Genomic DNA, 230686 nt, shown 5'->3' with positions numbered 1-230686 from the left:
CCTTTGAATGTCCTGCCAACATAAGGCGACTGTTGATGGCGGTAGAACAAATCTTCCTTTTTCAGCTCGAAGCTTTTGTTCAGATTAACTATCGCCAGATCAGCGTCGCTATCAACGGCTATTATCCCTTTATGGGGATAAAGGCCAAATAACTTAGCTGGATTCGTTGATGTTAATTCAACAATTTTCCCCAGAGGAAGATTACGGTTGAAATGCCCCTCTGTCAACATAATATTGAGCGTAGATTGGGCACCGGAAATCCCACCCCAGGCACTGAAAAAGTCATCATTTATTACTTCTTTCATAGAGGCAGGTGCTGGTGAATGGTCGGATGCTATTACGTCAATTTCACCGTTTGCTACAGCTTCCCATAATTGTTCCACTTCTTCATCATCACGCAGTGGAGGGCAGCATTTTGCCAAACCGCCTTTTTCCTCTAAATCTTTTAATGTCAAAGATAAATAATGAGGGCATGTTTCTACCGTAATATCCAGGCCTCTTTGCTTTGCCTGATTGATGACTTCCACTACTTTGCGGCTGCTCGCATGAACAATATGCAGCTTACACCCTGTAGCTTCTGCATATGAAATTATTCTTCTTACCGCTTCAATTTCGGAAATTATCGGTCTTGATTCGACGAAGTCTTTTGCAGTCGTCTTATTTTGTCTTTGTTTTTCTTGTGCAAGCTGATCACAAATGACTGTACTTTCAGCATGAACGGCTAAAAGTGAACCTACAGAGGCAATTTCTCTCATCCCTTTAAAAATCGTAATATCATCGACATGATTGAAATCGACAATTCCGCTCGGTGACATAAAAGCTTTAAATCCAATTACTCCATTTTCATCAAGTTCCTTAATATTCTCAATATTTTCTGGTATAAGTCCACCCCAAAAGCGGCAATTGACTACCGACTTTTCTTCGGAGCAAGCTCTCTTTAATGCCAAATATTCTTTATTGATTGTTGGCGGTGTACTGTTCAATGGCATATCAAAATAGGTTGTCACCCCACCTGCCGCTAAACTTCTGCTACCAGTTTGAACACCTTCCCACTCCGTTCTGCCTGGCTCGTTGAAATGAACATGAGAATCAATTAATCCTGGGAGGATGTGCTGCCCCTCAGCATTAATTTCTCTTGTTGCTATAGCATCAATATTTTTTCCGATAGTCACTTCTTTAATTTTCCCTTCCTTAATTGCAATATCTCCTTGAACAATCGAATCAAACATTACAAGATTTCCATTTCTAATGAGTAAATCATATGTAGCCATAGGTTCATTCCTTTCTATGGGAAATCAAATTTTATAAAAACTACAAGGCCAATCCACTTTTACAGTTGAATAATGAAGAAACGAACATCTTGCTTTGGGATGTTGGAACGTTAATATTCGGAATGAAATACAACTATTACATTCTGAACATCGTTTTGAGATATAGTAGATTCCACTTTCTATCAAGCAATTTTGGAAAGAATCGCATCCACCTATATGCGCAGCCTTGGCTGTTATCTTGTTTTGTACGGCATTTCCTCGCCAAGGCAAAAAATGATTTTAAATATTCAAACTCTTCCACTGACTATTTCACGTTTCCATCAATTAAGCCCCTTTAACCACATCCTCTCGTTTCTGTTGCACTTTTTAAACAAAAACAATATAGATGAACGAATGCGAGCATCGTACCTGAGAAAAATGATAGCAGGCAAAAACTGGCGAATTGTATGCGCCCAAAATATAAATATAGTTTCTAAATATAATAAAAAACTTGGGATTTATGGAATGTAAAAAAAATCTTGAAAACAGTATCATTAACCTTCAATCCTCTATACAATTGATTATAAGCGGATTCATCCACAAAATCATTATGCGATGTAAACAATTTCCATTTAAATTTTTGTCCAAATTTAACAAGATTCGTTTGCTTCCCTTTCTAGTAATAAAAACTGACAAAATGTAGAATTAGAAGGTGTATGATGAAAAAGGTAGAAGATTTATTTATCGTTGATGTGTTTCAAGAAGCCAAAATTATTGCTGGACATGCCGGACTTAAAAGGAAAGTAGAATCAATTGAGATTTCAGAAACACCAGATGCCATCAATTTTTTAGCTAAGAACTCCCTATTATTGACAACAGGATACGCTTTTAAAAACGACCCTCATGCATTATGCAATCTCATTTCCCAAATTAATGAACTTCCATGTGCAGGGATTGCCATTAAACTTAAAAGATTCATTGATAAGATTCCGCAGGATGTAATCGAATTGGCTGACTCATTAGAATTTCCAATTATTCAAATTCCAGAGACATTAACATTAGGTGCGGTTGCTCATCAATTATTAAGCTTTATATGGGATAATCAAATTGAAGAGTTATTCTATGCGATGCATATTCACAAGGAATTTACCAATATGATGATAAAAGGCTACAGTCTGAATTCTTTAATTGAAAATCTTGGCTCCCTATTAAAATGTCCTGTTCTCCTACTTGATCCTATTGGTGATGTGACATCCTTTTCTCATCATTTTCGTACAGGAAATATGAAAATCGTTATGAAAAATGTTCAAGAACACATTAAACGTGATATAGAAACATACCTAGAGAAAAACCAGCTCACAATCGACATCCAAAATACGGACATTTCCATAAAAATGTTTCGGGTGAAAACAATGCGTCCCTATCCCTATTTTCTATTAATTCTTCACCCTGAGAAGCTTTCATACCCATCTTCACAATTAGCTATAGAACAAGCATCAACAGTCATTTCATTCACGCTGCTTAAAAACGAGGCTATTAGAGAAAACAGCCGTTTGTTAGAAAATAACTTTTTTGCTTCCCTTGTTGATGGAAAGATTTCTAACAAACAAGAAATTATTCATAGGGGAAAACAGCATGGCTTAATCGACAATATGAAATACGTATGCATTGTATGTAAGATTGATGATGATAAACAAAACGCTTTACAAAAAAGTGCAGACATAATGAATAGATTATACGACTATTTATATAAATTTTTACATAAATCATTTTTAAAAATAGATACTAACAACATCGTTTTTATGAAAGATGGATATTTTGTTATTTTGATGCAAGCTCCTCTGAATATTAATGATTCGATTAAAAGCATAATAGAAGAAAGGCTGAAGGAATTCCAGAATGAGGCTTATTCAAATCTAAAAATTTCGTTGTCGTTTGGAGTTGGTAACTTTTCTAATGACCTTACCTATATCCACCTTACATACGAAGAGGCAGTGGAAGCATGGACAAATGGGGCTGAACTGTTTCAAAATAAATTTATCAACTTTTACGAAACCAAGCAATTAATCGAACTGATTCGGTTAATTCCCGAAAAAGATCTAAAAAAATTTTATGAAAATACTTTACGTTCTCTATCCTACCCGAAAAATAAAGATGAAAAAGACTTAGTTAATACCTTATTGGTATATTTGGATAATAATTGTGAACTTGCTATTACATCCAGGAAACTGTTTGTTCACCGTAATACCGTTAAATACCGAATTGCCAAATGTGAGGACATATTGAATTATTCCGTTCATGATGCAAAAAACTCACTTCATTTACGTATAGCTTTACTCATGAGTTCAATTTTCAGGGGTAATAGTGATTAATAAGTTATTGTAATCACTACTAAAGCAGATATTGACTGAAGGTAACTGCCCACGCAGACAGAGATCAATATAAAGAGTAAATCTCGACTTTATTTTCTGGAGTGTCTTGGATTATGGAGGAATCCAGGAATTTCAGTGGCTTTTTTATGAACATACAGAACTCCTTTTATTACATTGGACCATTGTCGATACGCATGACTGTTTCATCGAATGAAGGATCTCTGTCCTAAAATTGAAATGTATTCATTTTGAAAAAACTCGTGATCCGATACAGTCGGATCACGAGTTTTTTGTAAGTTCTCTTTTAGTTGATAGCCAAAACTTATTAGTTCCTCAATATTGGTTTGTGGCTATCTTAATCACTGTAGAGTAAAGGACTCTAGCTCCTGCACCCATATCTTCTACAGTAACGAATTCATCAGGATGATGACTAAGACCATCTTTACAACGAACGAAAATCATTGCAACATTCGTTACATCCGCCATAGCCATTGCATCGTGACCAGCACCGCTTACAAGACTGATAGCACTGCCATCCAATTCCCTAATGGACTCCTCGATTACTTTAATCAATTGTTCATCACAGTATACAGGATCGGCTTCCATGACCTGTTCAAAATGAATTTGGAGTCCTCTAGCTTTTGCTACTCTTTCACTTTCAGTTAATATGGCATCAATGGCTTTTTTCTTACGATCCACATTTAAATCACGGATATCCAGCGTTCCTGTTACGAGGCCAGGTATTACATTACTAGCACCCGGACTTACAGTAAGCTTTCCGATGGTCGCCACTAATGGTTCATTTTGGATAGCGATGTTCTCAATGTAGGAAATGAGATCACTGGCTCCTAAAAGCGCATCTTGTCTAAGGGCAACAGGAACTGTTCCTGCATGTCCAGGTTTCCCGATAATTTCAAAATAAAATCTTGTCGCACCAGCAATCCCACGAACTATGCCGACAGGTTCATTCTCCTTCTCAAGCACAGGCCCCTGTTCGATATGGAGTTCCAAATAAGCGAGAAGTTCTTCTGGAGTACGACTAGCGTCTTTATAAGCATATGGGTCTGCAATACCAATTCCTTTTAACGCTTCAGCAATTGTTATTCCTTGTTCATCTGCCCTTTCTAAATCTTCAGCAGTAAAAGTTCCTGCAATTGCTTTACTACCAAGGAAAGTTGAGTGAAACCTTACTCCTTCCTCATCACAAAAACCTACCACTTCGATTGGATTGTATAATATAATGCCATTATCCTTAAGAGTTTGAACAACTTCGATTCCAGTTATAACTCCTAAAATACCATCATATTTACCTGCTTCAATCACGCTATCTAAATGTGAACCAATCATTAAAACTGGTGCTGTAGGATCTTTCCCTTCATAACGTCCGATTATATTGTTAAGAGCATCTTTTCTTACCGTCATCCCAGCTGCTTTCATCCACTCTTCAACTAGACTTTCTGCTTTTAAACTTTCCACTGTGAAAGGTAGTCTAGTGACACCAATAGATGTTGATGAACAAGTAGCAAGTTCTTCGGTTCTAGTGTTGATTCTTATAGCATCAACATCCTTCTGAAGTTTAACCAATCGATCACTTCCCTGCCAATTTAATCTCTAAGAAAAATTTTTGTTATTTAAATCCAGTTACTTAGTGCAAAGTCATATTAACACCTTATTTAGTCGTTGCTCAATAGGAATTCTGCATGATAAGCTAATTAAAAGTTAGATTAAACGGTGACAAGCAAAAGCACTTGTCACCGTTTAATACATATCGTACATATATAGGCTAACTAACTAAACTCCCTTTTTTTGAATGTAATAATGACCATGCATCAACGAGAGTACGTTTTGACTGTGCAATTACAATATCAGATGATTCTGTACCGACAGGTTTTACTTCAAAAGCGACTATATTCTTTATACCTTCACCGATGTAACCAATTTCTAATAGAGATCGTAAATACTCCGCTAATTCAGGAACATCAACTTCACTTCCTGGATATCCGAAACGCGGATGCTGATCGCCGTAAGCAGGATCAGAAGTATCTTTAATATAGCAATTTCCGATATGGGCATGGTTAATATAATCACGAGCAACCGTTAATGCATCATGAGACGTTTCACGTTGCATTGGTAAATGACTTAAATCAAGCATTAAACCGAAAGTGGGATCTACCTTACGAACTTCTTTTGCAACTTCAACAGCAAGTTTATTCGAACCGATTAGACATTTCTTATCAGTCTCATCATCAAATGTTTCAAGTGAGAGTACTAAATCACCTTTAGATTTTGCATAATCGCATAATTCTTTGATAGAATTCGTTAGTAATTGTAAGGCAACATCTTCTTGCGTATCTGGTTTAGCCCCACTTAAGAAACCAAGTTTAGCAGCATTTACTTCGTAAGCCTGATCAATTCCGCCTTTTACTAAATCGATAGCCCTTCTACGCTCAGCTTCATCAAAAGAATTAAGGTTTCCTTTGTTTCTTAATAGAATCGGTTGTGCACCAAATCCTACATTCATTCCACCGGATTGTAAAATTTGAGCAGCCTCTTTACGTTCTTCAGGATTGTTAATGGATGTAATTTCAATTCCAGAGAAAAAATCATCTTGTACAATTTTCTTAATTGTTTCAACAGCTGGGCCATCTCCACCCATTGTTTCCGGATAAGCCATAAAGTGAACAATTCCGACTTTCATAGAATTATGAAGATTTGCTGACATCGTTTCGCCGATTTTTCGGCTTCCCTCCTTTTATAAACCCATTATTTAAGTACAGTCAAGACTGCTTTTCATTACTAATTTGTTTTTTGAAGCAATAGGTTATATCCTATTGCTTCAAAAAAATCACTTCCATCAATATGGCGATTATTTAGAATAATCAATTTTTTCGGAGTATTTGAAGCCGTTAAGTGCACCGTTATTAGAGAATTCGCATGCGTTCTTAGGATCTGGATCAACTATAACTTCGATTAAATATGGTTTACCTGAGTCAACTGCACGTTGTAGAGCTGGTTTGATATCATCATAATGTGTAACAAGCTCACCACGAACCCCCATACCTTCAGCCGTTTTAACAAAGTCGATTCCTCGCTCTTCATTATCACATAATTCATTTTTGTAAATTAAGTCCGTAGAAATTTGACGTTCATTATAGAACCAGTTTTGTTGTTGACGAATTAATCCCATTAATGAGTTATTCATACAGAAAATAATGACCGGAATATCATGCTTTGCAGCTGTAGCGATATCTTGTAATGACATCCCTAAGCTTCCATCACCAAGGATGTTTACACTTTGTCTTTCAGGAAATGCAAGTTTCGCTGCCATTGCTGCACCAAGGCCCCAACCCATTGTCCCCGCACCACCAGTTAATAAGTATGTTCTTGGTACATACGTTTCAAATAATTGAGAGGACCAGATTTGGCTGATACCGCAGTCATGTGATACGAAGGCATCGCGATCTAAGAATTCACGAAGTTCTCGCAATGCACGCTCTTGTCTGATTGGAAGTGTTGTGTAATCCGTTTTACGTGCCCATTTCTTACGCTCTTCAGTTAAGTTAACTCTAGTACCTACTTCGGCAGTTGCAGCTACATGAGCACCAAGTGCTTTATGGGCTTCTGCAAGTTTAACCATGAAGGTTTTAACATCAGAAACGATACCTAAAATCGTTGGTACAACTTTACCAATTTCCTTATTGTCAAGATTTACGTGGATGATTTTCTTACCGTTTTGTGTGAATACCGAAACATTACCAGTTGAACGATCAGCGAAACGTCCGGCAAGGTTGATTACTAAGTCGGCTTCAACAATTGTTTTGTTACCGAATGGAGTATCAAGCATCGTTCCCATACGTCCAGCGAATAAAGGGTGATCGTTAGGGAAAGTATCCATCCCCATGCCAGAAGTTACTACAGGGATTTGCAGTTCTTCAGCTAGCGCTTTCAATTCAATGGTAGCGTTTGCAATGTTGACCCCTCCACCAGAAAGTAAGACCGGTCTTTTAGCATCTTTTAATAATTCCAATGTTTTCTCTATATCAGCGTCAGAAGCTTGTGGTAAGTTATCGACTGGAGTAGAACCGATAAGCACATCTAAGTCGACTTCTATTTCAACTTTTTGTTGATCAACTGGTAAATCAAGAAGGACTGGACCTTTTCTGCCAGTAGTAGCTGTTACCCATGCTTCATGGATAAATTCAGCAGCTTTCGAACCGTCAGTTAAACGGTATGCAGCTTTCGTTACAGGCTTTGCCATTTCAACGATAGGCGCTTCTTGGAATTGCATGGTTCCAATTAAACTATTTTTTTGTTGACCGGTAATGGCTATCATTGGAATGGAATCCATCCATGCACCGTAAAGGCCGGTTAAGAAGTTAGTTCCGCCAGGACCTGAAGTGGCAGCACATACGCCCACTTCACCAGTTGCTCTTGAATAACCATCAGCCATGAAAGCCCCCGTTTGCTCGTGACGAACAATATATGATTCAATTTTAGTTAATTCTTTAATTGCATCATAGAATGGTAAAATTGCAGCTCCCGGTACACCGTAAACATGTTTCACCCCTCTTTTTTCTAAATACAAGGCAATTAACTCAGCAGCTGTCATTTTTTGTTTAGCCATTTATATCTCTCCCTTTTGATCCTTTTTTATATTTTCAAAGATTTGAGCAATTGAATCTTTATCCCCAACGTTGCCTGGAAATACGATATAAGGTGTATCTTTGAACTTAGCTTCACTTCCGGTTAACCATACTGGAACACCGGCGATCGCTTGCCCTAGAATTTTTGCATATTTAATATCTAAGCCGTCAGTTGCCACATCACTCGAAGTTATACCGCCTTTTGCCATGATGAATTTCGGCTTTACTTTTAGTGAGCGAATAACTTTAACTAAACAACTTGAAACAGTTTGACTAATCTTCAAGTTTTCTTCCTTATCTTTCGCACTAATTAAATCTCTACTCGTATATACAAGCGTATCGCGATTAGAAGAAATATTTTGATCTACTAATTGACATACTCGTGTTAGCTCTTCAATTCTTGTTTCTTTATTTAGAACTTTCACAACATCCATTTCGATTTGTTCAATCGGGTATTTATTCATTAGTTCCTTAATTTGTTCCGTAGTTTTATTCGTGTGAGAACCTACTATAATAAAGCCACCATTATTTTGGCTTTCATCATTTGAAACAATCTCATTAGCTGATAAATATGGACGATCCTGAATTCCCGCAATCGATTTTACAATAGATGCTGCAGTTCTAAACAAGAATTGCTTGCCAGAATCAATTGCTTTAAGGACAGCTAATGATACGATGTCTAAATCATAGTAAGATTTAGCATTTACTATAATAGGAGTATTATTGTTAGCAGATAGTAAAATCTCATAAACTCTATCAATGCCGCCATTATGAATATTTTCCAGTGATATGATCAATGCTGACTCTGAAGCTACGCTTCCATTTGTCTTTTCTTCAATCCATTTTGGCAAATTAGCGGTTTTGAAACCGAAAACGGAATCATTCGCAAATTCTGTTTCATTTACTGGGACAAGCTGGCCGTCCATACCTAAATAATGAATATTATCTATGGTGTAACGATGTGCTTCAAAAAAAGCCGGAATGATTAAATGACCTGAAATTTGTACATCAGCAGTTTTTAATAATTCATCTTGGAGCACATTAATTTCAAGTGGATAATGCCCTCTTAATGTTGAGTCACTTCTACTGATAATTGAATAATTGATTCCCATTTCCTTAGTAACGTCAACAATGTTTTGGACAATCTCCCTATTGATGTTTTCCGTCTTTTCTGCATTATAACTTCTTGTGTTTGTTAAAATATAAAGTACACTTCTCTCATCAGATAATCCTTTTTTAATCCAGTCTTTTCCCCAGTCCGTGATGACAAAAATATCATGTACCGTTTGGACACCGGTTGGATCATCATCTAAAACGATAAACTTATGTTTTGTTTGATTTAAATGAGCTTTGATTTCAGCACGAAGGCTGTCATCCGATTTAGAGAAGAGGTCTAAAGTATCCTTTAAACTTAGATATTGGGTTGCGTTTGACAAAAACCCTCCCCCTTTCATTATCTAAAAATGTGATTAGCTAGTTACTCTATGCCCTAATAATTCATTTGCAGTAGAAATAATACGGTGTGCTCTTAATTCAAATAGATCAAGTAATTCATCCATTTTTCCAGAAACCCCAAAACGGTCATTTGTACCGATTCTTCTTAATATAGCTGGTTGGCTTTCCGACAATACTTCAGCAACAGCACTACCTAATCCACCTATAATTGAATGCTCTTCAACTGTGATGACATGTTTTGTTTTCGCAGCAGATGCAATAATGGCTTCTTTATCAATAGGTTTAATTGTATGGATGTGTAAAAGTTCGGCGCTTACACCTTGCTTTTCCAATTCACCTGCCGCTTTTAGTGATTCATCAAGCATTATCCCAGTACTGATGATTGTAATATCAGATCCTTCACGGTATTTAATTGCTTTACCTATTTTGAATGGTTCTTCTTTTTTGGTAACGATCGGTACTGGTAATTTGCCAACACGGAGGTAAATTGGTCCTTCATGGTAATAAGCAGCTTCTACTGCTTTTTCCATTTCAACCGCATCAGCTGGAACAATTACAGTCATACGTGGAAGTGATCGCATTAAAGAAATATCTTCAAGCGGTAAATGTGTTGCACCTTCTTGAGCAGCTGATGTACCAGCGTTATGACCGACAATTTTCACATTGTTATTTGAATAACAAACTGAAATTCTCATTTGATCAAATGCGCGCCCAGTAAGGAAGTTTGCATAAGCATTGGCAAATGGTACTTTACCCGCCACTGCCATACCGGCTGCGGTACCTACTAAATCACATTCAGAAATACCGATGTTGAAAAAGCGTTCTGGAAATCTATTTTTATATAGATTTGTCATATTCGATTTTGCGCAGTCCGCGTCAAGTACCACTAAATTGTCATGTTTTTCTCCAAGTCTAATTAGTGCATCAGCAAAACCTTTACGTGGTGCTTCTTGATTTGCCATCTTAAGCCAACTCCTTTAAAGCGATTTCTAATTGCTCATCATTCGGAGCCATTCCATGCCAATCATGTGTATCTTCCATAAATGAAACTCCCTTGCCTTTAACCGTATGAGCTAGAATTGCAGTAGGTCTGCCTTTAGTGCGTTTAGCTTCTTTATACGCTTCATTAACTGCATGAATATCATGACCATCAATTTCAACAACGTGCCAACCGAAAGCTCTAAATTTATCACCAAGATTTTTTACACCTTTTACATTTTCAACAAAATCATCAAGTTGAATTTTGTTCCAGTCGATAATCGCACAAACGTTATCAAGATTGTAATGTGCAGTTGTCATTGCCGCTTCCCATACTTGACCTTCTTGTAATTCTCCATCACCTATCATGCAATATGATCTTCTATTGCTGCCATCCAGTTTTGCAATTAATCCAACACCATTAGCTACCGATAATCCTTGACCAAGTGATCCTGAAGATATGTCTACACCTGGAATATGCTCTCCACATGGATGTCCATGTAACCTACCGTCAACATCCCTGAAGGTCATTAACTCTTCAACCGGGAAGAAACCTTTTTCAGCTAATACTGAATAAAATACAGGTGTACAATGCCCCTTAGATAAGAAGAAACAATCTCGGTCTTGCCAATCTGGGTTGTCAGGATCAACATTCATGTGTTCAAAAAATAGGACGGACATTAATTCAGTTGCCGATAAAGAACCACCGGGATGACCACTTCCTGCATGGTTCGTCATTTTAACTATGTGTCGACGAATTGTTTTCGTTAGATTATTATAAAATTCGCCTTTCTCTTTAGAAAAATCCACTATTTACTCCTCCTTTTAGTCGCGCAATAAGCAACGCAGTTTCATTAATTGATTAAAAAAATAAAAATAAGTAATTCGTTGCTTATTAACTAACCTTGTTTCTTATTTTGATATTATCACCGTTTTTTGAATATTTCAAGTATTTTACCATTAAATTTTTTATAAAATTTTCGTAGGACAAAACACCAATGTTCCTATTCGAAGATAAACTTGATTCAATAAATTTCCACAAAAAAAGAATTGGTCTTATACCAATTCTTTCAGTTTGTAGACAAAAGGGGTTCGGAATTAAAAAATTTCTAACCCCTTTTAAACTTCCCTTTGAAATTTTGACCAAAGGTTAAGAGAAATACTTGGGCCTCCTACCTGAATACATATCTTTCAACAAGTCTAAATGAAAGTGAAGTCAATGGAAGCCTCAATTTTACGAAACAAATGGTTTGCCGGCACCAGTTGATCTAAAGTAATCATTTCAAGTTGATCTCGTTGAATAGAAGGATGTTTCTAAAGCATCCTCATCACCTCAAGTATTAATAGATCTATTCTAAAACAAAAGAGACTGTAGGCAAAAGGAGTTCTATCCAAATTTTTATACATAGTTGATTGGAACGGAAGGCGCGAGACTCCTGCGGGAATAGCGAGTCCAAGGGAGACCCCACAGGCGCAAGTGCGCCGAGGAGGCTCCCGGACCGCCCGCGGAAAGCGAGTGCCCTACGTTCCAATCAACGTCCAAATTTGTACAAGCAAAAAAATGTAGACAAACTCGATTTTCATCGAGTTTGTCTACATTCCGAAAGAATTGGCATTATACCAATTCTTTTTCACATTATTTAATTATCTGTGTAACCAAGCCTTTTGGAAATCTTTTTACCAATATCCATTATAATTGGTTTAATTTCAGTTAATCTTTCTTCAGTCATTCGTATGCTTGGTCCTGATATACTAACAGCAGCGGTAATTTTCTTCCGATTATCAAAAATTGGCGCTGCAATACAGGTGATTCCTTGTTCATTTTCCTCAATTTCCCTACCAATACCTTCGTTCCTTATTTTTCCCAATTCTTTAAAAAAGGATTCTTTATCGGTAATCGTTTGTTCAGTATGTTTTGGTAAACCATGCTTGTCAATTATATCTACGATCTCATTTAATGGCAGATGGGCCAAGATTACCTTCCCAACTGCCGTACAATGCATTGGGGCACGTCTCCCTACTTGTGAATGTGTTCTAAGGGTTTCACTTCCCTCAAGCTTTTCAATATAGATTACCTCTCCTTGATCATATACGGTCAAGTGGATCACTTCATTAATATGTGATTCTAACTCTTCCAGAAATGGTTTAGCTTGAGTTCTCAAGTCAATAGATTCAAGCAGCATCGAACTTAATTCTAAATATTTATAGCCTAATCTATATTTTTTAGTTTCAGGATTTTGTTCGATGAATCCATGATCTACAAGAGTACTTAATAATCTGAATATAGAGCTTTTATTTAAATCTAGGTTGGAGGCCAGCTCAGTAACCCCAATCCCTTCTTTACGCTTGCTCACTAATGAAATTATTGTTAACGCCCTATCTACTGACTTAACCATTTATATTAACCTCCGATTAAATCCTATATTACTGATCTGTTTCTTTATCTTACCACAAGAGCAATCCACAGACATAATACCAGTCAAAAATAAACCAAAAAAGAAGGTATGACGCCATTAAGGACAACTTAAGTGCCCTTTTGGGTCAACCTTCTTTACATAACTTTATGCTTGTACGAAACTACTTTTTGCCGAAATGAACTTCCCAATTGGATGACTTACAATCCCTTTTTCAAAATCAAATACTAGTTGTCCTCTTACGAACGTTTTCGTCACTCGACAGTTAATCTTTCTCCCAACATAAGGGCTTTGTTGATGACGGTAATACAAATCTTCTGGCTGAATGGTGTATGATTTATTTGGATCAAGAAGAATGATATCAGCGTCATAGGAAACTTTAATGCTTCCTTTATTTCTTAAGTTAAATATTTCTGCAGGTTTTGTCGCAATCATCTTTGAAAAATCACTTACAGAAACCCCACGTTTCTTAACAGCCTCGTCAAACATTAAATCAACATTATTTTGGCAGCCACTAATCCCTCCCCACACTTCAAACATATTATTGGTGTTGCTCTGCTTCATTTCTGGAGGACATGGGGAATGGTCTGAGGCCAGGATATCAATTTTCCCTTCCTTAAGAGCTTCCCATAATTTATCTTGTTCTGTTTTAGTACGAAGCGGTGGGGCGCATTTCGCAACAGGTCCTATCCTTTCAAAGGTTTCCATATCCAACGTGAAATAGTGAGGACACGATTCTATCGTAACCTCTTGGCCTAGTTTACGTGCTTTAAGGATTTCTTCAACAGCCTCTTCACTGCTAATATGAACAAAATGTAATTTGCATCCAGTCTCTTTACCCAATAACAAAGCACGTTTTACAGCATCAACCTCAGTAAAAATGGGGCGGGACTCTACATAATCTCTTGCTGTTGTCTTCCCTTGTTTTTTCTTTTCAATTGCCAGTTTATCAGTAAGCTCTGCATTCTCAGCATGTATAGATAAAATATGCCCCAATTCCGATAGTTTTTTCATACCTTGATATAGAGTAAAATCATCAACATTTTTAAAATCTCCAATTTCCTCACTGCCACATGTTGCCATAAAACATTTGAAGGCCACAACACCTTCGTTAGAAAGGTCCTCTAAATCTTGGAGATTATCAGGAACTAATCCACCATACAAAGCATAATCAACATACGCCTTATTTTCAGCAGATCTTAATTTTAAATGCAGTGAACTCTTTGTAGTCGTTGCCGGCAAAGCGTTTAATGGCATATCTACAAATGATGTTGTCCCTCCTGCAGCTAGTGCTTGAGTTCCTGTTTCAAACCCTTCCCACTCCGTTCTGCCTGGCTCGCAAATATGGACATGGGCATCTATCATCCCAGGCATGACATATTGATGAGCAGCATCTATGATTTCAGCAGATTCTCCGGCTATTTCTTTTGAAATTTCTGCAATTTTACCATGAAGTATACCGATATCTAGTTGTTCCACTGTATTTTCAATTACTACATTTCCGTTCTTTATAACTAAATCAAACTTCATTCCCCCAACCCCTTTTTGCAATTTTCAGTATATTTACATTGTTCAATTGCCTTGTTTATTTCATCCTCAGATTGCATCAATCCATTATAAATAGACAGAGAGAATAACCCCCGGAAACATAGAAATACAGGTTTACTTTTCAAAAATAGTACCCTTTTTGAATTTTGAATCTTTAAATGCAAATTTCATCAAAAGCAAATATGCACTGCCTCCCACAACAACGCCGATAATCCATGCCAGCTCCACTTTCAAACAGGCTGCACCGGCGCCGATTAGCAATGCAAGCACCGCTGCTGGATTATAACCGGCAAATGGACCGTCTTCCTTATACAAATCTGCAACATTTACCTTTTGCTTTCTTAATATATAGTATTCGACTAATAATATAGAAACAATCGGTCCTAAAAATGCGGAGTATATAAGAATGAAGATTCCAAGACCCTTTGCCGAAGAATCCTGCACAAGAACCCAAGGGAATGAACAAAATGCAAGCAGTCCGGTTATGGTAACTGCAGGTTTATATTTCATTTTTGTAAGCAATGTAATAACATAGGTTGGCGGAATAATATTGGCAACCATGTTTACTGCCACCGCACCCAAAACAATAAATGCGGATACAAAGAGGGTAATATACGAGTTATCCACCACGACCGCAAACGCTTTCACAGGATTGTTGATGCCGGTTGCGGAAGCAAGCATTCCACCGATTGTAAGTGTCAAGCCGTACGCTGTTAAAATAGGAAGAAAGTACAAAAACCCGCGTTTTTTGTCGCTAATACCGGTTTTTAGCTCTCTTGAATAGTCCGCTGCACTTAAAAAGATAGCCGCATAATTCCCCATAAACATCATGATCAATGCAAAGAAAGGTAAGCCCCATGATCCTTCTGCATGAACCCATTTTTCTGCAATAACATCGCTATAGGAGGTTAGTAGAACGCCAAATACATAGAGAAGCGCAAGTACAATAACAATAGACGCAAGCGTTTCCACCCATTTAATGGCATGGAATCCATACAGCGAAAGCCCAATTTGCACCAACTGCAGCACGACAAAGCAAATGGCAACATTATCAAAGGCGCCGCCCGTCATAATCTTCGCAATTTCATTTAAGGCAGTACCGCCAATCCAACTTTGAAAACCGTACCAAACGATGGCGGGAATACCGCGCATCAGTGATGATATTACGGAACCTTTCAGGCCAAAGGACATTCTAAGCTGTACAACATATGGGATACCCGTTCTGTATCCGAGCCTATCATTTAAAGCAAAAACAGTTGAAATGATACCAATTGCCATGATAGCTGCGGCAAATGTCTGAAAGATGTTTAACGTAGCGATTCCCGCTACAATCATACTGGCTCCAAGCGTCATATTACCTAGATTAACACCGTCACCAACCCACATGAAAATATAGTCTACCGGACTTACCGTCCTACCTTCCTCGGTTTTCGGATTAAGTGATTCATCCACACCCGTATCATGTTGGATCTGCGTTTCTTGTGGAACGTAACTTTCTAAATTTGTAGACATGATACATCCAACCCCTTTTTTATTGTTTGCCGCATTTTAATGCATTGGTTAACAAGTTAGGTCTTAGATGTTTGCCAAGGCTATGATATGATACAAACTTCCTTCTAAGTGGTCTTTTCTGTTCATCATTCACAGGAATTAAAATGCGAATTTATTTTGTTAAAAGTACTATTTCCCATCAATCACCCGATGTCTCGTCGCGCATTAAGCAACAACGTTTCATTTAATTTGCAAAAAAAACCACATGACAACACTTTAAATTTGAAAATGCTTTCGAAGGACTGTATCACCTCCTTAAAAACCCTGACGGTAAGCGCTTTCAATAACAGTTATCAAATTATTAAAGAAATATATCTGACAAGGAAGAAGAGATCTGTAATTCCTCATTAAAATGCAGATTCGACTCAATTTCACTAAGATGAATGAGAGATAAGCGTTCTGCAAGATCACCATCCCTTTGCTTAATCGCATTAAAAATTTGCAAATGATCGTGAGAACCACATGTTTCCATTTTACCTCTTCCATAGATTGCTATAATCACATAAGTTAGGGAAATTAAGTCTTCCAGATATTGATAAAAATACGAATTCCCTGCGATTTCAGCTATTTTCAAATGAAAATCCCCAGATATTTTTAAAGATTCATAAAAATCCAGACTACCATAAATATGTCGTTCTTCTTCTACCAGAGTCTCTAGTTCTTTTAATTGTTGCTCGTTATAGAGGCAGCATGCTCTTCGCACTGCTTCCCCTTCTAAGATTCTCCTCATTTCAAATACTTCTTTTGCTTCTTCAATTGTTGAACAGGAGACAAAGGTACCTTTATGCTCTTTAATTTTCACTAATTTTTCATATTCCAATCTGCGCAGAACATTTCGAACAGGGGTACGGCTTACGCCAAACGATTCAGCAAGATCCTTTTCTATGAGTTGCATATTTGGCCGAAGCTTTTGCTGGATAATAGCTTGCTTGATTTTTTTATAGATATCTATTTCTAAACTATTCAACACTTTATACCTCCCCTCAATGAAGAATTCAAAATTGAATGCAGTATTGTATACAATACTGGGTAAAAAAATTTGAACTGGATGATTGTACTAAATTTTATAAACCTGATCATTTAAATTAAGTTGTTTAAAATGCTCCAATCTGTCTGTTTTCAAAGAACATACCCAAAACTCAAAAGATCTAGTCACCCTTCTTGTCCCTCAGTAGGCAACACCGTTTCAATCAGTGAGTAAAATATAACATTTTATTCTATATTTCACTTTTTTATACTATCACCACTAATTTAGTTTTTCAACAAAAAAATTTAAAATTCAGAATATTGTCATATGCTTATTAACATAAAATAAATACTATTATAATGCAATTTTTTAACTTAAACCTATTCCTTTAAGGTAATAACAACTTTTGCACCTCACCTCCCCATTATTACATATAGGAGAAGAGGCTGACCTTGTGTATGTGTAAGGCAGCCTTTCTACTGAGAAAAAAAGATTTTAATGCAGTAACATTTTAAGGATTAATGAAAAACAATATGCGTTCTTTAAATCATGAGTATATTGTTTACTTATATCACTTTTTAACTTTTATAAATGACTTAATTGCTTTTATAGCTGCTTCATAGTTCGGATGTTCCGTAATTTCCGGAACGTATTCAACATACTGTACGACATCATTTTCATCTACAACGAATACTGCACGGCATTCTAAACGATGTTCCTTTATATATGTGCCATAAGCTGTTCCAAATGACATCTTAATATGATCTGAAAGGGTTTGGGCTTGTTCTATTCCTGCTGCTCCACACCATCTTTTTTGTGCAAATGGAAGATCTACACTAATTGTTAACACTTCTACATCATTTCCAAGATTGCTAGCTAATTGGTTAAATTGCCGTGTTTGTGCGTCACATACACCTGTATCAAGAGAGGGAACACATGAGATAAGGCGGACTTTCCCTTTTGAATCTTCAAGTGTAACTTTTGAGAGATCGTTTGCTAACAATTCAAAATTTGGCGCTTTATCCCCAACACGAATTTCACTCCCAATCAACGTAACTGGATTTCCAGCAAATGTTACTATACTTGATCTTTCTATAGACATATTATTTTTCCTCCTATTACCTTAGCAATTCTTCTAAAAAAGGTTATCTTCAACGATAAGTAGTATAGCCATAAATTATGTGGTTAAAGGGTTTATCTACGTATCTAAAATATGGGGTACTGTTCAAAAGTTAGTATCATATTACTTCCTAAACATAGTAAGAAGCGCTATCACTACTTATTAAAAAGTTTTCAATTTTTTCTTTTACTACGTTCTGAACTGCGTTTTGGACTAAAGTCAATGTTTCATTCGGTAGTTCCGACCACTCTTTTTCTGTAACATGAATTTCTCGATTAAGAGTTTTTATCATCATATGTTCTAAATCTGTTGCAATATTCACTTTACTGATTCCACCATTAGGAATTTGAATTGCATTCTTTATCATCTCTGAAGGAGTGCCTGAACCGCCATGTAACACTAAAGGTACAGATGTTAATGCACGAATTTCCATTAAACGTTCAATATCAATTTTTGGATCTTTAACGAGATAAACCCCATGTGAAGTTCCGACAGAAACCGCTAATGCATCAATACAGGTCTCTTCAACAAACTGTTTTGCTTCTTCAGGCTCTGTAAATAGCTCTTCATCAACGTCGGTTTCAATAAAGTCGGTTGTCCCTATCTTGCCTAATTCAGCTTCTACAGTTACGCCTTTTGAATGTGCATACTCAACAACCTTTTTTGTTATCTCGATATTTTTCTTGAATGGTTGCTCTGATGCATCAATCATAACGGATGTAAAACCAACTTCGATGGCTTCTGCAATAACATCGAAATCCTTCGTATGATCTAAATGCAACACAGCAGGGATCGTAATATTCTCCTCTTGGATCACACGATAAAACTCTCGGCTAAATTCCGCTAAATTAATTCCATATCGTTCCTGCTCCCTCTCAGAAGTTTGAACAATAACCGCAGATTTCTTTTCTTGGGCCGCTCTAAGTATAGGAGCTACCATCTTTGTAGCTCTAGGGGTAAACGAACCGACAGCAAATTGATTTTGCGTAGCTACTGCAAGTACCTTTGTTAATGAACTAACATTGTTTGGTTTTAAATTTACTTTCATTCATTCAAACTCCCTTAAAGATGATTTAATTTATTTCGTTCATTCACGCCCTTTATGTTACCTAATAAGCAACGGTGTCTCTCTTAATTTTAAATACTTTTCTGAAAATTCCAACAACCCCCCCCCTCTTTCTTACTATCTGAAAAAATGTACGAGGATTCGGCATCTGACAGCCTCTTATCAACAAGGGTTTTCTAAATATAATGCTATAACCATGTAAAAAAACATTCTCAACAAAGATAAATGAATCCATTTACTTACTGATAAATTGGCAATTCAAATTAGGCTTCCACTATTGTTTCTGAATTTAATGAATCTTCTTTTTCGGTATCATTGCCAATCGTAAGGGCGATGATTGCTGCTACAATTATGGCTGCAATCATTAATATGAAAGATGAATTGTAAGAACCACCGCTGCTTTCAATCATATATCCCATTAAAAACGGGGCGATAAATCCTGCAATTGATCCGAAACAGTTAACAGTGGATGAGCCTGCAGCCATTATTTTCGCAGGCAGTGTGTCAACTACCAGACCCCAGAATGCTCCTTGAGCCAAGAACATGAAGAAGGCTGCAACACATTGATACGTAATGACCATTGCAGTGGAAGAAGCTTGAAGCATTAATAATAATGCCAACCCACCAATTACAGCATTAGGGATGAACACCCATTTTCTTTTTCCTTTTACTTTATCTGACAAGTACCCACCAAGAACAATGGAGACTGTACCTACTAGATACGGTAAGGCACTGAAAATGCCAGTATTCATTAAAGAAAGTCCTCTAACATTTATCAGATAAGATGGAAGCCAAGAAGTGAAGCCCCAGAAAGTAATATCAAAGAAGAACCAAATAAGCGCCATTTGCCATAAAATTGGTTTTCTTAAAAGTTCCTTAAAGGAAACTCCTGATTTCTTTTCTTCTTTTGATTTTTCAGTATTAATGTCTTCTTCTAATTCTGCTAGCTCTTCTTTCGTCATTTTAGGATGATCTTTCGGATTATCTTTGAATCTAAACCAGATATACAGGCCGAGTATAATGCCCGGAATACCCATTACGATAAACACTGTACGCCATCCAAATGCCCCAATAATTGCTGCAGCAGCAATAACAGCAATAGCTGGTCCCAACGTATTAACTGTTGACTGAATTCCTGTAGCTGTCCCGCGTTGCTTACTAGGAAAGTAATTAGCTATTCCTTTGTAAGCAGCACCTGGTAAACATGCCTCACCTAAACCGAAAACGAATCGAATAAGTAACATAAGTGGATAAGAAAAAATAAAACCAGTCAATGATGTGAAAATTGACCACCAAACAATCGCAATGCTCATCACTCGACGAAAGCCAAATTTATCTGATAACATCCCGCCCGGAATTTGGAACAGCGCATACCCCGCAAAGAAAATACTTAACAGTAACCCTTGAGCTGTTGCCGTTAAATTAAGATCTTCACCAATATAAGGCAATGCAATAGTGATAACCATTCGATCCAGGAAAGAAAACAGCCAACATAACCATAATACGAATAAGACAGTATAACGAACTTTCCATTTAGATTTCTTTTTCATCTGCAGTTGTTTGTTCATTAAACAAAAACCTCCTGAATGATTTCATTTCCATCATGTAAAGTTGTGCCTTTTCTAAACTAGTTACGGTGTTACAGTCTAAAACACGGGACATTACCAACTGATAACCTTTATACAAGCGCTTACATTTCTTCTTCCATTCCACAAAATAAATCATTAGCATATTTACATCGCCATACCTTTTATTGGTGCTGTAAACTAATTTTATTACATATTATTTCCCGTCCAATGAAGCACTTCAAATCATCTTTCTCACCCCCCTTTTAAATAGATTTGAAGAATATTAAAACTGAAGATGTTTAATCAACACTCTCAGTTTCTTAATAAGCAACGCCGTTTCTTTCTATAACCAAAAAAATTTTATATAAACAGAATGATTAGTTGTGTCGATCAGTAAAACAATCATTGTACTGATTTTTGTTGTTTTAAGGTAATAGGCAATAAGGCGTCGCCATAGACTTTATTTCCTAGATAGATTCTTTAGTCCCTTCATTATTGGTTTTCGTTGCTTATTAAGAAACTTAGTTTTACCAAAAAATCAATATCATCTTATTTATAATATTCTTACCTGAAATGAATTCTAACATGTGCATGAACCACTTTCAAGAAAATTCTGAACTTTGCACCCTTCCCCCTCAACTTTATGACACAGCCTTTCTCTTTTACTAGTAATGTAATAGTAATTGATATTTTATTACTTTGATTTTATAAGATCAGATGAACTTATAAAACACCAGCAATTACAAGCTGCCTATTAATCATACCGGCTTAGCCTATACACGTCCTCGAACAAAAGAAAGGTTCTTTCGCAAACATGACCATTAATACGATGAACATTTTGATAGTTACCTTTGTCTTCGGGCGAGCTATTAAAATGCTCAACAACAAATAAAAAGGGTCATCGCGAGTATAAATCGCCAACAACTTCTGTGCAACATGCCGATTTATCCTATTAAAAATAAGCGCTAAAAACACATGACAAAACCCCACCTGTTCCCATAGCAACTGGTGGGGTTTCTAACTGGCTTCTACATCTACATCAACCGGGAGGTCCATCTTTGCAGTCACGTCCTTTCGTTTAAACGGCTAATTTACTGTATTCATCCAACTGATCTTTAGTTAAATTTTTGATGAAATGGTCAATGTTTATCGACTCGATTTCATACCTTTCACAAATCTTTAAATAACTTTCATAAGCTTTATCATAAATGTTCATCATATAGATTCCTCCTTCTGTTATATAACAACAAATTTAACTTATTAATACTATATAACAACCTTAATTTCCCGTCAATGCATTTTTCTGAAAATTCGGTAAGAATTTCATTCTCTTAGTATTTCCCATATTGATCTTAGCTAACCGTCTCACTTAAAAAAAAAGTAGTACGCTAAGTGTTAAATCCCTCATCTTTTTAAATACTGCTTTTTTTCTCCAAAAGAAAAGAAGCTGCTGATCAGCTTCCGGTAATGAACTTCATTATGGATTTACCTAAACATTAAGGGCTATAAATGTTTCCATTTTTTGATAAATAATGTTAGGTTGAGCAAATATTAAGAGTGTGTAAATTAATTGTTGGAATTAGAAACTAAATATTTATAAATAGTATACTTCATTATAGATAATCGACTTTGGTCTTTGGATGTTCTAAGAACTAAAATGACATGGATAAACCGTCAATTCAAGTACTTTATACACAATTGAATCTGATGGACTTTTAATAAATGAGGAACGAAACGTCGATGGGAAAATAAGAAAATTATTTATTCGACCACTGAAAAAGGAAATATTTATGGAAGCCGGAAAGAAAGCTTATGAACTTAAATAATAGGAGGACTATTTTAGTGGATCAAAACAAAACAAACAGAAGTTTAAAGTCACTAATTGAAATACTATTAATTTCAACAAGGCTTGGTTTAACATCATTTGGTGGGCCAATAGCACATTTAGGTTACTTTCATGATGAGTATGTTAGACGACGAAAATGGATGGATGAAAAAAGCTATGCTGATTTAGTTGCTTTGTGTCAATTCTTGCCTGGTCCAGCTAGCAGTCAGGTTGGAATTGGAGTCGGAGTTATGCGGGGAGGTTTCTTCGGTGGAATTTTAGCTTTCCTTGGTTTTACACTGCCTTCGGTGATAGCGTTAGTAATATTAGCATCATTTTTCAAAGGAATGGATGTTTCAAATGCAGGCTGGATCCACGGATTAAAAATAGTAGCTGTAGCAGTAGTTGCACACGCCATTTTGGGGATGTCAAAAAATTTAACTCCAGATATAAAGAGAAAGACAATTGCATTAATAGCCTTGGTTGGGACCTTGCTTTGGCAGACTGCCTATGTGCAAGTTGGTATTATTATACTGGCCGCATTTATTGGTTTTCTAATTTATAAACAACACGACGAAAGTTATGAATCTAACGTTCATTTTCCGATTTCGCGTGGTGTCGGTTTTGTTAGTTTAGTTTTATTTTTCGGATTACTGTTTCTACTTCCAATTTTACGAGAGGTTACTTCATCAAATTGGATTGCTCTGTTTGATGGCTTTTATCGATCTGGTTCTTTAGTGTTTGGTGGTGGACATGTAGTCTTGCCATTGCTTGAACGTGAATTTGTCCCTACTGGCTGGCTAGACAAAGAGGCATTTCTTGCTGGATATGGTGCAACACAAGCGGTACCAGGACCATTATTTACGTTTGCAGCGTACATAGGTGCCGTGATAAATGGATGGCAAGGTGGCTTATTAGCAACAATTGCTATTTTCTTACCTGCATTTCTTCTTATTTTAGGGACATTGCCATTTTGGGACACATTACGCCGTAATCCTAAAGTAAAAGGGGCATTAATGGGAGTAAATGCAGCAGTTGTAGGCATCTTGATTGCGGCTTTTTATAATCCCATTTGGACTAGCTCCATCTCAGCTCCTATAGACTTTGCTTTTGCTGCCATCTTATTTAGTATGCTTGTGTACTGGAAATTGCCTGCTTGGTTTATAGTGATAACCGGTGCTACTGGAGGCTCACTTATGACGCTGATATGAATCTTTATTCATTTATCGTTTCACCTTTTATTGGCACATTTTTATTTCATTCATTATATTTTATTTTAAACTTTGAAAAAACTGCTTGTAAAAACAATTACGCTATATCTTTTAAGGCATAGCTCTCCGTTGGCAAAAAAGAAATAACAGGTAGTCCCACCTGCTATTTCTTTTAAATATATTCCGCTATAATCGACTGAACCCCATTATCACAATTGCATAATTTGTTACGCAGTTAGCAGAAACGGTTATTATTTTACTAATGTCCTCGCCTGAACATAAACAACGTATCCACCAACAATCGTTCGTTTAAATTTCAGGCGAAGTATACCAAATTTTGAGAAGAAGGATTGCACAGCCTTAATTACGATGTGGTAAGCGTAAAATAAGACAGCAATCCCTACTTTTAAAAAACAGAATTAGCTTGATGGGTACGGACCTCCCAAGAGAAAACACATGCATTATTTTTTAATGACTATCTAAGCAGCGCTTTGTTTGTTCCCTTTTTTGAAGGGGATGGGGTCGGGAGTATTTCTTTTTGTAATATAGGCCCGTATGTATCGACACGACGGTCTCTAAAGAATTGCAGAATTTTTCTAGTCTCTTCTATTTCTTTTAAATCAATTTCTTGGACAATAATTCCTTCTTCCTCATCAAGTGAAGCTAAAATATTCCCAAATGTATCGCTAATGAATGAACCGCCGTAAAAATTCATATCCTTTTCCTGGCCCACCCGATTTGTCGCAGCAACAAATACACCATTAGAAATGCCATGAGCGGAAATTGCCTTTTCCCAGGATGATCTTGTTGATATCTCGGGATGATCTGGCTCTGAACCAATAGCAGAAGGATAGAATAATATTTCTGCACCTTGTAAGCTCAAAATTCGGGCAACTTCTGGATACCACTCATCCCAGCAAATCCCAACTCCTATTTTTCCATAAGCCGTTTCATAGACAGGATATCCAGTATTGCCTGGAACGAAATAAAATTTTTCATGATACTGGGGACCATCCGGAATATGATTTTTTCTTGTAATCCCTAAACATTCCCCATCAGCATCAAATACAGCTGCACTATTAAAATAAATACCAGCACCTGCTCTTTCGTAAAAAGGGACAATCAAGACAATGGCCAATTCCTTAGCTAATTCACCCATTGCGGCCAATGTACCACTATCTACATCTTCTGCTAAATCATAATTTTTCACGCTAACCGTTTGCGGAAAGTATTGCGAAGAAAATAATTCCTGTAAGCAAACGATTTGTGCACCTTTATTTACTGTTTCTTTTATTTTCTCTATCGTTTTTTGAATATTTTCCGCAATGAATTCTCCGCAATGAATTTGAATAAGCCCAACTTTCACTTTTGACATTTTCTCACTACCTTCCTTTTTATCATTTTTTATCTTATACAGTTGTGACGACCTGGTTTTCATATACGATCTTACCATCCATGATCGTCATCTTTACTTCTGTTTCAAGAATTTCCTCTGTTGATATGCTAAATAAATTTTTATTTAATACTGCGATATCCGCTATCTTCCCTGCTTCCAATGTGCCTAATTCCTTTTCTCTGAAAGACCCGAATGCCGGTGTAGCGGTGTAATACTTTAACGCTTCTGCTAATGTTACTCCTTCCGACTCTTGCCACGCCTTCCCGGTTAAATCTTTTCTCGTGATTGCCTGATAAATGCCCATCATGGGATTTAAGGGCACTACAGGAAAATCTGTACCAAAGGCAATTTTTGCACCAGTATCCACGAGTGTTTTGATAGGATAATAGAGTGGTTGTTGTTTTTCACTGATTCTGGCCGTATATGCCTCACTTTCCATTAATTCAATATGTTTAGGTTGAAATGAGGCGATTACATTTAATTCCTTAAAGCGATGAACATCGTCTGGATGCAATACCTCCACATGTTCAATGACATGTCTGGCATCTCTTTCCCCATTTACGTTTCTCGCTTCTTCAAATGCATCCAGTGCTAAGCGGACAGCACCGTTACCAATAGCATGGAAACGAATTTGAAATTTTTCCTTATCTGCCTTTTTTACTAATTGTTTAATTGTTTCAGCTGGATAGGTGGTCCCGCCTTTTGTTTCAGGACGGTCTTTGTAATGATCCAATAAAAAAGCAGTATGACTAGTCACGACACCATCTATAAATTGTTTTAATCCAGAAAAGGTAAGCTTGTCTGACTGATAATTTTTTTGTAATTCCTTGGCGGCAGCTACATCCATTTTTAACTCCGGCGAAAAGTGAATTCTGGTTGTTAGTAACCCTTCTCTCTCAAATTCCTTAAAAATTTCAAGGTCGTCTAATGGATTCGGAGCAATTTTAGCTCCGTATAAATCATTAACGGATGTGATTCCCAACCTTTTTGTTTCATTAAGAAAATCTTGGAATAGGTTTACACGTTTTTCTTTCGGTAATTTGTATGCATGTTCTGATGCATACCCAATTGCCTGTTCAAATAGAAGGCCTGTCAGTTCCCCATTTTCATCTTTTCCAATTTCTCCATATTCCGGATTTGGGGTATCCTTCGTTAATTGGATCATTTCCATCGCTTTACTATTGATCCATGCGTAATGCACTTCTGCATTGAATAATAAAACGGGACGATCACAAATATATTTATCCAGTGTTGTTCTATGTGGCAGCACTTTATTCTTCCAATTGGTATGATCCCAGCCAACACCGAATATCCACTCATCATTTGGTCTCGTTTCTGCAAATTCGGCTACTATTTTGGCTGCATCTTCTTCTGAAGCTGCATCAAATAATTTGGCACTATCCTTCTGTAAAATGCTTCCCATCATAATGTGCATATGAAAATCATGAAATCCCGGAATGATCAGCCCCTCTTCGAAGTCATACACCTTTGTTTGATCTCCAAGGAATGACATTATATCTTCTTTAGAACCGATTTTAATCATTTTATTATCCTTAATAGCGATAGCTGCCTGTGTAGGCTCATCCTGTAATCCAGTAAAAACATGTTGACCAGAAAGAATGATGTCTGCATTTACCATTATTATCCTCCTTGATGCATAAAGCTTTTATGCTTTAATTTCTTTTTCAATCGCACTATCAATGGAAAGCTCTGGCGGCCGCTTACTAAACATTTTCGTATTTGCAAGCAGCATGATAACACCTATTCCGAACCATCCTAGTCCGAGTAAGAGTGCCTTTGAATCAAGACTGGTCCATAACCAAATTGTGAAGCTCGTACCAATCAGCGGCAATATTAGGTATTTCAGTGCATTAATTCCGTTTCGCTGTTTTTCTCTAATAAAATAATGGGAAATAACCGAGAGATTTACAAATGTAAAGGCAACAAGCGCCCCAAAGTTAATAAAGGATGATGCTGTCACTAAATCAACAAATAAAGCAGATAAAGCAAAAATACCAACTAAGATGATGTTGTGTGTTGGAGTTTGAAATTTTGGATGAATTTGACCAAATATTTTCTTTGGAAGAACTCCATCTCTCCCCATCGCATACAAAAGCCGCGAAACACTTGCATGAGCTGATAAACCGGAAGCCAGCCCACCGGTAATGTATCCTGCTAGAAAAATAGATTGAAATAAATGACCCCCGATGTACATGGCAATTTCCAAGGATGCGGAATCTGGGTCTTTAAAGGCTTGGAAATTTGGGTAAACAAGGTGACTGATGTATGAGATGGTGACAAACAGACCTCCTCCTATTAATGCGACGAGGAAAATGGCCTTTGGTATCATTTTTTTCGGATTAATGGTCTCCTCCGAAAATGTGGTAACAGCGTCAAATCCTAAAAAAGATAAACATAAAATGGAGGATCCTGCCAATACTAAAGATAGCGGTATATCGCCATTCACGAATGGAGAACTCATGAATAATGTTCCTGAACCCATTCCGTCAAGTACCCCTTTAATCGAGAGGAATGTAAATATAACGATTATTAAAAATTGAAAGGCAACTAATAATAGATTTATTTTTGTTGCTATTTTCACTCCAATTATATTTACAGCGGTGATTAAAATGACAAAGGCAATTAACCAGACGGAAAAAGGAACGGATGGAAAATACGCGTTTAAGTAAATGGCGATCAATAATCCATTGATCATTGGCAAAAATAAATAGTCCAATAGGATGACCCATCCCACTAAGAATCCAAGGTGAGGATTAAGGGCCTTTTGAGTAAATGTATAAGCAGAACCGGCAACAGGGTAGGCCTTGACCATTTGACCATAACTATAGGCTGTAAACAACATACCAACCAAAGCTATGATATAAGCAGCCGGCACCATCCCTTTCGTTATTTCCGCAACAACTCCATAAGTAGAAAAAACTGTTGTAGGTGCCATATAGGCCAATCCAAATAGCACTAAAGGAAATACTGTTAACGAACGTTTTAACTTTGCATTCTCCATGTATCACTCCACCCTTATTCGTGATTAATTAACTTATATGCAAATACCATACCAAGTGGGGATTAATGGTATTTTTCCAACAATTGAAATATACAGATTATTCGATGAATTAAAAGGTTTATGCAATTCTACATCAATTATTTAATATTGCATAATCAGTCGTCCAGTGACGGGATATGGCAACCCATTATTCAATACTTTTCTTCTTCAGCTAGCCGTCCTCGGCGCTCACTATCGGATATGTAAGAAATATCTATTCATTAGGTCATATATTAAGGAAAAAAATTAGCTGGGCCGTTTATTATTTTTACTAATGCCCTCGCCGAACAGAGTCTACGTGTTCATAGCACATTAATGGTACCTTCTGCCGCAAACACTTCAAGGGACTTCAATCAAAGAGAGCGATATCTGAAGGCTTTCCTACCTCAGCCGCTCTCCAATAACTGTGAAAACGTCACCATTTTTAAAGATCAATCTATTTCCCTCTTAGTAAGACAATCCATTACCCGCTTATTTGATTATCTGTATCCTTATCATCTAGTGTCCTTTTCTCAGAGAAAGGATTACTTTCACTTTGAATATTTCGGACAAATAATACTGAGATAAGAGATGCGATACAAAGAAATACTAAAAATGAAGCAAGCGGAATCCAAGAATTATTGTAGGCGCCCACTAATATAGTCGCAATCATTGGGGCCGTTCCACCAAATAATGCAGAGCCTGTTTGATAACCAAGCGTTATTCCTGTATAACCAACATTCGTACTAAACATTTCAGTAAACATTGTCCCGATAGTCGCCGCAATTGGAGGCCAAAGTATTCCTAAGCCCACTATTGAAATAACGTATAACCAGGGAGTGGATTGTAAGGAAAATAAATAAAAGTATGGAAAAGCAAAAAGAGTTATTCCGATGGTACCAATAAGAAAAACACGTTTACGACCAATTTTATCAGATAACATTCCCATAAATGGCATGCAAATCGCTGTAACGACTGTTGCAACAGTAACTACATTTAAAGCTGTAGTCCTTGAAAAACCTTGTGTTTCTGTAGCATAGGATATGAAAAATGTAGAAAATAAGTAGAATGGTCCCACTTCAACACATTTTGCACCTAAAGAAATTAAGACAGCTTTCCAATGATATCGCAGTGTCTCAAAGAGTGGGATTTTTACGACGTTTCCTTTTTCTTTCTCTTCTTTGAAGGCCGATGTTTCCTCAATCCCTTTTCTTATCCAAATACCAATAACAACCAAAATCGCACTTAGGACAAATGGCACTCTCCATCCCCATGAAAGGAATTGTGATTCCGGAAGTAAACTCATTAATGAAATAGAAAATGTCCCAAGTAACATCCCAAGAGGGATACCCATTGCAGGAAAGCTTCCAAAAAAGCCACGTCTTTCTTTAGGCGCAGATTCAACCGCCAGGAGTATCGCTCCCCCCCATTCTCCGCCAAGTCCAATCCCTTGAACTAGACGAAAGAAAACTAAAAGGATTGGTGCCCAAAGCCCTATCATGCTATATGTTGGAAGAAGTCCAATACATACAGTAGAAACTCCCATTAATAAAAGTGAAAGCACAAGAGTATTTTTCCTGCCAAACTTGTCTCCCAAATGACTAAATACAAGCCCTCCAAGAGGCCGTATAAAAAATGTAATGCCAAATGATGCATAAGCAAGCAATAAACTTACAAACGGATCATCATTAGGAAAATACAGTTTATTAAATACAAGTGCAGCAACGGTTCCATAAAGAAAGAAATCAAAAAATTCAATGGTACTGCCAAGTAAACTAGCAAATAATATCTTTTGTGATTTCTTGTCCAGTTTCTTTTTCCCACTCAATTTAACACACCTCCGGATTAGTTACTTTCCTGGATGTGGATTCTTGGATGTGGATGGCTTGCTGATTATTAATAGAAGGTTAAAGGTGCACCATCATTAATGAAGAACTAGGTTACTTCCCGATATAGAGAGTCTGACCTCCTGCCATTCGCTTACTTTGCTTCTTATATGCGGGGTTAAATTCTACCCCCTTTCCCCTTCTTTAGTTTTTCCTGTAAGATTCATCGTCATCAGCTGGCATCCAGTTAATGAGCGCCCAAATCCATAAGTATTTTGTATAATGTATCGTGTATACATAATACATTATACAAAGCCTTCAATAAGGACAATAATCGTTCTTGTGAAAAAGCACAAAGACTATCGGAATTGATCTCTCAACCGTGGACATATTCAGCTTCATTACCGGCATATCCAAATTCCCGTGAAATCTCGAGCGCTGCACTCTTCACTTTTTCAACCAATGGAGGCAACAACTCGTTTCGGTAACCCACCTCAAGACCAGTAACACTGATCCCCGCGATGATATAACCTTTGTCATTAAAAATAGGAGCGGCTACTGCAGATATATAATTTTCAAGTTCCGAGTTACTGACCGTATATCCCGTTTTTTGAGATTCTTCTAGAAGAATCCGAAGTCTCTCTTTATCAGTGATTGTTCCAGAAGCAATCGACTTCAGTTCGATTTGCTCTAAATATTGTTCGCGCTCATACTGCGGCTGAAAAGCGAGAATGACACGAGAACACGCTCCGGCATAAAGCGGAGTTCTCCGGCCAATTGCCGTATTAAGCCTAACACGCTGTTTTGTATCCAGTCTTTCGATATAGATGGCCTCTTTGCCATCTTGTACGACGAGATTAACAGCTTCCCCTACCTTGTCATGCAGTTTTTGCATTATCGGCAAAGCTACCTGCCGAATATCAAGCCGTTCGGCTACCAAATGGCCGAACTGAAGAAATAACAGGCCAAGTGAATATTTTCCATCTCTCCCCTTATCGAGAAAACCCATCTCTTCAAGTGACATGACCATTCGATAAACAGATGTTTTCGGTATCCTTGAAATATTTGCGATTTCATTTAAACTTAACATTGAATGCGTAAAAAAAAGATTAAGGATTTCCATTGATCTGACGGCCGTCTTATTTTTGCTTTGCATGAGTTTCCCCTCCTAAACAAAACAAGACCCTCTTAAGAAAGCTTTACAGTCTATTAAGGAACCAGTAAGCTCCACGTTTGGATTCGTAACTTTTCAACATAACTTTAATGATCAAACTTAAATAATAATTTTCCGCCTTAAACAGCTTAGCTGAGTATTTTGCCGTATTTCCCTTCATAAAAGGCCAGTGGTGCCCCTTCGCTAATGACGAGTTCAGTTACTTCTCCAATAAAGAGTGTGTGGTCCCCAGCTATTTGTTTACTATGGACCTTACATACGATGTTTGCTAAAGCATTTTTTATTACTGGAAGTTCATTTATCCAGCCAAATTCAATCTGACGGTTTTCTTTAATCTGCCCCGCAAAGTGCATGGATAACTCTTTTTGAGCTTCTGACAATATATTTACAGCAAACTTTCCAGATTCATTAATTTTATCTAGCATTCTGGCTTTTTCGCCTATGGATATTAAAACCAATCTTGGATTAAGGGAAACCGACATAAATGCATTCGCCGTCATACCGTGTACTTCATCTTCTAAATATGTTGTAAGTACTGTTACGCCTGTTGCAAATTTCCCCATCGCGTTTCTAAAATTTCTATCATCCATCATTTTATAACCTCCTTAAAATTTGAACTATACTCAGGCATTGACCCAAAGGGTATCTTGTTTAAGAATTTAACTGTCAACTCTTCGGCAACACCTCCCTTCAGCATTTCTATAATTGGACCGCTTATTTCATCATTTCTATTGCTGGATCCATATCTTATAAATAACCCCTGACAAGCTTTGTTCCCGTTTTTGATTTCTACACTATATACACCTGGTGCTGGCAGGATATACTTATTTTCAATATGAATTTCCATTTTTTTCTTTTTCTCATGTTTATGTCTATTTGAAATATAAACAAAGCCTTTAACTTCAAATTGATGTCCCATATAGTAAGGTACAAGGTGGACATCTCCGTCCCTTACTATTTTTCTAATTAAAGTTGAACTTATTTTTTCGCCATTATGTGCCTGTTTTGAAATGACGGTTACATCAAAGGCGTTGTTTTTACTCACTTTTTGCAAATAATCAACATTACCCTGAGCTTTATTTCCAAAGGTAAAGTCGAATCCTACCACTATATGTTTAGCTTGAAGACCTAAAACATATTGTTTAATAAAATCGGATGGCTGTAGGGAAGCCAATGATAAATTAAACTTTATGACAAAAAGCTTGTCCACTCCAAAAGCAGCCATTCTTTCAATCTTTAAAGCTAGGGGAGTTAAATACCGCAAATCTTTCTCCCATTTGATTACTTCATTTGGATGTGGATCGAAGGTCATTGCCGTGAATTTAAGATTGTTCTTTTCGGCTATTCTCTTGGTTTGCTTTAACAAGGATTGATGACCTAAATGAACACCGTCAAAAAAACCTAATGCCATTACGTGGGGCTCCCTTGGATATAGGGATTCCTTTAGTGGATGTGCTAAATGGAAAACTTCCAACTTGCTTCACCTTCTCTGTCATCAAAATAATGACTTTTAAAATGTTTAGTCGATATTATTTAGTGCAATACTACTTCAAAAACCTTGTTTCCGTTTGGTACTAAGGACCATGTTCCGTCCCCAGTCGATAATCAACCATTAATGGAGTGCATTTTAAGTCAATTTGAACTTTTCATGAATGTGCACTCATTGTTTACCGATTAGAGTTTATGTGTAATGAACTTTGTATACATAATTCATTACACATAAACTTAAAATAGCCACTTTCTGAAATCATCGAATTATCAATTTGAGCATTAGCATTTGGTTCCTGCGTATAAATGTATCAGAAATAAAAGGCTCCTCGTTGTTTGATGTCACGAGAAGCCATTTGATGGATTGCCATATTGCTATAGGAATGCAGAATCCCGGTACATACCTCTTTATTGTTCCGTGGAGTAATAGCGGACCTCGAAAATCTTACAGCCATCTGGTGATTTCCACGGTCCATGTTCCATACCGGGTGGGCGGCAAGCAACCATTCCTGCTGTAAATTCCTCATTTAGACGCAAATCGATTAAAGATCCTTCAATAATATATAATTCTTCCCAAAAATCATGGACTTGCACGCCATTAGGAGATGTATCTGTCCCTGGACCGTTATGAAGAATTCTTGTAGCAACCCCTGTAGTAGGGTCAGAAGCAATGATTCTTTCAGAAAGGCTTTTAACTTTACTAAAAGGCTGCGCTTCAAAAGTGGTATGATCGACAAATTCATGTTCTTCTTTTTTCTGATCTGCATAATAGCGAACTTCGAAAATCCTGCAGCCATTAGGTGATTTCCATGGACCATGCTCCATCCCTGGAGGACGGCATGCAACCATTCCTGCTGTAAATTCCTCATTTAGACGTAAATCGATTAAGGATCCTTCAATAATATATAATTCTTCCCAAAAGTCATGGACTTGCACGCCATCAGGGGATGTATCAGTACCTGCCTCCAGTTCAAGGATACGAGTTGCTACATTAGTATCTGGAATCTGCGCAATGATTCGTTGAGATGCACCTTCTACAGTTTTTGAAGGAACGGCCTCAAAGGTTTTATACTCAACAAATTCCAACTCTGGTTTTCTATCAATTTTCATTTTTGATTTTTCCATTTCAAACTACCTCCGCATCCACTAAATAATGAACCTGATAATTCAATTGAATTTTGTTATCTGTTAAACGATCATATAATTCTGCTGAAAATGCTTCCCCATAAATGAATTCACCATTTATAATCGGTAATGTTCCGCAAAACACAATCATATCCTCACTATCATAGCCACGTTCCTCGATAATTTTGAGCAATTCTTCAGGATGCAAGAATTCTCCTAGCTTGCCTTCTTGGTACTCGTTTTTCACCCCATCAACGATCATCCAGCTTCTCATTTCAATGTCATCCCATCGATCTTTTACGTCATCCAAGGCCCAAAATTGTGTTGAAATAGGTTTGCTGCATACTTGTTTGGATTTCTGAATAGACACTTTTTCAAGCCCGCGGTCCGTGTGGTCACTGCCAAGTCCTAAATACCATTCCCCTTCAATTTTCATGATGACCACTTCTGCTTCTCCGCTGCTGCTTTCTTGAATAACTGAAATTGAGTTATTTGTCGTAATGAGATTTGTTGAAAGATCGTAAATCATCGGAACTTGTGGAGGAGCCGGAACGCCGATCTCCTTCAATTCATCAATATGTTTTTTTACAGATTCCTGGTCTTTTCCCGTATAGCCGGCAATAAGCAATCGTTTAGGGTCTGCGACAATATTTCTTCCACAAACATTAATATTTATCAACTGAATTCCTCCTGCCTATCTAAAACCCGGTGCTTCAAATTAGGAAATACATCACGAATTTTAGCAACCTGAGCTGGATCAATCTCTGTTTTAATAATAGTTTCTTCATCTCCTCCAGCAGCCACAACAATCCCCCAAGGGTCAACCACTTGACTATGACCAGCTAAAAGGACGTCATTAGTATTTCCTACACAATTACTCGAAATCAAGAAACACTGGTTTTCCAATGCCCGAACTGAATTGAATAATTTCCAATGCTCCAGTCTTCTATGCGGCCAAGCAGATGTAACAAGAAGTAACTCTGCTCCTAAATCCACTTCTGCACGGTACAATTCAGGAAATCGCAAATCATAACAAGTTGATAAGCCCACTTTCCCGAATTCTGTATCGACTACAGTTGTTTCATTTCCTCTCGTCAATATTTGACCTTCTTTTGAACCATAACGAAATAAATGCATTTTGCGATAGGTTCCTATTAGTGTCCCATCCGGAGAAAATAGAACACTTGTGTTGTAGTATTTTCCATTATTTTTTTCTATAAAACTACCTGCAAATATATATGACTTAACTTCTTTGGCCTTTGCGGAGAAACGTTGGACAAAATCGCCATTCAATTCTTCTGATTCGTCCATATAACGATCAAAAGAAAAGTACCCCGTTGCCCACGTTTCTGGTAAAACTATTAAATCTTGTCCTTTTAATCCATCAATCATTGACTCCACACGATCTATGCGAGCAGATTTAGATTCACTATCTTTAATCTCCAATTGTATTGATGCAATTTTCATTTCTGCAACACCCTTTTCTATATATTTTTTATATTAGTTCTTCCACTTTAGTGGGAAGTGAATAGCTTCCTAAAAATCTATCCACCATTTGAACCGGCTCATCATAACCGTAATTTCTAAATGAAAAGCCTTTCGTGACGAAAGGTGCACCATTATAGAACATTTCATACTGTTGATGCCTGCCACCGAATTCTGAACCAATGATATCCCATACTAACTTAAATAGTTTAATTTTCTCCTCAGCCCCAACTCCCGTAGAACGTATATATTGATACATATCATCTTTCGTTTCAGGATTGATGAGCTCTTTATATGAGGATGGTAATTGTAAAACGCCTCCACCGCATAACTCCCGTAAAATTTTAATAGTGGAAGCATAGATAGTTTCCTGTTGACCGACTACACCGTAGAGAAAACGTGGATTCGGTCGTGCCACACCGTTTTTGTCGATGATACAATTATATTCAGAAGCTAAAAGATTACCTTCTACAGAAGCCGCAATAGAAGCGAGTTCCCCTAACTTCTCTTGGACTGATGGGATTTTATCAATTCCATTCATAGCAGCAACTTTTCGGGCAGCACCAATCAAGAATTTCAATTTATTGCTAAATCTTATTTGCGCTTGATTATTGCCTAATACGTGAGCTGGTGTTTCATGGAACTGAGCACTCACGATGTCAATATTTTTGTAAACAAAAATATCTTGCCAAGGAATAAATACATCGTCAAAAACGACTAATGAATCACTTTCATCAAAACGCGAGGACAATGGGTAATCAAATGTGCTTGGTGATTTTTCAGCATAACCAGGCCTCGCATAAAATTTTAATCCTTTTGCATGAATCGGCAGGACAAAAGACAAAGCATAATCTTCATCACCAGGTCTGAGTGGTGTAAGGCAACTTACGAATAAGTAATCGGATACGGCTGATGCAGTACCGAGCATTTGAGAACCTCGAACAATAATTCCATCCTCCCTTTCTTCGTACACTCCAACTGGGAGAAACTTATCTTCCTGCTCATGAGCTGCTTTACTTCGATCAATTTGTGGCGGAATAATAACGTATGTTACATATAGATCTTGATCTCGTACATGTTTATAGAAATTCAAAACATTATTTCCATAACCTTCTCCTCCACGATCAAACACTTCGGGTGAACTGGCAAAAGCAGCCAAAAAGCTGGCAACGTGATCAGGGCTTCTTCCGACAAATCCACAAGTTGCTTCAGACCATTTAGAAATCGCCAATCTTCTCTCTTTAAGTTCTTCCCGACTCCTTGGAATCATATAAATTTTATTTGCTAGTGTACCGTCCTCAGTTTTGTATGTCATATTCTGAGATTCATCCCATGCTAGGTCGTATAAGCCTGCAATGGTTTGGGTAATCCCTGTAAAAGCTGGGTGGGTCGTCACATCCTGTACTCGTTCCCCATTTATGTAGATTGCCCTATCATCTTTCAATGTCTGTAAATATTCTTTACCTGTTCTAACCATACCTGATTCCTCCTATATGTTTGAATAAGTACATGTTTTAAAAACAAGAAACGATTTAACAGCTTAACGGCGAACCTTAATTGTATTTTGTATGATGTATTATGTATTGTGTATACATTAAAAGCTTTGCCAATTCCTCTCATGTATTTATGGTTGGTAAAGTCAAAGTGAATTTTATGTTTATCCCTTAAATATTCTCTACTCTTTACCTATGAACATCAACGACAGGTAAACGCTTTCATTTGCAATGAACTATAGACGGTTCTTTCAACACCATGGCTTACTATCTAAGCAAAAACCCAGGAAAAAGAATTGGAAGAATTTCTCCAAGGTTTTTGCTCTAAACGTGAGAATTGGTTTGACCCTGCTGTAAATCTTCCATCTCATAGGCAAGTTTATTCAAAACCGTTAATTTTTGTCCCTACAAATATAGTAAACTACCTTTTACTAGGAGCAATCCCTCCCTTCAAGCATTTGATGGAAAATCAGGAATTATCAACCATAATCAATGTTTCTTTTGTTTTTTCCAAATGGTTTAAAATCGCCTGTGAAGCCAGTTCGGGATTTTTCTCCTCTAAAGCCTGGATAATCTGAGTATGTTCCATTAAAACATTTTTCATTCTCCCAAGTTTACTGACTGCTTTTAACCCCATTAGCTGAGTAAGGTTATGAAGATTGTTCAAAACTTGCTCTATTATGGTGAAGTTTGCCAGTCTTGTCAACGAGAGATGAAACTCATGGTCTAGCTTAATAAAACTAATAGCATCATCATTTTGCAATGCTTCTTCTTGCTGCTTCAGAATTAATTTAAGCAGCCTCAGTTGTTCAGGTGATGTAATTTCTTTTGTTAGTTTTTTCACTGATTCAACTTCAATAGCACTTCTTAGTAAAAAGATTTCATCCTGTTCCTCCGATGTAATCTTTCTAACCGTTAAACCCTTCCTTGGAATGGAAACAAGTAATCCTTCCTTCACCAAATCTTGAATAGCTGCCCTTACCGGAGTTCTTGAAGTATCTAACCTTTCCGCTAATTGAACTTCTGTAAATATTTCATCACTGGTAATACCACCAAATAAAATGGCTTTTTTTATTTGATTATAAACTTTATCTTGTGTTGTTCTTTCCTTTTCGATTGGTTTTAAATGAATTCCTGCCATATTAATCCGTCCTTTTTGATAAGTCTTTACAATATGAACAACTTGGATCTATATCATTGGCTAAATCCTCATATGTGTTATGTATACATAATACATAATACTCCAGACATAAGTCAATAATGTATTTTCCATTTTTTCTGAATTTTACAAAATGGTCATTGTCTTTGTAATTTTCTTAAAACGCAACTTCATTTAAAAATCATTCTTTTGGAAGTCAAAAACATGTAACAAAAGGATAAAAAATCCAAATAAAAACCCCCAGATAATGGGGGATGGATCGATATTCATTTATACAAAATATCATCTTTTAGTGAAGCAACTTTAGTCAAAGCTGTATCTATGTCAGCTTCATTCACTCCAAAGTGAGCAAGTGCATCATTAAGATGTTTGACAATGGCATTAAAATGGGCAGGTTGCAGATTCAATCCTTGGTGAGCTTTTGCCATGGATTGTCCAGAATATTGTTTTGGGCCGCCTAATGCAAAACTAATAAATTTTGTCTGATGACTTCGTTGCTTTTCCATATCCGTTTTTTCAAAAAAATGATTAACTGTCTCATCTTTAAGGACCAATTCCGAGTAAAAATAGTCCACAACTTTTGCTATCGCTTCTTCTCCGCCAACTTTTTCATAAAGTGTTTGTTCCATATCCACACTCCTAATTTGTAATTAATAGAAGTATTCTTTGTAGAAAACTTGATTTTATTCCTTATCTTTCAATAATATCTCCTTCTGCTCTAGCACCCTTGCAACTAACCTGTCCCCTTAAATTCCGAAAGTGAAATAGAGAACCAGTTAGTTCATTAGAAAAAGATCGTAATCCCTTTAACCCCCATTATTTCAACTTGTTGCCACTAAGTTGCTGAAAATGCATAATTGATATAGATAATTTCATTTATTACATTCACTGTTCAAGATGTTATTTTCATTTTCAAATTGTAATGTGACAAAATTGTAATCTTACTTCCTGTTACATCTATGGTGGGGAAAGGGATGAATTTTATAGTATGTAACATGAGGAGGAGATTTACGTTGAAAAAAGTATTACAAACTAAAAACTTATCTAAATCCTATGGAAAGGCACAGGTTTTAAAAAATATTAACCTGACCATAACTTCGGGTGAATTTACAGCTATTATGGGGCCTTCCGGTTAAGGAAAAACAACACTGATGAATGTGTTATCGACAATTGATAAATTTTCTGGCGGGGAAGTCTGGCTTGAAGAGCAGGCCCTGTTGGATTTGAACAAAAAAGCATTGCGCACATTTCGCCAAGAACGAATGGGGTTCATCTTTCAAGATTACAACTTGCTTGATACTTTAACGATTAAGGAGAACATTCTTCTGCCTCTTTCATTAAGGAAATTCTCATCGGATGAGATGGAAAGAAGGCTGAGACCAGTCATTCAGGCATTGAATATTGAAGAAATTCAGGATAAATACCCTACAGAAGTTTCTGGCGGCCAGAAACAACGGGCCTCATCGGCGCGCGCCATTATTACAAACCCTGCGATAGTTTTTGCAGATGAACCTACAGGCGCTCTGATTCGAGATCGGCCACACAATTATTGGAACAGTTATCGGGCTTGAATGAAACGTTTCAAACGACGATCCTTATGATTACACACGATTCCTATGCAGCAAGCTTCTGTAAACGTGTCATCTTCCTGCGTGATGGGGGAATCGTAAACGAGCTTTATAAAGGTGACCAAAGTCAAAGTGACTTCTTTGATCGGATCCTTCACATCCAGAGTGCCATGGGAGGGAATCAAAGGTGAACTTACTGAATATGACGTTCCGGAACGTTCAGCGCAATTTCCGTGTTTATACGATTTATCTGTTTGCCATGATTACAGGTGTGATGGTCCATTTCACCTTCTCATCACTGATGTATAACCAGGATATATTGGATGTACTCAATAATAAGGAGAGTTTTCAAACGGGGGTGTCGATTGCCTCGGTGGTCATCTTCCTCTTTATCATTTTCTTTATTCTTTATGCTAACTCTTTCTTTATGAAGCAAAGAAAAAAGGAATTTGGACTCTATTTGCTGCTAGGTATGAAAGAAAGCCAGATTACTCGAATGGTATTCGTTGAAAATCTGCTCCTTGGATCATTCTCACTTGTAATTGGAATAATCCTTGGCGGTCTGCTGTCCAAGTTTTTCGGTATGGCATTAATGAATTTAATGCAATACGATAATGTCATTACGCTGAATTTTCCTTATCAAGCGATCGGGTCGACAATCTTCCTGTTTCTCTTGTTAGCCATCATTGCAAGTATCCAAAGTTTCTTCATGATCAGTCGCGTACAACTCGTGGAGTTGTTTCATGCAAAAGAGAAATTATCCCAAACTCCTGTCATTTGTACAATACATCACTCAAGAATATGACTCAATTAAAGTAACTATAGAGAAGGAATGAGATAGTGATACCCTGCCCCCCTTTTAGGGAATGTACAATTTGAACGTTGAATCCAGGCACTCGCTTTCCGCGGGCGGTCCGTCATCCGTTCCAATCAACTTTGTTTGAAGCGAATAGTGTTAGTCGACAATATTTTTTCAACAATTAAATAACCACTAATGGGTAATGACATCTCCTATTTTTCGATTTTGCACTCAAACAGAAGGATACCCAAAAAAAAATGAAGACATTAATTTTAAGATAAAAAAGTTACCAGTTTGGCAAAAAAATAAGTATAAGAATGTAATAGATTGGATAAACTAATAAAAAAGGAGTGGGAGATTATGGAGACTAAACTTAAAGAAGGAACGAAAGAAATGTGGAGCGAAATTAATGAATGTATAACTCGGAAAATCAATGAAAAGCATGATTTATCTTTTCAAAAGAAGAGCAATGATAATTATATGAATCTATATATTCAAACAGCCGTCTTACACACGTTATTTGAACTATCGGATGAGTTCAGGAAAATCGAAAGAAAATATAACGGATAGTGATGCTCCCGGAAAGGACATGCACTGAATTCACCATAACGGTGGATTAGGATTAAACTCTTTAAGGGAGCCTATTAATCCTAATCCACCTTTTCTTTCCAGCATTATTACTGTACCATCTGTTTCCCTTCCCTATAAATCCCTCTTTCTATTCCAACTAGAATCCATGAACCAAATAGAAACCCCACCAGTTTTTAAGGTTGGGGTTTTTCCTGTATTTTACGTTTTAGTATAATGCTAATGATTTTAATGGTACGCTAAGTTTAATACTATAATTTGTTGTTTTATTAATCTGAAATCTTGTATATTTAAATGAGTATGGTAATAACTTACTGACGTTTGAAACGAATGATCGGTAGCAGCTGCGAATAGCTTTTTAATTAGCTAACATCATTGAAAATTAATATTTTTTGAAAGTGAGCTGAAAGCTGATGTTGTGGTCACCACTATTCGAAATTGATGTACCTGCAGTTTTTCTTCCTTAACGGCAGAAAAACAGCATCTCCGTTAAGGACTGGAAATGTTTAGTTAAAACGGAGGGTACAAAAATGAAAAACACGATAATAGGTTCTTTATATTTATCACTCGCTGCCAGCATTTGGGGCGGGATGTATGTTGTGGTAAAAGTTGTGATAGAGGTTGTTCCGCCGCTTGAATTAGTATTATTACGATATGTAATTGCGATTTTAGCATTGCTGACAATTGGTTTAATAACAAAACAATCTTGGCGGATTGACAAACGGGACTGGCTTTTGGTTTTCATTATAGGACTTGTTGGGAACACCATTTCCATCGTAACCCAGGAAGTCGGTACGCTGCTATCCACCGCACAAATGGGGGCCATCATCACTTCAACAACACCTGCATTCATGGTGATATTTGCACGTATCGTTTTAAAAGAAAAGATCACTTTAAAAAAATCAATTTCTGTTATTTTAGCGACACTCGGTGTCGGTATCATTGTCGGAAATGCCCATATTGGCTCATCTCACCAACTTGGGGGCGTATCACTGCTTATTGCTGCGTTAACTTGGGCCCTTATGTCTGTTCTAATCAAACGTGTACCAGGGCAATATTCACAAATTGTTATTACGACCTATGCCGTGCTTGTGGCAATTGTCTTTTTAACACCTGTTACGATTAGTCGATTGGATGAGCTAGACTTTCAAGCCATCATGCATCCATCCATATGGTGCGGCATTCTATACTTGGGCGTTATTTCAACAGCATGTGCCTTTTTACTGTGGAATCGCGGACTGCAAATGCTTACTGCTTCAAGTGGCGGACTATTTTTCTTTTTACAGCCTATAGTCGGTACTTTTTTAGGTTGGTTAATACTAGGTGAACAAATCGGCTTGTCTTTTTGGATCGGTACGATCTTAATTTTTACCGGTGTGCTATTAGTCATAAGGGAAGAATGACCCACATTAAGTTTATTAGAATTATATATTAAAAAATGTACCTTATAGAGCAGTCACTCTGTAACAGGCTGCCCATAGGGTACTTTTTTAGGTTTAAAAAGGGGGCTTGTAGAAAAGTTGTTTTTTTGTTTATAATTTCTCCTTCTTATCCCCCTTAAATAAGGCGGAATCCAATAACCCATCGCACTAATGGGAATAGCATTATACTTGCTTGTTTGTCTAATGTAATCCAGACTTCCTTCCTCAAGGCAAAAAGATACTTTCTTTTGTTTATTTCAACCCATTATATCAAAAATCCCCAAAAATACATTCATTACGTAATTATTATCATAATTTTTTGTACATTTCGAAAGAATTTTTGTTATCATTAATTCATAATCTTGGAAATGAATGCTGAATTTTATAACAAAGGAGGAATCGTTTTTGAAAAATCCATATACGGAATTGACGATTGGAATGATGAGAACGGGGATATTAGGATTCGGCGGCGGGCCATCTGTCATCCCGCTCATCCGCCACGAAGCAGTTTCCCGTTATCACTGGCTTGACGATGATGAATTCGGGGACACATTGGCAATTGCCAATACGCTCCCAGGACCGATTGCCACGAAGATGGCAGCATATCTTGGTTATAAATTAAAAGGCTGGCCGGGAGCCATCGTAAGTGTGGCGGCTCACGTATTACCTTCATGCATTGCAATGGTTTTCTTGATTGCGTTCATTAATGTTCTAAGTAATTCGGCAATGATCAGTAATATGATCGCTGCTGTCATGCCGGTTGTAGCTGTCATGCTTGGTCAAATGGCTTATGAGTTTGGCGAAAAGGCGGTAAAAGGGTTAGGAAAGGTGCTCGGAATCACCTTTTTTGCGATTTCCTTTTTGCTTCTGCAGGTCATTTCCCTGCATCCGGGTATCGTCATTATGATGTTTCTTTTATATGGGGCGTTTCATTATAAATTAAAGGATAGATTGAAAAATAAAAAGACTGATAGGAAGGAGGAATCCGCTTAATGGGTATTATTATCCCAATAGGAGTTGCTGTTTTTCTAGCGTTTTTCATTGCCAATATTCTTGGTTACGGCGGAGGTCCAGCTTCGATTCCGCTTATGTATGATCAAATCGTCACCCGTTATGGCTGGCTTGATAATACCGAGTTCTCACAAATGCTCGCGTTAGGAAATTCACTCCCTGGACCCATCGCCACGAAAATAGCCGCATATGTCGGATATGATGTATATGGCTGGCCAGGATTTCTAGCTGCATTGGCAGGCACGATCATCCCTTCAGCCGTGGCTTTGATATATCTATTAAAAATCCTGCGAAAATACAAACAATCGCCTATCGTAAAAGGCATGTCACTACTTGTACAGCCCGTGATCGCGATCATGATGTTATTGCTCACCTGGAATATGGCCGCGGACGCGGTCGGGTCCATCGGCTACATCCATTCAGTCTTCATCGCTGGATTGGCCTTCTTGGCTTTAGGTAAATTCAAGATCCACCCTGCATTCGTAATCATTCTTGCCTTTGCGTATGGCGGCTTTATCATCCCGCTCACATAAATAAAAAAATCCGCCTGTATAGGGGGATTTTTTTATTAAAGCTTCATGCCCATCCGGCTTTTATAACGTTTAATGAGAATTTGGCAATCAACGCTGACAACACCGACGACCGCATACAGTTTCTCATTAAGAAAGCGTTCCATCTCTTGATTATCAGTAAAGATTCCGTGCATATGGAGTTTACTCGGACCGGTCATATGATATAAACTCGTAACAGCCGGTTCACTTTCTAATTGCTGCGCGACCGATTCCAGATATTTTGGCTCAACCTCCACGTTAAAGAATGCCGAAACATGGATGCCGACCTTAGCTGGATTTATGACCGCAGTGAACCTCTCGATCACACCGTTTTCAACTAGATGATTAATTCTCATCTGAACCGCAACTCTGGAAAGCTCCACTTTCTTCGCTAAGTCGGTATATGAAATTCGTGCATCTTCATGTAAAACCGATATGATTTTCTTATCGATCTCATCAACTTTCAAGCTGGGAATCTTAAAGTCCTCCGCCATCTTACGTAACTCCTTTTCAATTTCTTTACTCCATTATCGCAGAGAACACCATCGGATCACAACAATCTTCCTTTTCACTTCTCATAACGCAAGAAATTTTTTCGTATCCCTTTTCAATGAACTCCCTCCTACTTGCCAAGAAATGTCCATCGTTTATGTAATTTTCAAACTTAAGGTGCATCAATTCAACCAGCTGGGTGCAGCCGCCAAAAAGATGAAATTCGATAGACTTAGAGCCCGACAAATTGACAACATCGCCCACACTTCCTTGATATCCTAATAGTCTGCAGTCCCCCTCCTTTTCTAAGATTGAAAGGCGGGGGTTTACAGACCGTATACTGCAGGATAAAAGTTTATGAATATCCAAGGGACACTTCCTCAACCCTTTGATTGAAAGGTCTTTGCGATATTTTTGTATTCCTCATCATTGAGAATGCCCATTTTTTTGAATAATGCGGAATATGCCATTATTTTTTTCTGCGTACGGTTTGTACAATTCATATGGATCAGCTCCTTTTTTACATAGTATTCATTCACGACAAAATGTTTCCTTAATACAAAACATTTTGTATAAACTAAATAAAGAAACGGTCCATTTTCACGGCAGTTTCCATTCGTTAGAGGTGTAATTAAAATAAGTTCTATATGAATAATTAGTAACAACTTCGAAAAGTGTTATGTTTAATCGTTTCGCGTGGAAAATTATGTTTTTCCACGGTTGCCGCATAGCAATCCTACGTATATGTTTTGGGAGGAGTGGCTAAATACAACCTGATTCCCCCCTGCACAGGACTTAAAAAAGTGACAGTTTTGGCCCATTAAACCTATTGTCTCTCTTGCAACAAGTCATCATTCGGATTATCGTTGTTTAATAGATGCGAAGAAATTGAAATAAACTGCATACTTTCTTCATACTTTTTCGCTAAACTGACTTTATTCTATAAGAAGGTGAATAATCCTGAAAATCTCCTTTAAACTCGGACTATCTATATTTATTTGCATTTTTTTGATGGAAACCGTCTCCATGATTTACTTGCATAATAAAGTGATCCATTCCCGTATCAATCAAGAATTGGAATCACTGAAGGCCCGTGGCAATAGTCATCGTGATGTGTTGGAAATCACGTATTCCGACTCTACCCTTAAGCATATCGGACTGATGGAATACCATACCGATACAGATGTCGTGATTACGAACACAAGAGGAGATATTCTGATATCTTCCGCAAAGGTAAATGGGGGAATGAACAAAATCTTGGCAAAAAAGATCCCGCAAGTACCCCGAAAAGGTATGGTCCTCCAATCAAGTTGGAAGGATGAAAGATATATAGCCACCGTTACGCCATTTATCAGTGATAAAGAAAAAAAAGGCTATGTTTATATGTTCAAAGATACTAGAGATGTTGAGGATTTAATCGCACAATTGAATAGGCATTTCCTTTTTGCGACTGCATTGCTCCTTTTATTCATGCTTATCACCATCTATTTTCTATCAAAAGCTTTGACTAGACCGCTAATTTCGATGAAGGAAGCGACAACCAAACTCAGTAAAGGGAATTTTTCAGTGGCTGTGCCGGTACGATCTCATGATGAGCTCGGGGAGCTTGCCCAATCCATTCAAAGCTTGGCTAATGAATTGAACTATTTAAAGAAGGAACGCAATGAATTTTTGGCAAGTATCTCCCATGAACTGCGCACGCCGCTAACTTATATCAAGGGATATGCTGATATAACCCGCCGGAAAGATTTGGATGCATCCGAACGAACAAGATACTTAGAGATCATCCATGATGAATCCGAACGATTAAACAGATTATTGGACGAACTATTCAATATGGCTAGAATGGATGTAAATACATTCACCATATCAAAAGAAATCGTCCAGCTCTCTTCATTCCTGCAAAACATTCATGAAAAAGTGTTACCGGCTTTTGCAAATGAAAGAATTCAATTGAATCTGGAATGCAAGGATGACTTATTTATAGATATAGATCCCTCACGGTTTGAGCAAGTCATTCTTAACCTGTTGGATAATGCGCTGAAGTACTCGAACGAATATACAGTCACCACCATAAAAGCCACTGAATGCAATGGCTGGATTTCCATCTCCATAATCGATCAAGGGGTTGGCATTCCACCTGAAGATGTCCCCCATATCTTTGATCGTTTATATCGTGTCGAGAAATCACGTGCCAGAGATACCGGCGGATTCGGATTGGGACTCTCCATTGTCAAGCAATTAGTGGAGATACAAGGTGGAACCATTTCGGTTAAAAGCAACTTGGATCAAGGAACGTGCTTCACTATCACATTTAAGGAGATAACAAATGAAAACAGTAGTTCTGGTTGATGATGAACAGAGAATGCTTGATCTATTAGAGCTATACATTAAACCTCACGGATATACATGCCTGAAGATGAAATCTGGACTTGAAGCCTTACAGTTCTTAGCGCGTGAACATGCGGACATAGTACTTCTTGATGTAATGATGCCTGAGATGGATGGGTGGGAAACGTGCGAAAGGATCCGTGCGTTTTCCAGCATTCCCATAATCATGCTCACCGCCCGGGATGCTGCACAAGAAATGGTGAAAGGGTTGAAAAAGGGTGCAGATGATTATATTACGAAACCCTTTCATGAAGATGTTTTACTCGCCAGAATCGAAGCAGTGACGCGGCGGGTGCATAATCAGGATGATTCTTTGACCTTTAGGGGGCTAAAATTAAATGAATCTGCTTATGAAGCACATTATGATACCAAAACAATCCCATTAACACCGAAAGAGTTCTCACTGCTGTGCTTGTTTTTAAAATCCCCAGACCAAGTGTATTCAAGAGACCACCTGCTTTCGACCATATGGGGATTTAAAACGGATACCGAAGATCGGACAATCGATTCCCATATTCGAAATATTAGAGAGAAATTGCGTCATGCCGGTTTTCCAGCAGATCAACATTTGAAAACGGTCTGGGGCATCGGGTATAAATGGAGTTCTGTGGGTTGATATGAATTTCATTTCAGAAGCATTACTATCCAGCGGCCCTTTCTCCATTGCTGTAAGTTTAGTATTCAATATATTGATCAGCGTGCTTGGTTTTATTCCAAGTGTATTCATCACGGCCGCCAATATCAGCGTATTTGGATTTGAAAAGGGATTGATCCTTTCTTACATGGGGGAAATTGCCGGTGCAGCGGTCAGCTTTTGGTTATATCGAAAGGGCTTTCAAACATTCAAACCCAAGTTCATGAAGAACCGGTGGGTCATGAAGCTGCAAAAGTCACAAGGATTTCACGCATTTTGGATGATCCTGATGCTTAGGCTCCTTCCCTTTATACCATCCGGCGCAATCAACCTTACAGCAGCATTAAGCAGGACGGGAATGATGATTTTCTTCCTCGCGACATCCATTGGAAAACTGCCTGCCCTCCTTGTCGAGGCGTATTCGGTGACACAAGTATTGAAGGCATCGGACGATGTAAGGATTGTTTTGGTACTGTTGATTCTCGTAATCGCAGTCGTTTATTATCTTAATAGAAATAAGAAAAAAGGAAGGGAGTAAAAATCTTCATTATTTTTTTTGTAAATTGAAGCGATCCATTTACCATTTTACAAACTCCTTAATTTTTTCAAGAATCGTTACCCCTTTATCTCCAAGGATTCAGAAGGTGACGAGTTCGCTGTTTACTATATCCCTGTGCTGCGAACGGTATCGCAGCCTTTTTTCTGCTCCGCCTTTTCATCAAAATAGCAAAAGAAAGACAGCACGATGGATGGGTCCAAATGCTTTCCTTTTTGTTCGTTTATGAAAGATAATGCCCGCTCCACTGACCAGGAATCTTTATACGGCCTTCTGCTGGTCAATGCATCAAACACATCCACAATGGCTACGATTCGAGCTTCCAATGGGATTTCCTCCCTTTCAAACGGTGGGGATATCCCGTTCCATCCCATTTTTCATGATGATGGAGGATGATGTTTTCAGCCACTTCCAGGCTGCTGATCACATCATTGTTTATTTCCCTTGAAATCTTATTCAAAATATCGGATCCCATTAACGGATGCATCTCCATGATTTTTCGTTAATATGGGGATAACGGGCCAGGTTTGTATAAAATCCCTTCAGGAATCTCCGCTTTCCCGATATCATGCAGAATACTTGAATGGACAATATGATTCATATAGCTTTTAGATAGTTCCAGCTGGCATCTTCGATTATGAACGATAACAAGCTGCTCGGTCAGGTTTTGAACTCTCAATAAATGCGCTTCAATGCCAGGATCACGGATTTCGCATGAAATGGCGAGCACCTTTAACAATTCCCTTTGAGTCTCTGCCCTTTTCATTTCCGAAAGGTAGATCCCTTCTTTCAATTGTTCGAGTTCACGGAAAATCCCTACGAAATACCACTGTTCCCCAAGATGAATGGGGGTAATCGTAATCGAGGAATGCCAAATCTCACCCGATTTTTTTCGATTGGTGAAAACCCCTGACCAAGGTTTCCCCATCCTTAACTCGTTTTTCAAGGATGTGTATGTACATAAAGGTGTTAACCCTGACTTCAAGAATCCAGCTTTGAACCCCATGATGCTGTTCCGAATACCCTGTCGTCAGTTCATAATATGCATTAATATCAAGTATGCGATGATTTTGATCCGTAATGATGACGGCATCCCCCAACTTTAAATACCCTGCCAATTCGCATGGCAGCCTTGATTTCCCTTTCAAAATCTATACCTCCAATAATCTGCTGGATTTCCAACTCTGTCTCTTAGTCACTATTCTCATTGTCACGGCTCACTCCGTTCATGATTTGGAAGATAGGTTAAATGAACTATATCCGGATGATAAGGTATATAATGCCATACAAGTTTTATATACAATAGTTACTAAGCATCGTTTTGTGAGTAAGAGATAGATGACAAGTTTCTGTCTGCACCAGGTCCTTTTAAGCATATTGCATGACGAAGGGTAAATGGGTTCATTTCCGCGAATGTTACACTTATATAATGAGATGATGCCTATACTATCTTCCTGTTTTCTGGAAAAAAGAATGAATTTATTGTGTTTTAATGGGAAATTCCTTTATAATGCGCATTAGATGATTTTTTAGCATTGAATACGAGAGGAGACTGAAATATGAAGAAACTATTGTACCCAATCATCATTGGATTATTGGCAGTTGTTCTAACGGCTTGTGGTTCGAACGATGAAGCTGATAAGAAAAATGACGAGAAAGAGACTAAAACAACTGAGAAAGAAACGGCTAAAGCAACTGAGGAACAGCAAAAACAGATGGAAGAAATGCAGAAGAAACTAGACAAGCAAAAGGTGGATGAAAAGAAAACGGTAGCCATCGTCAATGACGAAAAAATTTCAGGTGCGGAATATAATACCGTGTTATCCACCACACAAATGCAGATGCAGCAATTCGGACAAGACCCAACATCCAAGGAGGGCGCCAAACAAATTAAAGAGCAAACGCTCAACTCTTTAGTGGGGCAAACATTGCTGCTTCAAGCAGCTGATAAAAAGGGCTACACAGCTTCCAAGGCCGAAATTGAAAAGCAACTTGCCGAAATCAAGAAGCAATATGAGAGTGAAGAAAAATTCAAGGCGGCATTGAAGCAAGCAGGTCTGAACTCGGAAATGCTGAATGCCCAGATCGCAGAGAACATCCCATATACGAAGTACGTTGAAAAAGAGATTAAAGTGGAAGAAGCAACTGATGAAGAAATCCAAAAGTATTACGACCAGGTTGCGGAGCAAGCTAAAACAAGCGGACAGAAGGTACAGAAACTCGAAGAAATGAAGCCGCAAATCAAGGAACAACTAGAGCAGCAAAAGAAACAAGAAAAGCTTGTGAAGCATGTCGAAGAACTTCAGAAAAATGCTAAGGTCGATATTAAGATTTAATGATGAAAAGAGCTGCCGAATTTGGCAGCTCTTTCTTTATGGTCTTTGGTCCGCCTGCTAACATCCACGGCTTTTCAATTTCATTTATTCACCGGTTCTAGAGAAACGTGCAATTCTTTCACCTATTTCATCTCGAACACGTTGGAAGGTTGCCCATTTCTCTTCATCAGTTCCTTCCGCTTTTGCCGGGTCATCAAAGCCCCAATGTTCACGTTTAACATGCGGTGGTGTCATAGGACATTTGTCAGCCGCATCCCCACATAATGTAACGACAAAATCAGCATTATTCAATATATCTGGGTCAATGATATCCGATGTTTGATTGGAGATATCCAACCCAACCTCATTCATTGCTTTTACTGCTTTGGGATTTAACCCATGGGCCTCGATTCCTGCACTAAGCACTTGCCATTCGTCACCTAAATATTTCTTCCCCCATGCTTCTGCCATTTGGCTTCTGCAAGAATTACCAGTACATAAGAAGTAAAGTGTTTTTTTAGCCATGTTGTTTATCTCCTTTATGAGTAAAATGATGTATTTAGTGAATAATGAGCAACCATATATATAAGCCAACTAATGTGATGAACAAGGTTGGGATGGTTAAGATGATTCCTGTTTTAAAGTAGGTTCCCCATGAGATTTTCACGCCTTTTAATGAAAGGACATGAAGCCACAATAACGTAGCCAAAGAACCGATCGGTGTAATTTTCGGGCCCAAGTCCGAACCGATGACATTTGCATAAATAAGTGCCTCCCTGATTGCTCCCGTTGTATGGGTGTCGGAAATGGCAAGGGCATCAATCATAACGGTTGGCATGTTATTCATAAGTGATGAAAGAATGGCTGCTATGAAGCCCATCCCGACAGTGGCAGCGAATAATCCTTGATCGGCGGTAACTTGGATAAGATCAGCTAAAATGTTCGTCAATCCAACGTTTCTCAATCCATACACCACGACATACATTCCAATGGAGAAAAACACAATCGCCCATGGTGCGCCTTTTACAACGATCTTGGTATTTACAGCTGGACTTCGTCTTGCCATAAACAAGAAGAATATGGCGATAACACCTGCAATGATGGATACAGGAATGTTCAAAAATTCACTGATAAAATAGCCTACCAACAGAACACCTAAAACAATCCCAGACACGCGAAACATTTTCACATCCCGAATGGCATCGACTGGCTTCTTCAATTGAGCCATATCATAATTCTTCGGAATGCTCTTTTTAAAGTACAAATATAATACCAGGATGCTTGCTGCTAATGAAAATAGGTTGGGAACGATCATTCTAGAGGCGAATTCAATAAACCCGATATCAAAAAAGTCAGCAGAAACAATGTTGACCAGATTACTTACCACAAGCGGTAAGGATGTAGTGTCCGCAATAAACCCACTCGCGATGATAAATGGGAAGATCATTCTCTCTTCCAACTTCAGGTTCCGAACCATTGCCAATACAATCGGTGTAAGGATAAGAGCGGCTCCGTCGTTTGCGAAGAAAGCAGCGACTAAGGCTCCGAGAATGCTCACATACACAAACATCCTTACTCCATTTCCCTTGGCCGCTCTAGCCATATGCAAGGCTGCCCATTCAAAAAATCCAATCTCATCTAAAATAAGGGAGATAATAATAATAGCAATGAACGCCAACGTCGCGTTCCATACAATACCCGTAACGGTTATAACATCCTTGAAGTCAACGACCCCAACGAGTAAGGCAAGTACCGCCCCCCCACATGCTGACCAGCCGATTGACAATCCCTTTGGTTGCCAGATGACGAATGTCAATGTCAGCAAAAAGATGATACTAGCTAATATAACTGTACCCAATTATGTTCTCCTCCTCGTTATTCACAACAAATTCGTTTTCCTTGTGCAGTTAATTCTTCTACTTTAAATGCTTGACTTGGCAAATCCTTGATAACCGTTTGAATAAATGAGTAATACGAGGATGTTTGATTTAACGAGTAAAATATCCATTGTCCCCTTCTCGCTTCATTCACGATCCCGCCATCTTTCAACTTTCGTAAATGCTGGCTTATAGCTGGCTGGCTCATCTCGAATAGATCCACAAATTCACAGACACAACATTCATGCTCAGACATGATCTTAATCATGGTCAAACGGGTTTTATCACCTAGTAATTTAAGAATGTTTGCCGTGGTTTCTATATCCAACGCCTCATTCATTGCATTTCATCCCTCCTAGCCCAAATTAAATAAGTATATGCTTATGTGATTATTCAACATTATTGTATAAGCATATTCTTATTTATTCAAGCATTAAATATTCAACCATATAATTTCCTTCTTTAATATTCAGCACTTCAAAGAAATTATAAAAGACCAGCCTTGTTTCAGACTGGTCTTTCTATTTCATTCACAACAGGAATTATTTTTCATTTCCAATCTCGCTAGAACGGGGCTGCCACAGCAAGAACCATCCTTCGTTTCATTTGCAGGAAGATCAGAATCACAGGAATTAGATGCAAGATTCACACTGCAAACTCCTGTTTCAGGCAGTTGCAAGCGCACTTCTTTTGCCCCCTCTACATCCCCTGTGAGATAAGCCACTACGGAACGGACTTGTTCGTAGCCTGTTGCCAGTAAGAATGTAGGTGCTCTTCCATAACTCTTCATCCCAACAATGTAAAAATTCTTTTCAGGGTGCCGTAATTCTTGTTCACCATGTGGTCTCACCGTTCCACAACTATGAATATTGGGATCAATTAACGGAGCAAGCGCATCTATGCTTTCCACAGCTGAATCAAGGTTTATCCTTATTTCATTTAAAAAGGATGTATCGGGCCTGAAACCCGTACTCACAACCATTTCATCGATGTCACCGATTGTGAATTCTTCTCCGTTTAGTTCTCCGACTACCGTGATTTTACTGTTTGTTGGATACACTCCGTCAATATGAAAGGGAGTAAGAATATGGATTCGTCCAGATTCCACTAATTGCTGAATTCTTATGCCCAACTCTCCACGAGCGGCCAAGCCGTCGTTTTCTTGTCCACCGTACACTTCATGGATTTGTTTTTTACGAAGAACCCAGTAGATCTCGGTATCCGTAATTTTTTGCTGTAAAGTGGCCAGATCCAATAAGGCATTTATAGCAGAATGACCGCTCCCAATTACCATGATCGATTTATTTTGATATCTGTTTTCTAATTGTTCGAAATTTGGAATGCCATAGTGGATTTGATTGTGTAATTTTCTCTCGGCATTCGTCCAGATACCATTGGAAAGGATCGGGTTCGGATTGGTCCAAGTACCTGATGAATCAATCACTGCTTTCGCTTCAATGACTTGTGTGTCACCATTCACTTCTACATACAGTTGAAAGGGAACCGTGTCTCGTTTTCCTGTTTTTAATTTATCATGAGCCTTTTTGGCAACACCGACTACTTTTGCTTGTAAGATGATCTGTTCTTTTATTTCTGGAAGGTTACTTAGAGGCAGTAGATACTCTACTACCAGTTCGTGACCTGTTGGCAAAGCATTTTCGTCAGGTGACGTCCATCCAGCGTTCTCCAGTAATTCCTTTGCTGTTTGATCGATGTTATACTGCCATGGGGAAAACATTCGAACGTGTCCCCACTCCAGCACGCTGGAGCCCACTGAGTCCCCCGCTTCCAATACGATAAACTTCTCTCCTTTTTTTATTAAGTGGGCGGCAGCTGCCAGCCCCACAGGACCTCCGCCTATAATTGCTACGGGTAATGCATTTTTATCGAATTGAACCATGATTATTCCCTCCTAAATCCCCTTAAAAAAGTTGTAATTTGCAAGTATTATTGAAAATTATACTACCCCCAAGGAGTAGTACAGCATACGGAAGACTTCAGCATTTTATCATTAAGCAATTTCAGGGAACGCACGACGGATTCCTTTTCAAACTCATTCATCGTCTTGAAGATCTCATTCAAGTAATCATTTATTTGCTGATCGATGGTTTGATTGATTTTCACGCCTTCATCGGTCAAAGAAAGGATGGAAATTCTCCGATCTTCAGCATCTTGCGTTTTTGTGACCAAATTCAATTTTATCAGGGATTGGATTTGTCGGCTGAACGTCGTAATATCCGTTCCCAAGGTTTCTGCAATTTGCTGGATGGAAGCCTTGTTTTGTCGATGTATTTCATATAGGATATGACTTTGAACAAGTGAAATTTCAATTCCATCAGCGCTGCAGCAATTTTTATTCAATAACCCAAACCGTCTTGTCAAGAGTTGGAAGAGACCTCTAAGGTTTTCATTTTCCATTACTTTCACCTCACACTATTTATACGCTAACTATTTGCATTTTGCAACTATTTGATTCAACTAATTTTTTGTTGATCTTTTTAGCTTATAGAAAGCCGTTATGAAATTCCGGTGTGTCTGCTCGCCATAATAACACTCTTTGTCTTTGAAAAAGTTCTTTTCGATGTATTTCTTTGCATTATCCGCCACAGGTTCACGCGAGGTTAAAACAAGCTTGAAATAAGCATCGAAATATTCAACAGACAATACGCTGGAATGGTTAACCGTCATAACCTCCACCCCCTATTTGCTTTACAGTAATTTCTCCATGGCCATGACATCGACATATTCCCCATCCATAATTCCCTGGTTTTTAAACACTCCCACTTCTCTATACCCCCGTTTTCTGTACAATCCTTGCCCAATCTGGTTAAAGGGAAAAGTGAATAACACAATCTTATTGAAGTCATTTTCTTTTGCGTGCTTTTCGATTGATTGCAGCAATAAACCGCCAATCCCTTTTCCTCGATGATCTCTCGAGATATATACGGATAAATCGGCAACCCCTTTATAAGCATTACGGCTGTTATATTGGTTCAAGGAAGCCCAACCGACAATTCCCCCATCTTGCTCGGCGACAATCAGCTTATATCGCCCGATATGCTTGGCAAACCATTCCTCCATGTAGGCTTGATCCTTCGTTTCCGTTTCCAACGTGGCAATTTTATCCTCAATCCCCTGATTGTATATATCTTTGACCGATTCCAAGTCTGTTTCAATCGCTTCACGAATGATCATTACATACCTTTCTCCTTTGGTTGCCAAATGATTTTTTTAATATTCTTAGTCGATTTATAACATCAATAGTTGCAAATTACAAATATTTTGGTTTTTTATAGAAAGGATCACAATACGAATAAACGTGCTTGAAACAAGAAAACTGCCGAGTGACCGGCAGTTTTATCAACTTTATAAATATTTCCGGTGAATGCCTTTTCCATCATAAGAAAACAGGACTTCTTTTCCTTCTATGACTGATTCCATATGCACGGAGCGGCCCCAAAGCTGATGGATATATGGCATGACTTTTTCGAGATATTTCAGATCCAGCTCAATATCTTCATACCAATGTTTTAGATAAAGTTCCCCATTACGCATGAAGTCCCCATCATTAACTGTGATATAAGGGAAACCTCCGTTAACCCTCATGCTCACGAGTTGATCACGAACATGTTCCCATGCCTTATCTACGATTTTATAATCCTTGCCCTGCTTTTGGAAAAGGTACATATCCTCCCGCATGACCAGATCCTTCGTCAAATAATTGCGGAGAAAGGAAATATCCGATTCGATTTCCCTGACTTCGAACATCTTTTCCCGGCCAGATCCTGGCTTGACTCCGAGCCTGATCATTTCTTCGGTCGGATTATCATAGCGTTCTTCAATATCTTCAAGCACTTTTAATCCAAGATAATAAGGATTGATGCTGGTCCGTGAAGGCTGCACGACACCTGCGTTCAGTTTCGCGAATTCAATCGCTTCCCCTGAGGATAGATCCAATTCACGGATAATGCGCTGATGCCAGTAGGATGCCCAGCCTTCGTTCATGATTTTCGTTTCCAGCTGCGGCCAGAAATACAGCATCTCTTCCCTGATCATCGTCATGATATCCCGCTGCCAATCGGTTAAATCCCTGCTGTACTGTTCTATGAAAAGCATAATATCCTTTTCTGGCCTTGGCGGGAATTTTTTTCTTTTTTTAATGTTGGATTTCTGCGGTTTATCCTTATTATCAAGATTCCATAAATCATCGTATTGTGTGGCTGTCGGTTTTATTTCCTCTTCTTCTTCCTCATCTTCCATCGTCCAGGCAAGCTTCGGTCTCATCAGCGACGGATCGATATGTTCCTCAATGGCTAAAAGTGCATCGAGGAAGGTTTCCACTTCCTTTTTGCCATGCAGGATTTCATATTCACGGATTCTTTCTGCCGTTGCCGACATACTTTCTACCATATCCCTCTTGGTATTATTGAAACGTATATTATTCTTAAAGAAGTCACAATGCGCCAAAACGTGGGCAACAATCAATTTATTTTGTACAAGTGAATTGGAGTCCAGCAGAAAAGCGTAACAAGGATCAGAGTTAATGACCAGTTCATAGATTTTACTTAACCCAAAGTCGTACTGCAGCTTCATTTTATGAAATTGCTTTCCAAAGCTCCAATGAGAAAAACGGGTCGGCATCCCATAGGCACCAAATGTATAAATGATTTCTGAAGGGCAAATTTCATAGCGCATCGGGTAAAAATCCAACCCGAACCCCGTTGCTATTTCTGTTATTTCACTAATGGCATATTCCAGAGCCTTTTGCTCCGCTTCATTCATCCGATATCCCCCTTGTCTTCCGCCTTTAAACTAATGTATGAAAAAAAGGAGGAAAAATGCCGTGATCATGAGTAAAGGTCCTCGATAACAGAAAAAAAACACCTCCATGAAGAAGATGTCAGGCCAAATGTTTCATGCAGTTCTGCACTCAATGCCTTTGATATTAAAATTTTGCTAATTCCGGATTCACAGCCTCTTTTTTCATTTTTGAACGGATCCAGGAAATGATGAGCGCTGCAATGATGACAAAACCTAAGTATCCTGTGATTGGGTATACCGTCCCAACCAATTTAATAAAGCCAACGAAACTTGCAAGGAAGGCGAGAATCCCGACTATAATCACGGATAATTTAAATCGTTTCGTTTCCGCAGGCACCAGCCTGGCGGTGAATGCATACAGCATCCCGACAGCTGTATTATAAATCATTCCTAAAAGGATGATTGATAGGACATATCCCAACCATGGAGAAATCTGATTCGCTAAATGAAGGGTAGGCATACCAGAGCCTTCTATGCCCTTCAAGTCGGACATCATCCCCATATTGATCAAAAATAACAGGATCCCCAATCCAATCCCTCCCAGAATTCCTCCCATTCCAGCCTGTTTCTTATTCTTGAAGGTCCCGCCCATTACGGCCAGCATGGCAATTCCGGCAGTCATATTATATGAAACATAAAGTAATGAACCCATCAACCAATTTCCGGTAGCAGCCGTTCCTTTACTTGAAGATGAAATGATTTGATTGAAACTTAGATTGGATGTGAAAAATGAATAACCTGAAATAATGATCATGATAACGAATAAAAACGGTGTGACGGCACTAATGATGGACATTATTTTATTAACATTAAGTAAAAGCGTACCGATCGTGAGCACCGTCATGACGATTGCACCGACCATGCTTGGAATCCCGAATTGTTCCTCCAAAATCGTTCCGGAGCCGGCAATCATGATGACTGTAACGCCAAACAAGAAAAATGTGATGATAATATCGACCACCCTGCCTATATAGCGACCGCAAATATGATCGATGATGCTTTTATGGGAACGTGTCTGGAGAGTGCTCCCCAACTGGGTAACTTGCATGCCCAAAAACGCGAATAAAACTGTCGCCACCACAATTCCCAATACACTGTAGATTCCAAAACTCGTGAAGAATTGTAACACTTCTTGTCCTGAAGCGAAACCTGCTCCAATGATGATTCCAATATATGCTCCTGCAAGATTTATACTGTTTTTCATATCTAATACCACCTTAATTATATGATTATTCTGACAATTTATGTTATGAGAATATCTTTCCTTTCATCATTATCCTCCCAGCTTCAAGTTAACGGGCAATTGCTCATGAAGCCGGGAGGTCCTTTAATTCAACTCTTATTTATTTGTATATCTTTTACTATAGGAAGTGAATTCATCGACCGCAGTGTAATCTACTTCATAGCCAATGCCTGCCGCTTTTGGAACGGTTATGACCCCATCATTCACTGTAACCTCCGGTTGGATGATGTCTTTATGCCAATAATTCGAGGATGCTGCCGTATCACCAGGCATCGTGAAGTTATCAAGTGTTGTCAATGCGATATTATGGGCACGCCCCACACCAGATTCCAACATGCCTCCGCACCAAACCGGTACATTCCTTTCTTTACATAATTCATGTATTTTCATAGCTTCCGTTAAACCGCCAACCCTGCCAACCTTAATATTAATGATTTTACAGCTTCCCAATTCAAGGGCTTTTCTCGCATCTTCGACGGAATGTATACTTTCATCCAAGCAAATCGGTGTTTTGATTTCCGCTTGTAATGTGGCATGATCGACAATATCATCCGATGACAAAGGCTGCTCGATCATCATTAAATCAAATTGATCAAGTTGTTTGAGTAATTCAATGTCTTTCAGCCGGTAAGCGGAGTTTGCATCTGCCATTATCGGGATATCGGGATATCGATTGCGCACTTCCCTGATTACGTCAACATCCCAACCTGGTTGAATTTTCATTTTGATTCTTTTATACCCTTCCTTCAATCCAGCTTCTATCTTTGCCAGTAATTCAGGTACCGTTTTTTGGATGCCGATACTGATCCCAACATCGATCTTTTCCAGCTCCCCGCCTAAAGCCATACTTAAAGGGATATTCTTTTCTTTTGCGTATAAATCCCAGATGGCTCCCTCGATTGCCGATTTTGCCATATTATTTTTACGAATATGCGAGAACATATCCGATACATCACGAGGATGCTCTATTTCTTTATCCAATACAAGCGGAATCAGGAAATCCTCCAGCATGGTCCAATTTGTTTTTATCGTTTCTTCGTTATACCAAGGTGCTGAAAATGCCACAGATTCAGCCCAGCCTGAAAGTCCCTCTCCATTTTTCACTTCCACAAGAATGAACTCCTTATCCACAAACGTTCCAAAGCTTGTTGTAAAGGGAGCTACCAAATCCATATTTAAATGACGTAAACGCACTTCCGTTATTTTCATCCCGATTCCCCTCTTATTCTTGTTTTTTTAATAAATAGTTTTGAATGTTTTCACCTTGTTCCCGTTCGATCCCGGCTGCAACATATCCTTTGGCAAAAAGAGCTTTGAATAATTCACCGGTTTTTAACCGCCAATCAATCGCAAGGCGAAGATCAGATTTTTTGATTTGTTGAATATCCGTCGGAATGGGAATGGCGATCACCTCGGCATTGGTTTCGAAATGATAATCCTTGATATAAGGAAAGCCTTGGTCATTCATTCCTGTCGTTACGATGTGTATGGCTTTATCAGGAAGCGGAGTCTCGTCCTTTGCTTCCTGCCGTATATTCCATTCCACCATGAATCGATCAGTGGAAAGTCCTTCATTGAGGGTATCCTTCATATTTCCATAACAATCTTCCATATATGTAGAGCATACAGCTTTTAGCTTACCGATATTCAAGTTTGCATTCACACTTTCCAATGGATCATATGTCCATGTGATCAAGTCGTAGCCCTTTTTGAGTGCTTCTTCTTTTTGTGCAAGTTTAAGTAATCTGCCGTAGCCCTTCTTTTGATGGGCCGGATGGATGGCTAACATATGTGAACAAAGATATCCCCTTCCGTCCTTGAATCCCGGGAAACTGTATTGAAACCCGACTAACTGGCCATTGATATAGCCGCCTAATACAAGCCCGCCGTTTTTGACTGCTGTAATCGTCTGATGGATGGGAACGCAATCCATGCCCCATACAAGGGCTTCCAGCCGCTGCACTTCTTGTAAATTCTCTAGTGCGGATAGGGATTTAATGATGAATTCATCAGTCATGTAAGGGGCCCTCCCCTCCATACTTCTCGAAAGTGAGTATGATGGCTTTGGCTAAGATTTCAATTCCAGATAACAAAGCTTCTTTGTTGAATGTCATGTTCGGATGATGGAGCCCTGGTGCCAAATCACAGCCCAATCCAAGCATCGTCGCTTTGAGTTCAGGTCTTTTCAACGTATAAAAATGAAAATCCTCTCCTCCTGTTGTAATGACAGGCGCTACCAAATTTTCTTCCCCAAGTGTATCGGCTATCGCTTCAGACATTATTTCCTGTGCTTGATCGTTCACGGTTGCTGCAGCAACACAGGTTCCCGGTTCGAGTTTCACTTCGACTCCATGGACAATGGCCAAAGATTCTGCAACCTTTTCCACCTTTTTGGTGAGCTCTTTCATCACTGCATTATCCTGTGCCCGTAAATCCAATGAAAAAGTGGCTCTCCCCGGGATGATATTGGAACTTTCGCCGCCAGCAAAAAACTGCGTCATTTTTACGGAATAAGGGATGGACGGATTGAGATGGATTCCATTTAACAAGGTGATGAATGCCGCTCCTATCTCGATGGCATTCTGCCCTTGATGCGGTCTGGCTCCATGCGCATCAGTTCCCGCTATTTCACCTTTAATGAACTGAGCGGCTCCATGCACAATGGCTGGCGCCGCTTGCCCATCTTTCACTTCCTCAACCGGTCTTAAGTGCACTCCATAAAGGAAATCGACATTATCCAATACTTTTTCTTCAATCATCTTCAAGGCGCCCGTGCCTTTTTCTTCAGCAGGTTGGAAAATGAATTTCAGCTTGCCTCTTGGACGAAAGCACATTTCCTTCAATACAAGAAATACTCCTAGTGCCAAGGTCATATGACCATCGTGTCCACAGGAATGATTGGCTTGAAACGTCCCTTGCACCTCCTGCCAAAGCGCATCGATATCCGATCGTAATCCGACCGTGAAATCCCCATCCCCGATTTCGCCAACCACACCTGTACAGTCCTCGAATGTTTTTACCTTACACTGATTCCCCGTTAAAATATTTGAAATGAAAGCTGTCGTATTCACCTCATTCCAACTCGTTTCTGGATTTGCGTGTAAATAGTCAAAAATATCGAGTATACGCGGCCTTAATTTTTCGATAGTTTGTGTGATATCCATTTCTGTCTCCCCCTTATATACCGGTTTAATCGGCATGTTCACAAACTGATGGATGTTTTATCTCAAAAGAAATAATCGTCTTGATTGAACGCATCATATATAGCTTTTCTTTCTTTGAATCCTTGTTCATCCTTAATCGATACACCAGCTACTAAACTATTCAATAATGAGAATAACACTGGTGCCGTATCGATCGTGGAAGTCCTTGGTGTTGAAATGGGCAATAAAATGTCAGTGTATTCCGCAATCGGAGCCAGTTCGGAATCCGTAACCCCAATTACAAATGCACCCGCTTTTTTGGCCATTTCCGTTATTTTCACAGTCTCTTTAACATAGCGGTGAAATGAAATGGCTACGAAAACGGAATTTTCAGTCATTTTATTCAACATTAAAAATATATCATCAGTATCAGGCCGATATAAATGAACCTCTTCCCTAACAAGCCTAAGTGTAAAGGTTAACCAATGTGCTGCCGAAAATGATAAACGGTGTCCGGAAATCAAAACATTGTCAGCTGCCGCCAATTTATCGACTGTTTTGGCGAAATCTTCGTTTGATAAATTTTTCATGGTCTTTTCGATGCTGATGATATCCTGCCCCATCACTTGAGCCATGAAGTTTGGCTGACTCGCGGCTTCAAGTTTTGAAGAATGATATTCATTCAAACTGCTGCTCTCGTATATCAACTGATTTCGAATAAGGTTTTGAAGCTCTGCATATCCGCTTAACCCCAATGAATAGCAAAAGCGGATGATGGTCGTTTCACTCACCCCAATGTCTTTTCCGAGCTTTTGAGCTGAAGTGACTGCAAATGTATGTGAATGCACCAACAAGTATTTTGCTACCTTTTTTTGACCAGTAGATAAACCAGGGAATACTTCTTTAACTTTTTGCTGTAAATCCATAAAACATCCCCTCTGAAGCAAGATATGAATCCAATACTTTTTATATGACAATATGAAGTATTAACTTCATTAATAATAGTGAGTATTTTATCACGGTCCTTTTAATAAAACAATAATATTCTGAATTTTTAATAATAAGATGGTGGCAATGTCCTTCAAGCACAAAAAAACCAGAGATGGACTCCATGGTTTCAGTTTGGCGAAATAAGATGGGGTTCGGAGTACGAGGATGGTTTTCAGTCTGCTAAAAGGGAGCTGATTTCTGAAAGAGGGTATGTGTAATGATTTCCACTCCAGGCACTAGCTTTCCGCGGGCGGTCCGCCCTTGGCGCTCCTTGCGACTGTGGGGCCTCCCTCGACACGCTTTTCCCGCAGGAGTCTCGTACCTTCCGTTCCAATCAACTGTAACTTTTTTTAAAAGAAATATTGTAGGGAAACTGGCTCTTCTCCAATTCGTCTACAGTCTGGGGGTTCCATCAATTTTTCGACAAAAGGAGTTTCGGATTGTCTCGCCCTGAACCAAGATAAAAATAAACTTGATTATCTTTCATGTTTTTTACTGCCTAATCTCGTTGGATTGAAGAAATTTGCGACGCTCCTGCCGAATTTACCTGCTAGCCGAGACCCCACAGACGCTTGCTTTGATGCGGCTTGGCAGACAATCGGCGGAAAGGGAGCGGATTTCTGCAATCACCTGAAATTTTCCAATAAAAAAACTGCAGGCAAACTGATTTTTCATCGAGTTTGTCTACAGTCTGAAACCACGAAATGAACTCCGTAATTTTCCTTCATTTATTTTTTATGACGCTTTGCGTAGCCACACCGTTTACATAATTCTTCAACTGCACATCTTCTTGAGAAACCATCATACATATTTTTAGCCCGTTCACCATTTAAAATGTCTTCAAGTGATGTTTCGAATATATTTCCAAGCGGTATTTTCCCTTCACTATCCAAGCAACAAGGTACGACTGTACCATCCACCAAGATACCTAACTGATCTCTAAGAGCATAGCAGAAAATATTTTCATCGATAATGTCACGGTCCAATTCCGGCCACTCGAATTTTTCGGCCATGTTTATATAAACCCGGTCCCTTAACTTAATATTATTCTTTTGCTGAAGAGCTTCACTTAAGCGAATGTCCAATGAAAGCTTCTCCTCCAGCATGCTCAGAATATCATCGTTCAGGCCATTACTCGCTTTTAATTCAGCCGTATCCATATTCCATAAACGAATGGCACAAATCACTTCACTTTTTTCATTTGCTTCATTTATGAAATCGGCAATATTACTGACATAAGAGTCAAGACTATTGGTCGTATCGTTTGCCTCAAAGCTATGAAGTGAAATATTCACCTGCCGGAGGGCTTTTTTGGAGAGCAGCTTGTCTTTGACCTTTTGAATCAAAGTACCGTTCGTTGTAATATTAACCTTCAGGTCATTTTCAGCACTGATATCAAGGAATGTACCCAAATTTTTATTTAAAAACGGTTCACCCATCAGATGAAAATAAATATGATCGGTGTGTGGTTTGATTTTCTTGATAACATCCGTAAACCCTTCGGGATCCATGAATTTCAGGGTCCTTTGCAAGCTGGAACTTGGGCAAAAATTACACTTCAAATTACATATATTCGTAATTTCCACATAAACTTTCTTAAACTTTCTCATTTTCTACTTCCCCTACAATCAAGCTTATTGTTTCAATCTGATACTAACTATACTGGTTAGCTGCTCATAAATGCAATGAAAACTTCATGGCAGCTGACCGTATTGGAATCAATTCCCTTTAACAACGAATCCGATATCCCCCTTTTCCGGACAACTTTTAAAAGGAAATCAGAAAAAAACATCTTCTCGAGGTGAAGATGTTCGGTAAGATGCCTACCTGGAATTTCGGTTTGTCCTGATCTCACTTTCCTTTTTGCTCCGTGACCTTCAAACTAAGTAATTTTTCATTTTTCAAATCATGTTGTACGGTCACGATGACATTGAACTCCTGACCTTTATCCTCGACCAAAAATCTGAAATCGTCTTCGACGAGATTTTTCGCTACAGTTTTTCTGCCCTTATATTCGTAGTCGGTAATCTCAACTTCAGGATAATCTGCCTGCACTACCGTAATCGCAATCTTTCCGTATTTTTCGTAATCGGGTTTTTGGGCCTGTGCTGATATGGATCCTGCTTGTATGATTAAAAAAATCCCCATTAGCATCACGATGACTTTTTTCAAAATCTTTTCCTCCTCATACTTTCCGCTTAGTATTATTATGTAAAAATGTTCAGTTGTTATGCAGCTGCTTCGCTTCTTTTACAAGCATGATTCCAACTAATCGATTCCTCTTCCACTCCTCAGGAAACACAGTCAACGGCGGATTGGTTTCATCCACTAAATAACTTAGTTCAATCGTCATTCCCGGGCGGCTGAATTCAGTTATGAACCAATCAGTAAATCCGCTTCCTACCGCTTCTTTCTCCGGAAAGGTCAGTTCATACCCAGTCATTTCGGCAGTTTTTTTGGCAATCCCATAATCTCTCGCCATATTTTTCCGTTTATTTTTGTAATGCCAAAAGATTTCCCTTCCTGAGGTATGATAGGAAACAGCAATAAGGGGATCGATCTCCTTCGTGAAATTCGTAAGCGCTTTCACTTCAGCTGCTTCCAGTGGTTGTCCGCCTTTATAAAATTGATACGTCGGTTTTGTTTCATGACTCATGACTTCTTTCCATCCAGCCGGATATTGCCTATTCAAATCAATGCCTTTAGCGTTGGCTTTCCATCGTGACCAATTCCTGCTATATCGGTTCATTTTCCATACTGCAGCCTTTTCAAGAACATTTAAATTGGATAAATCTCCTTGCTGGATGCTCACGCCATCTGGATTCAGCATCGGGATGAACCAGATGCTCACTTCATCCAATGATTCCGACGGAAATTCTCCAACAGGTTTGCCCGCTCGATAGGCGGCTGCATACTCTTCAAGCATGCGCATTAAAAGTATGGAACTGAGCCATTCCCGTCCATGATGTGATCCCACCAGCAAAATCGATTTTTTTCCTTTCCCTAACCTGATTGCCTTTATATTTTTCCCCTTTTCAGTTTGTCCGATTATTTGAACATCCAATCCATACTGCTTTTGAATTCCTTGCAAATCCAATTCCAGCTGTTCAGGGGAATACACTTCTGCCGCCAGCGATGATTCAGGGTAAAAAAGAAGCACTAATATTCCAATTACCATTATTTTTCTCATGTACTCACCTTTTATTTTTATTCAGGTAAAAAGCAACAACCGCGGTCCAAATACATCGCCACTTATTGTAAGGAAATGTTCTGTCAGATCTGAACAAAATACAAATAGCTCCTTATTAAGGGGGAGAAGAACATGAGGATTGCGGATTATGATCAGGCATTGTTTCACACACACCGTTCTGATTGGGACAGCTTGTTAGTATTGATGGTTCGAACGAAAGATCACTTTCTTTCGAAAAAAATAGAACATTTTTTGCACGCTTACAGGTTTGAGCATGATTATCAAATCGTTCAATCCCAGCTGTATGCACTGCTTCGTTATCTGGATCATGCGGCAGAAAAAACAAGTGATTATTTAAGTGAACTTCCAAGCTAAAATCAACTATAGTTTTTGCAAATCGTGAAAATTTATACAAGAGGATAATTATCGGGGATATAACTTTGGCTGGTGAAACCCTATAAAAACAAGGAAGGGTCAGGTATTGAATACCTGACCCTCATTTCATCATTTTTTCATTGTAGCATATGCAGTTGCATACATTTTAAGCTCTTCGATCATACCTTCAACAAGTACCGCAGACTCTTCAAATAAACCATCATTTTCGTAATCGAAGCAATGCGGATCCAGAACCAATTGTTTTGCGATCACATTTGCATAAAGGCTTCGACCCACTGTCCTCATTGAATTCAAGGCATTGATCCCGCCTTTTCCTCCGCCGGAGACAGCCAATAGAGCGACAGGTTTATGCGTGAATTGTTCACTGCTTAAAAAATCCAAGGCATTTTTCAAGGCTCCGCTCATGGAACCATGATATTCCGGAGTGGTCAGAATTACGCCATCAGCTTCCTCGATGCTTTTCCGGAGACCTTGAATCACTTCCAATTGATATTGCTCACCTTCACCTGAATATAAAGGGATTTCGCTATTGCTTAAATCAATTAGTTCCGCTCCGTATTTCTTAGATATGTAGCGTGAGGCAATCCCCGTACGCCCTTGTTTACGTGGTGAACCATTAATGATTACTAATTTCATGAATTAAACCTCCATTATTCCCGTGTTTTCCGAGATCAGTCGCCAATACAGTATACCAAAACCGAAACGGAATTTCCTAGAATTTCGATTTTTCATTCAACTAAAAATCATAAAAAAAACGAAAGACCGAAGAAGTCTTTCGTTTAGCTTACATTTAAACCAATGCTTCAATCTTGCTCATGAAATCTTCCATGACTCCCGATAACTTGGACTCTGCTTCTTGCATTGATTTACCTTGGACACCGAAATAGAATTTAATTTTCGGTTCGGTGCCTGAAGGACGCAGGCAAACCCATGTACCATCCTCAAGGAAATACTTCAATACATTGGATTTCGGAAGCTCGATCAATTCTTCATTATTTGAAAGTAATGTACTCTTCTTGCTGCTTTGGTAATCTTCTTCAATGACTACCGGAATGCCAGCTATTCGGGAAGGAGGATTTTGACGGAATTGATTCAATATTCCTTGAATCTGTTTTGCTCCCTCAATGCCCTTTAAAGTCAATGAACGCAAACCTTCCAAGTAAAAGCCATACTTTTCAAACACATTCAGCAACCCTTCATATAGTGTCAATCCCTGCTTTTTATAATGGGCACAAACCTCGACAGCAAGCACTGCAGCTTGAATGGCATCCTTATCACGTGCAAAGTCTTTAATCAGATAACCGTAGCTTTCTTCATATCCGAACAAGAAGCTACTTTCCCCGCTTTCATGATACTGATTTATTTTCTCGGCGATGAACTTAAACCCGGTAAGTACATCAACCGTCTTCAAGCCATATGACTCGGAAATCGTCCGACCGATTTCCGAAGTGACGATGGTTTTTAAGATGACTCCATTTTGGGGAATCTTTCCTTTCTCTTTTTTCTGGGACAGTAAATAGTCCAGGAAAAGTGCACCTGTTTGATTTCCAGTCAGGACAACATATTGACCCATCTCGTTTTTAACGGCAATTCCAAGCCGATCGGCATCTGGGTCCGTTGCTATCAATAAGTCCGCCTCGACCTTGTTTCCAAGCTCGATGGCCATTTCAAATGCAGCTGGTTCCTCTGGATTCGGAGACTGAACTGTCGAAAAATCCGGATCCGGCAATTCCTGCTCCTTAACGATATGCAAATTTTGATACCCTAAGCTTTGCAGTGCCCGCCTGACGGATTTATTTGCCGTTCCATGAAGCGGCGTAAAGACGATTGACACATCTATTTCCTCAGCAAGCTGCGGGTTCTCGGGAACCGTCAGCAGCTCACGATTATAGGCAGCGTCCAATTCCTCACCAATCATTTCGATGAGGCCCTGCCCTTTAAGGACTTCAGCTTCTTCAACCTGAATTTCAAGCTCACTTTCAATGGCATTCACATAGCTGATCACCTGGTCCGCTGCTTCCGGTGGCAATTGTGCCCCATCTGACCCATAAACCTTGTAACCATTATATTCAGGCGGATTGTGGCTTGCCGTGATGACGATTCCAGCAAAAGCATTCAGCTCGCGAACCGCAAATGACAATTCTGGAGTTGGACGCAATTCATCGAATAAATAAGCCTTCACCCCAAATGTAGCCAAGGTCTTAGCTGCTTCGAGTGCAAATTCCGGGGACTTATGTCTCGAATCATAAGCGATCACAGCCCCTCTTCCTTTTGCTTCTACCCCAAACGAAGAGATATATTGAGCCAACCCAACCGTTGCCTTCCTTACAGTATAAAGATTCATCCGGTTCGTTCCCGCGCCGATTTCTCCACGCATTCCGCCTGTTCCAAACTCTAAATTTTTATAAAAGGCATCTTCGAGTTGTGCTTCATCCCGCTGCATTTCCTCAAGGAGGACACGTAATTCCCCATTTAAATTCTGGTACCCTGCCCAAGTAGTGTATAAAGATTTCCAATCCATCTCCAACATCTCCTCCCAAACGCCTTATTTGTAATTATTATGTATCTGCCTTACATATACAAAATTATCATATTTATTCCAATAAATGAAGTAAAGGCTCGTAATGAAAAGAACCTAATCCAGTGTTCTTCACATCACGAGCTGTTTTCTTCCTATTTTTCGCCATCTTTGTAATGCAGATGGTAAATATCATGGCGGCGATCTTTCAATTGCTTTACAGTACCGGACTGACGCTCCCGCCTTAAGATCTCCAAATCGACATCGCCAATCAGGACCATCTCAAGGTTCGGGCTGGTTTCCCCGACTATGCCGTCACGTGCAAATTCGAAATCCGAAGGAGAGAAGATTCCCGATTGGGCATATTGGATATCCATATTTTCCGTTTGCGGGAGATTTCCGACCGTTCCGGAAATGACGGTATAAATTTGGTTTTCCACGGCACGGGCCTGGGCACAATAACGGACTCGCAGGTAGCCTTGCCTGTCTTCTGTACAAAATGGGGTGAATATGATTTTGGCTCCCATGTCGGTTGCAATCCGGGCGAGTTCCGGGAACTCAATATCATAACAAATTTGTATGGCGATTTTTCCACAATCCGTATCAAAGACACGAACGCGGTCACCTGCGTTAATACCCCACCATTTTCTTTCATTCGGTGTAATATGAATTTTATATTGCTTCTCAATCGTCCCATCGCGACGGAATAAATAAGCGATATTATAGATATTATCATCATCTTCTTTAACGAAATGGGAACCGCCGATGATATTGACGTTATACCTTACAGCTAAAGTGGTAAACAATTCAATGTACTGCTCCGTGAAATCCGACAGTTTCCTGACAGCCAAGCTTGGTGATCTTTCATTCAAGAAAGACATCAGCTGGGTTGTGAACAATTCCGGGAACACGGCGAAATCCGCATTGGCATCCGAAGCAACGTCGGTGAAATACTCGACTTGGTTAGCGAAGTCATCGAATGAATCGATTTTACGCAGCATGTATTGCACAACGCAAATCCGTACCGGTTCCGATGTTTTATAATATCGTTTTGTTTTCGGCTGATAATCAACGTTATTCCACTCCATGAGCGTAGCATACTTATTGGATTGCAAATCGTCCGGCAAATAATTCGGATTGATCCTCATAAGCGTAAACCCATTTAAAAGCTGGAACGAAAGAACCGGATCATATATTTTGTGCAATTGAACTTCTTTTACATACTCCCTTGGTAACAGTTCCTCCGCATGTTTATGGTAATTGGGGATTCTGCCCCCGATAATGATGCTTTTTAAATTCAAGTGGGCAACAAGTTCTTTCCGTGAATCATATAGTCTTTGACCAATTTTCATCCTGCGGAACTCAGGATGGACCATGACCTCGATTCCATATAAATTATAACCGTCCGGATTATGATTCGTGATGTACCCATTATCGGTTACATCATCCCATGTATGGCGGTCATCATATTCGTCAAAATTAATAATGAGGCTGGAACATGAGCCAATTACTTTTCCATCATATTCAGCCACAAACTGCCCTTCTGGAAAAATTGCCAGATGGCTCTCAAGCTGATCTCGCTTCCAGGGAACCATTCCCGGAAAGCAACTCGACTGCAAAGCAATTATTTCATCTATGTCTCCTAGCCTCATATTACGTATTTCCATTATTTTTTCATATTTATGCAGGTCCAAATTAGGCATTTTCCTCAGACTCCTTTAATCTCTTCCATAAGAATTATACCCCTTATTCAAAAATTAAAACAACTGAACCTACCCCTTGATTTCAAATAAAAACATTCTGAATGTCCTTTAAAAGAATATATATTTTACAGACGCGGTCCTAACATACTATACTTTTCATGAGAGTATAAAGAGATGGGGAAGAGGAACCATGAACAATACAAAACGCAGTGTGGAAAACTTATTATTTGCAGCCTGGGCTGCTTCCATCATTGCGATGTTTGGAAGCTTATATTTTTCTGAAATAAAGCAATACGAACCTTGTGCGCTCTGTTGGTATCAGCGGATCATCATGTATCCTTTTACGATCATATTAGGAATTGCAATCATTCGAAAAGATTATTGGATCAGCTTTTATACCATGATATTATCCGCTATCGGTGCATTCATTTCCACGTACCATTACTTGATACAAAAGGTTCCATTCTTTTCTGACCACACCCTTGCATGTGGAAGGGTTCCATGTACAGGACAATATATAAACGTATTTGGTTTCATCACCATCCCGTTCCTAGCCTTGACTGCATTCATCATTATTTTCATATGCAGTTACATCATATGGACAAGATCCAAGGAGGTTGCAGCTTAATGAAAAAAATGGCTATATTTTTAGTGATAATCGTCGCACTATTTGTCCTGCTGGGCGTTTTTACAAACTTGAAAAAAGAAGAAAAATCAAAAGGGAATCCATACGGGAAGGATAAGCTTAAACCCGCTACTGTCGATCAGCTGGATGACCCCAATTATCAAAACCTGATCCTGCCGGAAGAATTGGAGCAGGACCTCCAGGATAATGAAGATGCGACCGTTTATTTCTATAGTCCTGAGTGCCCGCATTGTCAAAAAACCACCCCAATCGTGGCTCCTTTGGCAGAAAAGTTAGGGATCGATCTAGTACAATTCAATCTTTTGGAGTTTGAACAAGGATGGAGCGATTATGGAATCAAAAGTACACCGACAATCGTTCACTATAAAAATGGTAAAGAACAAGAACGGATCGTTGGCTATAATGATGAGAAAACGTTCGAGAAATGGTTCAAGGACCACGATATTAATTAAGGATCGAAAAAATGAGCCGGCCCTAACGGAAATGCTTCTCCCGTTATAGCCGGCTCATTTTTTTTACCTTATACTAAATATTGATTCGCCACCTGGATGTCCATCATCTGCATATCATTATTCGCTTCATGGTTTATACTTAAAAAATGGTCATAATAAAAGGGGAAGAATATTCCGCATTCATTCAATAGAGTGATGTTATGTTGGAACATTTCTTCAGATTTAGGTTCCATCACCCTCTTTTGTTTGTCTAATATCGACATAAGGACTTGAAGACATGTCATTACTTGAAATGCGTCTCTTAATGTTGCCAAGTAAGTAACAGAACTTCGATTGGGCTCTAAAACGCCAATCTCACGAAAATGAAGGATTTCACTTTCCGTAAAGTATTTTGGAAATACAGATTCGTAGAAACGAGACACGAGACTCGCTATTTCTTGCTCTTGTTCTTCCGTTGAAGAAAAGACCGTCTTCACTAAAAAAACCACCTTTTTTCAGATCCGTTAGACCTATCTATTATATGTATATTCTAGGACAAGGGATTTCTTTCCCCATAGAATAACATAAAAATTGTAAAAAATATGTGGTAATTTCCACCACTAAAAATCTTAGCAATAGGCCCAAGGTTACTTTTTTATACCTTATCCATAATTATTATAGATTTTTTTCATTCAAGCACAACCAAACGAGTCGAAAGTAGGAGTTAAATTGGAAAATTTCAAAATAACTAACCAACATTTAATAATTGATGTTCTCCAAAGTTGGAATGGATTAACATTGGAAAAGCTTTTCAGGGAGCGTTGGAAGGCCCCGAAAAAATTAGTGCATGAATGGAGGATGAGTAAAGAAGTGACAATGAACGGGAATTACGTCACCTGGTCAACTATCCTTAATGAAGGAGATACGATCAGCATCCCCTTATTGGATCACGCTGAAAATGAAACAGTTCAAGCTGCAGACTTAGGAATTACCATCTTATATGAAGATGATGTGCTGTTGATAGCCAATAAGCCGGCTGGAATGGAAACCCACCCTTCTCAACCGGGTGATGCACACTCCCTCCTCAATGGAGTCGCGCACCATCTTCAAAAAACCAGCCAGACCTGTATGATCAAGCATATTCATAGGCTTGATAAAGATACCACCGGTGCCGTCCTTTTTGCCAAAAACCGCCTCATTGGGTCCATGCTGGATAGAATGTTGGAAGAAAGGGAAATCAAGCGGACTTACCTAGCTTTAGTCGAAGGAAACATTAAAAAGGATGAAGGCGAAATCAAAGAAAAAATTGGACGTGACCGCCACCATGCCACTAGACGAAGGGTTTCCCCTACTGGCCAGACGGCAGTCACCCATTATCGGGTGCTCAACCGTGATTCCAAGAAAAACTTGACCCTCGTCAGCTGCACCCTGGAAAGCGGACGAACCCACCAAATCAGGGTGCATTTCAGTCATTTGAACCATCCCTTGGCCGGAGATACATTGTATGGCGGAAAAAAGACATTTCCACGCCAAGCCCTGCATGCAAGGAAAATCGAATTCATCCATCCCATTTCAGAAGAAAAAATGATCATTGAAGCTCCTTTCATTGATAGACCTGAAATATTCGATCTCAACATTTAAACAAAAGGAGTACAACAAAGTTGATTGGAGCGTAAGGTACGAGACTCCTGCGGGAATACGTGTCCAGGGGAGACCCCGCAGGCGCAAAGCGTCGAGGAGGCTTCCCGACCGCCCGCGAAAAGCAAGTGCCTGGAGAGGTAATCAACATTTCAATTCTATAAACACTCAAAAATACTGTAGGAAAAATCAATTATTATCGAGTTTGTAGTCCAATGGAACTCTATCTAAAAGGTAAAACAAAGTTGATTGGAGCGTAAGGTACGAGACTCCTGCGGGAATACGTGTCCAGGGGAGACCCCGCAGGCGCAAAGCGCCGAGGAGACTTCCCGGACCGCCCTCGGAAAGCGAGTGCCTGGAGTGGAAATCAACACCTTTTTTGCAAACTCAATTAATTTCGAATTTGAAAGTCTGAAACACCGTTCCATTTCAGATATTGTTATTCCTTCATTAATATTAATCCGAAATTGTCGCCTTTCGGATTTTCTGCATGTTGGTCAGATTTTTCTCCTCTACGGACTGATTATACGAAAGTCAAGACGGTTCATTTTGCGCATAAAAAAATAGCTGGCCACTTGGGCCAGCTTTATTTTTGTGCTTATGAAGCTTTTCTCATGCCTTTTAAGATAAGGCTTAAGATGAAGACAAATACGATTGCACCAATCAATGCTGGAATTATAGCGAAATCTGCTACTGAAGGTCCCCAGTTCCCAAGAATTAATGAACCTAACCATGCACCAACAAAACCAGCGATAATGTTACCGATAATTCCAAATGGAACGTCACGTCCAACAATCATACCTGCTAACCAACCGATGATACCTCCGATAATTAATGACCATAAAAATCCCATAATATATTTCCTCCTTCAAATTAGTTATTTTTTCATTTTCTGCAGCAGACTCCAAGAAATTAAATCACTTCCATATTGTCATGCTTTTTTTCAGTACTTTTAACCTTTACATTCAAATGGTATGATGCCGATTCGCACAATATCTAATGAATGTGAATGTTTTAGTTATTGGGTAGTGTTAGCTAGCTATAGCCCTTGAGTAACTGATTGGACAATCCTCTTGTTAGTGAATTTTTTCTTTTTGTTTGCTGCTGTACTCATTATTTTCCCCGTTTAATTAATCTAAAACCTAATTTTTTTTAAAAATATTTGGCAACAAAAACAGGATTATCAGACATGTTAAACGGGTATACCATAGGCTTAACTTTGTCACATAGTTAGTATAAGCAGCAATCGTCTTGATTATGTTCATAAAGGAAAAAGAAAAAGGGTGCCCCATTATCGGGACACCCTCCTTTCATTTGCTGTATTCTTTTTAGAACAAAAGTTCATCGGGATTGCTGCCGAAACGTTCATTTTTGTTCAAGGCATCTATTTGATTCATTTCATTTAAACTCAATGAAAAATCAAATACCTGCCCATTTTCCTTGATACGGGATGGCGTAATCGATTTAGGTATTACAACTAGATCATGTTGCAGATGCCATCTAATCAACACTTGTGCTGAACTTTTCCCGTGCTTCTTTGCTATATGATTAATTGTCGGCTCTTCCAAAAGGTTTCCTCTGCCTAGCGGGCTCCATGATTCTACCTTTATTTCATGTTTTGCACAGTAATCACGAATTTCGACTTGAGTTAAAAGTGGATGCAATTCAATTTGATTGACGACCGGCTTCACTTCACTGTTTGCAAGTAAATTTTCCAAATGATGAACATGGAAATTACTTACACCGATTGATTTCACCTTTCCATCCTTATAAAGCTTCTCCAATGCCCTCCAGGTTTCCAGATATTTATCTTTTCCCGGCCAGTGGATCAGGTATAAATCCAAGTATTCCAATCCAAGGCGATTTAAACTATCCTCAAATGCCTTGAGCGTCGTTTCATATCCTTGCTCGGTATTCCACACTTTGGAGGTTATGAACAATTCTTCACGTGGCACTCCGCATTCCCGAATCGCTTGGCCTACACCTTCTTCATTTTCATAAACGGCCGCTGTATCAATCGCACGATAACCGACTTCGATCGCTTTTTTGACGGACTCAACCGTTTCATTGCCGTTTTTCACTTTAAATACACCGAAACCCAACTGTGGCATTTTAACTCCATTATGTAAGGTGATCGTTTCCCCAATATTCGAAATCATTCCATCATTCCCCCTTACTTTTATTTACCAATTATACATCCCTCCACCTTCTATTTCTAACCATAAGCATCGGGATTTATAGAGTCCCTTGAGTGAAAGCCCATCCCTAAAGGCCATTTATATATATCAATGTAACATTTTATCTTTTTAATCATTCACTAAGTTAAATATTTTGTAAAAAAATGACGAAACATCTATCCTTAAAGGTATGTAATTCGTTACAATAGTATAGTTCGATTTTAAACCATGTAAAAAAGAAGGTGCCATCTTTAAAGAATAATCAAAACTAAAACTCCCATTCTAAATATTGAGGAGTGCAAACTGTCCTGCGCCCAATCATTGGCCACAAACTATATTCACTTTATATACTTGAAATCAAGGGAGTCCTCCATGTATGAATACCATACTCATCTTAACCGCGCTAATAATAATTTTTGCTTTGGTCTTTGACTTTATCAATGGCTTCCATGATACGGCTAACGCCATCGCTACAGCCGTATCAACCAAAGCACTTAAACCACGTCATGCAATCATCATGGCTGCGGTCATGAATTTATTCGGAGCATTGACCTTTACCGGTGTAGCGCATACCATTACGAAGGATATCGTCGATCCTTTCACATTGAATAATGGTTCTTATGTTATCCTTGCTGCACTAATTTCGGCAATAATATGGAATTTAATCACTTGGTATTTTGGCATTCCAAGCAGTTCCTCCCATGCGATCATTGGTTCAATAGCTGGAGCGGCCATCGTGGCCAGTGGATTCGATGCGATTAAATGGAGTGGATTCACTAAAATTGTACAAGCATTGATCCTATCTCCCATCCTTGCCTTTACGCTTGGATTCATTGTTTACAGTATCTTCAAGGTAGTATTCAAAAATAATAATTTAGGAAAAACCAATACACGATTCAGGAGAATACAAATTGTCACGGCGGCCATCCAGTCTTATACACATGGGACGAATGATGCTCAAAAATCCATGGGTATCATCACGATGGCTTTGATCGCTAACGGATATGCCTCTACCTCTGAAGTTCCTTTCTGGGTACAATTATCTTGCGCTATAGCCATGGCGCTTGGTACATCGATCGGAGGTTGGAAGATCATCAAAACCGTTGGCGGTAAAATCATGAAAATCCGCCCGGTTAATGGTGTGGCTGCCGATATGACTGGAGCAGCGATCATTTTCGGTGCAACCTTCCTGCATATGCCGGTCAGCACGACACATGTCATTTCTTCTTCAATACTTGGGGTCGGTTCTGCACACCGCATCAAAGGGGTAAAATGGGGAACCGCAAAAAACATGCTGGTCACTTGGTTCATTACATTGCCAATTTCTGCTTCCTTAGCTGGAATCATTTACTATTTGATTGCTTTATTTTTATAGAACCTTTTGCCTTTCCATATCGGAAAGGCTTTTTTTTTACAAATCCCCCTTATAAATGCAGGGTTTTTCCCTTTTTTTAATTTTCCTTGTTTTTTTATGTAAAGTTTTATTAAGATTTTGTAAATTTTCGTCGAAAAACCTTCCCGGATACTACATGAATTCGTTACAATCAATTTGTTAATACTAAGCGTACGACTAAAGTGCGTAAATTTGCATGACTAATTGGGAGGCTTTAACATGGCTTTTAAATCAAAAAAAGACAAATTCGCGGTAATGCTTTTTAACATCGCTCAAAACCTTAAAGAAGGTGCTGACTATTTCGCGGATTATAAACTCAAGAACATCTCCGATCTCAAAGTATTTTCAGATACCATGAAAGACTATGAGCATAAAGGCGATTCAATGGTTCATAATGTGATCAAAGAGCTGAACAATGCTTTCATCACTCCTATCGAACGGGAGGATATCCTTGAATTAACCATGAGAATGGATGATGTCATAGACGGTTTGGAACACTGTGCGGCATTATTCGAAATGTACTCTATTGTCAATGCAGATGAGTATATGCTTAAGTTTGTGGATGCAATCAAACAGTGTACGTATGAGATTGAAAATGCTGTCGATACACTATCGACTAAAAAATTACCAATGATTCGTGAACATGCAATCAAAATTAAAGATCTTGAATCCGTTTGTGACGGAATCCAACGTCAATCAATCAAAAACTTGTTTACAGTTGAAAAAGATCCAATCAGGATCATTCAATATAAAGAAATTTACGAAAGCCTTGAAGAGATTGCCGATCACTGTCAAGCGGTGGCCAATACACTTGAAACAATCATAATGAAAAACGCCTAAGGAGTACCCCAAATAAATGGATACTTTATTAATTATAACAATATTAATCGTTTTCTTTGCTTTAGCATTTGACTTCATCAATGGTTTTCATGATACAGCCAATGCAATAGCGACTGCCGTTTCAACAAAGGCCTTGAAGCCTAGGCATGCCATCATCATGGCAGCCGTCATGAATTTCGTCGGTGCCATGACATTTACTGGAGTGGCGAAGACCATAACGAAGGATATCGTGGATCCGTTCACGCTTCCGAATGGTTCATATGTAATTATGGCTGCCCTGCTTGCCGCTATCATATGGAACCTTCTAACGTGGTATTACGGAATACCAAGCAGTTCCTCCCATGCATTGATTGGTTCGATTGCTGGTGCAGCCATTGCTGCAGCAGGATTCGCTGGAATTAACTGGGGAGGATTCATGAAAATTCTTCAAGCTTTGATTTTCTCCCCGCTAATTGCTTTTGCAATCGGGTTTATCGTATACAGCATCTTTAAAGTTGTCTTTAAAAACAATAACCTGACAAAAACAAACCAAAGATTCCGGACTATACAGATTGCTACTGCAGCACTTCAATCGTATACCCACGGAACGAACGACGCACAAAAAGCGATGGGTATCATCACGATGGCCCTTATTGCAAATGGTTATGCATCAAGTACCGATATCGCCTTCTGGGTTCAGTTCTCCTGTGCGCTCGCAATGGGACTTGGAACTTCCGTCGGCGGATGGAAAATCATTAAGACCGTTGGCGGCAAAATCATGAAAATTCGCCCGGTCAATGGTGTTGCAGCCGATTTAACCGGAGCCTTTATCATTTTTGGCGCGACTGTAATACACATGCCAGTCAGTACAACCCATGTTATTTCGTCTTCAATCCTTGGTGTTGGATCTGCGCATCGTGTCAAAGGCGTAAAATGGGGAACGGCAAAAAGAATGATCATCACTTGGTTCATTACCATTCCCATCTCGGCAACATTAGCTGGTTTGATTTATCTTTTAATTAACTTCTTATTCTGAAATAAAATCCCTTCCGGTTTCCATCGGTAGGGATTTTCTGTTTTACAAAGGATTTATCTATGCTTATCGATAGGAAATCGTTTAAAATTCAAGGAGAAGGAATTTTTTTAGCGAGGGGCAAAATAAAAATGAAGGAACTCGAAAAAAATAGAGATATTTTTAAAGACCTTTATGGAGATATGATGGAGTTTGCCGATAGAATCAGTTCTGTTTTAGGTTGCCCCATTACAATCGAGGACGGTAACCACCGCTTACTTGCTTATAGCACTCACGATGATACTACGGATCAGGCCCGTATCATGACCATAATCGGAAGACGTGTCCCTGAAAAGGTTATCAACAGTTTATGGAAAGATGGCTTCATCCCTGCGTTATTGAAGGAAGATGCTCCCATTAAAATCGGGGCCATCAATGATGTCGGTCTTGGTAACAGGGTTGCGGTTTCCATCCGGAAAAATAATGAAGTACTTGGATTCATTTGGGCCTTGGAAGTAAATGAACCTTTCACCGAAGAAGATATGAAATTTCTGCAATTCGCTGCCAAAGAGGCAAAGAACCAGTTACAGCAATTGCAATTGAAAAAGAAAAGGAAAGAAGCAGGTCATCAAGAGTTTCTTTGGCGCATGTTGACCGGGCACTACCAAGAAGAATCGGAAATAATTGAAAATTACAAGAAATTCTCAATACATGTTCCAGTGGTTTTTTCCATATTGGTATTCGAATTTCCTAAAGAGATCAATCGCGAAGTGGAGCGCTACATTTCATACATGTTAACGACCACTCAAAAGATAAACAGTTCCTTATTTGCCATTGATCATAACAAGCTCATTCTTTTCGCGGGGGCCAACCAGGAAAACAGCCCTTCTTTCACTTCATCGATTTATGAGTTCATCCCTTTTTTCATTCTGGAGATGAAACGGCGATTCGGTGTTGAGCATATCCTTGGAACGGCTGGCAATATGTATAAAAACTTAATGGATGTTAAATCAAGTTACGAAGAAGCTCTATACACCCTAAAAATGAAGAATATATACCCTGATGACATGGCACTCATTTTACATTATGAAGAACTTGGCATGTTTCAAATGATTGAATCACTCGCAAGCAACAAACAGCGTTGTGTTCATCCTTCCATCCTTAAACTTAAAGCATACGATATGAAAAACCAGACGGAATTACTGCAAACACTCACCGTCTATCTAGAGAAAGACTGCAACCCAAATGAAGCTTCAAAAAATCTTCATATCCATGTAAATACATTGAATTACCGATTAAAAAGAATCTCTGAAGTGGGAAATATTCGATTAAAAGACCCAATTCAAAAAATGTCCCTCTTTCTTAACATTAAACTTAATCAATATGATGAATTTTTCAAAAAAAATTAATGATATATTTCCAGATATGGAATACTAAAAGAAGTGTGGAAAGGTTGATCATATGAAATTAGAAACAAAAGAAGAACTTGAAAAAGAATTAACAATCATTGAAAAATGGGAGAAAGATCAGAAAGGACTATGGTTTTGGGAACGGATTGGGCGCATCCCCTTCAAGCTATTGGATAAGTTGACACCGGATTTCATTCAGAAAAAATTGGGTGTCATGCTTGATGAAATCGGCAGCTACATTCAGAATGGCGGAAAATATTTAACGAAAGAAGCCCATATTCTAAGTCAGCTGCAAGCCGAGGTTCCCGATTTGAATATTAATGGCCTGGAAGATGTTTCAAGCATCCCCCTCCATATCATGGATAGCGTGAGTCAGGATATTAAAACTTCAGGCAGCAAATTGGCAACGGTTCAAGGTGCCACTACCGGGATTGGCGGAATCTTCACCTTGGCCATCGACATCCCGCTTCTTCTCGGGATGTCCATCAAAACCCTTCAGGATATCGCCATTACATATGGCTTCAATCCTAGAGACCGCCAAGAACGTATTTTCATCGTCAAATGTCTGCAATTTACAACATCGGATGTTGTCGGAAAAAAGGCTCTATTAAATGAATTGTCGAAAATGAACCAGACGGATTCCCAATCAAAAAGGGAAATAGCATCCGAACTCCAGGGATGGCGAGAAGTCGTTTATACATACCGCGATCAGTTTGGCTGGAAAAAGCTTTTGCAAATGGTTCCTGTTGCCGGAATAATATTTGGCGCCATTACAAATCGTTCGATGATTGCCGATATCGCCGATACGGGAATCATGCTTTACAAGAAAAGAAGGATTCTAGAGCGCATTCAAGAACCTATTGCAAAGTATTGATTTCATTTTAAAAGGGTCTTGATCCTGGCAAGTCCATGTTTTTTGAAACTGCGTTTGTGGAATTCCACAAATACACCTTTTTCATTTTTCTGATTTCCACATACTAACTGTTTCTTTTTCCAACTATACTTGTGATACAAATAGTAAAACATATTATTGGAGGGATTAAGATGAGAATAGGAATTCCAAAAGAGATTAAAAACAATGAAAATCGTGTAGCTATCACTCCAGCTGGGGTCGTGGCATTAGTCAATGCAGGACATGAAGTATTAATCGAAATGAACGCAGGTCTTGGAAGCAGTTTCACAAATGAAGCATATCAAGAAGCTGGTGCTGTTATAGTCGAGGACGCTGCTAGCGTTTGGGCAAGTACAGAAATGATCATGAAAGTAAAAGAACCTATCTCATCTGAATATAAATATTTCAGAAAAGATTTAATCCTTTTCACATATTTACATCTTGCGGCAGAACCGGCACTAGCTCAGGCACTAAAAGAAAGCGGTGTCTTGGCCATTGCTTATGAAACGGTTGCAGTAAACCGCACACTTCCATTATTGACACCAATGAGTGAAGTTGCAGGACGCATGGCTGCACAAATCGGTGCTCAGTTCCTTGAAAAAAATAACGGCGGTAAAGGAATACTCTTAAGTGGAGTTCCTGGAGTTAAACGCGGTAAAGTCGCTGTAATCGGCGGTGGAATGGTTGGAACGAATGCTGCTAAAATCGCTATTGGTTTAGGCGCAGATGTTACGATTCTTGACTTAAGCCCTGACCGCCTGCGTCAGCTTGATGATATTTTCGGAAATGAACTGACTACACTCATCTCCAACCCTTATAACATTGCAGAAGCAGTCAAAGATGCCGATTTAGTAATCGGTGCTGTATTGATTCCAGGTGCTAAAGCTCCTAAGCTCGTTACTGAAGAAATGGTTAAAACGATGTCTGCAGGTTCAGTCATTGTCGATGTTGCAATCGACCAAGGCGGTATCTTTGAAACGGTCGACCACATAACAACACATGATAACCCTACTTATGTTAAACATGGAGTAGTTCATTATGCAGTGGCGAATATGCCAGGAGCAGTGCCTCAAACTTCTACAGTAGCTTTAACTAACGTAACAGTACCATTTGCTCTTCAAATTGCAAATAAAGGTGCCATCAAAGCGATCCTTGAAAATGATGCTCTTGCAAAAGGCGTCAATGTGGCGAACGGTGAAATCACGTTTGAAGCAGTTGCCACAGACCTTGGCTACAATTACGTAAGTGTTGAAAACGCCTTAAACCCGAATAACATTAACGCTTAATATAAATAAGACTCCAGAATCTTGTCTGGAGTCTTATTTTTTTTGGACGAGGGCCTCGATGAAGCTGAGCTTCTTCGTATGATATCCGGATCAGGCCGGGATATTCCGCACAAGGGTCGAATTATCCTCATATGGGTTGGATTATCTGCTCGGACGGGCGATTTTTCCGGAGATATAAGATATGCCACTTCTTGATCAAGTCTGCCCTTTCCCCGGTTGATGTTCTTACTAATCATACAAAATAGAATATTCCTCTTAATCTATGAAAATCTTTCCAGGATTCATTATTCCTTTCGGATCCAAAGCCTGTTTGATCGTTTTCATCACTTCATAAGCAGCTCCATGCTCCCTTCGCTGATACTTCGATTTTCCAAGTCCTACCCCATGTTCACCCGTACATGTACCGCCTTTTGTTAATGCATATTCGACGATTTCTTCATTTAACCTCTTCGCTTCTTTAACTTCTTCAGGATTTTTCAAATCAATCATGAACAATACGTGATAATTCCCGTCACCTACATGTCCTACAATCGCACCCTCCACTTTGGATTGTTCGACTTTCTTCCTTGTATCCAGTATGGCATTCGATAATTCATGTAGGGGCACACTTACGTCGGTCACCATCAGCTTTTTTCCGGGTGCACTATGAATGAAAGCGTACGCGAGATTATGGCGCGCTTCCCATAAGGCGTTCCGTGCTTTTGAATCGGTTTCAAACTGGATATCTCCACAGCCAAAATCACTTACGATTTCCTTGGCAAATTTGACGTCCTGTTCCAGTCCGGCAAAATTCCCATGAAACTCGAGGAATAGAGTTGGTTGGACATCATAGGATTTGTCCATGAATTGATTAACTTTTTTTATGGACTCGGCATCCACCAATTCAATTCGTGCAATCGGGATTCCAGCAAGCATGATCCCATTAACCGCAGATACTGCCTGTTCGACGGTTGGAAATGAGGCTCTTCCGGCCATTGTGACTTCAGGGATGCCATATACCTTCAATGTCAGTTCAGTAAATACACCCAGCGTACCTTCAGAGCCGACAAACAAGCCATTCAAATGAATGCCTGAAGATGATTTTGTCGCTAAGCTTCCGGAATGAATCACTTCACCGTTTGCTAAAACCACTTCCAAATCCCTGACTTGATCGCGCATTATCCCATATTTGACCGAGGTCGTCCCACTTGCATTCGTAGCTGCCATCCCACCCAATGTAGCATCGGCGCCAGGATCGACGGAAAAGAACAAACCGTATTTTTTTAATTCTTTATTAAGTTGCGTCCTTGTCACACCCGGTTGGACCTTAACAAGGAAATCATTTTCCCTGATTTCCAATATTTGATTCATCAAGGACAAATCCAGGGAAATACCCCCTTTGACTGGAACGACATGCCCCTCCAAACTTGATCCTAACCCAAAAGGAATGACTGGTATTTCATGCTCATTCGCATAACGCATGACTGCGCTTACTTCTGCAGTATCCCTTGGATATATGACCATATCCGGTAAATGCGGGGTGTGATATGATTCATCATGGCTGTGCTGTTCCAATAAAGTTTCATTCACCGTTACTTGTTCTTCCGAAAGTATCTTCCTTAAATCTTCTATATAACCTTTCATTATTGCAGCCCCCTCTTTTCTCCAAATATTCTGAAAATATTACACGAATGAGATTGCCCGCTAATAGGCAATCCATCTTTCTTCATTTACTGAAACCTTTCGTTTTATCCGTGCAGGCCTTCATTGCTTGCAGAATGCTGGACCTTAGCTGATTCTCTTCTAAAGCCGCTACCGCAGATATCGTTGATCCGCCCGGCGTGCAGACATCATCCTTTAAAGCAGCAGGATGCCTTTCCGTTTCCAGTACCATTTTAGCAGCTCCCATTACAGCTTGTGCTGCCATTCGGTATGCTTGTTTTCGTGGAATGCCATCACGGACCCCTCCATCAGCCAGCGCCTCGATGAACATATAAACATAAGCAGGCGACGAACCGCTGATGGCCGGAACTGCGTCCATCAAATCTTCATGCAGGATTTCCGTTTTACCGAAACTATTCAGCAGTGCAGTCACATCCTCTATATCAGCATCGGTAATTTCATCATTGATGCACATGGCAGTCATGCCTTCACCGACAAGCGAAGGAGTGTTTGGCATCGTCCGGACAACCTTCACTCTTTTTTCGAAGCTGTTCTCAACTAGAGATACAGTGATTCCTGCTGCCATAGTAATGATAACGGTGTCTTCTTTAACATGATTCTTCACTTCTTCAAGTACTTGCTTATGCATGGCAGGTTGGATCCCCAGAAAGAGAAAATCGGCAAAACCGGCAACCTCTTTATTATCCAAAGTACCTCTAACGTTATATTTCGTGGTGATTTTAGTTTTGGTCTCCGCACTCGAAGTACTGACCATGATTCCTTCAGGTGAAATGACCTCTGCATGCAGCATGCCCTCAAGCATTGCCTCACCCATTTTGCCGCATCCAATAAACCCGATTTTTTTATTCATATCTTACACTTCCAATCATAAGTTCATCTATGTTCCACTTTATTATATCGAATATGATAAATGGAAACACGTTGGAGATATTAATCAGGAAGGATTTGGTGGTTTCTGGTCGAATTACCTAAAGTGATATGGATGAATCTTTATATTCACCTTTACGCAATATAGTCAAGTAATTGAATTCTTTTGCAAAAAAAAACGTTGACTAATTGGTCATTATAGATTTATAATTTTGACCTATTAGTCACAAACGAATAAGAAATACAGTTATAGAAATGGAGAAATGCTATGCAAATGGAAAAAAAAGCGGTCAATACCAAGCTTGTCTTAACAGGATTGATCATAGGAATGTTTTTCAGTTCATTGGAACAGACGATCGTCGGTACGGCCATGCCGACAATTATCGGGGAATTGAATGGTTTCACCATCTTTGCATGGGTAACGACTGCCTATTTAATAGCCTCAACGACTGTTGTACCCATTGTTGGAAAGCTATCTGATTTATATGGCAGGCGTTCCCTTTATCTGCTTGGCACAATCATATTTACGATCGGTTCGTTTTTATGTGCCACAGCCACTTCGATGGAGCAATTGATCATCTACAGAGGTCTGCAGGGAATCGGTGGCGGAATGATCATGCCTTTATCCCAAACAATCATCGGCGATATATTCTCTGCGGAACAAAGAGCCAAATGGCAGGGTGTATTCGGAGCCCTTTTTGGATTAAGTTCTGTCATCGGTCCTTTTCTGGGCGGCCTGATCGTTGACCATATCAGCTGGCATTGGATCTTTTTGATCAATGTACCGACGGGCTTACTATCGGCCATTTTGATTTATGTAGGATTGAAACATGAAGCGATAAGGAAAACCGAGAAAGTGAATATCGATTATCTAGGGATCTTCACCTTGATTCCTGGTATTGTCCTGTTATTGCTTGGCTTGACCTTCGGTGGTGATAAATTCGAATGGTTATCACTGGAATCTATCTTGATTTTCGGCAGCACCATTGTCTTCATTGTCCTATTCATCATTTTTGAAAGAAGAGCGGTCGAACCGATCCTTGATTTATCCCTCTTTAAAAATAGAGTTTTTTCCACCACGAATATTTTAGGATTTCTGCTTGGCCTTGGCATGTTTGGGGCAATCATGTTCGTCCCGCTGTTCATGCAAGGCGTTTTGGGAGTTTCACCAACAAAAGCGGGATCGACCATGACTCCAATGATGATCGGTATGATTCTTTCCAGCATCATTGGCGGGCGGTTACTTTTGAAATTCCGTTTTCGTACCGTGCTTACCTTTGGAATGGCCTTTGCGACGCTTGGCTTTTTCCTAATGAGTACGATGGACGGCAGTACGACTATATTCACTGCGTACTCATTCATGGCCATCCTTGGGATAGGTATGGGGCTTGTCATGCCGACATTGATGATTGCCGTTCAAAACGAATTTCCAAAATCGCAGCTCGGGTCGGTTACAGCGGCTTCAACTTTCTTCCGATCAATAGGTGGAACGATGGGCATCACGATTTTGAATGCTGTCATGAATCACAATCTCCAGCAAAATATGGATGATGCGGTCGTAAGTCAAAAGGACCCTATATTGCATGAAGCACTGAAAGCATTAGCCGATAAAACGGATACGTTATTCAACATCATGCTTTATCCTGAAAACCTTAAAATGCCTGCAGAAGTCAGCAATGTCCTTGTAAAAACGATAGAAAATGCTTGGATCGATGCATTCTCCAGTGTTTTCATCACCGGTATCTTTTTTGTTTCCGCAGGGATATTAGTGGCACTTGCCGTGGGTTCGGGCCGTATCAAAAGAGATCAAGAAACGGAAAAAGAATTAGGCTAAAATATGCTCGGGACCGGCTGATATAATCAGCCGGCCTTTTTCATCCCTTCAATCCTATGTTTCTTTTTCATTGATAAGGGAATTTTACCTATATGAGACTAAATGGGGTGATACTATGAACAAGATAAACGATTCAATTTTGCCTGCAGATTTTTATCAGCAGCCCACGCTTGAACTGGCAAAATCCCTTCTTGGCTGCCTGATCGTAAAAGAAACAGCGGATGGAACCGCTTCTGGATTCATTGTTGAAACAGAGGCCTATATTGGACCTGGGGACAGGGCCGCACATAGTTTTGGAAATAGACGGACAAAACGGACGGAAGTGATGTTCGGAAATTCCGGTTTGATCTATACATACGTCATGCACACCCATACACTGGTTAATGTCGTAAGCGGCGGACCTGAAAATCCGGAAGCCATTTTAATTCGCGCGATTGAACCGTATTCAGGTCTCGAGTTAATGCAGGAAAGACGCGGAATTGCCGATATTCGTAAATGGACCGATGGACCAGGGAAGCTAACAAAGGCACTAGGCATCACCATGGATGATTATGGTCGATCTTTTACGGCCCCCCCGCTTTATCTGGCTGCAGGAAAAAAGCCTGGCCACATATCCAGCGGTCCCCGCGTCGGAATCGACAACTCCGGGGAAGCAAAAGATTACCCTTGGCGTTTCTGGGTTACCGACAATCCATATATATCCCGTAAGAACTTAATTAAAAACAGGGGACCAAAATAGTCTCCGTGATATTACCCCCTCTAAGTGAACTGTATAAACTCTGTGGATGTTACACAACTTTGAGGGGATTTAACTATGTCCGTAAGCATTCCGATATATCAAAAAGTAGTGAATGAAAGCTTTAGGTTTCCAGCCAATTACCCCGGTAATAATATCTAAATGTTTGTATGAAATCCATATTTAATCAGCCATTCAAGAAAACCATTCCCCTACTCAAAGTATCATCACATAGTAAAATCGTGAGCCTGATGCCCCCTACGTTAATCGACATTATTAAAAAATTAATCACGGAAAGGTACGGATTTTTTATTCTTACCTTTCTTTTAATTACCGTAACTCAAACTTCCATTATACGAAATGCTCTTTTGAGTTTACTAGCTATCCATTTATGCGAAATTCCAAGATTTGGTCCTCTTATACTCCAATGAATCCACCCGATGTACCGGAATCCCATTTTCCTGTAACAGAATAACCCGAAAAATGATGAAAAAGTTGAATTTTATTGATATGGGCCATGTTTTTTATATTCCATACCTTTATAATATAAATGCTAGATATTTTTTTACCACATCAGGAGGAACTTTCCTAAATGAACAATTCTAAAAACTCTTTCATTCTTGCGGGGACCATTATAGGTACCCTAATCGCCGGCACTTCTGCTTATGCTGGTTCTTATCAAGTTAAATCAGGGGACACCCTAGATAAAATCTCTAAAGCCAATAATACAACTGTCCAGCACTTAAAATCTCAAAACCATTTGACTAGTAACCTTATTTTTCCCGGCCAAGTCTTGAAATTTAATACTCTTAACAACCGTACAGATAAAAATAAAGATAAAACCGAAAAATATGTGGTTAAACTTGGGGATTCTTTATCTAAAATTGCCAATAAATATAATGTATCCGTTAGTGCCCTGCTTAAATTAAACCCTAATATTTCTAATTCGGACCGGATATATATTGGCCAAACCATCCGGGTTTCCGGACAAGCCCCTGGATCCAGCTCTACGGCTAAAAACAGTTCAAATGCTACATATAAAGTCAAATCCGGGGATACACTGGGCAAAATTGCCAGAGTCAATAATATGACTGTCCAACAATTAAAGTCTATAAACCATTTGACTAGCACTCTCATTTTTCCAGGCCAGGTCTTGAAGGTTAATGCCATTACCAGCAATCCGGATAAAAGTAAAAATACAACAGACGTTTATGTCGTTAAATTAGGGGATTCCTTATCAACAATCGCTAAAAGATATAACCTTTCCCTTAGTGCCTTACTTAAAATAAACCCTAATATTTCTAATTCAGATCGTATTCGTATCGGCCAAACCATCCGTGTTTCAGGGAAGGCCTCGGCATCTGCATCTGCAAGTAATAAACCGTCCAAATCCACCAAAGCAGATCAAGTTTTGGCAGCTGGCGCCAAATACATGGGAGCCAAGTATGTTTACGGTGCGAGCACTTCACGCACTGACGTATTTGATTGCTCTTCTTTCACATTAAGGGCATTCCAAAGTGCAGGTATTTCCTTGCCTCGAAATTCAGTGGCCCAATCACACGTTGGTACAGCTGTATCCTCGAAAGCCCTGCAAAAAGGGGATTTAGTATTTTTCGATACCAATAATGATGGAGTAATCAATCATGTAGGAATTTATGCCGGTAACGGCCAAATGCTGAATGCTTCGACATCTAAAGGTGTTTCCTACGCTAACATTAACAATTCCTACTGGGGACCTAGCTTTGTGAAGGCGGTCCGAGTTCTTAACTAAATGATGATGACAGTAAACGATAAAGAGCAAAAAAGCGTGGTTTGATAAAATATCATACACGCTTTTTTGCGTATCATAATGTAAAATAGCCGCCAACTGGTGGTAGGGCTTATTACCCTTCCCCCTTCCTTTGGATAAAAATCGGTCATATATTCATTAGTATGACTGTTCTTTCTTTCCAAAAAACATAAGAAAAAGGCCTGCTTTTGAATACTCCACCCCATTTGTTATTTTACCTGTTCCCGTCTGTTTAAAGTTTTGAAACAGGGTGAAAGTCATATCCGTTAGAGGTGCAACCTTTTAATATGGGAATGGCTTTTTTATTTGTCTGTATCATTTATTAATGTACTGGAATTAAAAACTTGTCAGACTAGTAAAATCCAGAAATTGCTAGCCGGAAAAAGAATGGTTTTCTCTGCTAAGGAAATATTTTTCCTATTACTTCATGATATTTTCATAATACTCTTAGTTTAAAAATTCTTGGTTTCAATTTTGAAATGACAGTTACCAATATTGGTATTGTCTTTCTGGATATATCCTGTTTACTTTTTCAACTTGCATTCTTGTCCTTGATCGGGCAGTGCAGATATAAGTAAGTACATTATCTACATTTCCAACAAAAAAAGGCCTTCATCACAGAAGACCTTTTCAGAAAGTATACTAATAAGAAGAGTAAGTTTGCCTGAGCTTTTTTCTTCAAAAACGTTCCAGTCGATTCCAGAAATCCGTTCCCTTTCCGCCGACTGTCTGCCAAGCCTCCTCGACGTATACGTCTCCGGGGTCTCGGCTAGCCAGTTACTCGGCAGGAGTGTCGCAAATTTCTTCCATCCTTTAAGGGTTACTGTAAAAAAAACTCTAGGATCACCTCGTCTTAAACTTTGTTCGGGATGAGCCTAGACTACGGTTTTTTCTTAAATTTGATTTCAGTCGATTCCAGAAATTCGCTCCCTTTCCGCCGGCTGTCTGCCAAGCCACCTCAAAGCAAGCGTCTGTGGTGTCTCGGCTACCAGTTATTCGGCAGGAGTGTCGCAAATTTCTTCCATCCTTTAAGGATTAATGTAAAAACACCTCAAGAATCACCTCGTCTTAAACTTTGTTAGGGATGAGCCTAGACTACGGTTTTTTCTTAAATTAGATTTCAGTCGATTTCAGAAATCCGCTCCCATTCCGCCTGCTTTCTGCCAAGCCACCTCAAAGCAAGCGCCTGTGGTGACTCGGCTAGCCAGTTATTCGGCAGGAGTGTCGCAAATTTCTTCAATCTAGTGAGGTTTCATAAACAATACATTTAAGTATATACTAGTGTTTTAATCAGGGTTGAGGGCATTCGAACATGGAATTACTTTAGTTTCTCTTGCTCTTCAAGGTACTGCCGTATTTTTTTCAAATAATCCGGTGCATCCATTTGATCTTTCACGACCAGTTCTATAAGGCAAAGTTTATCGGCGTTCATATCTTGGGCATTTGTAATGGCTTCATCCAGTTCACCATTCGTCTCGACTCTTGCTGTGAATGCCTCTTGACCAAATGCTTCAGCCAGTTTTGTATAATTCCACTCTGGTATCTCGTTGTATTTCTGTTTTTCTATATCGACTTTTACGTTTAAGAATTTTTCTATCGTATAGCCGTTATTGTTGAGGATAAACACGATGGGCTTACAGCCGTTCTCCAGCATCGAGCTTATTTCCTGTGCTGTCAGCTGTATCGATCCGTCCCCGGTAAACAAAAGAACACGCCGGTTTCTATCCGCTATACAAGCACCGAAAGCTGCGGGCGTCGCATAACCAATGCTTTGCCAGCCTCCCTGGGCTATGTAGGTCGCCCCTTTCGGCAATCTGACCTGTGACATGCCATAAGAGAATGTTCCTGTTTCCGTGACCACAATGTCATTTTCCTTCAACATTTGCTGAATTCGAGGATAATAGGAAGTCGCTTTCAGTGGTGCTGAAGGGTCTTCTACCATTGTGTCATATGGAAAAGAGATGTTTCCGACAGATTCGTTCTGACGGTAGCCAATGTCCTGGATCGCATTTAGTATTTCCTCCGCCTTGACATTCATATAACTGGCTTCCCCCACTTTTAATGTGTCAGGTTGTATTTCCACCATTTTCAACGGGTTAAGCTTTGCTGTACCTTTGGAAGTATTGACGTCTGACCAAACAGCACCAACGGCTATGATAAAATCCGCTTCTTCAACAGTCTCAGTTACATCCTTACTTCCGAAAGCTCCGCCGTATACACCAATATACTGGGGATGACTCTCATCAAACCCGCTTTTCCCCTGCATCAATGAAGCAACCGGAACATTTAACCTCTCAGCGAGCTGCAGTACGGGTTTCTGCAAGTTATAACGAAGTGTTTTCACGTCGACAAGCAGAACGGCTTTATTTACATGTTCTAACATGCCTTTTATATGCTTCACTGCTGACTGCAAAGCATCGACATTCGTTTTGGTCATGTTTTCTGATGTCTTACCGTGAGAAAGCAATGGTTTCTCAACGAGATCAATAGCCACTACCAAATAAACGGGCTTTTTCTTTTCTTTCGCGATTTTGATTGCAGCCGGTATCTCCCTAGCTGCGTTTTCTGGTGTAAGTATTGCTGTATAACCGGTAATATGCTCATAAACCTTACGGAAAACATCAAAATCTCCATCCATTAACGTATGGTGGGCAAGCTCCTTTTCCTGCTGCATCATGGTCTTTGGCGAGCCGACAATATGGATGAGCGGCACATTTTCACTGTACGCTCCAGCGATTGCATTACATGCGCTCATTTCACCGACACCAAAGGTGGTTATCAGTGCCGACATGCCCTTCACCCGGGCATATGCGTCCGCTGCGTATCCAGCATTGAGTTCATTTCGTCCATTAATAAACTCAATCCCATCGTAATCTTCCAAAGTATCTAGCAATGAGAAATTATAGTCTCCGGGCACACCAAAAATCTCTGTAATGCCTTCTGCTTTTAAGCAGTCGTATAAATATTGTCCCAAGGTTGTGTTTTCAGCCAAGTCAATCACTCCTTCAATCGATTACTCTCTACTTTATTTATACCCAAACATAAGTAGGTTAACCGTATAAGTATCCATCTACATTTAATGTGGGTGGCGTCTCTATTACTCTAGTTTTAGCTTTGATGAATGAAGTGAGTGAGACTATCCCAGGCATGATTCTTATAAAAAATGATTCAATTCCAAATCAAAATATCTGAAAATTCTTGATTTCGCTTCTGTTTTTGATTTATATTTGAATCACCGGCACAGTGGATAAGGGGGAAAATGATGAGTGATAACAACGTCAAAAGAGTTTTGGAATGCATTATCAACACATCCAATAATAATATTACCGTGACCGATGAAAAAGGATTCATTTTATTCACGAATCCTAACCATTGGTGGATATATGGAATCGAACCGGAACATTACCTTGGAAAATCCGTTTACCAGCTCGAAACGGAAGGAATCCTTTCACCTTCGATTTCCGCCATGGTATTGAAAGAGAAAACGCCTATCCAGATCATGCAGCAAACGAAGACGGGAAAAATCGTCATGTCGACTGCCTATCCCATCTTTGATGATGATGGTGAATTGATTCGTGTCGTCAGCTATGCCCAAGATCAAACTGAAATCAGGAACCTCCAGGATCAGTACGGTCAATTGGAGAAAAAGATTCAAGAATACCAATCGGAGGTCGAGGAACTTAGGGAACAGGAGGAGTTGTTCTATCGCAGCAAGGAAATGCGGCAAATCGCCAAAACGATACACCGTGTTTCCAAAACGGATGCGACAGTCATGCTTCTTGGGGAATCCGGTGTGGGAAAGAGCGTATTCGCCCGCCGGCTGCACAATCAGAGTTACCGCAGCAAAGAGCCATTCATCGAAGTCAACTGCAGTACCATCCCAGAAAGTCTCTTTGAATCAGAAATGTTTGGATATGAAGCGGGATCCTTCACCGGAGCGCAGAAGCAGGGGAAGCAAGGGCTGATCGAACAAGCAGATAACGGAACCTTATTTCTGGATGAAATCGGGGAGCTTCCCCTCGATATGCAAGTAAAGTTATTAAATGTCCTGCAAGAGAAGACCTTTAAAAGAGTGGGAGGGAAAAAAGAGCATAAGATTGATTTCCGGCTAGTGACGGCAACCAATCAAAACCTTGAGGAAATGGTGGAGAAGGGAACATTCAGGCTCGATTTGTATTATCGCTTAAATGTGATTCCCATCCAAATACCGCCGTTACGCGAAAGAAAAGAAGACATTGCCATCTTAATCAATCATAATCTCGAAATCATCAATAAGAAATACAAGTCAGATAAGAAATTGCACCCTTCCACTTACGAAATACTGATTCAGCATAAATGGTCAGGAAACGTGCGTGAATTGGAAAACCTGATTGAACGGCTCATTTTGACCTCGGAAGACTCCATCATTTTCCCTGGCTTTCTCCCCTCCCATTTCCATGGACAAGAATCTTTGGAGAAAATAGATGATACCCTAATGATCGACAATATGATGGTTGATGATAGTGATCTCAATACCGCCCTCGAACAAGTCGAAAAATGGATGATGATGAAAGCGAGTAAACAATGCAAGTCCACATATGAAATGGCTAAATTCTTAGGTATCAGCCAGCCTTCCGTCGTCAGGAAAATGAAGAAATATAAAGATCATCTGCCCATTAAATAACAGGGGGATGGAAGAATGTTTCAATGCAGTATCCACTTTTTTTACCTGTATAAAAAGGAGACCAGCGTATCGAGGTCTCCTTTTCCTTACTTATTTGACACGCCAGCAGATTCAAATGTTGCCATTTCTTTAATGACCAATGTCGCTGCCTTGAGAATGGGGTATGACAGGGCAGCCCCTGTTCCTTCCCCGATTCTCATTCCCAGGTCGAGGATCGGTTCCTTGCCAAGCAGTTCTATGGCCACTCTATGACCAGGTTCTGCAGATCGATGTCCAACAAACATATAATCGGCTGCACGTCCGGAAATCAGGTTTGCCAATACAGCAGCCGTTGTTGTAATGAAACCATCAACCAGAATGGGTATACGGTTATTCGCTGCAGCAAGCATGGCCCCTGCCATACCTGCAATTTCGAATCCACCGATATTCATCAAAATGTTGATTGGATCATCAGGATTAGGATTTCTTAATGAAATCGCTTCTTCAATTATTCTTCTCTTATGTAAAATTCCTTCTGACTTCAATCCTGTTCCCTGCCCCACTAGTGAGTCGACGCTTTTCCCGCTTATGATGGAGATGATGGCGGTACTGGATGTCGTATTTCCGATTCCCATTTCACCAAGAATCAGGCAGTTCACACCACGGGCAATCATTTTCTCTGCACGGTCATATCCAATGTCAAGCGCTTGATTTACTTCTTCCTTTGTCATAGCTTCTTCCTTATAAAAGTTTCTAGTTCCATTACGGACTTTTCTGGAAGTTAACCCCGGTGCTTCGATATCTGCATCGATCCCTATATCGACAATGTCCAAGTAAGCATCTATCGCACGGCTTAATACATTGATGGCAGCACCGTCATTCAGGAAATTAAGTGCCATTTGTTCCGTTACTTCTTTTGGATACGCAGAAACCCCTTCTTCCGTAATTCCATGGTCGGCTGCAAACACGATCACCCCCGGTTTCGAAATGTCCGGAAATGCCTCCCCTGTCATCTTGGCCAGTTCAATTATCCATTCTTCAAGCCGTCCTAAGCTTCCCTGAGGAATCGTCAGCGAATCGACATGTCCTTTAACCTGACGTCCCATTTCTTCATCCAGCATCGGGATGGAAATGGCAAAACCATTCTTCATATTAATCCCCCACAATCCAAAATAAAAACCTTACCTATAGGAAAAGGTTCTTATCCATCATCTACTATAAATACAACTTAGTCCATATCATTATCATCTAGGCTTTCACTTGAATTTACTGTAATCCTTTTACTTCGGCACTCCCATTTCATTTAAAGGGTAGATACGAAATTTCACTTTGCCCACAAGTGATTTTTCAGAAATAAAACCAAATCTTCTTCCATCCCAACTATTCCTTCGATTATCCCCCATGACAAATAAATGACCGACAGGTACCTTGGATTTCCCGAGTAAATCACTTAGGGTGAAATTCTCCGTCAGATTCTCTTCAGGTGGAATTTCTCCTTTTTTTGTATTCAAATATGGTTCTGTATACTTTTTCCCATTGATATATAAGACATCATCTTTCATTTCGACGCTGTCCCCTGGTAAACCGATCACCCTTTTTATATAATTCTCTTCCGCGTCCGGAGCATAAAATACGACCATATCGAAGCGCTCCGGCTTTCCGATTTTAGCTACCACGATCCGGTCATCATTTTCATAAGTCGGCTCCATTGATTCACCTTTTACCGTGACTGGCGTAAATAAAAACTGTTGGCAAATGAACACAATCATTAAAGCGAATAAGATAGCTTTCAACCACGAGAACACTTCACTTTTCATATTCTTCTTACGGACTCCCTCCCATCCATTGTCAACGGCTAAACCCACGATAATTGCTGTATTTTGGCTAGCAGCACCAAAAGGAATTCATTAGCTTAATTTGCCGGTCGGTGATTTTTAGAGGAGACATTTCAAAGAAATATCTGGAAAAATTGTAACACATTCATTTATCGCTCGCGAGAATAAATGATTTTTCAGAGCCAACCTCAACCCATGAGAAAAAGGATAGCGATTTTAGCTATCCTTTTTCTTAGTTTGTTCCTCAGAATTTATTCCAAGTCAATATAGTATCGAGTGGCAAACGGACTTTTTCAAAGCCTGCTTTAGTTCCTTTTCCAAGGGAAATCAACATGACAGGTTTGAAGTTTTCCGGTACATTGAACGCATCCACAAATTTGGCTTCATCGAACCCTCCCATTGGGACTGTATCGTATCCTTTTGCTTTTGCAGCCAACATGATCTGCATGGAAACCAAGCCACCGTCAATCATGGCTACGCTTAAAGCCTTCTCAGCGGAAAAGTTGCCGTAATTATGCAGAATAGAGGCTACATATGGCTCTTTGATTTCATTCTTCATGATCCCTTTATTGACTAATTCACCATAAATCCGTTCTGCATTTTTGTAACCTTCTATATCAGCTAAAACGGCAATGACAGCAGATGCATCGACGATTTGTTGTTGGTTATTTGCGATGGGTAGCAATTCTTGTTGGGTTTGCTTATCTTGAATCACAAGGAATCTCCATGGCTGTAAGTTGGAAGAAGAAGGCGCTTGAATCGCAATCTCCAGGATTTCACGAATTTCCTCTTCAGTCATCACGTATTCAGCATCGTACTGGCGAACAGATCTCCGTTCTTTTGCTACCGTAATGAAATCCGTATCATTAAGGACTTTCGGCTTTTCAAGCGGTACATTCAATTCTTTTGCTTTATTCAGGTACTCTTCTTTACTCATTATATTTTTTGTCATTGATAATGACCTCCATTTAACTGTAATTATTACAGGAACAGTATATAACGCATACTGTTCTTTTGTCAAATACAGTTTAAGAAAAACGAAACCTTGTCAGTTTCGTTTTTCACATTAAGATTTTGATAGTAAATCAGCAATCGTCTTTTGTTCCAAGCCTTGTATAATCCAGCTCTCCATCTCGTTTTTCAAGCCGCATAAAGCTTCGCGGGAAGATGGTTGAAAGCATTTTTTAGCATTCACATCAAGAAAGCCTTTTGAAAAAGGTTCGGATTTAATTGCAGAGTATATATCTGCAAGAATGATTTGGTCGGGATTTTTGGCAAGTGAATATCCCCCATCTCTTCCTTCCTTCGCTTGAATCAGCCCTGCCTTCACTAAATTACTTAATATTTTTCTAAGAAAACCTGACTCCGAATCAAGCTTAACGGCCAATTTATTACTATTACATAATCCATCATGATCAGCAAGAACAAGCAGGGCTTGTACTGCAAGACTAAACCACATTATACTGGAAACCTTTTCTGACATTTCTTTCACCTCTCTCCTCTACTTTAAACTATTTTTCATTGAATATACAACGCTGCATCGAACAATCCTGCCTAAAAACCTCCTTATAAAACCATCCATCAAGGAAAGCTTGCAACCCTTTTGGTTTCATAGCAGTGAAAGTAATAGAGAACACAAAAAGAATGGATATATTAGCATCCACTTGGCCTATTTTATATAGTCTTACATTAATTGCATTTCACCATTTCCAAAAAATAAATTGACAAAATTCTTGTCTTACAAATTATATGTTTTGGAATATGGTAAACTTACTTAATAGAATGGATGAGGAAGTGGATGAATGATGCTGAAAACAATAAATGAACAACTCGATAAAGTCATGCCTCTCATCACGCCGATAAGCGTGATTATTGGGGTATTATTGTCCGAACATCTAATGGATTATACCTTTCTTGTTCCATGGATATTTGCCTTCATTACATTTTCCGGGAGTTTAGGCTCTAACTTTAAATCCCTGCAACAGGCAGTCACCCACCCTTTACCCGTTTTCATCGTATTGATCATCCTTCATATGCTTATGCCAATTTGGGCTTTTGGCCTCGGTCATTTAGTGTTTCATGGTGATGCTTTCACAATTACCGGCCTAGTCCTCGCTGTAGTGATTCCAACCGGTGTCACCAGTATGATCTGGGTATCCATTTATAAGGGTAATGCCATACTTGCCCTAACCATCATCTTAATCGACACCCTACTCTCGCCATTCATCGTCCCATACAGCATTTCCCTTTTCGGAGGCGGTTCGATCGAAATGGATTTGGGGTCGATAGTGAAAGGATTAATCGGAATGGTCGTTCTTCCCTCCATGCTTGCCATGTTCTTGAATCAGGCTACAAAAGGAAAGATACAAAATACACTATCTCCCCGATTAGCTCCATTCTCCAAGATAAGCGTTGGAATCGTAGTCATATTGAACAGTTCAAAAATTGCGCCTTACTTAACCCATTTCGATAAGAAAATAATGATCATGGCCTTCTTGGTTTTGTTCATAGCCGCTTCAGGTTATGCCCTTTCTTGGATGGTCGGTGCATGTTTAAGATGGGAAAAGGCGGATATCATCACCTTGACATTTACTGGCGGTATGCGAAACATCAGTGCTGGAGCCGTTCTTGCAACCACCTATTTCCCTGCTGCCGTTGCGGTACCCGTTGTACTTGGCATGCTGTTTCAACAAATGCTTGCCTCCTTTTTTGGCTATGTCATGGAAAAGCATTTTCATCGTGGTGTGATTGAAGGGCCATCCGCCGAATGATTACTTTCCAAGCATCCTTTTTCCCTTTCAATTACATTCCTATTATAATAGGTAAGTAGAACATTTACATGATTATCCATTATAAAATCATTGGAGGTATTGGAGATGAAAGTTGTTGCCATAGTGGGAAGTATCCGTAAAGAGTCATACAACCTTAAGCTTGCCAAATATATTCAAACTAGATATCAAGATCGATTTGATCTCGAAATCTTGAACATTCGGGATTTACCTTTTTATGATCAAGATATTGAAAATGATCCTCCATTGGTTGTAAAAGAATTTAAAAGCAAAGTGGCCGAAGCAGATGCAGTCTTGTGGGTAACACCTGAATACAACGGGACGATTCCAGGTGTATTGGGCAATGCAATTGATTGGTTATCACGTGTCGATAAAGTCTTGATCGGCAAACCATCATGGATCATGGGTGCGTCAATGGGGCAATTAGGGACGGTAAAGGCTCAATTGCATTTGCGTGAAATCTTATTCGCAATAGGCATCTCCTCCCCACTCCTTCCTGGGAATGAAGTATATGTTGGTGCAGTGCATGACAAAATCGATAACGAAGGCAGCCTTATACATGAGTCGACTGTCCAGTTTATCGATACGGTCGTCGATAATTTCATTACCTGGTATAATCATCATACTCGTTAATGCTTTACACAAGAATCCCAGCAGGCTTGATCCTGCTGGGATTCTTGTTGCATCATATAAGAGGAATTAATCAAAACTCATCCTCTACCCGCTTGGAATGAAGGGTATTTTGTCATTCCTCCGTCAGCGAATAGAGTGATGCCCGTTACATAGCTGGACTCTGAAGATGCCAGCCATGCAGCAACCGCGGCAATTTCTTCAGGCTTTCCGATATACCCCATCGGAATCATGCTTTCAAGGTCCTTTTTCTTTTCGGGATCTTCAAGCTTGTCGGCATTTATTGGCGTGGCGATGGCTCCGGGACCAATGCTGTTCACGCGGATCCCTTTTGGTGCATATTCAAGAGCCAGGGTTTCCGTAAGCAGCTTCACCCCGCCCTTGCTAGCTGCATAGTGAACGAATAAAGGCCAGGGAATCATCTCATGTACACTGGACATGTTAATTACATTCCCTTTAATATCGTTCTCGACAAAATACTTGATAGCTTCGCGGCAGCCTAAGAAATTCCCCGTTAAGTTAGTATCGATTACCCTATTCCAGTCGCTTAACGGCATCTCGTGAGATGGAACCGGATTTTCAATCCCTGCATTATTGATGAATATATCGAGTTTCCCGAAATTCTTTATCGCTGATTGAACAAGGTTAATAACATCTTCTTCAACGGTGACATCGCCTTTTACTGCAATGGCTTCCCCGCCATTTGTTTTGATTTCTTCCATTACACTATCCGCTTCCTCTGATTTAGTGCGATAATTAACCACGACCTTTGCCTTTTCCTTAGCAAAGCGAATGGCCATCGCTTTTCCTAAACCAGTGGATGATCCGGTTATGACCACGACCTTACCTTCTAAATCTGTATACATGTAATCACCCTCCAATTAACTTTTTGCCAATCCCAGCATAATCCCAGCTATGATGATCAAGATAATCCCAATTACGATTCCAATTAGTTGGCGCTTCGTTTTCTTTTCACGTAAAATGAAAATCCCGCCAAGAGTTGAGATGACTATGCCCATCTGCGAAAGTGAAAAACTAGTGGCCACTCCCACACGTGGCTGGGAAATGAATAAAAACATGTTCCCTGCAGCCCATATCAATCCCGGAATGATATTGCGAATCGTATATTTGTTAAATGGTTTATGCTTAAAAGTCAATAACAGACCGCCTATCACCATCCCGATCGCTTGAGGGAACAACGCTGACCATCCGTCAACATCAAAAAGACGGGCCACGACCACATAAACCAAATAACCGAATGTCGAGATGAGGAGAATAACAATTCCTTTCTTCAAGTTTCCCGACTTGCCCTCTTTCGATTCTTTATCTTCCAAGGAGGTCAAGATGATTCCTATAATAATGAAGATCAATGCCAAAACGCCTAAAATAATCGCTTTCATTGTAGACCATTCGTTAAAAACTATGACCCCGAATAAAGTGGTTGAAATGAGCTGCAATCCTGTTGATATCGGCATTGTTTTAGAAACTCCCATTAAATCAATGCTCTTAAGCTGATTAGCTTGTCCAACGGCCCAAAACAATCCAGATACGACTCCGACACCAAACACCAAAAGTGACAGCTTAATATCGGCAAAAATATAAACACCAATTGAAAAAATCAAGGCGCCAATCGTTGTACCTAGTGTTTGACTATAGGGTCCACCCCCGAGTTTCACATTAAATAAAACGATGCTTCCCCAGAATAATGCCGGCAAGAGAGCTAATAATATATCCATTTTCAACCCCCATATATGTAAGTACAAAACTAAGCAGGATATTTCATTTTGTATTCTTTTAATATGTTCTCATTATTTGAAATGACCCTTGGTAATTTTATGAAGTGATTCCCCAAAAAAGTGTTCAACACAAAAAGGGCTGCTGCTGCAGCCCTTTTTGTGTTGATATTCTTGCAACAGCTACCCGCCATGTTGATGATGTTGCATGTCCATTTCCGAATCTCCACCAACCTTGAAATAATCACGTTCCCAAACGGCAGACGTTCCGATTATGATGATGGAGAACAAGAGGGTCAGAAAGAAAGGAGTAAACCCCCTCCCACTTTTTGTCTCTTTTACACCCGCTCTTTTTATATAAAAAGTCACAATGAATATACTGCAAAGGTAAATCAGATCCATCGAAACGAGCATGAAAGTTTGTGAATCAAGGGGCAGCATGACCCCAAGCATGCCTCCCATCATTGCCCCCATCAGAGTTGTTGACAGAGACTCCATAACCGCTGTTAAACCGAATGGCCTTCCGATGATGAAACCTGCCACTGCACATATTGCGATGGCTAGAACGGTTAAAACCGCCAGCTTGCCGGGCATCAGGAATGACAGCATTAAACTTAAGGTTAAACTTGTCGTCATGCTTAACATCATGACCATGCATTTACCAAGGCCAACACCAATATGATCTTTTTTCAGATGGGCTTTTTTAGAAAAGTAAATTGTATAAGCCATGACTATCATAAAACTGGTCAGCATCAGCATTCGATTCGTTTCCCCCTTTTCGAGCAATAGTTAGTGAAACGACTGATTTTAATGACAGGAAGTATTACCGTCCACCTGGCAAGCTGAATTCTTTGCTTTTGATGGAGGCACGTCAAGAGCTGGATTCCGATTGAAAAAGCCCGTCGGTTTTAAAATGAAGCTAATATAAGCGGTCGGCATGACTGGCCAATCTTCAGGTCGTGTTATATGATGGTGTCCCATGTTATACCAGACCACAACATCTTCATTTTCAATGGAGCGATCGGCTTTAACCCAATCTTCCAACCCTTCTCCCCCTGCATGTTGGTTTGGGTATCGCCCTGATGCAAACTGTTCATCAGGATCGAATGGCGTCACCCAAAAATGGTGTTTTAAAAATCCAGCCCGTTTTAATAAAGGCGAATCATCATGGGCGAACGGAAAACAATTCTCCCCAGCAAACAATTTATAACCAACCGGTTCCCCCAATATATTCTTTTTTGAGGGATTGACGATCTTCCAGAAGCGCGCAGTACGCAAATCAAGGTCCCGGACAGCCTCGGATTCATTTTTAAGCAAAGTAGAAACCGGATAGAAACCATTTCCATATGGGTTGTCCGATCCCTTTTCCATGCTTTTTGTATTGACTTCATAAACTGAATTATTCATTCCATCAACCATCATATCAAGCCTCATATTAAAGAAATGCTGGTGATGTGCAGCAAATAATTGAGGTGCGACCAGATTGCCATGCGGGTGCTTCCGGTCAGGTTCGATGGCTTGTGTATGCAATATGCCTGTCAATTTCACTTCAAACTGTATCGTCCCATCCTGAAAGAAATACCAATAAAATCCGTATTCGTAATTTCCAACTGTTGAAATGCTCGATAAGACCAATCTTCTTGAACGGCGGACTTCAACATGACCTGTCCTCCAATCCGTATGTTTCCATCCAATTCCAAAATCCTCCTCATGCAGACAAATTGCATTTTTAATTTGAATTACATTCCCTTTACTATCCACCAGGTTCGCGTCAAAATACTTGATCTCACCTAGGCAGTCACACCCAAGTTCAAGTGAATTCGCCAACATGCCAATGCCGTATTCCCCTGCATCAAAAGCATTGTTCCTGTTAACCGGATCAGTCGGATCACCGTAAGGCACCACCATCTCGGATAAAGAAGCTCTATACAGGATTGGCCGCTGCACTCCATCATCATTGTAACTGACCGTATGAAGGACAAGACCCTCACGGGAGTTGAAACCAAAGCGGATATTCCATTTTTGCCAATCGATCACATGTCCTTCCGTCGTGAAACTTGGTCCTTTTGGCTGAACTATTTCCAAAGGCTTAACATCCAGCCTCATGTCACCTACTTGATCGGGTGTATAATTTCCATCAAGCGGCGGTAATGGTATGACACCTTTGTCCACAATCTTGATGACTTCCATCTTATTTAAATCGACAAGGACATATAATCCTGAAATGGGACGTGCATACCCATTATCATATAATGATGTACGGTAATAACATAAAGCCCTGACGATTCGTACATCCACTTCCTCTTCAATTCCAAAATTCCCTGCTGACCATGGATCGACCATGATATTGTCCATATTCGTAAGCCCCCTTTTGGCAAAGGCTTTTATCATCTCAGGGTGGCTTTTCACGACTTCCTGACACTCCATGAATTCATCAGCCATTATGGATGGCTGCACTCCAGGAATCAGTTTCCATGACGTTATGCTTCCTTCCGTTAAGGAAACAACAGCCTCATATGTTTTTCCCTCTTTATTATGAAGAATGATACAGAATGCTTCTCTCTTGATTTGTTCTTCATCACGATAATCCAGAACAATTGATTTTGCAGGTTCCAGTAAGCTGATGTTAGCGAAGCGGTAATGGTCATCCAATCCTTTATCACGTTTTAAAATCTGGACCGTAAGTTTAAGTTCTTCTGCCGTTAATGGATCAAGCGGGTGCTTTTCCCTCGTTACTTTCATGCTAGAAGTTTTCTCCATATTAACCTCTCCCTTTTAGGTAAAATATCATTCTATCCATTAAGTAAACTTCCCCTCGAAGTGCCTCGTGCATAAAGTTCAAAATTTTATTTGCCTACCGCCATCTTTCCAGAAACCTGATGTTGACTCTTTGACCCAACAATATTCAATATGATGAAGATAGCCAATATCAGTAAACACATCCCACTCATACCGATTTATCAAGCGGATAGCTGGAAATCCAACTCAATCAAGCTCCCATTAGGACGCGTCCCTGCCCTTAAACTCCATACCAGTTCAAGCCCTGCTCATTCAAATCGATCCACACATTTTTTGTTTCCGTGTACATATCCATCGCTTGGATACCCAGTTCCCTTCCGAAACCGCTTTGCTTCCTGCCGCCAAAAGGTGCTGCACTATCAAGCATGCTAAACGTGTTCACATACACCGTCCCCGCTTTTAACCCCCTTACCATCCGGTGCGCCCGTTTTAAATCATTGGTCCATAAACCTGAAGCCAATCCATACAAGCTGTCATTTGCCTTGTTCAATGCATCCTCCTCATCTTTGAACTTGATAACCGACAAAACCGGCCCAAAAATTTCTTCACGGGCAATTGTCATATCATTGGTAACGTTCTCAAAAACAGTGGGCGTGAAGAAATAGCCATTTCCTGCCTTAGTATTTCTTTCTCCTCCCATGACAAGATTAGCTCCCTGTTCCAGACCGGCCGCTACATATTGTTGAATTTTGTCAAGTTGCTGCAAGGAAACTTGCGGTCCCATTTGGGTCGTATGGTCTAAAGGATTCCCTACACGGATGGATCGTGCTTTCTTCACGAATGATTCCATGAATCGATCATATATGCTTTCCTGCACAAAAAGTCTTGTACCCGAGGCGCATACTTGACCTTGTGCGAAGAAGATACCAAACATGGATCCATTCACTGCATTATCAATTGAAGCATCATCAAAAACTATATTTGGTGATTTCCCCCCTAATTCAAGGCTAATTGGTTTTAAGTTCTTACTTGCTGCCTGCATGATTAGGCGGCCAGTATTCGTTGAACCCGTAAAAGCGATTTTATCGACGTCAGGATGGGAGGAGAGGGCATCACCCGCTATCTTCCCGTATCCCGGAATAACATTGATGACTCCATCTGGAATTCCGACTTCTTGAAAGATTTTAACCAATTCCAGAATGCTTACAGGAGTTTGCTCAGCTGGTTTTATCACAATCGTATTGCCTGCAGCTAAAGCAGGGGCAAGCTTCCACATCGTCAGCATAAGCGGAAAGTTCCAAGGAACTATGGCCCCTATGACACCGATTGGCTCCTTCAAGGTATAATTGAACCGGTTATTGGGAGAGGCAAGGGTACTTCCCTGGACTTTATTGGCTAATCCCGCATAAAATTCGAGTACATCTATCATGGCAGGCATCGCAATGAATTTTGTTTCATTGATTGGCAGCCCGTTATCTTGTGATTCGACTTCGGCGAGCATATCGGCTTTCTCCCACAGTGCCTGTACCACTTTATTCAGCAACCTCCCTCTATCCCCCGGTGCCATTTCAGCCCACGGGCCAGATTCAAACGCCCTTCGTGCAGCTTTTACCGCTAAATCAACATCTTCCGGACCTGCCTCGGCAACTACAGCATTCACTTCATCAGTTGCAGGATTAAGTGATTCAAATGTTCTTCCAGATATTGAATCAACCCATCTCCCATCAATGAACAATCGATAGTTTTTCCCCATCATCGTTTCCCCTTTCTAGTGGAAATCCCAAAACAACAAACAAAATATCTATTAATACAATAAGGCCGCGCATCATTTTTTTATTGTAAAAAACGGAACTTTCGTAATATTTTGTATGCATTAAAACCAAACAAAAAAGATCCTCGTCACCATGAACGGGATCCTTCAAATGTAATCACTATATAGCAAGAACGTTATATTGGGTTTGAAAATTTCTTTGAAACGGCATCGATGAATTTAGTAGGAGTCAGATAACCAAATTTTTTAAATTCATTAATTAAATGTGATTGATCAAAATACCCATTCTCATTAATCACATCCCAAACTGTAAAAGCCTGTTTATTCAATAACATATGCAGGGAGTTTTGGAACCTCACTATTTGGCTGAATAATTTGGGCGGCATCCCTACATGAACATCGAATTGCTTTCGCAAGTATCTTGTAGAGTATCCGGTCTCAGCAGCTAATTGATTCATATTTACATTTCCTTTAGAAGAATATATTTTGTTCAAGGAATATTCTATTATTGCCGGCAAACCGTTACACGTAAAAATATTAATCCCTATTTCTTCTTTGAACAGCTTTATTCTTCTATGAAAATCCCGTTCAGTTATTAACCTTTCCGTAATGGTAGGTTCAATTTTTAACATATCAGCTAAAGGGATTTGGCGATCGATTACCTCCTTCATGGAATATTTAAAATGCTGGGTTTCCTGCTTAGGCATAAACCTCACACCGAAATATTCACAATTAGCCTGAAAGTTTATCGTTTTGTACTTGAGGACAGTTCCGAACACATCTGCGGAGGGTCTTTCGGGATCGCAATAAAATAATATGTCGATGCACCCATCCGGAATGACGGACATTGGATTCATTAAATCCCGATTGATTTTAAATTGATAGAACAATGTAGTGGAATGGTCAGAATTTCTTTGTTTATATTCTATATAATAATCTGATAGAATCTCGAATTCCGGTTGGAATGGAAAATAGTCGAAGTTATTGAAACTCTGAATGATTCTCAGCTACCATCACGCTCCTTTTATATTACACTGTCACCAAAGCCTTTTTACCACTGCAATAAGCTTGCATTTGCCCCAATTACTACAAGTAATCGATTGGCTGAGTGGTCATCCGCATCACTACACGGGTCAGGAGAGCCGTTCATCATTCTTCCCACCCCTGGCCATTATCAATATGAGCGTTGTTTTTATAATTTTCGACAAGTATTTCCAAATCCCTTTTGACTGAAAGATTTAAAACAATACCCAACTTACAGAACACTTGGGTTCTCTTTTATCTTCGGTGAAAATAAAAGGCTCTGAGAAAAAACTCTTGTTTAAATATTGGTCAGGAACACTGAAATACATGGTAAAATATTCTAGTTAAATCCAGTTTTTAGCCTCTATGTTACGAAAGGAATGTATATATTGGTTTACTTATATGTAATTTTATTTTTCATTTTTGGCTATAGTTTTATATTTACCTTAATTAAAGCTATAAAAGATGAAGTATCCCCACATCTCACTGCAATCCTTTTTCTTGTATGGGCTTCATCAGCAATGATCGTGATGGCAAATTTAATGAGTTTTTAATTAATTCAGGGGACGCTTGTTGAAAGACCGATGGTAGGGGCAGTCTTTTTAATTCTAAGATTATCAGAAAGCAAACCTTATGTAGGCTTGCTCCTCCAGTTTGAGACAAAAGGGGTTCGGAAAACTTATCTTTTATCAAATGATGTTCCCAAACTCCTCAAGTATGGTTTCTAACTAAATGCTATAACAAAGCTGATTGTAGCGGAAGGTACGAGACTCCTGCGGGAAAAGCGCGTCTTGGGAGACCCCGCAGGCGTTAGACGAGGAGGCTCGCGGACCGCCCGCGGAAAGCGAGTGCCTGGAGTGGAAATCAACGTCCAATTGTATAATCCATTAATAATACGTAGGCCCAATCATGTATACCGGGACCCACATTTGTAGACGGAAAACTTATCTTTCATCAAATGATGTTCCCAAACCAACACAACTTCAACTCCTCAAGTATGGTTCCTTACTACATACTATAACAAGGTTGAGTGGAGCGGGTGTACGAGACTTCTGCGGGAAAGCGCGTCTTGGGAGACCCCGCAGGCGCAAGCCGAGGAGGCTCGCCCACCGCCCGCGGATAGCGAGTTTCTTGAGTGGAAATCCACGTCCAAATTGTATAAGCCATAAAAAAATGTAGACAAACTCGATGAAAATCGAATTTGTCTACATTCTGTTCTATAAGATATGGAACTTACTTCTTTAAATGATATGGCACTGTCGTAACAACCACATTTCTTTTATAAAGTAAGTAAGCGCGAATCAGTAAACTTGATTGGTTATGAAGTATATTGTGCCAGCCCTTCTTCGGAATGAATTGGGGGATGATCACCGTAACTTTATAATTGGATTCACTAGCCTTATGTTCTACTGTATCCACAAATTTAGTTAGTGGCTGAATGATACTTCTGTAATAAGAATTCAGTGTAACGAGCCTTACATCCGGCTGCCATTTATTCCATTTTTCTTCGAATTTCTTTTCATCATCTCTTTCAAAAGCGACATAAACGGCAATGACCTGATGTGCAGATAGAGATTTTGCATAATTTAAAGAGTTCTCAACCACATGAGTTATACCCGCAACAGGTACAATGATGATATTTCCTTCAATTGGTAAGGTCGGCTCACATGTTGTAATCCTTAGTTGGTCTCCAACTGCTTCATAATGATTTCTAATTCGATGAAAAATTAAAATGATGATAGGTAAAAAAATCAAAACAGGCCAAACCTGACTAAATTTGGTTAAAAAGAATATCATCGTGACGATAAAGCTAATTATGGCACCAATTGAATTAATGGTTAATTTCATCATCCAGCCTTTTGGCTTTTCGCGAATCCATTTAACAATCATCCCGGTCTGGGATAACGTAAATGGGATGAATACACCAACCGCATAAAGCGGAATGAGATTTTCCGTATGTCCTTCAAATGCGACTATCAAGATGATGGATGCAAGTCCAAGTATGATAATTCCATTGGAATACCCTAAACGGTCCCCTCTGATCGTAAACGCCCTTGGTATGAATTTATCCTTCGCCAGATTTACCGCAAGCAAAGGGAAAGCCGAATATCCAGTATTTGCCGCAAGTATCAAGATCAATGCAGTTGTACCTTGAATGAAGAAATACATGAAATTCCGTCCAAAAATCTCTTCAGCAATCTGGGAGACGACCGTTACCTCTGCGCTAGGAACAACGCTTAAATAATAGGCTAAGAATACGATTCCCGAAAACAAAACAGCTAGTAAGGAGCCCATCGCTATTAATGTTTTTGCAGCATTATTCGGTGCTGGATCTTTAAAGTTCGGGATTGCATTGGAAATCGCTTCGACTCCTGTCAATGCGGAGCTTCCTGATGCAAATGCTCTTAGCAGTATAAATAAACTGATGCCGGCTACCGGAGTCCCGATTGACGCATGCAATTCCGGTGAGATTCCTCCCGTCAGAATCTTGTAAATTCCAACCCCTATCAAGATGAACAAGGCTAAAACGAATAGGTACACCGGATAGGCCAAGACAGAGGCCGATTCCGTAACCCCCCTAAGGTTCAAGATAGTAAGTAGGATGACGAAAATAATGGCTATGAGGACATTATAGTCATGCAGGCCGGGAAAAGCGGACGTGATGGCATCCGTACCAGCAGAAACACTTACCGCGACAGTTAATATATAATCGACCAATAAGGATCCTCCAGCTATCAACCCTGGATTGACACCTAAATTGTTTTTTGAAACCACATAGGCTCCCCCACCATGTGGATAAGCGAAAATGATTTGTCTGTAGGACAAAATCAAAGCGGTTAACAGGATCAATACTCCAATCGCGATGGGGATTGAATACCAGAATGCCGCAGCACCGACCGTGATCAGGACAATCAATATTTGCTCCGGCCCATATGCAACCGAAGACAAAGCATCGGAAGATAATATCGCCAACGCCTTTGTTTTATTAAGCTTTTGTTCACCAAGTGCATTCGATTTTAAAGGTCTCCCAATCAAGAACCTCTTTATAGAAGATAACATAAAGAATTCACCACCAGTTTAATTTATAAGTTTATGTTTCCCAGCTGTAGCAAAAAACGAGACGGAACACAAAAATGCCTACAAGTCATAGCTAAATAGACCTGTAGACATCAATTTTTTTGTCTAACAAGCTCCACCTTCCTTCTCATATAACGCTTACGAGGTTAGCTGTCGGATTCGGACCTAAGAGTAGCCCTACCTTTTAAAGGATTCACCCCTTGGATTGTAAAAACAATCCCAATAACGGGTCCCCCGCACCATAAGGTTTAAGCGATTTAGAAATATGAAACTGTTGATTATCATACTCCCGTGAAATGGAAAAGTAAATGAAAATTTTGCACAGAAATAGAATTATTATTTATAAACGAGGCTTTATTCTTGACTTATATAACAAAAGTCATGCAAACACATGATTCGAAGGTAGGAAAGGAGGAAAGTAAACGTCTAAAAGGGATATTAAAGAGGACAATGAACAAAAAATACATTTCGAAAAAGGAAAAATGATCACCACATGGAACGTGATGGATCAAGTAAAACAGATCTGCCCCAGCTTGGATAGTCATTAAATCCGAATTTTCTCTTTCCGATTCCATTATTAATTCCCGTCCATTTGGGGGCATTATTCCACTGATCTACGCTAATCAGTTCCTTCCTTCTTGAATTGGCCTCAAATTGCTTTTTTTAAAGACAAAGTATTTCTGGCCAAGATAGTTAAGCACTGTATAAAAGATTGTTCCTATCAGAACAGCCAAATTTTGTTGTATGGATAAATGAACGGTTCCTTCCAGTGATTCTGCAATGGCTTGGCCTATAGAATAAGCGGCGGAATAACAAATCAGGATGACGCAAAAGAAACGGGCAACTCCTCGACGCCATTCTATATCGCTTTTAAAGGTAAAAGTCCTGTTCAAAAGAAAACTCGTTACAGCTCCCGTACCATTGCCGATAAAGGTGGAGATCCAGTAAGATAATTCAAGAACATTCATGAGAAAAAGCATGATGGAAAGTCCAACCGCTGTATTGACTATTCCAACCAATAAAAAGCGGATAAAGGAGTTAGTTTGTTTTAGATAGTTTTTCAATACTGTTCCGTTCATTGTCTAGTTGCTCCCGTTTTTTTAAATCGAGCGGATTAAATAGATCAAGATCAACAATATATTTTGGCCGGCGTTTGGATTCATTATAGATTTTACCTATATACTCCCCAATCAAGCCGACAGCAATCAACTGTAGTCCACCGATCAACCATATGGAGGTGATCAATGAGGTCCAGCCAGTTTCGGTCTGCCCATAAAATTTCAACCATAAAAAGTAAGACCCAAAGAGTAAGCTAATGAAAAAGGAAAGACATCCTAGCCATAATACAAGCCGGATTGGTGTAACTGAAAAGGAAGTAATGCCATCAAGTGCAAAAGCAACCATCTTCTTAAATGGATATTTCGTTTCCCCAGCCAATCTTTCTTTACGGTCATAGTAAACAGAATCCGTCTTAAACCCAATAAGCGGTACAATCCCCCGTAAAAAAAGATTCGTTTCATCAAAGCGTTCCAACTCCGTGATCGCCCTTTTGCTCATTAGTCGGAAATCGGCATGATTATAGACAAGGTTGACCCCCATCTTGTTCATCAATTTATAAAAACCTGCTGCAGATGTTCGTTTAAAGAATGAATCAAGGTCCCTTTTCTGGCGGACACCATATACGATTTCACATCCTTCATTGAATTTCCGAATGAATTCCGGGATGACCTGAATATCATCCTGTAAATCTGCATCAATGGAAATCACACAATCCGAGGCTTCCTTGGCTGTAAACAACCCTGCCAGAAGTGCATTTTGATGTCCAGCATTCCGGGAAAGCTTTAGCCCGCGAACATATTCATTATTAATCGTTTCTTTATAAATGATCTTCCACGTTTGATCCTTGCTCCCATCATCGACCAACAAAATTTTACTTTGACCGGAAACAACGTTTTCATCGACCAACCCACTCATCAATCCACAAAGCTGGGAAATGGTTTCCTGCAAAACGCTTTCTTCGTTATAACAAGGTACAACAATCGTTACAATCGGTGAATTCATTCTATTCCCCCCTTTTCACATGACTCTGTATAAATGAATTTTCCATACGCTTCCTTTTTTCGTGAAAACCCTATCCAGCACCAATCCGTTTTCCTTCGCGTTGTTGATTGGGATGGCAGAAAATATATACGTACCGCCTAATCCTTTAAACGCATCCATGTTGAGGTCCAAATTTTCCAGCTCTTTCTTCGAGCCTTTCTTGAACATATAATGCTTCTTAAGCTCATCGGTAAACAGGTAACAACGTCCTCCCCATTCATCAAAGTAGATTCTGATGTTTTTATTCTTAGCCAATTCGTTTTCAATTATTTGACGAAATTGATGTTTGTAAGAAAGCGGATAAAAATTGTTATAGCTATCGAGCGTGTAAAATCCATTATATTGAGCGATTGCGGGATGCAGCCCAATGCTGGCAACACGATACTCTTCTTGTGGACGGTCTATATGATCTTTTATTTCCTGAAAAAGGCTTTCTGAATAGAACTCTTTAAAAGAGGGTTTTTTATTGTGAGTGATCTCTTCATTGAAACCCATTAAAATCAGAATTTGAATGGCGATGAAAATAGAAAGGGTTTTCTTAGCATAGTCGCTGTGTTCCCAAATGATTTTTATCGCGAGGGCAAACCCTAAGTAAATTACCATCGGCCTTAAAAAGTGAAATCTGGCAAAATTAAAGGTATCCAGGGTATGGAACCTTTCCGTTAAAGGAAGCCAGCCTTTATAAAACCAAAATGCGTACCACGCTGAGAGCATAAAATTCAAGCCGAATAAAAAAACGTATACCTTCTCCTGTCTCCACAGTTTTTTGGTCAGAATAATATAAAGGGCAAAGACTGTAATCGGCAGGATGATAAGAGCATGTACAGTCATGACATGCGTATGTCCAAGAACGAAATTTTTGAAAGTAAGCTTAACGACCCAATCCAGCGGCAGCCTTGCGTGAAAATATTCATCTCTGCTGTTTGGCTCCGAATCAAAAATGAATGAAGCGACCAAACGATACTCCACCAAACCAAAAATGACAGTCATATAAACGATCGAAAGAAGAAACTTTATATTCCACCCTTTTCCCCTGATTACATCCGTTAGCCAAAGAAAACCCATTGCAAAAAGGAAAAAGAAAAAGCCAAGCACGATGCTTGAATAAAGCGGTAAAAGTGTAAGGACCAAATAATTCTTCCAAGAATGATCCTTGCTGCGGATATTCAAAAAAGCCCAAAGGGCTAAAGGCATCCCAAGTGTACTGAGCATTCCCGATGGCCAAAATGGGGTAAGGGCAAAGGCTAAGGATGTTCCAACCCTAATCCAACCTGATAGTCTTCCTGTAACCAAATGTTTCTTCAATAAGATATACATACCAAAGAATGCAATAAACCTTGTTAATCCCTGGCTTATTGCATAAGCAACCATTGTCGGAAAAAGAGCATGAAGCCAAACGATAATACTGAACTCACTGCCAAAAGCATTACGGGGCAGGCCATTCATAATCTGCGGAATTCTGGCGTCAATTGCACCGAATAACTCACCGCTTTCTGAAAGGACTTTATACCAGGCAAGGTTGGAATCCAAATTATCATGTACGCGAATATGCGCATTTTCTCCAAGGATGATTAGGGGGGAAAGATATAAAACAATGATGAGTAAGGCAAAAAGGATTTGTTTTCTCTCTTGATTTTCAATTGGCAAAATATCCACCTCTTGATTAAATTCATATATCCATAATATTTGGCTTCGAAGGTAAATCTATTCTTTTTAAGGGATTTATTTTAACCTATTTTGATATAGGTCAACCAATGACCACATAAAATGCAATAAGCATATAAAAGAACCTTAAAAAGGGGCTGGGTTATGATAAGGAAAGCGGTGATTCCAGCAGCCGGTTTAGGAACACGATTTTTGCCTGCTACGAAAGCTCAACCAAAGGAAATGCTGCCGATTGTCGATAAGCCGACCATTCAATATATTATCGAAGAAGCGGTACAATCAGGGATTACGGATATTATCATCGTTACGGGTAAAAACAAACGTGCCATCGAAGATCATTTCGATAAATCGATTGAGCTTGAAATACTTCTGCAAATGAAAGGTCAAAATGATCTGCTTAAGATCGTGGAGAACATTTCCAACATGGTCGATATCCACTATGTAAGACAAAAGGAACCTTTAGGTCTGGGTCATGCAGTTTTATGTGCCAAAACTTTTATCGGAGACGAACCTTTTGCCGTCCTGTTAGGGGACGATATCGTGGATAGCCAGGTTCCAGCTTTGAAGCAGTTAATGGAACGGTATAACAAGGTTCGAGCGAGCATTATCGGATGTAAGGAAGTGTCACCAGCCGATGTCTCCAAGTATGGGATCGTAAACTTCCAAGAACGATATGAGGATTTATTTCTGGTAAGAAACTTAGTGGAAAAGCCAAAAGTGGAGGATGCACCATCAACACAGGCGATTATTGGCCGATATATTTTATCACCTGCGATTTTTGAAATCCTTGAAAACGTAAAGCCTGATCGTAAGGGGGAAATCCAGCTTACCGAAGCTTTAGACCTTTTGTTAGAAAAAGAACCATTATATTCGTATATCATCGAGGGAAATCGTTATGACGTAGGCGATAAATTCGGCTTCCTTCAAGCATCAATAGATTTCGCCATGAAACGACCTGAACTTCGTGATCAGCTAATAAAATATTTAAGGCAGTTGTTTCCTTAATGAAGTTAATATGACCATGCCCAATTACCAAAAAGAGGTGATTGGGCTATTTCCACATCGGATTAACACCCCTTTGGTTGTAAAACGATCCACTTACCATAATCCTCCAAGTAAAATGTTACAGCAGAAAAAGTTGAACAGAGAAAGAATAGTTTTCTATAAGTGAGGTTATGTTGATAACGTATCCTTCATGAATGTTCCAAAACACGATATCCAGAAAGGGTTGTAGAAAAACACATGCACAATAAACCTAATAATCCAATAATATCTGATGAATTTTTAGATCAAGTGGTTAAGGAAATCAATGCACAATTTGGCGGGCCCATCAATGAAAAAAATGATCGTTTCCAACATGGGGGCGATGATGAAAGAAGTTGAATTGAATCCCCCTTCATTAATCTAAAGCTCTCATGAAAAACTCTGGCTATATTCATCCAGAGTCTTTTCTCTGTAACTTTAGTTCTTCAATAGAATTATCCGCCCTTTCTTTAACGACTTGTCCAAACCAATTTAGCTTATCCTCATAGAATGATTACATGTAAGTATTTTAAAGAAAGGGGAAAAACTTCATTGAGCCACGCTGATGATGTCTTCCGCACTTCTCAAATGGTTCCAAAAGGAAGGCTGGTTTCCGGACATACAAAAGAGTTTCAAACAGATCCGATTGGGTTTCTGACCCGATTGTCCAAGGAATATGGGGAAGTCGCTAAATTCCGTTTAGGCCCATTCCAAAATGTTTATCACGTTTTAAATCCTGATCTAATCAAACAAATACTTGTAACAAAACAACAATCTTTCGCCAAATCCAAGGACTTCAATCTTTTAAAACCGCTTATCGGTGAAGGTCTGCTTACAAGCGAAAAAGACTTTCATATGCGACAGAGAAGGCTTATCCAACCCTCTTTCAAAAAGACTCATATTAGCCAATACGCCAAGGATATGATTGATATCACAATGGATTATATATCAACTTGGCAACATGATGATGAACGGATTATAACGAAGGATATGATGAACATCACTCTCGGGATAATCAGCAAGACCATGTTCAGCATGGAATTCAAGGATGGATATGAAATCGTTGGGAAACCTCTGGAAACTGCATTGAGAATAACAGTCAAAAGGATGAGAAAGATTTTCCGTATGCCATTATGGGTACCGACTAAAATCAACCGTGAATATAAAAAGGCGATACAAAGGCTTGATAAAGTGATTTACGGCATTATTGAAAAACGGAAGAACGACACAGTAAAACATGAAGACATGCTAGGGATCTTGATGGACGCCCGTGATGCCGTCGACGGGTTAGGCATGACAAGCCATCAGGTCCGTGATGAATTAATGACTATTTTTCTTGCCGGTCATGAAACGACAGCAAATGCTCTTTCCTGGGCACTGTATGCAATTTCGAAGCACCCGGAAATTCAAGCCAAGCTTTTCAATGAAGTCAATAGCATAATCGGTCAACGGACACCTAAGCCTGAAGATTTCATGAAATTACAATACACTCAAAATATCATTCATGAAACACTTCGCTTTTACCCGCCACTGTATATCTTATCCCGTGATGTGACGGAGGATGTCACAATAGGAGGATATCGCTTTAAAAAAGGCGATATGATACTAATAAGTTCTTATGTGATGCAGCATAACCCAGAGCATTTTGATCAACCGGAATCATTTATCCCTGAGCGATTTGAAAATAACTTTATGAAAAGCCTGCCTGCGTTCGCTTACTTTCCATTTGGCGGAGGGCCGCGGGTTTGTATTGGCAATCACTTTGCCGTGATGGAAGCGGTGTTTGTCCTGGCCTGCATTGTAAAGCGATATAGGATAAAGCTTGCACCTGACCATCATGAAGTAACTCCCCTTCCCTCCCTTACACTCAGACCCAAGAATGGACTGCGCATGGTGTTAGAAGAAAGAGCTGCAGAAGCCTTTGAACCTGATGCATCCAATTTTTAGTAATAGGGGTTTTTTCCTAATAAATATCGTTGTAATAACTGGCCTATCCTTTTAGAAAGGAGGGATGAAAAAATGTATTTGCTCCATTCACCACGAAAGGGAATCATCCACACTGAATTGCACTATTTAGGAATGGCATCGCAGGTATATACCGGTTATCTGCAATTTTTAAGCGAAATTGAACCGAAACAAGAAACCGAATACCTACAGGCGCCGCTCCCCTTTTCATATGGGAACGGATAGTTTCCCGCTTCGTACCTTATATTAAAGAAAAACCGACCTTGAAAGGTCGGTTTTTTGTTATTCTGCAGTATGTTCCATACCCCTGACCCCCGTAGCCGCAAATGCTGGCTGCAACAATCCTGATAGGATAAACTAAGCGGCTACGACTATTAAGGACTGAAACTGATTCCATCAACTTATTTACTACGAAACAAATGCCAGTAATAATGACATTAAACAGAATTATATTTCTCTCTTTTCAATAGGTATTTTAAAGAATGAAGAATTGCCAATTCATCCCTAAAAAATCACCTAGCAGTTTTTTTCTTTGATTCATTTCATAAAATCCAATATTTTTAGATAACCTTCTTCGCCGGTTGGAAATCCATTCCCGTTCACCGGCCTAAATTGACTTTTTTCCGATTCATGATATATTAATATAGTACTTTAGTACGTGAAAGCGTTCAATAATAGAAGAAACTTTTAAGTTTTACTGATAGACTATTTTATTAAAATTATGAAAGAAAGGCATGAATATAATGGAGAAGACTCATCAAGATCTAAAAAAGGGCCTATTGCCGAGGCATGTCCAGTTCATTGCTTTGGCCGGAATGATAGGAACAGGGATTTTTAAGGGGAGTTCCGATACATTAAATATGGCAGGCCCAAGTGTTGTAATAGCCTATTTAATAGGGGGGCTATTGTTATTCATTGTAATGGCCGCATTAGGGGAGATGGCAACCGCTTTTCCTAATATGAACGTCCAGCATCTCATTAATAAAGCTTTTGGGTTTCAACTATCCTTCATTGTCGGATGGCTCTATTGGTTCAATTGGATTATCGTAATCATTGTAGAAATAGTCGCAGCCGGCAGTTTTCTACAATATTGGTTTCCTACAGTACCATTATGGCTGTTAAGCATACTTTGCGCTTCAGTAATAATAGGAATTAATTTGTTTCAAGTAAAATACTATGGAGAACTCGAATTTTGGTTCGCAGGAATTAAAATAATAACCTTAATTGCTTTTATCATTTTAGGAGCTTTGATCATGCTAGGACTCTTTCCTAGTTCGGCTTCATTTTCTAATTACACGGAACATGGTGGTTTTTTCCCCCAAGGAATTGACGGAATGTTAAGTGCACTTTTAGTGGTAATGTTTTCATATGGGGGTGCAGAATTAATTGGTGTAGCCGTCACGGAAACAAAAGATAGTCAGCGAGTCATACCAAAAATCATAAAAGGAACAGTATGGCGGGTGATTCTTTTCTATGTCTTGCCGATACTTATCATTTGCGGAGTAATACCTTGGAACCAAGTAAGCACTGAAGTAAGTCCTTTCGTTCAGGTTTTCAGCTTATCTGGTCTTCCCGGAGCAGCCGATATCATGAATTTCGTTCTTTTAACCGCTGTCTTATCAGCTGCAAATTCAGGTATATACGCTACCTCAAGGACACTGTTCACTCTTTCCCAGAACGGGGAAGCGCCCAAGGCATTTTTAAAAACAACGAAAAAGGGTATCCCGCTAAATGGTATATTTTTAACTACATTATGCATATTGGCTGGTGTGTTTTTATCCTATTTGTATCCCGACCTGATTTTAAGTTACCTTATGGCCATTCCTGGATTCACGGTTTTATTATTGTGGATCAGTATTTGTTCCGCGCAATTGAAACTACGTAAGCAATACACTGGCAAACCAGGATTCCGGGTAAAATGGTACCCATATACAACTATATTAGCCATCACGGCTTTAAGCATTATCTTTTTGGCATTTCTCTTTAATAAGCAAAACATCATCGGGACTACAGTATGTCTTGTCACGTTAGTGATATTCATCCTTCTCTCATTTATTGTCAAACAAAAAAAATAGAAATAATATCCCCCCTGAAATTTATTGGGGATTTCAGACTGAAGGCAAACTCGATGAAAGTCGGGTTTGCCTTCAGTCTTTTTAGTGCCAGTACAGATTGGACGTCGATTTCCACTGACCGTGGGCGGTCCGGAAGCACCCTCGGCACCTTTTCCCGCAGAAGTCTCGAACACCCGCTCCAATCAACTGGAATGTTGTTTTAAAACTATAGACCAACTGGCGTTTAGTTTAAATTTGTCTATAGTCTGGCGGTTGCATCGATATAATTTCACCCCTAACCATGATTTCAAAACAAACTTGGATTACGCTTTTGGATTGAAGAAATTTGCGACACTCCTGCCGAATAACTCGCTAGCCGAGACCCCGCAGGCGCTTGCTTTGATGACGCTTGGCAGACAGTCGGCGGAAAGGGAGCGGATTTCAGAAATCAACTGCAATTTTTTCTGAAGAATAAAAGGGAAACAAATTTGGATTTAAAATACTCCTTATACCCATTTTCAACATACATATGTTAAGATAACCAATGAACCAATCATCCTACAAATTCGAGGTGTGTATCTTGACCATATCTAAAACAAATCGCTTATCACTTGTAGAGCAAGTGGTTTCCCAAATCGAATCGTTAATCGAATCAGGTGAATGGAAAATAGGAAATCAAATTCCCCCTGAAATGGATTTGATCCAACAGTTCGATGTAAGCAGAAATACATTAAGGGAAGCTGTACGATCACTTGTTTATGCAGGGCTTTTAGTAACGAAACAAGGAAAGGGGACATTCGTAAGGTCATCAAGTGCCTTGGGGGCTGCAATTGAAAGAAGGATCCAGCAGTCAAGTATATTAGAAACGTTAGAGGTCCGTCATGCCCTTGAAAGAGAAGGAGCTCAGTTAGCGGCATTAAGACGTAATCAAGAAGATATAGAACAATTGCGGTTTCATATATCAGCATGCAGTAGAGCTGCCGAAGCAAAGGATATCAAGGCCTACGAAGAAGCGGATATACAGTTACATAAATCTATTATGGTTTCATCACATAATGATTTATTGATTGATTTGTACGAACATATGGAACACTCCCTGCATGAATCCATCCATCAGATAGTGGAGATGAGTTCTGATGTGAACTTTCATTTGAACATTCATTGCAAACTTATAGATGCCATCATCGAACAAGATGTGAACCGGGCAATCGAAACAGTGAATGAATACATTGCACAATTCAAAAAATCTTTAGAGTAGTAAGGAGGAGATTATGGGCATTCATCAAGCGGCAAATCAACTAGAACAAAGAAAAATGGATATTAAACCCAGAGTAGGACTGCTCATCATCGGAATCATTCTTCTTGGGGCAAATCTGAGGGCTCCCTTAACATCGGTTGGACCCCTTGTCACTTCGATCCGTGATAACTTGGGGATTTCCAATACATTATCAGGATCATTAACGACATTGCCTTTGCTTTCCTTCGCTTTATTATCACCGTTTGCACCTAGGATAGCACGGCGTTTTGGAATGGAGCTTACACTTTTCCTTTCCTTGGTATTATTAACGATCGGAATTGGGATACGCTCAGTTGGCGGAGTGCCGACATTGTTCATAGGGACCATTTTAATCGGGTTAGCCATTGCAATAGGCAATGTTTTGTTACCCAGTCTGATTAAACATAACTTTGCCAGGAACATCGGTTTGATGACAGGAACCTATGCTGTTTCCATGAATTTATGCGGCGCAATAGGTTCTGGGATCAGCATTCCCCTTGCTTCTTCATCCGGATTGGGATGGGCTGGTGCCCTTGGATGTTGGGGGATTTTATCACTTATTACAGTTTTCTTATGGATGCCGCAATTAAGACGGCCATTCAACTCAGGTAAGGATGTACAAACGGCGCAAAAGGATAAAAAGATTAACTTATGGCGTTCTGGTTTAGCCTGGCAGATTACATTCTTCATGGGTTTGCAATCGTTTATTTTCTATACAGTAATTACCTGGATGCCTGAAATCCTGGAGCAAAAAGGCATGAATGCTGATGAAGCTGGCTGGATGCTATCCATCATGCAGCTTGCAGTCATTCCCATAACATTCCTTGTGCCAATTTTAGCTGGACGCTTACAAAGTCAGCGTCTGTTAGTGGTCCCGCCTGTCATCTTCCTTATATCAGGGATATTCGGCATATTATCCGGAAGCACTCTGTTCATCCCAGTATGCATGATATTGATTGGGATTGGAGTCGGAACCATATTCAGTTTATCGATGATGTTCTTTAGTCTTCGAACACAAAGCACCCATGAAGCGACGGAATTATCAGGAATGGCACAATCATTCGGGTACCTCTTAGCTGCCATTGGACCGGTATTATTCGGATTGCTTCATGACATTACACACAGCTGGACTCTTCCCTTACTGATGTTGGCCGCTATATCGGCACTTATTTTCATTGTTGGAATGCGTGCAGGAAATAATGAATATGTAACATAATGCCCTTCATGAAATTTTGTAAAACAACCATACTTCCTTATAAGGGTATGGTTGTTTTTTTATCTTTCTTTTGATTTGTTCAACTTATAAATTGTGAATTTATACATTATAAAATTTCAATCGAATGATATAAATATAGTGGATATGAAAAGGCCGTTGCTTCTGTTGAGCAACGGCCCATCATATGTAATTCGACTTTATGCATATTATCCGTTACCCTGACATTGCAAAAAAGAAGATTTGAAAAAAGACGTACAATGTGAATCGCACGCCTTTTTTAACCTACAATTATTTTGAACTTTCCACTTTTCCTTTTTTATGCATACTTCTTACTTTCCTCATCTTTAAAAAAGCTCTTCATTGCATGGAAAACATCAGCCTTTTGCTTAAGGATATAGTACCTGAATTTTTCATTATCGATGTTCTTATAAGCTGTCATCAATGTCGAATGGCGATTGTATTGATTGACTTCCCCATAACCGAACATATTGGAAACCTTCATGAGTTCTTCAACTAGCTTAACGCATCGGACGTTATCGGATGTTAGGTTATCACCATCGGAAAAGTGAAACGGATAGATATTAAACTTCGCGGGGTCATATTTATGATCAATAAGTTCTAATGCTTTTCGGTATACGGACGAACAAATCGTACCGCCGCTTTCCCCTTTTGAAAAGAAATCCTCTTCCGGAACTACTTTCGCTTCTGTATGATGGGCAATGAACTCGATTTCCACGGTTTCATATTTTGTCCGCAAGAAACGGTTCATCCAAAAGAAAAAGCTTCGAGCCATATATTTTTCCCATAACCCCATACTTCCGGAAGTATCCATCATTGCCAGTACAACTGCTTTGGAATCAGGTTTTTGAACCTCATTCCAGGTTTTGAATTTAAAGTCTTCCTTATAAATAGGATGAAAACCTGGGTCCCCCCTTAAGGCGTTCCGTTTGAATGCGGATATCATCGTTTTCTTTTTATCGATATTTCCCATTAGGCCTGTCTTGCGGATGTCGTTGAATTCAATATGTTCAAGAGTGTGCTCCGCATGTTCTTTCTTCTGAAGATTAGGGAGTTCCAATTGACTGAACAAGGCTTCCTCCAATTCCATCATCGACACTTCGGCTTCATAATAATCCTCGCCGGCTTTGTCACCTGCACCTTGGCCCTTACCGGCTCCAGCATCGGACGGTGAGCCATCCCTTGCGACTACATCCCCCACTTTACTGTCTCCATCGCCTTGCCCTACATGTTTGTTCTTATCATAGTTATAACGAATTTTGTATTCATCCAAGGAGCGAATGGGGATCTTGATGACATCCCGGCCATTGGACATTACGATGCTTTCTTCTGAAATTAAATCAGGCAAATTATTCTTGATCGCTTCCTGCACCTTTTCCTGATGACGTTGTTGATCATCATAGCCTTTCCGATGGAGGGTCCAATTTTCCTGTGAGATTACATACTGTTGATTACTCTCTTCCGACATTCTCTTCCCCCCTTAAAATTGTTTGCACGCTTTTCATCATTCCTTCATATAATAAGTTAGTGTGGGGATGCCCACATCATTCCGGTTTTCCATTGAAAAATACAGTGCGAAAAAGCGGATGAAAAGAAAAGTATTACTCTATCTTATGCAGCGACGCAGGATAATTTACAACAAAATTCAATAATGGATGTTTGCCCATGAACTAGACAAGTCCTGACAGGGGCGTTAAAGGTCCTTTAAGGTTATTTCTAAAAAAGGAATATAACAAAAACGAACAGACCTGATGATTGTCAGGTCTGTTCGTTTTGTTATTCATTGGATTGTAGTGTAGGATCACTTTAAGCCAGAAGTAATGGAGCTGCAAAAGGCTTCCAAGGACATCTATAAAAACAATGAAACACAACAAAAAAGGTGCCCGCAGTTTTTTCTGGACACCCCTTTTACACAGATAGAATGATTCTGGTTGTCATATTCGTCAATCTTTCTTTTCCTCTATTTCATGTTGAACTGTACCTGGGCGTTTATCCCACTCTTTCAATTCTTCATTCGTCCTTTGATTTTCCATCTGCTTTCCAAGTTCTTTCATCTCTTCATAATCCTTAGCCATGGAGCTATTTTCCGGTACATGTTCTTTTTTCAGTTCCTCTTTGCTCATTTGCCATCACCTCTACTTATTGATACCCAATATTACCAAATCCGAAACGTAACATATCTATTGGAAATATGGGGTATAGATAAAACATTATGAGCAAATGTAAGGAGGTGCAAGATTTATGCAAACAACTACCCTTTATGTAAAGGAAGCAACGTCAGAAGGCCCTATTTTAAATCTGGAGTCCATACTTTTGAAAACGGAAGGTGTGGAACGTGCGATCATCGATGTTGATGATGGGGAAATTAAAATCGACCATAGCGAAGAAAAACTATCACCGAATCAACTTATTACACTTATTGAACAGTATGGCTTGAATGTAACTAAATAGAAATCAATAGCACCGGGCTTCCTCCATTAAGAAAGGCCCGGTGCTTTGTTGAGTTATAATATCTCATGCCTTCTATAAACACCGTTTAACGCCTTCAAAAGATGCATGATTTCAATGAAAATTCTGGATTTCCTCTAATCCACTTTCATTCATCCAACCTTCCGTAAAAGGTTATAAACCCCTGCCCGATCGGGGGCAGGGACAAAAAAGTATGGATTATCGATTTAACAAGCTGCCCACATAGCGCAGCAAATCATTGGCTGAAGTCGAATTATATCCGTGCTCGTCTATAAGTCTCGTGATGACCTCGTTCACTTTCTTCAGTTGCCTTTCGTCTGGTGTCTTCGTTGAAGTAGTGATCTTAACGACATCCTTCAAATCAGCGAATAGTTTTTTCTGGATCGCTTCCCGTAAACGATCATGGGAATTATAATCAAATCGCTTCCCTTTACGGGCATATGCTGAAATTCGAATCAATATTTCTTCGCGGAATGCTTTTTTTGCATTCTCGGAAATTCCAATTTGCTCTTCTATCGAGCGCATCAATTTTTCATCTGGGTTGATTTCTTCGCCAGTCAATGGATCGCGCAGCCTTGATTTATTGCAGTATGCTTCGACATTATCCAGATAATTATCCATGAGGATCTTCGCCGACTCTTCATATGAATATACAAAAGCTTTTTGCACTTCATTTTTTGCAATGGCATCGTATTCTTTACGTGCCAGTGAAATGAAATTCAAATACCGCTCCCTAAGTTCGTTCGTAATGGACGGATGCTGGTCAAGACCTGCTTTTAATGACATAAGTACATCCAATGCATTAATGGACGGATTTTCCTTACGAATGATCGTAGAGGAAATCCGGTTAATTACGTAACGCGGGTCGATTCCGCTCATGCCTTCGTCCTGATATTCTTTTTTCAATTCATTGATGTCTGCGGAATTAAATCCTTCAACATTTTCCCCATCATAAAGCCTCATCTTTTTCACTAAATCGATATCGCCCTTTTTGGGATCTTTCAGGCGGGTCATGATGCTGAAGATTGCCGCCACCCTTAATGTATGCGGGGCAATATGAACATCCGAGACATCACTTTCACGAATCATTTTTTCATAAATCTTCTCTTCCTCGGTAACCTTCAAGTTATATGGAATAGGCATGACTATGATACGGGAATGCAATGCTTCATTTTTCTTGTTGGAAATGAACGCTTTATACTCCGTTTCATTCGTATGAGCCACAATGAGTTCATCTGCACTGATCAATGCAAAACGGCCAGCTTTAAAATTCCCCTCTTGTGTCAATGATAGCAAATGCCATAAGAATTTCTCATCACATTTCAGCATTTCCTGGAACTCCATCATCCCGCGGTTCGCCTTGTTCAGCTCGCCATCAAAGCGATAGGCACGCGGATCTGATTCAGAACCGTATTCGGCAATGGTCGAAAAATCGATGCTGCCCGTCAAATCAGCAATATCCTGTGACTTAGGATCAGAAGGACTGAATGTTCCAATTCCAACACGCTTATCCTCCGAAAGGAAAATACGTTCGACCATCACATCTTCAATCCTGCTTCCATACTCCTGTTCTAACCTCATTACATTCAGCGGCGAAAGGTTTCCTTCAATCCTGATGCCATATTCTTCAAAGAAATCATCCCTTAAATACTGCGGAATGAGATGCAGTGGATCTTCATGCATTGGGCATCCTTTTATTGCATAAATCGCACCAGAGTCTTTCAACGAATAATTTTCAAGTCCACGCTTCAGTAAAGAAACGAGTGTGGACTTCCCACCTGACACCGGACCCATGAGAAGCAATATCCGCTTACGGACATCCAGCCGCTTTGCTGCCGGATGGAAATATTCCTCGATGAGCCTTTCCAGTGAATCTTCAAGGCCAAATAACTGACCGCTGAAAAAATTGTATTTCTTTGTCCCATTTACTTCTTCTATCCCTGCATCTCTGATCATGTTGTATACACGTGAATGAGCAGATTGAGCAACTAAAGGCGTTTCTTTCAATATTTCTAAGTACTCTGCGAAGGTGCCTTCCCACTTCAGCTTCTGTTCATCTTCTCTAAATTTTTCGATTTTCTTTAAAATATCCATTAAGGAACCTCCCCCTGTCACTTTCAGAGAATACTTAAATCTATGCTCCAAGTCTGACAAACATGTCAGACTTTAAAAAGTGGACGGGCATTGTTTCGAATCCCCCTTGACTCTCCATGTATCGAAAAGGGCTTAATCATTGAGAATTGATGACAAATATGCTGACAAGAAAATTTGTGTGCACTCCTGCTAAAAATTAGGGTATACTAAGCCTATACTTAAGTGGGACAATATGGGTAAAGGGAGGTCACAACATGGGCACAGTTATTATCGTTGGAGTTGCTGTAACATTTTTAGCCGCTATCTTCACTGCCGGGTATGACGATAAACCAGGTGTGAAATAAAAAATAACAGCCTTTTCTAAAACTACAAAAAAAGGGACAGCAAATTAAATTTGCCGTCCCTTTTTTGAATCCTCATCTATATATAAATATAGAAGCACTTTCGAAGTCATTCACGAATGGCTTATTGAGCAGAGCATGCCAATCGAATTGGCTTCATCATTTATACAGCGTCCTTTTTATTAGTTTGAGCTGCAACGTTGTTCTCCATCGATCTCAAGTCTTCATTTACTTTTTGTCCTTGTTCCAAATATTCCGTTTGGAAACCACTCTTTATTGCCCAACTATAAAACATTAGAGATAAACATGTAATGATGACCATATCCAAACCAAATGGGATTATGTTTAGTCCACCAAACTTTTCACTGCCTAAGTATGAAATGGTCATCATACAGAGTAAGTAAACAACCATCCAAAGCCCTGCAGAAAAGTTTTGACGGAATCCCTTCCATTTTATTTTTGATTGATAATAGAAATAAACGGGAAGACCAGCCATAATGATAAATAATACTTGACCTGTCAGCGGCCATCTTGCCCAATATAGAACCAAAGAAGCAAAAACAAAGCCCAGTGGTGCAATGATGCTTAATCCTTTTAAACGTAATGGTCTGTACAAGTTCTGACCTGTGCGTCTTAATGTCATGACAGTAACTGGACCTGTAATATAGGAGACTAAAGTCGCAACTGAAATAACCTCTGCCAATACGCCCCAGCCTCTAAACATGAATAAAAATAAGAAAGATACGCCTAGATTAAAAAACATGGCTTGACGCGGGATACCATAAAGAGGATGCAGTTTTCCAAACACGCTTGGCAAATATTTATTCTTTTCCATTCCATAAAGCATTCGTGACGTTGTCGCCGTGTATGTTATTCCTGTCCCCGAAGGAGAAATAAAAGCATCTACGTATAGTAAAATAACCAACCAGTTTATGCCTAAAACAATTGCTAAGTCAGCAAACGGTGAATTGAAATTCAAATGTTGCCATCCATTCACAATCATGGACGGGTCAACGGCTCCAATAAACGCAACCTGTAATAAAACGTAGATGACCGTTGCAATTAAAATGGATCCAATTACTGCAATTGGGATCGAACGTCCCGGATTCTTTGCCTCACCAGCCATATTAATTGGACTTTGAAAACCATTAAATGCAAAGATGATACCCGAAGTTGCTACAGCAGTAAGTACACTTGCCCAACCATTAGGAGCGATACTTCCTGCAGAGGTAAAATTGGATCCGTGAAACCCGGCAAATAAAAGTGAGCCAATCGTAAGTCCAGGAATAATAACCTTAAAGACTGTAATAAATGAATTAGCTTTCGAAAACAAACTGACTGTCCAGTAATTTAATAAAAAGTAGACGATCAGCAATACAGAGGCAATTGCCAAGCCTCCCCCAGTAAGACTCCCATTTTCTACTAAACCGTGTGTCCACTGTGCCCATTCCCATGGCCATGAGCTCATATATTGAACAGAAGCAATCGCTTCAACTGGAATTACGGAAACGATTGCAATCCAGTTTGCCCAGCCTGCAATAAACCCTAAAAACGATCCATGAGAGTACTGCGTGTATTTTACCATTCCCCCTGCTTCAGGAAACATAGACCCTAATTCACTGTAAGATAGTGCGATAAATAAAATAACAACCATCCCGATAATCCAAGAGATAATGGCAGCGGGTCCTGCAATCTGTGCGGCTCTCCAAGCTCCGAATAACCAACCTGAGCCAATAATTGACCCGAGTCCTACCATCATTAACGAAAATGTTCCCATCTTTCGCTGCATATTATTCATATATTTTTCACCATGCTTTCCAAAAATTATTCCTTACGTTTAAAAGTAACTGGATTAATGATTTGTGCTAGTGCGTCCAATTACATCTTAAAGTAATTGCTGCATTTACATCACCTCTTATAAAAATTTGTAAATTTAATGAGGAAATCTTAAGGATGTCCCCTTATTGCTTCTATTAATTACACCGGAACTAAATTTTTCTGTATTTCAGAAAATGCTTAAATCCCATTCTTGTGCCATTTGTTTCAATAACAAACTACCTGCTACGCTATTCCCATATTCATCGATGGCTGGTCCATAAATACCAATGCCACATCCATCTTGAAAAGGCATTCCGCTTCTGGCACTTGGAGGAACAAGCGCCATGATCCCGCCAGATACTCCACTTTTGGCTGGCACCCCAATAAAAGCCGCAAATTTCCCCGAAGCATTGTACATACCGCAAGTAAGCATTAATGCTTTGGCCAGCTTAGCCACTTTTTTAGGGATTACTTGTTCTTTACGAACTGGATGGTAACCATCTTGAGAAAGAATCAGTCCAAGCAGGGCTATGTCTTCTGTGGTCACTTCTATGGAACATTGCATAAGGTAAACCTCTAAAGCTTCCTCTACTTCCGATTCCAAATAATTAGTCTCTTTCAAATAGTGAGCCAAAGCTCTATTTCTATGAGAGGTTTGCCACTCAGATTGATACACTTCCTCATTGATTGTCGGGCGCTTCCCTAACAAATTTTCAAATAGCCCATAGAGAAATTCCAATTTCTTTTGTGAAGAATCCCCTGGGAGAAGCGAAGCTACGGTAATCGCCCCAGCATTTATCATAGGATTAAACGGCTTTCCCGGCTTATGCATTTCTAAACGAATAATTGAATTGAAAGCATCTCCTGTCGGTTCCACATCGACCCTCTCTAACACATAAGAAATGCCGCGACCCAAACATGCCGCAATAAAGCTAAGCACTTTTGAAATACTTTGCAGCGTGAAAGGAACTTCCCAATCCCCTGACTTGATCATTGTTCCACCCGGCTCCAGTATGGTAATGCCCAATTGCGATAAATGTGCATTTCTCAATGCCGGTATATAATTAGCGGTTTGTCCTTCAATAGCAAAGGATCTGTAATGTGCTACCCATTCATCTAAGTCGGATTTTCTTTGACTATTAACGTGAATGTCATACTCTTTTGACAATTCTTCAATCACATTCTTCCACCTCTTCAGTTGTTGTATCATTATATTTTCTAAATGAACGTTTTACCGAATGCCATCAAGCTTACATGTAATAGATTCGATGAAAAAATAATGAATATTCTAAAAATTATTAAGCGCTTTCAAAAATTTATATCTACCGTTAATTTTAAATTGGGAACTACATAATCATACGAAAACCTACAAAATCTAAAAAATAAAAATCCACTAAAAAAACGTATCCCGTTACCATTTTTTGTGGATAGAAAAACAGATTGGTTTTGCCATAATAGATTATAAGCCGTTCTATTCAGGAACAAAGTAAGCGTTGTATTGAAGCCGATGAAACTGTATACTGATTTTTTAAACAACTTGGGAGGTGACGACTTGTATCTCAGTACGTTAATGAAAAAAGAGGTCAACATCCTCGCTTTGATGTTGTTAACTGTGCCATTAGCAGGCGAATTGAGTTTTTATCCTTTCAATGAAACGTTTCGGGTAAGTTTTGGTGTGCCTGCATTTTTCTTCTTTTTACTATTATTACAAAAAACACCTGCCATATTTTCGGGCATCTTGACAGGAACAATGGTTGTGATATTTCGCATTCTAATCGACTTTTTCATTCAGGATAATTTCTCCTGGATTTCCGCTTTTCACGCTCATTATCCTAGTTTTTTCTTTTATTTCACCTATTCCGTTCTATTCTATTTTGCGAAAATCAACCGCTTTCAAAACCGATCTTTAATTATTGGATTTATTGGTCTCATTATCGAAATATTGTCCGACTCCGTAGAATTAATCTTTCAATATATTGTGTTGGAAACAACGATTACGTTTGGTTCACTAAATGAGATGATCGTGATCGCTTTCGGCCACAGTTTTATCGTTTTGAGCTTTTTTAATATGATGAAACTTTATGAAGCTCAATCAAGGGAACGACAAATCAGAAAACAAAATGAACATATGCTGATGCTCATTTCCAATTTATACGAGGAAACGATTCATTTAAAAAAAACATTAAAAAATGCTGAGAATATTACAAAGAAATCATATGATTTGTATCGCGAATTAAAAGCACTGGAAAAACGGGAAAAGCAACTTCATGATCTTACAGAGCCATATAGTCAAAAAGCATTACGCATCGCGGGTGAAATGCATGAAGTCAAGAAAGATAATCAACGGATTTTTGCTGGTCTCTCCAAATTGATCTCCAATGAGAGTTTTAAAGATTATATGAATGCTGCTGAACTTTTTCATTTAATTATCAAAATTAATGAAAAATATGCCTTATCATTAGGAAAGGATATTCAATTTGAATACTCATTGGAGGGAAAAAACGATTCACATTATCATGTGTATACCGTGTTATCTCTTTTCAATAATTTAGTCGCCAATGCAGTGGAAGCAATTAAAGAAAAAGGAATCGTCCGTTTAAGTTTGGGTGAAGTCCATGACCATGTAGAATTTAAAGTTGCTGATACTGGACCAGGAATTCCTCAAAAATATCAGACTGTGATATTCAAACCTGGATTCACTTCAAAATATGATGATTTCGGGACACCCTCAACAGGGATTGGTCTCTCATATGTTAAAGAGGTCGTAAAAGAACTGGGAGGCGATATCCTATTTGAGAATAGTTTTGACGGCGCCATTTTTTCCATAAAATTACCCATTCATAAGTTGGTCCAGAAAGGATGATTCCATGCGTTTTTTTATAACAGATGATGATTGTGCCATACGTTCAAACTTAAGCCAAATTATAGAGAACGATGATTTAGGAGAAGTGGTGGAGGAAGCCGAGGATGGAAGTCTATTAGAAGGGCATATTTTGAATTTAAAACAAATTGATATTTTATTTATTGATTTATTAATGCCCATCCGGGATGGGATTGAGACACTTCGTCATATAAAAAATACATTTAACGGGAAAATAATAATGATTTCGCAGGTTGAATCAAAGGAGCTGATTGGTGAGGCATACTCACTTGGAATCGATTATTATATTACTAAACCAATCAATCGGATTGAGATATTAACAGTTATCCGAAAAGTTATGGAACGTATTCATTTAGAAAGATCAATCACAAATATCCAAGCCTCTTTAAATGGTGTATTGAACTTTGAACAGCCAAAAGTTGATAATTCCAATAGTTTTAATGAAAAAAGTATAAGGGAGGTGGGTGAATTCCTTTTATCGGAATTAGGAGTCGTTGGAGAAAATGGCGCAAAAGATTTAATGGAAATGCTTCAGTATTTATTTATGTATGAACGGACTTTTACTTTTGGAAAGCAATTCCCCACCCTTAAAGATATCTTTGTAGAAATCACCAAAAAAAAGCTCGGCACAGCAGCTTTGCAGGTAGATATCAATCGGGAAATAAAAGCTGCCGAACAGCGAATTCGCAGAACGATTAACCATTCGTTAAATCATTTCGCGTCGCTCGGTTTAACGGATTTTTCAAATCCTAAGTTTGAAAATTACGCTTCCAAATTTTTCGATTTTACAGTCGTTCGCCAAAAGATGAAAGAACTGCAAAATGATTCAACGGTAGTTCTTACACCTACCCGGGTAAATACAAAAAAGTTTATTCAAGTATTTTATTTCGAAGCGAAACGATTGAATCCTGATGAAATCATAAGATATAGATAATCCCTATTAATACAAAAAACTGCTGAAGCACTCAAAAAACATAAAATCCCCTGAAGATTTCAGGGGATTTTTTAGCCAGTTCTTATTTTTTCAACAATAAATACATGAAATAAGGAGCACCGATCAATGCAACCATGATACCTGCAGGGATCCCCTCGGGTTCAATTATATTACGGCCTATCGTATCGGCAAGCAGCAATAGCCATCCACCGATTAAAATGGCAACCGGAATGAATAGTTGATTTCGAGGTCCTACCAAGGATTTTGCTATATGCGGGGACATAAGTCCAATGAATGCAATTCCGCCTGTAACAGAAACGGCAGCCGCTGCCAGTGCTACAGCCGTGATCAGCAGTACGATCCGCTCCTTTTCAATCGATACACCGACCCCAATTGCGACCGGTTCACTTAAACCAAGCAGATTCAAACGATTTGCTTTATATAAAGTGAATGGAATGAGGATGATTAACCATGGAATGATTGCCCAAATGAAAGGCCAATCCGTGCCCCATATATTTCCTGCCAACCATTTTGCGATGAAATCGACCTTCGCTCGTTCCGCTGACGAAATGAGGACAATCATCAGGCCAGAAAGCGCCATTGAAAAACCTACGCCGATCAACACTAACCGGACGGGTTCAAGTCCACTCTTCCTCTTGTATGAGAGGATATATATTAAACAGGCCGTCAGTAACGCTCCGATAAAACCGACAAGCGGAACCATATAAACAAACGAACCAGCGTCAAGCGGGAAAAACAGAAAGAAAGCGGCAATGGCAACACCTGCTCCCGAGTTGATCCCGATGATTCCGGGATCGGCTAAATCATTTCGTGTGATCCCTTGTAGAATGGCTCCCGACAGTGCAAGGGCCATGCCTGCTAAAAGGGTGATGATGATTCGCGGTAAGCGGACGGAAAATAATATGAATTCCTCTTTAAACGTCCCTTGCCCGAAGAGCGTTGGAAACAGTCGTCCTATAGAAAGATTGGAATATCCCGAACACGTCCCTATAATGATCGTAATGATGATGAGTGCACTCAATGCACCTATTATCCAACGCTGTTTTTTGACTAAAGCTGACTGGATCATGAAAATGCTTTACCTCCTTTACGCACGATTAGGAGGAAGAAAGGTAAACCTATCATCGCAACAACCGCTACCACAGGTGTTTCATATGGAGAATTGATCGTACGGCCGATCGTATCGGCAAGCAGCATGAAAGTGGCTCCCAAAATTGCAGACATAGGGAGAATGAATCGATAATCCGTACCCACGATAGCCCGAACGATATGTGGAACCATTAACCCGATGAACACCATATTTCCGACAAGCGCAACGGCAGCCCCTGCCAGGAGAATGATGACCACGAAGAGAACAGCCTTTATTTGTGTTGTCTTTTGCCCTAAGCCTACGGCCACTTCTTCACTTAAGCTAAGTATGGTGAGCTGTCTGGAAAAGATAAGGGAGATCAGGATGCCTATTAGAATGAACGGAACGATTACACGAAGCTGCTCCCATGAAGTTCCGATATTCCCGCCAGCTGTCCACATCGATACATCTTTTGATACCTTGAAATATATGCCGACCCCTTGCGAAACGGCAAATAGGAATGCAGAGACTGCAGCACCAGCCAATACGATCCGCAAAGGTGAAAATCCTCCCTTTTTCATCGCACCGATTCCGAAAACCATGGTTGCCCCGACAGCGGAACCTATAAAACACGCAATCATGATCCCTAAATTATTAGCATTTGGAATGAAGGCCAAAGTGATGGCTAGACCTGCATTGGCTCCTGCCGTCAATCCAAGCAACCCGGGATCGGCAAGTGGATTCCTGGTCATTCCCTGCATGATGGCCCCAGAAACGGCAAGCGCTGCACCCACAAAGATTGCCCCCACTTCACGAGGGAAGCGGATTTCCCGAATGATTGAAATCTTTTCACCGACAGCATTTGATGTCAGTGCTTGCCAAACGTCTTTAACGGTAACATCAGCCGCACCAAAGGCCATTGAAATAATGAACATGCCTATAAAGGCGACGATCGCTATGATCAGTTTACTTATAAATGGGATGAAACGTTGATTTTCATTAGTCATCTGTCTCTCTCATCTCTTTTTTTATAGAATAAAAGGAGAGGAATTGGAATCCCTCTCCCTCGCTGTATTATTTTCCAAGAAAACTTTTGGAAAAGAAGTCTAATTGGTAATCTAATGTTATTGGATCATTGAAGTAGAATTTTTTTGCATCAGCTTCATATAGTTTATTGTTTTTAACGGCAGGTATGTTTTTAAACGTGTCAGTTTGTTGGAATGAATTGTCCTGATCTTTGTTATTGCTCAAAATCACATAATCACCGGCATAGTCTTTAAGAACTTCTAATGATAAGGCAAAGTAACCATCTTTCAGCGCCACTTCTTTTACCTTTTCAGGCATACCCAATTTCATTTCTTGATAAAGGATTTCCGTTCCACGGCCCCAATTATCACCGTATACATAGAACTGTTTGTCAAACTTTTCGAAAACGGAAACGGTAGCATCTTCTCCAATTTTGGCTTTAATTTCATCACCGGTTGTTTTTGCCCGTTTTTTGAAATCATCCACCCATGCTTGAGCTTCTTTTTCTTTATTCAAAAGTTTACCGATTTCTACATGTTGTGTTAAATAGTCAACTTTTCCGTATGTATATGTTACAGTTGGAGCAATTTCCTTTAATTTATCGACATTTTTAATCGTCGATAAACCAATGATTAAATCCGGATTCAACTCGATGATTTTTTCCAGGTTTTCGTCCGTCACTTCTTCCACATCTTTTAACTCTTTAAAATTCGGGTTCATTTTAGACCAGGAATCAACCCCTACAAGGTTAACATCCAAAGCCATTACGTTACCTGCGAAAGATGATAGTACTAAAACACGCTGAGGATCTGCCGGAACTTCAACAGGACCATTTTCAGATTGATAGGTGATGGTACCTGATTTTTCCTTTTTGGAAGCGGAGCTTTTTTCCTTTTCGGCTGACTCGTTACCACAAGCACTAATAATTAACACTAACAGCAGTATAAACGGGATCAATATTTTTTTCATTTGTTGTCAAATCTCCTTTTAGTAAATTGTATGTGCTGCACATTGGTTTGTTCGTTCGTTGATCTCGTCCGATTACCGCATCAATATGGAATACTTCCTTAAGAACTTCATGAGTGATGACTTCTTCACAATCTCCTGCTTTGACTATTTCCCCGTCCTTTAAGGCAATGATATAGTCGGCAAAGCGAGCAGCTTGGTTTAAATCATGAAGAACCATGACAATTGTACGTCCCTGTTCTACATTCAGCCTCTGTAATAATTCCAGAACCTCCAGCTGATGGGCCATATCCAAATAGGTGGTCGGCTCATCAAGGAAGATGATTTCCGTTTCCTGGGCAAGGGCCATCGCAATCCAAACACGCTGGCGCTGACCTCCTGACAGAGCATCCACGGGACGGAACTTGAAGTCTTTCGTGCCGGTCACTTCAAGTGCCCAATCAATCACATCATAGTCTTTCTGGGTCAGGCGCCCAAAACCTTTTTGATAGGGAAAGCGCCCATATGATACGAGCTCCCCAACCGTCAATCCGCTTGCACTCTCGGGTGTCTGCGGAAGTATGGCCATTTTTCTTGCAAGGATCTTAGTGCTTTCTTTTGAGATATTAACCCCATCTAAAAGAACCGTACCTGATTGATTTGGAATGATTCTGGTGATCGCTTTTAAAAGTGTCGATTTCCCACATCCATTTGAACCGATGATCGTTGTGATTTTTTTATCTGGAATTTCCACACTGAGATCTTTTACAATTAAACGTTCACCATAACCAATATTCAAATCCTCTGTATATAGGCGAACCATTTTTTAACCTCCATTTACTGAAAAATAGGTAAGTAAAAACTCAAATGAAAATGATTATCATTATCCACTACTTAATTACTATAATTCTATCTAAATATATTGTCAATGGTAATTTCATGGGCATATAAGAAGAAATTCTGACAGCATTTTGGGGGCCGGTCCGTATTACCGACAGACAAATGAACACAGTAAAGATCCCGGAAATGTTTCCGGGATCTTTACTGTTTGGCTCATACTCAGGAATTTGGAAGATGTCCCTTATGGGAAGGGCAATAAGCCATTTTCATCAATCAATGTTTCTTAAATCCTTGCTTCTCAACATAATCTTTCATGTACAACCTGCTTTTCTTTCCAAGCATTCCAGCCATTTGCTCGGTCCAGGTGTCTTTTCGTTTACCTTCAGTACGACGCTCGTAATAACTGGAAATCGTTTCATTATACTCTTCAAGTTGTCCGATGAACTCTTGCTTAACTTCCTGATATCCATTTTCATGATAAATATTGGACAGCGGCAAACGCGGCTTTTTATCCGAACGGTTTTTCGGATATCCGACCGCTAGAGCGAATAATGGTATAACGCGATGCGGTATATTCAATATTGCAGACACTTCTGGGAGATTATTGCGGATCCCGCCTATATAGCAAATGCCAAGATCCATCGATTCTGCTGCCAATGCCGCATTTTGAGCCGCAAGAGCAGCATCAATACAGGCAACCATGAATTTCTCCGTACTTTCAATTGATTCGGACAGGTCAGTGTTTTCCATTTCGGAAACCATATCCTGACGATATAAATCGGCGCAAAAGACGAATAGATGTCCATTCTTCTCTACATATGATTGTGGTCCGGCAAGTTCAGCAAGCTTGGCTTTCTTTTCCGGATCGGTTACCCCTATGATTGAATACGCTTGAATATAACTTGAAGTCGATGCCGCTTGGGCACATTCCACAATCGTATTGATTTGCTCCCCAGACAATAACTTGTCCTCAAAAGAACGTATGGAACGGTGATCTAAAATCTTCTCAATAATGTTATTCAATGCTCCCACCCCTAAAGAATATGTAAAGTATCCATCATCGGGGCTGAAATAATGCCCCCGATGACAGTATTGATGAAACTCAACCTTTTGTTTTCAAATCCAATTCACGGTAATTTTGCTGTCTAAGTGCTTCATAAACCAAGATGGCTGCCGTGTTCGACAGATTAAGGGAACGTACTTTATCCGTCATTGGAATCCGCAGGCACCGATCCATATTTTCTTGGATCAGATCTTTCGGGAGACCCGTCGTTTCACGGCCAAAAATGAAAAATATCTCACTGTCTTGATCACTGTAATCAAAGCTCGAATGTGGCTGCTCCCCGAATTTCGTCAAGTAATAAAATTCACCGCCGGCGTTTCTTTCAAAAAACTCTTCTAACGAATCATAATAATGGATCTTTACATTCTCCCAGTAATCGAGCCCGGCCCGTTTGAGCTGTTTGTCATCCGTCGAGAAACCGAGCGGGCGAATGAGATGTAAAGACGTATCCGTCCCTGCACATGTTCTTGCGATATTTCCTGTATTTGCTGGAATCTGTGGTTGATATAAAACTACATGTATTGACACTTCATTTTCACCTCTAGTTTGAACTTCACCTTAATTATAGCATTAAACAAAAAAGACTAAAAACCAATCACCTTCCATCCAAAATCACAAAGAATTTATAAACGATGTTCGGTGTATATCTGGTTGAATCCTCATACGTCCAATATCGGTGACGGCTGTTCATCGTATGTGCATTCACAAGCGGCATCCCGTCCTGATCCTTCGCCGTTACAATCAAGTTATGGTCAAACCGTCCGTCCCCTTCGAAATCTATGCAGAGGATATCGCCCAAATTCAATTCCTTGGCCGACTCCACCTGCTTTGTCCTGATGGCATTCCCGGCTTTAAGCAGATGATATAAAGAATGGGCTGTCGTCCATGTATAACTCCAGCTTTTCCCCCTTATCCACCAGCCCTTATTTTTATTTGGCGCCCCCCACATCGGTATTCCCCCTGCATGTAAACATTGTGAAATGTAATTCGTACAATCATCGGTGAATTTATAATAAGCCGGATTGAATTCATTCCACCAACGCTCGGCATATTGAACGGCCTTCATTCGATCATACTTATATGCGAGACGATCTGCTCCTGGATCACATTTTGGCGGTGCCTCTTCGGTTTCAAAGCTGGGAATCAACTCAATTTCATCCACTATATACCCATTTCGAAACCGTGCCTCCCTTTCCTCCATTTCTTCTTCTATATAAAATGAATCTTCCTGTTTCAATAAATATTGCAGATGGACATGATAGGTCAGGACTGTATCCCTTTCTTCCTTTCTCTTCGAATGTACCTTGCCTGCCGCATTCACCCGAACAATTTCGGCAGCGCGGTTCCTCATCATTTCCTTCTTCAAATGTAACTTCCTTTCACCCCGTTCCAGATCATCTGAAGTATAAAACTCCACTCTTTCTTGTAAAAGGCGTTGCAATTGTTCCCTCAAGTTCATGCCCTCCTTCTTACCATCTATGCTAATGTGTATGTACGAGGGCATGGACAAAAACACAACTTCATAAATGCGGGAGTTTCAATCCTTACCCATAATGAAACTTTTTAGATTTTCCTTGAAGCTGCCGGAATATCTTAAGCAAAAAAGCCGCCCCGTTATATTTACGAGGCGGCTGCATTTTAAATATTATTTTGTTTCCAAGGTAAACTGCAGTCCTTTCTCAATTTCCGCCAATACCTCTTCATCCTTTTCCTTCATTCGAGCTTCTTCCAATGCGGAAACAGCCTGCTCCCGGCCAATTTTCCCAACTGCCCAGGCAGCCGTCCCCCTGATGACGGGCCGCGGATCATTCTTCATGACCTGTATCAATAGAGGCAATGCCGTTTCATCTTTGAAATGGGCCAATGCTAAAATGGCATTTCGTTGGATTGGTTTTTTACCGCGCCAAGAGCCAGATACATGGCCGTATGTCTCTTTGAAGTCCCGATTTGAAATCGTAAGCAGGGGTTTTAACAGCGGTTTCGCCAGCTCGGGGTCGGGTTCCATCTCTTCATGAAAATGAAAATCCATTCCTTTGTTTTTCGGACAAACGGTCTGGCATGTATCACATCCATACAAACGATTGCCTATTTTCGTCCTGAACTCATCCGGAAGGAAACCTTTTGTCTGTGTCAAGAACGCAATGCAACGCTTGGAATTTAGCTGCCCGCCCTGAACGAGCGCTCCAGTCGGGCAAACATCGACACATTTATTGCATGTCCCGCATTGATCTTCCATCGGTTGATCCGGTTCAAATGGCAGGTTGGTTATCATGTCTCCCAAGTATACATAAGACCCGAATTCCGGTGTGATGATCATACTGTTTTTTGCACTCCAGCCAATACCTGCTCGCTCAGCCACTGCCCTATCCGATAACTCACCCGTATCAACCATGGACTTCATCATTGCCCCTGGCACTTTATCTTTAATGAAATTCTCAAGTAACTGCAATTTATTACGGAGAACGGTATGATAATCCGTTCCCCAAGACGCCCGGCAAAAGATCCCGCGGCGTTCACTTTTTGTACTTTGCGGAGCATCCTTCAATTTCGAAGGATAAGCAAGCGCAATCGAAATGATGGATTGCGGTTTATCGAATATCAATTCAGGCCTTACCCTTTTTTCTATATCGGCTTCTTCAAACCCTGACTGGTAATCCAGTTCCTGTTGACGTATCAGCCGACCTTTCAGTTCGGTGAAAGCCGTAGCCGATGTAAAGCCGATTTTATCGATGCCGATTTCCTTACTATATAAAATCACTTCTTGCTTGAATGAGTTCATATCCATATTAATCACCTACGTTCATTCATTATTCCCATTGAAGTTTGAATCCATTTCAAACCATTGCTATCTATGATAAACTAATTGCAATCATTTTTGGAGGTGAAACGGTTGGAAATTACTGTATCAGCTAATCTTAGCAGTAAAATCCCTGAATTCAAAGTCGGGGTCATTACATATGAAAACATCGAAGTCGGTCCCTCCCCGCAAATGGTGAAAGGAAGACTTCAACTATTTCAGGAAGCTCTTTTCTTCGACCTTGAAGAAAAGGAATTGACCGACTTTTCCGGCATTAAAGTGTGGCGGGAAATTTTCAAGGCTACAGGAACGAACCCGTCACGGTATCGTCCCTCCGTGGAAGCCCTTTACCGTCGAGTAAAAAAACAGAATTACTTGACACCCATCCATTCGGCCATCGATTTGAATAACTTCTTCTCACTGTTATATGAAGTTCCGATCGGCATTTATGATGCTGAAAAATTAACAGGAGACATCTCAATTAAGATTGGCGAGGGGTCAGATGGGTATGACGGTTTGAACGGCCGCTTGAATTCCATGGAAAATATGATTACCTCAGCCGATCATGCTGGCGCATTCGGAAGTCCTTACGTTGATTCAGAACGCACGAAAGTCACCGAAGAAACGAAAAAAGCTATCCAAATCATTTATTTACAACCCAATACTCCAATCACGGAAGCAGATCAGCTGACGAAATCCCTGATGGACATGTTCCTTGAAATCCATGGTGGTGAAGGGACTTACTCGATTGTAGAAGGATAATTAAAAATTGAACGAAATTAAACCCTTTCCACAATCGGAAGGGGTTTTTTATGATTTTTCCAATTAATAAAACCAGTCCTCTAGTATCCTTTTATTCAACCGATCGATCCCTACCAAAAAGGCAATAAAGATCACTGGAATTTAAGAGCATAAAGGATCACAAAGTCTTAAACTTGATTTGGGATGAATCTAGCCTACGGACTATTCTTAAATTACATTCCAGTTGATTCCAGAAACCCGCTCCCTCTCCGCCGACTGTCTGCCAAGCCTCCTCGACGTAAACGTCTCCGGGGTCTCGACTAGCCAGTTACTCGGCTGGAGTGTCGCAAATTTCTTCCATCCTTTAAGGGTTACTGTAAAAAAAACTCTAGGATCACCTCGTCTTAAACTTGGTTCAGGTGTGTCCAGCCTACTGTTTTTCTGAAATCTCATTTCAGTCGATTCCAGAAACCCGCTCCCTCTCCGCCGACTGTCTGCCAAGCCTCCTCGACGTAAACGTCTCCGGGGTCTCGGCTAGCCGGTTTACAATGGTTACTTTCTGCCTTTCGATTGATAATAATCGATGCTACATAAGCCTGGCACGCCTTTCTCTTCCCCATTAACAAAAAAAGCACAAACTTAGTCAAACTGATTCTACTAACGTAGTTAATCAAATTGACTACGTTTGTGGTGCATCGAAATCCCCACACTCCCGGATGAAGGATAATCAAAAATTAAAGTCCATTTTTCGGGTATGACATACTGTATTACCGCTTCGACGAAATGCAAAAAAAAATCCTACTGTAAACAGTAGAATTCTTGTAATAATATTTAAACGCAAAGCTTCGTTCTCCAGGTAACGAAACCCTACGTTATGAGTATGTATTGGAGCGGGTGAAGGGAATCGAACCCTCATCATCAGCTTGGAAGGCTGAGGTTTTACCACTAAACTACACCCGCATATTCTTGTAGAAGTTTGTCGAATTACCAATCAACAAAATTAATTATATAGTCTAATGTGAAAAAATGCAATAGTTCTTTTTAAAAAAAATTAATAATTAGCGTATTGTAAAATTAATATATTCATTCACTCTAGTAAAAATGTTAAAAAGTCCCCTGATTGAAGAGAACTTTTTCATCCTATATGGTGATTTAAGACCAAATGACTTCCATTAACCGCGGATAAACCTGCTGTGCCGTTTCAAGCAGCATGATTAACTTCCTGAACGCCAGATCCGGTACGATATCACCCTCAATGGAGTATGAATACCGAATGGAAATGGTCCCATTTTCCTCATACAGCTTAGAATACCTAAAATTAGCATTATATTCATTCAATAGTGTATGTATTTCCTGTTTCTTTTCAGGATTCTTCAACTCGGCGACGTTAAAGCAAAATAAGTCCGCCACATTTTCATCTTGATTGAAAGCAAATACTAAAAGGACCTTCCAGCCATCCTTTAACTTTTGCTCAGCCCTAAAAAAGGTGGTGCCATCTTCATTCAACTCATTCATATAGATTTTCTCACTACTTAAAAAATCACGAAATTTAGCAACGTTTGACATGGTTCATCACCTTTCTCTTTGTAATTACATTTTATAATGAAAACTGGCATTTTTACAGACTTTTCTATAAACCTACCAATTTCATCCTATTAATAAGGCCGAATAATCACTCATTTAAAGAAAGGGAGTCAAATATGAACTCCCATAATAGGATCAATTAGATTGATTAGCCAGTTGCTGCTCCGCAAAACTGAAGCGCATCTTGCAGGTCCAAAATTCCCTGGCGGATTTTTGAGTATCCTTCAAAGGGTATATATGTCGCAAGCACAAAGCAATATCCTTCATATGGATCAAAAGATACCACTAAAGGTAAAAAGGATCATATTTTAACTTGAAAGGAAAACGGCCTTTCCCCGATTGAAATCGAAAAAAGGCACTTTTGTATAGGCTTAAAAATCACAACGAAGGACCTTCCTCAGCTTTAATTCCATAAAACTTATAGTTGAGCGAATTCGGGTTCCGCAACTTTTACAAGCTGTTTTCCGAGGTTCGTTCCTTTAAACAAACCTAAAAATGCATCCGGTGTGTTTTCGAACCCTTCAATAATCGTTTCTTCATACTTCAGCTTTCCTTCTTGAAGCCACTTACCTAATTCCGTAGCACCCTCCTGGAATCTAGCGGCATAATTTCCAACTGTGAAACCTTTCATTAGTGCACTGGTTTTGATCATTGCCGATTGCAGACGCGGTCCTAGATCTTTTCCTTCCGCGTTATATGAGGAAATCGCCCCGCATAATGGAATTCGGGCATTCGCATTCAAAAGTGTAAAAACAGCATCGGACACCTCGCCGCCCACATTATCGAAATAAACATCGACTCCATCAGGAACAGCATTGGCTAAATCTGTTGCAAAACTATCACTTTTATAATTTACGGCTCCATCAAATCCGAGCTCTTTCGTTAAATACTCAAGTTTTTCATCTGAACCAGCGATGCCAACAACCTTCGCACCTTTAATCTTAGCAATTTGTCCGACTACTGAACCGACTGCTCCAGCCGCTCCTGAAACGACTACCGTTTCACCTTCTTGAGGTTTACCAATATCAAGCAAACCAAAGTAAGCAGTTAAACCGGTCATTCCAAGAATCCCTAAATGAGTTGTGACCGGAGCCACCTTGGGATCAATCACACGGATTTCCTTTTCAGTGACAACTGTGTATTCTGCCCAGTCGATATTCCCAACAACGACATCCCCTTGTTTGAAGGAATTCGATTTGGACTCAACAACTTCGGCAACAACGCCGCCCGTGATGACCTTATTCAATTCAAATGGAGCAATATATGATTTGGTATCTTGCATTCTGCCACGCATGTATGGATCGACAGATAAATATAGTGTACGTACTAAAATCTCATTATCCTTCGGTGTGGGAACTTCACTTTCAACAAAGTTAAAATCCCCTTTCGAAGGCATACCTTTCGGACGGTTTGCCAGGGTGATTATTTGTTGTTTGGTTTGTGTCATCATTGTTCCTCCTTGGTTTGAATACGTAATTTCGAAAAGAAGCGTATCACTGATGAAGTTCATAGGTCAAAGAATATGATTGGCTATCGCTTCCATAACACTATTTATGTAGCCTTTCCTGAAAACCTCAAACTTGCTACAGCCTATTATGTCCAATGTTTTTCATTTCGATAAACGGTTCGCTCACCAGAAAAATTAAACGGCCTTTCCCCGATTGAATACCGGGAAAAGGCCGCAGCCTGAAATAATCTATTTTTAATGTCTGCTTGGCAGGGTTACTGCCCCTTCTTCTTATTAACCAGTTTTATGAACTAATTCGTGGATAGTCTACATCAATTTTGAAATGAACATCGTTGCCATTCCAAAGTAAATAAGTAACGAGAGTATATCATTCAGTGTTGTAATTAGCGGACCAGAAGCAACTGCGGGATCGATGTTGAATTTATATAATATCAAAGGAATAATGGTCCCAGCTAAAGTCCCGATAATCAGGGTCATCACCAACGAACTTCCAACCACTAATCCCAGAACGGGATTTCCCTGCCAAACATAAGCTATGATGGAAATTAATATTCCGCAGGTGATGCCTATTATCAAGCCAACTTTCAGTTCCCGTATAATGAGCCTGGTCACGACTCCTTTATCCGTATCACTAGTGATTAGACCCCTTACAACAACGGCTAAAGATTGAGTACCTGTATTTCCAGTCATCCCTGCGATCATCGGCATAAAGAAGGCAAGTGCAACAACTTTGGACAAGGTTTCTTCAAAACCGCTTATAATGGTTCCAGACACTAATCCGATAAATAAAAGCAAAATAAGCCAGGGCAGCCGACGATACGCGGCCACGTGCGCCTTCGTGTCAAAGTCTATAGCTTTACCGGATGCAGATAATTTTTCAATATCTTCATTCGCTTCCTTAATGACAACATCAATAATATCATCGACGGTTACAATTCCTAATAACTCATTATTTTTTTCAACTACTGGAATTGCTAAAAAATCATATCGCTCAATAACACGAGCTACCTCTTCTTGGTCTTCATATGCGGATACGGAGATAACCCGGCTGTACATAATATCTTGAATTTTTTCAGATTCATCATTTATTATTAAATCCCGATATGAGACAACACCTACTAATTTTTTATCATTATCTATTACATAAAGATAGTTGATCGTTTCCGAAAACTCCGCAAAGATTTTCAGTTTTTCAACTGATTCACGCACCGAATAATGTTGGGGGATCCATACAAAACGGTTTGTCATGATTCGCCCTGCCGTTTCAGGGGGGTAATTCATGATATTTTGAACGATTTTTGATTCTTCTTGTTTCATGCCAGAAAGAAGTTCTTCGATTTTTCCAGGGGATAGGTCCTCTAACAATGAAGCTAGATCATCATTATCCATTAAATCCATTACATGGCCGGATTTCTCTATTCCCAATTTACTAAGAATTTTTAATTGATGGACTTTCTCAACTTCTTGAATCAGTTCAGCGATTTGTTCTGAATCGAGTAACAACAAGAAGCGTGTATGGTGTTTTTCTGGGAGCCCTTCAAAAATTCGCGCAATGTCATATGGTTGGAGTTCTTCCAATATCGCTTGAAATTCTTTCTTTTTTCCTTCTTTTAATACCTTTATGATTTGTAAAGTCATTTGATCTTCCGTCAGGACTTTTATCATCTTGTCTCTCACTCCTTTTTAGGGGAGCCAAAAAATATTTCCCTTAAATATTAAGAATAAAAAAAATATTATTATTCCCCTTCCAAAATCTTGTTTCCATTCACGAATATGTCGTCGTGAATAGTTCTCCAAATCCCTCACCTCCAAGAAAAAATAAAAACACCTCCATTACAAATGAAGGTGTTAAATACGGTATATATGCGTACATTGTCTGGATGACAAATACAAACAGCCTTATATGACTGAATGACAAATACAAGCATAAATCCAGTTCCTCCATTCGTAGAGCTTTAGCACTGTGTGGCATAGGACAAAGCCAGCTACATTAAAAACCACCTTATGTCGATGGTTTCTGTTGACCCATTGGCGTCTTTCGACATTTTTGGGCAGTAGCGTATCTCCTACACAGGAGCCTCACCTAACGAGGATATTTAATTTACACATTCACTCTAAAAGAGTTTCTTTTAGATGTCAATAATTGATTCAAATCATTCTAATTTTGACCTGGTTTTCCGACCTCAGATGAAACAACACCGACTTTTGCGCCCGGATTAAGAAGGTGATTGAATGTCCCTACCTCTTCAAAAAAGATAAAAGTGTGGAAAAACAAACGGACACAAGGGGAAATATTGGAATTTTATATTAAAAATTCCTTATAATGAAGACGGATATCCAATGACTGAGTCTAATTATTTTAAGAAAGGGACTGGCTCAAATGAAAAGACTTTTGTCGATTATATGTATTATCGTAAGTGCTGCTTTATTAATGGCAGGTTGCAGAACCAAGGACGAGGTACAGGTGGAAGAGAAATCGAAGGAAGTGAGCTCATTGAATGCTATTGAAGGCAGATGGGAAGGAGATATTAAGATCCCCAATCAACCGCTTCCAATCATTGTTCATTTTACAAAGAAAGATGGAACGATAAGTATTCCTGTACAAGGGTTGAACGAATTCCCCTTAACAAGTGTAAGGTTAAGTGAATCAGACTTGTTTTTTGATATGAAAATCCAAAATCAGCAAATTACGTTTGATGGGAAAGTAAATCAGGATAAGATTTCAGGAACATTTGTTCAAAAAGGGCAAGCCTTCCCCTTTGAATTGCTCAAGAAATCCAATCAGGCAGTTGAAGAAAAAGAATCAGGTGAAATCGTGCAGGCCGACTTAAAGAACGGAACCATTAAAGGCCTTTTAGAAACACCAAAACATGAAGGGCCTTTTCCTGTGATGATTATAATTGCGGGTTCCGGGCCGACCGATAAAGATGGTAACACCATTGCAACTCCCGGAAAAAATAATAGTTTGAAAATGTTAGCCGAAAGTCTTGCAGAAAAAGGGATTGTAAGCATCAGGTATGATAAGCGCGGAATTGGTGAAAATATGCAATTGGCAGGAAAAGAAGAGGACCTGAGATTTGAACAGTATATTGATGATGCAGCTGCCTGGGTCCAATTTGCCAAAAAGGATGGCCGTTTTTCCAAAGTCGGCATCATCGGCCATAGCGAAGGCTCTTTAATTGGAATGGCAGCCGCAAAGAAAACAGAAACAGACATATTCATTTCATTGGCGGGTGCAGGGGAACCTATTGACCAAGTTCTCATGAAACAGCTTGAAGAGCAGCTTACACCGTCGTTATTAACGGAATCCAAAGATATACTGGCAAAGCTAAAACAAGGAAAACAAGTCGAGACTGTCAGTGCTGATCTGCAAAGTGTATTCCGCCCCTCTGTTCAACCTTACATGATTTCTTGGATTCAATATAACCCGCTAGAATCAGTAAAGGAACTGAATATCCCTGTTCTAATCGTAAACGGCAATAGAGACATTCAAGTGCCCGCAACTAATGCAAAAGCGTTACATGAGGAAAAAAGCGATTCAGAATTACTTATAATCGAAAAGATGAATCATGTATTGAAAGAAGCCCCTGCAGATCGAGCAGGGAATTTAGCAACCTATACAAATCCTGAACTGCCATTATCCTCTGGATTGGTGAGTGGAATCATTGAATTTTTAAACAAAAATGACATCACCAGTAAAAATAAAAATACCAATTGAGAATTGTGTCTCCCCCGGGTTTGCAAAGATCACTCAAATGATTCTCGTGCCTTCAATACTAGGGTGAATAATCTTTTTAGGTTATATCATCTTAGCCCTGGTTATCCCATAAGTGTTTGTATTACTAAAAGAAATGAAGATCATTAAGAACTTGAATTGAATAGTTTATTGGATGAGTTAAAAGCATTTTAAATAAATTCTATAGGGTTCTATCTAAAAATTAAAACATAGTTGATTGGAACGGAAGGTGCGAGACTCCTGCGGGAAAAGCGCGTCCAGGGGAGACCCCGCAGGCGCAAGCCGAGGAGGCTCCCCGACCGCCCGCGGAAAGCGGTGCCTGAAGTGGAAATCAACGTCCAAATTTGTACAAGCCTAAATCATTTTTTGTCATTTCCATAATAGCAAGCTAAATATATTCTACCGAGGCGTTTATTGAGCCAAGTAAAAAAGCCCTCCTTCATATACATGGCATCAGTTGGCCATGTGAACGATCCTGTTTCAATAAAATCGTACATCCAGAAAAACAATGGCAGGTAATCTAACAAAGAGGAAGATTTTGTATAAATTCATTAGTATAATTGATGAAATTACAATAAGAAAGGAAAGATCACTCATGCATGCTTTAAAAAAGAATGCCACATGTATCCTTGAAATCAGTTATCTGTATATACTGTTCTTTTTTTCAGAGCTACAAACTACTACTGCAAGCTTTTTAAAAATAAAGTAAGAATTATGTAATTAAAACCTCTTGAATGAACTATGTTAAAAGATCCTCAAGTTTTCGAACATTCCCTTACGATTATTTTATCTTCATAATTAGCACTTTCAACCATCATAACAGCCAATTTGTGCGCCTTGTCTGTGCAAGATCCCCCAAAGGCGAAATGACAATTCCCCATACTGGTTCCAGATTGATAAACTGGATGCCCGACAAGCGTTTTAAGACATTAACTCAGTCCTCTGTAACCCCATAGGGCTGAGCTTTTTTCAACAGGTAATGATTATTCTACCTCTCCCCCCTACTTAGCTACCTTACTAGCCGTGAATGAAAAATATTACAAAGTTGTTCCTTTCAGTGAGAAACATAAGTTCTCCAAAAAGGGACAAACTGTATTTGAAAAAAGAAAGGAGATGTGAGACATGACAAAAAAATTCAATAAAGGCAGCCGTAACCAAAATTCGCCGCAATTACACGGACAAACCCCTGTTAGTGGGGACAACAGCAAAGGAAATAAAAGAAATAAAGATCAGAGCTCTAAATCAGAGTAACTAAATGAAACAAACCGGTCATATTCAGACCGGTTTGTTTCATTTGCAGGCACTCTATTGTTAAAAAGAACAATTCTCAAAGGTACCCTTCAAAAAAGGGCGATCATTGAATTATCCTGTGTCCACTGGACCAACTTTGATTCCAAAAAGCCCAATTCTTTAAAAGCGTTCCAAACTGTAAATGGAGTGCTGCAAAACTGCCCCCAGGAAAGTTTTAATTGGAAGGAATTCGTGTTACATATTTATACCGGAAGTGAATGTAAAAAATCATGTTGAGTTAGCTATTTGATTCTTTTTGCATTAGATCTTCTGCTCTAGTGTTGATGTCTCCAAATCATCAGTATCTTGATGAGTATAAGTAAAGTTTTTTGTCATCAAACTGACCACCACTAAAACAACAATGTTAACAAATAGGGCGATAATACCCACATTCAGGTCTTTTATTGCTTGAGGAAGATAAGGAAATAGTTGACTGATCTTTATGTTCCCTAGTTCCATGATGCTCCTCCTTTTATAATCCCGGCAAATGCTCCATCTCTTTAAATTGCAAACAACTTTTATTCGGAACATCTCCTCTTTTGTACGATTATAATGTCCGCCCATTACAATAAAAAAGCTGCCTCAATGACAGCTTCGCATTTCTAGAATCCTCTACGAACGACCCGATCCAGCCATACTTATCACTGGTCATAGGCAAATCCGCAGGAGCAACGATTTTTCCCAAATAACAGGTGATAAGATGCGGGGAATTCATGATTGACTCGTTGAACTTCATGTGCAAATTCCTTACTATCTTTAGGTACTGTTGAAAGTGCATCCGCTTTTTCTTGTGAATCAATATGAGCTCCTGGCGGTACAAACCTACCAGGTGGTATTCGAACGCCATTTGTTACTACTGCATTATAAGAAATAAATGCGCCTCTTCCTACAATTGCAGTATAAACAATGGAATTAAAACTAACAAATACCTTATCTGCAATATAACAAGGCCCATGGACAATCGCACCATGAGCAATGGTCACTTCATTTCCAATGAATATTGAATAGCCATTTGTCCCAACTAAAATCCTTTTATTGAATAATCCATGTAAAATTACTCCGTCCTGTATATTTGAATTGGATCCTATATAAAAAGGAGTTCCTTCATCCGCACGTATACTTACATTAGGCGCTACATAGACATTGTTACGAATGGTAACATCACCTATGACACTGGAAAACTGACTAACAAATGCTGTTTTATCAATTTTAGGAAAGCGTTGAACAGGATTTAATGAAGTAATGGGGTTGGGGCTTATAAATGCTTCAAAACAGTGAGATTGGTTATTAGAAGAGGCGTTTGAGCCTTTTTTTTCACCCAAGCAATTACCTCCCTCACAATCTATCGGGCTTAATCATTTTATGCAGGAAGATGGGTGGAGAATGGGCTATCATTCAGATATCCATCCCTTTCCTACAGTACAGACGATAGATTTTTTTAGTTTTTGCCTTGGTATAGAAATAGATATTTCGCGTGTTAGTAACTAAGGATAATACCTATCGATCCTGTTATGCACCTGCCAGTTTGTAAATCAACCAAAAGAATCACGAGGTTCTTCGCCACTGAGGATCTAAAACGTGAAATATACCACAATCAATACAGATATCAATGGAATTAAAAAGAATGACCCCTGTTTAAACAAAGATCATCCTCCTTAAATTAGCCTTATTTACTCTGTTCGTTACAGCGGGTGAGCTTTTAGCAGAAACCGCCATATCCTTGGACCTCGCCATTACCGCTACCATAACAAGTAGCTCCAACAATGATTAAGAGTATAAACAATACGACTATAAAAGCGAAACCTCCACCAAATCCACCAACACCGTTATCAGAATCACAATTTGATTGATGACCACAATTTGACAATAGAAACATCTTCTTATTTGTTTTAAGGAGGAATTAATTAAATGGGTTCCTTTACTTTATATTCTAATTGGGATATTGGCACAATAATCTCACCGGAAACCGAATTTCATTTACGTGTTTACCAAGAACGTCGAGGTGTTACTTTTTTAACATATAAATTTTACGAGGTCTTCCCCGAGGTGAAAGGCAAACACGGAGAGGAAGTTCTAAATAAATAATCGTATCGGCTAGCTCCGAACGTAGGTTAAAAGAATGACTATAGTTGCCTTCCATGATCCATTTGTGATGACTCGATACTTCCTTTTGAGCAGAAATAAAATCCTCTAAAGGAGCCTCCACCCAGCCAGGTTTCCAGTAGAATATATCCAAATGATATACTTCGATATTCAAATGATCTCCAAGCCTTCTTGCAAAAGTAGATTTTCCGACACCCGCGGACACTCCGATAACCATGATACGTTCCATTGATATACCATCCACTCCCCCTTTTATGTTCATAAGAAAAGGCGACCCTTCTTGAAGAAGAATCGCTTCAGTCATAGAAACGGAAGTATGGGTACTGCATTGTCCTGTCATGAACAAGCCTGCCTTTTATCTTATCGCTATTAAATCAGTTGCCCTAAATGTTTCTTTGCCTCGTAATCAACAAGTCCTTCATCCTTCTTAATTCGTGCCAGATAATCCGGGTTGGCGATAAGCGGACGTCCAATCGCCGCAATATCAATGATGCCTTTTTCCAGTGCGGCTTCTGCTGTTTCGGGATCAAGCCCCCCCACACCGACTATGATTCCATCCCAATGGCTGCGTACCAATTCATGCATGGTCAATCCTCTTGCAATCGGTTTGGTAAATTCCATCGTGGATGGGTGAATCATTTTGACTCCTGTTTCATTGAACGCTTCAATAAATGTTTGGATCGCTTTTTCAGGGTCTTCCCACATATAAGACGGCTGGTCAATTTTCAAAGCCGAGAAACGAATAAGGGTACGTTCCGCTCCAACCGTATCAATAACTGCTTTTAGCACTTCCTTCATAAATGTCAGACGCTGTTTTAAATCACCACCGTACCGATCGGTCCTTTTATTGGAAGAGTCAGAATTGAACTGGTCAATTAAGTAGCCGTGTGCACCATGAATTTCTACGCCGTCAAAGCCAGCATCCATTGCATTCTTTGCAGCTTGTTTATATTGGTCCACAACTTCAGCAATATCCGTCTCTGTCATTTCTTCAGGAATGCCAAAAGGTTTGCCGAATCGTGAAACCTTACCTTCCGCAGCGATAGGTGACGGGGCCTGCGGAGGAAGTCCTCCTGCAATTTCATGGTGGCTTGCACGGCCCACATGCCAGATTTGCGCAATAATCGTTCCGCCTTCTGCGTGTACTGCTTCCGTTACTTTTTTCCACCCGTCGATTTGCTCTTGAGTATATATTCCGGGAACCCCAGGATTGCCCTTTGCTCTTGGTGAAATCACTACACCTTCAGTAATGATGAGTCCGATTCCATCTTGAGCCCGCTTTCGGTAATATTCTACGGTCAGGTCATTCACAACACCAGTTTCGTTATCGGCAAACGACCGAGTCATAGGAGCCATTGCCGTTCTTGTTTTTAAGTTCCATGCACCTATTGTTACAGGTTCAAACATTTTGGTTTTTATTGTTTTCATTTGAGTTCCTCCTGTTAACCGCTTTACCTGAGCTGAATTTTAGTAACTTTCATTGTGTAAGATTATCCGATAATTGGTTAATTTTCAAATAATTTACTCTGACTTTTTCGCTTTTGATGAAATATGGTAATAAAGACCAGCAAAAAAAGCCAGACAGAGAAACTCCATTCCCTGCTGGCTAATTTATCTTATTAGTCTCGTGCTGTTCTGATAAAAAACGATACGATCAAACCAATGATTGCAAGGACAAGGCCGAAAATAAAGGCATCTTGAACGCCTGCAGTCAATGAACCGCTAATGGCAGATGGATCGAACGGATCTTCTGCATTTGCCATATAATTTTTTTGGGATGCTGACATGATCGTAATGGCAACGGTTGTACCGATGGCCCCCGATACTTGTTGCAATGTATTCATTAGAGCCGTTCCATCCGGATAAAGATTTTTTGGCAGTTGATTCAGGCCATTTGTCTGGGCCGGCATCATGACCATCGAAACACCAATCATAAGGAGGGAATGCATGACGATTACCATTATGATCGTCGTTTCAGTCGTTACGTTCGTCAAAGTCCATAACATGACAATCATAATTATGAAGCCTGGAACCACTAACCCTCTTGGACCAAACTTATCAAAAATGCGCCCCGTAACCGGAGACATGATACCATTAAGCACTCCACCCGGCAATAGTACCAGCCCAGCAGAAAACGCAGCTAATGCAAGCCCGGTTTGCAGGTATAACGGTAAGAGAATCATGGATGACATGATGACCATGAAGGTGATGAAGACTGTTATTAACCCTAACGTGAACATCGGGTATTTAAAAACGCGCAAGTCAATCATCGGTTTATCCATATTGAATTGCCTCACAGCAAACAGGAATAACGCTATAAGTCCAACAATAATCGAGGATAAAACGATCGCATTGCTCCATCCTTGCTCTCCGACAATACTAAAGCCATAAACAATTCCCCCAAAACCAATGGTCGATAAAATAATGGATGGTACATCGATTTTAGGTTTGGTGATTATTGAAACGTTTTGCATATACTTGAGACCGAATAGTAAAGCGATCACAAAGAACGGCAAAGACACCCAGAAAATGTAGTTCCATTTTAGATTTTCAATAATCAAGCCTGAAACTGTCGGTCCGATGGCTGGGGCAAACATGATCACCAGCCCCATCAATCCCATCGTCGCTCCCCTTTTATGAATAGGGAAAATCAATAAAATGGTATTGAACATGAGAGGCAATAAAAGACCCGTTCCGATTGCCTGGATGACACGGGCTAGCATCAAGATGCCGAACCCGGGTGCAATTGCTGCAATGAGCGTCCCAATGATGGAGAACACCATTGAGGCAATGAATAATTGACGAGTATTGAACCACTGAATCAAGAGTCCCGAAACGGGAACCAGTATCCCCAATGTCAATAGGTAACCCGTTGTTAGCCATTGCACGGTTGAAGGACTGACATTGAATTCTTGAATTAGATCCCCCAGCGCCATGTTTAATGCCGTCTCGCTGAATAACCCGATGAACCCTGCAATTAAAAATGCAATTAATATAGGGGTCGTCCTAATGACTGGGTTTTGTTGCTGTGTTGCATCTGCTGACATAAAATAATTCCTCCAATTACTAACTGTTCGACCTAAGCTTAAGATAATTTTTCCGCATGACTTATTTATTTATCAGCAATAATGGTATCTGTTCCGCAATGGCTTGGAGAGGTTCCCCGTTTTTCGCCGTTAAGGATAAAAGGATACCGCCTTCAATCAAAGCATTAATTACGATACTCAATTCTTTTGCCCGTTTCTCACTGAAGTCCGCTTCGAGTAATTTCTTCACATAAATGGATTGCCAATCTTCCATCGCTTCTTGACAGGCCATTCTTATCTGCTCACTCGTCGTATATGTTTCCGCTGCAATCGTCCCGATTGGCAGTCCTAATAGATTTTCACTATGACCAAAAACCTCGGATAAATGAAAAATATGAGACTGAATGGCTTTAATAGGGTCTTCAATTTCATCAAACCCCCGTTTAATTTCATCTATCACGAATTCTTTTGTATGAATAATCGCCTCGATCGCCAATTCTTCTTTGCCTTTCGGAAAATAATGATACAGCGAACCTTTTGGGATACCACTTTCCTCAATAATGTCCTTAAGCCCCACACCGTAATATCCACGTATACGAAAAAGTCTGGAAGCAGCTTCAATAAGAATGTCTTTCGAGTTTCGTTTCTCTGCCATAGCTGGATCACTCCTTGTAATTATATCAACCGGTCTATTAGATACTATACTTGTATATCATTGTTTTGTCAAAGATGAAACTTATGTATGCATGGAATATCGATTAAAACTCATTGGAAACAAAACAAAAAAGAACACCTCATAATGGTGTTCTCTGCAAGTTTAAAAAATCGAGAAAATCAATACCTTCTTTAAACAACCCGGAATTTTTTAAAACGCTTCCATTATTAATCATACACATCGTCCTGCCTCAATATTATCAAGGATTCTTGTCATGATTTTTGAAATCAAGAATAGCAATTACAAACATGCCAAAGCTTAGCATCAGGGAAATAACTTCGAAAGTACCCATTCATACATCGCCTCCTTATATCCAGCTTTTCCTGATCAGAGATTGTCCTATACAAGAAAAAGATGAAGCAGCGGCTTTTAAACAAAAATAAGCAAACCCAATCAGGGTCTGCCCTTGTCATTTGAATTTCTTTTCAAAAGACGGATTGCTGTTAATAACCAAGTTTTTTTTCTACAACGTTCATTAGGGGTTTACCGTCAGAAAAAAGCTTTAAATTTCTCAGGAATAATTCCATCACGCGGTCTAGGTGCTTGGAAGAGTTGTAAGCATTATGTGGGGAAACCATGACATTTTCCAGCTGCCAGAAAGGGTGTTCCTTAGGTAAAGGTTCTACTTCAAACACATCCAGAGCCGCTCCTGCTATGTGCCCATTGCTCAAGGAATGAATTAAATCTTCATCCACAATCGTATTACCTCGGCCGACATTAATTACATAGCTGCCTTTTTTCATTTTATTTAAGCGTTCTTTATTAAAAAAGTATGAAGTATCTTTTGTAAACGGAAGGGCCAAGACGACAAAGTCGGACCTGGAAAGGACATCATCCACTTGATCCATTCCCATTATCAAATCAGCAGGTTCATATTCTGTGTTCCTCTTGGAGGGGTTCCGACGGCACCCAATAACGGTCATACCCAGTGCTTTACATCTCTTTGCTATCTCATAGCCAATATCACCATACCCAATTATCCCCACTGTCGCATTTTCAAGATCTTTCACTGGAATTTCAACCCACGTTTTGTTTATTTGATTTCTGATCATTGTCGGTACGCCTCTTGCTAACGAAGATAGCATCGCAATTGTATGCTCGGCTATCGGGACAGATGTGCAGCCTTTGACATTGGTGATGATGACATCGCTGTTTTTTATATCTTCATTCAGCATGGCCTCCACTCCAGCACTGTCTGAATGGACCCATTTAATCTTTGGAGCTTTTTTTATAATGTTAAGATTATCATGAAGCCCCAGAGTATATAGGACATCAAACTTTGTTAAATCAACCGTTGGCTGTGGTTCGGGTTCGCCGAATTCCCATGGCTCGACAACAACTTCTGAACAAATCTCCTTAAACTGATTGATGTATTTTTCCGGTATATTGACCCTGATATAAAGTGAAGGTGCTGTTTTCTTAGAAGCGGACATTATAAAACCTCCTCAAGAACCTACGATTCCTTTTTCCCTCTTTTACGGGAAGGCAATTAGTTGGGATTATACCATGCCGTGCTTCATGGTCACTTCAAGAAATCTGGTTGCTCTTTTCTGATCCTTTCCCACAGAGGCTGGAAACTCAGCCATCCCTCATATTCCGTTCCCGTTTGTTCTGCAGTCAATTTTGCATACTCTTCTTCTATAAAAATCGGCTTACCTACAGATTCAGCCATTATCTGCGCTTGACATGAACGTTCCATCGTTATGAACCACCAAGCAGCTGAATCTACAGATTGTCCGACCGTTAACAATCCATGATTGCGGAGGATGACAGCTTTGAATTGACCTAAAGCCTTAGCGATGCGTTTACCTTCTTCGGATGCATAAACCACACCTGTAAAATCATCAAATAATGCATGATCATTGTAAAATTGGCAGGCATCTTGCGTAATCGGATCTAACAGTCTCCCTAAGGAAGACCATGTCTTTCCATAGACCGAATGAGCATGTGCCGCTGCAATCGCATCCGGCCGCGCTTTATGAATTTCAGAATGAATGGCAAAGGCTGCACCATTAACTGAATGTTCACCCTCTACAATATCACCTTTATGATTAACCAATATAAGATCCGAAACGGAAATTTGACTAAAATGCATCCCAAACGGATTGACCCAGAAATGGTCTGTATATTTAGGATCACGGACCGTAATATGGCCTGCTATCCCTTCATCGAAACCAAACTTTGAAAAAAGGCGGAATGAAGCTGCCAAACGTTCCTTCCGGTGATTGCGTTCTTCTTCCATTGTATTGAATGTTGCGGGTTGCAGGGAAATTGTCTTTGTCATTTTTCTTTCCTCCTCGATTCTTTTTCCTCATTTTTTGCCTACCATCAATTAGCCATGGTGTCCATGTCCGCTTTATCCTTTACATCTTGCTTTACCTCATTATTGGGGCTGAGGAAAGTAAGGGTAGTGATGACGACAAAACTAGTAGCGAGTCCGTATAGAATGGGTTGAGTGGAGGAAGGTCCATTAATGACCAATCCAACAATAATAACGATCATGCTAGCTAGAATGGAGTAGAATGCCGCTGTAGCCGTGACTCTTTTCCAAAAGAAACCAAGGATGATCGGAAAGAACACCGCACCGGATAAAATTGCGTAAGCTACATCCAATGCAACTAAAATATCTTGAATCCATATCGAAACGATTATGGTCAATACACCAATCGTTAAAGTTGTAATTCGGGATGTTTTTAAAAATTGTCGTTCACTCATTTTTGGCCCAATATATTTTTTAATGATGTCATTAACAACTAAAGTGGACGAAGCAAGCAAAGTACCTGAAGCTGTGGACATTAGGGCAGATACCACACTCGCAATGACAACCCCCAATAAACCAGCAGGTAAAGTTACCATCGCTATACTGGTAAATGCATTTTGGGGATCGCCTAAATCAGGAAGGATAATAAAGGCGCACATTCCAATGATACTGATTGCAATCGCATAAAAAACACTATATAACCCCGCTCCAATCGTTCCGCCACGAGAAACAGCTTTGGTTCGTGCGGTGAATAAACGCTGCCAAATATCTTGGCCAACAACTACCCCGAGGGTAAATAATAGGAAATATTGAAAAATCGTCTCTCCGCCAATATTTCCTAACTCAAAATGTGATGCCGGGAGATTTCCTTTAAGAGAGCCCCACCCTCCTGCCTTAGAGATGCTCATCGGAAGCATGATAAAGAAAATACCGATCGTCATGATGACGAATTGCACGACATCAGTCATGGTGACTGACCACATACCTCCTAATATTGTATAAAATAAAACGATTCCGCCCCCGACTATCATGGAAACCGTTAAATTCCAACCAGCCAAAACATGTAAAATTGTCCCCATCCCTATCACTTGCGTTACAGTCAGCATGAATGTATAGATAACAGAGACAAGGGCACTGATCAATCTTGTCTGAGAGTTGTAGCGCTTCTCAAGCATTTCACTGATCGTCAATACTTTTAAATTAAATATCTTATTTGTTAAAAACAGCCCAATAGCGATAATGCCGAGCCCGATCATCACCACTAGCCAAATACCGGATATCCCAAACTGATAACCTAACTTTGCTGTTCCTAGAGTGGAAGCCCCCCCTAATATAACAGCAGCTAAACAGGATAAATACATAAAATGACCCAGATTGCGTCCTGCCACAATGAAATCATCTGCTGTTTTTGCCCGTTTGGATCCGATTACTCCCACAATGATTAAAACAGAAAAATATAGAATCATGATCGATATATCCAAAATATGCATGTACACATCTCCTTTTGGGCTTGTATTGTTCTTATCGCTTTGTAAAGAGGGAAGAAAGGACTTTACCGCTTCCTTCCTTCTCTACAGTTAAATGAGGAAACTAATTATTAAGCTGCGTTTCCAAATCTCCTACTCTCTCTTTCTTCTCCATTTTCCCTTTTTTTGCGAGTGCGATGAGTGTGATGAATTCATAGACAATATTAGCAGCTGCGGCAGCCGTGATTTGTCCGTGATCGTATGATGGTAAAACCTCAACAAGATCGAATCCAACAAAATCTATATTCGTCAATCCTCTCACCAAGGCTAAAGCATCATCAATGCTGGCACCGGAAACTTCTGGAGTCCCCGTCCCCGGAGCATAAACCGGATCTAAAAAATCAATGTCAAAAGATAAAAACACCGGACCATTCGCAACACGCTCATGAATGACCCTTAGCATCTTTTCGACCCCGATACGCTTATAATCGTTAGTCGTGTAAACTCCCAAACCTAAATCCCGGGCATCCTGAAGATCTTCGGGTCCGTACAGACCGCCCCTCATTCCAATTTGAAGAGATCGCGATACATCGATGAGCCCCTCTTCTATTGCGCGGCGAAAAACGGTTCCGTGATTATACTTTTGATCAAAATAACTATCCCAAGTGTCAGAGTGGGCATCGAACTGAAGCAGGGCAACGGGTCCATGTTTTTTTGCGATTGCACGTAACTCCCCTAGTGTAATAGAATGATCGCCTCCCAATGAAATCGGAATGATCCCTTTTTCAATGACGGGGGTAAGCTCTTCTTCGATCTTTTTATATGTTTCCGAAATATACCCCGGGATGATCGGAACATCCCCATAATCTATTCCTGATATATAGTCAAAAATATTAATATCTTGTTCTGGATTATAAGGACGTAAAAGGATTGAAAAATCGCGAATGGCTTCTGGTCCGAATCTCGCACCCGTCCTAAACGATTGCCCGGAATCAAATGGAATTCCCGTAATGACAAAATCCATATTTTCATCTATCTGTTCAACAAATGGGAGCCGCATAAACGTACGCACTCCACAAAAACGGGGTGATTTGAATGAGTCTTTCGGTTGATACTTCGTCATGTAACATCCTCCTAAATTCTAATTCTACTATTATTTTTTTCACTCCATTGCATTTGCAGATGTCATACAAACTTCCATCTATTCTAATAGAATGGATATTCATTACACCCTTGTTTGGAAATTCTCTTCTTACCTTTTACATAAGCAAGATTCAGGCCAACTATTTCGCTGCGGTATATAAGGCTTTTCATTATTTTGTTTCACCAAACGATTAAAAACTTAATCATTTTCTTGTTTTTTGATTTAAATTTTGATTATTTAGACTTTTTGATTTATATTTTAATTAAGCAACATCCCACAACCCAAAGGAGCGTAACGTATGTACGATGATATGCTGGAGGAAGAACTAAATAAAATTATTGAAACATCGAATAATAACATTCTCATTACCGATCAAGATGGAATCATTTTATATTCCAACCCAAAGCTTTGGGAGATTTATGGTATGAAAAGTGACTCTTATATCGGTACCTCCGTCTATCAATTAGAAAGCGAGGGCCTTCTTGCACCTTCCATCAATGCGATTGTTTTAAAGGAAAAGAAAGCGAAACGCATTATGCAAGAAACAAAAACGGGTCATGTTGTCATGTCGACTGGCTATCCCATTTTTAATAAGGAAGGTCACCTCGTTAGGGTAATCAGCTATGGTCAGGATCAAACCGAGATCCTGCAATTGCAGGATCAATTTGAGCAATTACAACGAAAGGTTAAAGGCTATCAAACGGAAGTCGAGGATTTAAGAGAAAAGGAACTGGATTACCATTATCTGATTGCCAGAAGTAATGAAACGAAACATATTTTAAAAACGATCCATAATGTTTCAAAAACCGATGCCACGATTCTCTTATTAGGACCTTCCGGGGTAGGGAAAAGCACTTTTGCCCGTGCTGTTCATGACCAAAGCAACCGAAAGAAAGAACCATTTATCGAAGTGAATTGCAGCACGATCCCTGAAAGTTTGTTTGAATCAGAAATATTCGGCTATGAGCCGGGATCATTTACAGGGGCAAATAAGCAAGGGAGGCAAGGCCTGATCGAGCAGGCTGACAGCGGAACTCTTTTCTTGGATGAAATTGGGGAACTCCCACTTGCCATGCAAGCTAAATTACTGAAAGTACTACAGGAGAAAAAGATAAAGCGCATCGGTGGAAAAAAAGAAAACCATATTAACTTCCGCCTAGTTGCAGCAACTAATCAAGATTTGAAGGAGATGGTAAGTCAAGGTAAGTTTAGATTGGACTTATTTTATCGTTTGAATGTGATTCCCATCCAAATTCCGGCATTGCATGAACGTAAAGAAGATATCCCTCTCTTAATTCAGCATTATTTAGAAAAAACCAATGATAAATACAAGAAATACAAAAAAATCCATCCATCGACTTATGAAGTCTTGACCGATTACCATTGGCCCGGAAATATACGGGAATTAGAAAACTTAATTGAACGGTTAATCCTGACCATCGAAGAGCCAATTATATTTTCCGAACACCTTCCACAATCCATCACAGGGCAAGTCGAACCCCCTGAAGATTCCACCTTCCTCGCAATCGAACAGGAATGTGAAGAGAATTTCGATTTAAAGAAGACATTGGAAAACGTTGAAAGGCAATTGATTGCAAAAGCATGGAAAAAATGTAAAACCACATACGAAATGGCAGAACATTTGGGCATCAGCCAGCCAACAGTCATCTATAAATTAAAGAAATACAAAAAGTATTTGTAAATTCAGCTGGACTGAAATCCCCCGATGAATGGTCCTTAGTCTTTAGCCATAGATGCTATTCAAGCTAAGGGCGCTTTTTAATATTTGCCGGCAATTCGAAGTGAAACGTATGAAGATTATCGGATTATTCCAATATAAAGGCCATCAAAAAAATCCTCATTCAAGTTGAATGGGATTCACAATATCACGTTTCCATATTTTAATATTACAGCTTACATTAATTCAAACGGATGATCATCAGTGAAGCTCCTGCCACACTGTAGATGATCCAAATATTGGATTACCGACCCTATAGATCCTGTTGCTCCCGCTTCTCCTGTCGCTTTCCCGTGGCCCAGATTGATCCGGTTATTCCTTTTGCTCCTGTGGCACCGGTTGCTCCAAAGATTCGCGGATGATCAACGCATCTTGCAGAACGAATTTTTTCTTTTCCTGATTCCGCCTTTCATTATGGGCAGTAATGACCCTGGATGAATCGATTTCATGTACTTTATAAAGGAAATCCCGATATCAATTTTCCCCCAGCAAAAATGATATTTAACTATATCAACAGACTTGGAATTACATAACCTATCCCGAGATTTCATCAACAAAAAGAGGCACCCATAATGGGAGCCTGAATTTTAGTGAAGGTAAGCTATTATATGTGAACGGTAACCATTCCGTATCCTTATCCTAACAAGATGATTGAGAAATGGGATATTCCACCCAGTTACTTATTTGTACGGAATTTAAAACAGGCTACTTAAGGTCAGTTATTTCACTGCCTTCTTAATAGCCTTCACTTTATATAATGATCCTTCCGAACTGACGATATATTCAGGCTTTGGTTTCCCTAGGTTTGCTTTATGGCCTGCGATATGGGCTTCACTCTTTTCCCACTGCTTCCAATGCGACTCCGACTCCCAATTGATCATAATGATGACCTCTTCATCCCCGCGTCGCACTTTTTTCACCATTACACTTAAATCGATGAACCCTTCCTGCTTTTCTATGATCCCTTCCCCGCTGAACCGTTTTACTACTTGTTCTGCATTACCTTCTTTTACCACCATTTTTCTCATCTGAACGAACAATATGAACAACTCCAATCGATATACTTGTATTGAATTATTTTATTCGATAACGATTCTCATTGTCAATTAATGAGACTTTTACTTAAGTGCATTACTCAAAATCTGATTCCCAAAAACAAAATAAAAAATGGATCAGGAAGTTTTGCATATCTTCCTGATCCATTTTTTATTGTCACTCACCTTTTATCTTTAAGACTTTTGGGAACATAGTCATTCAGTTTGTTAAATAAAGAAGTAATGTAGGAGCTGAGTTCAAATCGATCCTCCTGAACAAATTCAACTAAAGACACTCCATTCTTTTTCATAACTTTTCCCCCTTTTAGTTTTTATCCCGGTGCATGAACTTTTCAGCAACTAATACCGTGAATCCCGCCATTAGCGCACTTACACTCTTCTCTCCATCGTTTCTTTATTTGATTATACAAGAAAGCGCTTACAATGTAAAATATTATAATACTATAGATTGCTATTTACTTAGTATGTTCCAGGTAAATGAAGTTTTCTCTTCAGCATATTTATGGTTATCAGCTTTGCTGGCTTTTCAGTGTACATTCCATATCATAACTACTTGTCTTGTTCACAGAGAATAAAATTTCAGGAAATGCCCTTCAATATTTCAGTTAAACGTAGGAACTCTTCCTTATCACGATTTCTTAATGAGTCATCGATTTCTTTTTCGATTTGGGCTTTCCGGTAATCACTAAGGGCCTTTTTTAAAACCATTTCAGCCATCTCTTCAGGTTCAAGCGATGTTCCTGGCAATTGCTTCTCCATACGAAACCAACTCCTTAACCTTTTTTCTATTATACTAAATAACTTGGAGATTATTATTATTAATTAAAATCTTATCCTTTCCTCTTATTCATTTTTCATTTCCTTATCCACATGATTTCCACTTTGCCACTCTTCTATACACAAAATTTCTAAATATTCTGATTTCTAACCAGTAACATATTTTCTTTTTATTCACTTAGTCATTTTACCTGGGAAGATCGGATCGTTTATTTCCATTGCTTTAGAATTAATTATATTCCATTACAGGTGAAGGGAGCTAAGTTATTTGCTTCATTTTTTCAGAAAAGTCGGAAATATATTGACCGGTATGGATAAGCCCTCTAAAATAATCTAAATAATCCAGTTTTTTACTTATATTCATTTACCATCATTTTTGTTCATTTCGGCTTTATTTATTGTTGAGAACAATATTGATGAAAAACTTAGCATTAAAGGAGCATTTATCATGAAAAAAAGTCGAGTTCTTTTCGCTAGTTTAGCGGGTTCCGTTATTGAGTGGTACGATTTCTATTTATACGGGACAGCAACGGGCCTGGTTTTTACGACGCTATTCTTTCCGAATCATGATCCAGCGATTTCACTTCTTCTTGCCTTTGTCACATTCGGTGCTGGTTACGCTGCCCGTCCAATCGGCAGCATCCTTTTCGGTCATATGGGTGATCGCATCGGACGGAAGGCAGCACTCATGTTCACCCTTATTGGTATGGGAGGGAGTTCAATGCTAATCGGTGTTCTGCCCACTTATGCCCAGGTTGGGTTGGCCGCCCCCGCCATCTTGGTGGTGCTGAGGTTGATTCAAGGAATTTCCTTGGGAGGTGAATGGGGCGGAGCCATCCTATTGGCAACGGAATCTGCTCCTAAAGGTGTCCGTGGGTTATATGGATCCATTCCCCAACTAGGGGTCCCCATCGGCTTGGTTGCCGGTTCGTTCAGCCTAACCCTCATCAGTTCCTTAACAACCGATGCCCAATTTTTATCTTGGGGTTGGCGGATTCCATTCCTTTTAAGCGGTGTACTGATCGGGTTGGCAATCTGGGTAAGGAGTGGCATTGAAGAAACGCCGGAATTTAAAGCGCAGAAAGATAGCGGCGATCTTGCGAAAGTTCCCATTATTGAAACGTTGAAACACGATTGGAGAAGTGTGCTGCAAGTGATCGGACTAAAAATTGGGGACGGCTTCTTCAATGTATTCATCATGTCCTATGTTCTCGTATTTACTACACTGTATTTTGGTTATTCCCAAGATTCAGCTCTTACCGGTTTAACGATTGGCTGCGCTACAATGCTGATTACCATTCCTGTCATTGGTTACATTTCAGATTTCATCGATCGAAAAATCATCTATTTTGGGGGCCTGACTCTCCTTTTCGTCTTGGCCATCCCATATTTCACAATGATTGGGCGTGGGGTTGGCTGGTTCTACATGATGCAGGCAGTTGTACTCGGCGTCATCTGGGGAGCCATTTTTTCCACACAAGGGACATTATTCTCGGAGCTCTTTCCAGCCAAGGTCCGTTATACTGGATTATCCGTCGGTTATCAGGTCGCGGCAGCCATTGCAGGTTTCGGTCCGCTCATCTGGACCGCCATGGCGGAATCATACGGCCCATCCCCTTTGGTATTTGGCGGATTCATGATGGCAGGTCTCGCGATTTCCCTGGCGCTTTGTATATTATCCCCGCATTTCAGCAGAAGAAAAGAAAAGGATCAAACGCTCAAACCACATGAACTGGATTTGAACTGATTCTAAAATCTCTGGCATGAGTAATAACAGAGGCTGCACGTCCTATCACCCGGACAAGCAGCCTCTGTTTTTTTACAATGCATATACCTCCCTATACTCATTTACTTCCTACAATCTCCAAAAGATCAGTGAGCGTACGGATTTCATAGGTGGGCTTGATTCCCAGATCATTATCCTTTTGATGGGGATTGTACCAGCATGTATCCAATCCATAATTCAAGCCGCCCTGTATATCTGAAGTCAAGGAATCACCCACTATCAACGCTTTCGATTTATCTGTGATCTTCAACTTGGAAAATGCATAATCAAAAATCCCTCTATCAGGCTTCTGAAACCCAGCCTCTTGGGAAACTATCAAGGTCTCAAAGCTATTGCAAAGGGCTGACCCGCCGATCCTTGCTGTCTGCACTGCCGTGAAGCCATTTGTTATTATAGCAAGCCGGCATCCTCCAAGCTTCTCGCAAACCTCTATAGCCCCGGGCAGAAGATGTATTTCCTTTCCCAAATGTCGTAGGTACGCACGGCTGAACGCATCCGCATCCATATCAAGCCCATGCTTCAGGAACAACCGCTTGAACCTTTCCACTCCCAGAATGGTTAAATCTATATTCCCCCGTTCCAAATCCCTCCATAATACCTTACTGATTTCTTGGTAGCAACCTGCATAATCCTCCGCCCCTGTGGGCAAACCGAACTCTAAAAAGGCTTCATGCAGTGCTTTCTTTTCCGATATTCCAAAGTCTAGCAAAGTATCATCAACATCAAATAAAATAATTTCGTATTTCATCGCTGCCTCCATAATCATTTTAGTCCAACTTAACACATTTCCTTTAATTACGTATCGAAAATATGTACTGAAAGCTTGGAAAACTACAAAAAGGATAGCTCAAAGGCTATCCTTTTTGTATGGTTCTTTATAGAGGATGACTCCTAATGGTAAACTGTTATCATATTTACTCTTTCATGACCATGGCGTTTATTCTATAACGCACTGCTATCATTTTAAATACGAACAGAAAATAAGAGACTTCCCTTTGCGGGCAAGTCCCTTATTTTTATGAAGATCCTACTATTTTTTCGCCTCTCGGCTTTGTACTATTTGAATCCGGTTCTCTTGTGATGCCAATTTGATTGAATTTATCATCTATGGACAGTTTGTATGTCAATGATCCTGTACCTTCTTCATTAGGCTTGAAAGTTCCTGCATTTCTCCGTTTTCCATCTTTCAGCAGCCACACCTGATACACCTCGGACTCTTGAAGGCTAGGTAAATTCTGAATTTGCACGATTAACCTTCTTTCTTCACCTTGCTGCAAAATGTATGCAGCCCCATCCGTATTCATCTTTACTGCCGTCTTATCGGCAGGCTGCAAAGATAGCGACGTTTTAACCTCCGTCGGCAGATTGATAGCTGCAAGTTCTTTTTTCAGTTGAATATTGGAATATAACAGCACAAATAACAAAACCAGAACAGCCAACAAAAGTCCTGAAGTTACTGGTGTAAACTGCTTAAAGAAAAAACCACCCCATTTCTTTCCCCTTCTCACCGGAACTTCATCATCAGTCTCAAAGACAAAATTCATGACCTCTGATTTCAGGGAAGAAGAAGGTTCCATTTCTTCGAAATCCCATTTCAATGAATCCCAGGCTTCCGTCATTTGTTCATACTCCTTAGTGCATTCAGAGCATTGAATTAAGTGTTCCGCGAATGCTTTTTTTTCTTTTTCTCCCAGTTCACCCGATAAAAATGAAAGCAGGTTAGCGCACTCTGTATTCATTTACAAACCACCTACTTCCAAATACTTTTTCAACAATTTTAGCGACTGATGAAGTCTGCTCTTGATGGTACCAATCGGTTCATTTTCAATTTTGGCAATTTCCGTTAACGAATACCCTTTCCAATACAGTAAATCAATCAGCCTTTTTTGCGGCTTGCTTAACTTACTTTTTGCATTGGCAATTTCACTGTATAATAGCCCATTTTCTATAGCATTATTAGGATCTTCTATGTCAATCGGATGACTCATGTCCATGTGTTTGTTATTCCGGTTATGAACGCTGTCTTTACGGACATAATCCACACAAACATTTCGTGTAACGGTCAAAAGCCAGCTTACAAAGTGCCCCTTTTCGGAATTGTAACTGCTTTTTGTGGTCCAGAGCTTTAAAAAGACCAACTGCACGATCTCTTTAGTTTTTTCAGCATTTCCATTTGTGAACTTAAAAATAAAACCATAGATTAATTTAATATGCCGGTCATAAAGTTCTTCCAGAGCAGGACGATGCTTTTTCATGACTAATGCCATCAATTCCTTATCAAGTTTTTCTTTCAATCGCACCTGCAACTCCTCACAAGTAAATTTGGAAAAAAACGTGTAACAGGAACGACCATCACTGATCGTCCCTTTTTCTTATTTTGGAAAAACCGTCTTATCATTTACAATATACCAAACATTTTTCACACCTTCGCCATTGACATCTCCCGCTCCCTTATCATTCACAAAATAGTAGAGTGGAAATCCTTTGTACGTTACCTGCTCTTCCCCTGTATCTTCTCTTTTCATGGTTCCAAAGTCTTTTTCCTCAAATCCTTTAGGGACAGCAAAATCCCTTTCCATGAATGGCGGCCATTTTTTCAGACAATCACCCATGCAATTGCTTTTTCCTGATTTATCATTCTTGAAAAAATAAAGTGTCATTCCTTTGGAATCAGCAAGGTATTCGCCTGTTTTTTCACTTTCCATTAATTTCAGGGGCATTGCTTTTTCATCAGCAGTACCATTAACCACTTGATCATTTTGGGGTGAATCATTAGCTTCATTTCCACATGCCGCCAAAACTAGGACCATCATAAAAACTGAAAATACCATCCACTTTTTCATATGCTCTCACTCCTCGTCAATTTACTTCCATCCCCATTTTTGAAACACTTGATGGGATTTTTCCGTTTTAAGATAATCAATGAATTGTTGTGCCTTTTTCTTGTTTTCACTCTTACTTGTTATGCTTACCGGGGTTCCCCTATAAAGCTTGTCTTCCTCAGGGAGCTGAACCAGGTCCGTCACATCCGCCAGACGGTAATGCCAGGATTCATATGTAATCCAGGCGTCTAATTTAGAATTTGCCTTCCATAGATTGATAGCTTCTGCACTGGATCTCACTGAAATGTCAATATTCCTGCTAATTCCAGGAATCAATCCTTTTCTTCCGGCCAAATCTTCCCATAGCCCCAGTTGCCCGGCTCCATTAACATCTACAATCTTTACGCCCTTCTTCGTTAAATCCTCCAAAGACTGTATATTCTTTGGGTTTCCTTTTCTAACCAGAATTCCAGCTGACCGCGAATACAATTCAGTACGGCTCTTTTCATTAATGATACCTGGATGATCATGCATAAATTCTGTTAGCATATACTCGGACCCTCCGTAAATGATATCCGCATCCTGTTTAGCTTGATCAATCCATTTTTCTTCGGGTCCCGCTGTTACCTCAACTTTTATCCCCGTTTCTTTGGTGAATTGCTCCGCCATTTCCCTGATAGGTCCAAGGGGTCCACCTGGTCCATATACTTTTACGACGTCGTTGACAGCTTGGCCCCGATTCGAACCCATTTCCGGTGAAAATCCTAACAGTACTAGCACCAATGATATCCACCCAACAAAAATGACCTTTTTCAAGTCTTTCTTCTCTCCCTCCTAAAAAGCCTTTGTACTATAGATAACGGAACAAATCCCGAAACGGTTTGAAAAAAATTGTTAATTATTTTCAACTCGCTGCAAAATACATCTTATGATCTTAAGCATTTCTCTTTTTTCTCAACAAAAACACCCCATTCGAAAAAGCATCTATTTTCGAATGGGGCATGACTTTAATTACATACTCTTTCAATTCTCTTAAACAAGTGGCAGAAAAGGCTAACTTGAATTGCTTCCCTCTCTCTTTCTCTTTCTATTTCTTTTAATAACAGCTATCACCAATAATAAAAACGGAATAATCGTTTGCATCAAAATTCCATGAAAAGGGAAGGCGACGATATCATATCGATTGACATCCATAGAGCTGGTATACGACCAAAAGCTGAATTCTACAATCAAAATCCCTATCGGCCATACAACAGGACGATAGTCGGAGAGATTCAGCCACTGCGCGGTACCTAAAGCAGCCGCATAATAAAACACAGAAATTTTGACAAACGCTCCTACTATCCATACAGACATGATGGCGGACTCCAAATGTTCAAAAAAGTCGGCCAAACTGATGTACCGGGATACATTCATCACGGGATAATTCTTTGTGGCTGTTGTTGACCCGAGTACAAAAAGAACCAGAAGATTCACCACAATTAACGTCATCATCACGGCAAAAACAGACATCATCCCGGATTTCATCCCTTTTTTCATATCGGTTAAAAAAGGGAGGAGAAAAATCATCAGAAAAAACTCGCTGAACCATCCACCCGGTACAATCGAACCCTTGATTGGAGGCATAATTCCATTCCCCAATATCGGGAATATATTCTTAAATTCAAGATCTGGGCCCAGTAGGACAATTAAAAGGAGGATTGGAAAGATAAAAACAGGAACCAACAATTGGGCAGCTCTCCCCATCACCTCTATCCCTCCGCGTACGATAAAGGCACAGAGGAGTACCATCGATGCCATGATAACGCTAATCGGGGTTTTGACCAGAAAAGAGTCGACAATAAATTCTCCGTAACTTCTTAGGATTTGCCCTGTGATCGGGATATAAAAAAACAAGAATAAAAAACCGAGAATTTTCCCCGGAATCCGACCGATGATCTGTTCACTGAATTGGATAACCGTTTGTTTCGGATAAAGTTTGTGCAGTTTATAAGTGATATACACCGTCGCATACCCGATGAGAGACGCCAAAATGGGGGAGAGCCATAAATCATTTTTTGCATATTTCGCTGTGATGCTTGGAACACCGAGAACAGCCGTTGCCACAATCGTTGGATACATCATGAATGCCATCTGTAAAGATGAAATTTTCCCTTTCTCCATCATCTTCCTCCTTTCTGTGATAGTATGTAAATCTGGAATCACGTACCCCACTGATCGATTTACTTTTTTATAAACTCTTCAAACGGCTAAAAAAAGAGATGCAATCCATTCAGTTGGTGCTGCCCTCTGCGCGAGTACGAACATAGATAGCACCTTTTCGATAGGATATTCAGTATAAAAAATGCCCAGTCAGCTGGTTTCGGTTCCTTTACGATTTCTTTTCCTAACAACAGCAATCACCAACAACAACAGAGGAATAATCGTTTGCATCAAAATACCTTGTAAAGGGAAGACGTTGATATCATTACGACTGACATCCACAGAGGTAGGCAACGACCACAAACTGAATATGACAAGCAAAATCCCTATCGGCCATACAATAGGTCGGTAGTCGGAGAGATTCAGCCACTGCGCTGTACCTAAAGCAGATGCATAATAAAAAACGGAAATTTTCACAAACGCCCCCACTATCCATACCGCCATGGCGGCGGATTCTACATGTTCAAAAAAGTCGGCCAAACTGATGTATCGAGATGCATTCATCAAGGGGTAAAGCTTTGTGGATGTTGTTGACCCAAGTAAAAAAAGAACCGTAAGATTCACCACAATTAACGTCATCATCACGGCAAACACAGACATCATACCGGATTTCATCCCTTTTTTCATATCCGCCAAAAAAGGAAGAAGAAAAATGATCAGGAAAAACTCGCTGAACCATCCCCCCGGTACAATCGCACCCTTGATTGGGGGCTTTATACCATCCGCCAATACCGGGAATATATTCTTGAATTCAAGATCAGGAATCAGCAAGAGGATTAAGATAAAGATTGGAAAAATGAAAACAGGTACAAACAATTCAGCAGCTCGCCCCAACACTTCTATTCCCCCGCGTACGATGAACGCACACAGAAGCACCATCGATGCCATGATCACACTAATCGGGGTACGTACCAGAAAAGAGCTGACAATAAATTCTGCGTAGCCTCTAAGGATTAGCCCCGTGTTCTGGATATAAAAAAACAAGAGTAAAAAACCGAAAATTTTCCCCGGAATCCGACCAATGATCTTTTCAGTGAATTGGATCACCGTTTGTTTTGGATAAAGTTGGTGCAGTTTATAAGCGATATACACCGTCAGATACCCTATGAGCGCAGCAAAAATGGGGGACAGCCATAAATCAGTTTTGGCATATTTCGCTGTGATGCTGGGAACCCCGATAATAGCCGTTGCCACAATCGTCGGATACATCATGAATGCCATCTGTAATGATGAAATTTTCCCTTTCTCCATCCATCTGCTTCCTCCTTTCTGTCATAATTTGAAATCACGCAACCCACTGATAGACTCACTTTTCCATAAACTCTCCAAATGGCCTGAAAAAAGCTTCGATCCATTGAGTGGGTCCTGACATCTGCGGGAGATTGAACATGGACAGAACCAGGCCAGTGAGAAGCAGTGTAAGAAATGCCATTTTATCTTTTTTAGGGTTTTGTTTCATTTTCGGCCATTCAAACAAAATGATTAGAGTTACGATCACGGTTGTACACATAAAGGCCCCCCATCTCACTTGTCCTTCACCTCTTTATCAGACAAACCCGCCGGTTTGTTTATATAGCCCTGTCTTCGAATATGGGCCGCAACATCGACTTCCACTTCCATTTCCGCGAATATCTCATCCCAGTGGTTATCGACCTTATTAAACTGTTTAGGATATTTCCGATAGAAATCTTTACCTAACCCTAAAATGTCCGCTTTCTTATGCTGAGTATTCAGAAAAGCCATCTCGATGCGTTTTTCTATATCTTTTTGATATGCTCGTTCTGCAGCTTTTAAAGACTTAGGATTTGAAAGGTTTAAATTCGTTCCATTTTGTATAACAGATCCATCTGTTTTTACCTTCACCAACAATTTCCATTTTTCATTGATAATTTGCGGAATGATCTTGACTTTGGCTGACACTGGACTTAAAGATATCTTCCCTTTCACCCCTTTGGGTTTTATGGTCACGGTATATGATTCCACTTCATCCCTTAACCACAATAGCCCTCTTGTTTCTTTTTCCGTCATCATCCCAGTCATTTTATCTTTTTTGAACACGGCTGTTCCGACAATGTAAGGAATTCCCTGTAATTTCGTTTGCCCTTTCCCTGGTGGTAAAATTTTAACAAATGGAAGTGCGGCAGCTTGAGGTATACCCGTTAACATTTCATCTAAATCCTGTAGTGTGACCAGCATCCCAATATGTAAATCAGATAGTTCTCTAAGCACTTCCCCTGAATAGTTTTCCAGGGGTGGCAAAGATTCAAGGATAGGCTTTGCTTTCCCTTTGCTGACATACACATTTGCTTTCTCTCTTGGCTGCGGATGGCGCAGCAAAAAATCCAGCTGCTCTTGAATTCCTTCCTTCGCTAACTTTTCACCGAATACAAATATTTTACAATGTCCCCAAAATACTTTTCGCGGAAGCTTGCTTTGAAGCTTAGACAATGCATCTGAAATATTGGAGCCTTTTTCATATCTCACCAATGTCGTAACCGCACCCCCTCCTGGACTGGTCCCTCCTCCTTGACCGCCGCCTCCACTACTTATTGAACTGGGAATAAAGACTTGGACGGATAGTTCTATTTGATTATTATCCTTCTTATCGATGGCGGCTGCTGTGACAATCGCCAAATCAGTGATTTCTATTCGATCCCAACAACCGCTTAGAAAAGGGGTTGTTCCACTAATACCGAGCAAAAGAAGGACGCTTTTCATGAAATGACGCCTCTTTACTTTCTCCAATATCTTTGTTCTCCTCCAACCATTATTCACTCCGTTTCACTTCCCCTTTTTGAATTTGGTCCCTGTTCCGGCGCTTGACGGTATACATTAGAATCGCCTGTAAGGCGCGGGCGTGTATCCATCTTCCACCAAGGAGCCCGCCACAGCACATCTTTCAGCTCTTGACCTTTTAACGGTGCCAGTGGAGTTAAGTAGGGAACGCCGAAGGAACGCAAGCTGCATAAGTGTATGACTATGGCAATGATCCCCATCATGATACCAAGCAGTCCTAATGTACCGGCAAGCAGCATCATTGGAAAACGCAGCATCCGGAAAGCAATTCCGGCAATATAACGAGGCATCATAAAAGAAGCGATTCCCGTAATCGCAACTACAATGACCATTGGCGCTGAAACCAACCCCGCTTGTACGGAAGCTTGACCAATCACTAGCGCTCCAACAATGCTGACAGCAGAACCTACCTGCTTCGGCAATCGAACCCCTGCCTCTCTTAGTGCTTCAAAGGTAATTTCCATAGCCAATGCCTCTACTATTGCAGGAAAAGGGACCGCTTCCCGTGATGCCGCGCTGCTTAGCAGGAGTGCGGTTGGGACCGCCTCATGATGGAACGTCAAAATAGCAACATATAGGGACGGAAGCAAAAGAGATAATCCCATAAAAAAATAACGTAACCAACGGATAAAAGTGCCTGCCAAAAAACGTTGAGCATAATCCTCTTGTGATTGAATCAAAGAAAAGAAGGATATTGGTGCAATTAAAGTAAAAGGGGTTCCTTCTACAAGAATGACTGCCCGTCCCTCCAGCAAGCAAGAACAGGCTACATCCGGCCGTTCTGTCGTCATGATTTGAGGGAAAGGTGAATACGGATTGTCCTCAATCATTTCCTCGATATACTCGCTTTCTAAAATACCGTCTATTTTAATTCGTTCCAACCGAGTTGTAATCTCTTCAATCAGTGTTTTATCCGCAAGTCCATCAATATAAGCAATCGAAACATTCGTCCTGGTATAAGTTCCGATCTTCATCGATTGTATTTTAAGGGCAGGACTTTTAATAATACGTCGCAATTGGGACGTATTTACCTCTAGAGATTCAATAAATCCCTCTCGTGACCCCCTAACTCCTCCCTCTGCCATAGGTTCTTCAATCGCCCGCTTTTCCCATTTGGACAATCCTAAAGAAAATCCATCGCTTTCCCCTTCATATAGAAGGATCGGGTTTCCAGTGGAAATCGATTCAATGCAATCCGCCAACATATTCACTTTTACCACTTTAGGAACGGGCATTTTATGTTCAATAAACTCATTTAATGGCTGTGGCTCTTTTGATGACTCTTGCATGAGTGGAGATAGAACATATTGCTCTATCGCCTCGATGTCTGAGAGTCCCGCAATGTAAATAAGCATGGCTCTCGTCTTTCCGAAAAGTAAGAACGAACGGAACATGACATCCGAGCAATTATCATAAACAGAACGAAGTGTTTCTACATTTCGGCTGAAATTCACATCAAGTGCATCTGCAGGCTTAGAATCTTGGTAATTTTTTTGAATCAGGGATTTTTTCCCTTTCGTTTTTCTTAACAATTTGCCCACATTACGAATCAATCTGAATACCCCCATTTTTTTGCAGGTCGCTCTAACTCCATTTTTCTATGTTTCTTCATTAAGGGTATTTTATACAGGAAATCCTGTTTCCGACATGAACTAATTTTCATGGAAAAGCTATGTTATAAGTTGGTTTGAATAAACCGTAAACTCTTGTGATATCCTGTTTGTAATTAATAACTAAGGGGTATATCAAAAACCGAGGCTATATATTAGTCGAAAACACTGTCTATGGCTAAGTATTGTTTTTTGAATAAGCTACACAGGACCATAAAGTAGGGGTTACTTTTAAAAGGATGGATATTGCTTTATAAACACCTCTGTTTTTTTATACATTGCATGGGCAATCAGACTAAAACATTAGAAGATAAGGGAGATTCTATGTCATTCTTAATCACATTGCTCGGATTATTGGTGTCCACAATAATCGCTACAATATTAAATGCTATATGGCCTCGTATCCCACTTCCGATATATCAGATATCCATGGGAGCAGTGTTCTCATTATTACCATTTCAATTATCATTTGATTTTCATTCAGAATTATTTATGATCTGTGTCATTGCTCCGCTGCTTTTTACAGAAGGAAAAAATACGTCTCGTAAAGAAATGCTTGAATTGCGTAAGCCTATTCTGTTATTAGCCTTTGGGTTAGTATTTGTGACGGTTTTTGCAGGAGGCTTTTTCATCCACTGGTTAATACCTGATATGCCGATGGCTGTGGCTTTTGCTTTAGCAGCAACAATTACCCCTACGGATGCGGTAGCGGTACAATCGATTACAAAAGGATTGAAATTGCCTGGAAACATGATGCCCATCCTTGAGGGTGAATCACTTTTCAATGATGCTGCTGGAATCGTCGCTTTTAAAGTTGCCCTGGCAGCTGCCTTAACTGGAGTGTTTTCTATAAAAGATGCATCGCTTAATTTTATATTTGTAGCTTTAGGCGGTATCTTTATAGGGATCCTATTGGGCTATTTAATCGTTAAATTACGATTATTTTTACGGGTTCATGGACTTGAAGAAATCCCAATGTCTATTGTCATTGAACTAATTACGCCTTTTGCCATCTATATGGTAGCTGAAGAATTCCATGTTTCCGGAATCTTGGCAGTGGTTGCTGCAGGTGTCATTCATGGCATCGAGCGGGATCGCCTTCAGAGTTCCACGACTAAATTGCAAATTGTATCAACTAATACATGGTCTGTATTAGGTTATGTCTTGAATGGACTTGTATTTGCTTTGTTAGGATTTATGTTGCCGAGTGTTTATCAGGAAATTGAGTCCAACTTAAATAGGGGCATTCTTTTTGGGATAAGTGTCTTGATCGTTCTTTTATTATTGGTGATCCGTTTTATATGGGTATACATCCTGCATGATACTTTTACGAAAAACAGAGTGAATCCATTAGAGCAATTCATTATGTCCAGGGTTCATCCAGAAGATAGCAATGACACCGATGAGGAGAATGTTTCAAGATCCCGATTTGCATTTTTGACATCCGTTTGCGGCATTCATGGAACCATTACATTAGCTACAGCTTTATCCATACCATATTTCATGCGGGATGACACTTTATTCCCGATGCGTAATACAGTCTTGTTCATCGCAGCTTGCGTAATATTGTTAAGCGTCACCTTGGCTACGGTTCTCTTGCCACTACTGGTAAAGACACCGACTGAATTCAAAGATGAGCGGCTAACCTCTGAGGAGGCTTATAAAATTGTTTTAAATAAAACGATCAATCAGCTGAGCAAAGAAACAACCATCGAAAATCAGAAAGCGGTCCATCAAGTAATGGAAGATTTGAATGAACAACTGATAGATTTGGAACGGGGAATAACGAATCGGCCGGATAATCGGACAATACGCGATTTAGTGGAGCTGGGAGCCAATAAGGAATTGGAAGTCGTTTCTGGATTAGTCGAAAAAGGGACTATATCTGAAACAGCCTTTGAACTATATAAAGTGTATCTTTCAAGAACCTCGAATTATATGCAAAAATCCTCCATGAAAAGGGCTTGGATCAATTTGCAGGCCATTCTTTTCAAGAAAAAAATCAATGTCAAATGGGATAAGAAATGGAAAGCGAAATTAGAGAACTCCATCGTTAAAAATGCGGACCTGATCAGGGAGTTCCGTAAAGCACAAAAAGAAGCTTCCAAGGAAGCCATTTTATTGATCAAACAACAAACTGCACCTGAAAACCGCCATGAAGTCATGCTTGTCATCCAAAGATATAATCGTTATTTGAATCCGTTCGGAACATTAAGTGAAAAAGAAGCAAAACGCTTTGAAGAGATGGTGAGTCAATTTCAGTTGAATGCGATGCAAATCGAACGTGATATCATTGCGCAAATGGTTGAAGATGAGCAAATATCCATACAAACAGCAACCGAGCTTAGACAAAACTTAATCTATGATGAAATGATAATGATACAAAATTGATAAAATATTAAGAGACTCCGATGCAACAGGAAACGGTGTCTCTTTATTTACATTCCAAAGCAAGGATGAATACCTCAGGAAAAATGAAATGACCGTAGATCGAGCAGGTATAAGGGCTTTCGTCGAAATTCCAGACGATTCACGGCATCTGTTCCCGTTATTCTTTATTGCCCTCACAATGGAGTTAAATCACAGTTTTGCAGCTTTTACAATTGAACCTAACTCAGTTAATACAAGTGTCATGAAGCTGGCTGGTCAATACAACGAACTCTTCCATGAATTCAAGATACACCCTACATAACAAAGGTAAAAGGCATGTTCGTTTCTGTGTATCACGAGTATTTGCTCCAAACTCACGAGTATTCGCTCCAAACTCACAAGTAAGCGCCAAATTCACGAGTATTCGCTCCAAACTCACAAGTATTCGCTCCAAATTCACGAGTAATTGCACCAAACTCACGAGTATTTGCACCAAACTCACGAGTATTTACACCAAATTCACGAGTAATTACACCAAATTCACGAGTATTCGCTCCAAACTCACGATTAAAAGCACCAAACTCACGAGTATTCGCTCCAAACTCACGAGTATTCGCTCCAAATTCACGAGTATTCGCTCCAAACTCACGAGTATTCACTCCAAACTCACGAGTATTCGCTCCAAACTCACGAGTAAGCGCCAAATTCACGAGTATTTGCTCCAAACTCGCCAGTAAAAGCCCAAACTCACGAGTATTCGCTCCAGACTCGCCAGTAAAAGCCGAATGCCCCCTTCCAATTTAATCTGATTGATCAATCCTCTGTGTCGATCCTTCTCAATCCCTTCTTTTATCAATTCTTTCATTCAATATTTTCACTTGGAAGCGAAAGTAGAGATAGAATGCGGTCCAGATGATCATATAGAATGGTATGAAAATCCCAATTCCTATAGCTAATCCTTTTAAGCTAAAGGGTATCCAACCAACAAAGAAAGATAATAGGAAGTAAAGAATGCTGACAGTAAGGAAGTGAAGAATGGTTTGAGATAACAAACTCCATTTTTCATTTTCAAAGAAGATTGTTGCCGTGCTGAAGAACCAGCCACATAATATGCAGCCTATCGCATTTTTTACAAATATTCCACTGTCTAATGAACCCCCAAAAGCGATCACTCCTAAACATGTCAGCACCATCACGAGTGCTCCAAAACAAATTCCAACAAAGCTACGGAATAATAGTGTTTTCATCATAATCCCTTCCTTTTCCATTGAAATGCTTTCTTGATCCCTTGAACATAATGCCGGGAAACATATTCTTTTTCCCCTGATCGGAAGTACACACATAAGGTCCCGTTGAAAGATGCCTCGAATCTGCTTAACTCATCTAAGTTGGCAATCACTGACTTGGACAATCGCACGAATTGATTACCTGGAAGGTCCCTTTCCAGTTCATATAACCTTTCTGTCATTTCGAAAATCCCCTGTTTCGTCCGCACCATTATGGAATCTTGCTCTGTGAACAAACAGATGATTTCTTCTGCCCGGAAAACATGCTGCATTTCTCCTTTTCTGCCGACAAAATACGGTCTTTTCCTCTCCTTCAAGCGTTCCATCAATTCCTGCACTTCCTCATTCCATTCATGATTGCGGATAAGCACCTCTATCGCCTTGATCTCCTCATCTATCTCTACGTTTATTTTCATCTATGCGACCTCCCTTTGCTTATAATGTAAGTATATTAATATCTTAATATTTGGCTTGTAATTTCCAGCTACATGCCACTTTATTACGATAACATGCTTGAAATGGATACTCAGATACACTAAATAACCGTCCAAATAATTGGACGGCCCTTGATAGTACATCTAATTCCGAATTCGATGCGTTTACATTAATTAAGATCACTCTTTACTTGTAAAAGTACTTGGCATCACCACAGCGATTACCTCTCCACGGGCGCAAAGTTTATCGAGTGCAAATACCTCTGTTTCAATTCTCCATTTTTTAGGATGAATTTCATGAATCGTCCCAACGGCCATTAATGGCACATCATTTGGGGTTGGCTTTACGAACTCCACATTCAGTGACGCAGTCACGAACCTGGGTGGTTCAACTCCATCTCCAACTTCATGACCGTTTTTACGGTGTAAAGCCAATGCAGCGGAACCTGTTCCGTGACAATCAATTAAAGAGGCAATCAAGCCGCCATAAACAAATCCTGGAATTGCAATATGCTCTGGACGTGGTGTATAGATAGTCCTTGTTTGCTCGTCTTGCCAACCTGTTCGAAAATGATGACCATCTTTGTTCAAGCGACCGCATCCATAACACCATGCAAATGCATCCGGATAATCATCTTGAATCGCTTTTAGCACATTCTCCTCCATCATCTCTCCCCCTTTTTCAGAATATTATAACACCATTAAAGAATAAGGGGTCTATTTGGATACATGCTGAAAGGTTAGTTTTTTGAAATTCCATGAATCTTTATTGAGGGTACTACCAAGTTTTATTTTCATAGAATAGTAACCTGAGGCAGCTTTAATCGAAAAAAAGTTTGTAAGAATCCCTGCTCCTTTACTCCATATAATTGACAAATGCCCCTGTAAGCCAGAAGCATTCAGGAGCTTTCCTTTGACTGATATAGAGTTAAGAAGTGTCTTCCATTGCATTGTCTACCATTCTATTGCAAGTTTACCTTCTTATTAAAAGTTAAGCCTTTTTCTTAAATCCCAATACTTGAATGTCATTTTACCCATTTTCGACTTCGAAAGTGAATCATATTTACGTCCAATTGCTTGATTTTGTTTTTCTAGCTTAGTAATTTGTTTAAGTTGAACTGTGTTCAGTTTTTTTAATTGCTTTACTTCTTTAGCTAATTCTTTATTTTTCCCTTTCATATCATATTTTTCTTTATCAACAATTGCCCGTTCTTTGATTGAAATCTCCACATCTTTTGGTTTTAGTTTAGGATTGCCAAAGGTTTCAAATCCTATCGTTTTTAAATAGGGGATGTTATTTTGAAAATTTTGTTCAAAGGTTCCATACCTTTTATGGATGTGGAGAAATGTATAACATCCAGCTTTTTCTGCTGAAATGATTTGACCATACCCAGACAGTTTAAACAGTTTTTCGACTCGTTTTATTTCTTCAGGTATGTTTTTGACAATATAGGTGAAAACTTCGTCAACATTAAACTCCGCAGGCAATATTTTCACTTTATTTAATGATGTATGCCTAATCAGTTCATCAAAGTCCGCTTCATCAATATAAAACATATTCGCACTTTCATTCACATAATCGGTAATGCGCTTGCTCCATAATGGTCCTTGCAGTTTTTTTATTGCTTCTGAAAATAAAAACTGCCTGCTAACTTGATACATTCGTTGTGCCGCAAACTCATATATATCCTTATTACATAATGCTAATTTGACAGCGTCACGGAAATCCTTCTCTGTAACAGCATATAACGGGTAATCTTCGCCAAAAAGCTTCATATGCATTTTGGTTGGATTCATTATTACAGCCTTTCTTAAAATCCCATACTCCAATAGCTTTGTAGACAGTTCCAGACTGCTGTCCATTTCCTCACTTCTCCAGGTTATCCCAATATCACTGTTCACGATTAATTGTTGGGCATTCTCCCTTGTCAAAGCACCGTACCATGTAAGCCCATCCGTATTTTTAAGGAGGTATGCCGCTTCTTCCTTAAACTGAGAATCATCTTTAACCCATTTGAATTTATCCCCCGCCACATCAAGTGATAGATTCGGGATCTCACGTTTTAATTCTTTAAAAGCAGTAATAATAGGAATGGTCTTCCAATCCGGGTCGAATTTCCCTGTATATACAAGTTTGTTTTTTAACCGGGTCTGCCCTTCCGCTGATTCAACGTTTGGTATCATCGGGGTAAGCAGGGAAACTTTGTTTTTTTCTTTATTCAAATTAAGGATCTCAATGACAAATTCGCACATCTCTTCTGTTTGACATAAGAAATACGCACACTGATCATATATATTTTTGATGCTCTCGAATTTTTCTTCATTAACATCCTGACCTATGTGAGTCAATCCTGTAGCATAAACTAATGTATTCTTTATGATTTGCTTATGCTTTGCGATTTTTTCAACAGTCTCAATGCTTCTAACAAATAGCCAATCATAGTCATTTTGACTCCAATAATGAGAAATGAGCATTTCTGCTACATCGAAATCAATGACTCCTTTTTTTACCCATTCATCACCGGCGGCATTAAAAAAAGGATCGACAAAAGGATTGAGAATGGTTATATTATCAAATTTCTCAAGTGGCTGAAGTAAGATATCACGTTTGACCGGGCTAGCTAAAAGTAAATCAACTTCGATGTTGGAATCTAACGCAATGGTCGATGCTAAGGAAGATAAAAATACTGCAGATCCATCCATTGAATTCATGTCAATAAAGCCAAATAGAAGTACCTTCATTTTTCTGTTTTCAACTAGTTCATGTGAATTCAAAGTTTTCACTCCAATGACTGAAATCTGATATGAATTTATTTCTTTATTTGTTCTTTAATAGATGATTTAAGCGCAAGATATTTTAATGTGAATTTCCCTGCATATGTAACGTTGAATTTATGTTCTAACAACTTAAGTCTTCGTATTTCTTTGTTAAGCTTAATATTTTCGATTTGGGCCATCTTACTTTTTTCTACTTCTTCTCGCAGCCTATTATTTTCTTTTGTAACGTTCTCAATGGTTTTTTGTTTTTCCATGCCATTGCTCTCTATGAGCTCCAATGTCATGCACATCATGTCTTTCATTTGTAATTCGAGTTCCTCATACATCGTTTTCCAATATTCGTTTCGTTCTTCCATATTGAAAAAACTCCCCTCCATTAACCTTGGATGATCTCCAATTCTCTTTTTATAACAACATCTACAGCGCATTTTTCCCGAATCGACTGAGAAGCTTGTTTTGACACTCTTAAAAATACGTCCGAGTTGTAATATAAGCGCTCTATTGCATCGGCAATATCGGTAGGAGACTCAGGTTTTGTTAGAAGGCCAGAAACGTCATGTTTAACAAATTCCGGAATTGCCGTAATATCTGTTGAAATCGGCACTAGTCCGCTCGACATTGCCTCACACATGGAAACCCCTTGAGAATCCAAACGGGTCGGGCAAAGGAAAATTCCATACTCCTTATGTAATGCAGCGATTTTCTCCTGAGATAGGAAACCTTTATGAATCGTTACATTCTCAAAATCCCGGATTGGCTCAACGGTTTGATCGAACAATTTTCCATCGCCATAAAATGCAAATTCCAACTTATCGAAGTATGGTCGCTTCGATAGTTCCAGCACTGCTTTCACCGATAGGTCATTGGCGTATTTTCGTGAAGCGTATGGCCTGATTGAAAGGACTTTTGTCCGCATTTCAGCTGGCTTTTCAATAAAGGTAAACAGATTGTCATCTATGACATTAGGAATGATTATTGAATTTTTCGATTCTGCTCTTGCATCACATTCCGCTATATGCTCTTTGAACCATTTGGAAATATGAACAAAGGTTGTATCCAATTCATTCGTTTGATAAAACCAATTCATAAAAGAAAGCTGTGATACATAATAGTCGTCCGACATTTCAAGTATCTTCCTCAAGCTTTCAGGGCTTTCAAGAAAATTAAACCATCTTCTATGCCATGCCTCCGTTTCAAATCCATGTATCCAGGTTATAATCGGTAAATCCATGTTCGTTTCTTTTATCGCTTGTACCATTTTTGGATTAACAAAATGAATGAGCGCTTTTTTATGTATTTTATGATTTAAGAAAATGCGCAAATGCTGTTCAGTTCCTCGATAAACAGGCACATCTTCATACGTATACTTTTCCGCTTTTTTATAGGCAGGATGCAAAACAAAGACATCCACCTTCAAACCCTCATCCAGATAAGCCTTGACTCTTCGGTGGATAAACCCATTCCGATATAGCTGATCTTCATGTGGATAAGCATTCGTAATGATCACATATCTATCTTTTTCACTAAATGTAAGCTCATATAGATTTATAGATTCCTTCATTTTTGTTCACTCCTACTATTCAGTCATCTTCAATCAGCCTGCTACTTATCTGTAAATGAAGGATTTTTAAAAGACCCTTTTCCAACCACTTTTAAAACCGTCAATCGATTATAACAAACATGTATTACTGAATATTGACATCAATGTGAGAATTCTGTAAATAAAAGTAAAGTTTTCATGAAATTTTATATGTTTTTGTAAAGTTTAAGTATGTATATACAAGCAAAATAAAGAAGGACGATCCAGTTACCGGAATCGCCATCTTATATATTTCCCCAAAGCTTAGACTTGATTATTTTTATATCCATAATGGGGTTATAGGTTTAGTTACCAGTCAGTTGACTTTTTTCTACCTTCCAGAAATATTCAAGCATGTTTTTGTAAGAATAGAATAGAATCGAAAAAAGACCAATTTGCTGAAGAGAGTGATATAGATGGAAGCAATTACCTTTAAAGCATGTGCAATTACTAATGAAATCGATTTGAACAAAATCGCCATTCATTGCGGCATCCCCAAAAAATTCACCTGGGAAGAGCCTTTAATTCTTAAAGGCGATATTCTACGTTCCATCCTTTATAAAAATGTGGACGAATCGCAGCAGGTGCTGGTTTTTTCCTTTGGCAGCATCGTCTTCATCAATTACTCACATGAGGATGAGATCAAGGCATTTTCCTCCTTTATCCAATCATTCGAGCCGGACATTGATCTCGTCAATGTAGATAGATATACGGATGATTACAGCCTTCACTTCAGTGAAACTGAAAACATCAATTTGACAGACGAATATGTAGTTGTTCCTAAATATGAATTTTTCTACCCTGAATTAATTTCCACCATTCTTGCCAAATCGGTGGCACTTGAAAAGACTGAGGAACAACTAGGAAAAATCCACGACAAGCTTGAAGCCATGATTGACCGACTGGAAAAAGGCAAGCTCAGAATCGGTAACAAGGAACTAGCGAGGACGACGGCAAAAATCGTACGTCACGAGTACAATACCCTGGCATATATCATGATTCTGGATAAACCTGATATTACATGGACAAGCAGCATTGCCGGCGAATTTTATGACAGAATGCTTGAATTTTTTGAATTGAATGATCGGTATAAAATCCTGAAAAGTAAAACCGAAATTTTATATAACATTATGGATGGGTTTTCTAACATCAGCCATTCGATCAGGGGACTATTCGTTGAATGGATCATTGTAATTCTCATTGTCTTTGAGATTCTTCTGACGATTCTAGAAATTGTAGGATGGATTCCATGAATTCTTAATCATATCGTAAGGAATACTTTCCAAAAAAATAAGCATCGTTTTGATGCTTATTTTGCGTTTAACCACTTCATCATATTTAAGCTGACTGTATACTGTCGTTTAATTACATGCTTTTTCCTATCGGGTCGAAGCATTCCGGAAGTTATCTATATTCCCCTTAATCCAGAGCAAAGTGGAAAATGAATTCCTCCCCTTCTTCTCCATTAAATCTGTATCCTTTGTCAATGAATCCAGCTTTTTTATATAAATTTATCGCTGGGACATTCGAATGATGCACCGTTAGAATAATCTCATCTTTATCTGGATGACTTAGTTTGATCATATCAGGCAACACTTTTAACGTCTTAAAAGCTAGCCCTTTTTTTTGATGGCGCAAATCCAAGGAGAATGATTTAAGAAGAATCGCATTCTCATTACTTGTATATTGATTTCCCGCTTTATCCGTATATAAGGCAAAACAACCAATCAAATCCTTATCTAAATAAATGACCATGGGGAGGTTATATTTATCCTTCCTGAAGTCTTCGATAACTTTTAAAGGTAAAGAAGTATAGATTGCTTGTTCTATAGGTAAACAATAATTGCTCAGCGCCTCATGGTCAGTTTCCATAAAAGGTCTAATAATTAATCCAGCCATCATACTTGCACCCCATTTTCACATTTCTGATAAAGCTATATTAACAGAAACTAAAGTTTTACACTCCACTGTAAAGTAATTTTCAAGAAAATTCATTCACAAAAAAAGGAATGGTTTTGTTTACCATTCCTTCAGACTGTGGACAAACTCAATGAAAATCAAGTTTGCCTGCATTTTTCATTTTGAATAGTTCAGTTGATTCAGAGATTCACACCCTTTCCGCCGACTTTCTGCCAAGCCATATCAAAGCAAGCGCCTCCGGGTTCTTGGTTAGCCAGTTATTCGGCAGGAGTGTCGCAAATCTCTTCAATCCAATGAGGCTTATAGAAAATAAACATAAGGATAATCTAATCTTGTTTTAATTTCATGGTTCGGGGTGGGACCAATCCGAACTCCCTTTTGTCAAAAAATTGATGGAACAGCCAGACTGTAGACGAATTGGAAAGGAGCCAGTTTCCCTACAATATTTCTTTTATAAAATTCCAGTTGATTGGAACGGAAGGTACGAGACTCCTGCGGGAAAAGCGTGGCCAGGGAGTCCCCGCAGGCGAGCGCCGAGGGCGGACCGCCCGCGGTAAGCGAGTGCCTGGAGTGGAAATCATTACACATACCCCTTTCAGAAATCCGCTCCCTTTCCGCCGACTTTCTGCCAAGCCATATCAAAGCAAGCGCCTCCGGGTTCTTGGTTAGCCAGTTATTTGGCAGTCGCAATTTCTTCAATCCCATAAGGATTATAGAAAATAAACATAAGGATAATCTAATCTTGTTTTAATTTCATGGTTTGGGATGGGACCAATCCGAACTCCCTTTTGTCAAAAAATTGATGGAACAGCCAAACTGTAAACCAATTGGAAAAGAGCCTGTTTCCCTACAATATTTCTTTTATAAAATTCCAGTTGATTGGAACGGAAGGTACGAGACTCCTGCGGGAAAAGCGTGGCCAGGGAGACCCCGCAGGCGAGCGCCAAGGGCGGACCGCCCGCGGAAAGCGAGTGCCAGGGGTGGAAATCATTACACATACCCCTTTCAGAAATCCGCTCCCTTTCCGCCGACTTTCTGCCAAGCCATATCAAAGCAAGCGCCTCCGGGGTCTTGGTTAGCCAGTTATTCGGCAGGAGTGTCGCAACTCTCTTCAATCCAATGAGGCTTACAGTAAAAAACATCAATGATCATCTAGTCTTGTTTGAATATTATGGTTCTGGATGAGCTATTCCAAATCCACTTTTGTCACAAACTGAAGGAGTTTCCAATCCTATTTTCTTCTGTTTTTGAACTCATGATGTTAAATCATTTAGACGCTGATAATTCGCTTTCGGTTACCCATTTATGGTTCTTCACTTTTTCTCCACCCGTAGTCGGTGTGAAATCGACCATATAAACAGTCGTTTTTTCGGCAGATTCAACTTCAGCGACTGCCCCGTTCATCCCTTCCATATGAGAAGCATTTACTGTGACCTCCGCTCCGGGTTCATACGTCACTTCACCTGCATCTTTGATTTCTTCGTGAATGATCCATTTATGATTTTCCACTTTTTCTCCGCCGGTTGCAGGCGTATACGAAATTGCATAAGCAGTCGTATCAAAGGCACCCACTATTGTTGCTTCCGCCCCTTTCATGCTTTCCATATGACCTGATTCGATAATCGCTTGACTTCCAACTTCATAAGTTGGATTTTCTGCCGCTTTTAATCCCTCCGGAACATCACCCGAGCTAGAATGGTTCATGTCCATTTCACTATGTTCCTTATGTTCATTTTCTTCCTTCTCTTCTTTGCTTTTATCATCGCTGTTGGAACATGCTCCAAGGACTAAAAACAGGGCTGCAAATAGGGATAAGATGGTAGGCAATTTTGTTCTTTTTTTCATATTGAATAAAACCTCCTTTATGATTACACCCATCTTACCAATTAAATATGCAGAAAATATGGAGTACACTCGTGACTGAATTTAACCTGATGGCGTTCTGGATAAAAGTGAAAAGCCATCGAGCGTGGTTTAACGAGGAAAAAGAATGGTTTAGTGATAGTGGTTATTTGAGGTATCCAATCCTGGCGGGTGCTTGGAAATCAAGCAAGAAGGACTTGGTCAAAAGTCCTTCCTCTGTCTAGTCTTCCAAAGTTGATTGTTCGATTTTTTGCATGATATGTGAAAGGTTCATGGAGGCATGTTTTTTATAATCCCTGCCTATGGATTTGAATAACCCTTTTGCTATATCTATTAACATGATTTTCGTATGTCCATCCGAAATAATGGACTTATTAGGGAAACTTGATTCAGCATGTGCACCACCAATTTTATTAGCTGTTTCCTTAATAAAATCAATGACTTTAATTTCCTGGGTTTTTCCTTCGATATCGATTTTATAGATAATTTGATTTCTCCAAAGCTTTAGCTCAATCCTTTGTTTAGTATAATCGAAGAGTTCTTCCGATATATGATCATTGCTCATTTGATTGGAGTCTTTAATGGGATACAATTTCGGGTTAGGATTGATTTTCTTTATTAAGGATTGGTCAATTGTGACCTTTTCCCGTTTTATTCGCGTATTTTTCGTTTCACATAGAATCAGTCTTAACTGTCCGGCAATTATATTGTTGAATTCTTGTAATCCAAAGAATTCAACAAGCATTACACTATATTCCAAAATGGTGATGGCTTCATCGAATTTTCGTTTAGCAGCTGCATTCGACCTAGTAAAAACCAATCGGTTCTTCTTCTCCATATCCTTCTCACCCCACTGAATTCGAATCTATTGAATAAATAGTAAAACATCCATAATGGATGTTTCAGATTGTAGCAAATTCGTAGAAAGCCAGTTTGCCTACAGTTTTCAAGTGTTCTCAGAAATTCGCTCTCTTTCCGCCAAACAGCATTCAGCGGGTTCTCGACTTGCCAGCTATTCGGCAGGATTTTCGCAAATTTCTTCATTATAGTAATAGTTTTCTATGTCTTGCATATCAATGACATCCCATGGAATGATCATACAATTCATAAAAAAACTGTCAAGAATGGACAATCTTTCGATAAGGATGCCTTTGATATTCAGATCTTTTTCCACTATCTATCGAAGTGCTGTTTCAGTAACTCTTTAAATCGTGCTCCATCTATTTCTTCTTTCGTCACTTTTCCATTTTCCCACTGTGTAAAGGAAGTATCGGTTAAAGTGATGTTCCCGCTGTTTGTCAAACGGGTGATTAATGGATGCTTATTGAATGGTGATTGGGGATTTTCCCTGATGATCGTTTGGACCTCATTAAGTTCCGCTACATTTCCCACGGGTTGTGAAGAATCGAAAGCATAGCCTATTCTCCAATCGCGATCTTTATGTTTCAGTTTTAATTCAAGGATATGATCTCCATGGTCGGTACTTTCTTTTTTTATCCTGAATTCGCCATTTCGGGAAACGACCGTTTCTCCGTTCAACGGAACTGGTTTTAATGGCAGATTCCCGCCAAAACCCGTATCGATCAAATAGGTTTGGCCCTCATGGTTCAATAGAATGGTGACATGTGTCCTTCCTATGGTCATCCACCCCTGATTATAGATGACACCACGAGCCAAAGATACATCAAAGTCATTTTCCATCAGGAAAAAATAAAGGGCTGAATTCAATTCATAGCATAATCCCCCCTCATTCCTCACGAGGACTTTGTTCATGATATTCGCTTTATCGATATCACTCAGATGGGATGCCATGATTGATAAGTTTTCAAAAGGAATGGTTTTCGCTGTCTTATCCAGAATTTCGTCTAATTTCTCAAATGTCAGTTTCACATCTTCCTGGAGCCCTATTCTTTTCCTGAATAATGCATTCAGTTCATTCATTAAGATTCCCCCTTAGACAGATACCGGCGAAGCGTATCTTGACTTTGTATATATTCATTATACTTTGTCCATATTTCTTCCTTCAATCAATCTGCCATCAGCTCCACCTTTTCCTCATCACCTGAAAAGAGGTCGCCCAATCAAGTCTTAATCCTGGGCAACCTCCCCCATTCATGCACCGAGGCAGTTTTTCTTTAATCATTCATTAATCTGTAAGATGATTTTACCTACATTCTTATTGGCTTCCATATGTTCATGCCCTCTTTGTACCTCTTCAAAAGGGAAGACATGGTCCACGATTGCCTTGATTTCATTTTTGCGGAACAACGGCATTGCCTTTTTAACGAATTCTTCCGTTAACTCTTTTTTATATTCATCACTCCGAGGAGTTAGTAGAGTGCCTTTTAATTGAACTCTTTTTAAGAGAAGTTCCATCAGGTTCACCTTCTCGACTACCGTTCCGCCTAGAATGCCTATCAATACCCATCGTCCATCAGTTTTTATGCTTTTAAGGTTTTTCTCCCAGTAAGAAGCACCGATGAAATCCAGGATAACATCCACTCCTTGATTATTTGTAGCTTTCAGGATTTCCTCATCAAAAGATTGTTCTTTATAGTTGATACAGATATCCGCTCCTAGTGAGTGACAGAAATCCAATTTTTCCTTTGAGCCGGCTGTAGTGATGATTTTCGCTTTTGTCAGTTTTTTTGCCAGTTGGATAGCTGCAGTGCCTACACCGCTTCCGCCAGCATGAATCAATACCGTTTCTTGATCCGTCAATTCACCTAACCAAAACAAGGTTTGGTACGCAGTCAAGAATACCTCAGGTATCGCTGCCGCTTCTTCAAATGACAGGTTATCCGGAATCTTCATTGCACGATCAGCCGGCATCAAGGCATATTGAGCATAACCGCCGCCGTTTACCAGGCCCATCACCCTCGTCCCCGTTTGTATATTTGCACCTTCCCCAGTTTCCACCACTTCCCCAGAAACTTCAATCCCCAATATTGGATTGACCATATAACCGGATTTTCCTTCCCGGGAAACAATATCCGTTCTATTTATCGCAGAGGCTTTAACCTTTATTAATATTTCCCCTTTACCGGGCACGGGCTTTGAAAAATCTTTTAATAGTAATTGTTCTGCACCACCCGGTTCTTTAACCACTACCCGCTTTCATTTGCCCCACTCCTTACCATTAAATTAGTGACCATCTTTTTAAAATGGTTTGACTTGAAGATTGAAACTATCCTACTCCAAAAAATATCCACAAGCAAATAATTAGGTTTTGCAAACAAGATAGAATAAAAAAAGCCGATGTCCCCTTCAGGGCCATCGAGCTTTTTTTGAAAAGTTTTTATTACCTTTTATTAAGCGATTGACTTCTATCCAGGTCATGATGCAATTGTGCTGCCGGAACCTTAGGGTTAGGAATCTGTCCTTTTGCAACTGGTTCAGCTACATAAACAAAATCTCCCGTACCATCTGGGGCGCTTCCTGTTGCCCACAGGCCATCTGCCGATTCATTACCTTCCGACAAGTTCCAGAATTCGTACGCTTCCGGTTGAGATTCCATTTCCGCTTCCGGTGGGAATGATGCGGGAACAACCACGCCATTTTTTCCTTCAAGTTCTGCAACGGCCGCCATCCATTGATATTGGTGGTAACGATCACGGGCTAACATTTTACGGAAGGTAGCACGTACCCCTTCATCTTTGGTCATATGATATAAACGGGCCACTTGAAGGCGTCCTTGGCTTTCAGCATGCAGATTGGATCGCATGTCCGCTAATAAATTTCCGCTGGCTACGATATAAGATCCGTTCCAAGGCACCCCATTCGAGTTGGTTGGCAGTCCGCCAAGACCGCTTACGAGCAAATGCTGGGGATTGATACCACCCATGATCGCTGCTGTAGCAGGATCTTTTGCGGCTTCTGCTTGATCTTCCGGAGAAGCGCCATCAAGCAATTGACTAATGAGTGAACAAAGCATCTCTACATGTCCAATTTCCTCTGTACCGATATCCATCAGCATATCTTTGTATTTTTCTTCTCCACGGCAGTTAAATCCCTGAAAAAGATATTGCATCATGACAGTCATTTCCCCAAACTGTCCACCTAACACTTCCTGAATTTGACGGGCAAGCATCGGATCTGGTCGATCTACCTTAACTTCAAATTGCAATTCTTTTTGATGGCGAAACATATTAACTCCTCCTTTTTTTATATGATGTACGGTTTTTTATTACCCGCCTGTACATGCTTAAAACCCTAATTCAGTTATAATGAACAATAATTAGAAGAAATTTACATACCATTAACATTGATGCCTGAACTAAAAAGCCAAGGATTTTCTTTGTGCTATGAATCGCTCAATAAATAAGATATATAAAAGGTCCATTTACTTGTCTATAACTTTAAAATACAGGGTAAAGTAGAAAGAACCATATATAGGAAAAAGGAGGATGGAAAATGGATTTCAAGCCTCGAAATCAAAGAGATCAATCCATTTCAGAATTACGTTATACTTATTCCGCTCGTAACCTATGGTCCGGTTTTCTATTCGGGATCGGATTGGTTGCATTCATCGATGAAGCCATCTTTCATCAACTATTACATTGGCACCATTTCTATGACAAGTCCACAACCAGTATCGGGCTTGTCTCGGATGGTTTATTTCATGCCCTAAGCTGGTTCGCAACGGTCGGGTCGTTATTCATGTTCGCTGACCTTCGCCGTCGAAAGGGATTATGGCTGAAAAGGTGGATTGGGGGAGTTTTGCTCGGGGCAGGTTCTTTCCAGTTATATGACGGAATCATCCAGCACAAGCTCATGCGCCTCCATCAAATCCGTTACAATGTCGATATTTTCCCATACGACTTGACTTGGAACATTGCCGCCACAATCATGATCTTGATCGGCATTACCCTCGTCATTCAAACAAGGCGCAGCTTACTTAAAATGAAAGAAGACGCCAGCAATGCACAGTAATGGACATATTCATGATAATGGAACTGGTTTTGAACCGATTTTATTGATGCTAATCATGCTGGTTATAGTGATTTATATCGCAGCTGTCTTCATTTCGAACCGCCGCTATAAAAAATGGCCATTATACCGTACCTTCTTTTGGATTCTTGGCACTCTCTGTGCAGCCTCTGCAATCATAGGCCCAATAGCCAATCGCGCGCATATGGACTTCACGGCGCATATGGTTGGTCATTTACTGCTTGGAATGATTGCACCCATCCTGCTCGTGCTTGCTGCACCCATTACGCTTGCACTGCGAACACTTGATGTACAATCAGCAAGACGCCTTTCAAAGGTGTTGAAAAGTTGGCCGCTGCGATTTTTAAGCAATCCAATCACTGCCTCTGCGCTTAATATTGGAGGGCTTTGGATCCTTTATACGACTGGTCTGTACGGGTTGATGCATCAGAATGCCCTTCTGCATGCATTAGTGCATTTTCACGTGTTCATAGCGGGCTATCTATTCACTGCGTCTATGATTTATATGGACCCTGCACCCCACAGGTTCAGCTTCATGTTTCGAGCTATCGTATTTACAGTTTCACTGGCCGGCCATGATATCCTTTCTAAATATATTTTTGCCCACCCGCCAAGCGGAGTCACCAAGGTACAAGCGGAAAATGGCGGAATGTTAATGTACTATGCCGGTGATGCGATTGACGTTGCACTTATATGCATCCTTTGCTATCAATGGTTCAAAGCCACCCGGCCCAAGGGGTCACTAGCCTTGTAGGAAGGCGGTTCCATGATTACTTCGGTAAACTCCTGCGTTTCTGTTTAATCGTCCAACATTTAGCTCATACTAATTTTTGATGAAAAAATTTTGGATGGAGCTGAATGAAAAATGGAATATGAAGCGAATAATTCTACTGAAAATGCTCTTCGTGATTATAAAGCTGGAATCGGTGTCTTTACGCATAAAATGCCAGATCTTGCTGAGAAATTCAATTCGTTTACGGAAGAGTGTTTTAAAGAAGGTCAATTGTCCAAGAAAGAAAAACAGCTTATCGCACTAGGAATAAGCTTATATTCACAAGATGAATACTGTATTATCTATCACACAAAAGGATGTCTTGATCAAGGCTGTTCCGAACAAGAAATTCTTGAAGCAATTGGTGTGACCGCGGCATTTGGCGGAGGAGCAACCATGAGTCAGGCTGTTACCCTCGTCCAGGAATGCATTCAGGAAATAAATCATATGAAACAATGATAAAGAAGGGATAGGAGAATCAGTCCTATCCCTTCTTTATGTTCCTTGTGCGGGGGCATACGAATTCATCATTTGCTGCATATCCTGCTGTGCAAGCTGAGGAACTTGGTAATAATGATGTTTGTTTTGATATATCGAAATCTCATAAGCCATTTCAATGCAGTTCGGAACGGAATCTGCAAATACGCGGCGAACCACCGGATTCGTTATTTCAAGCGCTGCCATCGCCTTCATGGATGCTGCAGACTTAACAGCTCCAAGCATCAAGCCTGAAATGCATTCATCCGTAATTTCCGATACGGATTGCAAAGGTTTCTTTGGCTGAGTTGGTGTCAATCCATATATAAAATCGTTACCTTGATTCATTTTGTAGCTCTGAGTCCGTTTAGAAGGATCCTGGCCCGATTGGAAGCACTCCAGTGAAATATTATATTCATCTTGGATGAACTGATATTGACGATTCAGAATGTCGAGTAATTCCTGATCTTGGACATGCTGACGCAAAAGAGTATACGTGTTTAAAGTACCAATCGCTCCCGACAGCACTTCATGTACATCGAATAGTTCGTGACCACCGTGATTCATTTGTGGGGGAATGGCACCCGTTTGCATGTTCTGGTGTACTTGACCTTGTTGATATTGGTTTTGCATTGTATTTCCCTCCTCGTTTTATCAATGATGCGAACACGTTTAGTATGTTAAACCCCAACTGGATTATTCAATCAAAACTCTTCCAAGATGACCAATAAGCTGCTACATCATGTTTTTTGTATAAAAAAAACGTGGCGTTTTAAACTATAAACACTTTATATGTTTGGGAGGATTTCCAATGACACATCAATGCTTCTATTGTAGTGATGTCACGGAAGAAAAAAAAATCCATGTCGTAACATTTCAAGTTACTGACACGGATAGAAATGAAATGCTCTGTGATGAATGTTATCAAGAATGGCTGCAAGGAATAAAAGGGTAAGCATTAAAAGCCCTCTAACCTTTCCCAAACATCAACGATGCATGCTTGGATGAATTCAGGGTAACTTAAATGCGTTAATGAATTTCAAGGAGGATGGTTATGGGAATTTTAAGCGGAAATCCGAAAGATGAGCCTATGCATTACGGAGAGGTATTTGGAACATGGGCATTTCTAACCAATACAAAAGGGTTGATTGCCTGTCATCAAACCATGCTTAAAATACTGGCGACAAGGACCTGCATAAATTGCTTGTTGAAGTTATCAATCAAGGAAAACAGGAACATGACCAACTTGAATCGTTATTAAAAGAAAATAACGTAGGACTGCCTCCCTCACCTCCTGAAAGGCCTAAAGCTAATTTGGAGGATATTCCCGTCGGGGCACGTCTTCAAGATCCTGAAATCTCCGCTTCAGTATCAATCGATATTAATGCAGGATTAGTTGCTTATAGCCAAATGATGGGTCAATGCATCCGCGAGGATATTGCACAGATGTTTGCGCAATTCCATACCAACAAAGCTGCATTGGGTGCTGACTTCCTTAGATTGAATAAGGAAAAAGGATGGCTTGTCCCTCCTCCTCTTCATATTAATAAAACAAGTATGTAAATAGTAATGAAAGATCCCCTTAATCATGTTTTGTGATCGAATGTCCAACATGATTAAGGGAGTCATTCCATAAGGACGATTATGGAATCATTACCATTGCAGACTTTCGATCAAATGGCACTTTGTACATTGTTGACTATAATCATTTTTCACAAATTCATGGTTACAATTCTCCCGAAAAATGTTCAGCTCCCTTTTCAGCTGCTCCAATTGAGTTTCCAACCGTTTCATTTCAACTTTTATCTGGATTACCCGATTCATCGAATTCTCCCTCTCGTCGGAATCATTGATAGATTTCCCCATCCGTTTTCCTAAATTCATTCGCTTTTTCTTTAAGCCCTTCATCGATTACCGACTCAAAACCCAGACCCTTTTCCTTCGCCAAATCACGGATGTCCTGAGAGATTCTCATACTGCAGAATTTCGGTCCGCACATTGAACAGAAATGGGCTGTTTTGGCCCCTTCTGCCGGAAGAGTTTCATCGTGATATTCAACCGCCCTTTCAGGATCAAGGGAAAGATTGAATTGATCTCTCCAACGGAATTCGAATCTAGCCTTCGAAAGGGCATCATCCCGTTTTCTTGCCTGCGGATGGCCTTTTGCAAGATCAGCTGCGTGTGCTGCAATTTTATAAGTAATGACCCCTACCCGAACATCCTCTTTATTCGGAAGTCCCAAATGCTCTTTCGGTGTCACATAGCAAAGCATGGCCGTTCCAAACCATCCAATCATGGCAGCACCAATCGCAGAAGTGATATGGTCGTATCCAGGAGCTATATCCGTCGTCAATGGTCCCAGGGTATAGAATGGTGCTTCTTGACAGACTTCCAGCTGCTTATCCATATTTTCTTTAATCAAATGCATCGGTACGTGACCGGGTCCCTCCACCATGACTTGAACGTCGTGCTTCCAAGCAATCTTCGTCAATTCCCCAAGTGTTTCCAATTCCGCAAATTGTGCCTCATCGTTTGCATCTGCAATGGATCCCGGACGGAGACCGTCACCTAATGAGAAAGAAACATCATACGTCTTCATGATTTCACAAATCTCTTCAAAGTGTGTATAGAGAAAACTTTCTTGGTGGTGGGCCAAGCACCATTGTGCCATGATGGAGCCTCCCCGGGAAACAATACCCGTAACTCGCTTTGCTGTCATGGGGATGTATCGCAAAAGTACACCAGCGTGTATGGTGAAGTAATCGACACCTTGCTCAGCCTGCTCGATTAATGTATCCCGGAAAACTTCCCAATTTAAATCTTCCGCGACCCCATTCACTTTTTCCAATGCTTGATATATCGGAACCGTCCCAACCGGCACAGGTGAATTCCTGATAATCCATTCCCGCGTCGTGTGAATATTCTTTCCTGTGGAAAGATCCATTATGTTGTCTGCACCCCATCGTGTGGCCCAAGTCATTTTCTCCACTTCAGCTTCGATCGATGAACTGACAGCTGAATTTCCTATATTCGCATTTATCTTCACGTGAAAATTACGTCCGATGATCATGGGCTCACTTTCAGGATGGTTAATATTTGCCGGAATGATTGCCCGCCCGCTAGCTACCTCTTCCCTTACAAACTCAGGGGCTACATTTTCCCTGATCGAAATGAACTCCATTTCTGGAGTAATGATCCCTTTGCGGGCATAATGGAGCTGGGTTACGTTTTTTCCTTTCACCGCACGCAATGGTTTTCTTTTCAATCCCGGAAAAACTTCGGCATTGGATTGTGACTCCACTTTTCTATATCCGTTATCTTCGGGCTTTATTTCACGCCCTTCATACTCTTCAACATCTTCCCGTTCCAGAACCCAGCTGCGTCTAATCGGGGCAAGGCCTTTATGAATATCAATCGGATATTCTGAATCCGTATAGAAGCCGCTTGTATCATATACACGTAAAGGCGGATTCTCCTCTTCACCGAATGCCCCTGTCGTCGGACTTAGCTCAATTTCACGCATAGGTACTTTAATATCGGGTCTAGATCCCTCAACATACACTTTTTTACTCCCGGCAAAACTGGACATAATTGAAACGTTCATGTCATTTACTGAATTACTCTTCATGATTTCATTTCTCCTTTTTAAGTTCATTTAAAAAGGACAAAATCCAATCCATTTCGCACGAAAAAGCCAGGTCTCATATTTAAGACCCGGCTAACGTTAGTATGACTACAGAAATGACCAATTGAAATGTCATCGTTTAGTAGATTCTAACTTCCCCACGCTGGTATGAACCAGATCAGGTCCTGAGGGTTAAGAAGCTTAAGCGCTTCTCTCTCAGCCCAACTTTTATTGGACACCCCTAGTCTGAATAATTTAATTGATTACAGGGTAACTATATCTCACCCTTTTCATTCTGTAAATAATTTGAAAGACCTAATATTTTATTGCAACTCTCCAAAATTTGTTATTTGGAGGAGGACCGCCAATTAATTCCCCAGGCTCTCAAGGATAGGGAAAAGCTCCTCTAAATGCGTGATTTCATAGGTTGGAAGCACTTCATTCCGTTTCTTATCATGGCGATTTATCCAAACCGACTTTATACCTACCCGTGATGCTCCAAGGATATCGGTCATTAAATTATCGCCGACCATCAATACTTCATCCTTATCAAGCTCCATGATTTGCAAAGCATGCTCAAAAATGGAGGCATCCGGTTTACCTCGACCAAATGCACCTGAAATCACGATTTGGTCGAAATAAGGAACCAGTTCAGGCGTTATTTCAAGTTTGGTATTTTGCAGTTCAGGAGATCCGTTCGTTAGCAATAGCAATTTGTACTTCCCTTTTAATTCATCCAGAACACGGAATGTTTCTTCATAGATAAATGGCTTTTTGCGTCTTTCGGCCGGGAAACGTTCTGCCAGTTCAAGCCCAAATTCCGGGTCATCGATCCCTAATGCCTTCAAGCCCCTCGTCCACGCTTCTTTCCGATAAGCCGGTACAATCCCGGCCATCTTCCGGAATTCATCATGATCATCCTGAAAATTCCCCCATAGTCCCTCAAATGGATTGATTCCGATCATTTGAGTGAATGCATATGTATCGTAAGAAGAATAAAGATCACGCGCTTCCTTCCGCACCGCTTCTTCAAACTCGTCGACATTCAGACCATATTTCTCCTTGGCAACTTCACATGTGGCCACAAAAGCCTCTTTTACACTTTTCTGATCCCATAGTAATGTATCATCTAAATCAAAAAAAACTGCCTTCAGCAAAATGTCCACCCCTCTTTCCCAATATTGAATTCGTAAAAATTACACTATTACAATAATAAACCACAACCAATAAAAAAAGAATAACTATTCGGAAAATGCATGCCTCTTTCTTCGCAAAATGGCTTACCTTTTCCGGTGGGGAACCATATATTCATTTCCCTTTTCCGCTTTCAAATACATACAATTTTCCATTACTGGCAATCTTGAACTTTGGACCGGTGAACCCCCGTCGGATCAGCTCTTTCCTCATATATACCATGAGGGCGGCATGACTCACGATCAGAACATTCCTTTCCCCCTTTGCAAAGACTTCATCCAATACATTATTGATCCTTTGCTCTGCAATCTTAATTTCCGCCCTTGTCTGCTTGTTGATCACCGAGCAGCAGCGAATCCAGATGGCCCAAAGGATGAACGGCAGCTTAATCCTTCCTCTCAGAGGGGGAGAAGGTATTTCCCGCAGCTCCTCCATCCGGTGAACTGTGCCTGGAAAGATGTGTTCCGCTGTCTTGACGGCTCTCGACATATCACTGCAATAACATTCCTGCCATTCCTCCACGCCAAATAAAGTCGTTCCATAAATAATATCCGCTGCATCATAGTCCACAAACCATTGCTTCATATCATCCGCCGTCACAGATTTCCCAGTAGGAAATTCATGTGCCACCTTAAAATGCCGTACCAAACCAATTTTCATATATTCTCCTTTTTATCTTTTAAAATATACGTTTCTTTTTCTTGTAAAAAGCCCTTATCAATATATTATCCTATGTAAAACTATAAAAAAAAGTATGTTGAAACCATTAAAACCTTACTGAACTCTCCTTGACACTGTGTATATGTTTAAAAATTCTTAAAGATCCAGCGTTTAATTATGATAGCACCGAAAAAAGAGAACGCATTTCGCATTCTCCATTTATCGTTTAATCTATGAATTGTAGTTCTGTTATCGTACATCTTTTCCTGAATTTATATTTTCCGCTCAAATCACTGAATTGATAATCATTGAGAGATTTCCCCAGTTGTTCCCTCAGCTTATCCACAGTGATGGATTCCTTAACTGTCTCTTTCCAATTTTCATTTCCCATTATCTCTTCGAACGGAATGGTAGTCAGGACTTCATCATATATCTGGATGCTTTGATCGATGCCGAAGCTGCCATAGATACTGCCATTTTCATCGGCAAAGATATGCTCTGATTCCAATTCTTCCACCAATACTTCCAGATATCCCTTTGCCTTAACAGGCTTGATGGCAATCTCCGCTTCTGCCTTTACAGGTCCCAATCTCTTATCGATGATCTCTATCGTCAATTTAACGTGAACGGGCGGATAACCAAACCCTTCACAAAGTTCTGCTGCCGAGTTATATACCATCTGAACATCCTCCTTTTGTCACTATCATTATATAATATAAATCCTCCATTTCATTACCCAAAACCCTTATTCAAGTTCACTTGGCAATGCATCTCTCCTTCATCATCGGAAGGGTCAATCGTCACATTCCCGGAATCCCCTTTAAAAGCATCATAGTAAAAAAAACAGTGTACCCCTGATTTCCTCAGTTCACGGGTATGATGAGCATTTATCCCGCGTCATTTATACGTTTATCGATCATGCACCATACACTTTTATCTATTTACGAACTTAACTAAAAAATCCAATGCAGCTCAGGGGCATTGGATTTTTATAGCTTCACATTATGGCTTTAGCACCACTTTAATACATTCATCTTCATGATCGTTAAAGATTTGATAAGCCTCACTCGCTTTTTCGAGAGGGACTTTATGGGATATGATTTCCGTAGGATCGAACTCTCCAGCCGTGATTTTATCAAAAAGCTTGGGCATGTAGTGAATGACCGGTGCTTGTCCCATTTTCAGGTTAATGTTCCGCTCAAATAAATTGCCTAATGGGAACATATTATATTTCGATCCGTATACGCCAGTCAATTGGATCGTGCCGAATTTACGTACGGCGTTAAGGGCAATCTCGATCGCACTTAACGTTCCGCCCTGAAGTTTCAGCTTTTGCTCAATCGCCTCGAACGTCGATTTCTTGCCATCCATTCCCACACAATCTATGACTACATCGGCCCCGCCAGAAGTGATTTCCTTAATGTAGCTGCCCATATCGTTATACTGATCGAAGTTATACGCCTCTACCTTATTCATCTGTTTAGCCTTATTGAGTCGATAAGGAAGATTATCGATGGCAATGACCCTTTTTGCTCCTTTCATCCAAGCGAACTTCTGAGCCATCAAGCCAATCGGCCCACAGCCCAATACCGCTACCGTATCATCTTTATTGACGCCAGCGTTCTCTACACTCCAATATGCGGTAGGCAGCACATCGGACATGAACAAAAGCGCCTCATCTTCTAGTTCACATGACTCTGGGATGACAAACGGCATGAAGTTTCCATATGGTACCCTTAAATATTCTGCCTGCCCGCCTGGATAGTTCCCATATCGTTCCGTAAAACCAAAGTACCCGCCTGTATCCACCGCTTCATTAGGGTTGGAATTATCACATTGACTCTCCATATCATGTTCACAATAATAACAGTGCCCGCAAGAAATGTTGAAAGGCAGGACAACCCTGTCCCCTTTTTTCACCTTTGTCACTTCCGGACCCACTTCTTCGACGATGCCCATCGGTTCATGGCCAATGACATAATCTTTATGCGTCGGCAAAGCACCCTGATATATATGGAGGTCGGACCCGCATATAGCTGTTGAAGTCACCCGGACGATGATATCATCCTTTTGCTGAAGTTTCGGATCTTCAACTTGTTTTACTTGTATATCTTTTGCTCCTTGAAAAGTTACAGCCTTCATAATCTACCTCCTAAAATATTCTTGATTTATTTTATATACCCATCCGAAAGACCACTAAGCCTATGGACATCTAATTTCCCCAAGAATTAATCGCCCATTATGCTGCACCAGGATGACAAAAAAAAGCCCCGGAAACCGGAACTCACATTTGAAACCATTTATTTAGTAACTTTATTTCCATTATCTTTGTGCTTATACTCACTTAGTACCTCGTTGAACACATCGGGATAATTCGTAAACAGCCCCGTTGCACCCCATTCAAGCGCCTTTTTCATATCGGCTCTTTCATTTACTGTATATGGATGGAATTGGAGGTCATGGTTTCGAACCATCTTCACATATTGTCCGTCAACTTTACTGAAGTTCGGGCCAACGCCAACTGCATATTCCTTTATGGATTCCAATTCTTCATCGGAAATGGTTGCTTGGGTCTTGTAAGAAAAAAGTTGCACAAGAGGTAACTTTGGATTCAAGTCATGAACCTTCATAAGGCTTTCTTTACTGAACGATTGTATTAATACATTCTTTGTACGGCCCTTCGAATCCACCATTTTATATTCTTCCAGAACCTGCAGGAGTTCTTCTTCCATTCCTGGATACACATCAGGGGACTTTGTTTCGATATAGTAATTGGCCTTCTTTCCAAACTTCTTAAAGACTTCTTCAAGAGTAGGAACCTTTAACCCTTCATATACCTCTTTTGCCAATTGCGGATATTTTTCATTGAACCAAGTACCGGCGTCCAGTTTCTTGATTTCTGCCAGCGTTAAATCCTTCACAAGGCCAGTACCATTCGTTGTACGATCCACTTTTTCATCATGCATTGCTACCAATCTACCATCCTTGGTCATTTGAAGATCGATTTCTATGTAGTCGCCTTTCATTTGTTCTCCCATTTGATAAGCGGGAATGGTATGTTCAGGTGCATAACCAGAAGCTCCCCTATGTGCGACATTCACAATTTTCTTCTCATAAATAGATGAATTGGAATGATTTCCATTTGCAGCGGAGGCCCCCATTGAAGTAGCCTGCAATATAAAGGCCGCACTCATCATACAAAAACCGAATTTCTTTAGATTCATTTTCATTTCCCTCTCTCCCTCCTATTATTACCATTATTTTAAAAGGGGAATGTGAATCTACAGCGAATATAATGTAAAGAAATAATATAGTAGTTAAAATGGTTAAAATAACCTATCAAAAACAGGGCATTCATGCAGTTCGTTCTACCCAACCAAAAAGTTGAATGAAAACTTTATTGTTTGATTAATGATAAGAAGCCTCCTAAAAGCCTCTTTTTCTAAAAAAATCGTAAATGAATAATGTGCTATATATGGATACTGGTAATCCAAGAAAATATAAAATGTTTCTTGGCATGTACATATTGAAGTGGTAGAAAAAAATGGTCATCCAAATGAATATAACTAAATATTTCCAAACTCTCCGCATTTCTTAACTCCTTACTCCGCTTTTATGCAAGTCATGCTTCTTATTCAAACAATTTAAGTCTTCCATACCTATAATAAACCAGACTTCCAGATGATAAATTCCATATATTAGATAGGATACACCAATGTTGACATACCTTTGAGGCCCGGACAGGATGTTTTCCTTTAACCCTTTTCCTTTCCATAATATAGATAGAAAGGTTATCGATGACAAAATCTATTTTTTTCTGATTTACAAAAAACTAGTATCATATTACTATTAAGCAAACAGAATATTAATACTAAGGGGAATTATGTTAAAAAATTATCAATATTATCAAAACAAACACCGATTTATACTGAAGGCTTTCATGGCAATGATATCCTTTTTACTATTAGTTGGGATTTCTGTATCACCTATAAGTTGGAAAGATAATCCTTACGAGATGACATTACAGGTCATTTTAATATCGGGGATGATAATTTCTCTGTTATTTTTCTTAAAAACAGAAGTCAATTTTTATAAAACCCTATTCATTTTCTTAATTACTGTTTATTTTTATAGCAAATTTTGGATATTCCCGGATACTGCCATCATGCTGGCCTTATTTGCTATAGCACCCTTGTTTCCCATTTTTCTCTTTGATAAAATCGGTTTTTATATTGTGGCCACTTTAAATATCATATTAGGTCCCGCTTCCATCTTGATCATTTCAAAAACGGATCTTCAACACACTTATGAATATGTCGCTTTGGATAGTTTCGGCAACACGCTTAATTTCATCGCTATACAAATCATATTGGTATTCGTATTCATAGGAACCAATAATAGGATGGAATCCAATAATGCATTTCATAAGGAAATACAGCAGGCCAAGCAATTGAACTCAGTCGGACAGCTAGCTGCCACCATTGCACATGAGATACGTAATCCGATTACAGTCGTTAAAGGGTTTGCCCAGCTATTAGATCAAGAGAAGGAACTGAATGAAACGGAAAAATTTTATGTACAGACCATGCTTACGGAACTTGAATATACACAAGTGATTATCAATGACTATTTGTCTTTAGCAAAACCGCAAACGGATAATGTACAGGTCATTCCTTTAAATGATGAAATCCAAAAGATTTCCGACCTATTAACCAGTTTTGCCAATAATCGCAACATCGGCTTTCTTCTCGATTTCCGTGACGACCTGCACATTAACATGAATCCCATCGAGCTTAAACAGATACTGGTCAATATCATGAAAAATGGTATTGAGTCAATGAACAAACCCGGATTCATCAAGGTGGAAACAGAGCAGGAACGCACTATGGCAAAAATACGAATAACGGATACAGGAATAGGCCTATCAAAAGAACAGCTTGAAATACTCGGCACCCCATTTTACTCGCTTAAAGATAGGGGAACCGGTATCGGTCTGACCGTTTGTTATTCCATCGTTCAAAAATACAAAGGGAAAATCGTGGTACAGAGCGAAGTGAACAAAGGAACATCGTTCACCATTTATTTGCCCTTATATAAAGAAATAGATTAAACATACATACCTAATAAGAAAAAGGATGACCACCCATCACCGGGCGGTCATCCTTTTTCAATTAGGCTTTAAAGCTATCTTGCCATTTCAGCAAATGATTTTCTAAAAGGCGGACAAACGAGTCTGAGATTTTACCAGCGAGGGCAAAAATGATGATGCCTACGAATACGACGTCCGTTTGCATGAATGAACGGGCATCCTGGATCATGAAGCCCACCCCTCTATCCGCACCAAGCAATTCAGCGACGACCAGGCACATCCAAGCCGCACTTAAGGCTAAACGGATACCAAGTAATATGTTAGGCAATGCTGCCGGAATCATGAGCTTCGTTATTTGTTCCCGACGGCTAAACTCCAAGATTAGGGCAACATCGTACAGTTTTTTATCCACATTCCGAAGACCCAAAAAAGTTTGTAGATATAGAGGAAAAAAAGCACCTAAAGCAATAAGCAGCACTTTGGATAGTTCACCAAACCCGAACCACATAATGAATAAAGGCGTAATCGCGAGTAAAGGAACCGTTCGTAACATTTGAATGCTTGGGTTAAGATACTCTTCGGATTTTTTTTGCATCCCAACGATGACCCCTAGCAATAAGCCTAAAAAACCACCTAAGGCAAAGCCAAGAAAAGCCCGCGTTAAACTGATTTGTAAATGCATGCCCATTTCCCCCGACTGGACGAGATCAATGAACGTCATGACGATCAATAAAGGGGATGAGAACAATTGGGCAGGCAGGATGCCAACCGAACCTAATGCTTGCCATGCAATCAACACGACAACGGGAAGGACCGAACCCCGCAATGCCGATTTGGCAAGTTTGGATTGTTTTGTCGTTTCCCTTATGACAAGGTGCTTGTTTTGTGCAACGGTCTGTGTAGACATAATTTTCATCCTTCCTTTTTCAAAAATTCAATTAAATGCTCCAATCTTCCACCTCTACTGGATGATGTTCAAGTTGGGTTAATATGATGGACCTGAATTCCTGGAACGCTTTGCTTGTTCGGGTTCTTGGGTATGACAAATCAATTGGAACGATAGCTTTAATCCGTCCAGGCTTTGCATCCATGACGACCACCTTCCTCGATAAAAAGATGGATTCATCAATATCATGGGTGACAAGCACCATCGTTGTCTTATTCTTCTCCCATATTTCTAGTAAAGCCTCTTGAAGATGCGTTCGCGTGAATGCATCCAATGCACCGAATGGCTCATCCAGCAATAAAACTTCAGGATTACGCAATAAGGCCCTGGCAATGGCAACACGCTGCGACATTCCTCCGGATAATTGGCGTGGATACGCCTTCTCAAAACCTTTTAGTTTAACAAGTGAAATCAAATCATCCACCCTTTTTCGAATGTCCGTTTTCTTTAATGGAAGGTTACCTGCAATATTCTTCTCCACGTTTAGCCATGGAAATAAGCGATGCTCCTGAAAAATGAAACCACGGTCTTTAGAAGGTCCGCTAACCGTAAGATCCCCTGCCATGATCGTGCCATCAAAGTCTGAATCAAGTCCTGCGATCAACTTTAATAATGTGCTTTTCCCGCAGCCGCTCGGACCAATGATGGTGACGAACTCACCATTGTTGACGGTCAGATTTAAATGATCCAAAACATGGACACTTTCATTCTCATTCTTAAATGTTTTGCTTACTTGATTAATTTCTAATGTTGCAACCAATCCCCTCACCCTTTCTCAAATAAAAAAAATAGAGATCCAGCAATAAGGCACATATTGTCCCTTTGCTGAATCTCTAGTTAACTAGTCGATTCAATATTTCATTTTATATTAACTTATCGATTATTTATAATCAACACTTAATACCAATTTATTTTATCGGATTAATAGTAAAAAAATAATTGACAGATAATTCTAACAGCTGTTAAGATGCATTCATACACAAATCCGCTTCACACTGGAGCCAATTAAATAAAGGTCATGTGAATCAACTGGACTACCGGAGATTCAATGAAGAGTAACCAAGCAAACTAACTCTTCGTTGAATCTCTTTTTTGTCATTAATCTGACTATCCAGATGTGTATAGCTGTAAAAAAGGAGGGAATTCATGAAGGAATATCGTAAACATCTAACCGCAGTACTACTTGCCATCATTAGCATCGCTGTATTGGCAGGCTGTAATTCCGATGCCAGCAAAGCTTCCGGGAAAAGTGATCCACTGAAAGTTCATATTGCCTTAAATGGCAAAATGGGACCATTGGTCATTGCAAAGGAAAAGGGATTGTTCAACGAAGAGTTTTCTAAACTGGATGCCCAAATCGAGTGGAGTGAATTCCAGAGTGGTCCCCCGCTTTTGGAATCCCTTGCTTCCAATCGGGTTGATCTGTCTTTTTTAGGGGATGGTGCACTGATTGCCGGCATTGATAAGAATCTGCCATTCGAAGTGATTGCCCAAACAGGCCGGGGTGAGTCATCTGTTCGGATTCTGGCTCAAGCGAATGGTAACATAAAGCAGATTGAAGACTTAAAGGGGAAAACGGTCGGTGTTGCTTCGGGGACAACGGGGCATGTGTATTTAATCAAGGCGTTGAAAGCCCATGGTTTAACGACTGATGACATTAAACTCATCAATTTGCAACCAGATGATGCTCAAGCGGCTTTTGAAACCAAAAAATTGGACGCCTGGGCAATATGGAACCCCTATTACCTTAATAATATTGAAAAAGGGAATGCTGTCGCACTTAAAGTAAAAGGAAAAATATTAGCTCCTGGTGCAATCATTGCACGTAACGGCTTTGCCGAAGAGCATCCTGAAATTGTCGAGGCCTATTTAAAGGTTTATAAAAAAGCTGCCGATTGGCAAATTGAGAATCCAGATGAAGCATCTGAAATTTATTCCAAAGAAACTAAATTGCCTGTGAGCACGGTAAAGACAATAATAACGGCCGAAAAACCAAATATCTTCTTTACCGGAGATGCCATCAAAGCACAACAAGAATCCATCGATACTTTAGCTGGTGTGGGTTATATCAAGAAATCATTTAATTTTAAAAATCACATCAACAATGAATACATTGATGAAGCCTTTAAAAAATAAAAAACTAACCTTACAGGAGGAGATTGATTATGACGGAAACTAAAACACAACAATTGAAAGTGGTACCGGTAGCAGGAAGGATTGGAGCGGAAATTCAAGGAGTGCAATTAAGCGGGGACTTGGATTTAACTATTTTCAATGAAATCAAACAAGCGTTAAACGATCATAAAGTCATATTCTTCAAAGGTCAAAATCATTTGGACGATGCCAGCCAAGAAGCATTTGCCAAACTATTGGGTGAACCTTATGCACATCCTACAGTACCGGTCAAAGACCATACTAATTATATTTTCGAGCTTGACTCCGAACGCGGTGCTAAAGCAAACCATTGGCACACTGATGTCACTTTCGTTCCAGAGGTTCCTAAATACTCTGTTTTAAGAGGGATAACCATCCCTGATGTCGGCGGAGATACAGTTTGGGCCAATACGAATGAAGCATATGAGGACCTGCCGGATGGATTGAAGAAATTAGCGGACGGACTATGGGCAATCCATACAAATGAATATGATTATGCTCAATTCAAACCAGCCGAAAACATTGATGATGAGGTTAAAAAGAAGTATCGTGATATATTCGAATCGACCATTTATAAAACAAGGCACCCAGTCGTTCACGTACACGCCGAAACCGGAAAAAGGCATTTGTTATTAGGTGGCTTTGCTGGTAGAGTGGAAGGCTATACAACAAGTGAATCCGAAAGATTATTAAGCATCTTCGATTCATACGTCACGCGCTTAGAAAATACCGTGCGTTGGCAATGGAGTGAAGGCGACGTGGCCATTTGGGATAACCTAGCCACGCAGCATTACGCTATTGCCGATTACGGGGACCAGCACCGCGTCGTTCGCAGGGTCACAGTAGGAAAAGACGTTCCCGTAAACAAGGAGAACGAGTCCAGCAGACTAATTATTAAGAAATAAAACTCCTGTATCGAAGGTAAGCTTCCATTACTTGACTGCCCCATAAGCGAATGAAAACATTCAAACGGCCTTATTGCAGGAAGTTTGAGTGTTTTCTTTATTGAGCAGGACTAGCCAACTCGCCCTTTGGTCTTTTCAATACTTTCCCCTCATTTAAAATTAACTTCAATGAATTCAACCTCTTCTGCGCGACTTAATGTTCCATGGGCTTTTCCAACGGTGCCTTCTTTGTCTTCCCAAAAGAAGTTATGGTCCTGAACGATCGTGCTAAAATCAAAGTCTCGCCACCGGGCAGCAATGGACAGCAATCTATTTCTATGCTGAAAATCACTTGAATCCACTATTTTATAAACTTCTTCTATAATCTTCGGGGACATCGGTATAGCTCCCCATTTATCTTGCGAGCGAACCTTTTGATGAGTCATTTTATGCATGACGTCCATGACTTCCGTTTCGGTTGAGCCTTCATCAAGTCCTGTTTCAAATTCAATCCCATCATATATCGCTGTTTTCGCTTCAAGTTCTGCAGCTTTAGCTTTCGCTTCCCTTTTGGCTTCGATTTTTTCATCATCTCTTTCTCTTTCAATTTGTTCTTTGGCTTCCCTGGCTTCCATTACCAGTTGAGCTTTTTCGTACTCATTGGAGTTCTCCATGATTTTAAAGGAAGCAACCCCCACCCCGAATAATGCAACAGCAGAGATTCCACTAATAAGTAAAACCTTTTGCGTTTTCTTCATAAAAACTTCCTCCAAGATTGATAATGTCAGATAATATTTATTTTAACATATTGAATGGATGGACTATCCAGAAAAGGAACACATCCCCCTCTCATCCCTTCAATAAAAATTACATAGTTTCAGATATCGATAATTACCCAACATACCATTCTATTTTTTCAAGAAGATTCATTCGTCACTTATTCCATACTGGATGACACATATAATGCAGCAACAGTAGACAAGAAAAATTGATAATACCGGGTGCCGGGCATTGTTAAGCTGAGGTAGTGGATTGGAATAGTATTTGGAACAAGGTATGGGGTTTTGTGGATGTAAAAAGGTAAAAAAGAAACTGCCAATCTAATATCGGCAGTTTCTTTTCGTTTTCGTACAGCCGGCGTCTTTATCAGAATTAATTATCCTGAACGATTATTTCATCGATTATACCGTAATCCTTCGCCTCATTTGCACTTAAGAAGTAATCGCGATCTGTGTCCTTCGCCACCTTTTCGATAGGCTGACCGGTCCTTTCGGAGATGATTTGATTGATATGATCCTTTAGCTTCAAAATCCTTCGGGCAGAAATTTCGATTTCCGTTGCTTGCCCCCTCGCCCCACCAAGCGGTTGATGAAGCATGATTTCACTATTTGGCAAAGCGCACCTTTTCCCTTTCGTACCCGCCAATAAAAGCATGGCACCGAATGATGCGGCCATCCCCGTACATACAGTCCGGATATCAGGCTTAATATATTGCATCGTATCATAAATGGCGAAACCGGCACTGGTCGATCCCCCCGGACTGTTTATGAAGATGGTAATTTCTTTATCAGGTGCATCTGCTGCCAAGAATAACAATTGGGCTACCACACTATTGGCTAAATGATCGGTGATCTCTTCCCCAATCATGATGATACGGTCTTTTAGAAGTCTGGAATAAATATCGTACGAGCGCTCACCTTTGCTGGATTGCTCAATTACATATGGAATGGTGGTCATATCTCTTCTTCCTCCTAACAATAATATTGGCTATGCAGCCATTGAGAGTGTGTTTGAAGGAGTGAAGCTTGATTTGGAAAGATTCGAACGATTCATCAGTTTAGGAATCATCGACTCACTGTTCAGGGATTTGAAAGATGGGATGCTTCTAATGAGGATATCAGGATTTTGGGCTTTTAAAGCCTGTGTCATCAGGGACATGAGCCGCTGCTCCTCCTCATCCTGCCAATCTTCCGCGCAAGACAACCTACGATCTTCAACGTCATTCTCAAAACGCTTCTTCACACGGTTCAAGATTGCCTTTACAGCCGTTTCCGTGGTGTTCAAGTAATCTGAGATTTCTTTTGACCGGTAGAGGAATCCTTCCTTTAATATGAACACTACAGCTTGTTTGGGGGTAAGGGATTTTATTATATATTCAACCGTTTCAAAGACATTTCCCCCAACTGCCCCCAGTTGTTCGGTATCCAACAGATCGTCTAATGATTCTTTTTTCCTTTTTCGTATCGTATCAATCCAGGAATGTCGGGCTATCGTCTTCAATAAAGCTGTTGTTATCACCGTTTTCTTCCCATAGCCCTGCATTGCCTTCAATATCGTTTCCTGAGCCAAATCATCCCCATCCCAATTATTTTGGGTCAGGAATCGGCAAAACCGAATCAATTCAGGATAAACTTCACGCAAAATTGCACCGTTATCCTTTTCTTCAGCAATATCTTCCCTCAACTTATTTATCATTTTTCTCACTCCTTCAACACCCTCTATCCTCTAAACGTTTCAGAAAGAGAAAAAGATATGGGGGTGAAAAATTTTCCTTCCCATGCTTCATTATATTCTATTCCATTTTTTCCATTGGATTTCCTTTCATACTAAAAACCTGTTTGGTTAGGATCCAAACAGGCTAATATATGGCCTCCCCCGCTGTGTACCGGTTCGTCACCAATCATTTCAGTGTAGACCTTATCTTCCAAAACAATTATTATTCCCCGTGCATTCCGCTCCATTCCAATAAGCCAGCCAGACGCTTGGATGTGACGTACCTGATGTCCTTGGTGTGAATCCTGAATTCGATCCATAGGAACTCTGCTGCTATTCCAAGTGTTCAATGCATTCGACCGTGTATTCGCTAGGTTCCATTTCATTTACTTCCATACCAAACCAACTGGAGGAGCGACTCTCATTAGCGCTATCTTTACAATAGTTCACCATAGAACCTGCTGGATTTTCTTCAGACTCTTGATCGCTCATCTCTTCAAAATTCACCGACCGCTCGTTATGACGCTCGCTGTCTGACTTTTCATTATCCAGGTCTGCGAACATGAACATGCAGTAAAAAACCAAAACCATAATTGCCATGGTAATCAACCTTGACATTATAGGCAGTAATTTTTTCAAAATAGCCAAAACTCTCTTCATGGTGGTTTCCCCAATCCTGCTAAAGCATATAAATTCAGAATGAATTAATTCATCTATTAAATATCCATCAATAACACTAGTTTAGAAAAATATTACTATTTTCATTATATCAAGTTCCAGAAGTTTTTTATTGCTTTTATCCAATAAACAACTAAAAATACACCGAACCCTTTATAAAATGGACAGTCCAAAAAATATCAGTATACTCCTCAAATTGACTTCCGGCCTTTTTCAGTGTTACTCTTAAAAGTATACATTCAAAATACTGATTCCATTAGTGTGAATTAAGGGTGAACACATTTGCCGAAAGAACATTTAATAGACGTTCAACCAATTAGATCATTGGAAAAATTAGATGATATGAAATGGTCATTGAAAAGACATTGCAGCGAGAGAGACTACATATTGTTCTTGTTAGGCATCAATACCGGCTTGCGTGTAACTGATTTATTATCGCTGAAGATAAAGGACATTAAAGGCAAGATGGAGGTAATCATCAAGGAAGGGAAAACAAAAAAGCCAAGAATGATACAGCTTAACAATGTATGTAATGAATTGGCAGACTATATAGCCACCATTGATGGTGAATGGCTATTCCCCTCACGCAAGGGCGATAAGCCAATAAGTAAGATCCAAGCTTACAGACAGCTTAATAAAGCAGCGGACATGGTGGACATCGTGGGCGTCGGTACCCATACCATGCGGAAAACCTTCGGGTACTGGCACTATAAACGAAGTAAGAACCTTGCTGAGCTACAAATGATCCTTAACCATTCACATCCTGTAATTACACTTAAGTACATTGGGATTGCTGATGAAGGGACAGAGGGCAGCTTAAATGACTTTACACTATGGGAGGACGGAAGAAATGTCATTGACTGAATACAATGCAAAATATGAATCTATCATTCGCAGCAATATTTCCGACAGACAAAAGGCATTGAAGTTAGCTGATCTAATGACCGATATTGAAGGCCAGCTAAAAAATGAAATCGGGGAACATCGAAATAAAGAGGTAAATGCTTTATATAAAAAAGTATCTCTTTTCTCCAACTTGTTATGAAATAGTCCTAAGACCTTTGCCCTTATGTGCAGAGGTCTTTTTTTTTGCCTTGAAAGTAAATGATTTGTTTCCTTAAGGCTTTACACTGAACTCAATTAACATCCGACGGTACTGGTTTCAATGTTTACAAATTAAACATACTTAAGGAATACTTTTTCGCCATCATTTCCAAGATTTTTATCCCGGCAACGCTGTTCCCCTTCTCATCCAGCGCTGCACCATAAATTCCAATCCCGCATTTTCCGGGGACGGCCCCCATGATTCCCCCTGACACCCCGCTTTTAGCCGGTATGCCAACATTAATGGCAAATTCACCTGATGCGTTATACATGCCGCAGGTAACCATGAATGTCTTGCAAATACGGGCAATGTCCCCTGGGATGATTTGCTTTCCCGTCAGTAAATCTTTCCCATTCATGGCCAGCACACAGCCTATCCTCGCTAAATCCTGACTGTCCATTTCAATGGCACACTGCTTCGAATACAATTCGATTAAATCCTCCACATCCTCATTTATTACTTGATGCTGCTTTAAAAAATAACTTAACGACCTATTCAAGTCTGCTGTATTATATTCTGACCGGGCAACATCTTCATTAAAGCCGATATTCGGATTTTGCGTCAACTCCCGGATAAAATGTAAAATACGCTGAAATCGCTCGGTTACACTGGCACCCTCAATCATGTGAGTTACAGTCAATGCTCCTGCATTGATCATGGGGTTTAACGGTTTGGATGGCTTGTTTGTCTCTAGCTTGGCAATCGAATTAAAAGGATCGCCAGTGGGTTCCTTTCCTACATAGGAAAAGACATAATCCTCCCCTTTTTCCATTAATACAAGAGCAAGTGTCAAAACTTTTGATATGCTTTGAAGGGTCATTTTACCGCTTACATCCCCCGCACAATATCCTTTCCCGTCAGGATAGTAAATAGCAACAGACAAATCCCCAGGATTCGCCTTTTCAAGAGCCGGTATATAGTCTGCCACTGTTCCGTTACTCGTATATTTTTTTGCCTCATCAACCAGTTGCTGTAATTCGTCATTGGACCTGCATTGACATCCCATATTGTTCACAATTTTCCGCCCCTTAGAAAATATGTTTTGTGAAGTGTTCCTAGATAGTGTTTTTTTATTTATTGCCATATTTCATCGATATTATTTATAAAACTGCGAAGCGGCTACTTTCCTGGTCTTGGTTTTCTTAAATAATAATTCTTTATAGAAATTTTTAAATGCTTCTTATTGATACTAATTAGCCCTTTGTAAGGTACAACCATACTTCCCTAATCTGGTTCTGAATTTTTTTCGTCGTGTTTAAGATAAAGAAAAAAGACCTCACACTATCGTTGAGATCTTGATTTTAATGCTTCGGTGGAATCAAATAGGGTTCATCTTTTTTTGTTATGTGTATATATTCTAAGTTAATCATCCAATTCTTCAACTCTTAAACCTTCAATACCTATAATTTTTGAAGCTTCGGTTTCATTCTCAGGGAAAATGAAGCATTGTTTTTCATGCTAATGAGAAGCGAATCAACATGGGCTAGTACAACTCTTGGTGATAATCAAACTGCAAATGTTTATTATTTTTATGCTGATGGGAATGCAAAATCAATAATAAAAATGATTGCAAAATCTCTTTTTCAGTGGGAAATGCCTAATTTGCCTGAGGATTTGTCTTTTTTTAAACAAGGAAAGGTCTGGCTGGCTACTTCTTCTGATGATAACGGGAGTAATGCATCATGTCTCATATGAATTTTCTATCCTCACAATAATGTACTCCTACGCAGATCGTGATTCAGAATTACTTTGATCTTGAAAAACAACAACATATATAACAAAGGTCAAGCTGTAAGACAGGTGGGCTAACGCCTTGTAAAAAAACAGGGGCAACCTTCTCTGTTCTTTAAAGATTTAATTGAAAAAAGAAGGAATTAGAAGCGATAAGACGGAAATATAGAACATACGAATATTATCGCATAAGCTTTGATATGTATTTCACACTTGATGGAAAGTAGGAAAGGTCATGGGAAAATCAAAAAGTTTACAAGAAATCTATAACGCCAACCGTCCAGAAAATAATGAACTTTTCCGAGCGATACAACAGCAGCTACAACTGAAGCATCCAGACAAACGAATGACAACTACGAGAACAATGCAAATAATTGTGGCTGATAGTGTTTCATCTGGAGAGCTGCGGAATGTGGAAGCCCGCCTTCTTTACAGTTTATAAGGATCTGCTGTTTCATAAACCGTTTAAAAGTTTCGAACACAGAAACGAATTCATCATTGAAAGAATTTCTGAAAAAAATGGCCCATTTGTTGAATAAAGTAAATGGATGAAGTATATAATCCAATTGGTTATGATCGAGCCTGAGACCTAACGATCGAGCTTGAATCAAAATGGTACATATAATTTGGTTCGTTTCGTAAACAAACTTCATTCTTTCGCCTACTTCGTGCGCACTGTGCAATGATTTTTGCCTTTGGAAAAGTCTCAGATATTTTATTACTCAATTTCAATATATACCTACTTTCAACTCTTTCAACTGGTGAGTAAAAATGCTCAAAAGATAAAGATTGACAACATTTTTAGAGTGACTCATACTAGTAATGACTCGGGTGACAGAATATTATGAATAGTGGAGGGGTAATTATGAATAAGATTTTCGTTCCTAACGCAATCGCCACTTTAACAAGACTTTTCTACAGTTCGACTACAACGAATGAGTATTTAGCGATGAGAACCGCTCAATTCTACATTGAAGACCTGAAGTTACTGCAAGACGTGGAGGCTGTTGCCTTGGCAATCGAAAATCAAAATGCTTTCGCATTAATGTCTAAATTCAAATTATTTGATTATAAGGCTGCTGAAAAAATTGAAATCGCACTCTCCGCTTCTGGCTATACGGAAGCAGACTTGAATGCTATGAATATTGAAATCTAAATCAATTAACAAAGTTTACGAAACGAATGGCAGAGTTCATACTCTTTGACCCATTCGTTTTTTCTTTTTAATTGTAAGAACAAACGTTGATAAAATAAACGATTTCAGTGCTTAAGATTCTATCACCTTTTAAACTCCGATAAGCTGCCAATTGTTTGATTCGATTTTGTTTGCTCCTTGGTTTCAATTCCCTTCATTCTGGAGTGATTAAAAACCATTGCATAATGCCCCCGCACATTATTTGTACATGTTCTGTAGTGCGTCATGAACACAAAAAAGCTTCACACAATTAAGTGTGAAGCTTTATGTAATAGCGATTCTTCGCTATTGGTGATACCGGTGGCCGGGGTCGAACCGGCACTCCAGAGGAACACGATTTTGAGTCCCGTAAAAATTTAAAATGCTTATTAAACCTACAGCCCCAACCAATGTCGGACTATGGTATTATTTGTGTTAACACGACTACTGACAATTATGCCTGTGGTCTTCAAAAACGTCAAGTGTAATTTACCTTCTTATTAAACTTTGCTTGTCCAAGCTGCTTATAATACTTTATAAGGTTTACTTCATAATCTCTTGCCACACCTTCATTTTCATACTCAGAAATGATGTTATATATTATCTTCTCTTCCTTCATTAACTGCTTATGCTCCGAGTTCCTTCTATTAGTATATCTTCTGCATCTGTACCATAGCCCACTACCCACATAAACAACTTCCCCATCAAGCCAATGTTCATAAACAATGTAATGATTATCTTTCCTAAGTTCTTTAGGTTTTAAGTCGTACTTTTTTATAAGCTGCTGGACTTTTTGAAAGGTTGTTCCGTAAATCTTTGCAATGTCTTGATTTGTCATTTTATCCAATAAATGTTCTATAAGCTGTTCTTTAGTTGGTAGCATATAAAAAATCACCTCGATACTTTATATCTGGTGAATAAAAATTGTAAAATATAATCCGTAATAAAAATAAAAAGGAGTGTTAAAATGAAAACATTTGAACAGATTAAAGACGACATTAGAAAAATGGATAGTACTGAACGGTATAAGCTTGTACAGGATGTACTTGAGTTTACTAAAAAACCTAATGACAACCAAAGTGAATTTTTAATTGAAATTATTGACGAACTTGCAAAAGTAAAACAAGACATTGAATTTTTGTCAGGAAAGATTGGAGTACATGACCTGTATTTAAATCGTATTAAGAAAAAGAAAGAATAATCATATAAGCAAAAAATCACCTTGAACAAAACTTCAAGGTGATTTTTTATGAAATAAAATTGATATTTTATTTTTTACTGTTTTTTTGATAAGAGTCTTTGACTTTTATGTAAGGACCTTCCTCTCTTAAAGTCAGAGAATTCTTTAGGATATTTCCTTAGTCCTGTAGTTAAAATAATTTGAAACTTATTGTCGTCAGACTTACCGTCAATTGTTGTTAATTTAGATATGGATTTTTCTAAGTTATCTTTATCTATTCCTAAACTTTCTGGGGTATCAATTAACAAAAACCTTGGAAAAGGGATTTCTGGATCTTGAATTGACATTTTTAACAATGTTAAAAAATACATTAATCTAATAGGCACGTCAACACTGGCCTCTTTATATTCCCCTTCATTTATTATTGGCATGTAGTTTCCTTCATCAATCTTAGCTTTATTAATATCCTCTTTTATATCAACTAATAAATTATTATAAATCTCATTAAACTTTGATATTTGAAGCTTTATTTCTTTTTTAGCATCATTTTCTTTAACTCTTAAATTTTTATTAATCCTTCCTATTGAGTTTTCAACTAAAGAAAGTTTCTTTGCAATTTCATCGAAATTTTTCTTTACTTTGGAATATTGTTGTAAGGAGATTATATCTTCTTTAAGAGTGAATTTTTTCTGCTGCACTTCTTTTATGACGGCAACATTAGTATTCCTTTCTGCATCCTTTTTACTTTCATTAATCAATTTAAGCGAGTTTTGTTTTTGTTTTTTATTGTCCTCTAACTCTTTATTTAGTGATGCTAAGTCATCATTACAGGATTGTATTGCAGTATCTAGGGTTTGAACGGATTTTTGTTTTGATTTTAATATAGCTAAATATTCATCAGTGGAGTAGAAAAACTTTTCGTATTCACTTTCTGACACTTCTTTACCACATATACAGTGCCCTTCTTCCCTTTCCACTTTATTTAAACAATATGGACATGTGTCTGGAGAAAATAAGTTAAGTTCTTCGTGAATTAGGATTATTTTTTTTATTTGAGTTACTTCCAAAATAGTATTTTCTTTTAATGTTTTTATATTATTTATTTCTTTATACAATCTGTTAATTTTGTTTAAGGTTTCCTCTATACTAAGTTCGATATCAATTAATTCTCTTTTGAAAGATCTAACCTTTTCTATACTTTCAGAAGGTTTTTGATCGACCATATGTAACTCTTCTTCATAAATATCCAATCTTTCGAGTTGTATTTGTTTTTCATCTATTAAATTTTTGATTTCACTTATATTATCCTTATGTAAGTTCCCGTAGCCAAACTCGTTAGCAATATCAATAAAACCTTCTTCTCTTGCCTTTAAATTAATTTTGTCTCTTTTAGCCTTATTGAATTCCCCAATTAATTGATAAAACTCAGAAAACTCATGTCCCATTAACATTTGAAATATAACTTTTCTCATGAATTCTGAATCAGAAACAAAATTCCCATCATTTCTTGATTCTTTATAAATTTTTTCAGGGACAGTCTTTTGATCATAATAAATTAATCTAAATAAATCAGAAAAATTTAATTTAGATTGAGCTGTTCCTTGATAAAATTCTACAACAGGAATTCCCATATTTTCGAGCAACCAATCAGAAAAAATTTTAATATCACTTTGAGGTCTATGGATTAAATAATCCTGAATTTCCCCTTTTTCTTGCACAAAAATTTTATTGTCGTTAAAAAATCTCTTTAATTTATATCTTTTCTCATCTATTGAAATAACTACCAATACATAATTGTTTTTATCATTAACAATTTCAGTATGTTTCTTTGTTTCTCTTTTATCAAATTCCTTGACATAATTACCTAAAGAAAAGCTTAATAAATTAGAAAAAGTACTTTTTCCAGATCCATTCTCACCTTCAATAATATTAATGCCATCTTCAAAATCCGGTGATTCATAATAATATTTATCACCTTCATAGAAGAGCTTTTCTATTTTTAAACGTCCCATATTATCACCCCCTTCTCTTTAAAAAGTTTTTCAATCAAATTTTCTAGGCTTAAAACTGTCAGTCTTTGATAGTAAGATTTAAAAATAGTAATATTACCAGATTCCATTTTAAAAATATCTGAGTTTAAAAAGTCCTTAGAAATTGAATTTTTAATAAGCTTTAAATCTATGCTTTTTCTATTTTTATTTTTCTCCATTGTTATATATCCTTTTTTCTCTAACGTAAATAAAATAGATTTTAGTATTGGTTCACGCAACTTAGCATTTATATATGTATCTTCCAAAATTTTTATTTCTTCTTCCCTAAGAGAAGCTTCCTTTGTAACGATTCGTAAAAGGTCCTCGTCGGCTATAAATGGCAAAATATAAATTAATTTTCTATAGTCAGAAAAATTCGATTTACCTTCATAGCATTTTAAATTATCTAGTATCAATAATGAATTATAAGTAATAAAGTAATAATCACTATCTTTACTAAACATTATTCTTTTTTTTATTTGTTCATTATATGTTTCCATTGTAAAAACCTTTCTCATCGAATGATAGAAAACAACTATCTATTAATTCTAAAATAACCTTTTTAATTGCATCATCACTCTGAATAGCATAAGAGTAGTCTTTAGATTTATCTTCTAAATGCTTTTTTGATTCCTTAAATAACTCGTCTAACCAATTATCCACATCCACTGTTAAATTTTTATCAAGTAATTCATTTAGTTTTCTTTGACATGCTTCAAAGACTCTGTATCTATATGAGCCTTTCTCTTTATCAGTAAGTTGATTAAATTCCTCTTTAATAGCTGCTACGTCCCTTGCTTTTAAACCTAACTTTCTCTTCTTGTATTCTGGTTCAACATCAATTATTTTATCTTCTAAGTTTCTGTTATCTGCAGGGGCTTCTAACGAATTCCAATAATTATAAACTGGATCGCTTTCCTTTTTTACAACATCCTTAGAGATTCTTAATAAAATATTCTCTACATGAATAGATGTTACATGTTTAGACATTGGGTCTGTGTATTGTTCTCTAGCTGAAAGCTGACTTTCAAGTAAGTCAATAATAAGATCCTCTTTACTCGAAACATCAATATTAGTTAAAAATGACCGGTTTTTTAATTTTTCTAATAGCACTTTTTGTAATTCTTTATCATCATATTGGCCGAATTTCCAACTTATTCTAGAAAGGAACTTTTTCCATTGTGAATTATTAAATTTTTTTATTACTTCTAGATAACCATTTCCATCTTTACGTGAATACTGTTGTTCATATTCATATAGCAATCGCTTTTTTATGCATTCTACTACAACATCGTTAAAATCATTTGTTGTCAAATAGTCTAAAATGGGATTCTTAGGTAAAATAATTCCTAATTTCTTAATAATCTCGGTTTTATCTTTTTCAAACGTATAATGTATATTCGTATAAAAGCAATAATATAATGTTTTGCTCATATCACAATTTAACCAATTGTCTAAAAAAATGATTAGGCTATTTGTCACTTCTTTAGCCATAAAAGAAAATCTTTTGGTATCATCATAATTTTTATCACCTTCAGTATAGGTAATAATACCTTCAGGAGACACCGTTTTAATATATACATCGTCTAGATACTCAGTGGAGGCAAACACGGAAATTTTGTCATTATTTTTTTCCATTTGGTCTAAAAGTAAGCTTATTGCTCTAAGTCTTTGCAGTCTAAACCCTTTTGATTTATCTCCTGCATCTCTATTAATGGTTTTTACCATATTATAAATCCCCTTAATTTATATACTCATAAACATTCTACAAAATAATCCAAAATATTAATATACTTTTTGCAAAATACCTACACATTTTGAAATTAATGGAACGAGTTATACGATCCCCATGTCCTTTTCAACTCCATTTGGGTCATTTGGTACCGTCGTAAAAAGTGACACTCCCACTGTTATTAAACGTATATTACTGTTTTTGTTCTAGAGGGTAGGCGGTACTTCTCATCCTATATAAATTTTTCACTCAAACCATCGCCTTATGAAACCATAAGAGACTTCGGAATTACCCATTGACCTTAAGGATAAATTCACACGATCCAATAGGTTTGTTCGTGGCATATCCTTACCTTTGTTCTTCATCTCATCTAGGTAGTGATCTATTAAGATTGTTGCAGCTGCAAACCTAAACTTATCTTCATCTATGATTCCTCGTACTATTTGTAAATGATTTAGTTTTTCTTTCATTTGATGTACCCCATCCTCTCTTACTTAACTGTTGTTAATTGAGTGCTTAAACCTTGTAATGATATGGACCAAGTGCTTAACTCCTCATATTGAATATCATTGTCGAAAGTAGTTATTGTGCAGTTACCAAAGTGCTTCTCTCCAGATGGTAGGTCGATATATACATCAACGTTATTTCCTTGAACGTACTCTTCTCTTAATGTTGCATATGCCTCATCATCAGTAATGAATGCTTTATTACAGGCTATTGAGAATACTTCTGTATCAGTGCCTTCTACTGAATGACTTAAGGTAGCATTTCGTTGGGCAGCTAATGCTATATTTGTTCCTGCTTTATGGATGTAGACTTTGCTTTTCGTTCCTGGTCTTTTTGCCATTCTATATTTACCTTCTTTCAATTATAAAAAATAAAAAGAAGCCAGAATTAATCTGACTTCAACAACTTATAATCTTTACTTCGCTAGCAGATTATGGATCTCTTCTAATTTGCTGTTGTCTCCAACAAACTTAAACTGAGAGCCAGATTTAAAGTTAACAGTTATATTTCCTGCTACTTCATCCAATACTGAATTATCGATATCACTAAGTGGTAATTCGATTTTTTCAATAACACCATTAAAAATTACAAATCTTCCACCAGTTACTTGAATATGACTTTTTTCTTGTATTTCCATTTTAAGTCCCTCCTAAAAATTTTATAAGAGCCAGAAGTTAATCTGGCCTCTTGATTTGTAAGATATTTCACATAAACGATTATGCTGAAATTGTTCCTTTAGCAACAGCTTGGTAGTTATGAACTCCACCATTGCAATACATTTCGGCTGTAAATGCTACTGAACCACGAAGAACATTTTTCGTATCAACAAGATTTTTTACTTCAACATCTTTACTGATCGCTAGAGTATAGCAATTTGCAACATCAGCAAAAATTACTGGAACTTGTCCAATTGTATCGCCAACTTGAAGTCCATTTGAAACTTCAACTTGATGTCCCCAAATTGTTGAAATAACCTTTCCATCAATTCGTTCTGACTTCACTAAGTATGAACCGTCAGCTTCGGTTAGTAATGCGATTTTCTCGAAGAATCCTTCTGAAACATACCATTGAGCATTTGAACGATAATCAGAATGAACTGCTAAATATAAAGCTCGAAGCGAAGCACCGGTTGGAGCTATTGCGACATTTCTGGATGGAACTAAAACATCCTCAGAAATACCTTTTAGACCTTTTACTCCATCACCAGCTAATACTTCTTCTTCAATTTTTTTAGCAACTCGCTTAACTAGCATGTCTTTTGAATGTTGGTCAAGGCCATCTGCTTCATTGATAACTTGTTTCGAGAATGATTGAGAAATACCAACTCGTTTAGCTGAATCTAAGTCATGACTTGTAAGATTTAGAGTGATCTCCGGAATGTCTTCGCCTTCAATAACAAATTTTGCATCTTCTAGAGCTGTTTGATATGGAAGTTTCATTTTGCCAGCTTTCATTTCAACTTTACGAGCTTTTGCTACTACTGATGAAGTCGCTTCCATTAGTTTAGTAATTGGAGCTACTGATTGTCCAATTACTGATTGGCTGCCAGTTCCTTGCAGTGTACGTAACTCTTCAATTTCTTTCTTCAATTCGTTTATCATCCGTGATTCCTCCATTAATTCCTCTAGTGTATTTTCTGCCATATTAATCCTGCTGTCAGATATGTTGGCACCGTTTTTCTTCATGAAACGTAACGATTCAATGTGTCTCGATTGTTTCGCAATTTCGATTGGCAAATTTCTTTTTACTTCTCGAACTTCTTGTTTTTCTTCAATTTCTGGAATTTCAACTTCTTCTATGAGTTCAATACCACGGCTTGAAATAGTTGATTGGCTATATGCAGGATTTTTTACAACGCTGACTTCCATCAACTCAAGTTCTTCGATAGTACGTTCGTACAAATTCGATTCAATCTGTTTCCATGAATCCTTAATCGTACGAAACCCAAAGCTCATATTTCTAAGAATTCCAGAATTAATTAGTTCGTAATAATCCTTGCCCCAGCTTGTGGGAGTAACTTTCGCAGACATAAAAAGACCTTGTTCATCCTCGTTAAGTTGCAGTGAACCGTTTCGAGTTGAAGCAAGGATTAAATCTCCTTTGTGTTCTGCAAGAAATTCTATATCTTTCGTGGCAGATTGAATTGCCCTTGAAAAAGCTCCACGTGAGATCTTTTCTTTGAACCTCTTTGTAACGCCCAAAGTCTCACTCAGTTGACCAGTCTTATTTACATAACCAGAAACGGTTAGTGAACCATCTGAATTAGCATGTAATTCGGAATCTTGAACACGTAGTTCCATTTTCATATTTTCTACTCCCCTTCTAGTTCCTCAAAGCATTCAGCAGCTAAATCTTCTAGTATGGAATCTGTGATAAAGTTCCCATCGCAAGTTCGGTCTTCTGCTGTACGAAGAACTTTTCCTTCTGAATTTTCTAAGGTATATATCCGTCCGTTTTTAACCCATCTATAAGCATTTTCATCGTTGATTAAGTTCGACATGATATGTCTCCTTCGAATTGATATTTTGCTTTGAAAGCAAACTTAAAAAAACGTAAAAAAAATAGCCATACCTGTAAAGGTCTGACTTTTTTCGGACTGGCTTAGGGTCCTTATCAGCTATCTAATTTCTGCTTCTCATAATAAACAACATAGGTAGAACAACAAGTAAATCAGCTTTGAAGGAATCAATTTATGGGTAAGAAACCTATGTTGTTTATTATAAAAAGCAAATTAAAAATAGGAGGCTGAATGAATAATTAACCTTGCGGAAAAGGAGTTAACTAAACATTCAGCTTTGAATCTTTTTGAATTTAAAAACCTTAACAGAAAAAGTTTATCCGATGAGGACAAATCAAAGAAATTGAAGAAAGAGAAGAGGTGCAGGAGAAACGCCTCGCACTATAAATATATAAATCAACCGAGTTGTGTACGTATATTTGTAAAATAATTGCTTATAAAGCATTTTTTAACTCTCACATTCTTTATATATACAAAAGCTAGTTACTAGACACTTTATTACTTTTGACTGCAATTTTTTTTATGACAGCCATTAGGCCGCCTCGAAAAAGCTAAAATATGAAGAAAAAATCTCAAGTGCTTCTATGGTAGGAACTTTAGAAAGGGTCTTCATAGGAACGCCAGTGTAATTTCTTTTACAATCTTTATAAGCTGATTTTTTAGCTTCTTCTTTGTAGTCTTTTATTGCTTGAACTCTGTCCTCACTTGAATTCCCCTGCCTGTCCAATGCGGTCATAAAATAGGAAAGATACTCAGAATATTTTTCTTCAACGAACTTTCTCATTTCGAAGTATTCTTGCTCGCTCAATTCTTCTCGAAATTCGTCTTCTCTAGAAACGGAGTAATAAACGTATTTATTAGGATCATGAATTTTTGAGAATAATTCTCCTGTATCTTTATCAAAAGAATATCGTTTTTCTTTTGGCAATTTCGGAGGGAGAATATGATAATTTCTGAATAAATCAATGTACCTTCCGACTGTATGCCTTTCGAGAGTATCCGGTATTTCGTATCCTAAGTCTTCATAATCTAGAATCGTATAATCTTTTTGAAACAAAACTTTCAATATTTTTTCTGCTGTTCTTTCTTTAGGAAAATAGACTTCGGTACCAGCTATTTTTTCGCAAAGCCTAATGAACTTAGATTTCTCTTGCTCTTTATAACCTGTAACAGTATAAGCTTTGCTTCGTCCGACTTTAGTTTCTATATAATAATAGTCTTTCAGAAATTTTTCTTTATGAGATTTGAAAGAGGTCTGCTTTATATTAAGAGCTTCGCAGATTTCTTTAGTGGCATAGGTTTTTAGTTCAATCATTTTGAATGTCTCCTCAGTTTTCTTAGAATGTGTGAATAGGTAACATTAAAAGTTACCAATATATATATATAAATGTGTGGAACATTTCGATGTTACCTATCAGTTATTTTGCATAAATCTTCATGCAGCTGCAGGGATGATTTAAAAATATAAACCATGTAGCCTGGATTATATTTGTTCTTTTCAACTTTTAAAATCTTATGACCTCGCTCAGTTAGCTTGATAGCAAGTGATCTTTTGAATATACGTTTTTTTGATATTGGATTATTTGACATTGGATAGTTCCCCCTATTTGAATGTTCTTCTGTAATTTAAAAAACCTTCCAGCAGTAGGAAGGTCATTCTTCGATAATTTGAAAAATTGGTGATGAAGCATTTTGAATTTTGTCCTTTAAATATGAGTAAATTAATCCTCGTGATATCGAGATTTATTTAAATCATTCGATTTGCAGTAGCTAGAAAATTCTTCATATAGGAATTCTGGAATTGAGAAAGAAATGGTTTTAGTTTGCATCTTGGTAAGCCTCCGATAAATTGGATTTATTTTGTATAACTAATATATCCTGCTCACGCAAAACGTAAATCAAACGAAGAAACTTTTTTAGAATGAATTCTAGGGGACTTTTAAGAAGATTAATATATATCCATTAGTCAGATAATTAGAGTCCAGCACGGGTCAATTTGGAGCTTCTGAGGATAGGTATGAGGATTGATTAAAGATATATAAAATGAGAAATTTATTTACCTTATTGAAATATCAAGGCAGGATAGTTAAAGAAGCATTATATTATAATAGTTTAAGGAAACCACCGTAAAGGAAGTTGTTTTTTTATAATACTAAACACACTTTAGGCATACGTAACATAGGATAAGAAAGATTTAATTAGAAAGGAAGAAACACATGGCTAATTATAACTACTCATATCCTCAAAACTCAGGCCTACAAGCGATTTCTAGGGTAGCTCCTCAGTATACTCCTTATCCATATGTACCAACAAATTCTTTAGTAAATAATGTATATAGAGTTATTAACGGTTACGCTATTTATAAGCCAGGATTTGGCCCGGTTTATGGTTCAGACGTTCCTCCTATTCCTAAATATATGTTTTCTAGATTTGGTTGGAAAATTGCAAAACGCAACGGGATCAAATACTGGGACGCTATGGATGAAATGGATTATCGAAATGAAATAGGAAAAATGTTAGGCATGAATCCAGCAGAGTTGGATTTAACTTTTGTTCTATGTGGTTCTTCAGGGGATACTGGTTGTGATGGTGACTGCCCCCAAAATAGCTTTTGCTTGAAAATAGGGGGAGGTGATGGTACTTTTTGTATGTGTTCGGCAGCTTTAACAGAACTAAGACCCAGACATTGGCTAACACTTATTAATCATACAGATAGACAATTATATTTAAAGTGGGAGGGTTCTACCCACACTGGGGACTCGACTGAGTCTTATCTAAATCCCGGGGATCAGGACACAAAGAAATCTGAGAGAACTACTGATGCGAATTTCGAGGTGAAAATTTATCGATTAAAAAATGGCGAATGGCTTGAAACTGGTTTACTAACAGAACATGTAAGCGGTGATGTCAGCGGTCACGAAAACTATAATTTGATAACATATCGCTTTCCTAGTGATCCAGAAGATATTATTAGATTCGGAAAAGAACCAACTAATATGAACGCACCGGAGACAATTGAGATTTTCAAGAAAGATGAATGGTAAGTTAACTTAGAAAAACTATTAAGCATTTGCCGTTGTATTGTTATTAGTTGGAATAGAAAAAACAAGAAACCAGTACGATACAACGGGTGACTTTAGTTAAAATAGCTGAAAAAGGACCTTAACGTCCTTTTTGTTTTGATTAATAAAATATTGATTTTAAAATAAAAAGACCAAGCATTAAGCTCGATTTAAAGATACAAGTTCGAAGTCGTCGGTAAGTCTAAAGATTTCAGACATTGGATGTCGATTTGTTTTATATGTAAGTTTGCCTCCACAAAGAGCTTCCATAGCATGATAATGAGCGCGATCAGCTAATCCAGAAGATATCTGAAGTTCAATATAAGCTATTTCAGTAAGATAAGTATTAAAAGGTCCGTTATAAGAATTGTAATCAGTTTTCCCAATATAGTAGTCTTCAATATATAAATCAACTAATCGATTTGTAAGTTCAACCTCAGACATTGATTTGATTTGTTCGATAGTGAATTTTGGATTAGCCTTCCTCCACTGCTCCCATTCTAGCTCTTCTTTCTCTTTCTTTAATCTGGCTTCTTCCTCAGCCTTACGTTTCTCTTCCTCAGCTTTTCGTTTCTCTTCCTCAATTTTATTTAAGTCGTTGGTGGTCACAAATTTTATTACAGGCCGATTTTTAGCAACATCCTTTTTAAATAGTCGCTTAATCATTGTTTTAGCATGATACCAATTTTTATCAGTTGCCTTTTTATACTTTACTTTTTTATCGAAGCGATAAGTTAGAGCAAGAAACTCTTCGATACTGCTAATTTGAGCCTCGTAAACAAGCTCCTCCATAATGCTCCAGTCGTAGATAGAAATTTGAATAGTAGTTGTCATTATAAATACCTCCATAAGTGTGTTTTCTTCTTCATCTTACAGAGTAATTATATGGACGTTATTAAGAACGTAAAGCAAAATCAGAAAAAAGTTTAAAATATTTTTCAATACCAAATCAAAACCTTATTATAAAAGGTCTTAATTAATTTAAGAATTTTTAATTTTATGTTGAATTAACTTTACATTATTCATTTAGTGTTCCCAATAAAGAACAATCGAATAAAAGACCAAACATTAAGCTCGATCTTCATCTTCTTTATGAATTCGATTGAAGTACATATCATGTATTCCAATTTTTTTAGACATGTACTCGATGTCTTTCTCAAGATTAGAAAGTCGTTCTTCCAACTTTGGTTTGCTTCTTGTATTGTAATACTCATCATACATCATATCCAACAACTTCCAACGTTCTCCATTTTCCATACCTTCAATTAATTTTAATATCTCTTCTGCTTTCATTAAATCCTCTCCTTATTCTAAATTGCTCTGTGTTGAATTTTGAAGGAGTCTTATATATATCTTCATATAAGGAATTAAAGTTCAAGTACACGGGCCAACGTAGGACTTCTGGTGATAGGCATGGGGATTGGTTAAAGGAGTAATAAAATATTAATTTTAAAATAAAAAATAAGCCTCGATGGGCTCGTTTTTTGTTAAAAGTTATTATCGATAAATTCTGCCTCTTCATCTGAGTTAAGGATTCCGGTAGCTTTTCCAACAGTTCCATTTTGATAATCCCAAAAGTAGTTATGATCTTGAGCAACGTTGTCAAAGTTTCCTTCTTTCCAACCAGTTACGATATTTAACAAATCACTCTTAAGCATGAATTCGCTATCAACCACAATCTCGTAAACTGCATTGATGTTTTCGGAATTCATCTCAATTGCTCCCCATTTCTCTTCAGCAATAACTTTTTGATGAGTCATATGGTGCATAACATCCATAACTTCTTCTTGAGTTGAATTTTGGGTAAGGCCAGTTTCATCTTGAACTCCACCGATTTCTGAAGTTTGTTCGTTCATATCTTCATCTTTCTCAATATGTCCCGTAACGTCCATGACAGCAATATCGCCTTCATTTGGAACATTCTGCTTTGCTTCATACTCTTTAGCATTCTGATAAATTGTCACTACCACAGAGATAACTGCTGCAGCTGCTATAAGTCCAACCATTGCCCATTTAAATTTATTCATTAAAAGTTCCTCCGAGTCATAGTTCGATTATCACTCATTTCAGTTACATCCTTTTATGGATAAGCTAATCATTATTATATTAACATAAACTATTAACAAATAATCTTAAACTATTAAGTAACCATATAGATATAAAAATAAATTGAGCATAAGTTATTAATCCTCAAAATGCTCTAAATCTAAATTGATTAGATGGGATTAATAATCACTCTGTATTGGCCATTAAACTATTCCCTATATAATTCTATATAAAATTTATTGGAAACCAATACAGAGCATCCTGAGACTCCTGGGGTACTATATAAATCTTACCAGTTAATCAATTGAACATTGGAATCTTTTAATCTTTCATAAGGATCAATTTGTCCATGCTTCAATTGGCTTTTATATAAGGTATTTTCTAAGCAAGTTCTAAAGTAAGCTCCAAAGTTATCTATATCAGGATTTTCTTCTACCTCTTTTAAGACCCTATAACAAACTTCTTTACTCAATCCTTTTAATCGATATTCAGAAATTAATTTATTTATTATTTCATCGTTGTTAACCGATTCTTTGTTAACAAAATATTTATTAATATTTTTATATTGTTCTTTTTTATTTTTCTTTTTATAAGCTGGTAACTTTTGTACAGGCTTGGATTGCTCTTTTGTCATTGCTAGGGTAACACATTTGTCATAGCTCAAAAAATCTTCAGACTGTTTCTGCACTGAGGTTTCTTGTTCATTTTCCTCGTTTAGGTCTGCGCTTTTGTCAGAGCCGACAGCTACTTTTGGAAGTAACTGCTGCACTATTTTATCTGTGATATGAAAGTACTTCTTAGATGGTGAACCCATGATTACCGATTCGATATAGCCTGCATCTTCTAAATCCTTAATTGCTTTCAATTGCTGCCTGTATGATAAAGCTGTTTCTTCTTCCAAAACTCCACTAGTTAAATAGAAGTACTCTTTACCATCTCGTACAGTCAGCATTTTCTTACTTCCAAAACTTTCATAGCTTGAACATAACTGCCCGAAAATAATTGCTCCGTTGACTGATACTTCATGAGCTAGTTCTTTATTGAACATAACAAACGCATTGCCACCAAGTATGGATAATAAATTCATGTTCTTTTTCTCCTTTTGACACAGAAAAGGAAACTTGCTAAAATTTAATTAGAAGTTAATTCTTCTGTTTTTTGTGTAGAGATGGTAGAGCCGCCAAACTCAGTTGCCATCTCTTTTATTATTATAATACACCGAACACTAGTTCGTAAAATATAAGTTGGGATATATTACCTATATTTTCAATCCTTTTAATGCTCCGTGCAACTTATGTTTTTGCTCCAGATCTTGTCCCCATAAATTCACATATCTTTTAGTAACAGTGATATCTGTATGACCAAGTAAATGCATTAAAGAGAATGCATCCACACCTGAAACAATCATCCTCTTAGCCATCGTATGTCTAAATGTATGAGGACTAACTCGCTTATTTATCATTGCTTTCTTCCCATACTTAGTAAGCCTAGTTTGAATGCTATGTCGATTTAATTCTTTATTATCCTGGCTTATAAACAGTTTGGTCGTCTCAACGTCTCCTCTTATCTTTATATATCTGCTTAGCTGCTCTTGTGTCGTTTCAGATAAGTAAACCGTTCTTTCAAAGAGATTCTTTGTTCTTCTAATAATGATAATGTTCCCTCTAACATCATCTACTTCAATGCCTACAAGTTCAGACAATCTGACTCCAGTATCTAGGAAAACAAGTATGATTACTTCATCTCTAAAGGATATAAACGTTTTTTCTTTTCTAATTGTCCTTATAAGTTTCTCAATTTCTTTATTGTCCAAAGTTTCAATTGTCTTTTGTCTATCCCTTAATAATTTGATGTTCCTCATTGGGTTCTTAACGATAAGTTTGCTCTTACATAAAAAGTTATAGAATGCTCTTAGAGCTCTCAACCGGGTATTAATAGTAGTAACTTTCATTAATTCCTTACTCTGGAGAATTAAGCTTTCTACGTCCTTTTCTACCCATTCAACGAGCTGCTTATTAATTATCTTCTTTGCTCCATGAAATTCATTTTTGTAGTATTCAATCGTCGCTGGTCTTAAGTTTCTTAAATAGCAGTCCTTAAAAAAGGCTTCATATGCTTCTTCATCTGAAATCTTCTTCTTAATAATTCTTAGTTCATCTTCCGTTAATTCTTTACGTCTTCTCATTACGACCTCCTACGCACACGATTCGCCGCACACGATTCTGGTTTATTTTTGTCGTATTAAAGACAAAGAAAAAAGGCCCCAACATTTAAGTTGAGACCTTGATTCTATAAGCATTTTTGATACCGGTGGCCGGGGTCGAACCGGCACTCCAGAGGAACACGATTTTGAGTCGGGCTAAAAAATGTTAAATTCCCCATTTGCGGAAACCGATATCCCTTAAAAACCATCATATTTCTCCCTCTTTTTGAACCGCGTAATGGGGAAACAAGCAAAAATTAGTCTTAGAACTATGAAAAACCACCAAAAAAACAGTAAATTCCTAATCAAATGGCAACCCCAAAGAGAACCACAAGCATAGAATTTCCAGATTCAGTGCCACTATGGTTTGATACTTATATCTTTCCGCTAAACTCCCACAGCCCAAGCTGCCCTTTTGCAGGAATATATTCATCGAGCATCCGCATGTCCTCAATTTCCCAGGCATAGCCGCCAACTCTGTAATCCCCTAAAAACAAGTCGTTCCCTGAAATAACCCGACTATCTTCTAAGACCGCCCAGTTTCCATTGTTTTCTTCTATTTTCAAACAGTTTTTCAGCTTGCAGACTCCAATTATCATTCCGGTCGGCAGATTATCTTCTGTATACCCATGCTTAGCCAGCAGCTCGGCAACTCCATCCAGTCTACAGGCGGGCTTATCTACTTTTTTGCTCGTATGAATAGCAAGAGGACCCCGATAATGCGTTCTCCAAGTCCTTGTTTCATATTCGGCTTCCCTAAGGACAAATAAGCTTGCCCAAGGCTGGATCATCGACAGTACTTTCATTATTAATCCCCCTGCTCCTGACATCATTAAGTTAATTGGTTATATAGTTCCCTTGAATAAGGATAATATAGACTGTATCTAGATTTAATATTCTCTTTTGCCATAAAAAAGACAGCTAACCAAAATGTACGCTGTCCTCGTGGTCCTAACTATATTTTGTTGCAACACTAAGTGCATGTAGACATAATAGATGCTAGTGCATTATTTTGGCAGTTCTACAGTAAACGGTTCTAACTTTTCACTGTCGATAAAGCTAGAAAAATCGAATTGTAGAACAGTTTTCTCCTGCTTAAAATCAGCTATTTTTTCCTTTGTTTTGTCTATTAACTTGTGCTTAACGGCAGCTCACAAGGGAATACCCTAAAAAAGGCAATACTAAAGACACCTTTCAACATCGAATCTTTACCATCTCGTACAGTTAGCATTTTCTTACTTCCAAAACTTTCATAGCTTGAACATAACTGTCCAAAAATAATTGCACCGTTCACAGATACTTCATGAGCTAGTTCTTTATTGAACATAACAAACGCATTGCCATCAAGTATGGATAATAAATTCATGTTCATTTTCCCCTTTTGACACAGAAAAAGAAACTTGCTAAAATTTAATTAGAAGTTAATCCTTCTGTTTTTTGTGTAGAGATGGTAGAGCCGCCAAACTCATTTGCCATCTCTTTTATTATTATATAATACCGAACATCCGTTCGTAAAATATATATATATTGGGATATATTACCTATATTTTCAATCCTTTTAATGCTCCGTGCAACTTATGCCTTTGCTCCAGATCTTGTCCCCATAAATTCACATACCGTTTAGTAACAGTGATATCTGTATGACCAAGTAAATGCATTAAAGAGAATGCATCCACACCTGAAACAATCATACATTTAGCCATCGTATGTCTAAATGTATGAGGACTAACTCGCTTATTTATCATTGCTTTCTTCCCATACTTAGTAAGCCTAGTTTGAATGCTATGTCGATTTAATTCTTTATTATCCTGGCTTATAAACAGTTTAGTCGTCTCAACGTCTCCTCTTATCTTTATATATCTGCTTAGCTGCTCTTGTGTCGTTTCAGATAAGTAAACCGTTCTTTCAAAGAGATTCTTTGTTCTTCTAATAATGATAAATGTTCCCTCTAACATCATCTACTTCAATGCCTACAAGTTCAGACAATCTGACTCCAGTATCTAGGAAAACAAGTATGATTACTTAATCTCTAAAGGATATAAACGTTTTTTCTTTTCTAATTGTCCTTATAAGTTTCTCAATTTCTTTATTGTCCAAAGTTTCAATTGTCTTTTGTCTAT

220 protein-coding genes, 1 tRNA gene, 3 pseudogenes and 3 riboswitches (1 of these 227 cut by a window edge) are annotated in these 230686 nt (G+C 39.2%); of the genes and pseudogenes, 61 read left to right on the top strand and 163 right to left on the bottom strand.

The features are described 5' to 3' along the window. Positions 1–1271 carry the 5' portion of an allantoinase gene (locus ACZ9AO_RS07000; RefSeq protein ID WP_048689595.1) on the bottom strand. It extends 82 nt beyond the left edge of the window, so 1271 of the gene's 1353 nt are visible here — the first part of the coding sequence; it begins with the start codon at positions 1269–1271; its stop codon lies beyond the left edge, outside the window. 698 nt (positions 1272–1969) lie between these two features. Here ACZ9AO_RS07000 and ACZ9AO_RS06995 point away from each other — a divergent pair. After that, positions 1970–3622, top strand: a complete 1653-nt coding sequence (locus tag ACZ9AO_RS06995; RefSeq protein ID WP_476108751.1) for a PucR family transcriptional regulator — start codon at positions 1970–1972, stop codon at positions 3620–3622. A 333-nt stretch (positions 3623–3955) separates the two neighbouring features. Here the strand turns inward: ACZ9AO_RS06995 and ACZ9AO_RS06990 are convergent, their stop codons facing one another. From ACZ9AO_RS06990 to ACZ9AO_RS06925, 14 genes are all read right to left on the bottom strand, one after another. Then, positions 3956–5206: an allantoate amidohydrolase gene (locus tag ACZ9AO_RS06990; RefSeq protein WP_476108750.1), complete on the bottom strand. Its 1251-nt coding sequence runs from the start codon at positions 5204–5206 to the stop codon at positions 3956–3958. Positions 5207–5405: 199 nt separating this feature from the next. Then, entirely contained in the window at positions 5406–6344 is a 939-nt protein-coding gene (locus ACZ9AO_RS06985; RefSeq protein ID WP_251541276.1) for a sugar phosphate isomerase/epimerase family protein, read from the bottom strand. Between the two features lie 144 nt (positions 6345–6488). Continuing rightward, entirely contained in the window at positions 6489–8246 is a 1758-nt protein-coding gene (locus ACZ9AO_RS06980) for a thiamine pyrophosphate-binding protein (RefSeq protein WP_054397389.1), read from the bottom strand. After that, positions 8247–9701: a four-carbon acid sugar kinase family protein gene (locus ACZ9AO_RS06975; RefSeq protein WP_476108749.1), complete on the bottom strand. Its 1455-nt coding sequence runs from the start codon at positions 9699–9701 to the stop codon at positions 8247–8249. A 33-nt stretch (positions 9702–9734) separates the two neighbouring features. Further along, the gene (locus ACZ9AO_RS06970; RefSeq protein ID WP_214769829.1) at positions 9735–10682 is read right to left on the bottom strand and encodes a transketolase family protein; all 948 of its coding nucleotides are present in this window, start codon (positions 10680–10682) and stop codon (positions 9735–9737) included. Position 10683: 1 nt separating this feature from the next. Next, positions 10684–11508: a transketolase gene (locus ACZ9AO_RS06965; protein ID WP_034314956.1), complete on the bottom strand. Its 825-nt coding sequence runs from the start codon at positions 11506–11508 to the stop codon at positions 10684–10686. 830 nt (positions 11509–12338) lie between these two features. Further along, positions 12339–13094: an IclR family transcriptional regulator gene (locus ACZ9AO_RS06960; protein WP_053533978.1), complete on the bottom strand. Its 756-nt coding sequence runs from the start codon at positions 13092–13094 to the stop codon at positions 12339–12341. Positions 13095–13259: 165 nt separating this feature from the next. After that, the gene (gene allB, locus ACZ9AO_RS06955; RefSeq protein WP_252268784.1) at positions 13260–14642 is read right to left on the bottom strand and encodes an allantoinase AllB; all 1383 of its coding nucleotides are present in this window, start codon (positions 14640–14642) and stop codon (positions 13260–13262) included. Positions 14643–14774: 132 nt separating this feature from the next. Then, on the bottom strand, positions 14775–16172 hold the full coding sequence (locus ACZ9AO_RS06950; RefSeq protein ID WP_057275695.1) for an NCS1 family transporter: 1398 nt from the start codon (positions 16170–16172) through the stop codon (positions 14775–14777). Positions 16173–16512: 340 nt separating this feature from the next. Further along, on the bottom strand, positions 16513–17178 hold the full coding sequence (locus tag ACZ9AO_RS06945; protein ID WP_251541268.1) for a GntR family transcriptional regulator: 666 nt from the start codon (positions 17176–17178) through the stop codon (positions 16513–16515). A 571-nt stretch (positions 17179–17749) separates the two neighbouring features. Then, positions 17750–18280, bottom strand: coding sequence for a thiol peroxidase (gene tpx / locus ACZ9AO_RS06940; protein ID WP_251541266.1), 531 nt, complete (start codon positions 18278–18280; stop codon positions 17750–17752). 148 nt (positions 18281–18428) lie between these two features. Then, entirely contained in the window at positions 18429–19346 is a 918-nt protein-coding gene (locus tag ACZ9AO_RS06935) for a class II fructose-bisphosphate aldolase (protein WP_476108748.1), read from the bottom strand. A gap of 281 nt (positions 19347–19627) precedes the next feature. Beyond that, entirely contained in the window at positions 19628–20932 is a 1305-nt protein-coding gene (locus ACZ9AO_RS06930; protein WP_476108747.1) for an MFS transporter, read from the bottom strand. Positions 20933–22010: 1078 nt separating this feature from the next. Beyond that, the gene (locus tag ACZ9AO_RS06925; protein WP_153246179.1) at positions 22011–22151 is read right to left on the bottom strand and encodes a hypothetical protein; all 141 of its coding nucleotides are present in this window, start codon (positions 22149–22151) and stop codon (positions 22011–22013) included. A gap of 593 nt (positions 22152–22744) precedes the next feature. On the opposite strand from ACZ9AO_RS06925, the gene ACZ9AO_RS06920 reads away from it, so the two are divergent. After that, positions 22745–23968, top strand: a complete 1224-nt coding sequence (locus tag ACZ9AO_RS06920; protein ID WP_476108746.1) for a chromate transporter — start codon at positions 22745–22747, stop codon at positions 23966–23968. Positions 23969–24443: 475 nt separating this feature from the next. On the opposite strand, the gene ACZ9AO_RS06915 is transcribed toward ACZ9AO_RS06920, so the two are convergent. The 13 genes from ACZ9AO_RS06915 to ACZ9AO_RS06855 all read right to left on the bottom strand — a co-directional run bounded on the left by ACZ9AO_RS06915 (position 24444) and on the right by ACZ9AO_RS06855 (position 38783). Next, positions 24444–25343 (bottom strand): carbon-nitrogen hydrolase, encoded by a 900-nt coding sequence (locus ACZ9AO_RS06915; RefSeq protein WP_476108745.1) that lies wholly within the window; start codon positions 25341–25343, stop codon positions 24444–24446. Between the two features lie 34 nt (positions 25344–25377). Continuing rightward, a complete protein-coding gene (locus ACZ9AO_RS06910) occupies positions 25378–27003 on the bottom strand; it encodes an amidohydrolase (RefSeq protein ID WP_476108744.1) in 1626 nt (541 codons plus the stop codon). 27 nt (positions 27004–27030) lie between these two features. Continuing rightward, positions 27031–28386: an APC family permease gene (locus ACZ9AO_RS06905; RefSeq protein WP_251541254.1), complete on the bottom strand. Its 1356-nt coding sequence runs from the start codon at positions 28384–28386 to the stop codon at positions 27031–27033. A 502-nt stretch (positions 28387–28888) separates the two neighbouring features. Continuing rightward, positions 28889–30232, bottom strand: coding sequence for an MFS transporter (locus ACZ9AO_RS06900; protein WP_476108743.1), 1344 nt, complete (start codon positions 30230–30232; stop codon positions 28889–28891). Between the two features lie 374 nt (positions 30233–30606). Continuing rightward, the gene (locus ACZ9AO_RS06895; RefSeq protein ID WP_476108742.1) at positions 30607–31386 is read right to left on the bottom strand and encodes an IclR family transcriptional regulator; all 780 of its coding nucleotides are present in this window, start codon (positions 31384–31386) and stop codon (positions 30607–30609) included. 146 nt (positions 31387–31532) lie between these two features. Continuing rightward, a complete protein-coding gene (locus ACZ9AO_RS06890; protein WP_063596850.1) occupies positions 31533–31994 on the bottom strand; it encodes a flavin reductase family protein in 462 nt (153 codons plus the stop codon). Next, complete coding sequence (locus tag ACZ9AO_RS06885; RefSeq protein WP_476108741.1) at positions 31994–32815, bottom strand: cytidyltransferase; 822 nt, start codon at positions 32813–32815, stop codon at positions 31994–31996. The genes ACZ9AO_RS06890 and ACZ9AO_RS06885 overlap by 1 nt, the downstream gene beginning before the upstream one ends. Before the next feature lie 485 nt (positions 32816–33300). Beyond that, complete coding sequence (locus ACZ9AO_RS06880; RefSeq protein WP_105718789.1) at positions 33301–34017, bottom strand: cupin domain-containing protein; 717 nt, start codon at positions 34015–34017, stop codon at positions 33301–33303. A 1-nt stretch (position 34018) separates the two neighbouring features. Beyond that, positions 34019–34696, bottom strand: coding sequence for a DUF2848 family protein (locus ACZ9AO_RS06875; RefSeq protein ID WP_476108740.1), 678 nt, complete (start codon positions 34694–34696; stop codon positions 34019–34021). Further along, positions 34693–35484 (bottom strand): carbon-nitrogen family hydrolase, encoded by a 792-nt coding sequence (locus ACZ9AO_RS06870; protein ID WP_048689657.1) that lies wholly within the window; start codon positions 35482–35484, stop codon positions 34693–34695. The genes ACZ9AO_RS06875 and ACZ9AO_RS06870 overlap by 4 nt, the downstream gene beginning before the upstream one ends. Positions 35485–35512: 28 nt before the next feature. Next, positions 35513–36979, bottom strand: coding sequence for a 4-hydroxyphenylacetate 3-hydroxylase family protein (locus tag ACZ9AO_RS06865; protein WP_476108739.1), 1467 nt, complete (start codon positions 36977–36979; stop codon positions 35513–35515). A 485-nt stretch (positions 36980–37464) separates the two neighbouring features. Beyond that, entirely contained in the window at positions 37465–38136 is a 672-nt protein-coding gene (locus ACZ9AO_RS06860; RefSeq protein WP_476108738.1) for a GntR family transcriptional regulator, read from the bottom strand. A 284-nt stretch (positions 38137–38420) separates the two neighbouring features. Next, entirely contained in the window at positions 38421–38783 is a 363-nt protein-coding gene (locus ACZ9AO_RS06855) for a group I truncated hemoglobin (RefSeq protein ID WP_034315009.1), read from the bottom strand. Positions 38784–39167: 384 nt separating this feature from the next. On the opposite strand from ACZ9AO_RS06855, the pseudogene ACZ9AO_RS06850 reads away from it, so the two are divergent. From ACZ9AO_RS06850 to ACZ9AO_RS06825, 6 genes and pseudogenes are all read left to right on the top strand, one after another. Continuing rightward, positions 39168–39913: pseudogene (locus ACZ9AO_RS06850) on the top strand (ABC transporter ATP-binding protein). Then, positions 39910–40527 carry an FtsX-like permease family protein gene (locus tag ACZ9AO_RS06845; protein WP_476108737.1) on the top strand — a complete coding sequence of 206 codons (618 nt, stop codon included), beginning with the start codon at positions 39910–39912 and terminating at the stop codon, positions 40525–40527. The pseudogene ACZ9AO_RS06850 and the gene ACZ9AO_RS06845 overlap by 4 nt, the downstream one beginning before the upstream one ends. 354 nt (positions 40528–40881) lie before the next feature. Next, positions 40882–41091, top strand: a complete 210-nt coding sequence (locus tag ACZ9AO_RS06840; protein WP_048689679.1) for a hypothetical protein — start codon at positions 40882–40884, stop codon at positions 41089–41091. Positions 41092–41639: 548 nt separating this feature from the next. Then, complete coding sequence (locus ACZ9AO_RS06835; RefSeq protein WP_476108736.1) at positions 41640–42512, top strand: DMT family transporter; 873 nt, start codon at positions 41640–41642, stop codon at positions 42510–42512. 423 nt (positions 42513–42935) lie between these two features. Next, entirely contained in the window at positions 42936–43523 is a 588-nt protein-coding gene (locus tag ACZ9AO_RS06830; protein ID WP_034315014.1) for a chromate transporter, read from the top strand. Then, positions 43523–44074 (top strand): chromate transporter, encoded by a 552-nt coding sequence (locus tag ACZ9AO_RS06825; protein WP_251541241.1) that lies wholly within the window; start codon positions 43523–43525, stop codon positions 44072–44074. Before ACZ9AO_RS06830 ends, ACZ9AO_RS06825 begins: the two co-directional genes overlap by 1 nt. A gap of 35 nt (positions 44075–44109) precedes the next feature. Here ACZ9AO_RS06825 and ACZ9AO_RS06820 read toward each other — a convergent pair whose 3' ends face one another. Both ACZ9AO_RS06820 and ACZ9AO_RS06815 read right to left on the bottom strand, forming a co-directional pair. Then, positions 44110–44586 carry an Lrp/AsnC family transcriptional regulator gene (locus ACZ9AO_RS06820; RefSeq protein ID WP_034315019.1) on the bottom strand — a complete coding sequence of 159 codons (477 nt, stop codon included), beginning with the start codon at positions 44584–44586 and terminating at the stop codon, positions 44110–44112. Positions 44587–44611: 25 nt separating this feature from the next. Continuing rightward, complete coding sequence (locus tag ACZ9AO_RS06815) at positions 44612–44953, bottom strand: hypothetical protein (RefSeq protein ID WP_251541239.1); 342 nt, start codon at positions 44951–44953, stop codon at positions 44612–44614. A gap of 657 nt (positions 44954–45610) precedes the next feature. Here ACZ9AO_RS06815 and ACZ9AO_RS06810 point away from each other — a divergent pair. The 3 genes from ACZ9AO_RS06810 to ACZ9AO_RS06800 are packed head-to-tail and all read left to right on the top strand — an operon-like array spanning position 45611 to position 48147. After that, positions 45611–46936, top strand: a complete 1326-nt coding sequence (locus ACZ9AO_RS06810; RefSeq protein ID WP_476108735.1) for a HAMP domain-containing sensor histidine kinase — start codon at positions 45611–45613, stop codon at positions 46934–46936. Further along, complete coding sequence (locus ACZ9AO_RS06805) at positions 46914–47591, top strand: response regulator transcription factor (RefSeq protein WP_476108734.1); 678 nt, start codon at positions 46914–46916, stop codon at positions 47589–47591. The genes ACZ9AO_RS06810 and ACZ9AO_RS06805 overlap by 23 nt, the downstream gene beginning before the upstream one ends. A 1-nt stretch (position 47592) precedes the next feature. Continuing rightward, positions 47593–48147, top strand: a complete 555-nt coding sequence (locus tag ACZ9AO_RS06800; RefSeq protein WP_251541233.1) for a TVP38/TMEM64 family protein — start codon at positions 47593–47595, stop codon at positions 48145–48147. Positions 48148–48272: 125 nt separating this feature from the next. Here the strand turns inward: ACZ9AO_RS06800 and ACZ9AO_RS06795 are convergent. From ACZ9AO_RS06795 to ACZ9AO_RS06785, 3 genes and pseudogenes are all read right to left on the bottom strand, one after another. Further along, positions 48273–48640, bottom strand: a pseudogene (locus ACZ9AO_RS06795) (HD-GYP domain-containing protein). A gap of 27 nt (positions 48641–48667) precedes the next feature. Next, positions 48668–49093 carry a hypothetical protein gene (locus ACZ9AO_RS06790; protein WP_476108733.1) on the bottom strand — a complete coding sequence of 142 codons (426 nt, stop codon included), beginning with the start codon at positions 49091–49093 and terminating at the stop codon, positions 48668–48670. Continuing rightward, complete coding sequence (locus ACZ9AO_RS06785; protein ID WP_476108732.1) at positions 49044–49313, bottom strand: hypothetical protein; 270 nt, start codon at positions 49311–49313, stop codon at positions 49044–49046. The genes ACZ9AO_RS06790 and ACZ9AO_RS06785 overlap by 50 nt, the downstream gene beginning before the upstream one ends. Before the next feature lie 411 nt (positions 49314–49724). On the opposite strand from ACZ9AO_RS06785, the gene ACZ9AO_RS06780 reads away from it, so the two are divergent. Beyond that, positions 49725–50501, top strand: coding sequence for a SurA N-terminal domain-containing protein (locus ACZ9AO_RS06780; protein ID WP_048689699.1), 777 nt, complete (start codon positions 49725–49727; stop codon positions 50499–50501). A gap of 84 nt (positions 50502–50585) precedes the next feature. Here the strand turns inward: ACZ9AO_RS06780 and arsC are convergent, their stop codons facing one another. From arsC to ACZ9AO_RS06700, 16 genes are all read right to left on the bottom strand, one after another. Further along, positions 50586–51005 (bottom strand): arsenate reductase (thioredoxin), encoded by a 420-nt coding sequence (gene arsC / locus ACZ9AO_RS06775; protein WP_063596739.1) that lies wholly within the window; start codon positions 51003–51005, stop codon positions 50586–50588. Between the two features lie 34 nt (positions 51006–51039). Then, complete coding sequence (locus ACZ9AO_RS06770) at positions 51040–52338, bottom strand: arsenic transporter (RefSeq protein ID WP_251541226.1); 1299 nt, start codon at positions 52336–52338, stop codon at positions 51040–51042. Positions 52339–52355: 17 nt separating this feature from the next. Further along, positions 52356–52697 (bottom strand): ArsR/SmtB family transcription factor, encoded by a 342-nt coding sequence (locus tag ACZ9AO_RS06765; protein WP_476108731.1) that lies wholly within the window; start codon positions 52695–52697, stop codon positions 52356–52358. 186 nt (positions 52698–52883) lie between these two features. Continuing rightward, a complete protein-coding gene (locus tag ACZ9AO_RS06760; protein ID WP_476108730.1) occupies positions 52884–54257 on the bottom strand; it encodes an NAD(P)-binding domain-containing protein in 1374 nt (457 codons plus the stop codon). Between the two features lie 62 nt (positions 54258–54319). Then, the gene (locus ACZ9AO_RS06755; RefSeq protein ID WP_476108729.1) at positions 54320–54775 is read right to left on the bottom strand and encodes a MarR family winged helix-turn-helix transcriptional regulator; all 456 of its coding nucleotides are present in this window, start codon (positions 54773–54775) and stop codon (positions 54320–54322) included. A gap of 60 nt (positions 54776–54835) precedes the next feature. Next, positions 54836–55045 carry a hypothetical protein gene (locus tag ACZ9AO_RS06750; protein ID WP_476108728.1) on the bottom strand — a complete coding sequence of 70 codons (210 nt, stop codon included), beginning with the start codon at positions 55043–55045 and terminating at the stop codon, positions 54836–54838. 21 nt (positions 55046–55066) lie between these two features. Further along, entirely contained in the window at positions 55067–55552 is a 486-nt protein-coding gene (locus tag ACZ9AO_RS06745) for an arsinothricin resistance N-acetyltransferase ArsN1 family A (protein ID WP_476108727.1), read from the bottom strand. Between the two features lie 171 nt (positions 55553–55723). Beyond that, positions 55724–57139, bottom strand: coding sequence for a SpoVR family protein (locus ACZ9AO_RS06740; protein ID WP_057275661.1), 1416 nt, complete (start codon positions 57137–57139; stop codon positions 55724–55726). Between the two features lie 163 nt (positions 57140–57302). Continuing rightward, positions 57303–58382 carry a YkvI family membrane protein gene (locus ACZ9AO_RS06735; protein WP_476108726.1) on the bottom strand — a complete coding sequence of 360 codons (1080 nt, stop codon included), beginning with the start codon at positions 58380–58382 and terminating at the stop codon, positions 57303–57305. A 135-nt stretch (positions 58383–58517) separates the two neighbouring features. Continuing rightward, positions 58518–59630 carry an o-succinylbenzoate synthase gene (gene menC, locus ACZ9AO_RS06730; protein WP_476108725.1) on the bottom strand — a complete coding sequence of 371 codons (1113 nt, stop codon included), beginning with the start codon at positions 59628–59630 and terminating at the stop codon, positions 58518–58520. Positions 59631–59643: 13 nt separating this feature from the next. Beyond that, positions 59644–60438 carry a GNAT family N-acetyltransferase gene (locus ACZ9AO_RS06725; protein WP_476108724.1) on the bottom strand — a complete coding sequence of 265 codons (795 nt, stop codon included), beginning with the start codon at positions 60436–60438 and terminating at the stop codon, positions 59644–59646. Further along, positions 60431–61579 carry a M20 peptidase aminoacylase family protein gene (locus tag ACZ9AO_RS06720; protein WP_476108833.1) on the bottom strand — a complete coding sequence of 383 codons (1149 nt, stop codon included), beginning with the start codon at positions 61577–61579 and terminating at the stop codon, positions 60431–60433. The genes ACZ9AO_RS06725 and ACZ9AO_RS06720 overlap by 8 nt, the downstream gene beginning before the upstream one ends. Positions 61580–61647: 68 nt before the next feature. Beyond that, the gene (locus tag ACZ9AO_RS06715; RefSeq protein WP_048689729.1) at positions 61648–62490 is read right to left on the bottom strand and encodes a MurR/RpiR family transcriptional regulator; all 843 of its coding nucleotides are present in this window, start codon (positions 62488–62490) and stop codon (positions 61648–61650) included. A 792-nt stretch (positions 62491–63282) separates the two neighbouring features. Then, entirely contained in the window at positions 63283–64164 is an 882-nt protein-coding gene (locus tag ACZ9AO_RS06710) for a radical SAM/SPASM domain-containing protein (RefSeq protein ID WP_034315057.1), read from the bottom strand. 241 nt (positions 64165–64405) lie between these two features. After that, positions 64406–64726, bottom strand: a complete 321-nt coding sequence (locus ACZ9AO_RS06705) for a DUF3889 domain-containing protein (protein ID WP_053533939.1) — start codon at positions 64724–64726, stop codon at positions 64406–64408. Between the two features lie 49 nt (positions 64727–64775). Next, complete coding sequence (locus tag ACZ9AO_RS06700) at positions 64776–65744, bottom strand: M14 family zinc carboxypeptidase (RefSeq protein WP_476108723.1); 969 nt, start codon at positions 65742–65744, stop codon at positions 64776–64778. Between the two features lie 132 nt (positions 65745–65876). On the opposite strand from ACZ9AO_RS06700, the gene ACZ9AO_RS06695 reads away from it, so the two are divergent. Then, positions 65877–66119, top strand: coding sequence for a YhdB family protein (locus ACZ9AO_RS06695; protein ID WP_048689737.1), 243 nt, complete (start codon positions 65877–65879; stop codon positions 66117–66119). A 129-nt stretch (positions 66120–66248) separates the two neighbouring features. On the opposite strand, the gene ACZ9AO_RS06690 is transcribed toward ACZ9AO_RS06695, so the two are convergent. The 3 genes from ACZ9AO_RS06690 to ACZ9AO_RS06680 all read right to left on the bottom strand — a co-directional run bounded on the left by ACZ9AO_RS06690 (position 66249) and on the right by ACZ9AO_RS06680 (position 70361). Next, positions 66249–66776: an NADPH-dependent FMN reductase gene (locus ACZ9AO_RS06690; protein WP_053533937.1), complete on the bottom strand. Its 528-nt coding sequence runs from the start codon at positions 66774–66776 to the stop codon at positions 66249–66251. A gap of 154 nt (positions 66777–66930) precedes the next feature. Then, on the bottom strand, positions 66931–68661 hold the full coding sequence (locus tag ACZ9AO_RS06685; RefSeq protein ID WP_476108722.1) for a phospho-sugar mutase: 1731 nt from the start codon (positions 68659–68661) through the stop codon (positions 66931–66933). A gap of 152 nt (positions 68662–68813) precedes the next feature. Next, complete coding sequence (locus tag ACZ9AO_RS06680; protein ID WP_096340223.1) at positions 68814–70361, bottom strand: carbon-nitrogen hydrolase family protein; 1548 nt, start codon at positions 70359–70361, stop codon at positions 68814–68816. Between the two features lie 190 nt (positions 70362–70551). On the opposite strand from ACZ9AO_RS06680, the gene ACZ9AO_RS06675 reads away from it, so the two are divergent. Both ACZ9AO_RS06675 and ACZ9AO_RS06670 read left to right on the top strand, forming a co-directional pair. Next, a complete protein-coding gene (locus ACZ9AO_RS06675; RefSeq protein WP_095391050.1) occupies positions 70552–70989 on the top strand; it encodes a disulfide oxidoreductase in 438 nt (145 codons plus the stop codon). After that, positions 70989–71459 carry a thioredoxin family protein gene (locus ACZ9AO_RS06670; RefSeq protein WP_127777223.1) on the top strand — a complete coding sequence of 157 codons (471 nt, stop codon included), beginning with the start codon at positions 70989–70991 and terminating at the stop codon, positions 71457–71459. The genes ACZ9AO_RS06675 and ACZ9AO_RS06670 overlap by 1 nt, the downstream gene beginning before the upstream one ends. A gap of 68 nt (positions 71460–71527) precedes the next feature. Here the strand turns inward: ACZ9AO_RS06670 and ACZ9AO_RS06665 are convergent, their stop codons facing one another. Further along, positions 71528–71935, bottom strand: coding sequence for a DUF5365 family protein (locus ACZ9AO_RS06665; RefSeq protein ID WP_476108721.1), 408 nt, complete (start codon positions 71933–71935; stop codon positions 71528–71530). A 232-nt stretch (positions 71936–72167) separates the two neighbouring features. On the opposite strand from ACZ9AO_RS06665, the gene ACZ9AO_RS06660 reads away from it, so the two are divergent. Further along, positions 72168–73079: an RluA family pseudouridine synthase gene (locus tag ACZ9AO_RS06660; RefSeq protein WP_476108720.1), complete on the top strand. Its 912-nt coding sequence runs from the start codon at positions 72168–72170 to the stop codon at positions 73077–73079. A 595-nt stretch (positions 73080–73674) separates the two neighbouring features. Here ACZ9AO_RS06660 and ACZ9AO_RS06655 read toward each other — a convergent pair. Both ACZ9AO_RS06655 and ACZ9AO_RS06650 read right to left on the bottom strand, forming a co-directional pair. Beyond that, on the bottom strand, positions 73675–73929 hold the full coding sequence (locus ACZ9AO_RS06655) for a GlsB/YeaQ/YmgE family stress response membrane protein (protein WP_170946860.1): 255 nt from the start codon (positions 73927–73929) through the stop codon (positions 73675–73677). Positions 73930–74404: 475 nt separating this feature from the next. Further along, entirely contained in the window at positions 74405–75235 is an 831-nt protein-coding gene (locus tag ACZ9AO_RS06650; protein WP_476108719.1) for an aldo/keto reductase, read from the bottom strand. 394 nt (positions 75236–75629) lie between these two features. Here ACZ9AO_RS06650 and ACZ9AO_RS06645 point away from each other — a divergent pair, with 394 nt between their 5' ends. The 6 genes from ACZ9AO_RS06645 (at position 75630) to ald (ending at position 82064) form a co-directional block, all read left to right on the top strand. Then, on the top strand, positions 75630–76628 hold the full coding sequence (locus ACZ9AO_RS06645) for an inorganic phosphate transporter (RefSeq protein WP_476108718.1): 999 nt from the start codon (positions 75630–75632) through the stop codon (positions 76626–76628). Positions 76629–76865: 237 nt separating this feature from the next. Further along, positions 76866–77486 (top strand): DUF47 domain-containing protein, encoded by a 621-nt coding sequence (locus ACZ9AO_RS06640; protein ID WP_048689774.1) that lies wholly within the window; start codon positions 76866–76868, stop codon positions 77484–77486. Between the two features lie 16 nt (positions 77487–77502). After that, a complete protein-coding gene (locus ACZ9AO_RS06635) occupies positions 77503–78501 on the top strand; it encodes an inorganic phosphate transporter (RefSeq protein ID WP_048689777.1) in 999 nt (332 codons plus the stop codon). Positions 78502–78629: 128 nt separating this feature from the next. Beyond that, positions 78630–79886 carry a PucR family transcriptional regulator gene (locus ACZ9AO_RS06630; protein ID WP_251541153.1) on the top strand — a complete coding sequence of 419 codons (1257 nt, stop codon included), beginning with the start codon at positions 78630–78632 and terminating at the stop codon, positions 79884–79886. A 52-nt stretch (positions 79887–79938) separates the two neighbouring features. Further along, a complete protein-coding gene (locus ACZ9AO_RS06625) occupies positions 79939–80760 on the top strand; it encodes an EcsC family protein (RefSeq protein WP_476108717.1) in 822 nt (273 codons plus the stop codon). A gap of 170 nt (positions 80761–80930) precedes the next feature. Continuing rightward, on the top strand, positions 80931–82064 hold the full coding sequence (gene ald, locus ACZ9AO_RS06620; RefSeq protein ID WP_048689787.1) for an alanine dehydrogenase: 1134 nt from the start codon (positions 80931–80933) through the stop codon (positions 82062–82064). Positions 82065–82319: 255 nt separating this feature from the next. Here ald and ACZ9AO_RS06615 read toward each other — a convergent pair whose 3' ends face one another. After that, on the bottom strand, positions 82320–83687 hold the full coding sequence (locus tag ACZ9AO_RS06615; RefSeq protein WP_251541149.1) for an FAD-binding oxidoreductase: 1368 nt from the start codon (positions 83685–83687) through the stop codon (positions 82320–82322). A gap of 82 nt (positions 83688–83769) precedes the next feature. Beyond that, positions 83770–84576 (bottom strand): pyrroline-5-carboxylate reductase, encoded by an 807-nt coding sequence (proC, locus tag ACZ9AO_RS06610; protein ID WP_057275644.1) that lies wholly within the window; start codon positions 84574–84576, stop codon positions 83770–83772. Positions 84577–84861: 285 nt separating this feature from the next. Here proC and ACZ9AO_RS06605 point away from each other — a divergent pair, with 285 nt between their 5' ends. The 3 genes from ACZ9AO_RS06605 (at position 84862) to ACZ9AO_RS06595 (ending at position 88934) form a co-directional block, all read left to right on the top strand. Further along, positions 84862–86427: an MDR family MFS transporter gene (locus ACZ9AO_RS06605; protein WP_251541147.1), complete on the top strand. Its 1566-nt coding sequence runs from the start codon at positions 84862–84864 to the stop codon at positions 86425–86427. A 115-nt stretch (positions 86428–86542) separates the two neighbouring features. After that, positions 86543–87166 carry a DNA-3-methyladenine glycosylase gene (locus ACZ9AO_RS06600; RefSeq protein WP_048689799.1) on the top strand — a complete coding sequence of 208 codons (624 nt, stop codon included), beginning with the start codon at positions 86543–86545 and terminating at the stop codon, positions 87164–87166. A gap of 589 nt (positions 87167–87755) precedes the next feature. After that, complete coding sequence (locus ACZ9AO_RS06595) at positions 87756–88934, top strand: C40 family peptidase (RefSeq protein WP_476108716.1); 1179 nt, start codon at positions 87756–87758, stop codon at positions 88932–88934. Between the two features lie 1336 nt (positions 88935–90270). Here the strand turns inward: ACZ9AO_RS06595 and ACZ9AO_RS06590 are convergent. Further along, the gene (locus tag ACZ9AO_RS06590) at positions 90271–91944 is read right to left on the bottom strand and encodes an alpha-keto acid decarboxylase family protein (protein WP_251541140.1); all 1674 of its coding nucleotides are present in this window, start codon (positions 91942–91944) and stop codon (positions 90271–90273) included. A gap of 267 nt (positions 91945–92211) precedes the next feature. On the opposite strand from ACZ9AO_RS06590, the gene ACZ9AO_RS06585 reads away from it, so the two are divergent. Further along, a complete protein-coding gene (locus tag ACZ9AO_RS06585; protein ID WP_476108715.1) occupies positions 92212–93615 on the top strand; it encodes a sigma-54 interaction domain-containing protein in 1404 nt (467 codons plus the stop codon). An 86-nt stretch (positions 93616–93701) separates the two neighbouring features. Here the strand turns inward: ACZ9AO_RS06585 and cobT are convergent, their stop codons facing one another. The 4 genes from cobT to ACZ9AO_RS06565 all read right to left on the bottom strand — a co-directional run bounded on the left by cobT (position 93702) and on the right by ACZ9AO_RS06565 (position 96912). After that, positions 93702–94745, bottom strand: a complete 1044-nt coding sequence (gene cobT / locus ACZ9AO_RS06580) for a nicotinate-nucleotide--dimethylbenzimidazole phosphoribosyltransferase (protein WP_476108714.1) — start codon at positions 94743–94745, stop codon at positions 93702–93704. Between the two features lie 129 nt (positions 94746–94874). Further along, complete coding sequence (gene lepB / locus ACZ9AO_RS06575) at positions 94875–95411, bottom strand: signal peptidase I (protein ID WP_034315582.1); 537 nt, start codon at positions 95409–95411, stop codon at positions 94875–94877. Between the two features lie 262 nt (positions 95412–95673). Continuing rightward, the gene (locus tag ACZ9AO_RS06570; protein ID WP_057275637.1) at positions 95674–96381 is read right to left on the bottom strand and encodes a nitroreductase family protein; all 708 of its coding nucleotides are present in this window, start codon (positions 96379–96381) and stop codon (positions 95674–95676) included. Positions 96382–96495: 114 nt separating this feature from the next. After that, the gene (locus tag ACZ9AO_RS06565; RefSeq protein WP_251541129.1) at positions 96496–96912 is read right to left on the bottom strand and encodes an RrF2 family transcriptional regulator; all 417 of its coding nucleotides are present in this window, start codon (positions 96910–96912) and stop codon (positions 96496–96498) included. A gap of 322 nt (positions 96913–97234) precedes the next feature. On the opposite strand from ACZ9AO_RS06565, the gene ACZ9AO_RS06560 reads away from it, so the two are divergent. After that, positions 97235–98200 (top strand): bile acid:sodium symporter family protein, encoded by a 966-nt coding sequence (locus tag ACZ9AO_RS06560; RefSeq protein ID WP_251541300.1) that lies wholly within the window; start codon positions 97235–97237, stop codon positions 98198–98200. Between the two features lie 105 nt (positions 98201–98305). Continuing rightward, the gene (locus ACZ9AO_RS06555; protein WP_476108713.1) at positions 98306–98851 is read left to right on the top strand and encodes an NADPH-dependent FMN reductase; all 546 of its coding nucleotides are present in this window, start codon (positions 98306–98308) and stop codon (positions 98849–98851) included. Positions 98852–98928: 77 nt separating this feature from the next. Here the strand turns inward: ACZ9AO_RS06555 and ACZ9AO_RS06550 are convergent, their stop codons facing one another. From ACZ9AO_RS06550 to ACZ9AO_RS06505, 10 genes are all read right to left on the bottom strand, one after another. Continuing rightward, positions 98929–99714 (bottom strand): glucose 1-dehydrogenase, encoded by a 786-nt coding sequence (locus ACZ9AO_RS06550; RefSeq protein WP_048689825.1) that lies wholly within the window; start codon positions 99712–99714, stop codon positions 98929–98931. A 15-nt stretch (positions 99715–99729) separates the two neighbouring features. Then, the gene (locus tag ACZ9AO_RS06545) at positions 99730–100584 is read right to left on the bottom strand and encodes a RhaT/GlcU family sugar-proton symporter (RefSeq protein WP_034315121.1); all 855 of its coding nucleotides are present in this window, start codon (positions 100582–100584) and stop codon (positions 99730–99732) included. A 180-nt stretch (positions 100585–100764) separates the two neighbouring features. Continuing rightward, on the bottom strand, positions 100765–101340 hold the full coding sequence (locus ACZ9AO_RS06540) for a hypothetical protein (protein WP_476108712.1): 576 nt from the start codon (positions 101338–101340) through the stop codon (positions 100765–100767). Positions 101341–101388: 48 nt separating this feature from the next. After that, complete coding sequence (locus tag ACZ9AO_RS06535) at positions 101389–103341, bottom strand: primary-amine oxidase (protein ID WP_476108711.1); 1953 nt, start codon at positions 103339–103341, stop codon at positions 101389–101391. Positions 103342–103600: 259 nt separating this feature from the next. After that, the gene (locus ACZ9AO_RS06530; protein WP_476108710.1) at positions 103601–105073 is read right to left on the bottom strand and encodes an aldehyde dehydrogenase family protein; all 1473 of its coding nucleotides are present in this window, start codon (positions 105071–105073) and stop codon (positions 103601–103603) included. Between the two features lie 194 nt (positions 105074–105267). After that, the gene (locus tag ACZ9AO_RS06525) at positions 105268–105981 is read right to left on the bottom strand and encodes a helix-turn-helix domain-containing protein (RefSeq protein WP_476108709.1); all 714 of its coding nucleotides are present in this window, start codon (positions 105979–105981) and stop codon (positions 105268–105270) included. Between the two features lie 1366 nt (positions 105982–107347). Continuing rightward, positions 107348–109174 carry an APC family permease gene (locus ACZ9AO_RS06520; RefSeq protein ID WP_476108708.1) on the bottom strand — a complete coding sequence of 609 codons (1827 nt, stop codon included), beginning with the start codon at positions 109172–109174 and terminating at the stop codon, positions 107348–107350. A gap of 137 nt (positions 109175–109311) precedes the next feature. Continuing rightward, positions 109312–109457: riboswitch (cyclic di-AMP (ydaO/yuaA leader) on the bottom strand. 358 nt (positions 109458–109815) lie between these two features. Then, positions 109816–110271 carry a GtrA family protein gene (locus tag ACZ9AO_RS06515; RefSeq protein ID WP_048689838.1) on the bottom strand — a complete coding sequence of 152 codons (456 nt, stop codon included), beginning with the start codon at positions 110269–110271 and terminating at the stop codon, positions 109816–109818. Further along, positions 110231–111253, bottom strand: a complete 1023-nt coding sequence (locus ACZ9AO_RS06510; RefSeq protein ID WP_476108707.1) for a glycosyltransferase family 2 protein — start codon at positions 111251–111253, stop codon at positions 110231–110233. Before ACZ9AO_RS06510 ends, ACZ9AO_RS06515 begins: the two co-directional genes overlap by 41 nt. A gap of 15 nt (positions 111254–111268) precedes the next feature. Continuing rightward, positions 111269–112933 carry a DUF6044 family protein gene (locus ACZ9AO_RS06505; RefSeq protein ID WP_251541298.1) on the bottom strand — a complete coding sequence of 555 codons (1665 nt, stop codon included), beginning with the start codon at positions 112931–112933 and terminating at the stop codon, positions 111269–111271. Between the two features lie 168 nt (positions 112934–113101). Between ACZ9AO_RS06505 and galU the strand changes: the two genes are divergently transcribed. From galU to ACZ9AO_RS06470, 7 genes are all read left to right on the top strand, one after another. Next, complete coding sequence (galU, locus tag ACZ9AO_RS06500; RefSeq protein WP_251541120.1) at positions 113102–113962, top strand: UTP--glucose-1-phosphate uridylyltransferase GalU; 861 nt, start codon at positions 113102–113104, stop codon at positions 113960–113962. 237 nt (positions 113963–114199) lie between these two features. After that, complete coding sequence (locus tag ACZ9AO_RS06495) at positions 114200–114340, top strand: bacitracin ABC transporter ATP-binding protein (protein ID WP_251541117.1); 141 nt, start codon at positions 114200–114202, stop codon at positions 114338–114340. 192 nt (positions 114341–114532) lie between these two features. Then, positions 114533–115927, top strand: coding sequence for a cytochrome P450 (locus ACZ9AO_RS06490; protein ID WP_476108706.1), 1395 nt, complete (start codon positions 114533–114535; stop codon positions 115925–115927). Between the two features lie 72 nt (positions 115928–115999). Then, entirely contained in the window at positions 116000–116170 is a 171-nt protein-coding gene (locus ACZ9AO_RS06485; RefSeq protein WP_153246180.1) for a hypothetical protein, read from the top strand. A 518-nt stretch (positions 116171–116688) separates the two neighbouring features. Beyond that, the gene (locus tag ACZ9AO_RS06480) at positions 116689–118020 is read left to right on the top strand and encodes an amino acid permease (RefSeq protein WP_251541114.1); all 1332 of its coding nucleotides are present in this window, start codon (positions 116689–116691) and stop codon (positions 118018–118020) included. A gap of 559 nt (positions 118021–118579) precedes the next feature. Next, positions 118580–119257, top strand: coding sequence for a FadR/GntR family transcriptional regulator (locus ACZ9AO_RS06475; RefSeq protein ID WP_251541110.1), 678 nt, complete (start codon positions 118580–118582; stop codon positions 119255–119257). Between the two features lie 13 nt (positions 119258–119270). Then, positions 119271–120491, top strand: a complete 1221-nt coding sequence (locus tag ACZ9AO_RS06470) for a CynX/NimT family MFS transporter (RefSeq protein ID WP_476108705.1) — start codon at positions 119271–119273, stop codon at positions 120489–120491. Positions 120492–120807: 316 nt separating this feature from the next. Here the strand turns inward: ACZ9AO_RS06470 and yhbH are convergent, their stop codons facing one another. Both yhbH and ACZ9AO_RS06460 read right to left on the bottom strand, forming a co-directional pair. Further along, a complete protein-coding gene (yhbH, locus tag ACZ9AO_RS06465) occupies positions 120808–121977 on the bottom strand; it encodes a sporulation protein YhbH (RefSeq protein ID WP_048689858.1) in 1170 nt (389 codons plus the stop codon). A 475-nt stretch (positions 121978–122452) separates the two neighbouring features. Continuing rightward, positions 122453–122632 (bottom strand): hypothetical protein, encoded by a 180-nt coding sequence (locus ACZ9AO_RS06460; RefSeq protein WP_476108704.1) that lies wholly within the window; start codon positions 122630–122632, stop codon positions 122453–122455. 118 nt (positions 122633–122750) lie between these two features. Between ACZ9AO_RS06460 and ACZ9AO_RS06455 the strand changes: the two genes are divergently transcribed. Beyond that, positions 122751–122960, top strand: coding sequence for a metal ABC transporter ATPase (locus tag ACZ9AO_RS06455; RefSeq protein ID WP_034315156.1), 210 nt, complete (start codon positions 122751–122753; stop codon positions 122958–122960). Between the two features lie 216 nt (positions 122961–123176). Here ACZ9AO_RS06455 and ACZ9AO_RS06450 read toward each other — a convergent pair whose 3' ends face one another. From ACZ9AO_RS06450 to ACZ9AO_RS06440, 3 genes are all read right to left on the bottom strand, one after another. After that, entirely contained in the window at positions 123177–125072 is a 1896-nt protein-coding gene (locus ACZ9AO_RS06450) for a PrkA family serine protein kinase (RefSeq protein ID WP_034315159.1), read from the bottom strand. A 504-nt stretch (positions 125073–125576) separates the two neighbouring features. Further along, positions 125577–127211: an APC family permease gene (locus ACZ9AO_RS06445; protein WP_476108703.1), complete on the bottom strand. Its 1635-nt coding sequence runs from the start codon at positions 127209–127211 to the stop codon at positions 125577–125579. A 207-nt stretch (positions 127212–127418) separates the two neighbouring features. Then, positions 127419–128408: a glutaminase gene (locus ACZ9AO_RS06440; RefSeq protein ID WP_226990560.1), complete on the bottom strand. Its 990-nt coding sequence runs from the start codon at positions 128406–128408 to the stop codon at positions 127419–127421. A gap of 423 nt (positions 128409–128831) precedes the next feature. On the opposite strand from ACZ9AO_RS06440, the gene ACZ9AO_RS06435 reads away from it, so the two are divergent. Further along, a complete protein-coding gene (locus ACZ9AO_RS06435; RefSeq protein ID WP_476108832.1) occupies positions 128832–130094 on the top strand; it encodes an ATP-binding protein in 1263 nt (420 codons plus the stop codon). 4 nt (positions 130095–130098) lie between these two features. Beyond that, on the top strand, positions 130099–131046 hold the full coding sequence (locus ACZ9AO_RS06430) for a response regulator (RefSeq protein ID WP_476108702.1): 948 nt from the start codon (positions 130099–130101) through the stop codon (positions 131044–131046). An 82-nt stretch (positions 131047–131128) separates the two neighbouring features. Here the strand turns inward: ACZ9AO_RS06430 and ACZ9AO_RS06425 are convergent, their stop codons facing one another. From ACZ9AO_RS06425 to queG, 8 genes are all read right to left on the bottom strand, one after another. Further along, entirely contained in the window at positions 131129–132136 is a 1008-nt protein-coding gene (locus ACZ9AO_RS06425; RefSeq protein ID WP_048689868.1) for a FecCD family ABC transporter permease, read from the bottom strand. Next, positions 132133–133143 carry a FecCD family ABC transporter permease gene (locus ACZ9AO_RS06420; protein WP_063577251.1) on the bottom strand — a complete coding sequence of 337 codons (1011 nt, stop codon included), beginning with the start codon at positions 133141–133143 and terminating at the stop codon, positions 132133–132135. The genes ACZ9AO_RS06425 and ACZ9AO_RS06420 overlap by 4 nt, the downstream gene beginning before the upstream one ends. A 67-nt stretch (positions 133144–133210) precedes the next feature. After that, a complete protein-coding gene (locus ACZ9AO_RS06415; RefSeq protein ID WP_202315362.1) occupies positions 133211–134131 on the bottom strand; it encodes an iron-hydroxamate ABC transporter substrate-binding protein in 921 nt (306 codons plus the stop codon). Beyond that, positions 134082–134930: an ABC transporter ATP-binding protein gene (locus ACZ9AO_RS06410; RefSeq protein ID WP_476108701.1), complete on the bottom strand. Its 849-nt coding sequence runs from the start codon at positions 134928–134930 to the stop codon at positions 134082–134084. Before ACZ9AO_RS06410 ends, ACZ9AO_RS06415 begins: the two co-directional genes overlap by 50 nt. Positions 134931–135220: 290 nt before the next feature. Further along, positions 135221–135970: an oxygen-insensitive NADPH nitroreductase gene (nfsA, locus tag ACZ9AO_RS06405; protein ID WP_476108700.1), complete on the bottom strand. Its 750-nt coding sequence runs from the start codon at positions 135968–135970 to the stop codon at positions 135221–135223. Positions 135971–136049: 79 nt separating this feature from the next. After that, positions 136050–136538 carry a tRNA (uridine(34)/cytosine(34)/5-carboxymethylaminomethyluridine(34)-2'-O)-methyltransferase TrmL gene (trmL, locus tag ACZ9AO_RS06400; protein WP_048689880.1) on the bottom strand — a complete coding sequence of 163 codons (489 nt, stop codon included), beginning with the start codon at positions 136536–136538 and terminating at the stop codon, positions 136050–136052. Between the two features lie 67 nt (positions 136539–136605). Continuing rightward, positions 136606–137463 carry an amidase domain-containing protein gene (locus tag ACZ9AO_RS06395; protein ID WP_476108699.1) on the bottom strand — a complete coding sequence of 286 codons (858 nt, stop codon included), beginning with the start codon at positions 137461–137463 and terminating at the stop codon, positions 136606–136608. A 192-nt stretch (positions 137464–137655) separates the two neighbouring features. Continuing rightward, on the bottom strand, positions 137656–138795 hold the full coding sequence (gene queG / locus ACZ9AO_RS06390; protein WP_034315181.1) for a tRNA epoxyqueuosine(34) reductase QueG: 1140 nt from the start codon (positions 138793–138795) through the stop codon (positions 137656–137658). Between the two features lie 105 nt (positions 138796–138900). Between queG and ACZ9AO_RS06385 the strand changes: the two genes are divergently transcribed. Beyond that, positions 138901–139569, top strand: a complete 669-nt coding sequence (locus tag ACZ9AO_RS06385; RefSeq protein WP_072272455.1) for a B3/B4 domain-containing protein — start codon at positions 138901–138903, stop codon at positions 139567–139569. A gap of 865 nt (positions 139570–140434) precedes the next feature. Here the strand turns inward: ACZ9AO_RS06385 and ACZ9AO_RS06380 are convergent. The 4 genes from ACZ9AO_RS06380 to mgtE all read right to left on the bottom strand — a co-directional run bounded on the left by ACZ9AO_RS06380 (position 140435) and on the right by mgtE (position 144265). Next, positions 140435–140508 (bottom strand) — tRNA-Gly (locus tag ACZ9AO_RS06380). A 192-nt stretch (positions 140509–140700) separates the two neighbouring features. Further along, on the bottom strand, positions 140701–141114 hold the full coding sequence (locus tag ACZ9AO_RS06375) for a YbjN domain-containing protein (protein ID WP_251541101.1): 414 nt from the start codon (positions 141112–141114) through the stop codon (positions 140701–140703). A 436-nt stretch (positions 141115–141550) separates the two neighbouring features. Then, complete coding sequence (locus tag ACZ9AO_RS06370; protein ID WP_048684398.1) at positions 141551–142579, bottom strand: NADP-dependent oxidoreductase; 1029 nt, start codon at positions 142577–142579, stop codon at positions 141551–141553. Positions 142580–142906: 327 nt separating this feature from the next. Beyond that, positions 142907–144265: a magnesium transporter gene (mgtE, locus tag ACZ9AO_RS06365; protein ID WP_176702821.1), complete on the bottom strand. Its 1359-nt coding sequence runs from the start codon at positions 144263–144265 to the stop codon at positions 142907–142909. A gap of 267 nt (positions 144266–144532) precedes the next feature. Next, positions 144533–144698, bottom strand: a riboswitch (M-box (ykoK) riboswitch). Between the two features lie 282 nt (positions 144699–144980). Here mgtE and ACZ9AO_RS06360 point away from each other — a divergent pair. Both ACZ9AO_RS06360 and ACZ9AO_RS06355 read left to right on the top strand, forming a co-directional pair. Further along, positions 144981–146318 carry an alpha/beta hydrolase family protein gene (locus ACZ9AO_RS06360; protein ID WP_476108698.1) on the top strand — a complete coding sequence of 446 codons (1338 nt, stop codon included), beginning with the start codon at positions 144981–144983 and terminating at the stop codon, positions 146316–146318. Between the two features lie 1140 nt (positions 146319–147458). Next, positions 147459–147587: a hypothetical protein gene (locus ACZ9AO_RS06355; RefSeq protein WP_258832991.1), complete on the top strand. Its 129-nt coding sequence runs from the start codon at positions 147459–147461 to the stop codon at positions 147585–147587. 300 nt (positions 147588–147887) lie between these two features. On the opposite strand, the gene ACZ9AO_RS06350 is transcribed toward ACZ9AO_RS06355, so the two are convergent. The 12 genes from ACZ9AO_RS06350 to speB form a co-directional block, all read right to left on the bottom strand. Further along, entirely contained in the window at positions 147888–148085 is a 198-nt protein-coding gene (locus ACZ9AO_RS06350; protein ID WP_375541181.1) for a hypothetical protein, read from the bottom strand. 182 nt (positions 148086–148267) lie between these two features. Beyond that, a complete protein-coding gene (locus ACZ9AO_RS06345) occupies positions 148268–148948 on the bottom strand; it encodes an LbetaH domain-containing protein (protein ID WP_476108697.1) in 681 nt (226 codons plus the stop codon). Positions 148949–149325: 377 nt separating this feature from the next. Further along, positions 149326–149502, bottom strand: a complete 177-nt coding sequence (locus ACZ9AO_RS06340; protein ID WP_476108696.1) for a YjcZ family sporulation protein — start codon at positions 149500–149502, stop codon at positions 149326–149328. A 129-nt stretch (positions 149503–149631) separates the two neighbouring features. Continuing rightward, positions 149632–150069: a P-loop NTPase family protein gene (locus ACZ9AO_RS06335; protein WP_311293656.1), complete on the bottom strand. Its 438-nt coding sequence runs from the start codon at positions 150067–150069 to the stop codon at positions 149632–149634. Positions 150070–150098: 29 nt separating this feature from the next. Beyond that, a complete protein-coding gene (locus tag ACZ9AO_RS06330; protein WP_375541179.1) occupies positions 150099–151157 on the bottom strand; it encodes an alkene reductase in 1059 nt (352 codons plus the stop codon). Positions 151158–151348: 191 nt separating this feature from the next. Next, a complete protein-coding gene (locus ACZ9AO_RS06325; RefSeq protein WP_048689101.1) occupies positions 151349–152776 on the bottom strand; it encodes an MDR family MFS transporter in 1428 nt (475 codons plus the stop codon). Positions 152777–152837: 61 nt separating this feature from the next. Then, positions 152838–153410, bottom strand: coding sequence for a TetR/AcrR family transcriptional regulator (locus ACZ9AO_RS06320; protein ID WP_106026772.1), 573 nt, complete (start codon positions 153408–153410; stop codon positions 152838–152840). 259 nt (positions 153411–153669) lie between these two features. After that, on the bottom strand, positions 153670–153762 hold the full coding sequence (locus ACZ9AO_RS06315; RefSeq protein WP_220126990.1) for a putative holin-like toxin: 93 nt from the start codon (positions 153760–153762) through the stop codon (positions 153670–153672). Positions 153763–153913: 151 nt separating this feature from the next. After that, the gene (locus tag ACZ9AO_RS06310; protein ID WP_251541093.1) at positions 153914–154903 is read right to left on the bottom strand and encodes a D-2-hydroxyacid dehydrogenase; all 990 of its coding nucleotides are present in this window, start codon (positions 154901–154903) and stop codon (positions 153914–153916) included. An 89-nt stretch (positions 154904–154992) separates the two neighbouring features. Continuing rightward, positions 154993–155754, bottom strand: a complete 762-nt coding sequence (locus tag ACZ9AO_RS06305) for a class II aldolase/adducin family protein (RefSeq protein WP_251541091.1) — start codon at positions 155752–155754, stop codon at positions 154993–154995. Between the two features lie 44 nt (positions 155755–155798). Beyond that, positions 155799–157220, bottom strand: coding sequence for a sodium:solute symporter family protein (locus ACZ9AO_RS06300; protein ID WP_251541090.1), 1422 nt, complete (start codon positions 157218–157220; stop codon positions 155799–155801). A gap of 100 nt (positions 157221–157320) precedes the next feature. Beyond that, entirely contained in the window at positions 157321–158319 is a 999-nt protein-coding gene (gene speB, locus ACZ9AO_RS06295) for an agmatinase (protein ID WP_251541088.1), read from the bottom strand. Between the two features lie 319 nt (positions 158320–158638). Between speB and ACZ9AO_RS06290 the strand changes: the two genes are divergently transcribed. Then, positions 158639–160042 carry a sigma-54 interaction domain-containing protein gene (locus ACZ9AO_RS06290; protein WP_251541087.1) on the top strand — a complete coding sequence of 468 codons (1404 nt, stop codon included), beginning with the start codon at positions 158639–158641 and terminating at the stop codon, positions 160040–160042. A 755-nt stretch (positions 160043–160797) separates the two neighbouring features. On the opposite strand, the gene ACZ9AO_RS06285 is transcribed toward ACZ9AO_RS06290, so the two are convergent. The 3 genes from ACZ9AO_RS06285 to ACZ9AO_RS06275 form a co-directional block, all read right to left on the bottom strand. Then, entirely contained in the window at positions 160798–161118 is a 321-nt protein-coding gene (locus ACZ9AO_RS06285; RefSeq protein ID WP_476108695.1) for an antibiotic biosynthesis monooxygenase family protein, read from the bottom strand. Between the two features lie 176 nt (positions 161119–161294). Then, entirely contained in the window at positions 161295–161423 is a 129-nt protein-coding gene (locus ACZ9AO_RS06280) for a hypothetical protein (protein ID WP_260359184.1), read from the bottom strand. A gap of 289 nt (positions 161424–161712) precedes the next feature. Beyond that, positions 161713–161892, bottom strand: coding sequence for an IDEAL domain-containing protein (locus ACZ9AO_RS06275; RefSeq protein WP_034315231.1), 180 nt, complete (start codon positions 161890–161892; stop codon positions 161713–161715). A gap of 466 nt (positions 161893–162358) precedes the next feature. On the opposite strand from ACZ9AO_RS06275, the gene ACZ9AO_RS06270 reads away from it, so the two are divergent. Beyond that, positions 162359–163657: an MFS transporter gene (locus tag ACZ9AO_RS06270; RefSeq protein WP_034315234.1), complete on the top strand. Its 1299-nt coding sequence runs from the start codon at positions 162359–162361 to the stop codon at positions 163655–163657. Positions 163658–163754: 97 nt separating this feature from the next. Here the strand turns inward: ACZ9AO_RS06270 and ACZ9AO_RS06265 are convergent, their stop codons facing one another. The 10 genes from ACZ9AO_RS06265 to ACZ9AO_RS06220 all read right to left on the bottom strand — a co-directional run bounded on the left by ACZ9AO_RS06265 (position 163755) and on the right by ACZ9AO_RS06220 (position 173084). Continuing rightward, positions 163755–164444: a YjjG family noncanonical pyrimidine nucleotidase gene (locus tag ACZ9AO_RS06265; RefSeq protein ID WP_476108694.1), complete on the bottom strand. Its 690-nt coding sequence runs from the start codon at positions 164442–164444 to the stop codon at positions 163755–163757. A 268-nt stretch (positions 164445–164712) separates the two neighbouring features. Then, a complete protein-coding gene (locus tag ACZ9AO_RS06260; protein ID WP_251541075.1) occupies positions 164713–165435 on the bottom strand; it encodes an anti-sigma factor in 723 nt (240 codons plus the stop codon). Continuing rightward, positions 165436–165990 carry an RNA polymerase sigma factor gene (locus tag ACZ9AO_RS06255; protein WP_264896411.1) on the bottom strand — a complete coding sequence of 185 codons (555 nt, stop codon included), beginning with the start codon at positions 165988–165990 and terminating at the stop codon, positions 165436–165438. It abuts the gene before it with no gap. Between the two features lie 78 nt (positions 165991–166068). Further along, complete coding sequence (locus tag ACZ9AO_RS06250) at positions 166069–166539, bottom strand: COG4315 family predicted lipoprotein (RefSeq protein WP_476108693.1); 471 nt, start codon at positions 166537–166539, stop codon at positions 166069–166071. Positions 166540–166560: 21 nt separating this feature from the next. After that, the gene (locus tag ACZ9AO_RS06245) at positions 166561–167289 is read right to left on the bottom strand and encodes an extracellular solute-binding protein (protein ID WP_476108831.1); all 729 of its coding nucleotides are present in this window, start codon (positions 167287–167289) and stop codon (positions 166561–166563) included. Between the two features lie 282 nt (positions 167290–167571). Beyond that, positions 167572–168681, bottom strand: a complete 1110-nt coding sequence (locus ACZ9AO_RS06240) for a GerAB/ArcD/ProY family transporter (protein ID WP_476108692.1) — start codon at positions 168679–168681, stop codon at positions 167572–167574. 189 nt (positions 168682–168870) lie between these two features. Then, positions 168871–169971 (bottom strand): GerAB/ArcD/ProY family transporter, encoded by a 1101-nt coding sequence (locus tag ACZ9AO_RS06235; RefSeq protein WP_476108691.1) that lies wholly within the window; start codon positions 169969–169971, stop codon positions 168871–168873. Positions 169972–170026: 55 nt separating this feature from the next. Beyond that, positions 170027–170230 carry a hypothetical protein gene (locus ACZ9AO_RS06230; RefSeq protein WP_251435278.1) on the bottom strand — a complete coding sequence of 68 codons (204 nt, stop codon included), beginning with the start codon at positions 170228–170230 and terminating at the stop codon, positions 170027–170029. 14 nt (positions 170231–170244) lie between these two features. Continuing rightward, positions 170245–171465 carry a Ger(x)C family spore germination protein gene (locus tag ACZ9AO_RS06225; RefSeq protein WP_476108690.1) on the bottom strand — a complete coding sequence of 407 codons (1221 nt, stop codon included), beginning with the start codon at positions 171463–171465 and terminating at the stop codon, positions 170245–170247. Positions 171466–171491: 26 nt separating this feature from the next. Then, positions 171492–173084 carry a spore germination protein gene (locus ACZ9AO_RS06220; RefSeq protein WP_476108689.1) on the bottom strand — a complete coding sequence of 531 codons (1593 nt, stop codon included), beginning with the start codon at positions 173082–173084 and terminating at the stop codon, positions 171492–171494. A 366-nt stretch (positions 173085–173450) separates the two neighbouring features. Here ACZ9AO_RS06220 and ACZ9AO_RS06215 point away from each other — a divergent pair, with 366 nt between their 5' ends. Both ACZ9AO_RS06215 and ACZ9AO_RS06210 read left to right on the top strand, forming a co-directional pair. Continuing rightward, on the top strand, positions 173451–175517 hold the full coding sequence (locus tag ACZ9AO_RS06215; RefSeq protein WP_251541059.1) for a Na+/H+ antiporter: 2067 nt from the start codon (positions 173451–173453) through the stop codon (positions 175515–175517). A gap of 88 nt (positions 175518–175605) precedes the next feature. Then, entirely contained in the window at positions 175606–175818 is a 213-nt protein-coding gene (locus ACZ9AO_RS06210) for a hypothetical protein (RefSeq protein ID WP_476108688.1), read from the top strand. Between the two features lie 73 nt (positions 175819–175891). On the opposite strand, the gene ACZ9AO_RS06205 is transcribed toward ACZ9AO_RS06210, so the two are convergent. The 7 genes from ACZ9AO_RS06205 to ACZ9AO_RS06175 form a co-directional block, all read right to left on the bottom strand. After that, positions 175892–176206 carry a hypothetical protein gene (locus tag ACZ9AO_RS06205; RefSeq protein WP_476108687.1) on the bottom strand — a complete coding sequence of 105 codons (315 nt, stop codon included), beginning with the start codon at positions 176204–176206 and terminating at the stop codon, positions 175892–175894. 126 nt (positions 176207–176332) lie between these two features. Continuing rightward, the gene (locus ACZ9AO_RS06200; protein ID WP_476108686.1) at positions 176333–176743 is read right to left on the bottom strand and encodes a DUF3021 domain-containing protein; all 411 of its coding nucleotides are present in this window, start codon (positions 176741–176743) and stop codon (positions 176333–176335) included. Next, positions 176743–177198 (bottom strand): LytTR family DNA-binding domain-containing protein, encoded by a 456-nt coding sequence (locus tag ACZ9AO_RS06195; RefSeq protein WP_476108685.1) that lies wholly within the window; start codon positions 177196–177198, stop codon positions 176743–176745. Before ACZ9AO_RS06195 ends, ACZ9AO_RS06200 begins: the two co-directional genes overlap by 1 nt. Positions 177199–177396: 198 nt before the next feature. Next, positions 177397–177882 (bottom strand): PaaI family thioesterase, encoded by a 486-nt coding sequence (locus ACZ9AO_RS06190; RefSeq protein WP_063577300.1) that lies wholly within the window; start codon positions 177880–177882, stop codon positions 177397–177399. Between the two features lie 318 nt (positions 177883–178200). Further along, positions 178201–179991, bottom strand: a complete 1791-nt coding sequence (locus ACZ9AO_RS06185) for a glycosyltransferase family protein (RefSeq protein WP_251541052.1) — start codon at positions 179989–179991, stop codon at positions 178201–178203. 35 nt (positions 179992–180026) lie between these two features. Next, entirely contained in the window at positions 180027–180350 is a 324-nt protein-coding gene (locus ACZ9AO_RS06180) for a hypothetical protein (RefSeq protein ID WP_476108684.1), read from the bottom strand. A 20-nt stretch (positions 180351–180370) separates the two neighbouring features. Further along, on the bottom strand, positions 180371–181555 hold the full coding sequence (locus ACZ9AO_RS06175) for a glycosyltransferase family 4 protein (RefSeq protein ID WP_476108683.1): 1185 nt from the start codon (positions 181553–181555) through the stop codon (positions 180371–180373). A 434-nt stretch (positions 181556–181989) separates the two neighbouring features. Between ACZ9AO_RS06175 and ACZ9AO_RS06170 the strand changes: the two genes are divergently transcribed. Beyond that, positions 181990–182826: an RMD1 family protein gene (locus ACZ9AO_RS06170; RefSeq protein WP_251541050.1), complete on the top strand. Its 837-nt coding sequence runs from the start codon at positions 181990–181992 to the stop codon at positions 182824–182826. Between the two features lie 166 nt (positions 182827–182992). Here the strand turns inward: ACZ9AO_RS06170 and ACZ9AO_RS06165 are convergent, their stop codons facing one another. From ACZ9AO_RS06165 to ACZ9AO_RS06135, 7 genes are all read right to left on the bottom strand, one after another. Continuing rightward, positions 182993–183475 (bottom strand): GNAT family N-acetyltransferase, encoded by a 483-nt coding sequence (locus tag ACZ9AO_RS06165; RefSeq protein ID WP_251541049.1) that lies wholly within the window; start codon positions 183473–183475, stop codon positions 182993–182995. An 809-nt stretch (positions 183476–184284) separates the two neighbouring features. Then, positions 184285–184635, bottom strand: coding sequence for a hypothetical protein (locus ACZ9AO_RS06160; RefSeq protein WP_476108682.1), 351 nt, complete (start codon positions 184633–184635; stop codon positions 184285–184287). 124 nt (positions 184636–184759) lie between these two features. Further along, on the bottom strand, positions 184760–185338 hold the full coding sequence (locus tag ACZ9AO_RS06155) for a YdhK family protein (RefSeq protein WP_318292795.1): 579 nt from the start codon (positions 185336–185338) through the stop codon (positions 184760–184762). Between the two features lie 238 nt (positions 185339–185576). After that, positions 185577–186194 (bottom strand): hypothetical protein, encoded by a 618-nt coding sequence (locus ACZ9AO_RS06150; RefSeq protein ID WP_251541047.1) that lies wholly within the window; start codon positions 186192–186194, stop codon positions 185577–185579. Positions 186195–186529: 335 nt separating this feature from the next. After that, complete coding sequence (locus tag ACZ9AO_RS06145; RefSeq protein WP_251541046.1) at positions 186530–187297, bottom strand: arylamine N-acetyltransferase family protein; 768 nt, start codon at positions 187295–187297, stop codon at positions 186530–186532. 198 nt (positions 187298–187495) lie between these two features. Then, the gene (locus ACZ9AO_RS06140; protein ID WP_476108681.1) at positions 187496–188464 is read right to left on the bottom strand and encodes an NAD(P)H-quinone oxidoreductase; all 969 of its coding nucleotides are present in this window, start codon (positions 188462–188464) and stop codon (positions 187496–187498) included. Between the two features lie 193 nt (positions 188465–188657). Beyond that, positions 188658–189503, bottom strand: a complete 846-nt coding sequence (locus ACZ9AO_RS06135; RefSeq protein WP_476108680.1) for a manganese catalase — start codon at positions 189501–189503, stop codon at positions 188658–188660. 266 nt (positions 189504–189769) lie between these two features. On the opposite strand from ACZ9AO_RS06135, the gene ACZ9AO_RS06130 reads away from it, so the two are divergent. The 3 genes from ACZ9AO_RS06130 to ACZ9AO_RS06120 all read left to right on the top strand — a co-directional run bounded on the left by ACZ9AO_RS06130 (position 189770) and on the right by ACZ9AO_RS06120 (position 191537). After that, positions 189770–190288 carry a DUF2243 domain-containing protein gene (locus ACZ9AO_RS06130; protein WP_063596621.1) on the top strand — a complete coding sequence of 173 codons (519 nt, stop codon included), beginning with the start codon at positions 189770–189772 and terminating at the stop codon, positions 190286–190288. A gap of 46 nt (positions 190289–190334) precedes the next feature. Further along, positions 190335–191060 carry a cytochrome c oxidase assembly protein gene (locus ACZ9AO_RS06125; protein ID WP_476108830.1) on the top strand — a complete coding sequence of 242 codons (726 nt, stop codon included), beginning with the start codon at positions 190335–190337 and terminating at the stop codon, positions 191058–191060. Positions 191061–191171: 111 nt separating this feature from the next. Then, entirely contained in the window at positions 191172–191537 is a 366-nt protein-coding gene (locus ACZ9AO_RS06120; RefSeq protein WP_251541040.1) for a carboxymuconolactone decarboxylase family protein, read from the top strand. A gap of 36 nt (positions 191538–191573) precedes the next feature. Here ACZ9AO_RS06120 and ACZ9AO_RS06115 read toward each other — a convergent pair whose 3' ends face one another. Beyond that, positions 191574–192188 (bottom strand): spore coat protein, encoded by a 615-nt coding sequence (locus ACZ9AO_RS06115; RefSeq protein WP_476108679.1) that lies wholly within the window; start codon positions 192186–192188, stop codon positions 191574–191576. 178 nt (positions 192189–192366) lie between these two features. Here ACZ9AO_RS06115 and ACZ9AO_RS06110 point away from each other — a divergent pair, with 178 nt between their 5' ends. Continuing rightward, a complete protein-coding gene (locus ACZ9AO_RS06110; RefSeq protein WP_174878762.1) occupies positions 192367–192510 on the top strand; it encodes a hypothetical protein in 144 nt (47 codons plus the stop codon). 99 nt (positions 192511–192609) lie between these two features. Next, positions 192610–193118: pseudogene (locus ACZ9AO_RS06105) on the top strand (DUF3231 family protein). 90 nt (positions 193119–193208) lie between these two features. On the opposite strand, the gene ACZ9AO_RS06100 reads toward ACZ9AO_RS06105, so the two are convergent. From ACZ9AO_RS06100 to ACZ9AO_RS06070, 7 genes are all read right to left on the bottom strand, one after another. Further along, positions 193209–193379: a hypothetical protein gene (locus ACZ9AO_RS06100; RefSeq protein WP_476108678.1), complete on the bottom strand. Its 171-nt coding sequence runs from the start codon at positions 193377–193379 to the stop codon at positions 193209–193211. Positions 193380–193401: 22 nt separating this feature from the next. Further along, a complete protein-coding gene (gene thiC, locus ACZ9AO_RS06095) occupies positions 193402–195183 on the bottom strand; it encodes a phosphomethylpyrimidine synthase ThiC (protein WP_048684249.1) in 1782 nt (593 codons plus the stop codon). A 135-nt stretch (positions 195184–195318) separates the two neighbouring features. Further along, a riboswitch (TPP riboswitch) is annotated at positions 195319–195433 on the bottom strand. 115 nt (positions 195434–195548) lie between these two features. Continuing rightward, a complete protein-coding gene (locus tag ACZ9AO_RS06090) occupies positions 195549–196337 on the bottom strand; it encodes an HAD family hydrolase (protein ID WP_476108677.1) in 789 nt (262 codons plus the stop codon). Between the two features lie 151 nt (positions 196338–196488). Further along, positions 196489–197034, bottom strand: a complete 546-nt coding sequence (locus tag ACZ9AO_RS06085) for a histidine phosphatase family protein (protein WP_476108676.1) — start codon at positions 197032–197034, stop codon at positions 196489–196491. Positions 197035–197260: 226 nt separating this feature from the next. Further along, a complete protein-coding gene (locus tag ACZ9AO_RS06080; RefSeq protein WP_476108675.1) occupies positions 197261–197713 on the bottom strand; it encodes a hypothetical protein in 453 nt (150 codons plus the stop codon). A 323-nt stretch (positions 197714–198036) separates the two neighbouring features. Then, positions 198037–199176 (bottom strand): zinc-dependent alcohol dehydrogenase, encoded by a 1140-nt coding sequence (locus ACZ9AO_RS06075; protein ID WP_476108674.1) that lies wholly within the window; start codon positions 199174–199176, stop codon positions 198037–198039. Positions 199177–199334: 158 nt separating this feature from the next. Then, positions 199335–200264, bottom strand: coding sequence for a glycerophosphodiester phosphodiesterase (locus tag ACZ9AO_RS06070; protein WP_476108673.1), 930 nt, complete (start codon positions 200262–200264; stop codon positions 199335–199337). Positions 200265–200974: 710 nt separating this feature from the next. On the opposite strand from ACZ9AO_RS06070, the gene ACZ9AO_RS06065 reads away from it, so the two are divergent. After that, the gene (locus ACZ9AO_RS06065) at positions 200975–202144 is read left to right on the top strand and encodes a sensor histidine kinase (protein WP_197281802.1); all 1170 of its coding nucleotides are present in this window, start codon (positions 200975–200977) and stop codon (positions 202142–202144) included. A 61-nt stretch (positions 202145–202205) separates the two neighbouring features. Here ACZ9AO_RS06065 and ACZ9AO_RS06060 read toward each other — a convergent pair whose 3' ends face one another. Then, positions 202206–203039, bottom strand: a complete 834-nt coding sequence (locus ACZ9AO_RS06060) for an ABC transporter permease (protein ID WP_375541177.1) — start codon at positions 203037–203039, stop codon at positions 202206–202208. A gap of 22 nt (positions 203040–203061) precedes the next feature. Next, positions 203062–203829 carry an ABC transporter ATP-binding protein gene (locus ACZ9AO_RS06055; RefSeq protein WP_476108672.1) on the bottom strand — a complete coding sequence of 256 codons (768 nt, stop codon included), beginning with the start codon at positions 203827–203829 and terminating at the stop codon, positions 203062–203064. Between the two features lie 386 nt (positions 203830–204215). Here ACZ9AO_RS06055 and ACZ9AO_RS06050 point away from each other — a divergent pair, with 386 nt between their 5' ends. Both ACZ9AO_RS06050 and ACZ9AO_RS06045 read left to right on the top strand, forming a co-directional pair. Continuing rightward, on the top strand, positions 204216–205205 hold the full coding sequence (locus tag ACZ9AO_RS06050) for an ABC transporter substrate-binding protein (protein WP_476108671.1): 990 nt from the start codon (positions 204216–204218) through the stop codon (positions 205203–205205). Between the two features lie 29 nt (positions 205206–205234). After that, positions 205235–206128 carry a TauD/TfdA dioxygenase family protein gene (locus ACZ9AO_RS06045; RefSeq protein WP_476108670.1) on the top strand — a complete coding sequence of 298 codons (894 nt, stop codon included), beginning with the start codon at positions 205235–205237 and terminating at the stop codon, positions 206126–206128. Positions 206129–206277: 149 nt separating this feature from the next. Here ACZ9AO_RS06045 and ACZ9AO_RS06040 read toward each other — a convergent pair whose 3' ends face one another. The 5 genes from ACZ9AO_RS06040 to ACZ9AO_RS06020 form a co-directional block, all read right to left on the bottom strand. Beyond that, positions 206278–206865: a DUF6241 domain-containing protein gene (locus ACZ9AO_RS06040; protein ID WP_476108669.1), complete on the bottom strand. Its 588-nt coding sequence runs from the start codon at positions 206863–206865 to the stop codon at positions 206278–206280. A 394-nt stretch (positions 206866–207259) separates the two neighbouring features. Next, positions 207260–207844, bottom strand: a complete 585-nt coding sequence (gene clpP, locus ACZ9AO_RS06035) for an ATP-dependent Clp endopeptidase proteolytic subunit ClpP (RefSeq protein WP_034305312.1) — start codon at positions 207842–207844, stop codon at positions 207260–207262. Between the two features lie 30 nt (positions 207845–207874). Beyond that, a complete protein-coding gene (locus ACZ9AO_RS06030; protein ID WP_251541020.1) occupies positions 207875–208582 on the bottom strand; it encodes a sigma factor in 708 nt (235 codons plus the stop codon). A gap of 131 nt (positions 208583–208713) precedes the next feature. Next, complete coding sequence (locus tag ACZ9AO_RS06025; protein WP_476108668.1) at positions 208714–208920, bottom strand: hypothetical protein; 207 nt, start codon at positions 208918–208920, stop codon at positions 208714–208716. Between the two features lie 13 nt (positions 208921–208933). Further along, a complete protein-coding gene (locus ACZ9AO_RS06020) occupies positions 208934–209260 on the bottom strand; it encodes a hypothetical protein (protein ID WP_476108667.1) in 327 nt (108 codons plus the stop codon). A gap of 360 nt (positions 209261–209620) precedes the next feature. Here ACZ9AO_RS06020 and ACZ9AO_RS06015 point away from each other — a divergent pair, with 360 nt between their 5' ends. Beyond that, entirely contained in the window at positions 209621–210142 is a 522-nt protein-coding gene (locus ACZ9AO_RS06015; protein WP_476108829.1) for a tyrosine-type recombinase/integrase, read from the top strand. Continuing rightward, positions 210129–210323, top strand: a complete 195-nt coding sequence (locus ACZ9AO_RS06010; protein WP_048684221.1) for a hypothetical protein — start codon at positions 210129–210131, stop codon at positions 210321–210323. Before ACZ9AO_RS06015 ends, ACZ9AO_RS06010 begins: the two co-directional genes overlap by 14 nt. A 124-nt stretch (positions 210324–210447) precedes the next feature. Here the strand turns inward: ACZ9AO_RS06010 and glsA are convergent, their stop codons facing one another. After that, on the bottom strand, positions 210448–211389 hold the full coding sequence (glsA, locus tag ACZ9AO_RS06005) for a glutaminase A (protein WP_476108828.1): 942 nt from the start codon (positions 211387–211389) through the stop codon (positions 210448–210450). A gap of 440 nt (positions 211390–211829) precedes the next feature. Between glsA and ACZ9AO_RS06000 the strand changes: the two genes are divergently transcribed. From ACZ9AO_RS06000 to ACZ9AO_RS05990, 3 genes are all read left to right on the top strand, one after another. Further along, positions 211830–212078, top strand: coding sequence for a hypothetical protein (locus tag ACZ9AO_RS06000; RefSeq protein WP_251541014.1), 249 nt, complete (start codon positions 211830–211832; stop codon positions 212076–212078). A gap of 271 nt (positions 212079–212349) precedes the next feature. Next, entirely contained in the window at positions 212350–212556 is a 207-nt protein-coding gene (locus ACZ9AO_RS05995; RefSeq protein WP_134783170.1) for a hypothetical protein, read from the top strand. A gap of 423 nt (positions 212557–212979) precedes the next feature. Then, positions 212980–213270 carry a hypothetical protein gene (locus ACZ9AO_RS05990; RefSeq protein ID WP_063596606.1) on the top strand — a complete coding sequence of 97 codons (291 nt, stop codon included), beginning with the start codon at positions 212980–212982 and terminating at the stop codon, positions 213268–213270. A gap of 496 nt (positions 213271–213766) precedes the next feature. Here ACZ9AO_RS05990 and ACZ9AO_RS05985 read toward each other — a convergent pair whose 3' ends face one another. Then, the gene (locus tag ACZ9AO_RS05985) at positions 213767–214171 is read right to left on the bottom strand and encodes a helix-turn-helix domain-containing protein (protein WP_476108666.1); all 405 of its coding nucleotides are present in this window, start codon (positions 214169–214171) and stop codon (positions 213767–213769) included. Positions 214172–214255: 84 nt separating this feature from the next. Between ACZ9AO_RS05985 and ACZ9AO_RS05980 the strand changes: the two genes are divergently transcribed. Next, the gene (locus ACZ9AO_RS05980) at positions 214256–214489 is read left to right on the top strand and encodes a hypothetical protein (RefSeq protein WP_476108665.1); all 234 of its coding nucleotides are present in this window, start codon (positions 214256–214258) and stop codon (positions 214487–214489) included. Positions 214490–214563: 74 nt separating this feature from the next. On the opposite strand, the gene ACZ9AO_RS05975 is transcribed toward ACZ9AO_RS05980, so the two are convergent. The 10 genes from ACZ9AO_RS05975 to ACZ9AO_RS05930 form a co-directional block, all read right to left on the bottom strand. Continuing rightward, on the bottom strand, positions 214564–216480 hold the full coding sequence (locus tag ACZ9AO_RS05975) for a hypothetical protein (protein ID WP_476108664.1): 1917 nt from the start codon (positions 216478–216480) through the stop codon (positions 214564–214566). Next, the gene (locus tag ACZ9AO_RS05970; RefSeq protein WP_476108663.1) at positions 216468–216998 is read right to left on the bottom strand and encodes a hypothetical protein; all 531 of its coding nucleotides are present in this window, start codon (positions 216996–216998) and stop codon (positions 216468–216470) included. The genes ACZ9AO_RS05975 and ACZ9AO_RS05970 overlap by 13 nt, the downstream gene beginning before the upstream one ends. Next, positions 216985–218226 carry a hypothetical protein gene (locus ACZ9AO_RS05965; RefSeq protein ID WP_476108662.1) on the bottom strand — a complete coding sequence of 414 codons (1242 nt, stop codon included), beginning with the start codon at positions 218224–218226 and terminating at the stop codon, positions 216985–216987. Before ACZ9AO_RS05965 ends, ACZ9AO_RS05970 begins: the two co-directional genes overlap by 14 nt. Positions 218227–218475: 249 nt before the next feature. Continuing rightward, positions 218476–218700: a hypothetical protein gene (locus ACZ9AO_RS05960; RefSeq protein WP_476108661.1), complete on the bottom strand. Its 225-nt coding sequence runs from the start codon at positions 218698–218700 to the stop codon at positions 218476–218478. 20 nt (positions 218701–218720) lie between these two features. Then, complete coding sequence (locus ACZ9AO_RS05955; protein ID WP_476108660.1) at positions 218721–219077, bottom strand: phage tail tube protein; 357 nt, start codon at positions 219075–219077, stop codon at positions 218721–218723. A 75-nt stretch (positions 219078–219152) separates the two neighbouring features. Further along, positions 219153–219374 (bottom strand): hypothetical protein, encoded by a 222-nt coding sequence (locus ACZ9AO_RS05950; RefSeq protein ID WP_476108659.1) that lies wholly within the window; start codon positions 219372–219374, stop codon positions 219153–219155. A 79-nt stretch (positions 219375–219453) separates the two neighbouring features. After that, positions 219454–221043, bottom strand: a complete 1590-nt coding sequence (locus tag ACZ9AO_RS05945) for a phage major capsid protein (protein ID WP_476108658.1) — start codon at positions 221041–221043, stop codon at positions 219454–219456. Between the two features lie 5 nt (positions 221044–221048). Further along, positions 221049–221237, bottom strand: a complete 189-nt coding sequence (locus ACZ9AO_RS05940; protein ID WP_476108657.1) for a hypothetical protein — start codon at positions 221235–221237, stop codon at positions 221049–221051. A 550-nt stretch (positions 221238–221787) separates the two neighbouring features. Then, positions 221788–222570, bottom strand: a complete 783-nt coding sequence (locus ACZ9AO_RS05935) for a hypothetical protein (RefSeq protein ID WP_476108656.1) — start codon at positions 222568–222570, stop codon at positions 221788–221790. A gap of 92 nt (positions 222571–222662) precedes the next feature. Continuing rightward, positions 222663–222845: a hypothetical protein gene (locus ACZ9AO_RS05930; protein WP_403160294.1), complete on the bottom strand. Its 183-nt coding sequence runs from the start codon at positions 222843–222845 to the stop codon at positions 222663–222665. A 626-nt stretch (positions 222846–223471) separates the two neighbouring features. On the opposite strand from ACZ9AO_RS05930, the gene ACZ9AO_RS05925 reads away from it, so the two are divergent. Continuing rightward, positions 223472–224299: a hypothetical protein gene (locus ACZ9AO_RS05925; protein ID WP_476108655.1), complete on the top strand. Its 828-nt coding sequence runs from the start codon at positions 223472–223474 to the stop codon at positions 224297–224299. 177 nt (positions 224300–224476) lie between these two features. Here the strand turns inward: ACZ9AO_RS05925 and ACZ9AO_RS05920 are convergent, their stop codons facing one another. The 8 genes from ACZ9AO_RS05920 to ACZ9AO_RS05885 all read right to left on the bottom strand — a co-directional run bounded on the left by ACZ9AO_RS05920 (position 224477) and on the right by ACZ9AO_RS05885 (position 230521). Further along, positions 224477–225151, bottom strand: a complete 675-nt coding sequence (locus tag ACZ9AO_RS05920) for a hypothetical protein (protein ID WP_476108654.1) — start codon at positions 225149–225151, stop codon at positions 224477–224479. A gap of 234 nt (positions 225152–225385) precedes the next feature. Continuing rightward, positions 225386–225610, bottom strand: coding sequence for a hypothetical protein (locus ACZ9AO_RS05915; protein ID WP_427571220.1), 225 nt, complete (start codon positions 225608–225610; stop codon positions 225386–225388). A gap of 194 nt (positions 225611–225804) precedes the next feature. Next, positions 225805–226344 (bottom strand): DUF6241 domain-containing protein, encoded by a 540-nt coding sequence (locus tag ACZ9AO_RS05910; RefSeq protein WP_476108653.1) that lies wholly within the window; start codon positions 226342–226344, stop codon positions 225805–225807. 308 nt (positions 226345–226652) lie between these two features. Beyond that, on the bottom strand, positions 226653–227450 hold the full coding sequence (locus ACZ9AO_RS05905; protein ID WP_476108652.1) for a hypothetical protein: 798 nt from the start codon (positions 227448–227450) through the stop codon (positions 226653–226655). 171 nt (positions 227451–227621) lie between these two features. Beyond that, on the bottom strand, positions 227622–228548 hold the full coding sequence (locus ACZ9AO_RS05900) for a tyrosine-type recombinase/integrase (RefSeq protein ID WP_476108651.1): 927 nt from the start codon (positions 228546–228548) through the stop codon (positions 227622–227624). A 392-nt stretch (positions 228549–228940) separates the two neighbouring features. Further along, complete coding sequence (locus tag ACZ9AO_RS05895) at positions 228941–229372, bottom strand: ASCH domain-containing protein (protein ID WP_063577328.1); 432 nt, start codon at positions 229370–229372, stop codon at positions 228941–228943. 323 nt (positions 229373–229695) lie between these two features. Further along, a complete protein-coding gene (locus ACZ9AO_RS05890; RefSeq protein ID WP_476108650.1) occupies positions 229696–229932 on the bottom strand; it encodes a hypothetical protein in 237 nt (78 codons plus the stop codon). 175 nt (positions 229933–230107) lie between these two features. After that, a complete protein-coding gene (locus ACZ9AO_RS05885; protein WP_476108649.1) occupies positions 230108–230521 on the bottom strand; it encodes a tyrosine-type recombinase/integrase in 414 nt (137 codons plus the stop codon). Between the last annotated feature and the right edge of the window lie 165 nt (positions 230522–230686).

It is taken from the genome of Peribacillus sp. TE19612, assembly GCF_056279465.1.
This window is presented reverse-complemented; position numbering and strand designations above follow the sequence as displayed.

What these genes read in the sequence shown, in the direction of transcription:
- ACZ9AO_RS06995 (WP_476108751.1), top strand. Translation starts at nt 1,970, where the DNA reads ATGAAAAAGGTAGAAGATTTATTTATCGTTGATGTGTTTCAAGAAGCC.
- ACZ9AO_RS06985 (WP_251541276.1), bottom strand. Translation starts at nt 6,344, where the DNA reads ATGTCAGCAAATCTTCATAATTCTATGAAAGTCGGAATTGTTCACTTT.
- ACZ9AO_RS06980 (WP_054397389.1), bottom strand. Translation starts at nt 8,246, where the DNA reads ATGGCTAAACAAAAAATGACAGCTGCTGAGTTAATTGCCTTGTATTTA.
- ACZ9AO_RS06970 (WP_214769829.1), bottom strand. Translation starts at nt 10,682, where the DNA reads ATGGCAAATCAAGAAGCACCACGTAAAGGTTTTGCTGATGCACTAATT.
- ACZ9AO_RS06960 (WP_053533978.1), bottom strand. Translation starts at nt 13,094, where the DNA reads ATGGTTAAGTCAGTAGATAGGGCGTTAACAATAATTTCATTAGTGAGC.
- allB (WP_252268784.1), bottom strand. Translation starts at nt 14,642, where the DNA reads ATGAAGTTTGATTTAGTTATAAAGAACGGAAATGTAGTAATTGAAAAT.
- ACZ9AO_RS06950 (WP_057275695.1), bottom strand. Translation starts at nt 16,172, where the DNA reads ATGTCTACAAATTTAGAAAGTTACGTTCCACAAGAAACGCAGATCCAA.
- tpx (WP_251541266.1), bottom strand. Translation starts at nt 18,280, where the DNA reads ATGTCTATAGAAAGATCAAGTATAGTAACATTTGCTGGAAATCCAGTT.
- ACZ9AO_RS06935 (WP_476108748.1), bottom strand. Translation starts at nt 19,346, where the DNA reads ATGAAAGTAAATTTAAAACCAAACAATGTTAGTTCATTAACAAAGGTA.
- ACZ9AO_RS06930 (WP_476108747.1), bottom strand. Translation starts at nt 20,932, where the DNA reads ATGAACAAACAACTGCAGATGAAAAAGAAATCTAAATGGAAAGTTCGT.
- ACZ9AO_RS06925 (WP_153246179.1), bottom strand. Translation starts at nt 22,151, where the DNA reads ATGATGAACATTTATGATAAAGCTTATGAAAGTTATTTAAAGATTTGT.
- ACZ9AO_RS06920 (WP_476108746.1), top strand. Translation starts at nt 22,745, where the DNA reads ATGAACTTAAATAATAGGAGGACTATTTTAGTGGATCAAAACAAAACA.
- ACZ9AO_RS06915 (WP_476108745.1), bottom strand. Translation starts at nt 25,343, where the DNA reads ATGTCAAAAGTGAAAGTTGGGCTTATTCAAATTCATTGCGGAGAATTC.
- ACZ9AO_RS06910 (WP_476108744.1), bottom strand. Translation starts at nt 27,003, where the DNA reads ATGGTAAATGCAGACATCATTCTTTCTGGTCAACATGTTTTTACTGGA.
- ACZ9AO_RS06905 (WP_251541254.1), bottom strand. Translation starts at nt 28,386, where the DNA reads ATGGAGAATGCAAAGTTAAAACGTTCGTTAACAGTATTTCCTTTAGTG.
- ACZ9AO_RS06895 (WP_476108742.1), bottom strand. Translation starts at nt 31,386, where the DNA reads ATGCAAAGCAAAAATAAGACGGCCGTCAGATCAATGGAAATCCTTAAT.
- ACZ9AO_RS06890 (WP_063596850.1), bottom strand. Translation starts at nt 31,994, where the DNA reads ATGGATGATAGAAATTTTAGAAACGCGATGGGGAAATTTGCAACAGGC.
- ACZ9AO_RS06885 (WP_476108741.1), bottom strand. Translation starts at nt 32,815, where the DNA reads ATGGCATTAGGTTTTTTTGACGGTGTTCATTTAGGTCATCAATCCTTG.
- ACZ9AO_RS06880 (WP_105718789.1), bottom strand. Translation starts at nt 34,017, where the DNA reads ATGGAAAAATCAAAAATGAAAATTGATAGAAAACCAGAGTTGGAATTT.
- ACZ9AO_RS06870 (WP_048689657.1), bottom strand. Translation starts at nt 35,484, where the DNA reads ATGAAAATTGCATCAATACAATTGGAGATTAAAGATAGTGAATCTAAA.
- ACZ9AO_RS06865 (WP_476108739.1), bottom strand. Translation starts at nt 36,979, where the DNA reads ATGGTTAGAACAGGTAAAGAATATTTACAGACATTGAAAGATGATAGG.
- ACZ9AO_RS06860 (WP_476108738.1), bottom strand. Translation starts at nt 38,136, where the DNA reads ATGGCAGGAATTCATTTAAAACCAATCGAAAAGGAAAGAACAACACAA.
- ACZ9AO_RS06855 (WP_034315009.1), bottom strand. Translation starts at nt 38,783, where the DNA reads ATGGAACAAACACTTTATGAAAAAGTTGGCGGAGAAGAAGCGATAGCA.
- ACZ9AO_RS06840 (WP_048689679.1), top strand. Translation starts at nt 40,882, where the DNA reads ATGGAGACTAAACTTAAAGAAGGAACGAAAGAAATGTGGAGCGAAATT.
- ACZ9AO_RS06835 (WP_476108736.1), top strand. Translation starts at nt 41,640, where the DNA reads ATGAAAAACACGATAATAGGTTCTTTATATTTATCACTCGCTGCCAGC.
- ACZ9AO_RS06825 (WP_251541241.1), top strand. Translation starts at nt 43,523, where the DNA reads ATGGGTATTATTATCCCAATAGGAGTTGCTGTTTTTCTAGCGTTTTTC.
- ACZ9AO_RS06820 (WP_034315019.1), bottom strand. Translation starts at nt 44,586, where the DNA reads ATGGCGGAGGACTTTAAGATTCCCAGCTTGAAAGTTGATGAGATCGAT.
- ACZ9AO_RS06810 (WP_476108735.1), top strand. Translation starts at nt 45,611, where the DNA reads ATGATTTACTTGCATAATAAAGTGATCCATTCCCGTATCAATCAAGAA.
- ACZ9AO_RS06805 (WP_476108734.1), top strand. Translation starts at nt 46,914, where the DNA reads ATGAAAACAGTAGTTCTGGTTGATGATGAACAGAGAATGCTTGATCTA.
- ACZ9AO_RS06800 (WP_251541233.1), top strand. Translation starts at nt 47,593, where the DNA reads ATGAATTTCATTTCAGAAGCATTACTATCCAGCGGCCCTTTCTCCATT.
- ACZ9AO_RS06790 (WP_476108733.1), bottom strand. Translation starts at nt 49,093, where the DNA reads ATGGGGAAACCTTGGTCAGGGGTTTTCACCAATCGAAAAAAATCGGGT.
- ACZ9AO_RS06780 (WP_048689699.1), top strand. Translation starts at nt 49,725, where the DNA reads ATGAAGAAACTATTGTACCCAATCATCATTGGATTATTGGCAGTTGTT.
- arsC (WP_063596739.1), bottom strand. Translation starts at nt 51,005, where the DNA reads ATGGCTAAAAAAACACTTTACTTCTTATGTACTGGTAATTCTTGCAGA.
- ACZ9AO_RS06765 (WP_476108731.1), bottom strand. Translation starts at nt 52,697, where the DNA reads ATGAATGAGGCGTTGGATATAGAAACCACGGCAAACATTCTTAAATTA.
- ACZ9AO_RS06760 (WP_476108730.1), bottom strand. Translation starts at nt 54,257, where the DNA reads ATGGTTCAATTCGATAAAAATGCATTACCCGTAGCAATTATAGGCGGA.
- ACZ9AO_RS06755 (WP_476108729.1), bottom strand. Translation starts at nt 54,775, where the DNA reads ATGGAAAATGAAAACCTTAGAGGTCTCTTCCAACTCTTGACAAGACGG.
- ACZ9AO_RS06750 (WP_476108728.1), bottom strand. Translation starts at nt 55,045, where the DNA reads ATGACGGTTAACCATTCCAGCGTATTGTCTGTTGAATATTTCGATGCT.
- ACZ9AO_RS06745 (WP_476108727.1), bottom strand. Translation starts at nt 55,552, where the DNA reads ATGATCATTCGTGAAGCGATTGAAACAGACTTGGAATCGGTCAAAGAT.
- ACZ9AO_RS06740 (WP_057275661.1), bottom strand. Translation starts at nt 57,139, where the DNA reads ATGAATGAAGCGGAGCAAAAGGCTCTGGAATATGCCATTAGTGAAATA.
- ACZ9AO_RS06735 (WP_476108726.1), bottom strand. Translation starts at nt 58,382, where the DNA reads ATGAAAAACAGTATAAATCTTGCAGGAGCATATATTGGAATCATCATT.
- menC (WP_476108725.1), bottom strand. Translation starts at nt 59,630, where the DNA reads ATGAAAATAACGGAAGTGCGTTTACGTCATTTAAATATGGATTTGGTA.
- ACZ9AO_RS06725 (WP_476108724.1), bottom strand. Translation starts at nt 60,438, where the DNA reads ATGACTGATGAATTCATCATTAAATCCCTATCCGCACTAGAGAATTTA.
- ACZ9AO_RS06715 (WP_048689729.1), bottom strand. Translation starts at nt 62,490, where the DNA reads ATGGATTTACAGCAAAAAGTTAAAGAAGTATTCCCTGGTTTATCTACT.
- ACZ9AO_RS06710 (WP_034315057.1), bottom strand. Translation starts at nt 64,164, where the DNA reads ATGAGAAAGTTTAAGAAAGTTTATGTGGAAATTACGAATATATGTAAT.
- ACZ9AO_RS06700 (WP_476108723.1), bottom strand. Translation starts at nt 65,744, where the DNA reads ATGAGAAAAATAATGGTAATTGGAATATTAGTGCTTCTTTTTTACCCT.
- ACZ9AO_RS06695 (WP_048689737.1), top strand. Translation starts at nt 65,877, where the DNA reads ATGAGGATTGCGGATTATGATCAGGCATTGTTTCACACACACCGTTCT.
- ACZ9AO_RS06690 (WP_053533937.1), bottom strand. Translation starts at nt 66,776, where the DNA reads ATGAAATTAGTAATCATTAATGGTTCACCACGTAAACAAGGGCGTACG.
- ACZ9AO_RS06685 (WP_476108722.1), bottom strand. Translation starts at nt 68,661, where the DNA reads ATGGATTGGAAATCTTTATACACTACTTGGGCAGGGTACCAGAATTTA.
- ACZ9AO_RS06680 (WP_096340223.1), bottom strand. Translation starts at nt 70,361, where the DNA reads ATGCCTAATTTGGACCTGCATAAATATGAAAAAATAATGGAAATACGT.
- ACZ9AO_RS06675 (WP_095391050.1), top strand. Translation starts at nt 70,552, where the DNA reads ATGAACAATACAAAACGCAGTGTGGAAAACTTATTATTTGCAGCCTGG.
- ACZ9AO_RS06670 (WP_127777223.1), top strand. Translation starts at nt 70,989, where the DNA reads ATGAAAAAAATGGCTATATTTTTAGTGATAATCGTCGCACTATTTGTC.
- ACZ9AO_RS06655 (WP_170946860.1), bottom strand. Translation starts at nt 73,929, where the DNA reads ATGGGATTTTTATGGTCATTAATTATCGGAGGTATCATCGGTTGGTTA.
- ACZ9AO_RS06650 (WP_476108719.1), bottom strand. Translation starts at nt 75,235, where the DNA reads ATGATTTCGAATATTGGGGAAACGATCACCTTACATAATGGAGTTAAA.
- ACZ9AO_RS06645 (WP_476108718.1), top strand. Translation starts at nt 75,630, where the DNA reads ATGAATACCATACTCATCTTAACCGCGCTAATAATAATTTTTGCTTTG.
- ACZ9AO_RS06640 (WP_048689774.1), top strand. Translation starts at nt 76,866, where the DNA reads ATGGCTTTTAAATCAAAAAAAGACAAATTCGCGGTAATGCTTTTTAAC.
- ACZ9AO_RS06635 (WP_048689777.1), top strand. Translation starts at nt 77,503, where the DNA reads ATGGATACTTTATTAATTATAACAATATTAATCGTTTTCTTTGCTTTA.
- ACZ9AO_RS06630 (WP_251541153.1), top strand. Translation starts at nt 78,630, where the DNA reads ATGAAGGAACTCGAAAAAAATAGAGATATTTTTAAAGACCTTTATGGA.
- ACZ9AO_RS06625 (WP_476108717.1), top strand. Translation starts at nt 79,939, where the DNA reads ATGAAATTAGAAACAAAAGAAGAACTTGAAAAAGAATTAACAATCATT.
- ald (WP_048689787.1), top strand. Translation starts at nt 80,931, where the DNA reads ATGAGAATAGGAATTCCAAAAGAGATTAAAAACAATGAAAATCGTGTA.
- ACZ9AO_RS06615 (WP_251541149.1), bottom strand. Translation starts at nt 83,687, where the DNA reads ATGAAAGGTTATATAGAAGATTTAAGGAAGATACTTTCGGAAGAACAA.
- proC (WP_057275644.1), bottom strand. Translation starts at nt 84,576, where the DNA reads ATGAATAAAAAAATCGGGTTTATTGGATGCGGCAAAATGGGTGAGGCA.
- ACZ9AO_RS06605 (WP_251541147.1), top strand. Translation starts at nt 84,862, where the DNA reads ATGCAAATGGAAAAAAAAGCGGTCAATACCAAGCTTGTCTTAACAGGA.
- ACZ9AO_RS06600 (WP_048689799.1), top strand. Translation starts at nt 86,543, where the DNA reads ATGAACAAGATAAACGATTCAATTTTGCCTGCAGATTTTTATCAGCAG.
- ACZ9AO_RS06595 (WP_476108716.1), top strand. Translation starts at nt 87,756, where the DNA reads ATGAACAATTCTAAAAACTCTTTCATTCTTGCGGGGACCATTATAGGT.
- ACZ9AO_RS06585 (WP_476108715.1), top strand. Translation starts at nt 92,212, where the DNA reads ATGATGAGTGATAACAACGTCAAAAGAGTTTTGGAATGCATTATCAAC.
- cobT (WP_476108714.1), bottom strand. Translation starts at nt 94,745, where the DNA reads ATGAAGAATGGTTTTGCCATTTCCATCCCGATGCTGGATGAAGAAATG.
- lepB (WP_034315582.1), bottom strand. Translation starts at nt 95,411, where the DNA reads ATGAAAAGTGAAGTGTTCTCGTGGTTGAAAGCTATCTTATTCGCTTTA.
- ACZ9AO_RS06570 (WP_057275637.1), bottom strand. Translation starts at nt 96,381, where the DNA reads ATGACAAAAAATATAATGAGTAAAGAAGAGTACCTGAATAAAGCAAAA.
- ACZ9AO_RS06565 (WP_251541129.1), bottom strand. Translation starts at nt 96,912, where the DNA reads ATGTCAGAAAAGGTTTCCAGTATAATGTGGTTTAGTCTTGCAGTACAA.
- ACZ9AO_RS06560 (WP_251541300.1), top strand. Translation starts at nt 97,235, where the DNA reads ATGCTGAAAACAATAAATGAACAACTCGATAAAGTCATGCCTCTCATC.
- ACZ9AO_RS06555 (WP_476108713.1), top strand. Translation starts at nt 98,306, where the DNA reads ATGAAAGTTGTTGCCATAGTGGGAAGTATCCGTAAAGAGTCATACAAC.
- ACZ9AO_RS06550 (WP_048689825.1), bottom strand. Translation starts at nt 99,714, where the DNA reads ATGTATACAGATTTAGAAGGTAAGGTCGTGGTCATAACCGGATCATCC.
- ACZ9AO_RS06545 (WP_034315121.1), bottom strand. Translation starts at nt 100,584, where the DNA reads ATGGATATATTATTAGCTCTCTTGCCGGCATTATTCTGGGGAAGCATC.
- ACZ9AO_RS06540 (WP_476108712.1), bottom strand. Translation starts at nt 101,340, where the DNA reads ATGCTGATGCTGACCAGTTTTATGATAGTCATGGCTTATACAATTTAC.
- ACZ9AO_RS06535 (WP_476108711.1), bottom strand. Translation starts at nt 103,341, where the DNA reads ATGGAGAAAACTTCTAGCATGAAAGTAACGAGGGAAAAGCACCCGCTT.
- ACZ9AO_RS06530 (WP_476108710.1), bottom strand. Translation starts at nt 105,073, where the DNA reads ATGGGGAAAAACTATCGATTGTTCATTGATGGGAGATGGGTTGATTCA.
- ACZ9AO_RS06520 (WP_476108708.1), bottom strand. Translation starts at nt 109,174, where the DNA reads ATGTTATCTTCTATAAAGAGGTTCTTGATTGGGAGACCTTTAAAATCG.
- ACZ9AO_RS06515 (WP_048689838.1), bottom strand. Translation starts at nt 110,271, where the DNA reads ATGAACGGAACAGTATTGAAAAACTATCTAAAACAAACTAACTCCTTT.
- ACZ9AO_RS06510 (WP_476108707.1), bottom strand. Translation starts at nt 111,253, where the DNA reads ATGAATTCACCGATTGTAACGATTGTTGTACCTTGTTATAACGAAGAA.
- galU (WP_251541120.1), top strand. Translation starts at nt 113,102, where the DNA reads ATGATAAGGAAAGCGGTGATTCCAGCAGCCGGTTTAGGAACACGATTT.
- ACZ9AO_RS06495 (WP_251541117.1), top strand. Translation starts at nt 114,200, where the DNA reads ATGCACAATAAACCTAATAATCCAATAATATCTGATGAATTTTTAGAT.
- ACZ9AO_RS06485 (WP_153246180.1), top strand. Translation starts at nt 116,000, where the DNA reads ATGTATTTGCTCCATTCACCACGAAAGGGAATCATCCACACTGAATTG.
- ACZ9AO_RS06480 (WP_251541114.1), top strand. Translation starts at nt 116,689, where the DNA reads ATGGAGAAGACTCATCAAGATCTAAAAAAGGGCCTATTGCCGAGGCAT.
- ACZ9AO_RS06470 (WP_476108705.1), top strand. Translation starts at nt 119,271, where the DNA reads ATGGGCATTCATCAAGCGGCAAATCAACTAGAACAAAGAAAAATGGAT.
- yhbH (WP_048689858.1), bottom strand. Translation starts at nt 121,977, where the DNA reads ATGTCGGAAGAGAGTAATCAACAGTATGTAATCTCACAGGAAAATTGG.
- ACZ9AO_RS06460 (WP_476108704.1), bottom strand. Translation starts at nt 122,632, where the DNA reads ATGAGCAAAGAGGAACTGAAAAAAGAACATGTACCGGAAAATAGCTCC.
- ACZ9AO_RS06455 (WP_034315156.1), top strand. Translation starts at nt 122,751, where the DNA reads ATGCAAACAACTACCCTTTATGTAAAGGAAGCAACGTCAGAAGGCCCT.
- ACZ9AO_RS06450 (WP_034315159.1), bottom strand. Translation starts at nt 125,072, where the DNA reads ATGGATATTTTAAAGAAAATCGAAAAATTTAGAGAAGATGAACAGAAG.
- ACZ9AO_RS06445 (WP_476108703.1), bottom strand. Translation starts at nt 127,211, where the DNA reads ATGAATAATATGCAGCGAAAGATGGGAACATTTTCGTTAATGATGGTA.
- ACZ9AO_RS06435 (WP_476108832.1), top strand. Translation starts at nt 128,832, where the DNA reads ATGTTGTTAACTGTGCCATTAGCAGGCGAATTGAGTTTTTATCCTTTC.
- ACZ9AO_RS06430 (WP_476108702.1), top strand. Translation starts at nt 130,099, where the DNA reads ATGCGTTTTTTTATAACAGATGATGATTGTGCCATACGTTCAAACTTA.
- ACZ9AO_RS06425 (WP_048689868.1), bottom strand. Translation starts at nt 132,136, where the DNA reads ATGATCCAGTCAGCTTTAGTCAAAAAACAGCGTTGGATAATAGGTGCA.
- ACZ9AO_RS06420 (WP_063577251.1), bottom strand. Translation starts at nt 133,143, where the DNA reads ATGACTAATGAAAATCAACGTTTCATCCCATTTATAAGTAAACTGATC.
- ACZ9AO_RS06415 (WP_202315362.1), bottom strand. Translation starts at nt 134,131, where the DNA reads ATGAAAAAAATATTGATCCCGTTTATACTGCTGTTAGTGTTAATTATT.
- ACZ9AO_RS06410 (WP_476108701.1), bottom strand. Translation starts at nt 134,930, where the DNA reads ATGGTTCGCCTATATACAGAGGATTTGAATATTGGTTATGGTGAACGT.
- queG (WP_034315181.1), bottom strand. Translation starts at nt 138,795, where the DNA reads ATGGATATGAACTCATTCAAGCAAGAAGTGATTTTATATAGTAAGGAA.
- ACZ9AO_RS06375 (WP_251541101.1), bottom strand. Translation starts at nt 141,114, where the DNA reads ATGTCAAACGTTGCTAAATTTCGTGATTTTTTAAGTAGTGAGAAAATC.
- ACZ9AO_RS06370 (WP_048684398.1), bottom strand. Translation starts at nt 142,579, where the DNA reads ATGACACAAACCAAACAACAAATAATCACCCTGGCAAACCGTCCGAAA.
- mgtE (WP_176702821.1), bottom strand. Translation starts at nt 144,265, where the DNA reads ATGATAAAAGTCCTGACGGAAGATCAAATGACTTTACAAATCATAAAG.
- ACZ9AO_RS06360 (WP_476108698.1), top strand. Translation starts at nt 144,981, where the DNA reads ATGAAAAGACTTTTGTCGATTATATGTATTATCGTAAGTGCTGCTTTA.
- ACZ9AO_RS06355 (WP_258832991.1), top strand. Translation starts at nt 147,459, where the DNA reads ATGACAAAAAAATTCAATAAAGGCAGCCGTAACCAAAATTCGCCGCAA.
- ACZ9AO_RS06350 (WP_375541181.1), bottom strand. Translation starts at nt 148,085, where the DNA reads ATGGAACTAGGGAACATAAAGATCAGTCAACTATTTCCTTATCTTCCT.
- ACZ9AO_RS06340 (WP_476108696.1), bottom strand. Translation starts at nt 149,502, where the DNA reads ATGTTTCTATTGTCAAATTGTGGTCATCAATCAAATTGTGATTCTGAT.
- ACZ9AO_RS06335 (WP_311293656.1), bottom strand. Translation starts at nt 150,069, where the DNA reads ATGACAGGACAATGCAGTACCCATACTTCCGTTTCTATGACTGAAGCG.
- ACZ9AO_RS06330 (WP_375541179.1), bottom strand. Translation starts at nt 151,157, where the DNA reads ATGAAAACAATAAAAACCAAAATGTTTGAACCTGTAACAATAGGTGCA.
- ACZ9AO_RS06325 (WP_048689101.1), bottom strand. Translation starts at nt 152,776, where the DNA reads ATGTCAGCAGATGCAACACAGCAACAAAACCCAGTCATTAGGACGACC.
- ACZ9AO_RS06320 (WP_106026772.1), bottom strand. Translation starts at nt 153,410, where the DNA reads ATGGCAGAGAAACGAAACTCGAAAGACATTCTTATTGAAGCTGCTTCC.
- ACZ9AO_RS06315 (WP_220126990.1), bottom strand. Translation starts at nt 153,762, where the DNA reads ATGGGTACTTTCGAAGTTATTTCCCTGATGCTAAGCTTTGGCATGTTT.
- ACZ9AO_RS06310 (WP_251541093.1), bottom strand. Translation starts at nt 154,903, where the DNA reads ATGTCCGCTTCTAAGAAAACAGCACCTTCACTTTATATCAGGGTCAAT.
- ACZ9AO_RS06305 (WP_251541091.1), bottom strand. Translation starts at nt 155,754, where the DNA reads ATGACAAAGACAATTTCCCTGCAACCCGCAACATTCAATACAATGGAA.
- ACZ9AO_RS06300 (WP_251541090.1), bottom strand. Translation starts at nt 157,220, where the DNA reads ATGCATATTTTGGATATATCGATCATGATTCTATATTTTTCTGTTTTA.
- speB (WP_251541088.1), bottom strand. Translation starts at nt 158,319, where the DNA reads ATGACGAAGTATCAACCGAAAGACTCATTCAAATCACCCCGTTTTTGT.
- ACZ9AO_RS06290 (WP_251541087.1), top strand. Translation starts at nt 158,639, where the DNA reads ATGTACGATGATATGCTGGAGGAAGAACTAAATAAAATTATTGAAACA.
- ACZ9AO_RS06280 (WP_260359184.1), bottom strand. Translation starts at nt 161,423, where the DNA reads ATGAAAAAGAATGGAGTGTCTTTAGTTGAATTTGTTCAGGAGGATCGA.
- ACZ9AO_RS06275 (WP_034315231.1), bottom strand. Translation starts at nt 161,892, where the DNA reads ATGGAGAAGCAATTGCCAGGAACATCGCTTGAACCTGAAGAGATGGCT.
- ACZ9AO_RS06270 (WP_034315234.1), top strand. Translation starts at nt 162,359, where the DNA reads ATGAAAAAAAGTCGAGTTCTTTTCGCTAGTTTAGCGGGTTCCGTTATT.
- ACZ9AO_RS06265 (WP_476108694.1), bottom strand. Translation starts at nt 164,444, where the DNA reads ATGAAATACGAAATTATTTTATTTGATGTTGATGATACTTTGCTAGAC.
- ACZ9AO_RS06260 (WP_251541075.1), bottom strand. Translation starts at nt 165,435, where the DNA reads ATGAATACAGAGTGCGCTAACCTGCTTTCATTTTTATCGGGTGAACTG.
- ACZ9AO_RS06250 (WP_476108693.1), bottom strand. Translation starts at nt 166,539, where the DNA reads ATGAAAAAGTGGATGGTATTTTCAGTTTTTATGATGGTCCTAGTTTTG.
- ACZ9AO_RS06240 (WP_476108692.1), bottom strand. Translation starts at nt 168,681, where the DNA reads ATGGAGAAAGGGAAAATTTCATCTTTACAGATGGCATTCATGATGTAT.
- ACZ9AO_RS06235 (WP_476108691.1), bottom strand. Translation starts at nt 169,971, where the DNA reads ATGGAGAAAGGGAAAATTTCATCATTACAGATGGCATTCATGATGTAT.
- ACZ9AO_RS06230 (WP_251435278.1), bottom strand. Translation starts at nt 170,230, where the DNA reads ATGTGTACAACCGTGATCGTAACTCTAATCATTTTGTTTGAATGGCCG.
- ACZ9AO_RS06220 (WP_476108689.1), bottom strand. Translation starts at nt 173,084, where the DNA reads ATGGGGGTATTCAGATTGATTCGTAATGTGGGCAAATTGTTAAGAAAA.
- ACZ9AO_RS06215 (WP_251541059.1), top strand. Translation starts at nt 173,451, where the DNA reads ATGTCATTCTTAATCACATTGCTCGGATTATTGGTGTCCACAATAATC.
- ACZ9AO_RS06210 (WP_476108688.1), top strand. Translation starts at nt 175,606, where the DNA reads ATGACCGTAGATCGAGCAGGTATAAGGGCTTTCGTCGAAATTCCAGAC.
- ACZ9AO_RS06200 (WP_476108686.1), bottom strand. Translation starts at nt 176,743, where the DNA reads ATGAAAACACTATTATTCCGTAGCTTTGTTGGAATTTGTTTTGGAGCA.
- ACZ9AO_RS06195 (WP_476108685.1), bottom strand. Translation starts at nt 177,198, where the DNA reads ATGAAAATAAACGTAGAGATAGATGAGGAGATCAAGGCGATAGAGGTG.
- ACZ9AO_RS06190 (WP_063577300.1), bottom strand. Translation starts at nt 177,882, where the DNA reads ATGGAGGAGAATGTGCTAAAAGCGATTCAAGATGATTATCCGGATGCA.
- ACZ9AO_RS06180 (WP_476108684.1), bottom strand. Translation starts at nt 180,350, where the DNA reads ATGGAAGAACGAAACGAATATTGGAAAACGATGTATGAGGAACTCGAA.
- ACZ9AO_RS06175 (WP_476108683.1), bottom strand. Translation starts at nt 181,555, where the DNA reads ATGAAGGAATCTATAAATCTATATGAGCTTACATTTAGTGAAAAAGAT.
- ACZ9AO_RS06170 (WP_251541050.1), top strand. Translation starts at nt 181,990, where the DNA reads ATGGAAGCAATTACCTTTAAAGCATGTGCAATTACTAATGAAATCGAT.
- ACZ9AO_RS06165 (WP_251541049.1), bottom strand. Translation starts at nt 183,475, where the DNA reads ATGATGGCTGGATTAATTATTAGACCTTTTATGGAAACTGACCATGAG.
- ACZ9AO_RS06160 (WP_476108682.1), bottom strand. Translation starts at nt 184,635, where the DNA reads ATGTTTTTTACTGTAAGCCTCATTGGATTGAAGAGAGTTGCGACACTC.
- ACZ9AO_RS06155 (WP_318292795.1), bottom strand. Translation starts at nt 185,338, where the DNA reads ATGAAAAAAAGAACAAAATTGCCTACCATCTTATCCCTATTTGCAGCC.
- ACZ9AO_RS06150 (WP_251541047.1), bottom strand. Translation starts at nt 186,194, where the DNA reads ATGGAGAAGAAGAACCGATTGGTTTTTACTAGGTCGAATGCAGCTGCT.
- ACZ9AO_RS06145 (WP_251541046.1), bottom strand. Translation starts at nt 187,297, where the DNA reads ATGAATGAACTGAATGCATTATTCAGGAAAAGAATAGGGCTCCAGGAA.
- ACZ9AO_RS06135 (WP_476108680.1), bottom strand. Translation starts at nt 189,503, where the DNA reads ATGTTTCGCCATCAAAAAGAATTGCAATTTGAAGTTAAGGTAGATCGA.
- ACZ9AO_RS06130 (WP_063596621.1), top strand. Translation starts at nt 189,770, where the DNA reads ATGGATTTCAAGCCTCGAAATCAAAGAGATCAATCCATTTCAGAATTA.
- ACZ9AO_RS06125 (WP_476108830.1), top strand. Translation starts at nt 190,335, where the DNA reads ATGCTAATCATGCTGGTTATAGTGATTTATATCGCAGCTGTCTTCATT.
- ACZ9AO_RS06120 (WP_251541040.1), top strand. Translation starts at nt 191,172, where the DNA reads ATGGAATATGAAGCGAATAATTCTACTGAAAATGCTCTTCGTGATTAT.
- ACZ9AO_RS06115 (WP_476108679.1), bottom strand. Translation starts at nt 192,188, where the DNA reads ATGCAAAACCAATATCAACAAGGTCAAGTACACCAGAACATGCAAACG.
- ACZ9AO_RS06110 (WP_174878762.1), top strand. Translation starts at nt 192,367, where the DNA reads ATGACACATCAATGCTTCTATTGTAGTGATGTCACGGAAGAAAAAAAA.
- ACZ9AO_RS06100 (WP_476108678.1), bottom strand. Translation starts at nt 193,379, where the DNA reads ATGAATCGGGTAATCCAGATAAAAGTTGAAATGAAACGGTTGGAAACT.
- thiC (WP_048684249.1), bottom strand. Translation starts at nt 195,183, where the DNA reads ATGAAGAGTAATTCAGTAAATGACATGAACGTTTCAATTATGTCCAGT.
- ACZ9AO_RS06085 (WP_476108676.1), bottom strand. Translation starts at nt 197,034, where the DNA reads ATGAAAATTGGTTTGGTACGGCATTTTAAGGTGGCACATGAATTTCCT.
- ACZ9AO_RS06080 (WP_476108675.1), bottom strand. Translation starts at nt 197,713, where the DNA reads ATGGTATATAACTCGGCAGCAGAACTTTGTGAAGGGTTTGGTTATCCG.
- ACZ9AO_RS06075 (WP_476108674.1), bottom strand. Translation starts at nt 199,176, where the DNA reads ATGAAGGCTGTAACTTTTCAAGGAGCAAAAGATATACAAGTAAAACAA.
- ACZ9AO_RS06070 (WP_476108673.1), bottom strand. Translation starts at nt 200,264, where the DNA reads ATGAAAATGAATCTAAAGAAATTCGGTTTTTGTATGATGAGTGCGGCC.
- ACZ9AO_RS06065 (WP_197281802.1), top strand. Translation starts at nt 200,975, where the DNA reads ATGGCAATGATATCCTTTTTACTATTAGTTGGGATTTCTGTATCACCT.
- ACZ9AO_RS06060 (WP_375541177.1), bottom strand. Translation starts at nt 203,039, where the DNA reads ATGAAAATTATGTCTACACAGACCGTTGCACAAAACAAGCACCTTGTC.
- ACZ9AO_RS06050 (WP_476108671.1), top strand. Translation starts at nt 204,216, where the DNA reads ATGAAGGAATATCGTAAACATCTAACCGCAGTACTACTTGCCATCATT.
- ACZ9AO_RS06045 (WP_476108670.1), top strand. Translation starts at nt 205,235, where the DNA reads ATGACGGAAACTAAAACACAACAATTGAAAGTGGTACCGGTAGCAGGA.
- ACZ9AO_RS06040 (WP_476108669.1), bottom strand. Translation starts at nt 206,865, where the DNA reads ATGAAGAAAACGCAAAAGGTTTTACTTATTAGTGGAATCTCTGCTGTT.
- clpP (WP_034305312.1), bottom strand. Translation starts at nt 207,844, where the DNA reads ATGACCACCATTCCATATGTAATTGAGCAATCCAGCAAAGGTGAGCGC.
- ACZ9AO_RS06030 (WP_251541020.1), bottom strand. Translation starts at nt 208,582, where the DNA reads ATGATAAATAAGTTGAGGGAAGATATTGCTGAAGAAAAGGATAACGGT.
- ACZ9AO_RS06025 (WP_476108668.1), bottom strand. Translation starts at nt 208,920, where the DNA reads ATGGATCGAATTCAGGATTCACACCAAGGACATCAGGTACGTCACATC.
- ACZ9AO_RS06020 (WP_476108667.1), bottom strand. Translation starts at nt 209,260, where the DNA reads ATGAAGAGAGTTTTGGCTATTTTGAAAAAATTACTGCCTATAATGTCA.
- ACZ9AO_RS06015 (WP_476108829.1), top strand. Translation starts at nt 209,621, where the DNA reads ATGAAATGGTCATTGAAAAGACATTGCAGCGAGAGAGACTACATATTG.
- ACZ9AO_RS06010 (WP_048684221.1), top strand. Translation starts at nt 210,129, where the DNA reads ATGTCATTGACTGAATACAATGCAAAATATGAATCTATCATTCGCAGC.
- glsA (WP_476108828.1), bottom strand. Translation starts at nt 211,389, where the DNA reads ATGGGATGTCAATGCAGGTCCAATGACGAATTACAGCAACTGGTTGAT.
- ACZ9AO_RS05995 (WP_134783170.1), top strand. Translation starts at nt 212,350, where the DNA reads ATGGGAAAATCAAAAAGTTTACAAGAAATCTATAACGCCAACCGTCCA.
- ACZ9AO_RS05990 (WP_063596606.1), top strand. Translation starts at nt 212,980, where the DNA reads ATGAATAAGATTTTCGTTCCTAACGCAATCGCCACTTTAACAAGACTT.
- ACZ9AO_RS05985 (WP_476108666.1), bottom strand. Translation starts at nt 214,171, where the DNA reads ATGCTACCAACTAAAGAACAGCTTATAGAACATTTATTGGATAAAATG.
- ACZ9AO_RS05980 (WP_476108665.1), top strand. Translation starts at nt 214,256, where the DNA reads ATGAAAACATTTGAACAGATTAAAGACGACATTAGAAAAATGGATAGT.
- ACZ9AO_RS05975 (WP_476108664.1), bottom strand. Translation starts at nt 216,480, where the DNA reads ATGGGACGTTTAAAAATAGAAAAGCTCTTCTATGAAGGTGATAAATAT.
- ACZ9AO_RS05970 (WP_476108663.1), bottom strand. Translation starts at nt 216,998, where the DNA reads ATGGAAACATATAATGAACAAATAAAAAAAAGAATAATGTTTAGTAAA.
- ACZ9AO_RS05965 (WP_476108662.1), bottom strand. Translation starts at nt 218,226, where the DNA reads ATGGTAAAAACCATTAATAGAGATGCAGGAGATAAATCAAAAGGGTTT.
- ACZ9AO_RS05960 (WP_476108661.1), bottom strand. Translation starts at nt 218,700, where the DNA reads ATGAAAGAAAAACTAAATCATTTACAAATAGTACGAGGAATCATAGAT.
- ACZ9AO_RS05955 (WP_476108660.1), bottom strand. Translation starts at nt 219,077, where the DNA reads ATGGCAAAAAGACCAGGAACGAAAAGCAAAGTCTACATCCATAAAGCA.
- ACZ9AO_RS05950 (WP_476108659.1), bottom strand. Translation starts at nt 219,374, where the DNA reads ATGGAAATACAAGAAAAAAGTCATATTCAAGTAACTGGTGGAAGATTT.
- ACZ9AO_RS05945 (WP_476108658.1), bottom strand. Translation starts at nt 221,043, where the DNA reads ATGAAAATGGAACTACGTGTTCAAGATTCCGAATTACATGCTAATTCA.
- ACZ9AO_RS05940 (WP_476108657.1), bottom strand. Translation starts at nt 221,237, where the DNA reads ATGTCGAACTTAATCAACGATGAAAATGCTTATAGATGGGTTAAAAAC.
- ACZ9AO_RS05935 (WP_476108656.1), bottom strand. Translation starts at nt 222,570, where the DNA reads ATGATTGAACTAAAAACCTATGCCACTAAAGAAATCTGCGAAGCTCTT.
- ACZ9AO_RS05930 (WP_403160294.1), bottom strand. Translation starts at nt 222,845, where the DNA reads ATGTCAAATAATCCAATATCAAAAAAACGTATATTCAAAAGATCACTT.
- ACZ9AO_RS05925 (WP_476108655.1), top strand. Translation starts at nt 223,472, where the DNA reads ATGGCTAATTATAACTACTCATATCCTCAAAACTCAGGCCTACAAGCG.
- ACZ9AO_RS05920 (WP_476108654.1), bottom strand. Translation starts at nt 225,151, where the DNA reads ATGACAACTACTATTCAAATTTCTATCTACGACTGGAGCATTATGGAG.
- ACZ9AO_RS05915 (WP_427571220.1), bottom strand. Translation starts at nt 225,610, where the DNA reads ATGAAAGCAGAAGAGATATTAAAATTAATTGAAGGTATGGAAAATGGA.
- ACZ9AO_RS05910 (WP_476108653.1), bottom strand. Translation starts at nt 226,344, where the DNA reads ATGAATAAATTTAAATGGGCAATGGTTGGACTTATAGCAGCTGCAGCA.
- ACZ9AO_RS05905 (WP_476108652.1), bottom strand. Translation starts at nt 227,450, where the DNA reads ATGAATTTATTATCCATACTTGGTGGCAATGCGTTTGTTATGTTCAAT.
- ACZ9AO_RS05900 (WP_476108651.1), bottom strand. Translation starts at nt 228,548, where the DNA reads ATGAGAAGACGTAAAGAATTAACGGAAGATGAACTAAGAATTATTAAG.
- ACZ9AO_RS05895 (WP_063577328.1), bottom strand. Translation starts at nt 229,372, where the DNA reads ATGAAAGTACTGTCGATGATCCAGCCTTGGGCAAGCTTATTTGTCCTT.
- ACZ9AO_RS05890 (WP_476108650.1), bottom strand. Translation starts at nt 229,932, where the DNA reads ATGAATTTATTATCCATACTTGATGGCAATGCGTTTGTTATGTTCAAT.
- ACZ9AO_RS05885 (WP_476108649.1), bottom strand. Translation starts at nt 230,521, where the DNA reads ATGTTAGAGGGAACATTTATCATTATTAGAAGAACAAAGAATCTCTTT.